The sequence below is a fragment of the Isoptericola nanjingensis genome (assembly GCF_050311635.1).
Taxonomy (GTDB): domain Bacteria; phylum Actinomycetota; class Actinomycetes; order Actinomycetales; family Cellulomonadaceae; genus Isoptericola; species Isoptericola nanjingensis.
The window spans coordinates 141,898-350,845 of the sequence record NZ_JBNOZL010000009.1 but is presented as its reverse complement, the minus strand read 5'-3'; the positions used below and the strand labels follow the sequence as shown (position 1 = coordinate 350,845).

The window sequence follows — 208,948 nt, the reverse complement described above, 5'->3', positions numbered from 1 at the left end:
GCTCGGACGAGACCGCAACCGGTTGCGGTCTCGTCCGAGCTTCTCTATCTCGCGGCTCGGGGTTCTCTATCTCGCGGCAGTCAGGCGGGCCTGGGCCACCTCGTAGAGCGTGATGCCCGCGGCGACGCCGGCGTTCAGCGACTCGACGTCGGACGAGATGGGGATGGACGCGACGGCGTCGCAGGTCTCGCGCACCAGGCGGGAGAGTCCGTGACCCTCGGACCCGACGACGAGCACGAGCGGGTCGGTGGCGAACGCGAGGTCGCGCACGGTGGTGTCACCGCCCGCGTCCAGGCCGACGACGAAGGCCCCGGACTTCTTCAGGTCGGCGAGCGTCCGCGCCAGGTTCGTCACCTTGGCCACGGGCACCCGCGCCGCGGCGCCGGCCGACACCTTCCACGCCGACGCGGTGACGCCGGCCGAGCGGCGCGACGGCACGACGACGCCGTGCGCGCCGAAGGCCCCCGCGGACCGCAGCACGGCGCCCAGGTTGCGGGGGTCGGTGACGCCGTCGAGCGCGACGATCAGGGGCGGCTGGCCCGCCTCGGCGGCGGCGTCCAGCAGGTCCTCGACGTCCGCGTAGTCGTAGGGCGGCACCTGCGCGGCGACGCCCTGGTGCACGGAGCCCTCGGTGAGGTGGTCCAGCTCGGTGCGGCTCACCTCGAGCAGCTGCACGGAGCGGGTCGAGGCCAGCTCGAGGATCTCCCGCGTGCGGTCGTCGTGGTCGATGCGCGCGGCGAGGTGCACGGCGGTGACCGGCACGTCGGTGCGCAGCGCCTCGAGCACGGCGTTGCGGCCCGCGACCACCTCGGCGCCGCCGGTCGGGCGGCGCGTGCCGCGCACGACCCCCTTGCTCGCGCCCTTCTGCGACTGCGCGGCCTGCTTCTTCTCCGCCGCCACCTTGCGCTTGTGCGCCGGGTGGTAGGTACGGTCCTCGGCCTTCGGCGTCGGGCCCTTGCCCTCGAGCGCCTTGCGGCTGTGCCCGCCGGTGCCGACCTGCGCGCCCTTCTTGCTACCGGCCTTGCGGACGGCGCCGGGACGTCGGGTGTTGCCTGCCATGGTGTCTCTTCTCAGGTGGTCGAGCGGGTCAGTCGGTCAGCGTCCAGCGGGCGCCGTCCGCGGAGTCCTGGACGACGACGCCGGCGTCCGCGAGGCGGTCGCGGATGGCGTCGCTCGTGGCCCAGTCCTTCGCGGCGCGCGCGGCGACCCGCGCATCGAGCTCAGCGGCGACCAGCGACTCCAGGGCCGCGCGCGCGGCGGAGTCGTCGGCACCCGAGGCCCACTGCGGGTCGTGCGGGTCGAGGCCCAGGACGTCGAGCATGCCGCGCAGCGCGACGAGCTCCTCGCGCGCCGCGGCGTCGTCGCGCGACGCCAGCGCGCTGTTGCCGGCGCGCAGGTGCTCGTGCACGACGGCGAGCGCCGCGGGCACGTTGAGGTCGTCGTCCATCGCCTCGACGAACCCGGCCGGCAGCTCGGCCTTCGCGACCTCGTCGGCGGGCACCCCGCCGACGCGCTCGGTGGCGCGGTCCACGAAGCCGGACAGCCGCTCCCAGGTGGTGCGGGCCTCGTCCAGGGTGTCGGGCGACCACTCGAGCATCGAGCGGTACTGCACCGCCGCGAGCGCGTAGCGGATCACGGGCGCGGGCGCCTGGGCGAGCAGCTCGCTCACCAGCAGCCCGTTGCCCAGCGACTTGCTCATCTTGACGCCCTGCTGGGTGACCCACGCGCAGTGCATCCAGCGCTGCGCGAAGCCGTACCCGGCCGCGCGCGACTGCGCCTGCTCGTTCTCGTGGTGCGGGAACCGCAGGTCGAGGCCGCCGCCGTGGATGTCGAACGCGTCGCCCAGGTAGCGGCGCGCCATGGCCGAGCACTCGAGGTGCCAGCCCGGGCGGCCCCGGCCGAACGACGTCTCCCAGGACGCCGTCTCCGGCTCGCCCGGCTTGGGCGCCTTCCACAGCGCGAAGTCGTGCGGGTCGCGCTTGGCGGACGCCGCGGCGTCGTCGCCGGTGGGCTCGGGGTTGAGGTCCTCCAGCCGCTGCCGGGTGAGCTCGCCGTACGCGGGCCAGGAACGCACGTCGAACCAGACGTCGCCGGGGCCGGTCGCGTAGGCGTGCCCGCGGTCGACGAGCCGCTGCATGAGCTCCGCCATGTCGGGCACGTGGCCGGTGGCGCGCGGCTCGTAGGTGGGCGGGATGACGCCGAGCGCGTCGTAGGCCCGCGTGAACATCCGCTCGTGCGTGGCGGCGTGCGCCCACCACTCGACGCCGGCCGCGGCCGCCTTGGCGAGGATCTTGTCCTCGATGTCGGTGACGTTGCGGATCAACGTGACCCGCAGGCCCGAGCGCTCCAGCCAGCGCCGCAGCACGTCGAACGCGATGACGGGGCGGAGGTGGCCGATGTGGGGCGGGGCCTGCACGGTGGCGCCACACAGGTAGATACCGACCTCGCCCGGGTTCAGGGGGACGAAGGCGCGCACGTCGCGCGTCGCGGTGTCGTACAGGTGCAGGCTCACCGGTCCAGCGTACCGGCCGGTCCCTCAGCCGAAGGTGCGTCCCTCGCCGCGGTACGTGGGGACGGACTCGACGATCTCGTCGCCGCGCACCAGGTGGACGACGTCGAACCGCTCCATGAGCTCGCCCGCCTTGGCGTGCCGCAGCCACACGCGGTCCCCGACGGCGAGGGGCGGCGCTCCGCCCCGCCGGCGCAGCGGCGTCATGACCTCCCCCGCGCCCTCCGTTCCGGTGAGCGACCAGCCGGGCGTCGCGACCCGCGGCAGCCGCGAGCGCCCCGCCGGCCCGGAGGCCACGTACCCGCCCCCGAACGCCGTCGCCCAGCCCGCGGCGGGCACCCGCGCGACGTCGAGCCCGAAGAACGCGGAGGGCCGGGGGTCGAAGGAGCGGTACCCGTCGAACAGGCCGGGGACGAACAGCCCGGAGCCCGCGGTCACCTCGGTGACCGCCGGCCCGGCCGACGACGTCTCGAGCGAGCCGGTGCCGCCGGAGTTCACCAGCTCCACGGCGTGCCCGACGGCGGCGCCGACGGCCTCGACGACGGCCGTCCGGCGGCCGTACAGCTCGGCCACCGACAGCTTCTTGACCAGCCGGACGGCCGGGTTGGTGTCGGGCAGCCCGGCCACCTGCGCCTCGTAGAACATCAGCCCGCGCAGCCGGGCGCCGGGCAGCGCCTCGACGCGGCGGGCGAGCGCGGCGACGTCGTCCGGGGTGCGCAGCGGCGAGCGCCGCGTGCCCAGGTGCACGTGCAGCGGGCCGGCGTCGAGGCGCAGCGACGCGTCGACGTCCAGGCAGACGGCGACGTCGGCGAGGCCGCCCGTCCCGGCCGGCACCGCGGCGGACGAGAGGGCGGCGTCCAGGAGCGCGAGCTGGGCGGCGTCGTCCGCCATGAGCGTGATCTCGCGCCGCGCGCGGTCGTCGGCGGCGAGCCGCGCGAGCGCGTCCCGGTCCACGGTGGGGTAGCCGACGAGCACGTCGCGCACGCCCTCCTGCACGAGCCACAGCGCCTCGGCCAGGGAGAACGCCATGACGCCCTGGAACCCGGCGTCGAGCGCCCGGCCGACGAGCGTGCGCACCCGCACGGACTTGCTCGCCACCCGCACGGGGACGCCCCGGGCGCGGCGGCGCAGGTCCGCGGCGTTGGCGTCGAAGGCGTCGAGGTCGACCACGGCCACGGGAGCCGGCAGGTGCGCGGTGGCGCGGGCCAGCCGCTCCGTCTGGGTCATGACCGCACGCTACACCGGGCGCCGGGCGTCGTCCGACGGCCGGGCGGGGTGATCCGACGGGTGATCTGACGGGCGGTCCGACGGGTCGCCGACGATCCACCCGGAGGGGGATCCGCGCGGGCCGCCGCCCGTGGCAGAGTGTGCCGCGTGACTCCGAGCACCGTCGCCCGCACACCGGCCCCCGCCACCCCCGACGCCCCGCTGCGCACCTGGGGCGGCACGCACTCGTGGCAGCCTGCGCGCCGCCTGGCGCCGCGCGACGAGGGCGAGCTGGGTGCCGTCGTCGCCCGGGCAGCCGCCGACGGGACGCGGGTGCGGGCGATGGGCGCGGGCCACTCCTTCACCGCCGCGGCCGTGACCGACGGCGTGCACCTCGGCCTCGACCACCTCAGCGGTATCGAGGCGGTGGCGCCCCAGCCGGACGGCACGTCGCTCGTCACCGTCCGGGCGGGCACCCGCCTGCACCACCTCAACCGCCTGCTCGCGGCGCTCGGGCTGGCGATGCGCAACCTCGGCGACATCGACCGCCAGTCGGTCGCGGGCGCGATCTCGACCGGCACGCACGGCACCGGCGCCCGGCTGGGCGGCCTCGCGACGCAGGTGCGCGGCGTCCGCGTGGTCGACGCCGACGGCGCGGTCCGGTCGGCGTCGGACGCCGCGGCCCCGGGATCGCCCGAGCGCGAGCTGTTCGAGGTGGCCCGGCTGGGCCTCGGCGTCGCGGGCGTGCTGTCGGCGGTCACGCTCGAGGTGGTGCCCGCGTTCTGGCTGCGCGCTCAGGAGGAGCCGTGGCCGCTGGACCGCGTGCTCGAGCAGCTCGACGAGTACGTCGACGGCAACGACCACGCGGAGTTCTACTGGTTCCCCGGCACCCGCCGGGCGCTGACGAAGCGGAACAACCGCGCGACGGCCGAGGAGATCGAGGCCTGGGCGGCGGCCCGTGCCGGAGGCCTCGGCGCCGTGCGTACCGCCGGCTCCCGGGCCCGCGCCCTCCTGGACGAGGAGGTGCTGTCCAACGGCGCCTTCGAGGTGGTGAACCGCCTCGCGTTCGCCGCCCCCGGCCTGGTCCCCCGCCTCAACGCGGTGAGCGCGCGGGCGCTGGGCGCGAAGACGTACGTGGCGCCGTCGGCCGACGTCTTCGTCACCCGGCGCCGGGTCCGGTTCGTCGAGATGGAGTACGCCCTGCCGCGCGCCGCGCTGCGGGACGTGCTCGACGAGCTCGACGCCTGGCTGCGCGCGTCCGGCGAGCCCGTCCCCTTCCCGGTGGAGGTGCGCTTCGCCGCCGCCGACGACGTCTGGCTCTCGACGGCGCACGGTCGCGAGACGGCGTACGTCGCGGTGCACCAGTACGCACCGATGCCCCACCAGCGGTACTTCAGCGCGGCCGAGCAGATCTTCGCCGCGGCGGGCGGGCGGCCGCACTGGGGCAAGATGCACACCCGCACGGCGGAGCACCTCGCCGACCACTACCCCCTGGCCGACGTCGCCCGCGTGCGCGCCGCCGTCGATCCCGGCGGCGTCTTCCGCAACGGCTACACCGACACCGTCCTCGGCGCGGCGGACTGACACCACGGCCTGACAGCACGGGCTAGGCGGAGGGCCACCACGCGACCGGGGCGGCCCGCTCCCCCGGCAGGCGCACCGTGACGCGCAGCCCGCCGTCGCCCCGTGCGGCGAGCGCGAGGGTGCCGTGGTGCGCCTCCGCGATGCTCCGCACGATCGCGAGGCCGAGCCCGACGCCCCCGTGCTCCCCGTGCGTGCGCCCGCCGCCGCGCTGGAACGGCTCGACGAGCGTCGGCACGAGGCGCGGGTCGAGCGGCCCGCCCGTGTTCTCGACGGTGAGCACGACGTCGTCGCCGCGGACGGCGGTCTCCACCCGCACCGTGCCGTGCTCCGCGAGGTTGTGCACGATCGCGTTGTGCACGAGGTTCGTGGCGAGCTGCAGCAGGAGCGCGTGCGACCCCACCGCGGGGGCGACGTCGCCCGCGACCTGCAGGTCGACGCCCCGGCCGTCCGCGAGGGGTTGCAGCGTCTCGGCCGCCTCCTCCGCGACGAGGGACAGGTCGACGCGCTCGCGCGCGAACATCCCGCGGTCGGCGCGGCTGAGCAGGAGCAGCGCCTCGGTGAGGTCGATCGCGCGCGCGTTGACGGCCTCGAGACGCCGCAGGAGCTCGTCCGTGTCCCGGTCCGGGTCCTGCGCACCCACCTCGAGCAGCGTCCGCGTCACCGCGAGCGGGGTGCGCAGCTCGTGGGAGGCGTTCGCCGCGAACCGCTGCTGCTCGGCGACCTGCGCCTCGAGCCGGGCCAGCATCGCGTCGAACGCGTCGGCGAGCTCGCGGAACTCGTCCTGGCGTCCAGGGAGCCGGATCCGGTGGGACAGGGACCCCTCGGCGGCCCGGCGGGTGGCGTCGGTGATGCGGTCCAGCGGGGCGAGCATCCGCCCGGCGAGGAACCACCCGCCGAGGAGTCCGAGCACCAGGAGGAAGACCATCGCCCAGGCGACCCTCGGGGCGAAGGCGCGCTCCAGGTCGGAGCGGTTGGGGACGAACTGCCCGGGTCCGGGACGGGACGGCGCGACGTCGACGATGATCGTGTCCGGGACGTACCGCAGCAGGAAGACCCACACGACGGCGAGGAGCAGCGCGCCGGCCACCACGAGGAACCCGGCGTAGCTGAGCGTGAGCTTCAGCCGGACGCTCGGGCCGGGGCTCCTAGCCATGCCGGGGCTCCTAGCCATGCCGGGCCTCGCCGCTCCGGGCCGCGCGCCCGTCCTCGTGCCCGGTCGCGTCCTCGGGCGGGGCCGCGATGCGATAGCCCACCCCGGGCACGGTGGCGATCACCCACGGCTCGCCGAGCCGCTTGCGCAGCGCCGACACCGTGATGCGCACGGCGTTGGTGAAGGGGTCGGCGTTCTCGTCCCACGCCCGCTCCAGCAGCTCCTCCGCGCTGACGACGCCGCCGTCGGTCGCGACCAGCACCTCCAGCACGGCGAACTGCTTGCGGGTGAGCGCGACGTAGCGCCCGTCCCGGTAGACCTCGCGGCGGAACGGGTCCACGCGCAGCCCCGCGAGCTCGCGCACCGGCGGCCGGCTGTGCGCGCGACGCCGGTCGAGGGCGCGCAGCCGCAGCACGAGCTCCCGCATCGCGAACGGCTTGGTGAGGTAGTCGTCGGCCCCGAGCTCGAACCCGGTGGCCTTGTCGTCGAGACGGTCGGCGGCCGTGAGCATGAGGATCGGCAGGCCGCTCCCGGAGGCGACGATGCTCGCGGCGACCTCGTCCCCCGACGGGCCGGGGATGTCACGGTCGAGCACGGCGACGTCGTAGGAGTTCACGCTCAGCAGCTCGAGGGCGGTGTCGCCGTCGCCGGCGACGTCCGCCGCGATGGCCTCCAGCCGCAGCCCGTCGCGGACGGCCTGGGCCAGGTACGGCTCGTCCTCGACGATCAGCACGCGCATGCCCTCGATGCTACGGAGCGGCGCCTATCGTCCGCGTATCGAGGAGCGCATACGCCCGGGCAACGCCGCCCCGGCTCGACTGAAGGCATGCTCCACCACCGACACGTCCCCGCACCCGAGAGCGCGCCCCTCCGACCGACCCGCACCGCGCTCGCGCTCGCCTTGGCCGCCGCCGCGCTGGCCGGGCTCGCGGCCTGCCAGGGGTCGTCGCCCCCGCCCGCGACGACGTCGGTCGCTCCGGCGGCCGCCCCCGCGGACCGACCCGACCGCGGCGCGCGGGACGGCGAGGCCGCCGGCCACGTCCCCGACGGCACCACCGTGTTCGACGACGCGCTCCCGGCCCTGGCGAACCTCGACCCCGCGCTGCTCGCGGCGCTGCAGGCGGCCGCGACGGACGCCGAGCAGGACGGCGTCACCTTCTTCGTCAACAGCGCCTGGCGCTCGGCGGCGTACCAGGACCAGCTGCTGCGCGAGGCGGTCGCCCAGTACGGTTCCGCGGCCGAGGCGGCCCGCTGGGTCGCGTCCGCGGACACGTCGTCGCACGTCACCGGCGACGCGGTCGACCTGCAGCAGACGGGCGGCAGCCAGTGGGTGGCGGACCACGGCGCCGCGTACGGGCTGTGCCGGGTGTACGCGAACGAGCCGTGGCACGTCGAGCTGCGCCCCGACGCGGTCGACAAGGGCTGCCCGGAGCCGTACGCCGACCCCTCGCAGGACCCGCGGCTGCAGCGGTGAGCGGCCCGGTGCGGTGGGTCCCGCGCCGAGCGGTTCAGCCGACGGCGACCACGAGCGCCGTGGCGATCGCCGCGACGCCCTCGCCGCGGCCGGTGAGCCCCAGGCCGTCGGTCGTGGTGGCGCTCAGGGAGACGGGCGCGCCGGCCGCGGCCGTGAGCGCCGCCTCGGCCTCCGCGCGGCGCGGGCCGACCTTCGGCCGGTTGCCGACCACCTGCACGGCGACGTTCCCGATCTCGAAACCCGCCGCCCGCACGCGGCGGGCCGCCTCGGCGAGCAGGGTGCTCCCCGCCGCCCCGGCCCACTCGGGCTCGCTGGTGCCGAAGTGCGAGCCGAGGTCGCCGATGCCGGCGGCGGAGAACAGGGCGTCGGCGGCGGCGTGCGCCGCGACGTCGGCGTCCGAGTGGCCGGCGAGCGGCCGCTCCCCCGGCCACCGCAGGCCCCCGAGCCACAGCTCGCGGTCCGAGCCCTCGGGGGCGTAGGCGTGCACGTCGACGCCGAGCCCGGTGCGCGGCAGGCCTGCGGGCAGCGCGGTCACGACTCGTCCTCCAGCAGCAGCGCGGCCACCTGCAGGTCGCGCTCGGTGGTGATCTTCATGGCCGCCTCCTCGCCGGTGACGACGTAGGCGGGCTCGCCGAGCGCCTCGACCAGCCCCGCGTCGTCCGTCGCCGCCGACCCCTCCGCCGTCGCGCGGGCCGCGCCCTGCGCGTGCGCGCGCTCCAGCAGCGCGCGGTCGAAGCCCTGCGGCGTCTGCACCGCGCGCAGCACGGCGCGGTCCGGGGTCTCGACGACGCGTTCGACGTCCGGCCCGCTCCCGGACGATGCTGGCCCGACGCGCTTCACGGTGTCGGTGACGGGCAGCCCCGGGACGACCGCGCCGTGGCCGGCACGTACCGCGTCGACGACGCGGCGCACCAGGCGCGGCGGCGCGAGCGGGCGTGCGGCGTCGTGCACGAGGACCACGTCGTCGTCCGGGCCGGCGAGCGCGAGGCCGGCGGCGACGGACGCCTGCCGGGTGCCGCCGCCCTCGACCACGCGGACCGGCACGTCCACGTGCGGGTCCTGCGCGACGACGTCGCGCACCGCGGAGTCGAGGCCCGGAGGGCACGTGACGACGACGGAGTCGACGACGCCCGAGGCGGCGAGGCGGCGTGCGGCATGCACCACGAGGGGGAAGCCCGCCAGGTCGACCAGGGCCTTCGGCAGGTCCCGGCCGAGGCGGGTGCCGGACCCCGCGGCGGTGAGGATCGCGAGCGTCGTCACGGCGTCACGGTACCGGAACGACGACGGCGACCCGCGGCCGGAGCCGTGGGTCGCCGTCGTGCAGCGCTGGTGACTGGAGGCCTCAGGAGGCGAGGACCTCGTCGATGATGGCGCCGGCCTTCTCCTCGTCGACGCCCTCCGCGAGCGCGACCTCGGACTCGAGGATCTGGCGAGCCTTGGCGAGCATGCGCTTCTCGCCGGCCGAGAGGCCACGGTCCGCGTCGCGGCGCGACAGGTCGCGCACGACCTCGCCGACCTTGATCACGTCGCCGGACGCGAGCTTCTCGAGGTTCGCCTTGTACCGGCGCGACCAGTTCGTCGGCTCTTCCGTGTAGGGCGCGCGCAGCACCTCGAAGACGCGGTCCAGCCCCTGCTGGTCGACCACGTCGCGCACACCCACGAGGTCGACGTTCTCCGCCGGGACCTCGATCGTCAGGTCGCCCTGGGCGACCTTGAGCTTGAGGTACATCTTCTCCTCGCCACGGATCTTGCGCGTCTTGATCTCCTCGATCAGCGCGGCACCGTGATGCGGGTAGACAACCGTCTCGCCTACTGTGAACGTCATCTGCAGATGTCCCCTTTCCCAGTCGACAAGTTTATCACGGGGAGGCCGACACTCCCCTGCCCCGCGCCCTCCCGGCACCCCTGTGACGAACCCGTTTGCGCAGGTCAGAGGCCTGGAAGCGCAATCATGGGCGCAGCCCGCGCCGGGCGTCGCTAGGATGTCGACGGGTCCCCTGCAGGCCCGCCCTCCCCCGCCTGACGTGGGGGAACCCTGATGCCCCGCGCCCGCGCGGCCACCCGCGCCCGCGAGCCGACGCCTTCGAAGGAGAGCTCGTGTCCCGCTCCGCCCGCCCCGCACGCCTCGTCGCCGCCGCCAGCGTCATGGCGGGCGCCCTGCTGCTGGCCGCCTGCTCCCCCACGATCACCACCAAGCCCTACGCCCCGTCCGACGGCATCCGTGTCAACCTCACCGACCAGGTGCGCGGCATCAACCTCATGGTCGTCTCCGAGGGCGAGGGCGAGCCCGGCGCCGTGCTCGGCGCGCTCGCGAACACCTCCGCCGAGGACGTCGACTTCGTGCTCGCCGCCGAGGGCGCCGAGCCGATCTCGCTCACCGTGCCCGCCGGGCAGACCGTCTACCTGAGCGCCGACCAGGAGGGCGACCAGGCCGTGGACGCCCAGCTCGGCGCCGTCGCCACCCACCCGGGCGGCGACCTCGACGCGACGCTGTCCGGCGCCGGCGTGGACGAGGACTTCTTCCTGCCCGTCATGGACGGCACGCTCCCCGAGTACGCGGCCTGGGTGCCGAGCGCCTCGGGCGTCTGACCCGCACGACGAAGGGGCGGGCCGCAGCAGCTGCTGCGGCCCGCCCCTTCGTCCGTCCCGTGTCAGCGCCCGGTCACCCGAAGCGGCCGGAGACGTAGTCCTCGGTGGCCTGCTCGGACGGGGTGGAGAAGATCGTCGACGTCTCGTTCATCTCGATGAGGCGGCCGGGCTTGCCCGTGCCCGCGATGTTGAAGAACGCCGTCCGGTCGCTGACGCGCGCCGCCTGCTGCATGTTGTGCGTCACGATCACGATCGTGTAGTCCTGCTTGAGCTCGCCGATGAGGTCCTCGATCGCGAGGGTCGAGATCGGGTCGAGGGCCGAGCACGGCTCGTCCATGAGCAGCACCTGCGGCTTCACCGCGATGGCGCGCGCGATGCACAGGCGCTGCTGCTGCCCGCCCGACAGGCCGGACCCCGGCCGGTCGAGACGGTCCTTGACCTCGTTCCACAGGTTCGCGCCGCGCAGCGAGCCCTCGACCAGCTCCTCGGCGTCCGCCTTGCTGATGCGGCGGTTGTTCAGCCGCACGCCGGCGAGCACGTTGTCGCGGATCGACATGGTAGGGAACGGGTTGGGCCGCTGGAAGACCATCCCCACGTTGCGGCGCACGGCCACCGGGTCGATGTCGTCGCCGTACAGGTCGACGCCCTCCATCTCCACGGTGCCCTCCACGCGGGCCCCCGGGATCACCTCGTGCATCCGGTTGAGCGTGCGCAGGAAGGTCGACTTCCCGCACCCGGACGGGCCGATGAACGCGGTCACCGACTTCGGGTCGATCGTCATCGACACGTCCTGCACGGCGAGGAAGTCGCCGTAGTAGATGTTGAGGTCCTTCACGTCGATGCGCTGTGCCATCGTGTCGTCTCTTTCTGGTGGGCTGCGGCGGGCGGCGGCTGCGGGTCAGCGCAGCTTCGGGGAGAACCAGCGGTTCACCAGCCGGCCGACGAGGTTGAGGGCGAGCACCAGGACGATGAGCACGAGCGCCGCGCCCCACGCGTTCTGGATCGCGATGTCCGCCACGCAGGAGGCGGACTCGCCGCCCGGGCAGGTGGCCAGGCCCTGGCTGTACTGGCGGTAGGCGAACACCGGGAGCGTCATCATGCGGCCCTCGAAGGGGTCGAAGTTGATCGAGTCGGTGACGCCGACGGTCACGAGCAGGGGCGCCGTCTCCCCGATGACGCGGGCGACGGCGAGCAGGATGCCCGTCGTCAGGCCCGCGACGGACGTGCGGAGCACGACCTTGACGATCGTCAGCCACTTGGGCACGCCCAGCGCGTACGACGCCTCGCGCAGCTCGTTCGGGACGAGCTTGAGCATCTCCTCGCAGGAGCGGACGACCACGGGGATCATCAGCACGGAGAGCGCGACGGCGCCGATGACGCCCATCCGCACGCCCGGCCCCAGGATCAGGGTGAACAGCGAGACGGCGAAGAGGCCCGCCACGATCGACGGGATGCCCGTCATGACGTCGATGAAGAAGGTCACCGAGCGGGCCAGCGCGCCCTTGCCGTACTCCACGAGGTAGATCGCGGTGAGCAGGCCGATCGGCACCGAGATCACCGTGGCCAGGGCCGTGATGATCAGCGTGCCCGCGATGGCGTGGTAGATGCCGCCGCTCGGGTCGCCGCCGAAGATGTTGCGCATCGACAGGGTGAGGAAGTCCATGCTGATGCGGCCGGCGCCGTTGCTCAGCACCGTCCAGACCAGGGAGACGAGCGGTGCCATGGCCACGACGAACGCGGCCCAGACCAGCACCGTCATCGTGCGGTCCTTGCGGCGCCGGGCGCCGTCGGCGCCGGTCAGCGCCGCGCGCGTGCGGGCGGTGGCGTCGGTGGGGCCCGCGGGGTCCGAGAGGGTGGTCGTGCTCATCAGTTGGCCCCCGAGAAGTCCTTGCGGCGCGCCACGATCGCGCGCGCGGCCATGTTGACGGCCAGCGTGATGACGAACAGCACGAGGCCCGTGGCGATCAGCGTGTTCACCGCGAGCCCGCTCGCCTCCGGGAAGTCGAGCGCGATGTACGCGGCGATGGTCTGCTGCTGCGCGCTGTCGAGGATCTTGAACGAGTACAGGAACCCGGGCGACAGGATCATCAGCACGGCCATCGTCTCGCCGAGCGCGCGGCCCAGGCCGAGCATGGCTGCGGAGATGACGCCGGACCGGCCGAAGGGCAGCACGGCGGTGCGGACCATCTCCCAGCGGGTCGCGCCGAGCGCGAGCGCCGCCTCCTCGTGGAGCTTCGGCGTCTGCAGGAAGACCTCGCGGGCGACGGCGGTGATGATCGGCAGGATCATCACGGCGAGCACCACCGCGACCGTGGCAAGCACCCGGGACGTGGGCGAGACGGGGCCGGCGAAGAGCGGGAACCACCCGAACCAGGAGCTGAGCCACTCCCACACCGGCAGCGCGGCCGGGCCGAGCACGTAGATGCCCCAGAGGCCGTAGATGACGGACGGGACGGCCGCCAGCAGGTCCACAAGGTAGCCGAGCAGCTGGGACAGCCGCCGCGGCGCGTAGTGCGAGATGAACAGGGCGATCCCCATGGCGACCGGCGTCGCGATCGCGAGGGCCAGCGCCGCCGCGAGCAGCGTGCCGAACACGAGCGGTCCGACGTACTCGAGCAGCGACGTGTCCTCGGGGTAGCGCGGCACCGAGGCCGCCAGCTCGTCCGACCCGGCGGTCAGCGCCGGCCAGGCCTGCTGCAGCAGGAACACCGCGACGGCGGCCAGCACCGCGAGGATCAGGACGCCGGCGCCGACGGCGATCCAGCGGAAGGCCCGGTTGAAGCCGCGGTCGGTGGTCCGCTTGCGTCGGCGCGGTCTGCCCGGCACCCGCTGCGGGGGCGGGCTGACGGTGGTGGTCACTCGTACTCCTTGTCGTGCCGCTGGTTGTGCCTGTCGAGACCGCCGGCCGAGCCTGCCGAGACCGCGGATCGTGGTCTCGACAGGCTCGACCGGCGAGGGCGAGGACGGTCAGCCGGCCGTGATCGCGTCGATCGACGGCTGCACCGCGTCGCGGATGTCGGCCGACAGCGGGGCGGAGCCCGCCGCGTCGGCGGCCACCTGCTGGCCATCCTCGCTCACGAGGTAGGACATGTAGCCCTTGACCAGGTCCGCCTGCGCCTGGTCGGCGTAGGTGCCGCAGGCCAGGAGGTAGGAGACCAGGACGACCGGGTACGTGCCGGCGACGTCGCGCTTCAGCTCGATCGAGTACACGCCGTCCGCGGTGCCCTCGGCCCGCGGCGACTGGGCGACCACCTCGGCGGCCGCCTCGGCGCTGTAGGGCACGAACTCGTCGCCCACGCCGACCGCCACGGTGCCCAGGTCGGAGATCTGGGAGGCGTCGGCGTAGGTGATGGTGCCGTCGCCGGACTGCGCGGCCGAGACCACGCCGGAGGTGCCCTGGGCCGACTCCTGGCCCTCGATCGGCCAGACGCCCTCGGGCTCGTGGTCCCAGGCGTCGGGGGCGGCCTCGGACAGGTAGGCCTGGAAGTTCTCGGTGGTGCCCGAGTCGTCCGAGCGGTGCACCACGGTGATCGCGGTGTCCGGCAGCTCGGCATCCGGGTTGTCGGCGGCGATCGCGTCGTCGTTCCAGGCCTTGATCTTGCCCGAGAAGATGTTCGCGATGACCTCCGGCTTGAGGTTCAGCGAGTCGACGCCCTCGAGGTTGAACGCGATGGCGATCGGGCTGACGTAGCCGGGGAACTCGATGACGCCGCCCTCGCCGCACTGGGCCTCGGCCGCCTTCATCTCGTCCTCGTCCAGCGCCGCGTCGGAGCCGGCGAAGGCGTACGAGCCGTCGGTGAAGCCGGTGCGGCCACCGCCGGAGCCGACGGGGTCGTAGTTGACGGTGACGTCGGGGTTGGCCGTCTGGAAGCCGGCGCGCCACGCCTCCTGGGCGGACTCCTGCGACGAGGCGCCGCCGCCGCTGAGCTCGCCCGAGAGGGACGAGCCGCCGTCCTGCGAACCACCGGTGGACTCCGCGCCCGGCGCGGCCGGGTCCGAGCCGCACGCGGCGAGGGTCAGGGCCAGCGCGCCGACCGCCACGGCGGTTCCAGCACGGGAGAATCGGCTGAGCTTCACGTCTCGTTCCATCCTGTTCACACGGAGGGACACCGGCGAAGTACCGGCGTTCGTCGGGAACGCTAGGCACGCAAGGTGGCTCGGGACCCAGGAGCAGGTGAACGAGGGGTGAACAGTGCAGGGCGCCTGGTCACCTCGGTGACCGGAGCACCCGTGGCAGGCAGGAAAAGGCCGAGGCAAGACGAGATCCGCCGAGGTGGTACGGGGGTCCGTACCACCTCGGCGGATCTCGTCCCACCTCGGCGGGCGGGTCAGGCGTCGTCGTCCGCGAGCTTGTAGCCCAGGCCGCGGACGGTGAGCAGGAGCTGCGGTGCCCCCGGGTCGGCCTCGATCTTGGAGCGGATGCGCTTCACATGAACGTCGAGCGTCTTCGTGTCGCCCACGTAGTCCGCGCCCCAGACCCGGTCGATGAGCTGCCCGCGGGTGAGCACCCGACCGGCGTTGCGCAGCAGCAGCTCCAGCAGGTCGAACTCCTTGAGCGGCAGCGACACCGCGTCGCCGCCCACCGTGACGGTGTGCCGCTCCACGTCCATCCGCACCGGGCCGACCTCGAGCACGGGCTCGCCGTCGTCGTCGTGCCCGTTCGAGGCCGCCTCGGGGGCCGCCGGGCCGCGCCGGCGCATCACCGCGCGCATGCGGGCCAGCAGCTCGCGGAAGGAGTACGGCTTGGTGACGTAGTCGTCGGCGCCCAGCTCGAGTCCCACGACCTTGTCGATCTCGGAGTCCTTGGCCGTGAGCATGATGACGGGCACGTCGCCGCGCTGCCGCAGCTCCCGGCACACCTCCGTGCCGGACAGGCCGGGCAGCATGAGGTCGAGCAGCACCAGGTCGGCGCCGCCGTCGTCGTAGGCGGCCAGCGCGTCGACCCCGTTCGAGGCCTCCACGACCTCGAAACCCTCGCGGGTGAGCTGATATGTCAGGGGGTCCCGGTAGGACTCCTCGTCCTCGACCACCAGGATGCGCGTCACGCACCTACCTCCTCGTCCGTCGTGCCTCGGTTGTGCTGATGGATGTGCAGATGGTTGTGCTGATGGTTGTGCTGCTCGGTGCGACCCGGGGTGGGCTCCGGGTCGCCCTGCGCGAGCTCCTGCGGCACGTCGGCCGCGGGGATGCGCAGGGTGAACGTCGAGCCCTTGCCCGGCTCGGACCAGATCTGCACGTCGCCGCCGTGGTCGGCCGCCACGTGCTTGACGATGCTCAGTCCCAGGCCGGTGCCGCCCGTGTCGCGGGAGCGTGCCGGGTCGACGCGGTAGAAGCGCTCGAAGACCCGGTCGTGCTCGTCGGCGGCGATGCCCACGCCCTGGTCGACGACGTCGATCTCGACCAGGCCGCGGCGCACGCGCACCCCCAGCCCCACGCGGGTGTTCTCCGGCGAGTAGGCGACGGCGTTGTCGAGCAGGTTGCGCACCGCGGTGACGAGCAGGTTGTGGTCGCCGAACACGAGGACGTCGGCCGAGCCGCCGACCGTGATCGTGATGTTCTTCGCCTGCGCGGTGGTGCGGGCGCGGTCCACGGCCTCGGCGACGACGTCGCGCACCGGGATCGTCGTGACCTCCTGCAGCGCCCCCGCCACCTGCAGCCGGGACAGCTCGATGATCTCGTGCACCAGGGCGGACAGCCGCTGCGCCTCCGCCTGCATGCGCTCGGCGAACCGCCGCACCGCGACCGGGTCGTCCGCGGCGTCCTGCACCGTCTCCGCCAGCAGGGCGAGCGCCCCGACCGGCGTCTTGAGCTCGTGCGAGACGTTGACGACGAAGTCGCGTCGGATGGCCTCGACGCGACGGGCCTCGGTGCGGTCCTCGGCGAGCACGAGCAGCTTGTCCGGCCCGACGGGCGCCACCCGGACCTGCAGCAGCACCGTGCCCGACCCGATCGGGCCACGCGGCAGCTCCAGCTCCTTCTCGCGGATCACACCGTCCCGACGCACCTCGCGCACCAGGTCGACGATCGCCGGGTGCTGCAGGGCGTCGTTGCGCACGACGCCCAGCGCGTACGCCGGCGGGGACGCCCGCACGACGTCGTCGTCCTCGTCCAGGACCACCGCGGCCGACCGCAGCACGGCGAGCACGCGGACGAGCCCCTCGTCGAGCTCGGCGGGGGCTGCCTCGGGCGACCGGCGCTGGACACGCTCGGAGAAGCGGAAGGCGAGGGTCGCGATCACGCCCACCACGACCCCGAAGATGCCCGCGACGACCGCGGTCACGCCCTGGATGATTCCGTCCACGAGGCAAGCGTAGGTCGCGGTGCCCCGGGAATCCGTCGCGGAGCGGAACTGCTCAGCGAGCCGTCGCCCACTGTTCACCTCCGACCCTCCCGGAGTTCACCTGGGCGCCCCCGGCCCGTCCACGGGCCGTGTCAGGCTGGTAGCAGACCTATTACCCCGAGAGGACTGTGATGCGAGAGATCTTCGAGGCCGAGCTGCGCCAGGTCGGCGACGACCTCATCGAGATGAGCCGGCTCGTCGAGTCGGCCATCCGGCGCGCGGGCGACGCCCTGCTGGAGGCCGACCACCAGCTCGCGCAGGAGGTGATCGCCTCCGACCACGCGATCGACCGGCTCGAGAGCGAGCTCGACGAGCGCTGCGTGCACCTGCTGGCACAGCAGCAGCCCGTCGCCACCGACCTGCGGGTCGTCATCTCCGCGCTGCGCATCAGCGCCTCGCTCGAGCGGATGGGCGACCTCGCCCGGCACGTCGCCGAGATCGCCCGCGGGCGGTACCCCGCCCAGGCCGTGCCCGCGCCCGCCCGCGAGACGTTCGTCAAGATGCACGGCGCGGCGGTGCACGTCGCGCAGCGCACGACGGCGCTGCTCGCCACGCGCGACGTCGCCCTCGCCGCGGAGGTGCAGCAGGACGACGACCTCCTGGACGCCCTGCACCAGGACACCTTCGCCGCGACGCTCGACCCGGGGTGGCCCGGCACCACGCAGGAGACCGTCGACGTCACGCTGCTCGGCCGCTACTACGAGCGGTTCGGCGACCACGGCGTCTCCGTCGCGCGCCGGATCACGTTCCTCGTCACCGGCAACTTCGACGACGAGCACGCCCGCGCCGACGCCTGACCCGCCCCGTCCTGGACGAGGGAGTCATCCTCGCGGCGAGGTAGTACGAAACACCGCGAGGTAGTACCAGAGACCGCGAGGTAGTGCTCTTCTGGCCGAGGTGGTCCTCTGCCTCCGCCAGAGGGCACTACCTCGCGGTCTCTGGTACTACCTCGCCATTCTTCGTCCTACCTCGCCGTGCTTCGTACTACCTCGGCGGGAGGGGTACTACCTCGGCACGGGGGGTGCGGCGCCGACGAGGCCGCGGACCAGCGCGACGCGGCGCGGACCGTCCATGAGGACGTCGACGGCGTCCACCCACTGCTCGACGGCGGCGGGCAGGCCGCGCACCGCGTCCCCGGCGGCGTCCCGCAACAGCTCGGGCAGCGCGCGCAGCCCGCGGGACGGGCGGTCGAAGAACGGCTCCGTCGCGGGGCCGTCGAGGCTCGGCAGCCCGAGCTCGCGCTGGCGCTCGTGCAGCGCGTCGCACGCGGCGCCGAGCGCGGCGTCCCGCTCCTGCCAGGTCTCGGCCGCGAGCGCCCGGTCCAGGTGCGGGCCAGCCGTCGTCGCCGCGGGCGTGCCCGCGAACGCGGTGCCGAGCCACTTGGGGTAGGGCGGCCACCGCCGCTCCAGCAGCAGGCCGAGCCGCAGCAGCGACCCCGCCAGCCGGGCCGCGAGCACCCGCGAGCCGGCGTCGTCCCCCCGCAACCCGGTGCGCCCGACGAACGGCAGCTCCTGCCCGACCCGCGCCCACTCGGCCGCGAGGACGTGCAGCCACACGTCGTGCGGGTACCAGGCGAGCCGGTCCCGGACCGCGGCGAGCTCCCCCGGCCCGTCGTGGAAGACGGCGCCGGCGGTCACCTCCAGCACGCTCTGCCCGGTGAGCGCCAGCCAGCCCGCGGCGTCGAGGTCGGTCGTCGGGTCGATCCCGAGCCGCGACCTCGCGAACCCGCGCGGGGTCGCGACCTCGACACGATGGCGCACCACCGGGTCCCAGGTCGTGGCGAACCGCACCGGGAGGCCCGCGTGCTCGGCCGGCAGCGCGGCCTCCAGGCGGGCGTCGACGGCCGCGACGTCCCGCTCGTCGACCAGCAGCGTGAGCCGCAGCCCCCAGTCGTGGTCGCGCGACGTCGCGTCGTCGAGCCCCAGGACGTCGGACCCGCTGCCCAGCCGACCCGCGGCGTACGGCAGGCCCGGACGCCATGCCTGCAGCAGGGGGCGGACGACGTCGTCGTGGTACGCGCGGGAGAGGTCGATGCCGGTGGTCACGTCGCCATGCTGCCAGCGAGAACGGCGAACCCCCGGACCCTTGTCGGGACCGGGGGTTCGTCGTCGGCCGGGCCGTGCCAGAACGTCAGCGGGCGAGCGTCACTTGCCCTGGTTCGCGACCGCCGCGATGGCGTCCTTCGCGGCCTCGGGGTCGAGGTAGGTGCCGCCCGGGTTGGTCGGCTTCAGCGTCTCCTCGTCGAGCTCGTACACCAGCGGGATGCCCGTGGGGATGTTCAGCCCGGCGATGGTCTGGTCGTCGACGCCGTCGAGGTGCTTGACGATGGCGCGCAGCGAGTTGCCGTGCGCGGCGACGAGGACGGTCTTGCCGGCCTGGAGGTCCGGAACGATCTCGCCGTCCCAGTACGGCAGGGCCCGGTCGAGCACCTGCTTGAGGGCCTCCGCGCGCGGGATGGGCTCGCCGGCGTAGCGGACGTCCGAGTCCTGCGAGAACTCGGAACCCAGCTCGATCTCGGGCGGCGGCACGTCGTAGGAGCGGCGCCAGAGCATGAACTGCTCCTCGCCGTACTGGTCGCGCACCTGCTTCTTGTCCTTGCCCTGCAGGTCGCCGTAGTGGCGCTCGTTGAGGCGCCAGTTGCGCTTGACCGGGATCCAGTGGCGGTCAGCGGCGTCGAGGGCCAGGTTCGCCGTGTTGATGGCGCGGCGCAGCAGCGACGTGTGCACGACGTCGGGGGTGACGCCCGACTCCTTGAGCAGCTCGCCGCCGCGCTTCGCCTCCGCGGTGCCCTTCTCCGAGAGCGGCACGTCCACCCAGCCGGTGAAGAGGTTCTTCGCGTTCCACTCGCTCTCGCCGTGGCGGAGCAGCACGAGGGTGTAGGTCATGGGGTCCATCCTGCCTGCTGCCCGGCGCCGCCCGCACCGCGGGTCGGATCCCGGACTCGCGCCGTCCGGATCGAGTGGCCGGACCGAGCGGCCGGATCGAGCGGCCGGGTCAGGAGTCCGCGCGCTCCAGCACGAACACGGGGATCTCGCGGTCGGTCTTCGTCTGGTAGTCCGCGTAGTCGGGGTACGCGGCGACCGACCGCTCCCACCAGAGCGCCTTCTCGTCGCCGGTGACCTCGCGCGCGACGTACTCGTGCTTCTCCGGGCCGTCCTGGAGCTCCACCCGCGGGTTCGCCAGGAGGTTGTAGTACCAGACCGGGTGCTTCGGGGCGCCGCCCAGCGACGCGACGACGGCGTACGTGCCGTCGTGCTCCACGCGCATCAGCGGGGCCTTGCGGAGCGCGCCGGTCTTCGCGCCGACGGTCGTGAGGATGACGACGGGCATCCCGCGCATCGTCGTGCCCTTCGTGCCGCCCGAGCTCTCGTACTGCTCGACCTGGTTCGCGGCGCGGGTGGAGGGGCTGGGGACGTACTCTCCGGTGATCGGCATGCCACGTGCAATTCCCTGCCCGGGCGATCCATTCCCGGGGCTACCGTGACGAGCGGGCCCGGTGCACCTTCGCCGCCTGGGCGTACACGTCGAGCATCGCCGCGGCGGCGCGGTCCCAGCTGAAGCGCTCGCTGGCGCGCCGGGCGCCGGCGGCGAGGCGGGCGCGGCGCTCGTCGTCGGCGAGGAGGTCGCCGAGCTCGCGCGCCCACGTCCACGGGCTGTGGTCGGGCACGAGGACGCCGGACGTCCCGTCCACCACGACCGTCTGCAGCCCGCCCACCGCGGCCGCGACGACCGGGGTCCCCGCCGCCTGCGCCTCGGCGGCCACCAGGCCGAACGACTCGTTGTGCGACGGCACCGCGACGACGTCCGCAGCGCGCAGGTAGTCGACCAGCTCCTCGCGCGGCACCGGCGGGCGCACGTCGAGGTGGTCGGTGACGCCGACCTGGTGCGCCAGCGCCTCGAGCTCGCGCACCGCCGTCGCACGGCCGCTGGCGCCGCCCAGCACGACGAGCGTCGGCACGCGCGAGCCGCCGCCGTCGCACCACGCCTCGGGCTCGGCGGCGTCGCCCGTGCTGGCGTGGTCGGCCAGCACCCCGAGCGCGCGGACCAGGACGTCCGGGCCCTTGAGGAGCTGGACGCGGCCCGCGAACAGCACGATCTTCCGGTCGGTGGGCAGGCCGAGCCGCTCGCGCAGGGCGCGGCGGGCCGCATCGACGTCCTGCCCGCCGTCCTGCCCGGCCGCGGGCTCGAGCGGGCGGAAGACCTCGAGGTCGACGCCGGGCGCCACGACGTGCACGCGGTCCGGGTCGGCGCGGTACTCCCCCTCGAGGTCACGGGCCTCCTCGCGGGTCGAGGCGACCAGGCCGTCGGCGGCCTCGACCACCTGCTCCTCCCCGACGACCCGGCCCACGGGCTCCGGGGTGTCCCCCGGGGCCAGGGCCGCATTCTTCACGCGCGCCATCGTGTGCATGGTGTGCACGAGCGGGACGTCCCACCGCTCGGCGGCCAGCCAGCCCACCTGCCCCGACAGCCAGTAGTGGCTGTGCACGACGTCGTACCAGTGCGGCGGGCGGTGGGCCTCGGCCCGCAGCACGCCGGCGGTGAACGCGCAGAGCTGGCCGGGCAGGTCGTTCTTGTCCAGCCCCTCGTACGGACCGGCGGACACGTGCACCACCCGTATCCCCGGCTCGACGTCGACCCAGCGCGGCTGCGCGGACGCCGTCGCACGCGTGAAGATCTCGATCTCCGCCCCCCGGCGGGCCAGGGCGCGGGCCAGCTCCATGACGTAGACGTTCATGCCGCCCGCGTCCCCGGTGCCGGGCTGGTCGAGCGGCGACGTGTGCACCGACAGCATCGCCACCCGCGGACCGGGCCGCTCGCCGGGGGTGGTCATCAGGACTCCAGCACGCAGGCGGGAGGCGTCGGCAGCGCGTGCCGCGCCACCACCTCGCCGGTGCCCGTCGCGGGGTCGACCCGGACCGTCGCGAGCTCGCTGCGGCCCTGCAGCGCGACGACGACGGTCTCGGCGCCGCCGGCGTCGGTGCCGGGCTGCGCGGACCCGAGGACGGCGTGGTGGCGGGGCCACGCGCCGTCGCCGAGCGGGACGTCGGCGAGGTGCCGCAGGACCGGCGTCCCGCCGTCCGTCGCCACCGCGAGCACGGCGAGCACGTCCGCGCCGCGCAGGCCGACGTGAAGGCGCGCGCCGTCGGCGCTCAGCGTGACGTGCGCGGGGAAGTCGCGGCCCGCCTCCGCCGCCGGGGAGACCGGCACGGCCGCCGCGGCCGTCCACCCGGCGCCGTCGCGCACCAGCACGTGCGCGCGGGCGTCGAGCTCCCCGACGACGACGAGCGAGCCGTCCGGCAGCGTGACGAGGTGGCGCGGCCCGGTGCCGGGCGGCAGGACCGCGGCGACGTCGGCCGCGACGCCCGCCGCGGCGCCCCCGGCGGGGTACCGCCGCACGACGTCGGCGCCCAGGTCGCACACCAGCACGCCGTCGCCGGCCTCGGCCACGAAGTGCGCGTGCGGGCCGGCCTGCCGCTCGACGACGGGCCCGCTGCCCACGCCAGGGTGCGCGACGACGCCCTCCGCCGCGAGGTCGCCCGTCGCCGGGTCGACGTCCACGGACGCGGCGACGCCGTCGCCGTAGTTCGCGACCCACACGGTGCCCCCGAGGGCCAGCACGTGGCACGGGTCGTCGCCCCCCGCCGCGAGGGAGCCCGACGCCGCGAGCCGAACGCCGTCGGCGGCGTCCTCCACGCGGAACGCGGAGAGCGTCCCCGCGGGGGTCTCGCCCACCGCGTAGAGCGTGCGCCCCGTCGGGTGCAGCGCCAGGAACGAGGGCGACGTGGCGGCCACGGCCGGCGCCGCCGCCTCCACCGCGCCGTCCGGGCCCAGCGCGACCCGCCAGATGCTCTCCCCGCTGCCGGGGCCACCGCCCGGGTGCGGGTAGGTGCCGACCCAGAGCTGCGCCCGCGCGTCCCGTTCCGTCATGGCCTCAGCCTATGACCGCACGACCGCCGCCCCGGAACGCGCGCGACCCCCGACCGGAGCCCGGTCGGGGGTCGTGGGCGTGCGGGTGCGACCGTCAGTGCGCGGCCTCGTACGCGGTGAGGACGGAGCTGGGGATGCGGCCGCGGTCGCTCACCTTGTGGCCGTTCTCGCGGGCCCACTCGCGGATCTTGGCGAGCTGCGCGCGGTCGGTGCCCGTGCGACGGGCGGCGCTCCGCGTGCCGCCGCCCAGCCGCGTCGTGGTCTTCCGACCGTGACCGATCCAGGTGGCGAAGGCGTCCCGGAGCTCGGCCGCGTGCTTGGCCGTGAGGTCGATCTCGTACGAGACCCCGTCGAGCGCGAAGGTGACCGTCTCGTCGGCGTCGCCCCCGTCGATATCGTCGATCAGGACGATCTGCTGCTTCTGGACCACGTGAATTCCCCTCGGTCACGACATTCGGACAGAAGTGAGAATGCCCCTCGGATCACTCGATTGTCAATCCGAATCCCCGGCACGGGAATCGCGCGACAGAATTCAGCGAGTTTCACTTTCGGAAGAGGCAGCCGCAGCCGCCGCCGCCTCTTCCGCGTCCATCCTCTCGAGCGCGATCCGCTCGTTCCGGTCCGCGTGCAGGATCTTGCGCATCGCGAGCCAGAACAGCAGGCCCACGCCGACCGACGGGGCGAGCCCGCTCATGATCGCGAGAAAGGTGTCCATAGGATGACTTTCGTTCAGGCCGTCGGCTTGACGAGCGGGAAAAGGATGGTCTCGCGGATTCCGAGGCCGGTGAGCGCCATGAGGAGCCGGTCGATGCCCATGCCCATGCCGCCCGACGGCGGCATCGCGTGCTCCATCGCGGTGAGGAAGTCCTCGTCGAGCGCCATCGCCTCGTCGTCGCCCGCGGCGGCGAGGCGCGCCTGGTCCTCGAACCGCTGGCGCTGGACGACGGGGTCCACGAGCTCGGAGTACCCCGTGGCCAGCTCGAAGCCGCGCACGTACAGGTCCCACTTCTCGACGACGCCGGGGATCGTGCGGTGCGCGCGCACCAGCGGAGAGGTCTCGACCGGGAAGTCGCGCACGAACGTCGGCGCGTCGAGGTCGTCGCCCACGTGGTGCTCCCACAGCTCCTCGACGAGCTTGCCGTGGTTCGTCTTCTTCGGGTCCACCGAGATCTCGGCCTTCTCGGCGAGGGCGAGAAGGTGGTCGACGGTCGTCTCGGGCGTGATCTCCTCGCCGATCGCCTCCGAGAGGGATCCGTACATCGTGATCTGCGCCCATTCGCCGCCGAGGTCGTACTCCTCGCCGTCCGGAAGGGTCACCGTCGTGGTGCCGAGAACGTCGAGAGCGGCCTTCTGGACGAGATCCTGGGTGAGCGCGCCGATCGTGTTGTAGTCGCCGTACGCCTCATAGGCCTCGAGCATCGCGAACTCCGGCGAGTGCGTCGAGTCCGCACCCTCGTTACGGAAGTTACGGTTGATCTCGAAAACCTTCTCGATACCGCCGACGACCGCGCGCTTGAGGAAGAGCTCCGGCGCGATCCGCAGGAAGAGGTCGATGTCGTACGCGTTCATGTGCGTGCGGTACGGGCGCGCGGAGGCGCCGGACGCGATGGTCTGCAGCATCGGCGTCTCGATCTCGAGGAACCCGCGGTCGTGGAAGTTGTCGCGCATCGAGCGGACGACGCCGGCGCGGGTGCGGACCATCTCGCGGGCCGCGGGCCGCGCGATGAGGTCGACGTACCGCTGGCGGACCCGCGCCTCCTCCGAGAGGTCCTTGTGCAGCACCGGCAGCGGGCGCAGGGCCTTGGCCGCCATCGCCCAGGTGTCGGCGAACACGCTCAGCTCGCCGCGCCGGGAGGAGCCCACCCGGCCGTGCACGTACAGGTGGTCGCCCAGGTCGACGTCGGTCTTGAACGAGGCCAGCGACTCCTCGCCGACCTCCTTGAGGCTGAGCATCGCCTGCAGGCGACGCCCCTCGCCGTCCTGCAGGGTGACGAAGCACAGCTTGCCGGTGTTCCGCAGGAACACGACGCGGCCGGCGACGCCGACGACGTCGTCCGTCTCCTGGCCCGCCTCGAGGCGCTCGTAGCCGGCCCGGACCTCGGCGATCGAGTGCGTGACAGGCAGGCTCACCGGGTAGGGCTCGACGCCCTGCTCCAGGAGCCGGTCGCGCTTCTCCCGGCGCACGCGCATCTGCTCCGGGAGGTCGTCCGTGGCCGCGGAGTCGATCGCGGGGTCGACGGCGGGCACGGCGGAGGCGGGGTTCTGCGGGGTGGTCACCCGTCGATTCTACGGGCGACGCACCTCACACCCGCCCGGTGGGCTCAGCCCGCCGCGGGGCGCAGGTCGAGCGCCAGGTCGAGGATCGGGGCGGAGTGCGTGAGCGCGCCGACGGACAGGTGGTCGACGCCGGTGCCGGCCACCTCGCGGGCGCGGTCGAGCGTGAGGTTGCCCGTCGCCTCCAGCTCGACGTGCGCGGGCACGCCGTCGCGCCCCTGGCGTTCGCGGACCGCGGCGACGGTCGCGGCGAGGACGGGCGTGGGCATGTTGTCGAGCAGCAGGAAGTCCGCGCCGGCGTCGAGCGCCTCCATCGCCTGGGCGGTGGTGTCGGCCTCGACCTGGACCGGCACGTCCGGGAAGGTACGGCGGACGGCGGCGATCGCGCCGCGCACCGAGCCCGCCGCGACGACGTGGTTGTCCTTGACCATCGCGACGTCGTGCAGGCCCATGCGCTTGTTGGTGCCGCCGCCGGCGCGGACGGCGTACTTCTCCAGGGCCCGCAGGCCCGGCGTCGTCTTGCGGGTGTCGAGCACCTGGGCTCCCGTCCCGGCGAGCTCGCGCGACCAGGCCGCCGTCGCCGTCGCGACCCCCGACGCGCGGGAGGCGAGGTTGAGCAGCGTCCGCTCCGCGACGAGCAGCACCTGCACGGGGCCCGCGAGGGCTGCGAGCACCTGCCCGGGCGCGACGGCGTCGCCGTCCTGCGCGTGGAACGTCACGGTCGGGGCCGGGAGCCCGAGACGGCCGGCGACCTGGCGCAGCACCTCCGCCACCACGACGAGCCCCGCGACGGTGCCCGTCGACCGGGCCACGAGATCCGCGGTGCCCGTGGCCGACGCCGGCACCGTGGCCTGCGTCGTGACGTCGCGGCCGGGCGCCGCGCCGAGGTCCTCGTCCAGCGCGGTCTCGACGACGCGGGCGACCCACGCGCCGTCCAGCCCCGGCTCGACGGCGGACGGCTGGTCGTGCACGGGCAGGTCGCGGGAGAGCTCCGGGCGCAGGTCGGTCACGGTGCGCAACGCTACCGTCCGCGAGGGAGTACCGGACCTGCCCAGGTAGTGCTCCCTCGCGGAATCTCGTACTACCTCGGCAGGTTCGGTACTACCTCGGCAGGTTCGGTACTACCTCGGCAGGTTCGGTACTACCTCGGCAGGTTCGGTACTACCTCGCGGGCTCGTACGACCTCGTGGAGGATGCCGTCCTCGTCGAGGGCGAGCGTGACGCGGCGCCGCCACGCCGGGTCCGGCGCGGGGAAGTCGGTGCGGAAGTGCCCGCCGCGGGACTCCTCGCGCACGCCGGCGGCGTGCACCAGCGCGCTGGCGACCTGGTGCACGGTGGTGGTCTCCCACTCGGCGACCTGCGGGTCGGCGACGACGTCGGTCGCGCGGTGGGCGTCCGTCCGGACACCGGCCAGCGCCTGCGCGGCGCGCTCCAGCGACTCGGCCGACCGCACCGGGCCCGCGCCGTCCGACGTCGCGCGCTGCACGCGCGAGCGCGCCGCCGCCGCGACGAGCGCCGCCCCGCCCGGACGCTCCTCGGGCTCGGGGGCCCGGCGCGGCCCTCCGTCCTCGACCTGCCGCACGACGTCGCGCGCGGCGCGGTGCGCGAAGACCAGGCCCTCGAGCAGCGAGTTGGAGGCCAGCCGGTTGGCGCCGTGCACGCCCGTGCACGCCACCTCCCCGACCGCGTACAGGCCGGGCACCGAGGTGCGGCCGCGCGGGTCGGTCACGACGCCGCCCGAGTGGTAGTGCTGCGCGGGCGCCACCGGCACCGGCTCCTCGGTCCAGTCGATGCCCTGCGCCAGCAGGCGGGCCGTGATGGTCGGGAAGCGGCGGCGCAGGAAGCCCGCCCCGAGGTGGCGGGCGTCGAGGAGCACGTGATCGGCGTTCGTCGCGGCCATCCGCCGCACGATGGCGTGCGCGACGACGTCCCGCGGCGCCAGCTCGGCCAGCTCGTGCTCGGCCGGCATGAAGCGGGCGCCGTCGACGTCGAGCAGCAGCGCGCCCTCGCCGCGCACCGCCTCGCTGATGAGCGGCAGCTGCCCCTTGGCGCCCATGCCCTGCCACAGCACGGTGGGGTGGAACTGGACGAACTCCAGGTCGCCCACGGCCGCGCCCGCGCGCAGCGCGGCGGCGATGCCGTCCCCCGTCGCGCCGGGCGGGTTGGTCGACGAGCGGAACACCTGGCCGATGCCGCCGGTCGCGAGCACCACGACCGGCGCCAGCGCGGCGCCCACGCCGTCGCGGCTGCCCGCGCCGCGCACGTGCAGCGTGACGCCGGCGACCGAGCGGCACCCGTCGCGGCCCGGGGCGCCGGTGAGGACGTCGAGCACGAGCGCGTTCTCGAGCACCTCGATGCCCGGGTCGTCGCGCACCGCCTCGATCTGCGCGACCAGGGCGCGGGAGATCTCGGCCCCGGTCGCGTCGCCGCCGGCGTGCGCGATGCGGTCGGCGCGGTGCCCGCCCTCGCGGGTGAGGGCGATGCCGCCGTCCGGGCCGACGTCGAACGACGTGCCGCGGGCCACGAGCTCGCGCACGCGGTCCGGGCCCTCCGTGACGAGCACGCGCACGGCCTCCGGGTCGCTGAGGCCGCCGCCGGCCGCCAAGGTGTCCGTGAGGTGGGCGTCGGGGGTGTCGTCGGGGTGCAGGGCCGCGGCGATGCCGCCCTGCGCCCACACCGTGGAGCCGGACGACAGCGCGCCCTTGGTGACCAGCAGCACGCGCGGCACGCGCGAGCGCAGCTCCAGCGCCGCGGTCAGCCCGGCGATGCCGGTGCCGACGACGATCGCGTCGGCGGCCGTCGTCCAGCCGGGGGCGGGGGCGGCGAGGGCGCGGGCCAGCCGCGGCCCGGTCACGGACGGTTCACCGGGGGCGTCACCGGACGGCCGCGAAGGGCACGCCGCTGGACTCCAGGCCGAAGCCGTCGGGCACCTGGCCCGGGTCGTCGTCGAGCTCGACGATCCGGTTCTCCGGGTCGACGAACACGACGGCCGGCGAGTAGGTGCGCGCGTCGGCGTCGGACAGCATCCCGTAGGCGATGACGATGACCGTGTCCCCCGGGTGCACCAGGTGCGCGGCCGCGCCGTTGATGCTCACCTGGCGGCCGCCGCGCTCGCCCGGGATGACGTAGGTCGTGAGGCGGGCGCCGTTGGTGACGTCCACCACGTCGACCTGCTGGCCCGGGTAGAGGTCGGCCGCGTCGAGGAGGTCGGCGTCGATGGTGATCGAGCCGACGTAGTGCAGGTCCGCCTGCGTCACCGTGGCGCGGTGGATCTTGCCGATCATCATCGGCCGCTGCAGGGAGGCGGGGCGGTTCGCGTGCTCAGTCACTGGCGTTCTCCTGGGGATCCGCGCTGGTGGCAGAGCTGCCGGCGAGGTCCACGGCCTGGTTGTCGATCAGTCGGGTGGCGCCCGTACGCGCCGCCACGAGGAGGAGGGCGGGGCCGCGGAAGTCCGCGGGCACCGGGTCCACGGTAGTCGGGTCGACGAGTGCGAGGTAATCCACCTCAACACCGGCTTCCGCCTCAAGGATTCCCGAGGCCGCCTCCACGACCGCCGTCGCACCCCCGCCGGCCGCGTCCGCGCCCGCGCGCAGGGCCCTCGAGAGCGCGAGCGCCGAGGCCCGCTCGTCGTCGGAGAGGTAGGCGTTGCGCGAGGACAGCGCGAGCCCGTCGGCGTCGCGCACGATCGGCACGCCGAGCACCTCGACGTCCACGTCCAGGTCGCGCACCATGCGGCGCACGGCCAACAGCTGCTGGGCGTCCTTCTCCCCGAACAGGGCGACGTCGGGGCGCGTCAGGTGCATGAGCTTGAGCACCACGGTGAGCACGCCGTCGAGGTGGCCGGGGCGCGTCTCGCCCTCCAGCACCTCGCCGACCCGGCCCGCCGACACCCGCACGATCGGGTCGCCGTCGGGATAGACGACGTCCGGGGTGGGCGCGAAGACGACGTCCGCGCCGACGCCCGCCAGCTTCGCGACGTCGCCGCCCAGGTCGCGCGGGTAGCGGTCCAGGTCCTCCCCCGCCCCGAACTGCAGCGGGTTGACGAAGATCGTCACGATCACCTGGCCGGTGGGGCCGGCCGCCTCGCGGGCCGCCCGCACCAGCTGCAGGTGCCCCTCGTGCAGGGCGCCCATGGTCATGACGACGGCGCGGCGGTCCGTCGGCTCCGGGCCGGACAGCGTCCATGCCCCCAGCGCGTCGTGCAGGTCCGCCCGGGAGCTCACGACGGCGGGCGTGTGCGGGGTGGTGGTCATCGGGGCTCCTGCGGGTCGTCGGGGTGGGACGCGGGCGGCGGCGCGAGGGCGTCGAGCAGCTCGCGCGCCGCGCGGTCGTCGATGCGGCGGGCCGCGAGCGCACGGCTCGTGGCACCGCGCGACAGCTCGGTGTACGACGCCGGCACGTCGGTGGCGCCCGTCCCGGCCGCCAGCGCCCGCAGGGCGTCGAGGTGCGTGCGCACCGTGCCGACGTCGCCGCGCGACACCGGGCCGGTGAGGGCCGTGATCGCCCCCGGGCCGTCGGCCACGTCGGCGGCGCGCGTCGCGCCGTCGAGCGCGGCGGACAGGAGCGGCGCGAGCGCGCGCCCCGGCTGCTCGACGCCGGCCGCCGCGAGCGCCTGGGCGGCCTGCGCCACCAGCACCACGAGGTGGTTCGCGCCGTGCGCGAGGGCCGCGTGGTAGAGCCCGCGGGCCTCCTCCGCGACGATCACCGGCTCCCCGCCGACCTCGACGACGAGCGCCTGGCCGATCGGCTGCACGGCCGCCGGCGCCGTGACCGCGAACGTGCAGCCCTCCAGCCGGTGCAGGTCGAGCGACGTGCCCGTGAACGTCATCGCCGGGTGCAGCGCCACCGGGATGGCACCGGCCTTCCGCGCCGGGTCGAGGACGCCCACGCCGTACCGGCCGGACGTGTGGACGACGAGCTGCCCGGGCTGCCACGCGCCGAGCGCCGCCAGGCCGCTCACGACCTCCGCGAGCGCGTCGTCGGGCACCGCGAGCAGCACCATCTCGGCACGCTCCACGACGTCGGTCACCTCGAGGTGCGGCACGCCCGGCAGGAGTGTCGCGATCCGCTCCCGCGACTCCTCGCTGACGCCGCTCGCGCCCACCACCGTGTGGCCCGCCGCGCGCAGCGCGCTGCCGAGCACGGCGCCCACCCGGCCGGCGCCGACGACGCCGACGCCGAGGCGGCCGGGCCGCGCGGACGGCGGCGCGGAGTCCGGGCGGCCGCCGTCGGGCACGCTCACCCTCGCCCCTCCATCTGCGCCTCCGTCTGCCCCTCCATCCAGCGCTCCGGCCCCGCGTGGGCGCGGGCGGCGCGGGCCCGGGCGGACTGCTCGCCGAGCAGGCGCGCGGCCTCGTCCTCGGCGAGGTGGTGGACGGCCGGGCTGATCGGGCCGGGCGTCGAGTGCAGCACGAACGACGCGAGGCCGCGCCGGCGCTGCCACGGACCCTGCTCGATCCCGAGGGACTGGGTGCGCTCGTGCGGCACCACCTCGAGCGAGCGGACGAAGCGGCCCCCGCGCGCCAGCAGCGCGCGGCCCGTGACCGCGTAGCCGTTGCGGCGCCAGCTCCACGGGTCGAGCAGGCGGGCGCTGCGCGGGCTGGTGACGAACCAGCGGTCGGTGCGGGCGTCGCCGGTGAGGGCCTCGTCGAGCAGGGCCAGCGTGTCGTCGGGGTTCTCGACCTCGAGGTCGGGCAGCACGAGCCACAGCGCCGTGAGCGCCTCCTCGCGAGGCCCGACCGGCAGGAGCACGTGCTGCTGCTCGCCCTGCTGCTGGCCCTCGCCGCCGCCGTAGCCGGCCACGTTGACCTTGACGCGCCACCAGTCGGGCCCACGCCACAGCGGGCCCTGCGTGAGCGACACCGCCTGCACGCGGCCCGGCGGGATCGTCTGCGCACGGGTCTCCAGCAGGCCGTGGCGCAGCCGGATGCCGTCCGGCGACAGCGCGGCCCGGAAGCCGAACTCCCCCGCGAACCGCTGGAAGATGTAGCCGCCGACGCCGAGGATGGCGGGCAGCGCGGAGAACAGGATGCTCACCTCGCGGGTGACGGCGACGGCCACCCCGACGCCGACGAGCACCAGGACGCCGATCCACACCCCCGGCATCCGCAGCAGCGACTGCAGCAGGCGCGTGGCCGGCACCTCGTACACCTGGCGCTCGGGCGCCTCGGGCGCGACGCCGTCCTGCCCGTCGTCGGACGCGTGGGCTGCTCCGGCGGGCTGGGCGTCGGACGCGTCCCCGGGCGCCGACACGGTGTCGGACCCTGGGCGTGCTCCGGTGGGCCGTGCGTCGGACAGGTCGGTGCGACGGGCCGCCTTGACCCCGGCCGCGCGCGCGAGCAGGTCGGCACGCAGGCGCTGCGCGTCCGCCTCCTTGAGGAACCCGATGGCTACGCCCGAGTCGGAGCCGCCCGCCACCTCCAGGCGCAGCTCCGCCAGCCCGAACAGCCGCGCGAGCAGCGGCTGCCGCACGTCGATCGCCTGCAGCCGGTCGAGGCGGGCGTGCCGCTGCTGGCGGAACAGGATGCCCTTGCGCAGCCGCACGGCGTCGTCGTCCACCGCGTACGCCGTCATGCGCCAGGCCAGCGCCGCGTAGCCGAAGATGATCGCGACGAGCAGCACCAGCGCGAGGATCACCGCCCACCACAGGCTGCGGATCGAGTCGACCGCCCTGACCGCGTTCGACACGTCGTCGAGCACCTGCTGCCCGCCGATGACCAGGATCGCCACCACGGCCGCCCAGCCCCGCACGAACGGCGTGACCGGGTGCACGCGGCGCCACTCCTGCTCCTGCCCGGCCGGCTCGTGCGTCGGCGCGTGACCCGCCTCAGGGGGCCGCTCGGGGCTCGGCTCGCTCACAGGCCCGCCAGCCTCGCCTCGCCCCGCGCGGTGAGGCGGTCACGCAGGCGTTCGGCCTCGTCGGGCACGAGGCCGGGGATGTCCGCGTCGGTGCTGGCCGACGCGGTGTGCAGCTGCACCTTCGCGATGCCGAGCCTGCGGTCCAGCGGACCCGCCTCCACGTCCACGTACTGCATGCGGCCGTAGGGCACGACGACGAGCGTGCGGAACATGATGCCCTTGCGGATCAGCAGGTCGTCGTCGCGCTCCGCGTACCCGATCGCGCGGACCTGGCGCGGCACCAGAAGCAGCGCCCACACCAGCAGCGCGGCCGGCACCCCGGCGAGCAGCCAGAACCACGGCGAGACGAGGACGGCGAGCACCACGCCCGCGACGATCGGCACGGCCAGCGTCGCGGACGTCGAGATGAGGCGCGCCGGGACGAGCCGGGGCGACACGCCCTGCCAGGCGACGCCGGGCGGGTCGAAGGGACCGGTCTGCCGCGTGGTCGACGGGTCGGCGCCCGCGGGGATGCTGGTCATGGGTCCATCCTTCCATCCGGGGCCCCGCCGGCCACATCGTCCGACCGGCCCTTCCGCACCGTCTGGCGTCCGACCTCCGGACGACACCGGTATGTGCCGGTCACGACGGCAGGGGGTCCGCGTGCTCCTCGGTGTCGCCCCCGTCGGGGTCGTCGGACGGCGGCAGCTGGCAGAACTTCTCCACGACCAGCCCCACGACGCACAGCACCACGGCGCACGCCGCCGCGATGGCGGCGGCGACCGCCTGGTCGCGGCGGGCCTCGATCTGCAGCTGACCCAGGACGACGAGCACGCTCGCGACGTACCGCCCGGCGAGCAGGGCGCCGGTCAGCGCCCCCGCCTTGGCGAGCACGAACGTGCGGGCCGCGCGCATCGGGTCGAGGTCCGGGCGGTCGCCCTTCTGGTACGCGCGCACCGCCCAGCCCATCCAGAAGATGACGCCCGCCAGCGCGAGCATCGCGACGTCCTCCACCCACGCGACGGTGGGCAGGTAGACGCCGCGCGACTCGAGCAGCCGGAGCAGCCCGGCACCGCCGACCGCCACCACGGCGGCGACGGCGGCGAGGAGGCGGACGGAGGTGCGGCGCATCTCAGCGGCCGTCCTCCCCGAGCCGCTCCTGCGGGGCGGCGCGACCGGGCAGCGGGCCGGGGTGCGCGTCCGGCAGCGGGGCGAACGGGTCCGGGAAGGCGGGCAGGTCGGCGACGGGCGCGGGGGCCGGCGGCACCGGGTCGTGCCGCGGGGGCGGCGGGGCGAACGACGACGAGGCGGGCGCGGGGAACGGGCCCGTCGGGGCCGGGGGCACCGGGGCGTGCGGGGGCTCCGGGGCGTCGCCGCGCGGCTCCGCGGGGATCGGCGCGGGCGGCCCGACGGGTGCGAACGGGCGCGGCATGACCGGCTGGTCGGGGTCGGGGCCGAACGGGTCGGGCACGACGGCGCGCGCCCCCGGTGCGGGCGGGTCCTCCCGGCGCGGCTCCGGCACGGCAGCCGGCTCGACGACCGGGGGCTCGACGACGGGCGGCTCGGCCGCCGGGGGCACCGGCAGGTACGGCTCCGGCGCGTACTGCTCGGGCGCGTACTGCTCGGGCGCGTACTGCTGCTCCACGACCGGGCTGCCGCCCGACGCGGGCTCGGCGGGCTGTGCGGGCTCCGCGGGGTACGCCTCCGGCGCGTAGGCCTCAGGGGCGTAGGACTCCGGCGCGTACGACTCGGCGTAGGCCTCCGGCGCGTACGACGCCTGGGCCTCGTCGGCGGGGTCGTGCCCGGGCCGGTCGGCGGGCTGGTGGGCAGCCTGGTCGTCAGGCTGGTCGGCGGGCGCCGCCGGTGCGGACTGCGGCACCGGGGCGGACGGCGCCGCGTCGGCCGCCGCCGCGGAGACCTGACCGGTGCTCTGCGTCGGGCCGGTCAGCCAGTCGAGGGCGAGCCAGCGGATGCCGGCCCGGTCGGGGGCGGTCACCGCGAGCTGGCCGACCGGGCCGCCGCCGGGCCCGCCGAGCACCGCGTCCGGCGCCACCTCGGCCCACGGCACGAGCACGAAGGCCCGCTCCTTCGCGCGCGGGTGCGGCAGCTCGAGGTCGGGCGCCGTCACGACGAGCGACCCGTACTGCACGATGTCGACGTCGAGGGTCCGCGGTCCCCAGCGCTCCTCGCGGACGCGACCGTGCTGGGCCTCCACCTGCTGCGTGCTGCGCAGCAGGTCGCGCGGCGACAGGGTGGTCCGCACGACGAGCACCGCGTTGAGGTAGTCCGGCTGCTCTGGCCCCCCGACGGCGGCGGTGCGGGCGAGCGGCGAGACCTCCATGACCTGCACGCCCGGCAGGCGGTCCACGTCCGTCACGGCCTGGCGGAGCGTGACCTGCGCGTCCCCGAGGTTCGCCCCGAGCGCCAGCACGACGTCGACCGGCTCGGCGGGAGTGGCGTCCAGCGGGTCCGCCGGGGGCGGCGCGGGCGCCTCGGCGGGGGCCGCCGCATCGGCGGGCTCGACCGGCACCGCCGCGACCGGGGCCGGCGGCACGGGCGCGTGCGCCACCGCCGGCTCGAGCGGCAGGACGGGCACGGCCGCCGCGACGGGCACCGCCGCCTCGGCAGGCTCGGCGGCCGGGGCGGCGTCGACCACGGGCGTGCGAGCGCGGTCGCGACGCACGACGATCGCGACGTCGTCGAACGGGACCGGGATCGGCGCCTGCGGCTTGTGGACGCGCACGTCGACGGCCTGCACGGCCGCGTGGCTGAGCACGACGGCGGCGATCCGCTCGGCGACGGTCTCCACGAGGTCGGCCGGGGAGCCCGCGAGGACGTCGTGCACGTCCTGGGCGACGTCCGCGTAGCTCACGGTCTGACCGAGGTCGTCCGACGACGCGGCGGCCCGGGTGTCGAGGTGCAGCACGACGTCGGCGCTGAAGACCTGGCCGTCGGCGCGCTCGTGCGCGAGCACCCCGTGGTGCCCCGTCGCCGTGACGCCGGCGAGGCGGATCTGGTCGAGCGGCTGTCCGTCCGGTCCCGGTACGGCTGCGGCGAACGTCACGAGGGGCCCTCCTCATCAGCGGCGGTTCCTGCTCCGCCCACGGCGTGGGTGGGGTGTACCGGTGCGGTCATCCCGGCATCCAACACGTCGCGGGAGGCCGACGTCCAGGCGTCCGCGACCCGGACGGCGTCGGCGCTGGCGCGCACGGCGTGCACCCGCACCGCCCACGCGCCGGCGGCGGCGGACAGCGCGGAGATCGCGGCGGTGGCGTCGTCGCGCTCGAGGGGCGGCGCGGGCTCGTCGGCGGACAGGCCGCGCGTGCCCTCCAGCAGGTGCCCCAGGAAGCGCTTGCGCGAGGCGCCCACCAGCACCGGACGACCGAGGGAGCTCAGGGCGTCCAGATGCGCGAGGATCGGCCAGTTCAGCACCCCGGCCTTCGAGAAGCCCAGGCCCGGGTCGAGCACGAGCTGCTCCGGGTCCACCCCCACCGCGACCAGCGAGTCCATGCGCGCGGCGAGCTCGTCGCGCACCTCCGCGACGACGTCGTCGTACACCTCGAGGCTGTCCATGACGTCCGCGTGGCCGCGCCAGTGCATCGCGACGTACGCCACGCCCGTCTCCGCCACGACGTGCCCCATGCGGGGGTCCGCGTAGCTGCCCGACACGTCGTTGACGATCCGCGCCCCTGCCGCGACGGCCGCCTCGGCGACGGACGCGCGGGTCGTGTCCACCGACACGACGGCGCCGTGCGCGGCCAGCCGCTCGATGACGGGGACCACGCGGCGCAGCTCCTCCGCCTCGTCCACGCGGGCCGAGCCCGGCCGGGTCGACTCGCCGCCCACGTCCAGGATCTCGGCGCCCTCGGCCAGCAGGTCGAGGCCGTGCTGCACGCCCGCGTCGGCGTCGAACCACCGGCCGCCGTCGGAGAACGAGTCGGGCGTGATGTTCACGACGCCCATGACGAGGCACCGGCCCACGCCGGACAGCTCCGGGAGCCCGGCGACCACCGCGTCGCGCGGGTGCGCCGTCATGCCCGGGTCACCGTCCCGTGATGAGGCTCATGGCCTCGGCGCGCGTGGTCGCGTTCTGCATGATGCCGCGCACCGCCGACGTGACGGTCCGCGAGCCGGGCTTGCGCACCCCGCGCATCGACATGCACAGGTGCTCGCACTCCACCACCACGAGGACGCCGCGCGGCTCGAGGATGCGCACCAGCGCGTCCGCCACCTGCGTCGTCAGGCGCTCCTGCACCTGCGGGCGGCGGGCGTACACCTCGACGAGGCGCGCCAGCTTCGACAGACCCGTGATGCGACCGTCGGTGTTGGGGATGTAGCCCACGTGCGCGACGCCGTGGAACGGCACGAGGTGGTGCTCGCACGTCGAGTACACCTCGATGTCGCGGACCAGCACCATCTCCTCGTGGCCGATGTCGAAGGTCGTGGTGAGCACGTCCTCCGGCTCCTGGCGGAGCCCCGCGAAGATCTCCTGGTAGGCGCGGGCCACGCGGGCCGGCGTCTCCTTGAGGCCCTCGCGGTCCGGGTCCTCGCCGACCGCGAGCAGCAGCTCGCGGACCGCGGCCTCCGCGCGGGCGGCGTCGTACGGCGGCACGTCGACGGGAGCCCGCATGCCCAGGTCCGTCACCGGGTCGGTCACCGGTTGTCCCCCGCCGCCGGCGGCTCGGTGTCGCTGCCGAGGCCGGGCCCGGCCTCCTGCAGGTCGTGCTCGTTGCCCACGATGGCGGCCTCGTCCTGAGGCACGACGGCCTGACCGTTGCCGTTGGACGCGGCGCGCTCGGCGTCCGTCATGATCGGGCCGCGCGTGTGCACCGTGCGCTGCTCGCTGGACAGCCACACGTCGCGCGGCTCGCGCTTGACGACGGGGGCGAAGACCTCGGCGAGCTCCGCCTGGTTGAGCGTCTCCTTCTCCAGCAGGCGCAGCACCAGGTCGTCGAGCACGTCGCGGTACTGGGTGAGCACCTGCCACGCCTCGTCGTGCGCCGCCTCGACGAGCTTGCGCACCTCGTGGTCGACGGTGCCGGCGACGGCCTCGGAGTAGTCGCGCTGGTGGCCCATGTCGCGGCCCAGGAACGGCTCGCCGGACCCGCTGCCGAGCTTGATCGCGCCGACCTTCTCGCTCATGCCGTACTCGGTGACCATCTTGCGCGCGGTCGCCGTGGCCTTCTCGATGTCGTTGCTCGCGCCCGTGGTCGGGTCGTGGAAGACGATCTCCTCGGCCACGCGGCCGCCCATCGCGTACGCGAGCTGGTCGAGCAGCTCGTTGCGGGTGGTGGAGTACTTGTCCTCCATCGGCATCACCATCGTGTAGCCGAGGGCCCGGCCGCGCGGCAGGATCGTCACCTTGGTGACGGGGTCCGTGTAGCGCATCGCCGCCGCGACCAGGGCGTGCCCGCCCTCGTGGTACGCGGTGATCTTCTGCTCCTTGACCTTCATCACGCGGGTGCGCTTCTGCGGGCCGGCGATGACGCGGTCGATGGCCTCGTCCAGCGCACGGTCGTCGATCAGCTGGGCGCCGCTGCGCGCGGTGAGCAGCGCGGCCTCGTTGAGGACGTTCGCCAGGTCCGCACCGGTGAAGCCGGGCGTGCGGCGCGCGACGACGGCCAGGTCGATGCTCTCGACCATCGGCTTGCCCTGCGCGTGCACCTTGAGGATGTGCTCGCGGCCCTTGAGGTCGGGGGCCTCGACGGCCACCTGGCGGTCGAATCGGCCGGGCCGCAGCAGCGCCGGGTCGAGGATGTCGGGCCGGTTGGTGGCGGCGATGAGGATGACGTTCGTCTTGACGTCGAAGCCGTCCATCTCGACGAGCATCTGGTTCAGGGTCTGCTCGCGCTCGTCGTGCCCGCCGCCCATGCCGGCACCGCGGTGGCGGCCGACGGCGTCGATCTCGTCGACGAAGATGATCGCGGGCGAGTTGTTCTTCGCCTGCTCGAACAGGTCGCGCACGCGGGAGGCGCCGACGCCGACGAACATCTCGACGAAGTCCGAGCCGGAGATCGAGTAGAACGGCACCCCGGCCTCGCCGGCGACGGCGCGCGCGAGGAGGGTCTTGCCGGTTCCGGGCGGGCCGTACAGCAGCACACCCTTGGGGATCTTGGCGCCCACGGCCTGGAACTTCGCCGGGTCCTCGAGGAACTCCTTGATCTCGTGGAGCTCCTCGACCGCCTCGTCCACGCCCGCGACGTCGGCGAAGGTCACCTGCGGCATGTCCTTGCTGATCAGCTTGGCCTTGGACTTGCCGAAGCCCATGACGCCGTTGCGGCCGCCGCCCTGCGCCCTCGACAGGATGAACCAGAACACGACGCCGATGAGCAGGAACGGGATGAGGAACCCGAGGATCGAGCTCCAGAAGCTGGGCTGCGGGTTCTCGGAGTCGAAGCCCTTCGGGGGGTCCGCCTTCTCGACGGCCGTCGCGACGGTGTCGCCCTGCGGCTCGACGTAGAAGAACTCGACCTTCGTGCCGTGGTCCTGCTCGCTCTCGGTGCCCGCGCCGGTGACGTACTTCTCGCTCAGCTCCAGCTCGACGCGCTGCTCCCCGTCCACGACGAGGGCGTGGTCGACCGTGTCGCCGGCGAGCAGCTCGAGGCCCTGGGAGGTCTCGATCCGCGACACCCGATCGGTGTTGAACGCGCTGAAGGCCAGCGAGACGAGCAGCAGGCCGACCACGATCCAGATGATCGGGCCGCTCAGGATCTTCTTGATGTTCATCGGCGACGGGGACGGTTCCCCGCTTCCCTTCCGTCGGGCAACGTGTGGTTCACGACGCTACACGCCGAGTGTGGACGAACCGTGGGTGTTCGCCCAGGGCGCGACGGCGCTCGTCAGGAGTAGACGTGGGGCGCGAGCGTGCCGACGAACGGCAGGTTGCGGTACTTCTCGGCGTAGTCGAGGCCGTAGCCGACGACGAACTCGTTCGGGATGTCGAAGCCGACGTAGCGCACGTCGACGTCCACCTTCGCGGCGTCGGGCTTGCGGAGCATGGTGGCGATCTCCACCGACGCCGGGCCGCGGGACCGCAGGTTCGCGACGAGCCACGAGAGCGTGAGCCCGGAGTCGATGACGTCCTCGACGATGAGCACGTTGCGGCCCGTGAGGTCGGCGTCGAGGTCCTTGAGGATGCGCACGACGCCGGACGACTTGGTGCCCGACCCGTACGAGGACACCGCCATCCAGTCCATCTGCACCGGGTGGTGCAGGCGGCGCGCGAGGTCCGCCATGACCATGACGGCGCCCTTGAGCACGCCGACGAGCAGCAGGTCCTGGCCCGCGTAGTCCGCGTCGATCCGTGCGGCGATCTCGTCGAGCTTGCTGCCGATCTGCTCCTCGGTGAGCAGGATGTTGGCGAGGTCGCCTTCGACGTCCGACTGGTCCACGGTCACTCCTCGAGGGGCGGGGTTGGGGCTGGGGGGTGCGCCGCCCCGGCGGGGTGCGGCTCGGCGGGGCGCAGGTAGAGCCTGCCACACGCGCGGAGCGCTCGGGCGTCGCCCGGCAGGTGGACGTCTCCCTGCCCACGCCACGAGACGACGAGCGCGTCCAGCGCGTCCACGTGCCGCGCCGTCGTCGCTCCGGGTGGGCAGCCGACGGCCAGCGCCGCCGACCGCAGGGCACGACGACGCAGCGCGGCGTGCGCCTCCGCGAGGGGGCCGACGTCGAGCACCAGGGTGCGGTCAGAGGCCTGGTGCGCCCCGGTGGGCTGGACGTCCGACAGCTCGCCGGTGGGGAGGGTGGCCGCGGCGAGCAGGTCGGCGGCCAGGGCGTCGAGCGCGTCGGCGTCGGCGCGCAGCTGGCCGGCGGTGCGCGCGAGCGACTCGACGACGCCCGGCCCCAGCGCGTCCTCCAGCACCGGCACGACGGCGGCACGCACCCGCGTGCGGGCGGGCACGGCGGCGCCGCCCTCGCCGTCGACGCCCTCCGCGCCGTCGGGCATCAGGTTGGTGGGGTCGGTCCAGAAGTCGACGCCGACGGCGGCGCACACCGCCTCGGTCTGCGCACGGCGCAGGCCGAGGAACGGCCGGCGGTAGCGGCCCCGGCGCCGGGGCATCCCCGCCAGCGACCGCGCCCCGCTCCCCCGCGCCAGCCCGAGCAGCACGGACTCCGCCTGGTCGTCGAGCGTGTGGCCGAGCAGGACGGCGACGGCCCCGGTCTCGTCGGCCACGCCGTCGAGCGCGGCGTACCGGGCGGCGCGGGCGGCACCCTCCGGGCCGTCCGCGCCCGGGCCGGCGTCCACCCGGACCCGACGCACCAGCACCGGGTCGAGGCCGAGGTCGCGGCAGCGCGCGGCCGCCGCGGCCGCCACCACGTCCGAGCCCTCCTGCATCCCGTGGTCCACGACGACCGCCCCGACCCGCACCGCGAACCCGGCCGAGCGCACCGACCGGCCCACCCGCGGCCCCTCGAGCGCCGCGGCCGCCGCCAGCGCGAGGCTGTCCGCGCCGCCGGAGCACGCGACGAGCACCAGGTCGCCCGCCGACAGCGCGCCGTCGCGCGTGAGGTCCGCCAGCTCGGCCCGCACGGCCGCGCGGGCCGCCGCGAGCGCCGGGTCGACACGGGCCATGTCGTCCGCCCGTCGTCAGCCGTGCACGCGGCGCACCCAGGCGCGCGGGTCGGCGATCTCGCGGGCGGACGGCAGGAACCCGGGTCCCGACCAGACGGCGTTGAGCCCGTCCCGCCCGACCCGCTCCTCGACGGCCCGGACGAACGCGGCGCCGTCGCGGTACTGCGCGAGCTTGGCGTCCATGCCGAGCACGCGCCGCAGCACGACGTCCAGCGCGGGCGCTCCCTCGCCGTCGCGCCGCTTCTCGAACCGGGCGCGGATGGTGCGCACGGAGCGCACGACGCGCGGCCCGACGGCGTCCATCATCACGTCGGCGTGCCCCTCGAGCAGGGCCATGACGGCGGTGATCTCCTCGAGCTCGCGCCGCTGCTCGGGTCCGAGGATGCCGTCGAGCGGGGTGACGAGCTCGCCGCGCACCGCCCGCAGCACGGTGCGGCCGACCACCGCGGCCTTCTCCCGCAGCGGGGCGTGCGCCATCGCGACCGAGCCGCGGGTGACGCCGCTCATCAGGTCGCCGACGCGCCCCACCAGGTGGTCGGCGAGCCACGGCGCCGCGGCGAACTGGAGGGCGTGCGTCTGCTCGTGCAGGCACACCCACAGGCGGAAGTCCCCGGGGCGCAGCCCGAGCGCCCGCTCGACCTGCAGCACGTTGGGCGCCACGAGGAGCAGCCGGCCGTGACCGGGGGCGTGGCCGGCACCGTACGGGTCGAACTGCCCGAGCACGCGGCCCGACAGCAGCGCGAGCAGGCCTCCGACCTCCGCCGCCCCGGCCAGCCGCGCCGCCGACGACGTGGCCGGCATCTCCCCGGCCAGCACCGCCATCACGGGGTCGGTCATGGCCCGCATCGACTGCGCGTTGGCGCGGGCCCAGCCGGCCCGGTCCACCACGTGCACGTCGCCGAGCACGCCCTCCGCGCGCGGCGTCGCCGGCGTCATACCCGTGACCTCCAGCACGTGCCCGACGGCGTCCCCGGCCGCGGAGCGCAGCCCGGCGACCAGGGCGTCGAGGTCGTCGCGGGGGGCCGTGGCGCCCGGGCGCGCGAGCCGCCCGGCGATCTGCGCCGCCGCCGTCCAGTCCAGCAGGGGCTCGGCGGCGGGGGCTGGCGTGGTCACGGGACCACGGTAACCATCGCCGGGCGTACCGCCGGCGTCGACGGGGCCTACCGGCAGCCGCAGTCGGCGAGCTTCCCCGCGAAGTCGTCGAAGATCACCCGCGCGCCGGCGGAACCGCCCTCGGGCACCTTGTCCGCGAGCGTCACGAACACCAGGAGCCGGTCGTCGGCCGTGACGACGGTGCCGGCCAGGCCCGTGACCTTCGGCAGGCTCCCCGTCTTGCCGTTGACGTAGCCGCGGCCGGGGTTCGACGTCGGGTAGCGGTCGTGCAGGGTGCCGTTCAGGCCCGCGACGGCGAGGCCGTCGGCGACGTCGCGCAGCTCGGGGTGGTCGGGGTCCACGGCGAGAGTCAGCACCGCGGCGAGCTGGCTGGGCGTCGCCCGCGACCCGCGACCCAGCCCGGACAGGTCCACGAGCCTGGCGCCGTCCATGTCGACGCCGAGCTCCTCGACCTGCGCGGTCACGGCCTCGATCGCCGCCGCGCCGGTGCCGGGCTCGCCGGCGTCGAGCGCCACGATGCGGCCCACGACCTCCGTGATGGTGTTGTCCGAGCGGCGCAGCATGTCGCCGACGACGTCGCGCAGCGGCGCGGACTCCACCCGGCCGACCTCGCGCGCCGACGACGGCGCCTCCTCGCGGGAGACCTCGCCGCGCACGGCGACGCCCCGCTTCTCCAACGCCTTCGCGAACGTGCGTGCGGCCGCCATCGCCGGATCCTTCTCGCGCGGCGCGTACTCCTCGTCCGTGGTGCGTGCGACGTCGACGGCGAGGGCGGCGACCGGGGCGGTGTAGCCGTCCCTGACGTCCGCGGCGGGCACGTCGGCGGGCACGGCCGGGCCCGAGAACAGCGTGTCGTCCAGGCCGAGGGTCACCGTGTCCTGCCCGGCGTCGAGCACCTGCGCGGCCACCTGGTCCGCGAGGTCGCCCAGGCCCGCACGGCCGTTCACCGCGTCGGGGTCGCCGGAGCCGGCCGCGAGCATCATGTCGCCGCCGCCCACCAGCACGAGGCGCGTCTCGTCGTCGAGCACCGCCGTCGTCGGGAGCGTCGTGTCGCCGCCCGGGCCGGCGAGCGCGGCCACGGCCGTGAAGAGCTTCTGCGTGGAGGCGGGGATCATCGGCCGGTCCGGGGCGGCCGCGCCGAGCGTCTCGCCGGACGCGGCGTCGACGACGACGGCGCCGACCCGCTTGCCCAGGCGGTCGTCCTTCGTCAGCCCGGTGACGAGCTTGCCGACGGCGGACGCCGCGGGCTCCGGCGCGTCGGAGGGCAGGTCGGGCAGCGAGCGCTCGGGGGTCGGGCCGGTGGTGGCGCCGGGCGCCGTCGGGAAGGGGGCCGCCGGTGCGGGCGGGGGCGCCGTGGTGAGCATGCCCGGGACGACGTCGAGGGCGTCCGCCACGAGATAGCCGCTGAAGAGCACGACCACTGTCGTGACGGTGGCGCCGACGCTGGCCCGCCACCCCATGTCGTCCTCCCGCGCCCCGTGAGTCGTCCGTGAGTCGTCCGGGAGCCGTCCGTGAGCATCGTCACAGCCCGGACCCCGTGGCGCGCTCCGTGCGTATCTTCCCACGTCCGTCCGCGGTTCGACGCCGCCGCACCGGACCGGGCGGGCGTGCCCGCGCATGGCACACTTTGACAGGGCGTCCGCACCGAGCATGCCCGCAGCGAGCATGTCCGAAGCATCTCCCCGAGCACGTCCCGAGCATGGAGGAACAGTGGAGTTCGACGTCACGATCGAGATCCCGAAGGGCCAGCGGAACAAGTACGAGGTCGACCACGAGACCGGTCGCATCCGCCTCGACCGCATGCTCTTCACCTCGACCCGCTACCCGGACGACTACGGGTTCATCGAGGGCACCCTCGGCGAGGACGGCGACCCGCTGGACGCGCTCGTGCTGCTGGAGGAGCCCACGTTCCCCGGCTGCCTGATCCGCTGCCGCGCGCTCGGCATGTTCCGCATGCGCGACGAGGCCGGCGGCGACGACAAGGTGCTCTGCGTGCCGCTCGGTGACCAGCGCGCCGCGTGGCGGCAGGACATCGACGACGTCTCCGACTTCCACCGCCTGGAGATCCAGCACTTCTTCGAGGTCTACAAGGACCTCGAGCCCGGCAAGTCCGTCGAGGGCGCCCACTGGGTGGGCCGCGCCGACGCCGAGGCCGAGATCGAGCGCTCCTTCCAGCGCGCCAAGGACACCGGCTACTACGACGGTCACTGACCGCCCGGCACCGCGACGGCGCCGCGCCCCACCGGGGGTGCGGCGCCGTCGTCGTCCCCGGACCGTGCGGAGGCGTCTACCGTGAACCCATGCGTGCAGCCGTCATCCACGGGCCCCGCGACGTCCGCGTCGAGGACCGCCCGGACCCGAAGATCCTCACCCCGGGCGACGCGGTGGTCCGCGTCGTCGCCGCCTGCGTGTGCGGCTCCGACCTGTGGCCGTACCGCGGCGTCACGACCGTGAAGCGGCCGCGCCCCATCGGCCACGAGCTGGTGGGCGTGGTCGAGGATCTCGGCGCCGACGTGACGTCGGCGCGGGTCGGCGACTTCGTGATCCTGCCGTTCACCATGAGCTGCGGCGAGTGCCAGGCCTGCCGGGCGGGCTACCCCGCGGCCTGCGACCTCGTCACCGGCTTCGGCTCCACCGACCGCTGGGGGAACCCGGTCGACGGCGCCCAGGGCGAGCGCGTGCGCATCCCGCTCGCGCAGCACTCCCTCTTCCCCGTGGGCCGGCCGGAGGCCGAGCTCGAGGCCGCGGGGCTGGTGCCGCACCTGCTCACCCTCGCCGACGTCATGTCCACCGGGTACCACGCGGCGTTCTCCGCGGGCGTCTCCGCGGGCGACACCGTCGTCGTGGTCGGCGACGGCGCCGTCGGGCTGTCCGGCGTGATCGGCGCGCGCCTCCTGGGCGCGGAGCGGATCGTCGCCATGAGCCGCCACGACGACCGGGCCGCCCTGGCCCGCGAGTTCGGCGCCACCGACGTCGTCGCCGAGCGCGGCGAGGAGGGCCTCGCGGCCGTGCGCGACCTGCTCGGCGGCGACCTGGCGGACGCGGCGCTCGAGTGCGTCGGCACCAAGCAGTCGATGGACACCGCGCTCGACGTCGTGCGCGGCGGCGGCCGCGTCGGCTTCGTCGGGGTCCCGAACGGCGGCCCCGAGCTGAGCGTGCGGCGCCTGTTCGACCGCAACGTCACCATCGGCGGCGGCATGGCGTCCGCCCGCCGTTACATGGAGACGCTGCTGCCCGAGGTCCTGTCCGGGGCGATCGTGCCCGGCAAGGTCTTCGACCTGGAGCTGCCGCTCGCCGACGTCGCCGAGGCCTACGCCGCGATGGACGAGCGCCGCGCCACCAAGGTGCTGCTGCGCCCCTGACCCCCACCGTTGTGAGCGGGCGTTTGGCCCCGATTCTCGAAGAATCGGGGCCAAACGCCCGCTCACAACCCCTACGGGCGGCCGGCGTACGGCATGACCTCGTCCCAGCGGACCGGGGTCTCGCGGACGTCGATGCCGGGGCGCGGGGCCTCGACCATCATCCCGCCGCCGGCGTAGATCGCCACGTGCCGGATGGTCGACGGGTCGGACGTGTCGTTGGCGTAGAAGATCAGGTCGCCGGGGCGCATCCGGTCGTAGGAGACCTTGCCGACCGTGAGGTACTGCGACCGCGACGTGCGGGTGATCCACACGCCCGCCGCGTTCCACGCGCCCGACGTCAGGCCGGAGCAGTCGTAGCCCGGGTTGCCGTCGCCGCCCCACTGGTAGGCCGTGCCGATCTTCGAGCGCGCCCACGCCAGCGCCTCGCGGCCCTGCGCGGCGCTGCCCTGGCCGACGCCGCTGACCGGCGGGGGCACGGGCCTCGGGTCCGGCTTCGGGTCGGGCCGCGGCGCCGGGTCCGGGGCGGGCTCGCGGGTGCGCGGCGGCTGCGGGTCGGGCTCGGCCGCCCGCTCGGCGTCGGCCCGCGCGCCGTCCGTGCCCCCGGACCGCGGGCGCTCGGGTTCCGGTCCGGCCTGCCCGGCGGCGTCCGCCCGGTCGGCGGTCCCGTCGGACGCGCCCGACGAACCGCCCGACGACGAGGCGTCCTCGGCACGGTCCCGCGCGGCGGCCTCGCGCGCGGCGACGACCTTCTCCTGACGGTCGGCCTCGCGCTGCCGCTCGAGCTCCACGCTGGTGCTGCGCAGGTCGGCCAGCCGCGTGAACAGGCGGTCGCGCTCGTCCTCGGCCGCGGCGGTGCGGGCGGTGAGGTCGTCGGCCGCGCGCCGCGCGGTGGCGAAGGCGGCCTCGGCCGCCGCGCTGGCCTCCTGCTGCGCGGCGCGGGCGGCCTGCCAGCGGGCGTCGGCGTTGCGCGCCGCGGAACGCACGTCCGCCTGCCGGGCGAGCGCGCCCGCGACCTTCCGGTCCACCGCGCGCTGCGCGGCCTCGGTCGACACGACGTCGCCGACCTCGCGCGCCCCGGTGACGACGTCGAGCGGCCCGAGACCGTTCTCGTTCGCGCGCGCCGTGGTGCGGTACGCCTCCGCGAGCGTCCCCCGGGCATCGTCCTCGGCCTGCTGGGCGCGGTCGGCCCGCTCGCGCGCCTCCGCCGTCCCGCGCTTCGCGGCGGCGAGCGCCTCGCGGGCCTCCGCGTAGTCCTCGGCGGCGGTCTGGACCGCCGCCTCGGCGCGCCCGAGCTCGGCGCGGATCGCGTCCAGCCGCGCCTGGGCGCCGGTGACGTCGAGGGCGGCGGCGTCCGCCGCGGCGTGCGCGGCCGCGACGTCGTCGTCGGACGGGGGCTCCGCCCACGCGACCCCGCCGGCGACGACGGGCGTGCAGGCGAGCAGCACGACGACGGTCCACGACGTGACCCTGGCGGCACGGCGGGTGCGAGGCATGGTCTGCTCCTCCGTGGGCTGACGCGCCGGCGGGCGCGCTCCGGGCAACCTCGCCCAGACTCACCCCGGCCGACCAGGAGCGCCACCGGAGAGTGCGCGCAGGACACGCCATGCAAGCCGACACGCCGTCCATATTCTGGTCCCGAATGGCGAGACACGGGTGTCGCGCGCTACGCCGCCGGGCTACGGTCGTCCGCATGACCCGTCGAATGTGCCGCTGACCACCGCGCACGTTCGCCTGCCTGCGGCCGCTCGTCGACCCAGCCATCCGCTCCGCGTGCGCAGCCGACCGCCGCGGCCCGCCCCAGACGCGCAGGCCTCCTGGTTCCCGCCGCGGCCCGATCACCGCCGACCGAGCCCGAACCGCGCCCGACACCGCCCAGGAGCACGTCATGACCTCCAGCTGGACCTTCGAGACCCGCCAGATCCACGCCGGCCAGACCCCGGACCCCGTCACCGGGGCCCGCGCGCTGCCGATCTACCAGACCACCTCGTTCGAGTTCCCCAGCGCCGACGTCGCCGCCGACCGCTTCGCGCTCGCCGACCTCGGCCCCATCTACACCCGCATCGGCAACCCCACGCAGGAGGCCGTCGAGGCACGCATCGCCGACCTCGAGGGCGGCGTCGGCGCGCTGCTCGTCGCGTCCGGGCAGGCCGCCGAGACGCTCGCGATCCTCAACGTCGCGCAGGCCGGCGACCACGTCGTCGCCAGCCCCAGCCTGTACGGCGGCACCTACAACCTGCTGCGCCACACGCTGCCGAGGCTCGGCATCGAGACGACGTTCGTCGACGACCCGCACGACCCCGAGTCCTGGCGCGCGGCGGCCCGGCCGACCACCAAGGCCTTCTTCGCCGAGACCATCCCCAACCCGCGCGCGGACGTGCTGGACATCGCCGCCGTCTCGACCGTCGCCCACGAGGTGGGCGTGCCGCTCATCGTGGACAACACGATCGCCACCCCGTACCTGGTGCGCCCGATCGAGCACGGCGCGGACGTCGTCGTGCACTCGGCCACGAAGTACCTCGGCGGGCACGGCGCGGCCATCGGCGGCGTCATCGTCGACGGAGGCACCTTCGACTACGCCGCGCAGCCCGAGCGCTTCCCCGGCTTCAACCAGCCGGACGAGAGCTACCACGGCCTCGTCTACGCCCGCGACCTCGGCGTGGGCTCCGCGCTCGGCGCCAACCTCGCGTTCGTGCTCAAGGCGCGCGTCCAGCTGCTGCGCGACCTCGGCCCCGCCGTCGCCCCGTTCAACGCCTTCCTGCTCGCGCAGGGCCTCGAGACCCTGTCGCTGCGCGTGGAGCGGCACGTCGCCAACGCGCAGACCGTGGCCGAGTGGCTCGAGGGGCGCGCCGACGTGCGCCTCGTGCACTACGCCGGCCTCCCCTCGTCGCCGTGGCACGAGAACGCCCGGAAGTACGCGCCGAAGGGCGCCGGCGCGGTGATCGCGTTCGAGCTCGACGTCGCCGACCCGGAGCTCGCGAACGCCGCGGGCCGCGCGTTCGTCTCGGCGCTGCAGCTGCACTCGCACGTCGCGAACATCGGCGACGTGCGGTCGCTGGTCATCCACCCGGCGTCGACCACCCACGCGCAGCTCACCCCGGAGGCGCAGGCGCAGTCCGGCGTGACGCCGGCCCTGGTGCGGCTCGCGGTCGGCCTCGAGGGGATCCAGGACATCCTCGCCGACCTCGAGCTCGGCTTCGCCGCGGCGGCGGACGTGGTCGCGGGCGGCACGACGTCGGACGACGAGGCCGCCGCGTGACCGCGGTGCCCGGCCCTTCCGCGCGGTGCGGGGGCGGCGTCGCCGCCACCGTGCCGTCGGTGGGCGGCCGCCACCAGGCCGCCCCCACCGTCCGCCCCACGCCGGTCTCGCGGGACCGCGTCAAGCCGCCGGTGCCGGCCTCCGGCGCGTGGCGCGAGGGCGACCCGGCCGCCGACCGGGCGTTCGTCGACGTCGGCGCGGTCGAGCTCGAGGCGGGCGGCGTGCTGCCCGACGTGCGGGTGGCCTACGAGACGTGGGGCGAGCTGGCCCCCGACGGCACCAACGCCGTCCTCGTGCTGCACGCGCTGACCGGCGACGCGCACGTCACCGGCCCCGCAGGGCCGGGGCAGCCGACCGCCGGCTGGTGGGCCGACATGATCGGCCCCGGCGCCCCCGTCGACACCGACCGGTACTTCGTCGTCGCGCCCAACGTGCTGGGCGGCTGCCAGGGCACCACGGGGCCGGCGTCCACCGCCCCCGACGGGCGGCCGTGGGGCGGGCGCTTCCCCCGCATCACCACGCGCGACCAGGTGGCCGCGGAGATCGAGCTCGCCCGGCAGCTCGGCGTCGAGCGCTGGTCGCTGGTCGTCGGGGCGTCGATGGGCGGGCTCCGCGTGCTGGAGTGGGCGCTGCTCGGCCCCGAGGCCGGGATCGCGGTGGACGGTATCGCCGCCATCGCGACGACGGCGCAGACGTCGGGCGACCAGATCGCGTGGGCGCACCCGCAGCTCGGCGCGATCCGGGCGGACCCGCGCTGGCGCGGCGGCGACTACTACGACGCCGCCGACGGCGACGGCCCGGACACCGGGCTCGCCATCGCCCGTCAGATCGCGCACACGACGTACCGGACGGCGGCCGAGCTCGACGTCCGGTTCGGGCGGCTGCCCCAGGGCGGCGAGGACCCGCTCGAGGACGGCCGGTACGCCGTGCAGTCGTACCTCGACCACCACGGGGACAAGCTCGCCCGGCGCTTCGACGCCAACTCCTACCTCGTGCTCACCGAGTCGATGCTGAGCCACGACCTGGGCCGCGACCGCGGCGGCGTCGAGTCGGCGCTGTCGCAGATCACGGCCCGCGCGCTGGTCGTGGCGGTGGACTCCGACCGGCTGTTCCCGCCGGAGCAGGCGGGCCGCATCGCCGCCTGGGTGCCGGGGGCGGAACCGCTGCGCATCGTCACGTCCGACTTCGGCCACGACGGCTTCCTCATCGAGTTCGACCAGCTCGGGCCCATCGTCGCCGACTTCCTCGCCGGCGCGAGCGTCGAGGAGGACGAGGCCGGGGCATGATCGGCGTATGACCACCACCGTCACGCTGCCCGACGGTCGCGCGGTCCCCGCGCTGGGCCAGGGCACCTGGTTCCTCGGCGAGACGCCGTCCCGCCGCGCCGACGAGCTGGCCGCGCTGCGCACCGGCCTCGATCTGGGCCTCACCCTGATCGACACGGCCGAGATGTACGGCGAGGGCGCGGCCGAGGAGCTGGTGGGCGAGGCCGTCGCCGGACGACGCGACGACGTCGTCCTGGTCAGCAAGGTGTACCCGTGGAACGCCGACGCCCGCGGCACGGTCGCGGCGTGCCGGGCCAGCCTGCGCCGCCTCGGCACCGACCGGCTCGACCTCTACCTGCTGCACTGGCGCGGCGGGGTGCCGCTGGCGGAGACGGCGGCCGCCCTCGACGCGCTGGTGCAGGCGGGCGACGTGCTCGGCTGGGGCGTCAGCAACCTCGACGTCGACGACCTGCGGGAGCTCGACGGCATCGCCGGCGGGCTGGGCAGCGCGTGCCAGACCGACCAGGTGCTCTACAACCTGTCCCGGCGTGGGCCGGAGCACGACCTGCTCCCCATCCTCCGGGAGCGCGGCCTCGCGGCCATGGCCTACTCGCCGGTGGAGCAGGGGCGCATCCTCGGCGACCCCGCGCTGCGGAAGGTCGCCCGGCGGCACGGCGCCACCCCGGCGCAGGTCGCGCTCGCGTGGGTGCTGGCGGGAGAGGGCGTCGTCGCGATCCCGCGGTCCGGGTCCGCCGCGCACGTGCGCGAGAACGCCGCGGCTCGCGACCTTCGCCTCGGGGCCGAGGACCTCGCCGAGCTCGACGCCGCGTTCCCGCCGCCCAGCGGCCCCGTGCCGCTCGACATGCTCTGAGGGGACCCGCCGCCGGCCCGCGGTGCCCGCCGCCCGCGCGTGTGTCAGGGGCCGTGCCTAGCGTGGTGACCGGCCGCCGACCCGCGCGGCCAGCCACTCCGCAGCGCTGCTGGAGGCCCCCATGGTCCGGCTCAACCCGTATCTCAGCTTCAAGAACCAGGCCCGCGAGGCCCTCGAGTTCTACCGGTCGGTGCTCGGCGGCGAGCTCGACGTCAGCACGTTCGGCGGGATGCCGGCCGACTCGGGCATGCCGATCGCGGACTCCGACAAGGACCTCGTCATGCACGGCCAGCTCGAGACGCCGTCCGGCCTCACGCTCATGGCCGCCGACACCGGCTCGATGATGCCGTACGTCGCACCCACCAGCGGCGTCACCGTCGCGCTGACCGGCGGGCCGGAGGACTACGACTACGTCGCGGGCGCGTACGCGAAGCTGGCCGAGGGCGGCAGCGACGCGATGCCGTTCGACAAGGCGCCGTGGGGCGACTTCTACGGCCAGGTGACCGACCGGTACGGCATCACCTGGATGTTCGACGTCGGCGCCCCCTGACGGCGACCGTCACGCGACGAGCAGGCTCTCCCGCCGGGCGGCGAGCGCCGCGAGCTCCGCCTCGGCTGCCGCGGACCGCTCGGCGAGGCGCTGCCGGACCCCGTGGACGGCGCGGCTCGCCGCCGCGACGCGTTCGCGCGCCTCGGCGATCCGGTTCCGCACCGACCAGTCGGTGAAGATGTTGTCGAACCAGACGTCGAGCGTGCGGGTGAGCCCGTCGACGCCGACCCCGCCGACCCCCTGCTCGCCGAGGTCGCCCAGCTCGACGGTGAGGTGCCGCAGCGCCCCGTCCGCCTCACGCAGCAGGCCCGCGGCGCGGTCCATCTTGTCGTGCTTGACCATGCTCGCGAGCATGCCGCCGTCGAAGAACGTGTCGTAGGTGGACCAGCCGTCGGCGCCGCGCAGCTCGACCTCCGCCGCGGCCAGCGCCCGCGCGGCCCGCTCGGCGGCCGCCTGGGCCTGATCGATCTCGACCTGCTGGGCACGCCACCCGCCCACCTGCTCGGCCACCGCGGCCAGCTCGGCCGCCCCGGGGCCGCCCGCGCCGTGCACCCACTCCTCCTTCGCCGCGAGCGCGGTGCGCCACCGGGCCCGCACGTCGCCGAGCGCCGCCAGACCGGCGTCGACGGCGCGCACCTCGCGCTCCGCGGCGTCCCGCCGCGCCTCCGCCGTCGCGGCGACGTACTCCGCGGCCTGCTGCTCGGCGCGCTCGGCGTCGAGGCGCTGCGCGCGGTCGCCGCGCAGCCCCGCCCACACGCGCGCGAGGCTCAGGGACTCCAGCCGCGCGACGTCGGCCGCCTCGTCGGCGAGCGAGGCCCGCGCGTCCGCCAGAGCCTCCTCCGCCGCGGCGAGCTCCCGGCCCGCGACCTGACGCCGCGCCGACTGCTGCGCGTGCTCGACGACGGCCGCGCGCGCCGCGGCCAGCTCTTCCTCGACCCCACCGGTAGGCATGGCGGACAACCTAGGGCATCTCCGGCCCCGACCTCCAGGTCCGTCCGCGCGGGCCGACCACCAGGAGGGCGGGACAGTAGGTTGGGACGCATGCTCGCCGCCACCGTCGCCCGGTTCTCGCCCGACTCCCCCCTCGACGGCCTCGAGGTGGGTGAACGCCCCGAGCCCGAGCCGCGGGAGAACTGGACCACCGTGCGGGTGCGCGCCGCGACGCTCAACCACCACGACCTGTGGTCGCTGCGCGGCGTGGGCCTGCGGCCCGAGCAGCTCCCGATGATCCTCGGCACCGACGCCGCGGGCACGGCCGCGGACGGCACGCCGGTGCTCCTGCACGGCGTGATCGGGGCCGACGGGCACGGCGTCGGGCCCACCGAGCGACGCACCCTGCTGTCGGAGCACTACCCCGGCACGCTGGCGGAGTACGTCGCGGTGCCGACCCACAACCTGGTGCCCCTCCCCGACGACCTGTCGTCGGAGGAGGCCGCGTGCCTCCCGACCGCCTGGCTCACCGCCTACCGGATGCTGTTCGGCGCCGCCGGCCTCGCCCCCGGCGACCGGGTGCTGGTGCAGGGCGCGGGCGGCGGCGTCGCCTCCGCGGCGATCGTGCTCGGCGCCGCGGCCGGCCTGGAGGTGACGGTGACCTCGCGCTCCGCGGAGCGCCGGGAGCGCGCGCTGGAGCTGGGCGCGGCGCACGCCGTCGAGACGGGCGCCCGCGTGCCGGCCCGTGTGGACGCGGTGATCGAGTCCGTCGGTCAGGCCACCTGGGCGCACTCGGTGCGCTCCGTGCGGCCGGGCGGCACGATCGTCGTCTGCGGCGCGACGTCGGGCGACGCCCCGCCCGCCGAGCTGACCCGCGTCTTCTTCAACGAGATCCGGGTGCAGGGCGTGACGATGGGTTCGCGCGACGACCTGGCCGCGCTGACCCGGTTCGTCGCCCGCACCGGCGTGCGGCCCGTCATCGACTCGGTGGTACCGCTCGCGCGGGTCGGCGAGGGGCTGGCGCGTCTCGCGGCCGGCGAGCAGACCGGCAAGATCGTCGTCCTGCCCTGACCCCGCACTGTTGTGAGCGTGATCTTGGCCCTGTTTCGCAACCGAAACAGGGCCAACGTCACGCTCACAACAGCCCCCAGGCTCAGGCGAAGCGGTGCCGGAAGGCGTCCATCAGGGTCGGGCCCTCGGCGCCGAGGCGCCAGACGCTCCACCCGTCGGCGGTGGGCGAGCCCGAGGCGGCGGACGCCGCGTGGTCCGGGTGCCAGTAGCGGGAGCCGTCGGCGAGCTGGATGGCGCCGTCCTGGTGCAGCACGGCCTCGAAGTACTGGCGGCGTCGCGGGCGCGACCACACGATCGTCGTCGGGTGCACCAGCGTGCCGGCCAGGGCGACGAGGTCCGGGTCCACCTCGTCGTCGCCCGCGGCGGGCGGCGCCCACGACCCGGACGCCGCGAGCGGCTCCGGCGGCGGCGGGACGGGCGACGTGAGCGGGTCGTAGCCGTGGTCGTGCGGCGCGGGCGTCCAGCCGAGCTCCAACGGGTCCGACGGCGGCGTGCGCAGACGCGGCGGCTCGAGCGGCGGCACCTGCAGGCGGGGGAGGTCGTCCTCGACGCCGGACCAGCGCGGCTCCGGCACCGGCAGGTCGAACGCGGGGGCGGCGACCTCCGCGAACGCCTGACCGAAGTCCTGCCGACCGAAGTCCTGCCGACCGACGTCCTGCCGACCGAGGTCCGGCGACGGCACGTCGAGCTCCGGTCGCGACGTGAAGCGGTCCGAGCGCGAGCGGCGGCGCGGGGCTCCGTCGGGGAGCGGCGGCCGCTCGCGGGTGATGTCGCGGTCGTCGTCGAGACCCGTTGCGCGGCTCGGGGCGGGCGCCGGGATCGGCGACGAGGACGACGGAGGCACGGGAGCGTGCGGGGCCGGCACGGGCGGCAGGGGCTCGGCGGCCGGGACGGGTAGCGGGCCTCCGGGGAGCGCGGCATCCGACGGGCCGGCCTCGGCCGACCGCGGGCGCGCGGCCCGGCGGCGGGTCCGCGACGGCGGGGCCGCCGACTCCGCCCTGTCGCGAGGCGCCTGCACCGTGGCGGGCATCTTCCCGCCCAGCGCGAGCCCGACGGCCACGCCCTCGGCGAAGGTCTCGGGGTCGACGCGGTCGGGCGCGTCGGACGCCCGCGCGGCGTCGTCGTCGGACGCGGCGACGGTGTCCGTCGGCGCCGCCGGGGCGGCGGGCGCGGACAGGCTCGGGGCCGACGGCGCGGACGCGGGGTGGATCACCAGCGGCGAGACGTCCACGAAGCGGCGCCCGTCCGCGCTGTGCACCACGCCCATCTTCAGCACCTCGACGGGCATGGTGGGCTGACGCAGGAAGTCGACGGCGTTGAGGATCTCCTCGCTCGCCTCCTGGCAGATGACGATGAGCCGCGCGCTGCTGCGGCCCGGCTGCGACCGGGTGATGGGCACGCTGTCGTAGAACGCCGCGACGTCGCGGTGGAACGCCGACGGCCCGCCGTGGTACCGCTCGGCGAGGACGCCGCGCGTCAGTCGGCCGGCGGCTCCGGCGTGGTCCAGCGCGCGGGTGAGGGCGGCGCGGTCGAGGTCGGCGACGAGCTCGACGACGACGGGCGAGCCGGTCGCGTCGAGGGCGAGCAGGTGCGGCTCGTCCGGGCCGACGCCGGGACTCACCGGGAAGATCTGCTCGCCGAGCAGGCCGTCGATATGGCTGTCCACCACCCGGTGGGCGGTGGTCCCGACCCCCTGCGCGCTTGCTGCGGGCGACCGGTCGGACTGGACGAGGAGGGGCCTCTGGGCATCGACCTCGAACAGGGGCATTGCACACCACTCCTGGATCGGACCCGACCCCGGCGGCCGGATCCCGGGGCAAGCCTAAGGCCCTTGCGGCGTGGCGTGTACCACAGCGGGCTCCCAGGCGCGCGTCGGCGCAACAGGCCGCCCGCGGAGAGGTCCGGCGACGTGCCGCGGGGCTACGCGTGCCCGGTGCCGCCGTCGTCGGCGAGCCGCTCCTCGACGCGCGCGACCTTCGCGTCCAGCTGCCCGGTGTACCCGGGCCGGATGTCCGCCTTGAGCACCAGCGACACCCGGTGCCCGCCCGCGCCCACCGCCTCCGTGGCGCGCTGGATCACCGGCATCACCTCGTCCCAGTCCCCCTCGATCTCGGTGAACATCGCGGTGGTGCGGGTGGGGAGCCCGGACTCGCGGACGATGCGGACGGCGGCGGCGACGGAGTCCGCGACGGACTCGCCCGCGCCGAGCGGGGCGACGGAGAAAGCGAAGACGGCCATGCCCCCATCCTGCACGTCCACCTCCGCCCACGTCGGTCCACGAGGACCGTAGGCTCGTCGGGTGAGCACACGCGTCACCCTTCTCGCCGGCGGGGTCGGCGGCGCCCGCCTGGCGCACGGCCTCGCCCTCGCCCTGCCCGACGACGGCGCCCCGGCGCCCGACGACGGCCTCACCGTCGTCGTGAACGTCGGCGACGACACCGAGCGGCACGGCCTGCTCGTCTCCCCCGACCTCGACACGGTCATGTACACGCTCGCCGGCCTGAACGACGAGACCCGCGGCTGGGGGCTGACCGACGAGACGTACACGACGCTCGACCAGCTCGCCCGGCTCGGCGAGGACACGTGGTTCACGCTGGGCGACCGGGACCTCGCCACGCACGTGGTGCGCACGGCCGCGCTGCGCGAGGGGCAGCCGCTGCACGCCGTCACGGCACGGCTCGCGGCGTCGCTGGGCGTGCACGCCCGCCTGCTGCCGGTGACCGACGACCGGCTGCGCACGCTCGTCGACACGCCGTCCGGCCGGGTCGCGTTCCAGGAGTACTTCGTGCGGCGGCAGCACGCCGACGCGGTGCTGGGGATCGAGCTCGACGGCGTCGCCGCAGCCAGGCCCGCGCCCGGGGTGCTCGACGCGATCGCGCGCGCCGACCTGCTCGTGGTCGCGCCGTCCAACCCGTTCCTGTCGGTGGAGCCGGTGCTGGCCGTGCCCGGGGTGCGCGACGCCGTCCTGGCCTCGCCCGCACGGCGCGTGGCCGTGAGCCCGATCGTCGGCGGGCAGGCGATCAAGGGCCCGGCGGCGCAGATCCTCGAGACGCTGGGGCACGAGGTGTCCGCGCTGGGGGTGGCCCGGCTGTACGCGGACCTGGTCGACGTCATGGTCGTGGACGACGCCGACGCCGACCTGGCCGGCCCGATCCGCGAGCTGGGGGTCGAGGTGCTCGTCACCGACACGATCATGGGCGGAGCCGCCGGCCGCGAGCGCCTCGCCCACGACCTGCTCGCCCTCGGATGAGCGCACCGGACGGCCCCGCCCCCGTCCGCACGATCGCGCTGGTGCCGCTGCGCGACGGCGTCTCGGGCAAGTCGCGGCTGGCGTCCTCGCTCGACCCGGCCGCGCGACGCCGGCTCGTCGCGGCGCTGGCCCGGCACGTCGTCGCCGTCCTGCTGGCGGCGGACGGCGTCGACCGCGTGCTCGTCGTCACCGCCGACGTGCCGTTCGTCGACCAGACCCTCGCCCCGCTCCGTCACGGCGGCACGTCGATCTCGACGCGGCAGCTCGAGCTGCCGCGCCGAGCGGAGACTGCCGCGCCGAGCATCGAGGTGGTGCCGCAACCGCCGGGGCGGCCGGGGCTGAACGCGGCGCTCGACGTCGGGCGAGAGGCGGCGCTCGAGCGCGGCGCGGACCGGCTGCTCGTCGCGCACGCCGACCTGCCGCTGCTCACGACCGACGACGTCGCGGCCCTGCTCGCCGCGGGCGCGCCGGCTCCCGACGACGCACGGCGTCGTGCCGCCGCCGTCGTCGCCACCGACCGGCACCTGGCGGGGACCAACCTGCTGGTGCTGCCCGCGGCGCCACCGTTCCGGTTCCGCTTCGGCGAGGCGTCGCGGGCGGCGCACGTCGCCGAGGCCGAGCGCGCGGGACTACGGCCGGTGGTCGTGCGCCGCCCGGGCACCGCCGTCGACCTCGACACGATCGACGACTGGGGCGAGCTGCCCCGCGCCGTCCGTGACCGGCTGCGGCACGGGCTCGACCTGCCGCTCCCCTGACACCGCTCAGTTCTGCCGGGGACGGCAGTCGACCCGGCATGAGCACCGAGTCGAGCATCGAGCTGATCGAGCAGGCCACGCTGCCGGGCGCGGACTTCGAGGGTTACCTGCACGGGTCCACCGTGTCGGTGATGTTCGAGCGGTTCGACCGGGACGGCGTCGGCCCCCGCCTGCACCGCCACCCCTACACGGAGACGTTCGTCCTCCGCTCGGGGCGGGCGCTGTTCCGGGTGGGCGACGACGAGGTGGTCGCCGTGGGCGGCCAGATCCTCGTCGCCCCCGCCGGGACGCCGCACAAGTTCACGGTGATCGGCCCCGAGGTGTACGAGGCCCTGCACGTGCACGCCAACGACCGGTTCGTCACCGAGTGGCTGGAGTGACCGCGCAGGGCCCCGCCGGTCACCCCTGACGGTCAGACGGCGTCGAGACGCGCACGCACGTCGTCGTCGAGGTCGAGGTCCGCCGCACCCAGCAGCTCGTCGAGCTGCGCGACGCTGCTCGCCCCGACGACCGGGACCACGGGCACGTCGCCGCCGAGGAGCCAGGCGAGCACCACCTGGTGGGGCGTGGCGCCGATCTCGGCCGCGACCTCGCGCAGCACGCGCAGCCGCTCGTGCGTCGTCGGGTGGTCGAAGCCGTCCCACAGCGGCTTGTCGTCGCGCACCAGCGCGCCCTGCATGAGCGGCGAGTAGGCGACGACGGCGAGCGGGTGCTCGGTCGCGGCCGACGCGCCGGCGTAGTCGAGCAGCTCGTACGACGCCCAGTTGTGCCGGCCGACGTCGGGCCGCGGGTACGGGTAGGTGAGCTGCTGCTGCACGAGGCCGTACGGCGCGACGCCCTGGCGACGGGCCTCCTCGCGCGCCTCGACGACGCGGTGCAGCGCGACGTTGGAGATGCCGCCGATCCCGATCAGCCCCTCCGCCTGGAGCTTGCCGAACGCGCCGACGGTCTCGGCGAGCGGGGTGTCGTAGTCGTCGACGTGGCCGTAGTAGGCGTCGATGTGGTCGACACCGAGGTGGCGCAGGCTCTCGCGCGCCTCCCACGCGATGGTCTCGGCGCCGAGCCCCTGGTAGTTCGTCGGCGGCACGTGCTGCAGCGGCAGGTTCGGGTCCTTCTTGGCGGCGCCCACCTTGGTGGCGATGCGCAGCTCGTCGCGGTTGCCCCGGTCGGCGAGCCAGCGGCCGATGACGTCCTCGCTGTCGCGGCCGTGCCCGCCACCCCAGCCGTTGTAGTTGTTCGCGGTGTCGAGGAACGTGCCGCCGGCCTCGACGAAGCGGTCGAGGATCGCGAACGACGTCTCCTCGTCGGTCCGGGTGCCGAACCACATGGTGCCGAGGCAGAGCGTGCTGACGTCGAAGGACGTCGTGCCGTCGCCGATGGTGCGGTAGCGCATGGTGTCTCCCTGTCGCGTGACGCCGGGACGGTCCCCCGGCTGACACCCACGACGCTAGATGCCGATCGGTCCGGGTGTACCGTCCAATTTCATGGCAACTACCCAGACCAATCCTGTGCTGGCGTGGGACACCGTCCTCGACCTCGGGGACGACGACGCCCCGCTGGTCGCGCGCGTCGAGCGCGCCGTGCGGGACGCCGTGCACGCGGGCCGGGTCCCCGGCGGGGCGGCGCTGCCGCCGTCGCGCGCCCTCGCGGAGACGCTGGGGGTGTCCCGGTGGGTCGTGACGGAGGTGTACGGCCAGCTCGTCGCGGAGGGGTTCTGCGAGGCCCGCGTCGGGTCGGGCACCCGGATCGCGGCCGGCGCGGCTGCGCACGCCACGCCGAAGCACCCGACGGCGCCCCCGACGTCGTCCGGCGCCGCCCCCGCGCGCCGCGCCCGCCTGGACCTCGCGCCCGGCGTCCCCGACCTGCGGCACGTGCCCCGGGCGGCCTGGCTGCGGGCGCTGCGCGACGCCCTGGCCGACACCCCCGACGCCGATCTGGGCGCCCCGCACCCGGCCGGCCACCCGGCGGCCCGCGGCGCCGTCGTCGCGTACCTGGCGCGTGCCCGCTCCACGTGCGCCGGGCCCGACGACGTCCTCGTGACGCACGGCGCCACCGACGGCATGACCCGCCTCGCCCGCGCGCTGCGCTCCGCCGGCCACCGGGCGATCCTGGTCGAGGACCCGAGCTGGGGGCGGCTGCGCGACGTCGCGCGCGACGCCGGCCTGGTCCCGGTGCCGGTGCCCGTCGACGACCGTGGGGTGGACGTGGCCGCGCTCGCCGCGTCCGCCGTGCGGACCGGCGCCCGCGCCGCGCTGGTCGCGCCGGCGCACCAGTTCCCCACCGGCGTGGCCCTCGCGCCCGAGCGGCGCGACGCGCTCGTGTCGTGGGCGCGCGCCGTCGACGGCCTGGTGGTCGAGGACGACTACGACGCCGAGTTCCGCTACGACCGGCGCCCGGTCGCGGCGCTGCAGGGTCACGACCCGGGTCGGGTCGCCCTGCTCGGGTCGCTCAGCAAGACCGTCTCCCCCGCGTTCGGGCTCGGCTGGCTGGTGCTGCCGCCGCGCTGGCGGGAGCGCCTGGGGACGGACGTGGGCGGCCCCGCGCCGTCGACCCTCGACCAGCTCGCGCTCGCCCGGTTCCTCACGGGGGGCGGCTACGAGCGGCACCTGCGGGCCGCCCGCGTCAGGTTCCGCCGCCGTCGTGCCGCCGTGCTCGCCGCGCTCGACGACGCGCTGCCCGGCCTGCCGGTGACGGGCCTGGCGGCCGGGCTGCACGTGGTGCTCGGTCTGCCCGACGGCGTCGCCGCCGCCGACGTCGTCCGCGCGGCCGCGGCGCGCGACGTCGCCGTCGCCGACCTGCGCCGCTACCGCGTCACGGCCGCGGCCCCCGGGTCGGAGGCCCTCGTCGTCGGGTACGGCAACCTCGCCGACGCGCGGGTCGACGAGGCAGTCACGGCGCTCGCCGGGGCGGTGCGGGCCGCGACGACGCCTCGAGACATCGCGGGAGTGCTACCTCGTTGAACGTCAGAGTGATACTCGAGAGATCGCAGAAGTGATACTCAGATCATCGCAGAAGTGATATCTATCCACGATGAGCGGCTACACCAGGCGCATGGTCGACAGTCCTGCTCGACTCGCTCGACACTTTCGGGGCGGTGATCATCGAGGGGGCCCCGCGCCGTGGGCAAGACGACCACCGGGCTTCAGCTCGCCAAGAGCTCCGTCCGCCTCGACTCGTCTCCGGAACTCTCCGGACTGGCTGAGGCGTCCCCTCGAAGCGTCCTCACAGGCGACACGCCACGGCTGATCGACGAATGGCAGCTCGCGCCCACTCTGTGGAACGCCGTCCGGCACGAGGTGGACCAGCGCGGAGCGCCCGGTCAGTTCATCCTCACCGGGTCCGCGACTCCTGCCGACGATGTCACCCGGCACAGCGGCGCAGGACGCTTCCGGCGCGTCACGCTCCGACCGATGTCCCTGGCGGAGAGCGGTGAGAGCACCAATGATGTCGCGCTGTCGGCGATGCCTTGAGCCGTGTCTTCGTCGTCGAGGAGCAGCCCGCCTGGGCACCCCACCACCTCCGCTCGCGCGTCCGGCTGCGCACCCAGCCGAAGTGGCATTTCGTCGATCCGTCCCTCGCCGCCGCCGCTCTCGGCGCCACCACGCGCACGTTGCTCGGCGACCTCAACACCCTCGGCCTGCTGTTCGAGTCCCTGTGCATCCGTGACCTACGCGTGTACTCCCAGGCGCTCGGTGGCACCGTCTACCACTACCGCGACGAGGTCGGTCTCGAGGTCGACGCCGTCGTCGAGATCGCAGACGGTCGATGGGCCGCGTTCGAGGTCAAGCTCGGCGGCACAGCGCACATCGACACCGCGGCGGCCCATCTCACCGCGCTCGCGAAGAAGGTCTCGGCCCAGCGCGCCGACCAGCTCACCTCACTGAACGTCCTCACAGCAGGAACCACCAGCTACACACGGCCCGACGGCGTGAACGTGGTTGCCCTCGGCCACCTGGGCGGTGCGTAGGCGTCCCACCGATCCGTCGGGGCGTGACAGTACGGCCGTCACCACCGCCCGCGGTGCACGACGTCCTCCAACGGCTTGCGACGGCGGCGCGTCGGGGAGCCCTTGGCCCCGCCGTCGGCGGGGTGCCCGACGGCGACCACCCCGGTCTGGACCCACGCGTCGGGGATGCCGAACGCCTCGCGGAACGCCGGCATCTCGCCCGCGCCGACGCCGAAGAAGCACGCGCCCAGGTCCTCGTCGACCGCCGTCTGGAGCATGAGCAGCGACGCCATGCCCGCGTCGACGTGCCAGTACGGCACGGGCCAGCGCGCCTCGTCGCGGTCGGTCCACCCCTTGTCGGCCTCGGCGTACCGGCCGAGGTAGGCGTCCTTGGAGCACAGCGACACGACGAGCACCGGGGCGGTGCGCATGCCGGCGAGCCAGGCGGACATGTCACGCTCGGAGTCCGCCGGGGTCGCGGCGGACCAGAACCGTTCGCGGTCCTCCGCCTCCGTGAGGACGAGGAACGACCAGCCCTGCGAGAACCCCGCGCTGGGGGCGCGCACGGCGTTGCGCACCAGCCGGTCCACCGTCTCGGGCGGCACGGGCTCGTCCGTGAACCGCCGCACCATCCGCCGTCTGCGCACCACGTCCTGGAACTCCACGCGCCCATCCTGCCCCCTTGCCGGACAGGCGGTGCGCGGGGAGGTCAGAGGACGAGCTCGGGCTGCAGCTTCGTCACGGTCCACACACGCTGCCTGCGGGCGGCGAGGGTCGTGAGGCCCAGCGCGACGACGAGGACGCCGAGCAGCACGGTGACGTCGCGCGTGACGGTGGCGAGGTTGCCGCCGTACAGGAGCTGGCGCAGGCCCTCGACGGCGTAGGTCATCGGCATGAACTGGTGCATCGCCTTGAGCGGCTGCGGGATCGTCTGCCAGGGGAACGTGCCGCCCGCGGTGACGAGCTGCACCAGCATCAGCACCAGCCCCAGGAACTGGCCGGCCGCGCCCAGCCAGACGTTGAGCGCCTGGAGGACCGCGACGAACGTGCCCGACACCAGCACGAGGAACAGCGCCGTGAACAGCCCGTAGGACGGCTGGATGTCCAGCGCGAACTTCGTCACGGCGAACATCGCCGCCACCTGCACGACGCCGATCGCGGCCGGGGTGGCCCAGCCGCCCAGCGCCGTCGCGAGCCCCGACCGGCCCGCCGCGAGCGCCCGGGTGGACAGCGGCCGCACCAGCAGGAACAGCACGTACGCGCCGATCCACGTGGCCAGCGACAGGAAGAACGGCGCGAGGCCGGCGCCGTACGTACCCGCCGACGACAGGGCGTCGTTGCGCACCTCCAACGGGTTGCCGATGGTCGACGCCGTGTCCTCGCGCGTCTGGTCGTCGAGGTCGGGGATCTGGCCGAGGCCCTCGGCGAGCCCGTCGCGCAGCTCGGCGATCCCGCTCTTCAGCTCCCCGGAGCCGTCCGCGAGCTTCGTCGTGCCCGAGGCCAGCTCCGCGGCCCCGTCGGACACCTGGCCGGTGCCGTCCGCGAGCCGGTGCACGCCGTCGACGAGCGCGGGCGTGGCGGCGGCGAGCTGGCCCGTGCCGTCGGCGAGCCGGTCGGCGCCGTCCGCCGCCGACGCGATGCCGGCGGTGAGCTGCGGCGTCGCGCCCGCCAGGGTGGCGGCGCCGTCAGCCACCTGCCGGGAGCCGTCCGCGAGCTGGTCGAGCTTCTCGGACGCGCCCTCGACCGTCGTCACGGCCGACTCCACGTCCTTCCGCTGCGCGTCGAGGGCGCCGTCGACGTCGGCGCGCGTGGCGTCGAGGCGGTCGAGCGCCTGCGTGCGGAGGTCGGCGCACTGCGCGGCGAGGTCGGCGGCGTCGTCCGGCACCTGCGCGCACAGGTCGGCGAGCTGCTGGTCGAGGTCCGTGCGCCCCTGGTCGAGGGCGGACGCCGCGTCGGAGCGCGCGCCGTCGAGGGTCGGCAGCACCTGCCCGGCCGCCTCGGCGGCCTCCTGACCGTACTGCGCCACCTGGGCGTTGCCGTCGGCCACCTGGGCGGCGCCGTCGGCGAGCTTCTGGGTCTGCGCGGGCAGGTCGGCCGTCCTGTCCTGCAGCGTCCCGAGGCCGGTCGCGAGCTGCCCCGCGCCGTCGTCGAGCTGTCCGACGGCGGACGCCAGCGTGCCGACCTTGCCGTCCAGGGTCGCGGCGCCGTCCGCCGCCTGCGCCGCGCCGTCGGCGAGCGTGTGCGCGCCGTCGTCCGCGTCCGCGAGGCCGTCGTCGAGCGACGTCGCGCCCGTGAGCAGCTGCTTCGCGCCGTCCACCGCGTCCGCGAGGTTGGTGTGGATGGACGCGAACCCGCGCAGGAACGTGTCGGCCGCCTCGGTGCCGACCTCCTCCGCGATCGAGTCGCGCACCTTCCCCACGATCGTGTCCGAGATGGTGCCCGCGAGGTAGTTGTTCGCGTCGTTCGTGATGAGCGTGAGGCTGGCCTGCTGCGGCTCGAACTCCCCCGCCGACGCGAGGTCGGCGGAGAACGTCGGCCCGATGATCAGGGCCGCGTCGTAGCGGCCGGAGCGCACCCCCGCCTCGGCGTCCGCCTGGGACGTCTCGACCCAGCCGAACCCGCCGTCGTCGAGCAGCTGGTCCGCGACGTCGCGGCCGAAGTCGCGCTCGGTCGTCTCGCCGGTGTCGGCGTCCTTCGTCGTGGTGCCCTCGTCCTGCACGACGACGGCGGCCGGGACCTGCTCGAGCTGCCCGTACGGGTCGTGGTTGGCGAACAGGTACAGCCCCGCGTACAGCGTGGGGATGAGCGCCATCGCGAGGATGGCGAGCTTCGGCAGGCGCCCGGCGGCGAGACGCTTGAGCTCCGAGAGAGCGAGCCGGACCGCGGTCATCGGGCCTCCTCCTGCGGGTCGTCGGCCGGCGTCGCGGCCATGCTGTCGTGGATCGGGGTGTCGTCGATCGGGGTGTCGTCGGGGGCCGCGGCGTCGGGCGGGTCGTCGAGCTCCTCCTCCGCGCGGGCGTCGGGGTCGGGGGACGGCTCCAGCTCGTCCTCGACCTCGGGCTCGACGGCGGGGCCGGTCTCGGCGGCGGGGAGGACGGCGGTCGCGCCGGGCTCCTCAGCGGGCGCGCCGGGGGTCTCGCGCCGCACGACCTGCGGCGGCTCGTGCAGGGTGGCGCCGCGCGCGGGCGGCAGGTCGACGCCCAGGTCGCGGGCGGACGACCGCGTGCACTGCACGAGCACGCCGAGCCCGGACGCGGCGAGCGTGCGCGCCGTCTCCCACCAGCCGGACGGCTCGCCGCCGTGCCGGTCGGGCAGCGTCAGCACGACGAACCGGACGTCCGGGTTCTCGGTCGCCAGCGCCGCGAGGACGGCGGTGCGCACGACGCCGGGCAGCTGGTCCACCCGCCGCCCGCGGTCCTCGGTGAGGGCGCGCTCCTCGAGCCACCGCGTCACGTCGCGCGGCAGCGACCGGCGGCCGGCGAGGGCCAGGCCCTCGGCGACGACGTCGGCGAGGGACAGGGCGTCGTCGGGCTCGCTGATACCGGGCACGTCGACGACGGCGGTGCGGGCGCGCAGCGCGGGCGGCGGCACGACGGCGCCGTCGAGGCGCACGGTGCCGGACGACGGGACGAACCGCCCGGTCGCGACGAGGGCGAGGGCGGTGTGTCCGTGCCCCGGCTCGCCCGCGACGAGCAGGCACTCCCCCGTCGACCAGGCGAGGTCCGTGGCCTCCAGCATCGGGTCGCGACGCCCGTCGACCCGCACCCCGCTCAGCGTGATCTGCACCCTGCTCCCCGTCCCCCGACACACTGTTGACTTGCGATCAACAACTCTACGACCGCTGTTGACTGATGGTCAATAACGCCGTACAACTGTGCCCATGACCTCCGCCACCCCGCGCCCCCGCACGCGCCACGAGCCGTCGGACCGGCGCCGCCAGCTCCTCGAGGCGGCCGTCGCCGAGGCGGAGGCCGCGGGGCTGGACGCGCTGACGCCGGCGACGGCGGCCGCCCGCGCGGGGGCGTCGAAGGCGCTCGTCTTCCACTACTTCGGGTCCACGACGGCGCTGCGCCGCACGGTCGCGCTCGAGGCGGTGTCCGACCTGGAGCAGACGCTGCTGGCACCCGACGATCGTCCCCTCGCCGACCGCCCGGCGCACGCGATGTCGCTGTTCCTGGGCTCGGTCACGTCGCACCGGCGCGTCTGGGAGGACATCTGGCGCGGCGCGCTCGCCGGCGACGACGCCACCGAGGACGCCCTGCAGCGCGTGCGGACCGCGCTCGTCGCGCGCATGACGACGACGGCCGGCGTCATCGGCTTCACGCCCAGCGACCGGCTGCAGCTCCTGGCCGGCGGGTGGGTGGCGCTGGTCGAGAACGTCACCGCCGCCTGGCTGGGCGGCAGCGGCATCCCGCGCGACGAGCTCGAGCGGCTGCTGCTCGAGTCCCTCGTCGTCCTCGTCCCGGAGCTCCCTGAGCCCGCGCGCTCCGGCGTCCTCGCCCTCGTCCGCCGTCCCTGACGCTTGTGGGCGCGCGGGTCAGAGGCGCTCGGCGATGACCTCCACGAGCGCCTTGCCCTGCGTGCCCTCGAGCTGCACGGCCTGGGTGCGGCAGGAGAAGCCGTCTGCCACGTACTCGGTGCCCGGCGCGGCCTCGCGCAGCGCGGGCAGCAGCGCGTTCTCCGCCACGGCGACGGACACGTCGTAGTGGCCCTTCTGCATGCCGAAGTTGCCGGCGAGGCCGCAGCAGCCGGCCAGGACCTTGATCTCGGCGCCCGCGGTGCGCAGCAGCGCCTCGTCGGCGTCGAAGCCCATCACGGAGTGCTGGTGGCAGTGCGGCTGCACCACGGCGGTGAGGTCGGACAGGTCGGGCATCTCCCAGCCCGACCCGGCCGCCGGCGCGGTCTCCGGCGAGGTGAACAGCTCCGCCAGGGTGCGGGTCGCGTCCGCGACGGCCTGGGCGCGCGGGTCGTCGGGGAAGAGGTCCAGCAGGTCCGAGCGCAGCACCGCCGTGCACGACGGCTCCAGCCCGAGGATCGGGATGCCGTTGACCGCGTACGGCCCGAGCACGGACAGCAGCTGCGACAGCCTGCGGCGTGCGCCGTCGAGCTGGCCGGTCGAGATCCAGGTGAGCCCGCAGCACGCCTGCTGGTCGGGTACGACGACGTCGTACCCCGCCGCGGTGAGCACCTTCACCGCGGCCTGCGGGACGGAGGGCGCGAGGGCGTCGCTGAACGAGTCCGCCCAGAGCACGACCTTCGGGCGCGATCCCGTGGGGCGGTCGTGCGGCGTCTGGCCGGCGCCCAGGCCGGGCACGCCGTGCGACGCCCAGCCGCGCTTCCACCAGGTGCGGAACGGGATCTCCGCGAACTGCGGCACCTGCCGCCGCGTGTCCATGCCGCCCGCCCACAGCACCGCCTTCGCGATCCACGGCACGCCGAGCACCTTGTTGACGAACCGCGGCATCCCGCCCGCGAGCCGCGCCCAGCGGGGCAGCCAGCCGAGGGCGTAGTGGTCCACGGGGCGCAGCTTCCCCTTGTAGGTACGGTGCAGCACCTCGGACTTGTACTGCGCCATGTCGACGCCTGCCGGGCAGTCGGACGAGCACGCCTTGCAGCTCAGGCACAGGTCGAGCGACTCCCGCACCTCGGGCGCCGTGAGGCCGCCCACGAGGGTGCCGTTGACGGCCTCCTGCAGCACACGCGCCCGCCCGCGGGTCACGTCCTTCTCGTCCTTCGTCGCCTGATAGCTGGGGCACATGAACCCGCCGGAGGCGTGGTTGTCGGCGCGGCACTTGCCCACGCCGACGCAGCGGTGCACGGCGGTCGTGAGGTCGTGGTGGTCGTGCGCGAACGAGAACCCGGTGTGGCCCGCCTTCTTCGCGATGCCGTGCAGCGGGCCCGAGCCCGCCATCCCCCGGTCCCCCACCGGCAGCGTCGAGAGCACGGCCTTCGCCGCGGGGCGGCGCAGGTCGGCGTCGACGGCCGCCGGACGCACGACGACGCCCGGGTTGAGCAGGTCGTCCGGGTCGAACAGCGCCTTGAACCGCTCCATGAGCCGGATCGCCTCGGGCGTGTACATCAGCGGCAGCAGCTCGGAGCGGGCGCGGCCGTCGCCGTGCTCCCCCGACAGCGAGCCGCCGTGGTACGCCACCAGCCGCGCGGCATCGGTCATGAACGTGCGCAGCACGGAGCCCGACGTCTCCATCGGGATGTCGATGCGCAGGTGCACGCAGCCGTCACCGAAGTGCCCGTAGGGCAGCCCGTCGACGCCGTAGCGCTCCATGAGGTCCTCGAGGTCGCGCAGGTACGCGCCCAGGCGCTCGGGCGGGACCGCGGAGTCTTCCCAACCCGGCCACGCCTGCTCCCCCGCGGGCGTGCGGCCCGCGAGCCCCGCGCCGTCGGCGCGGATCTGCCACATCTTGGTGGCGTCCGGCCCGGCGGGCAGCACCAGCGAGGACAGGGCGGACGACGACGTCACGATGGCCTCGGCCCGCGCGCTCGCCTCGTCCTGGCTCGCGCCGCCGACCTCGATCATCAGCCAGCCCGCGCCCTCGGGCAGCGCCGGCACGGACGCCTCGCCCTTGGCCCTGCGCACGACGTCGACCAGGCGGGCGTCGAGGCCCTCGATCGCGAGCGGCTTGTGGCCGAGGAGGTGCGGGACGTCGTCGGCCGCCGCGGGCATGTCCGGGTAGCCGAGCACGACGAGCGTCGGCGCGGTCGGCACGGGCACCATCCGCAGCGTGGCGCCGAGCACCGTGACCAGCGTGCCCTCGGTGCCCACCAGTGCCTTGGCGAGGTCGGAGCCGTTCTCCGGCAGCAGGTGCTCCAGCGAGTACCCGGACACCTGGCGCCCGAACCGGCCGAACTGGGTGCGGATCAGCGCGAGGTTCTCCCGCACGAGCTCCGCCAGGCCCGGCACGGCGGCGAACGTCGCGTCGCCGCGGCCCGCGGTGAAGCGCCGGCCGCGTCCGTCGACGACGTCGAGCTCCACCACGTTGTCGGCGGTGCGGCCGTAGGCCACGGCGTGCGGGCCGCACGCGTTGTTGCCGATCATCCCGCCGAGCGTCGCGCGGTTCTGCGTGGACGGGTCCGGGCCGAAGCGCAGGCCGTGGGCGGCGCCCGCGCGCTGCAGGGTCGACATCACGGTGCCGGGCTCGACGACGGCCGTCCCCGCCTCCGGGTCGACGGAGACCACCTCGTTCAGGTGCCGGGAGAAGTCGAGCACCGCGCCCGTGCCGACCGCGTTGCCGGCCACCGACGTGCCGGCGCCGCGCGCCGTCACCGGGATCTTCAGCTCGCGCAGCACCTCCAGGCCGCGGACCACGTCGCGCGAGCTGCGCGGGAAGGCGACGACGTCGGGCACGACGCGGTAGTTCGAGGCGTCGGTGGAGTACTCCGCGCGCCGCCGGGAGGAGGAGTCGACGTCGCCCGCGATCACCGTCCGCAGCGCGGAGACGACGGCCGCGCGGGCCTCGTCGGCCGCGCGCCTGGCCGCGCTCTCCGCCTCGTCACGGGTGGGCGCGACGTCCGCGCCGCCGTCCGGGGTGGGGGCGTTCCGGGTCTGGGCTGGCACGCGCCGATTCTGCCATCGGAGCCCCCGGGGTGCCGACGCGTCCACGCCGCCGACGCCCCGCCCGCCCCCGTCGAGCAGTCGGTCCGTCGCGGGAAGGGGTCGTTCCCCGCGACGGACCGCCTGCCCGGAGGTCAGCCGCGGTCGGCCTTCTCCTGCGCCGCCCGCACGGCCTCGGCCTCCGCCTTCAGGGCGTCACGCTCGGCCTTCTGGAGGTCGCGCACGCGCTTCTGCGCCTCGCGCACCCGCTTCTCGGCCTCCTTGCGCTTCGCGGCGGCCTTCTTGACCTTGGCGTCGGCGGCGTACGCGCCCGCGGTCGCGACGGCGGCGGCCACCTCCGGGTCGTCGCCGGGCGACGCCGCCGGGACGCGGCCGTCGTGGTGGACGACCGCGGCGTCCCGCGACGCGACGTAGGCGCCCACGCCGTCGAGCGTCCGCTCGAGGCCCCATGCGACATCGTCGAGCTCGTCCAGGCCGCCGCCGCTGGGGGGCACGTACGTGCCGCGCTCGACCAGCGGGCGCAGGTAGGGGAAGCGCACCTCGTCGACGAGGTGGCGCAGGACGTCGTGGTAGGCGGAGCCCAGGGCGTCGCCGTCGCCGCCCGCCGCGACGACTGCCCGGTCCAGGTCGCGACCCAGGATCGCCGCGTTCCGGACGTAGCCGCTGGTGAGCAGGATCGTCGCGATCTTCTCGTCGTCGTCCAGCGGCGTGGAGCGCAGCGCGCGCAGCCCGGCGTCGAGGACGCGCAGGTTGGCCGGGGTCATCGGGGCGCCGGTGACGGGGATGTCGAGCACCCAGGTGTGCTTGCGGAAGACCGCGAGGGTGAACAGCGCCCACTCCCGCAGCTCGGCGCGCCAGTCCGCCGGCTCGTGCGCGGGCGGGAACTCGACGTCGATGGCGACCTCCTGCATGAGCAGCAGCAGGTCGTCCTTGCTCGTGACGTACCGGTACAGCGACATCGTGGTGAAGCCGAGGCTCTTGGCGACGCGCGCCATGGAGACGCCGGCGAGGCCCTCGGCGTCCGCGATCTCGACGGCGGCCTCGACGATGCGCTCGATGCTCAGCTCCCGGCGGGGCACGCGCTCCGGCCGTTCCGCCACGCCCCAGGCCAGCGCGAGGCGCGGCGGCAGCTCCGGCACGTCGGGCCCGGGCGGGTCGGTCTCCGGCAGGTCCGTCTCCGGCGTGTCCGTCATGGGTTCATCATCCCCGAATCTCCCGTCGGTCGAGCCTGTCGAGACCCGGGACGCGGTCCCGACAGGCTCGTCCGCCATCAGGATCAGCGGGCGGTCCGACGGCGGTACAGGCGGCCGCCGGCGACGACGCTCGCCGCGAGGAAGCCCACCAGCCACACGCACGCGGTGACGATCGTGCCGGCGTCGGGGCTGCCCATGAGCAGGCCCCGCACCGACTCGATGATCGGCGTGAACGGCTGGTGCTCGGCGAAGCCGTGCAGCCAATCCGGCATGGTGTCGACGGGCACGAACCCCGAGCTGAGGTACGGCACGAACAGGAAGATCATGTTCACCGACATCGACGCCTCGACGCTGAGCACGAGGCCGAGGGTGACGCTGAGCCACGTGAAGGTCAGCACCGACAGGACCGCGAACCCGGCGAAGCCCAGCCAGCCGGCGAGGCCCGCGGCCGGGTCGAACCCGTAGGCGAGCGCCACCAGCAGCACGACCGCGGCCGAGGCGAGGTTGCGCACGACGCTCGCGACCACGTGCCCCCACAGCGCGGACGGCCCGAAGATCGGCAAGGTCTTGAAGCGGTCGATCGTGCCCGTGGCCATGTCCTGAGCCACGCCGGTGGCCGCGGTGGCGGAGTTCATGCCCAGGCACATGATGAGCACGCCGGGCACGACGTAGTCGATGTACTCGCCCCCGGTGCCGCCCGCGATCGCCCCGCCGAAGATGACGACGAACACGGTCATGATCAGCACGGGCAGCGCGAACGCGGTGATGAGGCCGTCGATCGAGCGCAGGGAGCGGCGCGCCTCGCGCCGGGTCATGGTGGCGACGTCGCGCAGCGGCGCGCGCGTGGCGCGGACGGGGGCGGGTGCCGTCGGCCTCGCCGGGGCCAGGGTGGTGGTCATCGCAGCGCCTCCTCAGGGGCGGTCTGGTCCGTGGTGCCGGTCGTGCGGTCGGTGGCGGTGCTGCCGGTGAGCGCCAGGAAGACGTCGTCGAGGGTGGGCTTGACCACGCTCACGCCCGCGACGGCGAGGCCGCGGGACTCGGCCCGGTCGAGGACGTCACGGATGGCGCGGACGGGCTCGGCGCTCGGGAAAGTCAGCGCGAGCGCCCGGAGGTCCTCCTCGGCGGCGTCGAGGCCGACGACGCCGAGCTCGCGCGCGGTGGCGAGGCTCGCGGCGTCGTCGAACGTCACGCGCACGTGGTCCCCGGCGACGAGGGTCTTGAGCTCCTCGGCCGTGCCGCGCGCCGCGATGGTGCCCTGGGCGAGGACGGCGATCGTGTCGGCGAGCCGGTCGGCCTCCTCGAGGTACTGGGTGGTGAGCAGGATCGTGGTGCCGTCGGCCGCGAGGCCCCGCACCACCTCCCAGAGCTGGGAGCGCGACGCCGGGTCGAGCCCCGTGGTGGGCTCGTCGAGCACCAGCACGGCCGGGTCGGCGACGAGGCTGATGGCCAGGTCGAGGCGGCGGCGCATGCCGCCGGAGTAGGTGCCGACCCGGCGGCGGGCGGCGTCGGTCAGGTCGAAGCGCTCCAGGAGCTCGTGGGCACGACGGCGCACGACGCGCTTCGGCAGGTGGGCGAGGTCGGCCATCATGACGAGGTTCTCCTCCCCCGTCTGGAACTCGTCGACGCTCGCGTACTGGCCGGTCAGCGCGATGCTGCGCCGCACCGCGGCGGGCTGCTTCACGACGTCGGCGCCGGCGATGGTCGCCGTGCCGCCGTCCGGCTGCACCAGCGTGGTGAGGATGTTGACGGTGGTGGTCTTGCCCGCGCCGTTCGGCCCGAGCAGCGCGAAGATCTCGCCGCGTCGGACGGCGAGGTCGACGCCGCGCAGGACGGCGGTGCGTCCGTAGGACTTGCGCAGCCCCCGCACCGCGATCATCGGGTCGTTCATGGCCGTTCCCCTCGGTCGGTCTGTGTATGACATACACGAGCGTACGGCATACACAACGTGTTGGCCATACACATCGTGTCTCCGATACACGCGGGCCCTGCACGCGCGCCGCGCCGCCACCGCGGCTACGGTCGGACCGTGCGCGTCGTCGTCGTGGGAGCCAGCGGAAACGTCGGGACGGCCGTGCTGGGCGCACTCGCCCGCGAACCCGCCGTGACCTCGGTCGTCGGCGTCGCCCGGCGCGTGCCGCGCGCCGACGGCAGCAGCACGGTCACCTACCCGCACTCCGCCGCCGAGTGGGTCCGCGTCGACCTCACCGACACCGCGGACGCCGTCGTGCGCGGCCTCGACCAGGCGTTCCTCGGGGCCGACGCCGTCATCCACCTCGCCTGGGCGCCGCCCTCCGCCCGCGACTCCGGGCAGGCCCGACGCCTCAACCTCGACGGCTCGCGGGCCGTCGCCGACGCCGTCGTGCGCGGCGGGGTGCCGCACCTCGTGTTCGGCTCGACCTCCGGCGTCTACTCCCCCGGCCCCCCGGACGGCGGCCTCGTCGGCGAGGACTGGCCGCGGCGCGGCGTGCGCACGTCGTCGTACTCCGTGCAGAAGGCCGCCGTCGAGCGGATGCTCGACGACGTCGCCGAGCGGCACCCGGGGCTGGTCGTGACCCGCGTGCGCCCCGCGCTCATGCTGCAGCGCGAGGCCGGCGCCGAGCTCGCGCGCTACTTCCTGGGGCCGCTCGGCACCCGCGCGCTGCGGCTCGCCGCGAAGCGCGCCCCCGAGGGGGCGCTGCTGCCCGCGGTGCCCGCGCTCGCCGGGCTCCGCCTGCAGGTGATGCACGTCGACGACGCCGCCGACGCGTACCGCGCCGTCGTCGTCGGCCGCCATCCCGGGGCGTTCAACCTGGCGCCCGAGGGCTGGCTGACGTCGGCCGACCTCGCCGACACGCTCTCCGGCGGCCGCAGCGTCGAGGTCTCGCCCGAGGTCGCGCGGACCGGGCTGACGGTCGCCTCCCGGCTGCGCCTCGCGCCGATCGACGTGGGCTGGTTCGACATGGCCCGCGCCGACGTCGTCCTCGACGCGACGCGCGCCCGCGAGCTGCTGCGCTGGGAGCCCGCCCACGACCCGCGCGACGTGCTGCGCGAGACGGTCGAGGGCGTCATCGCCGGCACGGGCGCCGGCTCACCGCCCCTGCTCGGCTGACTCCGCGGGGAGCGGTCCGCAGCCGGTGCCGCGGGCCCGCTCGCCGCACGCGAGCGCCGGGTCGATCGTGCGCACGACGACGTCGGCGGCCACGCCGAGCGCCGCGAGCTGATCGTCGTCGAGGGCGTCCACCACGAGGCGGCGCACCTCCCGGACGTGCCCCGGGGCGGCCGCCACGAGCTTGTCCCAGCCCACGTCCGTGAGCCGGGCCTCCATCCGCCGCCGCCCGTCGGAGCACGCGCTGCGCTCGACCAGGCCGGACCGCTCGAGGCGACCGACGGCGTGCGACAGCCGGGACAGCGAGCCGCGCGAGAGCGCCGCCAGGTCGGACATACCGAGGGTGCGCCCGGGCGCCTCACCCAGGGCGACGAGCACGTGGTACTCGAACAGGTTGAGCCCGGAGTCCGCGCGCAGCTGCGCGTCGAGCGTGGCGGGCAGGGTCATGAGAAGCGCGGCTACCGACGACCAGCTCCGCTGCTGATCGTCGTCGAGCCACACCGGGGCGTCGGTCGGTGCGGACGGCATACCCCATCCTAGGCCGACTTGAACCGTCAACACCGTCCGGGTACGTTGATATTGAACGTTCAAGACGACGTTCTCCCCAGCGCTGCCCCCGTCCGCCGCCCGTGCGCCGGCGACCCCCACCGGAGGAACCACCCCATGACGCTTCTTCGTCTCGACGCCAGCATCCAGGGCGACCGGTCCGCGAGCGCCGCCCTCGCGGACACCGTGGTCGCGGAAGTCACGGCCGCCCGCCCCGGCACCGCCGTCGTCTCCCGGCACCTGGGCAAGGACCCGCTACCCGCGGACGCCTGGGCCCACGCCACCTCGGGCGGCTTCGTCGCCGAGTCCGAGCGCACCCCGCAGCAGCGGGCCGCCCTCGACCTCGCCGCGGCCCTGGCCGACGAGGTCCGCGCCGCGGACGCCTTCGTCCTCGCCATGCCGCTGTACAACTACGGCGTCTCGCAGCACGCAAAGACCTGGATCGACCTCGTCACGACCGGCGCGGGCGCGGGAGTGCCCGTGCTCGAGGGCAAGCCCACGGTGCTCGTCACCACCCGTGGCGGCTCCTACGGCGAGGGCAGCCCGCGCGCCGGCTGGGACCACAACACCGACTACCTGCGCCGCATCCTCGCGGACCTCTGGCTGGCGGACCTCACCGTGGTCGAGCGCGAGTTCACGCTGGTGGGCGTCAACCCCGCCCTGGACGAGTTCTCCGACGTCGCCGCCGTCATGGCCAAGCAGGCCGAGCAGGACGCCGTCGCGGCCGGGCGAGCGCTCGCCGCCCGCTGAACGCCGAGATAGAGAAGCTGGACCCGCGAGATAGAGAGGGGGACCGGGCCACCACACCAGTGGTCCGGTCCCCCTCTCTATCTCGCGGGTCCAGCTTCTCTATCTCGGCGGGGGGTCAGCCCTCGAAGGTCACGTCCAGCGTGATCTCGCCGACGCCCGCGAGCGCCTTCGAGACCGGGCAGCCGGCCTTCGCGGCCTCGGCGGCGGCGCGGTACGCGTCGGCGTCGATGCCGGCGGCCGAGCCCACCACGGTGAGGTTGATCTTCGAGATCTCGAGGCCCCCGCCGGCGGCCGGGGTCAGGGTGACGTCGGCGGTCACGTCGGTCTTGCCGGGCGTGCCGCCCGCGTTCGCGACCTCGAGCGAGAACGCCATCGCGAAGCACGACGAGTGCGCGGCGGCGATGAGCTCCTCCGGGCTGGTGACACCCTCCGCGGCGTCCGCCGTCCGGCGGGGGAACGAGACGTCGAACGCCCCGACGCCGGAGCTGGCGAGCTCGACCCGGCCGGAGCCCTTCTGGATGTCGCCGTTCCAGGCGGTGCGTGCGGTACGGGTGGACATAGGAGTTCTCCTTCGTGCTCCGGGACAGGTCACGACGACCGTAACCCGCACCCGCACCTCGCGTCAGGGAGCGCCCGCGTGGTGGCGGTCACGTCCGGGCGAGGGCGTCCGCCACGGGCCTCACCGCGGGGCCGAGAAGTCCATCGCGTCGTCCACGACGGCGACGACGGACCACGCGTTGCCGTCGGCGTCGGACAGCTCGTACGCCGGGACGAGCACGACCGAGCCGTCGTCCTGCGTCTGCTGCGCCAGGCCGAGCCGTGCGTCGGTGATCTCGACGTCGGAGACCGGCCAGTCCACCGGGTCGCCGGCGGCGGGCGGCGCGGGGGGCGCGGTCGGCTCGGTCCCGTCCTCCTCGGACGCAGCCCACATCTTCTCCTCGTCGGCGTACACGACCGGCCAGGCCGCGCCGGAGAACCGCGGGTCGCCGAGGCGCCGCACCGCCTCGGCCGGGCTGATCACGGGGTACTCGCCGAGGTCCTCGGTGGTGGCGAGGAACCCGTCGAGCCAGGCGACGCCCTCCTCCCCGACGGTGGCGCTCCACTGGGCGCCGGTGCGGCTGCCGTCGACCACCTGGGAGGCGGTGACCCAGCGGCTGGGGTCGCCGTCGGTCCTCTCGCCCACCTCGATCTCGAACGTGTCGGGGTCCACGCCGAGGCTCCGCATGACGTCGGTGAGCGCGTCGCGCGCCTCCCGGTCGCCGACGGACGACGTCGCCGGCTCGTCGCAGGCGGGCTCGGTGCCCTCCTCGTCGTCCCCTCCGTCGCTGCGCGCGGCGACGTCCTCGCACTGCCACGGGTCGGCGCCGGGGTCGTTGTAGCCGAACGTCGCGCTGCCGTCGGCGGACAGCCAGACGTGCGAGCCGCTGCCGTCCTGGGGCCCCACGGTCCAGCCGTGGTCCCACCGCGGCTCCCCCTCGACCCCGAGCGTCTGCGCGAGCCGCGCGGCCCCCTCGCGGGTAGCCACGCCGGTCGCGTCGAACGCGAACGCCGAGGCCGTCCCGCCCTCGGTGGACAGCCCGTCCGCGTGGAAGACGGCCCGGCCGGAGGTGGCCCAGCTCGGCATGGTGGAGGCGGTGTCCGCCGACCGGGCGGCGTCGCTCGCGCCCGCGCTGTCCTCGGCGGCGCCCATCTCCGCGCCGCCGGCTGCGGCGTCGTCCCCGGCCGCACCGGCGGCCCGGCCGCCGCCGTTCAGCACGACCGGGGCGTCAGCGGACGCGGACGCGCCGGGCGCGGCAGCGCCGCCGAGGGCGTACCCGCCCACGCCCACCGCCGCGAGCACCACGACGCCCGCGGCGGCCAGCCACGGCGTGCGGCGCCGCCCGCGGCGCGCGGCGAGCTCGTCGCCCTCCTTGCCACCGGTCAGGTCGTCCCCGGGCCTGTCGGCGGCGGAAGCGTCGCCGTCACCGGCCAGCCGGGCGTCGACCTTCGCCCGCAGCCCCGCACCGACCGCCCCCGCCCCCGCGGCCGGGTCGGCCGCCCGCAGGCGGGCGAACGCCTCGTCGGCGCGGTCGTCGCGGTCGTCGCGCGGCCCTGCCGGAGTGGCGGGCTTCCCCTGGGTCGCGTCACCGCGCACCTCGTCCTGGCCCTCGTCCCGGCTCATGATGTCCTCCCGGCCCCGCGGCCCGCCGGCCCGGCGGGCGTCTCGCACCCCGTCTGTGTCGTCACCGCGCGCCCGCTTGCGCCGCGGCGTCGCCCTCGCCCGCTGCGTCGTCCTCACCCGTGCCGTCGTCGGCCGCCGCCTCGGCGTCCCAGGCGGCGCGCAGCCGCGCCCGCGCGCGCGACAGCGCGGCGTCGGCTCCCCCGCGCGAGACTCCCAGCACCTGCGCCAGCCCGTCGCCGCCGACGCCGTCCCACGCGACGAGGAGGAGCACCTGCCGGTCGCGCGGCGAGAGGCGCGCGAGGACCGCGCGCACGCGGTCGTCGTCGACGGCGAGCGCGGCGGGGTCGACGTCGTCGGGCACCTCCGGCACCACGGCGACCGGCGTCGGCCGGGCCTTGCGGCGGTGGTTGGCCAGGACGAAGCCGGCCGTCCGGTAGAGCCACGGCAGCTCCGCCCCGCGCGGCACGTCCGCCCGGCGGCGCCAGGCGGTGGCGAGGACGTCGGCGGCCAGGTCCTCCGCCTCCGCCCCGCCCGCGGGGAGGCGCCGCACGAGGTAGCGGTGCACCGCCCCCGCGTGCGCGGCGAAGAGGTCGTCGAACCACGCCGTGTCGTCGTCGACACGCGCCGTCTCGTCCGGGTCCACCGGGCCTCCTGCGGTCCTGGGCGCGCGAGGGCGCGCGCCACCCCTCGACGCGACTGTGTCGCCGCACCCCGCGGTCTTGCACCCGCGCGCGCCGACATCACCCGCAGATTCATCCCTCCGACCGCGCCGCGCGGACCTACGGTGCGGGGATGACCGTCGACACGGGCGCGGCGCCCGCCAGCACGGAGCCCGCGGCGCCGGCGCCGCGCCGACGGCGCGCCGTGCGCTGGGTGCTGCTCGGCGCCGTCGTCGCCCTGCTCGTCGTCGCCGTGTGCGCGGTGCTGCTGGTCCGCGACGCGCTCGCCGCGCGCGGCGCCCTCACCCGGGCCGCCGCGCAGGTGCCCGCGGTGGCGGAGGAGCTGCGCGCCGGCGCCCGGTCCGAGGCGGACGGCGCCTCCCCCGCGACGCTCGCCTCCTCACCGGCCCTGGCGGAGCTGCGCGCGCAGACCACGATCGCGCGCGAGGCGACCGACGGCCCGCTGTGGTGGCTCGCCGCACGCCTCCCCGTGGTCGGCCCGTCGGCGGGGGCGGCCGTCGACGTCGCCGTCGTGCTCGACGACGTGACCGACGACGTGCTGCCCGCCCTGGCCGACCTGGCCGACGCCGTGGCCGCGACGGGCCGCACCGCGGACGGCGGGCTCGACCTCGCCCCCCTGCGGTCGGCCGCCCCGGGGATGGTCACGGCGCGGGCCTCGATCGACGCGTCGAGCGCCCGGCTCGACGCCGTCGACCCGGCGGCCCTGCTGCCGCAGCTCGTCGACCCGGTCACGTCGCTGCGCGACCGGGTCGACGAGCTCGCCGGCGCCGTCGCGACCGGCGACCGCGCGGCCGCGCTCGCCCCGGCGATGCTCGGCGCGGACGGTCCGCGCACCTATCTCGTCCTGGGCATGAACAGCGCGGAGCTGCGGCCGGGCGGCGGGATCCCGGGGGCGCTCATCCTGGTGCGGGTCGACGACGGGCGCGTCGAGGTGGTGCGGCAGGTGGGCTCCTCCGAGGTCGGCCCGTTCCGCTCCCCCGTGCTCCCCCTGTCCGCGGACGACGAGGACGCCTACACGGGCCGGCTCGGCACGTTCGTGCAGGACGTGACCGCCACCCCGGACTTCCCGACGTCGGCCACGCTGGCCGCCGAGATGTGGGCGCGGGCGCAGGGCGAACAGGTCGACGGCGTCCTCGCCACCGACCCCGTCGCGCTCTCCCACCTCCTCACGGAGACCGGCCCCGTGCGGGTGCCCGTGTCCCGCCCGGTGGCGGAGGCCCTGGGCCGCGACTCCGTGGAGCTGACGGCCGAGAACGCCGTCGACGTGCTGCTGCGGCGCGTCTACGACGTGCTGGACCCCGAGACGGCCGACCGGTTCTTCGCCGACGCCGCTGCCGCGGTCCTCGCCCGCGCGACGTCCGAGGACGTCTCCCCGGGCGCGCTGCTCACCGGCCTGCAGCGCGCCGCCGGGGAGCACCGGGTACGCGTCTGGTCGGCGGACCCCGCCGAGGAGGCCCGGCTCGAGGGCACGCTGATCGCCGGCTCGTACGCCGCCGACCCGCGCGCCGCGGACGCCGTCGGTGTGTTCCTCGGCGACCACGTGGCCGGGAAGATGTCCGCCTACCTCGAGTCGTCGCTGCACGTCGTCGACGGCACGTGCACGGCGGGCGGGCGGGTGGACACGCTCGAGCTGACCCTCGCGTCGACGGCCCCCGCCGACGCGGCCACGTCGCTGCCCTGGTACGTCGCCGGGCTGCCCGGGCGAGCGCGTCCGCCGGGCACCCTCAGCCTCGCCGTGACGGTCGCGGGGCCGCGCGACGCCGAGGCCCCGCGCGTCGAGCGCGACGGGACCGCCGTCGGCGGCGAGGCCCGCACCACGCACGGACGTCCCACCCAGACGGTCACGGTCGTCCTCGCCCCGGGCGAGAGCACCACGCTGCGGCTGGTCGTGCCGGCGGCCCCCGGCACCGCGACGGGCGACGCGGGCGGCACGCCGCCCGGCCGGCTGGAGGTCTGGTCGACCCCGACGACGACGACCGGCGGGCTGCTCGACGTCGAGGCCCCGACCTGCGGGTGAAGATGCCCCGCTGCCTGCGGTTTCACCCGGGTGAGACGGGGTCCGCGGAACGCCCGCGCGGCTAGCGTGAGGGCCCCGGGCAGCCGCCGGGCAGTACGGAGAGCACCGCCCCCGAGGAGTCGAGATGGCCCACGCACGCACCGCCGCCGGCGCCGCCGTCGGCCTGGTCCTGAGCGGCGCGATCGCGGTCGCCGCCGCCGCGCCGGCGCTCGCCGACACGATGCCCAGCCCGAGCAGCAGCCCCAGCAGCACGGACTACCCGCCGCCCGAGGTCCCGACGCTCACCGCACAGATCTTCCAGCCCGAGTGCGACGGCGACGTGCCCTACCTCCGCTACGCCGTCACCGCCACGGGCACCGAGAACACCACCGTGACCATCACGTGGCTCAACCCGGGCGGCGACGACGTCGTGCAGGCCGACCTCCCGATGAGCGGCCGGGTCCTGTGGCCGGGCGCCGTCGTGGACGCGTCGGGCGCGCCGCTCGACTGGCCCGGCTGGCGCCTCGAGAACGGCGTCTGGGTGGAGGGCGACGAGTTCGACTGGGTGCGCCCGTCCGTGGACGTGAAGCTCGAGGTGAACCCCGAGCTCACCATGACCGCCGCCTACCCGCCGTCGTCGCCGAACTGCGCGACCAACCCGCCCGGCACCGTGCCGCCCGACGAGCCCGGCGAGCCGACCCCCGGCACGACCGTCCCCGCCGCGGTGCCCGCGGACGGCGCCCCGCCCGCGGCCGCCCCGCCCGCGTCGGGCTTCCTGCCGCAGACGGGCGCCGGCGTCGCCGGGCTGGTCGCCGCGGCCGCCGCGCTCGTGGCCGCGGGCGGCGTCGCCGTCGGCGTCGCGCGCCGGCGTCGTACCGACCACTGACGCTCCCCACCCGTCGGGGGGGGCGAGCCTGTCGAGACCCGGGTCTCGACAGGCTCGACCGGCGGTGCGCGTCCGGGTGGCGGATCAGCAGGCGCCCCGGTCCGCCCAGACCCCCCACTCACCGGTGGTGCCGGGCTCCTCGCCCTGCGTCCACCACTTGGCCCGCCACTCGTGGCCCTCGTGCGCGACCGTGGCGCCGCCGGTGTACACGGCGCCCGCGTCCCACGCGGTGGCCGCGCAGTCGCCCGGCTCCGTGGGCGGGTCCGTCGGGTCGGTCGGCGGGTCCGTCGGGTCCGGGCCCGGGTCGCCCGGGTCGACGGGCCCGGGCGTGCCGGTGAACAGCCCCGCCTCGACGGCGTCGAGCAGCTCGCCCGGCTCGTCGCCGGACAGGTCCCACCACATCGCGCCGCCCAGGCCCTGGGCCCTGATGTAGTCCGACTTCTGCGCCACGGTCCGCGGCGTGTCGAGGCTCCACCACGTGGTGCCGTCGTAGCGCCAGGCGGCGCCCACGACCTCGTCGTAGTAGCCGGTGCCACGGTTCTTCAACAGGTCGTAGTCCTCGATGCCGGCCTCCCACGTGGCGGGCGCCCCGCCCGTCGCCGGCCCCCACGGCTCGGCCCGGGTCGCGCCCGTCCAGCCGCGACCGTACATCGCCATGCCGAGCCCGAGCTGCGCCGGGTCGACACCGTTCCCGACGTACTCCTGGACGGCCTTGTCCGCGCTGAACCGACGGCCGTCGGAGCGCGGGTCGGCCGGGTCGTCGTACAGGTTGATCTGGTGGCCGGTGAGGTCGGGCTGCCAGGCGCCGTGCAGGTCGTACCCCTGGATGTTGCCGAAGTCGAGCGACTCGAAGACGGCCGGGTCGTTCCACCCGCCGGCCTCGATGTCCTCCGGGTTGGCGGGCAGGAACGCCGACAGCAGGTAGTCCTCGCCCGTCGTCGCGCCGTACGCGTCGAGCTGCTTGCGGAACTCGGCGAGCAGGAGCTTGAAGTTCTGCCGGTCGTTGACCTCGTCGACGTGGTTGCCCTCGTTGCCGTTCTGCGACCCCGGCCACTCCCAGTCGATGTCGAAGCCGTCGAAGACGCCGGCGGCGGCGCCCGTGCCCCCGCGCCCGTCGATCACGGGGAGGTTCCCCTTGAGGTACTGGTCGACGCACGAGCTGACGAACTTCTCCCGCGACGCCTGGGTGGCGGCCGCCCGGGAGAAGTTCTTCGACCACGTCCAGCCGCCCAGCGACAGCATCACCTTGAGGTGCGGGAACTTCGCCTTGAGCTGCTTGAGCTGGTTGAACGACCCGGCGAGCGGCTGGTCCCAGGTGTCGGCGACGCCGCCGACGCTGGTCGCCGCCGTGTAGGTCATGCCGTAGTCGGCCCACGCGTCGCCCGCGCCGTCCGACCCGTTCGGTCCGGTGCCCTGCGCCTTGTTGGCCTCGAAGCAGGTGAGCGTCTGGTGGTGGATGTTGCCGAAGGAGTAATTGATGTGGGTGAGCTGCTCGGCCGCCCCGGAGTCCACCAGGTCCTTGACCTGGAAGCCCCGGCCGTACACGCCCCACTGCGTGAAGTAGCCGACGTTCCGGTAGCCGTTGATCGCGCTGTCGCCGGGGTTCGCCGGCTCGGCGGAGGCGCTCTGCGCGGCGGCGACGGCGCCGACCGCACCGGCGGCGGCGACGGCGAGCGCCGCGACGCCGGCCAGGACGCCGCGGAGACGACGTCGTCGACGCGGGTGTCCGGGGTGGCGCGGTCCCTCTGCGTGCTTGTCCATCGGGGTTCCTCCCTGTCCTGCGCGGATGGGCCCGCGCCCGCAGGCGCGGGTGGATCAGATGGTGCACGCAAAAGTTAAGACAGCTTCCTATCCCGGCGACATCGGGGACTCCCACACTCACCGGCGCCGGCCGTACGCGACAACGCGTACGCCCGCGGCTGCGGGCCAGGTCAGGCGCGGGTCACGACGCGGGCCGCAGCGCGACCACCGTGAGCTCGGCGCGCGAGCTCACGCCGACCTTGCGGAACACGCGCCCCAGGTGCACCTCGACGGTGCGCACGGACACGCACAGCCGGTCGGCCACCTGCTTGTTCGCCAGGCCGTCCGCGACGAGGCGCGCGACGTCGAGCTCCCGCGCCGTGAGCACGTCCGCCCAGCGCGCCCACACGTCCGCGAGCCCGTCCGGACCGCCCCGGCACGTCCGCACGGCGCTCACCACGAGCGACGGCACGGCGGCCGGGCGCGGGTACCCGAGGTCGCGGCAGGCGGTGACCGCGGCGGGGACCGGGTCCGGGCCGACGGCGCGCAGCCCGGCGGCGAGGGTGTCGGAGCCCCCGGTGCGACGTGCCACCTCCGCCGCGAGCCCGCCGACGACGTGCGTCACCGGCAGCCGCGCCGCGGCGTCGTCGAGCACCCGGGCCGCCTGCTCGGCGTCGCCGCCGCGCAGGAGCACCAGCGCCTGCACCACCCGCAGGTGCGCCTCCGCCAACGGGGAGAGCCCGTCGGCTCCCGTCCAGGCGACGGTCTCGCGGTACGGCACCGCGGTCACGACGGCCCGCGCCAGGACCTCGTCGGCCTCGCGGGGGTAGCGGTCGAGGCGGGCCAGCGCCTCGACCACGGCGGCCAGGACGGCGCGGTCCGCCGAGGACACCGTGGCGCGGGCCACCGGCACGACGAGGCGCGCGAGCCGGACGCCCGGCGGGTCGTCGTCCGCGTCGAGCGGGGCGGCCGCGCCGCCGCCGGGCCGCGGGGCGGCGGTACCCGCGGCGCGGGCGACCGTCCGGGCGTCGACCAGCGCGAGCACCGCGTCGCGGGCACGCTCGGCAGCCTCCTGGACCGTCGCCACGCCGGTGCTCGCGACCCGCTCGAGCCACCCGGCGGCGTCACGCACGTGCCCGGCGAGCAGCGCCGCGCGCCCCGCGACGAGGAACGCCCGCGCCCGCACGTCTCCGGTGCCGTGGCTGGCCGCCTCGCGCGCGATCGCGTGCGCCGCGACGGCGCACCCCTGCCCCAGCCGCTGCTGGGCGAGGCGCACCAGGCCGTCGGCCAGGGCCGGGTCGCCGGCGAGGGTGGCGAGCGCGGCGTGCCACCGCGCCGCGCCGGGCTCGCCCACCCGCTCCAGCTCGGTCGCCAGGGCGGCGTGCACGGCCGTGCGCTCGGTGAGGTCGGCGTCCTCGTGCACGACGGCGCGCAGCCTCTGGTCCGCGACCCGGAACCGGCCGTCGGCGAGCTGGAGGTGCCCGGCCAGCGGCGGTGCGAGCAGCCGTTCGACGGGGGCGCCGGTCGCGCCGAGCAGGACGTCGACGCGGTCCAGGACGAGTACCCCCGCGGTCAGCAGCAGGCGCCGGTCCGCCGCGTCGAGCGCGCCGGCGGTCCCGTCGAGGGCGGCCGCCCGCACCGCGGCTGTCACGGGGAGCGGGTCGGGCAGCGCGGCGACGCCGGCGAGCTGGTGGGGCGTGAGCAGACCGAGCGTCTGGGCGAGGGCCTCGGGGTCGGCGCCGACGAGCTCCGAGACCCGTCGCACGACCTGCGGCGCGACCGGGCGTGCACGCGCGCCGGACGAGGACTGCCAGGGCGCCGCAGTGTCGCGGATCGAGGTCATCGTCGGCCTCCCGTCTCGTGCCGGGCCTCGGTGCTCGGCGGCACCACTCTGCCGCATCGCCCCGAGATGTGCGCGAAGACGCAGGTCAGCGATTTGTCAGGTCTCCACCAATATCGTCACGGGGCCGTCGTTCACCAGGGCGACGTCCATGTCCGCGCCGAACCTCCCGGTGGCCACCTCGAGGCCCCGCGACCGCAGGTCGGCCACGACCGCGTCCACCAACGGCTCCGCCACCGGGCCGGGCGCGGCCGCGTTCCAGGTGGGCCTGCGACCTTTGCGCGCGTCCCCGTACAGGGTGAACTGGCTGACCACCAGCACCGGGGCGCCCGCGTCCGTGACCGAGCGCTCGTCGCGCAGGATCCGCAGCTCCGCGATCTTGCGGGCGACGGTCGCCACCTCGGCGGCGCCGTCGTCGTGCGTCACGCCGACGAGCGCGAGCAGGCCGGGGCGGTCGATCGCGCCCACCACCTCGCCGTCGACCGTGACGGACGCGCTCGACACGCGCTGCAGCACGGCCCTCATGCGACGTCCGCCGCGAAGGCCGGGCGCACCGCGCCGACCGGGGCCCCGCCGCCCAGCACGGGCGTGACGCCGACGGCGTCGAGCGCTGCGGCGTCCGCCCCCGCGACGCCGGCGGCCCCTGCCGCGCGCATCGCCGCGGCGAGGATGGCCGGGCGCGGCCGGTCGCCGCCGTCGAGGATCTTGAACGCCACCGCCGACCCGTCGGGCAGGCCCGCCGCGCACACGCCGTCCGCGCCGATCTTGGCGATCGCGCCGGGCACGGCGGTCATGACGAGGGTGTCCTCGCGCCCGCGGCCGGCCACCATCTCCGGGTGCCGCGCCATCGCGCGCGCGATCCGCCCGCCGTCGGCGGAGGCGCCGTCGGCGGCCGCCGACGCGAGCCGGCCGAACGAGCGGGCCAGCCCGAGCACGGTCGTGGAGAACAGCGGCGCGCCGCAGCCGTCCACGGTGACGTGCGGGTCCGCGTCCCCCGTCAGCCCGACGACGGCGTCGCGCACCGCGTGCTGCAGCGGGTGGTCGACGTCGAGGTAGGTCGCGGCGTCCCAGCCGGCCGCGACGCAGGTCGCGAGCATCGCGGCGTGCTTGCCCGAGCAGTTCTGCGCGATCCGCTCCGGGCCGTGCCCTGCCTCCTGCCAGGCGAGCGCCTCCGCGCGGCCCAGCGGCAGGTCGGGCGTGTTGCGGAGCGCGGACTCGTCGAGCCCGGCGCCGGCGAGGATCTCGCGGACCCCGGCCAGGTGCTCCGGGGCACCGCTGTGGCTGGCGGCCGCGAGCGCCAGGAGGCGGTCCGGCAGGTCGAGGCCGGTGCGCAGCATGGCCACGGCCTGCAGCGGCTTGACCGACGAGCGCGGCCAGATCGTCGTCGTCGGGTCGCCCAGGGCGAGCCGGACCGCGCCGTCCGGGCCCAGCACCACCAGGTGCCCCAGGTGCACCGACTCCACGAGGTCCCCCCGCACGACCTCGGCCAGCGGGGCCGCGCCCCGCGCCACGGGCGCGCTCGAGCCAGGCGTCGTCACCTCGACCACGTCACCAGCCGCCCGTCGGGCCCTGGGGACGACGCCCCCCGCCCGTGCCGTAGGGCAGGATCCGCGGGCGCACGTCGACCCAGTAGATGATCGCGGGCGTCACGGCGATGACGTTGAAGAACGACCAGGCCGTCATGAGCATCGGCGGCAGCCCGAACAGCCCGATGAGGGCCGCGATGCCGAGGATGATCAGCCAGATGTTCTTCTTCAGCTTCCCCTCGGACACGTAGGCGTTGGCCGGCCGGCGGGCGGCGTCGAGGAACGCGACGAGCTGCACGACGAACACCACGACGGCGAGCACGACGAGCACGATGTACTGGAAGGATCCGAAGGCGGCGGAGATCACCCGCCGAGCCTACGGGAGGACGCGGAGGCGCCGGGAGCGGGCGGCGCCCGCGACGTGCTCGTCCCACGCGGCGACGACGGTGTCGTCGTGCGCGACGGCGAGGGCGCTCGCCACGTGCAGGGCGTCGGCGCCACGCAGCGGCACGGGGCACGACGCGACGAGCTCGGCCGCGCGCTTCGAGACCTCGGCCGTCACCTCGAGAGTGTGCAGCCCGACGCTCAGCTCGTCCCAGATCGCCGTCCCGCGCCGTCGCGCGAGCGGGTCGAGGACGCCGGCCCGCTCGCCGGCGGCGAGCGCCGCCCGCACCTCGGCGTCGGCGATGCGCGACGAGACCACGATGTCGGCGCGGTTCCACAGCGCGCTCGCCAGCGCCGAGCCGGGCTCGGGCACGCACAGCTTCACCAGCGCGCTGGCGTCGAAGTAGACGAGGGCCATCCTGCTCCGTTCTCCGTGACGGCGGTCTTGCGGGCGAGAACGGCGTCAGCGCCGGATGCGCCGCACGAGGTCGGACATGCGCGACGCCGGCCGGGCCGCGGGGCGCGGGGCCGGCCGCGCGACCGTCCGGGCGGCCTCGCCGTGGTCGGGCACCGCGTGCACCGGCCGCTCCGTCGCGGCGGGCGTGAGCAGGCCGTCGCGCACCAGCCCGGCGACGAGGTCGGCGGTCTGCACCCCCGACAGGCGTGCGACCGGCACCCCCCGCTCGGTGATGACGACCTCCTCGCCCGCCCGCGCCTTCTCGATCCACGACTTGAGCTCGGCGCGCAGCGCGCTGACGGAGACCTCCATGACCGACGACCGTACCGTCCCCGTCGAGCCCCGAACAGACACCCCCGCCGAGGGAATACCGAACCTGACGAGGTAGGACGCACCCTGCCGAGGTAGGACGAGACCTGCCGAGGTAGTACGAGACCACGTGTCCGGTACCACCTCGGCAGTCCTGCTGCTCCCGCTCCCTCGGCGTCAGACGGCGCGCCGGTAGGCGCGGAACGCCGACGACGCGAGCGCGCCCATGACCGCGACGGCGCCGGCGAGCAGGCCCAGGTGCAGCCACACGGTGCCGGGGTCGGCGAAGCCCTGGAGCGCGTCGCGGGCCACGACCACCGCCCAGTCGAACGGGTTGTACCGCGCGGCGGTGGCGATCCAGTCCGGCGCGAGGGCCGGGTCCATCACGGCCGACGAGAGGAACATCAGCGGGATCGTCAGCAGCTGCGAGACGCCGATGAGCGCCTCCTGCTGCCGCGTGAGCAGGGCGACGGCGCCGGACAGCGCCGCGAACAGGCAGCTCAGCAGCGCGACGGCGACCAGCATGACGAGCACGCCGGCCCAGCCGCCCGGGAACCGCGCCCCGCCGAGCCACGCGACACCCACGACGACCAGCGCCTGCGCGCAGCCGAGCAGCGCGTACCAGGCCATCGACGCGGACAGCAGCGCGCCGCGGCTGGTCGGCGAGGCGAGGAAGCGGTCCATGACGCCGCGGTCCATGTCCTGCACGAACGTGGTGCCCGCCCAGGCCGCGCCGCCCATCGCCGTCATCATGACGACGCCCGGCGTGAGGTACTCGAGGTAGCTGACGTCCGCTCCCCCGGCGAACCCGGGGATCTCGATGACGGACCGGAAGAGCTGCCCGAACAGCAGCAGCCAGATCATCGGCTGCAGCAGGTTCATCACCATGAAGACGGGGATGCGCACGCCCTGTCGGGCCTGCCGCCCCGTGAGGAGCGCGGCCTGGGTCAGCGCGCTCGTGCGACGGGCCGGACGGCGCGTCGTGGTCGGGTCGATCGTCGCGGTGCTCATGCCGCCACCTCCGTGGCCTCGGCGCCGGCGCTGCCGGCGGTCTCGCTCGCGGCCCGGTGGGCCGCCTCCAGGCTGCGGCCGGTGTGCCGCAGGTAGACGTCGTCGAGCGTGGGCCGGGACAGCCCCGCCGCCCGCACGCCCAGGCCCGCGGTGTCGAGGGCCGCGAGCAGCGCCGGGAGCGCGGTGGCCCCCGCGTCGGCGCGCGCCCGCAGCGTGCGACCTTCCGCCACGACGTCGACGACGCCCGGCAGGCCCGCGGCGACGGGTGCGGCGGCCGCCGCCGCGGCGACGTCGTCGAGCTCGACGGTGACGCCGTCGCCGCGCAGCCCGTCCTTCAGCGCGTCGGGGGTGCCCGCGGTGACGACGCGGCCCGCGTCCACGATGACCACCTGGTCGGCGAGGCGGTCGGCCTCGTCCAGGTAGTGGGTGGTGAGCAGGATCGTCATGCCGTCGCCGGCCGCCATGCGCTCGATCTCGGCCCACATCGCGGCGCGCGCCTCGGGGTCGAGGCCCGTGGTGGGCTCGTCGAGGAACAGCACCTGCGGCCGGTGCACCAGGCCGACGGCGACGTCCAGCTTGCGCGCCATCCCGCCGGACCAGGTCTTCACCAGGCGGTCGGCGGCGTGCGCGACGCCGAACCGCTCGAGCAGCTCGCCGGCCCGCGACCGGGCGTCGCGGGCGCCGAGGCCCTGCAGCCGGCCGGCCAGGGCGAGGTTCTCGCGGCCCGTGCCCATCGGGTCGGTGACGGGGCGCTGCGCGACGTAGCCGATGGCGCGCCGGACGGCGGCCGGGTCGCGCACGACGTCGTGGCCCGCGACGCGCGCGGTCCCGCCGTCCGGGGCGGAGAGCGTCGCGAGGATCTTCACGGTGGTGGACTTGCCGGCGCCGTTCGGGCCGAGCAGCCCCAGCACGCTGCCGGGGGCGGCGGCGAGGTCGAGGCCGTCGAGGGCGCGCACCGTGCGCGAGCCTCGACGTGCGGTGCGGCCGGAGCCGTAGGTCTTGGTCAGGCCGGCGACCTCGATCGTCGGCGCCGACAGGGTCGGGGTGGACATGCTTCCTCCAGGGGTCGGAGGGTCCGGCGCACGCCCTAGGGTGGGAGTGCGTCTCGTGGTGCGGTCGTGCACCGGACCCGAGCCACCGGTCCCGGGCGATGGCAGTCGCCCGGGACCGTTCTGCTGCTACTTCTTCTGCTGCTCCTCCGTCGACCGGAAGAGCATCCGGGCGAGGACGAGCATCATCACCGCGAGGGCGACGACGAAGGTCAGCCAGGACCAGGCCCAGCCGACGGTGACGCCGAGGACGACGAACACGACGAACGCCACCAGCCAGATGACGACCGTGTAGACGCCGAAGCGCGCGGCGGCGGCCGGGTCGTGGTCGAACCGGTCGTAGTGGTGACCGGAGGCCTGGGCCCGCGCGACGTCCCGCACCCACGCCTTCTTCCGGTTGGTCTGCGTGACGCCGAGCATCGTGAACACGACGCCGCCCACCACGAGGAGTCCTGCCGAGACGACGTACCCCCACGCCTCGAACGTGCCGAGCAGGGTGAACCCGGCGAGGAGCAGGCCGAAGACGGCGAGGCCCGTGGCGAGGTAGTAGCCGCCCGCGCGCCGCGACGGCACGGGATGGTTCGTCGTCGTCTCCTGCGAGAGCGACGACCCGACCACGAACCCGGCGGCGCTGGACGCCGTGAGCAGGAGCGCGGCGACGACGACGCCCGGCAGGGCGAGGACGTCGAGGGCCGCCAGCAGGCAGAGGGCGACCAGGGCCACGAGCACCAGCGACGCGAGGACGACGCCCAGGACGAAGCGCGGCTTCGGCCGGACACGGTGCTGCCGGGCGGCCACGAAGGCCTCCTGCAGCGCCGTGCGGGGTGCGCCGCCGGTCTCGGCGACGACGTCCGCCTGCGCGTCGGCGACGAGCGCGCCGACGTCGCCCAGCTCGTCGAACGCCCGGCGGGCGGCGTCGTCGGGTGACGCACCGCCGGCCTGCAGCTCGGCGGCCCGGGCCTCGAGGTTCGCCCGGATCTCCTCCTTGAGGTCCTGGACCTCGGGGGACGGCTCGACGCCCGCGAACGCGTCGTCGAGGAGGCGGTGGACGGTGGTCATCGGGAGGTGTCCTTGTCTGTGCTGGTGCCCGTGCTGGTGCCGGTGCTGAGGAGGGAGTCGATGACGTCGCGGGTGGCGACCCACGCGGCGACGTTGCTCCGGAACACGGCCCGCCCGGCGTCCGTGATCCGGTAGTACTTGCGGCGCCCGCCCTGGGACTCGTCGCCCCAGTAGGCCTCGACCAGGCCGTCCTTGGTGAGACGGCGGTACGTCGCGTAGAGCGTGGCCTCCTTGATCTCGTGCGCACCGCCCGTGGCGTCGCGGATCGTCTTGTAGATCTCGAAGCCGTAGCGGTCCCCGCGACGGAGCGTCGCGAGCACGATCGTGTCGGTGTGACCACGCAGCAGGTCGGCGGAGAACGCGTCGTCCGCCGTCGAAGGTTCAGCTCGCTGCATCACGCCAAGTACTGTATCTCATCAACTACTCGACGACAACGAGTGGTTCCGCATGCCGACCCGCACCGTCCGTGGCAACGTGCGACCCGGACGAGTTTCGACAGGCTCAACCACCGGGCCGGGAGGCATCCCATGACCGCTCCGAGCGCACCACCCGCCGAACCGGAGGCCCTGCCGCAGCGCAGGGTGCTGGCCATCTTCGGCGGGCTCATGCTCGCGATGCTGCTCGCCGCGCTCGACCAGACGATCGTCGCGACGGCGCTGCCCACCATCGTGTCCGACCTCGGCGGCGCGGAGCACCTCTCCTGGGTCGTGACGGCCTACATGCTCGCGAGCACGGCCACCACGGTGCTGTGGGGCAAGCTCGGCGACCTCTACGGGCGCAAGGCGCTGTTCATCGCCTGCATCCTCATCTTCCTCGTCGGGTCGATCCTGTCCGGCACGTCCCAGACGATGGGCCAGCTCATCGCGTGGCGCGCCGTGCAGGGCGTGGGCGGCGGCGGGCTCATGGTGCTGTCGCAGGCGATCATCGGCGACGTCGTCCCGCCGCGCGAGCGCGGCAGGTACCAGGGCTTCTTCGGCGCCGTCTTCGGCGTCTCGTCGGTCGCCGGCCCGCTGCTGGGCGGCTTCTTCGTGGACAACCTCGACTGGCGCTGGGTCTTCTACATCAACATCCCCATCGGCGTGGTCGCGCTGCTCGTCGTCGCCTCCGTGCTCCCTCGCATCGAGGCCGGCCGCAAGCCCAAGGTCGACTACGCCGGCATCGTCCTGCTCGCCATGGTCTCGACGGCGATCGTGCTGGTCACGAGCCTGGGCGGCAGCACCTGGGCGTGGGACTCCGTCGCCGTGTGGGCGATGATCGCGGCCGCCGTCCTCGGGATCGTCGCGTTCGTCGTCGTCGAACGGCGAGCCGCCGAGCCGGTGCTGCCGCTGCACCTGTTCCGCAGCAGGGTGTTCACCGTGGCCGCGGTCGTCGGATTCGTCGTCGGGTTCGCGATGTTCGGCGCGATCACCTACCTGCCGCTGTACCTGCAGACCGTCAAGGGCTCCACACCCACGGAGTCCGGGCTCGAGATGACGCCGATGATGCTCGGCATGCTGCTCACGTCCATCGGGTCCGGGCAGCTCATCTCCCGCACCGGGCGGTACAAGATCTACCCGATCCTCGGGACCGCGATCACCTCCGTCGGCCTCTACCTGCTCTCGCTCATGGGCCCGGACACGAGCACGCTCCAGGCCGGCCTGAGCATGTTCGTGCTCGGCGCCGGGCTGGGCATGGTCACGCAGGTCCTGGTGATCGCGGTGCAGAACGCCGTCGACTACAAGGACCTCGGCACGGCCACGTCGGGCGCCACCTACTTCCGGACCATCGGGTCGTCCGTGGGCGTCGCGGTGTTCGGCACCGTCTTCGCGAACCGGCTCGGCACCGAGCTCACCACCGCCGTCCCGGCGACCGCCCAGGGCCCCTGCTCACCGGCCGCCCTGTCCGCCTCGTCGCAGACGCTCGCGCAGTGCCCGCCCGAGGTGCAGAACTGGTTCGTCGACGCCTACGCAGGCGCGCTGCACGTCGTCTTCCTCTGGGCCGTACCGGTGGCGGCGCTCGCCTTCCTCCTCACCTGGCTGCTGCCCGAGGTCGAGCTGCGCAGCGCCACCCGCGGGGACGGGCCCGGCAGCGCGGGCCAGGCCGCCGGTGGGTCGTTCGGACTGGGGTCCGCCCGCACGTCGCTCGACGAGCTGCGGCTGATCCTGTGGCGCCGGGTGGGCAAGCTCGACCCGCTCAAGGTGTACGAGACGATCTCGCGCGACGACGACCTCACCGCCGAGGAGGCGTGGATGGTCACGCGTGTCTCCCTCAAGCGGAAGCGCTCCGTTCAGCTCATGGCCGAGCGCACCGAGGTCTCGCCCGCGACGGTGCGGCGGGTCGCGGAGGCGCTGGAGGCGCGCGGCCTCGTCGAGATCGACGGCGACGCGGTCCTCGCCACCCCCGACGGCGACGTCGCGGCCGAGTCGATCCGCGAGGCGGAGCGGCAGCGGCTGCGGCGGTACGTCGCCGAGTGGCCCGGCGGCGACGAGCCGGAGGTCGACGAGCTCGTGGAACAGCTCACCCACCAGCTCCTCGCCGACGACACGGACACCGTCGAGCACCGCTGAGACCAGCTACCTCGGCAGGTTCGGTACTACCTCGCCGTCACATCTCCGGGAGGGCGTCCCGCGCCTCCTCGGGCGGCAGGCCCGCCGCCTCCAGCAGGTCGACGACGGGCGAGCGCAGCAGCAGCACCAGCGACTGCACCTGCCAGTGCCCCTCGCCCACGGTGCGCGGGTCGACGTCGCGCGCGACGTCGAGGAGCGCGTCGCGCGCCTGCCCCAGGCCCGTGCCCGAGCCGAGGGCGGCGGCGAGCAGCCGCACGCCGTGCGCGAGGCGCACGACGAGGTCGGCCACCGGGTCGGCGGTCGGGTCGACCTCCGGCGGGGGCGGGAGCCCGCCCGACAGGGGCGCCGCCGTCACGCGGTGGCTGCCCTCCTCCCCCAGCTTCCCCAACGAGCGGAGCGTCGCCGGGGCACGCCGGGCGAGCACGCGGACGCTGCGCATGGCCCGGTCGACCAGCACCGCCTGGCCGGTGAGCCGCGTGATCTCCGCCCTGAGCACGCGGTTGACGCTCACCCGGGCGATCTCGTCCGACTTCGTCGCGACGTCGTGCCACTCCTCGAGCGACTTCTCGGCGGCCCGGCCGCGCACCAGCGCCGCGGCGAGCTCGTCGGCGTCGCCGTCGCGCAGGCCCAGCGCGACAGACTCCAGCGTGAGCGCCAGCTCCCGGGTCGCGCTCTGCGCCAGGTCACGGATGCGCCGCCGCGGGTCGCCGGGCGTGAGGAGCGCGACGAGCAGCGCGACACCGCCCCCGACCAGGGCGTCCGTCCACCGGCCGAAGGCGCCGTTGGTCGCGACCGACGCCGGCAGGCCCACGACGACGCCCGCCTGGACGCCCGCCTGGATCGTCACCAGCGGGCCGCGGTCGACGAACCGGGCGAGGAGGGCCGAGACCGCCATCACCAGCGCGATCTGCCACCAGCCCGACCCGATGAGGTGGACCATGAGGTCCCCAAGACCGACGCCGAGGGCCACGCCCGCGGCCACCTCGGCCACCTTCCGCAGCTCGCGGTCGAAGCTGAAGCCGAGGCAGACCCACGCGGCGACGGCGGCGAAGAAGGGCTGGGTGTGCCCGAGCACGACGACCGCGATCCCGTACGCGACGCCCGCGGCCAGCGCCGCCTGGACGATCGGCCAGAACGCGACCCGGACCCGCGAGATGCCCTGCCGGAGCCGGATGCGCCGGGGCAGGGACCGCAGCGCGGCGCGCGCGGCGGCGCCCGCGCGGCGGGGCATGTCGCCCGCGGGACGGGCCGCCGGCTCGTCGCTCACGGGCGCCTGCTCACAGCAGGCTCTGCGGGGCGTCGGGCCCGCGCGGGGTGAGGCCGCGGGTCAGCGGCCCGTGCGCCTCGGGGCGGTCGGCCGAGACGCCGTCGCCCGGCACCACGACCTCCTGCGCGGCCGCGACCTGCAGCTCCTGCCCGCCGACGTCGCCCACCACGGTGAGCTCGGCGTCCTCGGGGGCGGACCGCTTGATCACGGCGAGCGCGACCGGTCCGAGCTCGTGGTGCCGCGCCACGGTGGTCACGGTGCCGACCGCACGCCCGTCAGGCCCGCCGACGAACACCTGGGCACCCGCCTCGGGGACCACGTGCTGGGAGCCGTCGAGGTGGAGCAGCACCAGCCGCCGCGGCGGGCGGCCGAGGTTGTGCACGCGCGCGATCGTCTCCTGCCCCCGGTAGCAGCCCTTGTGCAGGTGGACGGCGGTGCGCAACCAGTCGAGCTCGTGCGGCACGCTCCGGTGGTCGACCTCGTGGGCCAGCCGCGGGCGCCACGCCTCGACGCGCAGCGCCTCGGTGGCCCAGGTGCCGGCCAGGCGCCATCCGGCGGCCTCGCGCTCGGCGACGGCGGCCTCCAGGTCGGCGCGCGGCACGAGGACGAGGCGCCACGGACGGTCCAGGCCCGGGTGCTCCGTCTCGGGCGGGCCGTACCGGGTGCCGCCCTGAGCGACGCGCGGCCAGGTGTCCCACCAGGTCACGGGCTCGCCCTCGACGCCCTCGGCGGCGACGGGCTCCCCCAGCGCCGCGTACTCGGCGGAGAGGTCGTCGATCTCGACCCGCATCATGAACTTCATGCGCTCGAGCCAGGCGGCGAGCGGCGCGGCGTGGTCGCCCTCGGTGACCAGCCAGGTGGCCTCGCCGTCGTCGACGACGCCGGCGGCGTGCTCGACGTGGCCCTGCGGCGACAGCACGAACAGCTCGGTGGAGGTGCGCGGCGGCAGCGCCTGCACGTCCTGCGACGTGATCGAGTGCAGCCACGACAGGCGGTCGGGCCCGGCGACGCGCACGACGCCCAGGTGCGACTGGTCGACCACGGCGCCGCCGCGGGCGAGCGCGCGCTGCTCGGCCACCGGGTCCCCGTAGTGCCAGGCGACGCCCTCGTCGGCACCCGTGGCGGCCACGGCGCCCTGTCGGGCCAGGAGCGGCGAGTCCATCGGGGTCCCCTCAGTCGTTCTCGACGCGGTCGAGCTGGGCGGAGGCGTACGAGCCGAGCGGGTGCCCGAACGCGGCGAGCTCCTCGACCCACATCAGGCGCCCCTCGACCAGGCCGTACAGGCGCTTCGCCGCGGTGACCTCCGCGGCCGTCGAGGTGCGGGCCACGAAGTCCGTGGCCAGGTCGATGCGGCCGTTGCCCGCGACGCCGAGGAACAGGGAGAGCCGGCCGGACGCGTCGGTGACGAGCACCTCCAGCGCGTGCCGGTCGTCCTCCAGCCCCTCCGGCCGGTCGCTCGACACGCGCCAGTAGCCGGTCTCCGTCGACCAGACCGTGTCGGGCTCGTCGTCGCCCGGCGCGTCACCGCCCTCGCCGTCGGCCGCCGCGGCGGAGCGCACGCGCAGCGTGGACTCGAACCGCAGGTAGGGGCCGCCGTCGTGGTCGAAGACGAGGTCGTGCACGAACGGCGTCTCGTCGATGCCGGTGTACTCGATCACACCCTCGCCCCGCCAGCGGCCCACGAGCCACGCGAGCGGGTAGACCTCGGGCGCGAGTCCCTCGGGGAAGGCGAAGGGCATCAGCGCTGGCCCTGGAACAGCTTGTAGACGACGTAGCCGGCGAACCAGATGATCGTGACCGAGACGACGACCAGCAGACCGGTGAACACTGCCTCGAGAGCGTGGATCGACATGCCGCGATCCTACCCAGCCGTCACCCGGTCGGTCAGCGTGAGTAAGGTCGCCGCCCATGAGCACCCCCACCGCTGCGACGCCCGCGCGCTCGCTCGTGATCAAGACCACGTCGGGGACGGACCGGCCGGAGGCCGCCAACCAGGCGCTCACCGTGGCGGCCGCGGCCGTCGCCGCCGGCGCGGAGGTGAGCCTGTGGCTCACCGGCGAGGCGGCGTGGTTCGCCGTCCCGGGCCGCGTGGCGGAGCTCGAGCTCGAGCACGCGGCACCCGCCGCCGACCTGCTCGACGCCGTCCTCGCCGCCGGCTCGGTCACCCTCTGCACGCAGTGCGCAGCCCGCCGTGACCTCGGGCCCGACGACGTCCTGCCGGGCGTCCGCATCGCCGGGGCGGCGGTCTTCGCCGAGGAGGTGCTCCGACCGGGGGCCCAGGCGCTCGTCTACTGACGCCCGCACCGACGTGTGAGGCGCACCACCCGGCCGGCGGACCCACTCCCGCCGGGCACCCCCCGTACCGTAGATTGAACGTTGAAGCATCGAGTGACGTCCCGCCGTCGAGCCGGCCGGCGGGCGCACGTGCCCCACGGGCCCGCCCCCCGGCGCCGGCCGACGTCGCGACCACGGAGAACCATCCATGACCTCGTCCACCAGGACCTGGAACGACCTCGTCATCCCCGCCGCCGGCGACTACGTGCTCGACAAGGAGCACCGGCGGCTCGGCTTCCTCGCGATGCACATGATGGTGAGCCCGGTGCGCGGCGAGTTCTCGTCGGGGAGCGCGACCATCCGCGTGGCCGAGGACCCGCTGCAGTCGTCGGTCGCAGCCAGCCTGGACGCCGCGTCGATCAGCACCCACCTGCCGGACCGGGACGCGCACCTGCTCAGCCCCGACTTCCTCGACGTGGAGAACTACCCCACGATCGACTTCCGCAGCACGGGCCTCGAGTGGCGCACCGAGGTCGACCCGATCTTCTCCTGGGCCCGGCTCAAGGGCCGCACCCCGGGTCGCGCCGACACCGCCCCCAGCACGCTGAAGACGTCCGCGAAGTTCGTGCTGCACGGCGACCTGACGATCCGCGGCATCACGCACCCCATCGCGCTCGACGCCGAGTTCGGCGGGGCCGGGCGCGACCCGTACGGCCGCGACATCTTCGGCTTCAGCGCGGCGGCCGACTTCGAGCGCGAGCGGTACGGGCTGGTGTGGAACGTGCCGCTCGAGGCCGGCGGCGTGCTCGTGAGCAAGAAGGTGCGCATCGAGCTGGCCGGCGAGGCCATCAACATGGCGGGCGTGGTCGAGCGCCCGGCGTGACGCCGGGCCGGGCCCGCCACCCCGGGGTGGCGCGCCCGCTCAGGCGACGACGAGCCGCCCCACGACGAACACCAGGATGCCGCTCACGGCGACCGGCGCCGTGACCGCGGCCAGCATCGCCCGGCGGCCGGTCAGCGCGGGCTGACGCTCGAAGAGCAGTCGCAGCACCGCGACCACCAGGCCGGTCACGGCTCCCGCGACCAGGCCGCTCACCGGGTCGATCGACGGCAGGAGCGTCGCCACCCCGCCCGCCGCGACGGCGCCCAGCACCACACCCACGAGCGAGCCCGCCCAGCCGCGCGCGACCGGCGTCGCCGACACCCCCGCGGCGACCGCGAGGCCGAGCGCGCTCACGACCACGAGCGACGCGCCCGCCTCGGAGCGCCCCGCGGCCACCCAGCCGGAGCAGCACACCGCGACGACCGCGCCCGTCACCGTGCCGCTCACGGACTCCACGAGCCGGGCCCGCCCGCCGCGGCGCAGCATCTCCGCGACGAACGCCAGCACCAGAGCCATCGCGAGCACCAGCGGCACGTTCCGCAGCACCGGCTCGCCCTGGGTGGCCCACGCCACGGCGACGGCGCCGAGCCCCGCGACCGCCACGACGACCGTCGTCCCGCCCTGGGCGGGCAGCCGCAGCAGCGGGCCCCAGCCCGTCGCGAGGAGCAGCACGAGGACCCCGGCCACCGCCGTCAGGGGCAGGGTCCCGTAGTCGTCGAGGGCGGCGGCCGCCGCGACGACGGCGGAGAGGACGGCCGTCCAGACGGCGCGGGTGGTGACGGTCACGACGACGAGTGTCGCAGACGGCGGGCGGCGCCCCGCCCGCTCGCGACGCCGGCCGCGACCCGCCGCCGACACGTCGCCGCACCGTCACGGCCGCGCCCGTCACAGTCCGGTCGTCGATCGGAAACGCGCCCGCAACACGGTTCGGGGCACACTGCGGGAACCGGTCACCCGACCGGGACGGGTGCGGTGTGATCGACGCCGCACCGCGGTACGTTGGCGGACGCACCTGTCGGACGCTGTCGAACGGACCGTCCGACGACCCGGGAGGAGGTGCCGGTGGCCGAGCTGCTGATCCTCACGCCCGCGTCCGGCGGGTCGGTCGAGGTGCTGCCCGCCCTCGGACTGCTGAGCCACCGGATCCGGGTGCTGCCCATGGAGCCGTCCGCACTGGTGGACGCCCCGGACTCCGACGTGGTCCTGCTCGACGCGCGTCGTGACCTCGTCGCCGCCCGCACCACGTGCCGGCTCCTGCACGCCACGGGCCTCACCGTGCCGCTCGTGCTCGTGCTCACCGAGGGCGGGCTGACCGTCGTCACGCACGAGTGGGGCGCCGACGACCTGCTGCTCGAGACCGCGTCCCCCGCCGAGGTGGAGGCGCGCCTGCGCCTCGTCATCGAGCGGTCCGAGCGCGGCCCCGTCGACGACGGCCCGCAGGAGATCGCCGCCGGCGACCTCGCGATCGACGCCGGCGGCTACACCGCCCGGCTGCGCGGGCGTCCCATCGACCTCACCTACAAGGAGTTCGAGCTCCTCAAGTACCTGGTGCAGCACCCCGGGCGCGTCTTCACGCGGGCCCAGCTGCTGCAGGAGGTGTGGGGCTACGACTACTACGGCGGCACCCGGACCGTGGACGTGCACGTGCGGCGCCTGCGCGCGAAGCTCGGCCCCGAGCACGAGCAGCTCATCGGCACCGTCCGCAACGTCGGCTACCGGTTCGACCCGCCCAAGGAGCCGCGTCCGACCGAGGGCGGAGACGTGCCGGTCGAGTCCGCCGGCTGAGCCCGCCCGCCTGCCTGACCCGAGCCCGTCGCAGGGTCGGGCAGGCGGACGAACCTGTGACATCGCGCGCCCGTACGGGCCCCGGCGCGCCGCAGCGGGTAGGTTCGACCGGTGACCGCGATGTCGGACTCCAGCGACTTCTCCAGCGCCCTGGTCGACGGACCCTGGCGGCACGAGCTCGTGCCCGCGAACGGCGCCCGCTTCCACGTCGCGCTCGCCGGGCCCGACCGGACGAACGGCGGCCGCAGCCCGCTCGTCGTGCTGCTGCACGGGTTCCCGCAGTTCTGGTGGGCGTGGCGGCACCAGATGGAGCAGCTCGCCGACGCCGGGTACCGGGTGGCGGCGATGGACCTGCGCGGCGTGGGCGCCTCCGACAAGCCGCCGTCCGGCTACGACGTCCCCACCGGCACCCAGGACGTCGCGGGCGTGGTGCGCTCCCTCGGCCACGACCGGGCGGTCGTCGTCGGGCACGGCACCGGCGGCGTCACCGCGTGGTCGATGGCGCGGCTGCAGCCGGCCGTGACCGCGGCCGTGGGCGCCGTCTCCGCGCCGCACCCGGCCCGCCTGCACGTCTCGGGCCGCCGGCTGCTCACCCCGCTGGCACGCCGCCAGCTCGCCGCCTACCAGCTGCCCACCCTGCCCGAGCGCCGGCTCACCGACGGCGACCAGGTGGCGCGCGTGCTGCGCGACGGCGCCGCGCGCCCCCTCGGCACCGACGCCTACGAGCTGTACCGCACGGTGATGCGGATCCCGTTCGCGGCGCACACCGTGATGGAGTCGCTGCGCTGGATGGTCCGCTCGACGCCGCGCCCCGACGGCCGCCGCTACCTCGCCGCGCTGCGCGAGCCCGTCGACGTCCCGGTGCTGCAGGTGCACGGCGAGCTGGACGGCTTCCTCGACCCCCGCCACGCCCCCGTCGACGGGGCGGCGCTCGCCCGCGACTTCCGCTACGAGACCGTCGACGGCGCCGGGCACTTCCTGCCCGAGGAGGCCCCCGACGAGGTCGGCAAGCTCCTCGTCGACTGGCTCGACCACGCGCTCGCCCCCCGCTGAGACCGGGTCACGGCTCGGTCAGTGGTCGGGGCTCAGCCCCGCGGCCCGGGCTTGACGAGCTTCGCCGCGGCGACCGGGTCGGTCTCCCCGATCCCGAACGACGGGCACCAGCGCGCCACCGGGCACGCCCCGCACGCCGGCCGCCGCGCGTGGCACCGCCGGCGCCCGTGCCAGACGAGGTGATGGCTCAGCATCGTCCAGTCCTTCTTCGGGAACAGCGCCCCGACCTCGTGCTCGACCTTGACCGGGTCCTCCTGGTCGGTCCAGCCGAAGCGGCGCGCCAGCCGGCCGAAGTGCGTGTCCACCGTGATCCCGGGGACGCCGAACGCGTTGCCCAGCACCACGTTCGCCGTCTTGCGCCCCACGCCCGGCAGCGTCACCAGGTCGTCCAGGCGGGCCGGGACCTCGCCGTCGAACCGCTCGACGAGCGCCTGCCCCAGCCCGATGATCGAGCGCGTCTTGGCCCGGAAGAAGCCCAGCGGCTTGAACAGCTCCTCCATCTCCGCCGGGTCCGCGCCCGCGTACGCGGCGGCGTCCGGGTAGCGGGCGAAGATCGCCGGCGTGGTCGCGTTGACCCGCACGTCCGTGGTCTGCGCCGACAGCACCGTCGCCACCAGCAGCTCCAGCGGCGTCGTGAAGTCCAGCTCCGCCCGCGCGTCCGGGTACGTCACCGCCAGCTCGCGGTCGATGCGGCGCGCGCGTCGCACCAGCGCGACCCGCGACTCGCCCGTAGGCGTCGCGTCGGACTGGAGGGCGGTCGAGGAGGTGGGCTTCGTCGGCACACTGCGAGCGTAGCCACGCCCGCCCACACGGGCTCCGGCAACGCCTCTCCGGCGCCCCCCGGCGCTTCGTCGTGCCGCGATTTGGTGCGGTGAGGCAGACTGAGAACCGGAACACACCCTCTTGACAACCCCCGGACGACCGCACCCGACCCGGGACGGCCGCCCACGAACCACGTGAGGAATCCTGTGGACGACACCGTCGTGCTCTCCGCCCCTCTCTTCGCGGACATGGAATCCGAGGAGACGAAGGCGCTCTTCGAGTCCATGGTCCCGGTCGAGCTGACCCGCGGGGACGTCCTCTTCCGCGAGGGCGAGCCCGGCGACCGGCTCTACGTCATCGCGCAGGGCAAGATCAAGCTCGGCCGTCGGTCGAGCGACGGCCGGGAGAACCTGCTGTCGATCCTCGGCCCCGGCGAGATGTTCGGCGAGCTGTCCCTGTTCGACCCGGGCCCCCGTACCGCGACGGCCTCGTCCGTGTCCGACGCGCTCGTCTACGAGCTGCGCCACCAGGCCCTCGTGCAGTGGATCGCCGCGCACCCCAGCGTCGCCACCACCCTGCTCGGCGCCCTGGCCCGCCGCCTGCGCCGTACCAACGAGACCCTGGCCGACCTCGTCTTCTCCGACGTCCCCGGCCGCGTCGCCAAGGCGCTCCTCGACCTCTCCGCCCGCTTCGGCGAGCCCAACGACGACGGCATCCGCGTCGCCCACGACCTCACGCAGGAAGAGCTCGCCCAGCTGGTCGGCGCCTCGCGCGAGACGGTCAACAAGGCTCTGGCGGACTTCGCGACGCGCGGTTGGGTGCGTCGTGAGGGTCGCGCTGTGGTGCTGCTGGACATCGACCGTCTGGAGCGGCGGGCTCGCTAGTCCTCGCGGCCGCACCTGGTTGCGGCCGACACCTTTCTCGCTGCCGCAGGCGGGAGGGCCGCCACTCCTGCCTTGCGCGTCGCGGTTCGTTCGCGCCGCGCCGTCGTGCGGCCGCGTGAGGAGCGCGCTCGCTCGTGGTGGGAGATCTCCCGGTGCTGTGACCCGGCCGGGGACCTGTCCCCCGAAGCCACCCGCCGCCGGCGCCCTGCAAACCCAGGGACCGCAGGTCGCGCCGCGCACCGTCACCACGTCGTCGAGCGCGTCATCCGAGGAAGCGGCGCGCGAGACGGTGCAGGAGCGGGTGGGGACGAGGTCCTTCGCCAGGTCGTAGAAGTCCCGAAGTCGAGGGCCCCCTGGGGCCCGTGAACGAGACCTGGCGAAGGACCTCGTCCCCACCCGCGTCCGCAACCAAGAGCTACGGACAGAACCTCAGGAAAGCTCGACGACCAGCTCCACCTCGACCGGAGAGTCGAGCGGAAGAACCGCCACCCCCACCGCGGAGCGGGCGTGCACGCCCGCCTCGCCGAAGATCTCGCCGAGGACGTTCGAGGCGCCGTTGACGACGCCGGGCTGGCCGGTGAACGACGGGTCGGAGGCGACGAAGCCCGTCACCTTGACGATCCGCGCGCCGTCGAGGGTGCCCACGAGGGAGCGGACGGCGGCGAGCCCGTTGAGCGCGCAGGTGCGCGCCAGGTCGGTGGCCTCCTCCGGCGAGACGCCGGCGCCGACCTTGCCGGTCAGCGGCAGCGCGCCGTCGACGAAGGGCAGCTGGCCCGCCGTGTAGACGTAGTTCCCGGAGCGGACGGCGGGGACGTAGGCCGCGACGGGCGCGGCGACGTCGGGCAGGGTGATGCCGAGCTCGGCGAGCCGGGCCTCGGGCGAGACGCTCATCACTGCCCGCCGGAGGGGCGCTTGAGGTAGGCGACCAGGTTGGTGCTGTCGGGGCCGGGGACGACCTGGACGAGCTCCCACCCGTCGGCCCCCCATTGGTCGAGGATCGCCTTGGTGTTGTGGATCAGCAGGGGGATGGTCGCGTACTCCCACGTGGTAGCCATGCCGCGATCGTAACCAGCGACCGCCCCGAGCGCCGTCGTCACGTCGTCCCGTCGCTCCCACGACGGGTCCACACGATCTGCACAGCGGGACCGGCGTCGCGGCCGTGCCGCCTCGGACTCAGCCCGTACCCTGGTGGGCATGGCCAAATCCGACCCTCGCCGCATCACGCGCACGATGCCGGCGACGCAGCTCGTCGCGCTGCTGCTCGCGTTCGTCCTCGCGGCCGGTGTCGGCGGCGTCCTCGCCGCCGGGCTGGTCATCCCGATGGTGGCGGGAGCCAACGCCGCGGCCGACAGCACCGTCGCGATCTACGACGAGGTGCCGGCGGAGCTGGAGCCGCGGCCGATGTCGCAGCAGTCGCGCATCTACGCCGCGAACGGGAAGCTGCTCGCCACGTTCTACGCGCAGAACCGCATCGTGGTGCCGCTGGACGAGATCTCCGAGCCGATGCAGCACGCGGTGATCTCCATCGAGGACGAGCGCTTCTACGAGCACGGCGGCATCGACGTGCAGGGCATGACGCGCGCGCTGGCCAACAACGTGGCCGGCCACGCCACGCAGGGTGCGTCGACGCTGACGCAGCAGTACGTGAAGAACATGCTCATCGACCAGGCCCTGCAGGACGGCGACCAGTTCGGCGTCATCAAGGCGAGCGAGGACTCGATCTCCCGCAAGCTCACCGAGGCGAAGATGGCCATCTCCCTCGAGAAGACGATGACCAAGGACGAGGTGCTGCAGGGCTACCTCAACGCCGCACAGTTCGGGTCGCGCAGCATCTACGGCGTGGAGGCCGCGGCCCGCTACTACTTCGACAAGCACGCTTCCGAGCTGAGCATCGTCGAGGCCGCGACCATCGCCGGCATCACGAAGTCGCCGAGCCGCTTCGACCCCACGGTGAACCCGAAGGACGCCAAGGAGCGTCGCGACCTCGTGCTGCAGAACATGTGGAAGCTGGGGTACATCTCCACCGAGGAGCGCGACGAGGCGAAGGCGACGCCGATCAAGAAGTCGCTGGACGTCAACCCGACCGAGATCGGCTGCGCCGCCGCCAAGGACTCCGCGTTCTTCTGCGACTACGTCACCAAGGAGATCGTCACCAACCCGGTGTTCGGCGAGACGAAGGCCGAGCGTCAGCAGCTGCTGTACCGCGGCGGCCTCGAGATCCACACCACGCTGGACCCGAAGAAGCAGAAGGCCGCGGCCGCGGCGGTCAAGAACGCCGTCCCCGCGGGCGACTCGAGCGGCCTGCAGTCGGCCATCGCGTCCGTCGAGCCGGGCACCGGGAAGATCCTCGCGATGGCGCAGAACATCCCCTACACGCCCTCCGAGGGCAAGGAGGGGACCACGCGCGTCAACTACGCGGCCGACCCGACCCACGGTGCGTCCGGTGGTTTCCAGGTGGGCTCGAACTTCAAGCCGTTCGTGCTCGCGGAGTGGCTCAAGGAGGGTCACACCCTCTCGGAGCGCGTGAACGCGAACGAGGTCACCCGCGTGGTGGGCAACTTCCAGACCAAGCCGTGCGTCGGCTGGCTCGGCCCCGAGCCGTGGACCCCGGGCAACGCCGAGGGCGGCGGGCAGGGCTACATCAGCGCGCTCGAGGCGACCTACCGGTCCGTCAACACGGCCTACGCGTCGATGGGCTACGAGCTCAACCTCTGCAACCTGCGCAACACCGCGTGGGACATGGGCTTCCGGCCCACCCGGTCCGAGGACAACAACGGTGCCGTGATCAACGAGCCGAAGCGGGACAACATCGACGTCCGGGCGCCGATGATTCTCGGCACCCAGGAGTCGACCCCGCTGTACCAGGCGGCGGCCTACGCGACGCTCGCCACCGGCGGCACCTACTGCTCGCCGGTCGCGATCACCGCGGTCTCCGGCCCCGGAGGCAAGGAGTACGACGTCCCGGACGCGAAGTGCGACAAGGACGCCCTGCCCTCCAACGTCGCGAACACCGTGGTGTACGCGATGGAGAAGGTCTTCACCGAGGGCACCGCGCGCACGCTGGGCGGTCTGGCGGACGGGCGGCCGGTCGCCGGCAAGACCGGTACGTCGAACGCGTCGGCACAGACCTGGTTCACCGGGTTTACGCCGAACCTCTCGACCTCCGTCTGGGTGGGCAACGCCGACAAGCCCAACGAGGACCACACCAACGGTGGGGTTGTGAACGGCAAGCCCTACCGCGTCCTGTACGGCTCGACCGTCGCCGCCCCGGCGTGGAAGGACTACATGGACAAGGCGATCTCGGGTCTCCCGGTGAAGGACTTCGGCGCCCCCGACCAGTCCATGATCGGTGTCTCGGCCCCGCCGCCCTCGTCGGGCGGTGACGACGGCGACGACACGAGCGACGACGGCGGCGGCGGCGGCGGCGACAAGGGCAAGGAGCCCAAGGGCGACGAGGGCAACGACCGCGGCGGCAACGGCAACGGGAACGGCCGCGCCGACGCGGCGGCCGCCTGGGACGCCGTCCAGAACGGTGACTGGGAGTCGCTCGGCGACGCCTGGGGCGACAACTGACCCCCGGCTGGCAGGTCGCCGGCGGGCTCGTCGCCGCCGGCGTCGCGGGACTCGGCTACGCCCACCTGGAGACCAAGCTCTTCACGGTGCGCCGGGCCACGGTTCCGGTGCTGCCCGCGGGCGAGCCCGAGCTGCGGGTGCTGCACGTGTCCGACTTGCACCTCACGCCGTCGCAGAGCCGCAAGATCGCCTGGGTGCAGTCGCTGGCGGAGTACGAGCCGCACCTGGTGGTGAACACCGGCGACAACCTGGCCCACCGGGACGCGCTCGGGCCGCTGCTGGAGGCGCTCACCCCCCTGCTCACGACGGCGCCCGGCGCGTTCGTCATGGGGTCGAACGACTACTACGCGCCCGTGCCGAAGAACCCGGCGCGGTACCTGCGGCGCGACACCCGCATCGTGCACACCCGCCCGGCCGAGCTCCCGTCCGAGGAGCTGGCCGGCGCGATGGTCGCCGCCGGGTGGCGGGACCTCACCAACCGCCGCGACACGATCGAGGCCGACGGCCGGCTGCTGTCGCTCGTGGGCGTGGACGACCCGCACCTGGACCGTGACGACTTCCCCCCGTCGCCGGCCACCACCGGCGTTGCGCCGGACGACGCGGTGCTGCACCTCGGCGTCACGCACGCCCCGTACCGGCGCGTGCTGGACCGCATGCACGCCGACGGCGCGGACGTCGTCCTCGCCGGCCACACGCACGGCGGGCAGCTGCGGCTGCCGGGCGTCGGCGCGCTCGTCACCAACTGCGACATCGACCGACGCCGGGCCAGCGGCCTGCACGGCTGGCCGGGTCCGCGGCCCGACGAGACGGGCGGCGCGGGCTCCGCGTGGCTGCACGTGTCGGCCGGCGCGGGCACGTCGCCGTACGCCCCGGTGCGCTTCGCGTGCCGCCCGGAGGCGACGTTGCTCACGTTCACCGCCCGGTAGCCGGATCTCGTTTTCGTCCAGGCCCGATCGTCGGTTATTCTGAGCAGGCTTCCGCACGAGGACGTAGGTTCTGCGGCGTGGGAGCAAGTCCTTCGGGGTGTGGCGCAGCTTGGTAGCGCGCTTCGTTCGGGACGAAGAGGTCGCAGGTTCAAATCCTGTCACCCCGACCAGCCGAGAGGCCCTCTGAACAGCGGAAACGCTGGACGGAGGGCCTCTTGCTTTGTCCGATGGAACCCCGGAATGGTCGCTGGGGGCGCAACTGGGGGCTTACGCGCCGGCGGCAGTGTCTCCACCGGGCATCTTGAACAGCGGCTCCATGTGCCAGTCCGGGGCGACGACCTCGATGGTGGCGAACGAGTTCATGAACGTCGCCCCGTCCTGGATCACCGGTCGCAGCTCGTGCCGGTAGATCCGCTCCGTGGTCGAGGTGTCCGAGTGTCCGACGACGTCGGAGATCTTCTCGACCGCGGCACCGCCCAGCGACATGAGCGAGACGAACGAGTGCCGTAGCTCGCGCGGCGTCCACTGGGCAGGGTCGATGCCGGGCACCAGCTTGAGCGCCGACCGGAACCCACGGCGCACGTTGGCTGCGTCCAGTGCCGTGCCGAGCGTCGTCGTGAACACGAGGCCGTGCTCCTTCCACACGGTGCCGGCCTTCACCTTGTCGGCAACTTGGTCGCGATGTCGCCGACGGAGGACGTCGGCAACGAGCTCGGGCATCGCGAGGGTGCGCCGCGACTTCTCTGTCTTCGTGTCTCCAGACTTCCGCACCGAGCGCCAGACGGCGATCGTCGGCGGCTCACCCTCGAGGTCGACCCGATCCCACGTCAGCGCGCGCATCTCCTCGGTCCGGATCCCGACGAGCATCGAGACGACGATGTACGGGTACATCCAGTGACCCTTGGTGAGCATGAGGACGTCGAGGGCCTGCTTGTCGGAGAGCGACTTCGACTTCCGTCCGGCCGTACCCCGAGGCGTCACCACGAGCTCGACGACATTCCGCTCCAGGAGGTCGCGCGCCATCGCCCGCTTCACGACGGCGTTGAGGCATGCCCTGACGTCCGTGATGGTCCGGGTCGAGTGGGTCGCGACCAGAGACTGCAGCAGCTTCTCGACGTGCTTGGCCACACATGTACTCGTGCTTCCTGACGGTCGCGTCGTCGACCTGGCCCTGCCCGTAGAGCAGGGGTCTGCTGCACGGGTAGGTGACAGTGGTTGTCAGGCGGCGAGTGCGACCTGAGTGGTGATGATGGCTTCGTACTCGATGGGGGTCAATCGTCCGAGGCGGGCCTGGCGGCGGCGTCGATGGTAGGTGCGCTCGATCCAGGTGATGATCGCGATCCGTGGTTCGGCCCGGGTGGTCCATCGGCGGCGGTCCAGGACGTTCTTCTGCAGCAGGGAGAAGAAGGACTCCATCGCGGCGTTGTCGCCCGCGGAGGCGACTTGCCCCATCGATCCGACCATGCCGTGACGGCGTAGCGCGGACAGGAATTTCCGGCTTCGGAACTGGCTGCCTCGGTCGCTGTGGATCACGCAGCCGGTCACGTCGGCGCCCTCGACGTGGCGTCTGGCGACGGCGTTCTCCAGTGCCTGGACGGCCAGCCTCGACTTCATGCGGGCGCTGATGGAGTAACCCACGATCCGGTTGGAGTACACGTCCTTGATCGCGCACAGGTAGACCTTGCCCTCGGCCGTGGGGTGCTCGGTGATATCCGTCAACCACAGGCTGTTGGGCTCACTGGCAGTGAAGTCACGTCGCACGAGGTCGTCGTGCGCGGGCGGGCCGGGCTTCTTGCCGCCCTTGGTCGCCTTCTTCTTGCCGAACACCGACCACCAGCGCCCGTCGCGACACAGCCGCCACATCGTGCGGTCACACGCGACATGGCCTGCCTGGCGGGCCTCGTCGGCCAGGAGCCGGTAGCCGAACTCCGGGTCGTCTCGGTGGGCGTCGAACAGGGCGTTGGCGAGATGAGCCTGCTCGAGGTCGGTGGCCGTGACCGGGTCGGCGAGCCACCGGTAGTAGGGCTGGCGGGCGATCTTCAGGACCCGGCACGTCACCGCGACGGGGATCCCCGCTGCGGCGAGCTCACGGACGAGCGGGTAGCTCATTTTCCCGGCAGGTGCGCCTGGGCGAAGTACGCCGCCGCACGACGCAGCACCTCTTTCTCCTGCTCCAACGCACGCACCCGCTTGCGCGCCTCACGCAGCTCGGCAGACTCCGACGCCGTCACACCGGGCTTCGCGCCGTCCTCGACATCGGCCTGGTGCAGCCAGTTGCGCAGGCACGACTCGCTGATTCCGAAGTCCTTCGCGACCTGCTTGATCGGGGTCTCTCCCTGGCGGGCGATGGCCACGACGTCGTCGCGGAACTCCTTGGGATGGGGTCTGGGTACGGGACACATCCTTCCAGCAGCACCCGCAGGCACCACAGGTCAGGTGTCACCTATCCGTGCAGCAGACCCGTGGCTCCCGTTCTCTGAGTTGGTCCGGCACTGAGTCGGTCCGGCGGACGATTCACTTCGATCGCCAGATACTTGAGGCGCGCGGGCAACGTGTCTTGTTTGGCGCCGCCAGCCTGCGGCTGCCGGTCGACCGCGACTTGAACGTGTCGTCGGGTACGAGGTAGGCGGCTCCTACTGCCCGCCAACGGCGGAGCCCAGCACCAGCACGGCCGTAGCACCGGGATCAGGCCCCCCTGAGGTCCCCGGTATCGGGAACACGGGCTTTGCGCGCGCCTCGCTGGGGCGGAGGACCTCCACGATGGCCGCCGGCAGCCCACCTGAGGAAGCATCACTCCTCGGACGTCGACCGGGGCCACAGCACGGCCTGTGCGGCGATGACCCGCTCCCCGCTCAGGCTGATCGACGGTGACCCGTAGAGGCGGTAGCCCAGCGTCAGGGCTTCGGAGACGCGGCGGCAGAACGTCGCGTCATCCGGGCCGGTCAGTAGTCGATACACGGGAAGCCCGTCCGGCGGCTGAGTCATGCGATCTCCTTGCGGTGCGGGGTGGATCAGTTCTGCCACTTCCCCTGCCGGATGCCCACCACCGATGCTGACGCTGCGGCGGGACGCTCAGGCCTGGCGGGTGCGAGTCAGCGAGCTGGCGGCCGACAGTTCAGGACCGGAAACTAGCCCGGTACTGCGTGGGAGTACGGCCGGTCAATTCCTTGAATGCGAGGTTGAAGGCGGACAACGAGCTGTATCCGACGGCGTACGCGACGTCCGTGACCGGGGCCTCGTCGGCGGCGAGGTGCTCGATCGCGGCCGCGACCCGCATCCTGCGCAGCACCGCGCGCCACGTCATGCCGGCCTCTTCCTCGAAGCGGCGCGCGAGGGAACGCGGGGCGAGGCCCACCGCGTCGGCGACATCCTCGAAGCGGACCGGATCCGTGAGGCGTCGCTCCGTCAGCGCCAGCGCGCGGCGCAGCTCGGGCGAGCGGCCCGCCGGCACGACGACCGGGCTCGGCTCCCGGGCGAGCCGCCAGGCCACCGCGGCGAGCGCGGAGTACAGCGTCTCGGCGTACGCGGTCAGCGGTGCGTCAGCCTCGCCCCAGGCGCGGCACTCGGCCAGCAGCGCGTGCGCCAAGGGGTCGAGGTCGAAGACCGTCAGCGGAGCCGGCGGGGGCGGCACCCAGGCCGTGTCGAAGAGGACGGATGCGGTCGTGGCCGGCCGCGGGATGCTCACCCGGATGGATCGGCCCGCCTCGATCAGCGCGGCGCGCGCCGGCGGCAGCAACCATGCCTGGCCCTGCGCCTCCAGCCGGAGGGTTCCGGCGGAGGCGCAGAGCAGGTAATGGCGGTCCGGGCAGAGGTCGCGCGCGGGCTCCGGCGCGAACCTGCGGACGAAGCTGGACGCGCGGCGGGTCATCGGCGGTCTCGCACGGCTCGATCCTAGGCGGCTGGTCGTGGCGCCGTCGGTCAGGCCACCGACTCAAGCAGGTCGGCACGGAAGCGCCGGCTCACCGTCGTGCCGTTCTGCAGCGGGCGGACCGACCCGCCTAGGCGCGCGAAGGAGTCGGAGCCCAGGTAGCGGGCGAACGAGGCCTCGTCGTCCCACTCGTGGACCACGGCGATCGCGGTGTCGTCCTCGCGTGCGGCGTAGACCCGAAAGGCGACGTTGCCGGGCATCGCGCGCACCAGGTCGGCCTCCGCATCGAACCGGGCGAGGGCGGCGGGGCGGTCGGCTGCGGCGGTGTGGAGATCGAGGATCGCGATGAACATGGGGCCTCCTGACGTGGGCGGCGGCTGCCGCGGAACGGGGACGACCCGATCCTCCGGCAGGGTCGACGCGGCACGCTCCCGCCGGTCGGACACGTTCACGCGTCCACCGGACGCGAGGTCATATCGCTGGAGTCGCCGCTGGCCGGCGCCCCGTCCTGCCTTCTTCCCGCCGCAAGCTCGCGACAATGGACAAGGTCAGCCACTGATCAAGTGGTACCCGGGTGGGCGATCACCGACCCTGAGTGTCCGGTGCGTCTCAGTGCGTCGTGACGGGTCGCAGGTACAGGCCGGCGCGGCAGCCCAGTTCTCCCGGCTCGAGCAGGATCCGGTCGAAATCGGTGAACCGCCAGGCCTCCTCATCGTCGGGCCGGACTGCCACCACGCAGTCGCGCGTGCCCAGCACCTGGACGGCGACGACGAGCACGTCCTCCTCCCGTTCGGCGTCGACCGCGGCGTCGTCACCGAGCGCGGCCCACACCGCAGGCCCGACATCCGGGGGCTGCGTGCCGTCGGGTAGCGCATTGAGGACCTCGAGTACACCCGACTCGAGGTCGGCGCGCTGAGACGCGACGGGGGTCGGCCGCGGTGTTGCCGCCGTGAGGGGCTCTGGACAGTCGATCTGATCGTGGTCGGCGACACCGTCCGGGTCGAACTGGTGCACGACGAACCGAACGCACGTCGTGCGGCTCCCGGAATTCCTTCCGGCGTCGAACAACCCGACGCCGTCTTCGTGAGCTACGTGGACGGTGACAGCCAGGTCGACCTGCGCGCCCCTGTCGTCGTCCGTGCGGCCTTCCCAGGCGAGCGGCACCACGCCGTACGAGGCACCGACCACGTCATGGGGAAAACGGGGGTAAGCCACGGCGCCCCGGGTCACGGACTCAGCATCCAACGCCTCACCTTGCACCTCCTGGATGTCGTCCGCGAGGCCGACGATCACGTCCCCGTTGAGACTGCGCGCCAACCGCTCCCCGCTCTGCGGAGTGAACGCGACATACCCGATCACGGCGGGGACTCCGAACACGAGCGCGAGGAACACGAGTGCCCCCGCCCGGCCGCCTCCGCCGCGCGCCGACCGGCGGGTGCGCTCAGGCGCGACGTCAGCGCCCCAAGGATCGATCACATCCCGGATCATCTCGGTGCGGGCGGGCCAGCGGCAAGAGTCGGCCGATGCCGGGACTCCCCCGGCGGGCGACTGCTGACCTGCAGCGACGATGTCATCGCATCAAGGTGCGAGCCCGACTGCTCTGCCGTTGGCGCCGCTCATCGGGCCGCTCGGAACCGGCGGCAGCCAGCGGGAGGCTGGCGCTCCGGGCAGCGGTCCGCCAGGATCGTCGCGTGCTCAACGCCGAGGGCAAGCCACAGCGTCGCAAGACCGGCCTCTTCATGAAGGTCCTGGGACTCGTCGCGCTCCTCGCGATCGTGCCGACGATCGCCACCATCTACATCGTGAACAAGCTGGTCGACGGGCCCGTCCGCGACGCCGCCGGGATCTTCGTCGCGGAAGACGGCGATGCTCTGGCCGCTGAGCTCGGGGAACGCGTCGCGATCGGGATCGCCGACGACGTCGAACCGTCCTACGACGAGCCCGCCGACGCCGCCGCGATCGTTCAACGACCCGCGATCGTGTCGCCGCGGCTGCCGCAGGGCGAGGACGGCGTGTCCTACTCGGTCGTCGCCCTCGCCTGGCAGGGGTCTTCCGGCGACCACGACGGAGCGGTGATCGACCTCGCCATCGTGGTCAACGTCGATCACATCGACAGCGTCATGGGCGATGCGGGTCGCAACTCGGGGAGCTCGAGGTCCTGCTGGCGGTTCGTGGTCCGGGCATCCGACCTGGACGACATCGCCGACTACGACAAGGTCGACTGCCCGAAGGCCTCGTCGCCTGCCCAGCCCTCGCCGACGCCGCCTCCGTCCCTCGACGAAAGCGAGAGCGGCGAGGTACGACAGGTGCTGGACCGGCTCCCCGACCGAGCGAGCCCGGACGACGCGATCGCGGCCCTGCGCGCCGTCTTTCCCCGGGTCGACGTCGTCCGGGCGGAACGGACAGCCGACGAGCTCGTCGCAGCCGTGGGCATCACCCAGGCACGCGACTGCATCGTGGCCGTGCGCCCGGACGGCAAGCCCACGTGGCAGTTCACTGCCTTCGACAGGATCCTCATCGAACCCGGCGAGTCGGGCTGCACACCGAGCCTTGACACCAGCCCGGTCACCACCCACTAGTTGTACCCGGCCATCACGTTGGTTGCAGTCGGCTGATTGGTGGTCGTCCGTCGAGTGCGCTGTGGCGGCGTTCAGTGTTGTAGTGCTCGATCCAGGGCGCAAGAGTGTCCCGCCCCGGCTCTGATGGAGGCGCCGTCGGGGCCACGGGGCGCCTCTCCGTGATGATCGCCGCTGGAACGGTCGCCGGCCTCCGGCGACGGACGCTAGCGCCACAACCGTCAGCAGGCGCGGCGAGACCGCTCGGCTACCTGCGGGGCCGCCGTGTGTCCTTCGCCACGTGCCCTTCAGGATGCGAGACACGAAGACCCGTGGAAATGTCCCGGCCCGGCGCAGAAGTGCGTTTCGCTGTGAAGTTCTGATTCGCGAACGAAAAGGAGATTGTCGTGAGCATCATCGGGTGGATCCTCATCGGGCTCATCATGGGAGCAATCGCCCGGGCCATCGTTCCGGGTGCGCAGAAGGGCGGCTGGATCGTCACGCTGCTGCTCGGGATCGTCGGCGCGCTCGTGGGTGGGTTCATCGCATCGGCTGTCTTCGGCACCAGCGTGAACGACGAGTTCTTCGACCTCGGCACGTGGGGCTTCGCCCTCGTCGGGTCGATCATCGTCGTGGCGATCTGGTCGTGGGCCACAGGTCGCAAGCACGCCTGACTCTCCATCGCTCGCCCCCTGCGCACCACGACCCGCGCAGGGGGCGAGTGCCGCAGTCCTGGGTCCGGCCGCGCGCCATGGCCGAGATACTGATCTCGATCGGCAACGGCGTCGCCATGCAGGCCCACGGCGGAGAGCCCGGCGTCGACAGCGTGCTCGAGGTGCGGAAGGGATGACGATGCGCGGACGCGCGGTGGTCGCGGGCTGGAACGGGTTCATCGGGCACCGGCTGGTGGCCGACCTGACGAAGCGTGGGTACGACGTCGCCCGCGTCGGGCGCACCGGTCCCGAGGCCCGCTGGGGCGACCCCGCCGCGCTGGCCGCCGCCGTCGACGGCGCCGACCTGGTCGTGAATCTCGCGGGCAAGAGCGTCGGCTGCCGGTACACCGAGGCGAACCGCGACGAGATCCTGCGCTCCCGGGTCGCCACCACGCGGGCGCTGCACGAGGCGATCGCGGCGGCCGCGGCGCCCCCACGACTGTGGCTCAACGCGAGCACCGCCACCATCTACCGGTACGCGGCGGACCGACCGCAGACCGAGTCCGACGGCGAGCTCGGCACGGGCTTCTCCGTGGACGTCGCCCGCAGCTGGGAGCGCGAGCTCTTCGCCGGCGACCTGCCCGGCACGCGCCGCGTGGCGCTGCGCATGGCGATCGTGCTCGGCGGGCCGGCGTCCGACCTGCTGGCCCGGATCGCGCGGCTCGGCGTGGGCGGGCCGCAGCACGACGGCTGGTGGTTCCCGCACCGCCGCTACCGCGGCATCGGCGACGAGCCGACGGGCGGCCCGTTGCCGGTCCACCGCTCCGGCGGCCGGCAGAGGTTCTCATGGATCCACGTCGACGACGTGCTCGCCGCGATCCGGTTCCTCGACTCCCACGACGAGCTCGCCGGGCCGGTCAACCTGTCCTCGCCGCACCCGAGCGACAACCGCAGCCTCATGGCCGAGCTGCGCCGCGCCGTCGGCATGCCGGTGGGCCTCCCCACCCCGCGCTGGCTGCTGGAGCCCGCGCTGTGGGCGCTCCGCAACGAGTCCGAGCTGGTGCTCAAGAGCCGCTGGGTGCTCCCGGAACGGCTGACCGCCGCCGGCTTCGAGTTCTCCTGGCCGCAGATGCGGCCCGCGATCGCCGACGTCGTCGGGCAGCGCTGACGCGTCCGGGCGGAGGGTCGCCAGCAGCGCGGAACTGTGGCACCGTCGGCCTCGGCAGCCCTCTTCCCCGCTGGTCAGGAGCCCACCATGCCCGCGTCGTCCACCGCACCCGTCGTCGTCGTCGGAGGCGGCCTGGCCGCCGCCAGGGCTGTGGAGGCCGTCCGGGAGCAGGACGCGGACGTCGACCTCGTCGTCGTCACCTCCGAGGGGCACCGCCCGTACGAGCGCCCGCCTCTGTCGAAGGACTACCTGCGGGGGCAGGCGGAGCCGGACGTCATCTACCCGCTCAAGGCGGGCTGGTGGGACGACCACGCCATCGACCTGCGCACGCTCACGACCGTCGTCGACCTCGCCCCGGCCGACCACGAGGTGACGTTCGCCGACGGCTCCACGCTCGGCTACTCGAGGCTGCTGCTCGCGACCGGCTCGACGCCCCGCGCGCTCCAGGTGCCGGGCCGGAGCCTCATCGGCGTGCACACCCTGCGGACGGTCGACGACGCGGACCTGCTCGCCGGCCTCCTGCTGCCCGCGTCGCTCGAGGGCGAGGGCAAGGTCGTCGTCGTCGGGGACGGCTGGATCGGCACCGAGGTGGCGGCGTCCGCCCGGATGCTCGGCCTGGACGTGTGCCTCGTCGGCCAGACCGAGCACCCCCTCCAGGCCACGCTCGGCCCGGAGCTCGGCTCTTTGTACGGGCGGGTGCACGACGAGCGCGGCGTCGTGCGCCACCGGGGCGACGTCGTCGCGTTCACCGGGGAGTCCGGGCGGGTCAAGGGCGTCGAGCTGGCCGACGGCACCCACCTGGAGGCCGACCTCGTGGTGATGGGCGTGGGCGTGACGCCCAACGTCGGCATCGCGTCGGCCGCGGGCATCGAGCTGCGCTCGCGCGACCTCGGCGGCGGGATCGTGGTGGACGGCACCTTGCGCACCTCGGCGCCCGACGTCTTCGCCGCCGGCGACATCGCCTCCGTCCCGTCGCCGCACTACGGCCGCCCGCTGCGCGTGGAGCACTGGGCCGTGGCGCAGGACACGGGCGCGCACGCCGGCCGCGCGATGCTCGGCGACGACGCCGCCTACGACGTCCTCCCCTACTTCTTCAGCGACCAGTACGACGTCGGTATGGAGTACAAGGGTTTCGTCGACCCGCGCGCCGGCGACACCGAGGTCGTGATCAGCGGCTCCGTCGACGACCGCGAGCTCATCGCGTTCTGGCTGCGCGACGGCGAGGTGCAGGCGGGCATGGCCGTCAACGTGTGGGACCGCATGGACGACGTCGAGGAGCTCATCCGCTCCCGCCGGCAGGTCCCCCGCGCCGAGCTGGAGGCGTTCACGGGCTGACGTCCCGTGAGCGTCTCTGTCCGTCAGGAAGACGGAGTCGAATCCTGACGGACAGGGACGCTCGCGGGGCCGACGGCGGGGCGGCCGAGGGCGCGCACCCGCCAGCCGGCGGCGGCCCAGCGGTCGGCGTCGAGCGCGTTGCGACCGTCGACGACGACGCGGCGCGCGGGCTCGAGGGCCGCCGGGTCGAGGTCGCGGAACTCCTGCCACTCGGTGAGGTGCAGCACGAGGTCGGCGCTGGCGACCGCCTCCTCGACGGTGTCCGCGTAGCCCAGCGTGGGGAAGGTGCGCGCGGCGGTGGCGTTGGCCCGCGGGTCGTGCACGCGCACGTGCGCCCCCTGCAGCTGCAGCTGGGCGGCGACGTTCAGCGCGGGCGAGTCGCGCACGTCGTCGGTGCCGGGCTTGAACGCCGCGCCCAGGACGGCGACGCGGCGCCCGAGCACGCTGCCGCCGCACTCCTCGACCGCCAGCGCGACGGTGCGCGACCGGCGCCGCATGTTGATGGCGTCGACCTCGCGCAGGAACGTCAGCGCCTCGTCGACGCCCAGCTCGCCGGCACGCGCCATGAGCGCGCGGATGTCCTTGGGCAGGCAGCCGCCGCCGAACCCGAGGCCCGCCGACAGGAACTGGTGCCCGATGCGGGCGTCGTGCCCGATCGCGTCCGTCAGCGCGACGACGTCGCCGCCCGCCGCGTCGCACAGCTCGGCGATCGCGTTGGCGAACGAGATCTTCGTGGCGAGGAACGCGTTCGCCGCCACCTTGACCAGCTCGGACGTGGCGAGGTCGGTGACGAGGAACGGCACGCCGGCGTCGACGACGGGCGCGTACAGCTCGCGCAGCGCCTTCTCGTGGCGCGGGTCGGTGACGCCGACGACGATCCGGTCCGGTCGCAGCGTGTCCTCGACGGCGCTGCCCTCGCGCAGGAACTCCGGGTTCCACGCGACGCCCACCTCGACGCCCGCGGGGGCGAGGCGGTCGGCGAGCGCCTGCAGCCCGCCGGCCGTGCCCAGGGGACGGTGGACTTGCCGACGAGCAGCGCGTCGCCGCGCAGGTGCGGCACGAGCGCGGCCACGGCGGCCTCGACGTGGCTCGTGTCCGCGGCCATCGAGTCCCGGCGCTGCGGCGTGCCGACGCACACGAAGTGCAGGTCCGCGAACGCGGCCGCCTCCGCCGGGTCGGTCGTGAACCGCAGGCGCCCGGCGGCGGTGTGCCGCTCGACGAGCTCCGCCAGCCCGGGCTCGTAGAACGGCAGTCGGCCGGCGGCCAGGTCGGCGATCTTCGCCGGGTCGGTGTCCAGGCCGAGCACGTCGTAGCCCAGCTCGGCCAGGCACGCGGCGTGCGTCGCACCCAGGTAGCCCGTGCCGATCACGGTGACGCGCGCGGGCTCGGGCACGGCGGTGTCGGCAGCGGTCGCGGCGGTGGTCGTGGTGGCGTGCGTCATCGGTCCTCCAGGGTGAGCAGGGCGGGCTCGAACGGCAGGGTCCGGTCGAGGTCGGTCAGGAGTGCGCCGGGCACGTCGCGGGGCGCAGGTCGGAAGGCGTACACCGCGGCGAGGCGGGCGCGGGCGGCGGTCGCCCAGGCCCGCAGCGCGGCCGGGTCGGAGCCGGTGCCGTAGCCGTAGCCGTCGACGACGGCGCGGGCCACGCGGGCTGCGCGGGCGGGCGGGCACAGGCCCTGGTGGGCGCGCAGCTCGAGGTGCACGAGCAGGTTCGCCAGGTCGAGCGCCGGGTGCGCGACGGCGGCGAGGTCCAGGTCGAGCAGCCCGACGCGCACCCCGTCCCCGGGCACCGCGTCGCTGTCGACGTGCACCAGCAGCTGCTTGTCGTGCAGGTCGCGGTGCGTGAGCACCGCGGGCGCCGCGGGGGCGGCGGCCAGCGCGGCGCGCACCCGCCGGACGACGGCGTCCGCGGTGGCGTCCGTCGTCGCGCCGTGGGCGGCGGCCAGCCCCCACCAGCGCGCGACGACCGCACCCTCGGCCACGGCGTCATGCGCCGCGACGCCCGACGACGGCGGCGCGTCCTGCAGCCGCCGCAGACCGCGCCCCACGGAGCGCCCCGCCTCGTCGAGCACGGGGTCGGGCACGTGGGGCTCGCCCAGCAGCTCGTGCAGCGTGCGCCCGGGCAGCGCGGTGGTGGTGACGAACCCGTCGCCGCGGCCCACGACCTCCGGGGTGGCGAACGCCGACGACGGCACCGCCACGTCCCCGGGCTCCCGGCCCCGGCGGGTCACCTTCGTGTACGTACCGGCGGGGTCGCGCACCACACCGCGCCGGCCCGAGCGGTGCGCGACGAGCGTCGCGCCCTCCCGTACGCGCGCGGCGAGCGACGGCAGGTCCGGGTCGGCGCCGTCGGGCTGGAGCACCAGCCCGCCCCCGGCGACCTCCCGCGCCCGGGCGTCCACCCGGGCGGCGAGGCGCGCTGCCGTCCGCACGTCGGCGTCCCAGCGGCCGGCGACGACCCGGCCGTCGGCCTCGGTGCCGACCACGAGCAGGCGGTCCGCGCGCCGCGGGACGACGGCCGAGAGCCGCCGGCCGTCGTCGGCGAGGACGTCCGCCAGCTCGCACGCGACCGGCGCGTACCGGATCCGCTCCGCCGGCGGGACCGTGCCGTCCGGCGCGGTGGACGTCGAGGGGATGGCGGGCGGTGCAGGCACGGCGGGCGCCCCGGCCGTGCTCGCGGCGGTCCCGGCGCGGTGGCCGCTGCGCGACGCCGCGGCGTCGAGCACGTCGCCGAGGTCACCGCCGGCGCCGTCGAGGACGTCGCGGGCGAGGCCGACGAGCCGCGCGGTGCGGCCCGCCCAGCCCGTCTCCCGGCGACGGAACGGCTCGGTGGCGCGGCGCAGCAGGTGCGCCGCGGTCGCGTGCCGCAGCGCGGTCCGGTCGGGGGCCGGCGCGCCCGCGTCGTCGCGCCCCGCGAGGACGGCGGCGAGCCGGGCGTCCGCCGTCGGGACCCCCTCGTGCGCCCGGACGAGGCTCGCGGCCAGGGACCCCAGGTCGTCCTCGGGTGCGCCCCACCGTGCGGCGTCGCCGTCGACGAGCCAGAGCGCGCCGGAGGGGTCGCGCACGAGCTGGTCGAGCGAGAGGTCGCCGTGCAGCGGGACGGCACGGCCCGGGACGACGGACAGGTGCTGGTCGAGCGCGTCGGCCAGCGGCCCGACCGTCTCCGTGAGCCAAGGCAGCAGGCCCGCGACCGCGTCGGCCACGGGCCGCAGCTCGCCCCGGGCGAGGTCACCCCGCGCGGGCCGCGGCGGCATCGCGGTGGCCGACCCGTGCAGCGCCGCGACCGCCGCGCCGACGTCGTGCAGCCCGGCGTCGCCGAGCACGCCCGCGGCGTCGAGGGCGTCGAGCGGGTCGCCGTCCACCCAGCGCGTCACGACGACCCCGCGGCTCTCGTCGTGCGCCAGGACCCGCGACGCGGGCACGCCCGCCGCGGCGAGCAGCCCGTACCCGGCGACGGCGCGCGACACCGCCGTCGGCCGCACCAGGCGCAGGAGGATGTCGTCGCCGCCGTCCGTCGCCACGTGCAGCACCGCGCGCCGCTCCGGGTTGTGCCGCACCAGCCGGACCGTCGCGTCCGGCCCGGCGCCGTCCGGTCCGAGTCCGTCCGACCCGACGCCGGGCAGGCCGAGGTCGGCGAGCATCGCCGACGCACCGCCGCGAGCGAGGAGCCGGGCACCGGGCAGGTCGCGGTCGGCCGCCCAGCCGGTCACGACCAGCCCGGCGTCCGCGTCCGCCAGCACGACGTCGTCCGGCGCGGCGCGGCGCAGGGCCTTGTCGAGCTTGGGACGGGCGTGGTCGGCGTAGGCGCGTACGAGGAGGTCGCGCGGGGCGCCGACGTCGGGCACCCACCGCGCGGCGAGCAGGCAGCTCGTGCCCGGCTTGTAGCGCAGGTAGGGCCGCGTCACCACGCCCGACGTGCCGGTCGCCGTCGCTATCCGCCGCGCCAACGTCGCCGGGTCGAGGAGGTCGGCCAGCGCGGGCACGGCCGGGTCGCGGGCGACCAGCTCACGGTCGGCGACGTGGTCGGGCAGGCGGACGACTGCACCGTCCATGGTGCGACCGGGCGTCTCGATCAGCCGCTCAGTCACGCCCCACCCCCGCGGGGGCGGCCGCGCCGAGCACGGCGTCGGGCGGGCCGGACGCGACGATCCGCCCCGCGTCGAGCCGCACGACGCGGTCGCAGTCACGGGCGGCGTCGAGGTCGTGCGTCACGACGAAGGTGGTGCGGCCGCGGGTGAGGCGGCGCATGGCGTCGACGACCTCCCGCTCGGTCTGCTCGTCGAGGCCGGTCATGGCCTCGTCGAGCAGGACGACGGGGGCGTCGAGCATCGCGGCACGCGCGATGGCGATGCGCTGCCGCTGCCCGCCGGACAGGGTCGCGCCGCGCTCCCCCACGACCGTGTCGTAGCCGTCGGGCAGGGCGGTGACGAAGTCGTGCGCGCCCGCGACGCGGGCGGCGCGCTCGACCTGCGCGTCGGTGGCGTCGGGGACGGCGGCGGCGATGTTCTCGCGCACGGTCCCCCGGAACAGCACGCTGTCCTGCAGCACGACGGCGACCGACTGCCGCACGCTGCGCAGCGTGAGGTCGCGCAGGTTGTGTCCGTCGATCCGCACGACGCCGGAGTCGGGGTCGCGCAGGCGGGACAGCAGCGAGACCAGGCTGGACTTGCCGGCCCCGGACGTCCCGACGACCGCGACCCGCTCCCCCGGCCGCACCGCGAGGTCGAGCCCGCGGAGCACCGGGTGGCCGGGCACGTAGGAGAACCACACGTCCTCGAACCGCACGTCGCCGCGGGCGTCGCGCAGGGGCCGGGCCCAGCTCGCGTCGACCACCTCGGGGCTGCGCTCCAGCACCTCGACGACGCGCTCGCTCGACGCGCCGGCCTGCGCGATGCGGCCGGTGTACTTCGCGATGTCGCGCATCGGCTTGAACGCGGCCTTGAGGTAGGTGAGGAAGACGGTGAGCTCGCCCGGGGTCAGCGCGCCGTCGAGCACGCGCTGCGCCCCCACGTAGAGCACGACGGCGGTCGCGAGGCCGACCAGCACGTCGGTGGAGCGCTCGAGGCCGGCGGACAGCCGCTTCGCCTTGACCCCCTCGCGCAGGGAGGACGTGTTGGACCGGGCGAACCCGGCACGCATGCGGTCCTCGAGCGAGTACGCCTGCACCACCTTGACGGCCGCGAGCGACTCGGTGGCCAGCGACGCCAGCTGCCCCTCGGCCTTGCGCTGGTCGCGCGAGACGTGCCGGATGCGCCGCGACAGGCGGCCGCTGGTGAGCAGGAAGACGGGCAGGACGACGAGCATCACGAGCGCCAGGACCGGGTCGAGCACCGCGACCACCACGACCATGCCGACGAGCGTCACGACGTTGCCCAGCATCGGCAGCATCGCGGTGACCGACACCTCCTTGAGCCGCCCGACGTCGCTGGTGAGCCGGGTGACGAGGTCGCCGGTGGTGGAGCCGTCGTGGAACCTCAGGCTGAGCCGCTGCAGGTGGTCGTACAGGTCCGCGCGCACGCCCGTGAGGACGCGGTTGCCGGCCAGCGCGAAGCACACGGTCATGGCGTAGGCGGCACCCGCCCGCAGCAGGACGACGACGAGCAGCGACCCCGCGGCGAGCGCGATGACGAGCCCGAGGTTCGCGGGCGCCGGCCCGGCGACGCTCGACCCGGTGGCCGCGACGATCCCGTCGACCACGTACTTCAGCGGCCACGGCTCCAGCAGCCGCATCGCGACCTCCGCGAGCAGCGCCAGGCCGCCCAGCACGAGCAGCCTTCGCTCGGGCCGCACGTGGTGGCGCAGGTGCGGCCAGAACCGGCGGAACGACCGGCCGGCCGCCCGCACCGACCGCTGGCGACCCTCAGCCACGGCGACCACCCCCGGCGCTGGAGCCGGCCTCGGCAGGCTCGACCGACGAACGGGTCTCGACGAGCTCGACCGACGGGACGAGCCCGGGCAGCTCGACCCCGGCGAACCCCAGCGCACGGCGCACGACGGCGGACCAGTCGTGCCGCTCGACGGCGACCTCCCGGGCTCGGGCGCCGAGCGCGGCGCGGCGATCGTCGTCGTGCGCGAGCGCGACGATGGCGTCGGCGAGCGCCGCAGCACGACCCGGAGGCACGAGCACCCCGGCGTCCCCGTGCTCGAGCGCGTCGGGCAGCTCGCCCACCGCGCTCGCCACGACCGGCAGCCCGGCCGCCAGGTACTCGTAGACCTTCAGCGGCGAGAAGTAGAAGTCGTCGAGGGCGGGGTACGGCGCCACGGCGACGTCGGCCCGGTGCAGCAGCGCGGGGACCTCCGACGGCGCGACGGCGCCCGCGTGCTCCACGGCGTCCGCGACCCCGAGCGCGTCGGCCCGGGCGAGCACCGCCTCGCGCTCGGGACCGTCGCCGACGAGAAGCAGGCGTGCGTCGGGCACGCGGGCACGCACGCCGGCGAACGCGTCGATCAGCACGTCGAGGCCGTGCCACGGCTTGAGGGTGCCGACGAACAGCACGGTGAACGCCGTCGTGTCCTGTCGACCCCAGCACCGACCCGCGGCCGGAACGATCCGCCCGGTGTCCACCCCGTTCGCCAGCACGTGGACCTTCTCCGGGTCCTCGCCGGCGCGATCGGCCGCCCAGGCCGCGACGGGGCCGCTCACGGCGACGACGGCCGTCGCGGCACCGACGGCCGCGCGGACGCAGCGCTCGGCGGCCGCCTCGTCGACGAGCTCGCGGTGCGTGCGCTGCTCGGCGACCAGCGGCGCGTTCACCTCGAGCACGCTGGGGACGCCGTCGTCGGCGGCCCAGGCCGTGGCCGCCGTGCCCCAGAGGGAGTAGCGCTCGTAGACGAGGTCGATCCCGGCCCGCTCGTGCAGCGCGTCCAGGAGGTCGCCGACCCGGGCGTCGGCGTCCTGCAGGGCACGCTCGCGGCCGGCGGTGGAGCCGGTCGGCGCCACCGGCACGCGGTGGACGACGACGCCCCGGAGGTCGTCGGGGGTGTCGTCGCCGGGGCGCGTCGTGACGACGTGCACCTCGGCGCCGGCACGCACCAGCTCGCGCAGCACTGCCTGGACGTGCACCGACGCCCCCTTGCGGCCGAACACCGGGACGCCCGGGTCGGAGCTCACGTACGCGACCCTCATGCCGCCCTCCCCTCCGCGGCGGGTGCCGCGCTCTCCAGCACGTCCAGCAGGCGGCGGGACGTGCCGACGACGTCGAACTCGGCCTCGATGCGGGCGCGCGCACCGTCGGCGAGACGGGCTGCCTCGCCAGGGTCGTCGAGCAGGGCGCCGAGCGCCGCGGCGAGCGCGGGGGCGTCGCCGGGCGGCACGAGGCGGCCGGTCTCGCCGTCGCGCACCGCCTCGGGGATGCCGGTGACCGGCGTCGAGACGACGGGGGTGCCGAGGGCCATCGCCTCCAGCAGGACCGTGGGCAGGCCGTCGCGGTTGCCGTCGGCGCCGAGCACGCACGGCGCGGCGAAGACGGCGGCGCGGGCGACGACGTCACGCACCCGGTCCTGCGGCAGCGGGCCGTGGAAGGTCACGTGCTCCGCGCCGTCCCGCAGCAGGCCGAGCACGGCGGCGCGGTCACGCAGCTCGGCCTCCTCCGGCCCGGAGCCGACGAGGTCGAGGTGCACGTCGCGGCCGGCCGCCACGAGGAGGGCGAGCGCGTCGAGGAGGTCGCCGAAGCCCTTCTTCTCGACGAGGCGCCCGACGGCGCACACGCGCCCGGGCCGTCGCGGCGCCGTCGCGCGGGCGTACTCGTCGAGGTCGAGCCCGTTGTACACGCGTACGACGGCGTCCGCGGCGGGCCCGTAGGTGTCGCGCAGGTAGGCGAGGTTGTGGTCGCTCACGGTCACGACGGCGCGCGCGTCGGCGAGCTTCGTCCGTAGGTCGGCCGGGTTGACCGACTCGTGGAAGATGTCCTTCGCGTGCGCGGTGAACGTGTACCCGATGCCGAGGACGGCGGCGGCGAACCGCGCGACCGTGGTCGCGACGGACCCGAAGTGCGCGTGCAGGTGCGTCAGGCCGGCGTCGTGCGCGGCGGACGCGACCCACAGCGCCTGCACGGCGTCCTCCGGGTCGGCGGCGAGCAGGTCCGCGAGCACGGAGGCGGGCAGGCTGCGCAGGTCGAGCCGGTCGTGGGCCTCCGCGAGCGCCGACCACGCGTCCGACGCGCGGGTCGCCCGCGGCACGAACCGGACCGGCGCGGCGACGTCGGCCAGCGCCGCGTGGAAGCGGGTGTCGACGGGGGCGCGCAGGGAGAAGATCTCGATCTCCACGCCGCGGCGCTCCAGGCCGCGCACCTCGTTGACGATGAACGTCTCCGAGAAGCGCGGGTACATCTTGGTGACGTAGCCGACGCGCGGGGTCGGTGCCGTCGTCGAGGGAGTCATGGGGGTCGTCTCAGGCCGTGGCACGGTGCTCCTCCTCCTGGTCCTGCGGGTGCGGGGTGGCTGCCGCCGGGCGGGCCGGGGCCTCGTCCCGGTGGGCGAGCCGGTCGACGAGCGCGTCGACGAGCTCCGGGACGCGCGACAGCCCGTCGAGGTCGACGTCGACCTCGGGGCGTCGGGGCGCGTCGTCGACGGCCGTGCGGGCGAGCCATGCCCCGACCCGATCGGGGGTGATCGCGCCGACGAGGACGTCGAGCAGCCCGAGGTCGGCGAGCCGACGGGCCCGCACGAGCTGCTCGGCACGAGGGTGCGTGCGCGGCACGACCAGGCCGGGGCGGCCGGACGCCAGCAGCTCGCACACGGAGTTGTAGCCGCCCATCGTCACGACGGCGGCTGCGCCCTCGATCAGGGGCACGACGTCGCGCACGAACGCGTGCACCTCGAGGTCGTCGCGGCCGGCGGCGACGGCGTGCAGCCGATCGCGCGCCGCCTCGGGCAGGTAGGGCCCGGTGACGAGCACGCCGCGGTGGCCCGGGGGCAGCGGCGCGGCGGCGAACGCCTCCGCGAGCGCCGCGCCGTCCTGTCCGCCGCCGACGAGGCAGAGGACGTAGGGGTCGGCGCTCGTGGGCGCCGGCGTCCCGACGGTGCGGCCGCGACCGAGGTAGCCGGTGGAGGTGGTGGACGCGCGACCGCGACCGAGGTAACCGGTGAACACAGCCCGGGCGGCGACGTGCTCCGGCAGGGCGTACTCGGTGAGCGGGTCGTAGACGCGCGCGTCGCCGTACACCCACACCTCGTCGAAGAACCGCTCGATCACCGACGTGCTGCGCTGCTCGCGCCACTCGCGGACGGCGACCTCGGGGGTGTCGAGCACGTCGCGCAGCCCGAGCACGCACGCGGTGCCGCCCTCCGCGCGCAGGCACCGCAGCGCGGGCAGCAGCTCGCCGCCGACGCCGAGGGGCACCTTGTCCACCACGAGCACGTCGGGGCGGAAGGCGGCGAGCGCGCCGTCGATCACCCCCGCGCGGACGCGGACGACGTCGTCCAGCGTGCCGGCCCAGGTGCGCGGACCGTAGCCGCGGTCCGGGTCCTTGCCGACGCGCGGCAGCGTCACGACCTCCGTGCGCTCCGGCAGGGGCAGGCTCGTCGCCTCCCGCGCGCCGGACAGGAGGAGGACGTCGACGTCCGGGTCGGCGTCCACCACCGCGCGCGCCAGCAGCGACGTGCGCCGCACGTGGCCGAGGCCCTGCGTGTCGTGGGAGTAGAACGCGACCCGGCGTCGCGCCGGGAGCTCGGGTTCGACCGCTGATATCTGTCGCACCCTGGCAACCCTGCGGAGGTTGCCTGAGTCACGGATGAGGCGACCATGAGGGGGTTCTCATCCGGAAGGGCGCAGCATCTGCACAGAGCACGCCCAGGTCCGCCGCTCGTCCGCGCGGGAGGTCTGGCACGCTCCCGTCGTGACCCGACGACGCACGTCCGCCCTGGTGGCGGCGGTCATCCTGTTGGCCGGCACCGCGGCGCTGCTCGCCGTCTGGCGCCCGTGGGACCCGGTGCCCGACGAGCTGCGTGCGACAGCACGCCAGGTCGCCCACCTCCCCGGCGTCGTCACCGCGGAGGTCACCGACTACGAGGTGGTCTTCCGCGACGCGAAGGACGGCGACGTCGCCCTCGTCACCCTCGAGGTCGAGCTCGACGGTGGGCTCTCCCCCGAGGCCGCGAGCGCGGCCGCGTCGCAGGCGGACGACGCCGTCGCGGAGACGCAGGTCGACGGGGTGCGCACGCTGTCCCGCACGACGACGGTCCACGCCGGCGACCCGCGGACCGTGCACGGCGTCGAGGTCTATCCGCTGACGGCGTGGGTGACCGAGGACGGCGACGTGTCCTCCGTCGCGGACGCCGTCGTCCTCCGCCGCGCGGGCGCGACGACGGTGAGCGGCGTCAGCGCGGAGGCGGCCGACGGAGAAGGGCTCGTGCGGCTGGCGGAGGAGGCCGCGGAGCACAAGATCGCCGCGTCGCTCGGCACCGCCGACGACGCCGTGCGGTACGACGCCTCCGGGCGCGTCCCCGTGGTGGCGGCCGCGCGGCTGGCCGTCGACGCGGCCGGACGGCCGGGCGTGGCGTCGGTCGTCGTGCACGCGGGGTTCCCGGAGGGAACGGCGACGGCGGACGACTCGGCGCTGACGCTCCAGGTGGGTCTGGACGGGCCGACGTCGTCCCCCGAGGCGGACGACGTCGCGCGCTGGCTCGACGACCCGGCCCGCGACGCCGGCGGCCGCCACCTCGCGTACACGCTCACCGAGCCGGGCTACGCCGCGCGCGTCGACGGCTGGGTCGCGGCCGCGCCGCCCCCGACGCCCGAGGAGCACACCGTGCCGCTGCCCGCGGGCGTCGGGGCGTGGCCGGACGACGACGACGCCCCGGCCTGCGCGAGCGACGATCTCCGCCTCACCCTCGGCACACCGGACGCCGCGGCCGGCGGCCGGTATCTCGCCGTGCTCGCCGAGAACGTGTCCGAGCGGCCGTGCGCCCTCGACGGCGTGCCGCGGCTGACGTTCCGGAACGCCGACGGCGAGCCGCAGGACGACGTCACGGCCGAGCCCGCCGCACCGGGCGTCGTCCCGGGCCGCGTCGTCGTGCCGGTGGGCGAGCGCGCGCTGGCGACCGTGCAGTGGCGGGCCATGTCGGCGGCGAACGACCCTGACGTCACCACGACGGTGGACGTCGTCGCCGTCCCGGACGGAGATCCGGTCCCGCTGACCCCGACCGCCGAGCTCGACGTGCTCGACGGCGCCGAGGTGCGCGTCGGCCCGTGGGCGCAGGGGGCGGAGGGCTGGTCGTGAACGGCGCCGCGGCCCGCCAGGCGGGGTGGTGGGCTCAGTCCCCGCACAGCTCCGCGACCTCGGCCCGGAACTGGTCGGACCCGAGATCGAGGTCGCTGATCCACAGCATGTGGCCGAGCTGGAGATCCGAATTCCGGGCGATCCCGAGCGACCGGACGCGGAGCGGCGCGTGCTCGATCCCCGTGCGGCTGCTGACCGCGGCGCCGTACCGCATGTCCGCGTCCATGGGGCCCCACGGCCCCACGACCCACATGGCCACCTCACGCCCGGGCGGGATCTCGACCTCGGCGGTGGTGTCCGCCTCGGGCGGGGGGCCGTCCGCCGGGTCGCGGAACCCGTAGTCGTCCCGCGGGTCGGCTGCCACGGCGTCGAACCGGAAGACGTCGGGCAGCAGGCTCGTCACGGTGATCGGCCAGCGCGCGTCGTTGCGGACGGTCTGCACGACGGCGACGTCCTGGTCCGCGGCGAAGAGCGCCCAGAGGCCCTCGTCGGGGTACGTGCACTCGTCCGTGAATCCGGCACCCGTCGAGGACACCGACCCGAGCTCCACGCCCGCGCTCGCCGACAGCCCCCACCACCCGCCGAGGGCCGCGGCCGCCAGCACCGCCGCGCCGACGACCGCGACGGTCGAACGCCGGACCCGCCGCGTGCTCACATCGCCCCGAAGCACCAGCGCCGGATCTTCGACTCGTCCTGCACGGAGTCGAGCACGCGGACGCCGTCCACGGCGCCGCGCCAGGCGCCGCCGCCGACGGTGACCGGCCCGGACGGCGCGGCCGTGAGCGGCCCCGCCTGCGCCCGACCGGACCGTACGGGCGCCCCCATCCCGGTGAGGGAGCAGGTCCACAGGTCGACGGCGCCCGTCGCGGCGTTCCGCGTCCCCGCGAGGAAGACCCAGCTGCCGGGCTCGGGGGCGACGCCGGACACCGCGGTCGTCGACGTTCCGCCGTCGCCGGTGGCGACCGAGAACGCCCAGCAGGTGCCGGTCGCCGACGTGCAGGAGTCGTCGGCGACGGTGCCGAGCGTGAAGCCCGGCCGTCCGTCATCCCCCTGCGTGACGACGGACGCGGTGACGCCGTCGGCGTCGGGCCGCACGAACGCCGCCACGGTGACGTTGCCCGCCGCGTCGACGACGGCGCCGTCGGTCGCCGCCACGTCGGAGTCGGCGTCGAAGGTCAGCGCGCCGTCGCCCAGGACGCCCCAGGGACCGGGCGACCACAGGTCCGTGCCGGACAGGGTGAGCGCGTTGCCGCCGCCGAGGGTGCTGCCCGCCGTCGTCCCCGCGAGCTCGTCGAACCACCAGGTCGCACCGCGTGCCACGGGGTACGCGACCACGAACCGGTACTCCCGCCGCGGGCCCACGTTCCCCGCGGCGTCCACCGCCTGGGCGTACAGGATGGTCGGGCCGGCATAGCTCGGCGTGAGCTCGACGACCTCCCCCGGCTGTGCGCGGTCGAACAGGGCGTCACCCACGGTCGAGTACTGCACGTAGGCCACGTCGTCGGAGCCCGGCACGTCGAACCGGAACCCGCCGGTCATCCCGACCCCGCCCGCGGTCCGGTCCTCGAGGTAGACGGCGGGGTACCCCTCGACCGGCGTGACGACGGTCTCGCCGGGGGCCGTCACGTCCACGCTCAGCTCGCAGCCGACCGGCTCCGTGAGGCCGCCGCTCGGCAGCACCGCCTGCGCCGACCACCCGTACGTCCCGCCCTCGGCGAGGACGCCGTCCGGGACCTTGACGGAGTGGGTCGCCCCGGACGCCTGCGGCGTGGTCGGGGCCGACCGCCACAGCTCGTCGCCCGTCGCGAGGTCGCGCACGGCGAACTCGGCGCTCATCGAGGACGGGAACGGCTCGCGCGCGTTGGAGAGCTCGGCCACCAGGGTCGGGGTCGTCGAGCGGACCGCCGGGCGGTCGTCGCCCGCCGCGCACGACGTCTCCGGCCGCATCGTGCCCAGCGCGACGACGGTGTCCGTCGCCCGCAGCTCGACGGTCAGGGTCGCGTCGGGGCCGAAGGCCGCCCGGCCGCAGCCCCGACAGTCCTCGTCCGCGGCGAGGCCGAACGCCAGCGGGTCGCCGGAGCGCACGGCCTGCCCCACGGCCCGGGTGACGTCGACCTCGACGCGCCGGTCGCCGCCGCACCCCGCGCCCTTCAGGTCCGCGCCCGTCGAACGCCAACCGGGTGTCGAGGCGGCCCACGTGGTCGCCGCGGTCACGGCCGGGACCGCGTGCACCCGGACGTCGTCGACCCCGCACGCCTGGTCGCGGCCCACCGGGAGCGACAGCGTCGCGGCGACCAGCACTCCGTCGGCCAGCGCGGCCGGGTCGCCGAGGTCCCCGAAGTCGTAGGCCACACGCTGCACCCCCCGCGCAGGGCAGCCCCGCCCGCCCTCGCCGACGCACCGCCCGACGACCCGGTCGCCATCGAACCCGACGCCGGCCGTGCTGGTCGGGGCGCCGCTGCGCAGCGCCGTCCACGCGCGCGGGCCGGACTCGAGGACCACCCGCCCGCTCGGGACCTCCGTCGTCTCGAGCCGTGGTGCGGCACCGGGTGAGGCCGTCGCCGTCGTGGCGCCTCCTGTCAGCACGAGTCCAGCAAGGGCGAGCGCTGCCAGGAGCTGACGTCGTCGAACCACCGTTGACCACCGTTCGTCGTCCTCGACGCGACCCGTGCAGGTCGCCCGGACCGTCTCATCCCGGACAAGTCCGACCGAAAGGTAGCGGATCCCGTCGCCTCAGCGAACCGCAGGACCTGTTTTTCACCCGCTCGCACCGACTTCGTGCCGTCCTCAGCCGAAGGTGAAGGTGTAGACGGCGACGCCGTCGGGCACGTCGAGCTCCACGATCCCGTCGGTCGGCCCGTCGCCGCGCAGCACGTCGTACAGCGTCGGGTTGCCGGCCACGTCGATCTCACGCTCGGCGCGGACGCTGCCGTCGTCGGCGAGCACGCGGGCGGTGACCGTCCCCTCGCCGCCGAGGACGCTGAACACGTCGGTCGAGCGGTACGCGAGCCGCAGGGTCGCGTCGTCGGAGGCTGCGGTCGCCCCCTGGAAGTCGACGTCCCACGTGCCGCCGAGGGAGAAGGTGTCCCGCGGCTGGTCGTCCGGGTGGGCGAACACCTCCCGGCCGGAGCCGTACTCGGGCGAGCCCGAGTAGTTGAACACCTTGTTGAGGGCGAGGTAGGTCTCCGGCGTCGTCTCCTCGCCAGGCGTCGTGTCCGCGACGTCGGTCGCGGGCGGCAGCTCGACGTCCGGGTCGGCGGCGCGCAACAGGTCGCGGACGTGCTGCTCGGTGACGTCGTAGCCGCCCTCGCCGTGCTTGATGTAGCGGACGGTGCCCTCGGCGTCGATCAGGTACTCCGCCGGCCAGTACCGGTTCCGGTACGTCGTCCACGTGGAGTAGGAGTTGTCCTGCGCGATCGGGTACTCGACGCCCAGGTCGCGGGCGCCGGCGACGACGTTGCGTGTCTCGCGCTCGAAGGCGAACTCCGGCGTGTGCACCCCGATGACCTCGAGACCGGCGTCCTCGTACGCGTCGTACCAGGCGCTCACGTGCGGGATGGCGCGCTGGCAGTTGATGCAGGAGTACGTCCAGAAGTCGATCAGCACGACCTTGCCGCGCAGATCCGCGAGGTCGACGGGGGCCCCGTCCTCGGTGTTGAGCCAGTGCGTGATGCCCGTGAGCGGCGGCGCCGTCCCGCAGTCGGCGAGCTCTGTCGACCCGTTGGAGCAGTTCGACAGCTCCCGGTTGGCGTCGGTGACGATCCCGCCCAGGTCCAGCGCGTCCTGCACGGACGCGTTCTCGTCCACCCGCTGCTGCAGCGCACCCGTGTAGTCGGGCAGGGCGCGCTGCAGCTGCTGCGGAAGATTCAGCGCCAGGGCCCCCGCGAGCAGGATGACGACGACACCGCCCGTGACGCGGATACCGCGCTGGTGGCGGCGGAAGGCCGACACCCGCTCCGCGACCCGGCGCCCGGCCAGCGCGAAGACGAGCAGCGGGATCGCGGCGCCGACGGCGAACGACACCGTGAGGACCACCGTCCCCGGCCCGATGTCGCCCGTCGCGCCCGCGACCGTGATCGCCGCCAGCACCGGCCCGGCGCACGGGACGTAGAGCACCCCGAGCCCGAGGCCGAGCAGGAACGCGCCCCGGTCCTGGCCGGCCGCGCGGCGCGACCCCAGCGACGCGAGCCGCAGGAAGGGGCGCTCCAGCACCTCCTCGAACCGCGGCACGATCATCCCGACCCCGAGGGCCGCGAGCAGCACGATGCCGACCCAGCGCAGCAGGTCCTGCGGCAGCCCGAGGGCGCCCAGGACCAGCGAGCCCAGCAGCGTCATCGCGCTGAAGCTCAGCACCAGGCCGGCGATCACGAGGTAGGGGCGCCACGACCGCGCACGGGCGGCGCGGGCGGGCCGCTCCGTCAGGTCGACGGCGGCTCCCCCGCCCGTCGGCGCGACGCCCGTCTCGACCTGCCCGCCCGCGCCGGTGCGGACCGCCGTCGGCACGTCGAACCGCAGCGCCGGTTCGCGCGCGCCCTGCACCCCGCCGGCGAAGAAGATCACCGGGAGCATCGGCAGGATGCACGGCGAGATGCCGGTGATGAGGCCACCGAGCAGGCCGATCAGGACCAAGGTCTCCATGACCGTCGTTCGGAACCGCGGGGCCGGCGGATGGGATCGCAGACGACACCCATCCGGCGCGGCGCCCGCTCCGAACCCCCGTCGAGCGCCCCGGACCGGAGGGGCGACGACGCAAGGAGAGAGAACGATGAACGTCCGCACTCGCACCCGCACCGCCGCCGCCGGCTTCGCCACCCTGGCCCTGCTGGGGCTCGCCGCCTGTTCGTCCGACTCCGGCTCCGACGCCGGGTCCGGCTCCGAGGAGACGATGACCGAGGAGTCGCCGATGGCCTCCGACGAGCCGTCGGACGAGATGAGCGAGGACATGTCCGCCGACCCGGCCGCGAACCTCGTCGGCCCCGGCTGCGACGCCTACGCCGAGCAGGTGCCCGACGGCGCCGGCTCCATCACGGGCATGTCGACCGACCCGGTCGCCGTCGCCGCGTCCAACAACCCGATGCTCACCACGCTGACGAAGGCCGTCAGCGGCGAGCTCAACCCCGACGTCGACCTGGTCGACACCCTCAACGGCGGCGAGTTCACCGTGTTCGCGCCGGTCGACGACGCGTTCGGAAAGGTCGACAAGGAGACGCTCGACACCCTGGCGACGGACGCCGACCTCCTGACCACGGTGCTCACCTACCACGTGGTGCCCGGCCAGATCCTGCCCGAGGACATCGCCGGCGAGCACGAGACCGTCCAGGGCGACACCCTCGAGGTCACCGGCGAGGGCGACGAGCTCAAGGTCAACGACGCCAACGTCGTCTGCGGCGGCGTGATGACCCAGAACGCCACCGTCTACCTGGTCGACTCGGTGCTGATGCCGCCGATGTGACCCGTATCCGGCCGGGCACCGCAGGGGGGTGCCCGGCCCACCCCGGGACCGACCGGCCCGCCTCGACTCGTCCCGAGGCGGGCCGGTCCACGTTCCGGGCGGGCCGCGGGGACCGTGCCGTCGACCGGTCAGCTCGTCAGGAGGTCCTCGCTCGGGACCCGCAGCCGGCGCGCCGTACCCGGGTCCGTCGCGCACGACCTGGCAGGGCTCGGACGCGTCCTAACCCTCCGCCAGCACGACGATCGGGTCGGTCGTCGGCTGCTCGGACCCGCCGTCGGGCTCGACGGTCACGGCGACCCCGACGCCCGGGACGTCCTGGACCAGGTGCTCGACGCGGCCGCCGGACGCCTGGAGCACGCCGGCCGGGGCGACGTCGCCCTCGGAGCCCACCACCCAGAGCTGGTAGTCCTTCCCCTCGCCCGGCCCGGGCAGGTCGCTCGCGGTGAACAGGAAGTCGTCGCCGGCGGCCAGCACGGACGCCGCGCCGCCGCCCGCCACGGGCGAGGTCAGGAGCTGCGCGTCGGGGTCGGCCAGCATCTCGGCGACGCGGTCGAGCTGCGCCTCCACCTGGAGCCCTGCGCGGTGCTCCTGCACGGCGATCGTCGTCGGCACGGCGACGGCGACCACCGCCGCGGCGGCGACCGCATACCGCACCCACCGTCGTCCCGCCGGGCCCGCGGCCGGGCGGGCGCTCGGGGCGGCCGGGCGCTGCGGCGTCTGCGCGACACGGGTCAGGACGGCGTCACGGACGTGCGCCGGCGGCGCCTGCTCGACGGCGAACGCCGCGACGACGTCGCGGTACTCGTCGAGGGCGCGCCGCGCGTCCGCGTCGGACTCCAGCAGGCGCTCCACGGCGCGGCGCTCGAGGTCGTCGACCGCGTCGAGCGCGTACGCGGGCAGCAGGTCCCACGCGTCGCGGTTCGCGTCGGTGTCAGCCACGGTTCACCCCCAGGCAGTCGCGGAGCCGGCCGAGACCGTCACGGATGCGGCTCTTCACGGTGGGGAGGGCCGCACCGAGCTGGTCGGCCACCTCCCGGTACGTCCGGCCGCCGTAGTACGCCTCGACGACGGCCTCCCGCTGCATGGCGGTGAGGGCGTCGAGGCAGCGCCGGACGGCGGCGCCCTCGAGGCGTCGTTCCACGTCCTCCGCGACGACGTCGCGCTGCGCCCCGGCCACGGAGGTGTCCAGGTCGCGCTGGTCGCGGTCGCGGCGGGACTGCTCGGAGCGCACCCGGTCCACGGCGCGACGCCGCGCGAGCGTCGCGACCCACGTGCGGGCGGACGCGCGGGCAGGGTCGAACCGCGCTGCGGTCTGCCACACCTCCACCATCACCTCCTGGGTCACCTCGGCTGCGTGGTCGGGGTCGCGGAGCACGCCCAACGACGTCCCGTAGGCCACGGGGGCGAGGGCGTCGTAGACGGGCCCGAACGACGCGGGGTCGCCGTCCACGCACGCGACCAGCGCGTCGTCGACGGGACCGCGGGCGGTCGTGGGGGGTGGCACCCCGACAGTCTGCCGTACCGGGCAGGCCGATTCGATCGCCATCGGCTCCTCGCGTGTCCGTCCCGGACCCTCCGGGACGTGAGGGGTTCGGTGCGGACGGCTCCGCGGATGGGACCGCCCCGTGTGCGGCGCGTCACGGCCCGTCGCTCGTCCCGCCTTCCCGCACCAAGAGCGAGCGTCCCTGCCGGTCAGGAGTCCGCAAGTGAATCCTGACCGGCAGGGACGCTCGTCGTCCGACGCGTCGCCGTCAGGCCTCGCGCCGCTGCCGCACCGCCCCGGCGAGGGTGCCGAGCAGCTCGGCCGTGGTGTCCCAGTCGAGGCACTTGTCGGTGACGGACTGGCCGTAGACGAGGCCGTCGAGCGGCCCCGGCTTCTGGGCGCCCGCCACGAGGAAGCTCTCCATCATCAGGCCGGTGACGTCCCGCTCGCCGTCGGCGACGCGCGCCGCGAGCTCCCGCACCACCTCGGCCTGGCGCACGTGGTCCTTGCCGGAGTTGCCGTGCGACGCGTCCACCACGACGCCCGCCTCCACGGCCCCGCCGAGGCCGGACGTGCGCGCCACCGCCAGCGCGTCCGCGACATCCTTCTCGGAGTAGTTCGGGCCACCGCGCCCGCCGCGCAGGATGACGTGGCAGTCCGGGTTGCCGGTCGTCTCGACCGCGGCCGCACGCCCCTGCGCGTCCGCCCCGAAGAAGGTGTGCTCGCTCGCCGCCGTGATGCACCCGTCGACGGCGATCTGCACGTCCCCGTCGGTCGCGTTCTTGAAGCCGACCGGCATCGACAGGCCGGACGCGAGCTGCCGGTGCACCTGCGACTCCGCGTTGCGCGCGCCGATCGCGCCCCAGGTCACGGCGTCGGCGATGTACTGCGGGCTCGTGGGCTCGAGGAACTCGCACGCGGCGGGCACGCCCGCGTCGAGCACGCCCAGCAGCACCTCGCGCGCCAGGTGCAGCCCGTGGTGCACGTCGTGGGAGCCGTCCAGGTGCGGGTCGTTGATGAGGCCCTTCCAGCCCACCGTGGTGCGCGGCTTCTCGAAGTACACCCGCATCACGACGACCAGGTCGTCCGACAGCTCGCGCGCCACCGGCGCCAGACGTCGGGCGTAGTCCAGCGCGGCGGCCGGGTCGTGCACGGAGCACGGACCGACGATGACGAGCAGGCGGTCGTCCTCGCCACGCAGGACGTCGCGCACCTCGCGGCGGGACGTCGTGACGAGGTCGCTGCGCGGGGTGCCGAGCGGCAGCTCCGCCCGCATGGCGCCCGGCGCGGGCAGCGGGTCGAGCGCGCGGACCCGCAGGTCGGAGGTCTCTGCCATCAGGTCAGTATGCGGCCGGCCGGTATCGGACGGCGCGAGTTCAGACGGCGCGGTGCGGGCGGTGGTGGCGGGCGTGGTGCCGGTGGCGGTGCTCAACGCGGGGCTCCTGGGGGGTGTCGGCGGCGGGGCGGTCGGGGTGGGGCTCGGCGTCGTCGTCGTGACGTCTCGAACCGTGGTCCATGCCCGACCGGAGCGGCCCGTCTGACGACGAAGGGCCCGGACGCACGATGCGTCCCAGGCCCTGTGCTGGCTCCGGTGAAGTGGTGTCGGTCAGGCGTCAGCCCGCCGAGCCCCTACCGGAGCCGGCGTAAAGCGCCAATACCAACGGATGTCCACGGCGACGACGGTACGTCGCCCTCCCCGCACCCGTCCAGTCGCGTCCACCATCCGGTCCGGCGGCCCGGCCCGGCAGCACCGGGCAGACCCTCGTAGGGTCGACGCATGCCGGTGCCCGAGTTCGTCTCCGCCCTGCGCTCCCACGTCGGCCACGACCTGCTGTGGCTGCCGGGCGTGTCCGCCGTCGTGCTCGACGACGACGGTCGGCTGCTGCTCGGCCGCCGCGCCGACAACGGCCTGTGGGCGGTGGTGTCCGGGATCCTCGAGCCGGGCGAGGACCCGGCCGTCGGGCTGGCCCGCGAGGTGCTCGAGGAGACGGGCGTCGACGTCGTGGTCGACGCGCTCGTGGCGGTCACCGTCACCCCGCCGGTCGAGTACCCGAACGGCGATCGCTCGCAGTACCTCGACCTGTGCTTCCTGTGCCGGGCGGCGAGTCCCGCCGCGGCCGCGCGGGCGCACGTCGCCGACGACGAGTCCACCGACGTCGCGTGGTTCGCGCCCGACGACGTCCCCGCGGACCTCGCCCCCTCGTCCGCCGAACGCGTCGGCCACGCCCTCGGCTGGCTCGCTACCGGCTCCGGAGCCCCCTACTTCGTGCGCTGACCACCCGCCCGAGAGGAGCGCGACCCGTGCCGACGCCCGCCACGCCGTCCACCCCCGAGGACCTGTTCGCGCACTCCCCCACGGGCCTGACGATCTGCCGGGCGTTCGCGACGCTCGTCGCGGAGGTGACCGGCGACGACGTCACGACGCGCACCACGAAGACGCAGGTCGCGTTCCGGCGCCGCCGCGGCTTCGCGTTCGTCTGGCCGCCGTGGGTGGGGGTGCGCGACCACGTCGACGCGCCCGCCGTCGTCTCCTTCGTCCTCGCCCGCGAGGACCGCTCACCGCGGATCGAGCAGGTGGCACACGCGACGTCGACGGCGTGGACGCACCACGTCGAGGTCCGCGACCCGGCCGAGCTGGACGACGAGGTCGCCGCCTGGGTGCGCGAGGCGTACGACGCCGCGGGCTGACTCCGTTCCCCCTGGTCGGCGAGACGTTCTCTGTTCGTCTCGCGGGTGAAACCTGGAAGTGGTTATGTGTGCCCCGCCACAGTTTGCCGAGCGCACCGACGCGCCACGGCACGACGGTGCCCGGCCACCGCGACCGGGTCGCTCCGACACCCCTGGAGGAAAAACCGTGAGAGCACGCACCACGAGCGCGTTCGGCGCAGCGGGAGCCCTGCTGGCCGCCGCCGTCCTCGCCCCCGGCCTCGCCGCGTCGGCGTCCTCGGCGCCCGCGGCGGACGCCCCACCGAACGACCCCGCGGCACACGTCAAGGAGGACGACCGTCCCGACCCGCTGGCCGAGAAGCGCACCGCGCTCAAGCAGGAGGCCGTCGACCGCGTCGCCATGGGTGACGCCACCGTGCAGACGCGGGGCAAGGGCGCCCACACGTCGAAGTCGGTGAAGGTCGGCAAGAACCAGTGGGTCGAGTACGAGACCGAGCAGACGGCGCAGCTGCTGACCTTCCTGGTCGACTTCGGCGACCAGGCCGACCCGCGCTTCCCCGACGCGCCGCAGTCCGGGCCGCAGCACAACGAGATCCCGGAGCCCACGCGCAGCGACAACTCCACCTACTGGGAGGACGACTTCTCCCAGGAGCACTACAAGGAGATGTTCTTCACCGGGCTGGAGGACCAGGACGGCGAGTCGTTCGCCGGCGTCTACGACGAGATGTCCTCCGGCCGGTTCGACCTGCAGGGCGACGTGTCCGACTGGGTGACCGTGCCGTACAACTCCGCGTCGTACGGGGAGACCGAGTCGAACAAGGACATGACGCGCTTCGTGCAGGACTCGGCCGACGCCTGGTACGCCGATCAGGTCGCGCAGGGCAAGACGGCCGAGGAGATCGACGAGTACCTGCAGTCGTTCGACGTCTGGGACCGTTACGACATCGACGGCGACGGGATCTTCGACGAGCCCGACGGCTACATCGACCACTTCCAGGCGATCCACGCGGGCGAGGGCGAGGAGGCCGGTGCACCCACGTCGGCCATCTGGTCGCACCGGTGGGCGGTCAACCCGCTGGGCACCGACGGCCCGGCCGCGTTCCCGAAGGTCGGCGGCATCAAGATCGGCGACTCCGACCTCTGGATCCGTGACTACACGACGGAGCCGGAGAACGGCGGGCTCGGCGTCTTCGCGCACGAGTTCGGCCACGACCTCGGCCTGCCCGACTACTACGACACCGAGGGCGGCGAGAACGGCACCGCCTTCTGGACCCTCATGAGCTCCGGCTCGTGGCTCGGCCACGGCGACGGCACCATCGGCACCACGCCGAACCACATGGGCGCCACGGAGAAGATGTTCCTGGGCTGGCTCGACTACGCCACCGTCGACCAGGGCGAGCGCGCCACGGTCAAGCTCGGCCCGTCGTACCACGCCACGACGAACTCGCAGGCCGTCGTCGTGAACCTGCCGGACGGCGTCAAGGACGTCGACCTCGGCGTCGACCCCTACGACGGGGAGTTCGCCTACTCGGGCACCGGCAGCAACGCGAACTACACGCTCACGTCGCCGTCGTTCACCGTGCCCGACGGCGCCTCGCTCACGGCCAAGGTGCAGTACGAGATCGAGCCCGGCTACGACCACGCCTTCGCGGACGTCTCGACCGACGGCGGCGACACCTGGGAACCGCTGGCGACGAACCTCTCCGACGAGGACGCGAACGGCGGCATCTCGGGCGACTCCGGCAAGAAGTGGGTGGATCTCACCGCCGACCTCGCCGACCACGCCGGCCAGGACGCCCAGGTCCGGTTCCGCTACCAGAGCGACGGCGGCCTGAACCTCACGGGCTTCATGGTCGACGACGTCGCCGTCGGCGACGCGCTGACCGAGGACTTCTCCGACGGGTTCGGGGACTGGACGAACGACGGCTTCCACGTCATCGGGGCGGACGGCACGTACGAGGTCGAGTACTCGCACTACTACGTGGCGGAGAACCGGCAGTACACCGGTTACGACACGACCCTGCAGACCGGGCCGTACAACTTCGGCTGGACGCTCTCGAAGCCGAACACCGTGGAGCACTTCCCGTACCAGGACGGCCTGCTGGTCTGGTACGCGAACAGCTTCTACGGCGACAACAACACGTCGCAGCACCCGGGCGGCGGGCAGGCCCTGCCGGTCGACGCGAACCCGCAGGCGCTGCGGTGGTCGGACGGCGCGCTCGCCCGCAACCGCATCCAGTCGTTCGACGCGACGTTCGGCCTCGGCAAGTCCGACGCGTTCACCCTGCACCGGGAGACCGCGGCGGGCATGACGACGCTGCGGACGTGGAAGGAGAAGGCGGAGAGCGTCTTCAACGACAAGGACCCGTACGCGTACTACGACGAGTCCAACCCGGGCGGCTCGGTCATCGTCGGCGGCACGGGCACGAAGATCGCCGTGAAGTCGGTGAACTCGAAGAACGGCGTGATGACGGTGGACGTCACCACGCCGCGCAAGAAGGGCTGACCGCGAGATAGAGAGGGCAGACCCGCTAGATAGAGAGAGGCCCGGACGAGACCGCAGGGATGCGGTCTCGTCCGGGCCTCTCTATCTCGCGGGTCTGCCCTCTCTATCTCGCGGGTCTGCCCTCTCTATCTCGCGGATCGGGCGTAGCGGGTCACGAAGTTCCGCAGGATGCGCATGGGCTCGGTGACCCGGTGCTCGCGGGAGCGCGCGACGATGCGGTCGCCCTCCTCGGGCGGGAAGTACCCGTAGGTCCGGTACACCTCGACCCGCTGCTCGATGCCGGCCAGGTCCAGCTCGGGGTGGAACTGCGTGGCGTAGAGGTTCCGGCGCACGCGGAACATCTGCACGGGCGCGTCGGCGGACCGGGCGAGCAGGGTGGCCGACGGCGGCAGCTCGCGCACCGCCTCCTTGTGGCCCAGGTACGCGGTGAAACGCGCGGGCATGCCCGCGAGCAGCGGGTCCGCCAGCCCCTCCGGGGTCAGCTCGATCTCGGCGGGGCCCACCGGCTCGGAGTAGGTGCGGTCGACGACGCCGCCCTGGTGGGTGCCGAGCGTCCCGACGCCGTAGCAGGCGCCGAGGAACGGGAAGTCGCGCTCCACGAGCACGTCGAGGAGGTCCGCCATCTCCCGCTCCACGCGGTGCTGGACGGCGGACTTCTCGTCCTCGGGGTCGGAGGAGTTGAACGGCCCGCCCCCGACGATCACCCCGGACAGCTCCTCCGGGTCGACGCGCGGCAGCGGTTCCCGCTCGAGGCGCACGCGGCGCAGGGACGCGGGTCTCAGCCCGGAGTAGCGCAGGACGGCGTCGTACTCGCCGTCGGCGGCGACGTCCTCGGCCCGCGTGCCGAGGAAGAGGAACGGTCTCACCGGTGCAGGCTAGGCCTCGGCCGACGCCGTCGCCCGCGCGCTCTCCCCCACCGGACGCCGCGCCCAGTAGGACGCGAGCAGCGAGCCCGAGACGTTGTGCCACACGGAGAACAGCGCGGCCGGCAGCGCCGCGGCGGGGCTGAAGTAGGTGGTCGCGAGGCTCGCGGCCAGCCCGGAGTTCTGCATGCCGACCTCCACGCTCACCGCGCGGCGAGCCGGCTCGTCGAAACGGACGGCGGCGGCCGCGCCGTACCCGAGCAGCAGCCCGGCGCAGTTGTGCACGATGACGGCGAGGGCGACCAGCAGGCCCGTGCTCAGGACGGCGTCGGCGTTGGCCCCGACGATGCCGGCCACCACGATCACGATCCCCAGCACGGACACCAGCGGCAGGTACGGCAGCATGTACCGCTCGACGACCCGGCCCGCGAACGTGCGGACCAGGAGCCCGGCGATCACGGGGAACAGGACCACCTGGGCGATCGACGTCACGAGCGAGCCGTAGGTGACGTCGAGGTCGGTGCCGGCCAGCCACAGCACGAGCGCCGGGGTGAGCAGCGGGGCGAGGAGCGTCGAGACCGTCGTGAGCGCCACCGACAGCGCGGTGTCGCCCTTGGCCAGGTAGACGATGACGTTGGACGCCGTGCCGCCGGGAGCGGCGCCCACGAGGATCATGCCGATCATCGCGTCGCCCTCGAGCCCGAACAGGTGGCCGATCGCCCACGCCAGCAAGGGCATGATCGTGAACTGGGCGACGACGCCGATGGCGACGGCCGCGGGGCGCTTCGCGACGAGGGCGAAGTCCCGACCCGTCAGGGTCAGCCCCATGCCGAACATGATGATCCCCAGCAGGAGCGGGACGTGCGCGGCCAGCGGCCCGAACGTGCTCGGGGCCGCCAGCCCGGCGACCGCACCGAGCAGGACGAGCACGGCGAACCACTGACCCACGAGCTCTGCAACTCTGCGCATGGGGTGGCACCCTACTCTCCGCCCGGTGCGGCCGACGGGACGTCACGACCAGCGGAACAGCCGCCCCGCGAGCGGGAGGAGCACCGCCGTCCACACCACCATGACGACCACCTGCAGCAGCGGGAACCCGTCGCCGAACCAGCCGGTGTCCATGGCCTGTGCGGTCGCGCCCATCGGGGTGAACTGCCCGATCTGCCGGACGACGTCGGGCATGATCGGGCCGGGCGTCCACAGGCCCGCGAGGAACAGCATGGGGAAGTAGATCAGCGAGCCGACGGCGTTGGCCGTCGACGGCTTGCTCACCAGGGCGGACAGCAGCATCCCCACGGAGAACATCGCGAGCATCCCGAGCACGAAGGCGAGGAGCACGACGCCGAGCTGCGTCGGCGCGACGAGCCCGAAGGCCAGCTGCGCGACGACGAGCGCGAGGGCGACGCCCACCAGCGTCGTGGCGACGTTGATGGTCAGGTGGGCCACGATGAGCGCCTGCGGCCGCATCGGCGTGGTGGACAGCCGCCGCAGCACCCCCTTGTCGCGGAAGGTGGCGAACGTGACCGGCAGCGACAGGACGGCGAGGGTGCCGATCGCCATCGAGAGCACGGTCGGCAGGTAGGTCGCGATCGGCGTGACCCCGTACCAGATCGAGTCCGCCGGGGCGTCGGTGATCGGCTCCCGCATCCCGGGGATGCCGAACCCGACCCCCAGCAGGATCACGGACGGGAAGAGGATCCCGAAGAACACGGACCCGAAGTCGCGCAGCCAGACGCGGGTCTCGGTGCGCACCAAACGCCCGTACCCGCGCCAGCCTCGGCCGGCGGTCGGGCGCGGGGCGGCGTCGGCGGTGATGGCGGTCATGACCGGTCTCCTTCTCGGGTCGTGGCGGAGACGAGCGGGGTGCCCGTCGAGGTGTCCGGCTGGGCGTCCGGCTGGGCGTCCGGCTGGTAGGTGCGGCCGGTGACGGCGAGGAAGACGTCCTCGAGCGACCGGGTGACGGTGCGGACGTCGTCGGGCACGAGGTCGGCCGCCGCGAGGGCGGGGACGACGGCGAACAGCACGCGGCGCGTGCCGGTGACGGCGACCTCGGTGGCGCCCTGCGCCTCGGCGGTCGCGACCTCGGCGTCCCGGGCGGCGAGGTCCGCCAGGAGCTCACGGCCGCGCGCGACGTCGTCCGGTGCGAACCGCACGACGACCGTGCGCCCGTCGTCGAGCCCGTCGATCAGGCCCTGCGGCGTGCCCGCGGCGACGACGCGGCCCGCGTCGATGACGACGAGCCGGTCGCAGAGACGCTCGGCCTCCTCCATGAAGTGGGTGACGAGCAGGATCGTCACGCCGGTGGCCCGCACCCGCTCGACGAGGTCCCAGGTGGCGCGCCGTGCCTGCGGGTCGAGGCCGGTGGTGAGCTCGTCGAGCACGGCGATCTCCGGGTTGCCCACCAGCGCGAGAGCGATCGACAGCCGCTGCTTCTGGCCGCCGGACAGCTTCCCGAACTGCCTGTCGGCGTGCTCGCGCAGGTCGAGCAGGTCGAGGAGCTCCCCGGGGTCGGCGGGGTCGGAGTAGAACCCGGCGAACAGCCCGAGGGCCTCCCCGACGGTGATCTTGTCGTGCAGCATCGCCTCCTGGAGCTGCACGCCGAGGATGTCCTTGACGGCCGCCGGGTCGCGCTGCGTGTCGATGCCGCGCACGCGCACGGTGCCGCCGTCGGCCTGCCGCAGGCCGGCCAGCGTCTCGACGGTCGTGGTCTTCCCGGCCCCGTTGGGGCCGAGGATGCCGAAGATCTCGCCGGGCTGGACGGCGAACGACACGTCGTCCACGGCCACCTTCGGTCCGTACGTCTTGCGGAGGTTGCGGACCTCCACGATGGGGTCGGCCATCTCGATGCTCCTCTCGGTCGTGCGGTTCAGGGGTCCTCGGTGTCTGCGGACAGCGAGGTTCGGGTGGTTCACGGCCGGACCCGTACGCGGGCCATCAGCCGGAGAGCTCCGACGCCGGCGACCGCGACGGCGAGGACGCCGCCGCCCGCGACGACGAGCGCCGCGACGACGGGGTCGTCGTACCCGCCGCGCAGCGGGATGCCGAGCAGACCGGTGCGCGTTGACAGGTCGACGATCGCGAGCGGGACCAGCAGCGGGACGGCGTGCAGGGGGCCCAGGAGGTACAGGCGCGCCGGCATCGCCCGGTAGTAGCCGATCGCCGCGGCGCCCACGAGCGCATAGGTCAGGACGACGAGGGTCTCGCCGACGATCGTGACGACGATCCCGGCGACCGTGTCGAGCGGCACCGGTGTGGCACCTCCCGGCCACGGCTCGTCGATGGCACGGAAGACCCGCTCCTCGGCGAGGGTGAGCAGGACCGTCAGCACGCCGAACACGGGGCCGACGATCGCCGCTCCCTGCAGGACACCGATGACGAGCGACCGGCGGGTCCCGCCCGCCGCGAGGTGCCCGCGGAGCCAGGCTCCGCAGTAGACGGCCGCGACCGCGAGGGCGACCCATCGCGCCGGGGCGCCCGCCAGCTCGTAGGTCAGGCCGACGAGCTCCCCGCCCCACTGGTCCACGGCGGCCGGGACCACGGCGACGACGAAGGCCCAGATGCCCCAGAACCAGGCGCCCGCGGCCAGCAGCCTCCGGACGAACCGGCGGCGGACCGCCGCCGACGCGACCCGCTGGAGCGTGCCGGCATCGGGTGTCGAGGGGGCCGTCGTGGTGGTCATCGCGCTCACCTCGTCGGCCTGAGTCGCAGGGTGCGCAGCTGCCACCACGCCCAGCCGGCGGCCAGCGCGAGCACGACGAGCGCCTGCAGCAGCCCGAGCGCGGCGGGCGCGCCGTCCCCGCCCAGGCCGAGGGCGCCGAAGGCGTCGGCGAACGCCCCGTGGCGGGTGGCGTGGTCGACGAGGACCAGCAGCGCCAGGCCCGGGAGCAGGAGCGCCGTGCCCCGCCACACGCCGTACGTCCGGTAGGAGGCCTGGGCGGCGACGCCGACCAGGGCGTACACGACGACGGCGATGGCCTCGCCCGCGGCGGTGACGACGAGCCAGGCACCGCCGGCGTCGAGCCCGCTCCCGAGCTGCTCCCACTCCCAGCCGAGCGCGCCGAAGAGGGCACGCTCCACGAGCAGGAGGAGCGCGTACGCCACGCCGTAGGCGACGCCCGCGGCGAGCGCGGCGACCAGCGCGCCGGTGAATAGGGACCGGCGGGTGCCACCCGCGGCAAGGTGGGGCACGACGAGCGCGGCGACCGCGATCAGGCCCAGCGAGAGCGCGAACCACGGCGCGGCGTACTCGGCGCCCGTCATCGCGCCCCCGCCCATGACGCCGCCCACCTGGCGCACGACCAGCGGCACGCCCACGGTGACGACGAGGAAGATCGCCCAGAAGACGCCGCCGATGACGAGCATCACCTGGCCGACGGACCGCATCACGCGCCGGACCGCCCGCGCGTGCGCCCGGGCCGTGAACGCGTCGCGCTCGGCCGGGGTGACCACGACGGCGCTCATCGCCGCACCTCCGTCGCGCCGGCGGGCTCCGGCTGGGTGAGGCGCACGAACAGGTCCTGCAGCGGCAGCGACCCGAGCTCGACGCCGGCCGCGCGGGCCGCGGCGGCCGTGCCGTCGTCGGGCGCGCCCTCGATCGTGACCTGCACGGTCGCGCCCAGGCGCTGCCGGTGCAGCTCGCGCCGCCCGCGGGCGAGCTCCTCGACCGCGGCGACCGGTCCGGTGAGGCTGAACCCGCGGGACTGCATCTCCTCGGCGGTCTCGGCGAGGAGGACCTTGCCGCGGTGCAGCACCACGACGTCCTCGAAGAGCCGCTCGACCTCCTCGACCAGGTGGCTGGACAGCAGGATGGTGCGCGGGTGCTCGGCGTAGTCGGCGAGGATCTCGTCGTAGAACGCGTACCGCGTGGGGGCGTCCATGCCGAGGTAGACCTCGTCGAGGATGGTGAGCGGCGCGCGCGCCGCGAGGCCGATGGTCGCCCCGACGGCGGACCGCTTGCCGCGCGACAGGGCGGTCGGCTTCTTGCGGGGGTTCACCTCGAACGTGTCGAGCAGCCGCGCGGCCAGGTCGGCGTCCCAGTACGGGCGCAGGTCGGCGTAGTACTTGAGGGTCTCGGAGACCCGCTCGTCGTCCATGAGGTCGCCGCTCTCGCGCACGAGCTGCACGTTGGCGGTGACCCACGGGTTCTCCCACGGGTCCTCGAGCAGCTCGCCGGCGCCGACGCGGACCGTGCCCTCGGTGGGCCGGTTGAACGCGGCCAGCAGGGTCAGCAGCGTGGACTTGCCGGCGCCGTTGCGGCCGAGCACGCCCGTGATGACGCCGGGCCGCAGGTCCAGCGTCACGCCGTCGAGAGCGGTGCCGGCCTCGTCCTTGACGGCCGCGCCGTCCATGGTCAGGCGGCGCTGGGCTCCGAACCGGACGACGACGTCGTCGAGACGGGCGCCGAAGGGTGCGGGGGTCATGGCTCCTCCGTGGTGGTCGTGGGGCCGCCGGGCTCCCGGCGGCCGGTGCCGAGCACGTACGCGACGAGCTCGTCGGTCGAGATGCCGAGCAGGTCGGCCTGCGCGAGCGCCGGGCCGAGCACGTCGTCGAAGTACGCGGTGCGGTGCTGGTCCAGCAACCGCGTGCGGGCGCCGGGGGCGACGAACATGCCCAGGCCGCGGCGCTTGTACAGGACGCCCTCGTCCACCAGGCCGGCGAAGGCCTTGGCGGCGGTGGCGGGGTTGATGCGGAACGTCGTGGCGAACTGAGTGGTCGACATGACCTGCTCCTCCTCCGCGAGCTCACCGGCGAGCACCTGCGCGCGGATCATCGTGGCGATCTGCACGTAGATGGGTTCGGGACCGTCGAACACGCGGGCCTCCTCACGGCAGGTTCAGTGGTTCTGGGGTTCATTACTCGACTAATGAACCATAGACCCGCGTCGGCGCGCAACCCTTTCCGGCGAGGTAGTACGGATCTCGGCGAGGTAGTCCCGGTTTCCGCGAGGTAGTACCTCTCACGGTGGCGCGCGCCGTCCGACCGTGGGCGCGACCACCGCGATCGCGGTCGCCGCGAGCACGTGCCAGGCGGGGTGCGAGAGCTGCCCGGCGAGGGTGCCGACGCCGAGCACGGCCAGCGCCAGGAGCAGCCTTGCCCTCAGACGCGGCCGGGCCCGGGCGCGCAGCAGCACCGCCACGACGGCGACAGCCGCGGCCGCGCCCTGCGCGACGACGGACGCCCCGGGCCAGAGGGCCGCCAGCACGACGTCGGCCAGCGTCGGGACGAGCCACCACCAGGCCCGCAGACGCCGCCCGGTGAGGTCGGCGACGGCGTCCGCGGCGACGAGCGCGTACGCGCCCAGCAGGGGCGGGTCGTGCACGACGGGGTTCCACGGCGGCGCGGGTCCGTGCTGCACCCCCGAGCCGACGCCGACCAGCACGGCGAGGACGCCGAGCGCGGCGCGCGGCCCCGTTCCAGCACCAGGCCGCCGCACCGTCGTGAGGATCCAGGCACCCGCGACGACGAACGCCAGGCTCGACCAGGTGTCCGCGGACCACGCCATCTCCCCAGTGAAGGAGGCGGGGGGCCTCCTCGCCGCCCGGGACCGGCGGTCAGGAGAGCCCGCGGCGGCGCTCGTACCGACGGCGCGCGGCGTCGTGCGCGCCGCGCAGCAGGCCGAGGACGGCGTCGCTCGTGCACTCCCCCGGGTTCACCACGCACACCCACCCCAGGTCCCCGTACAGCGGGTGCGGGAGCAGGACGTCGGGGACGACCGCGATGCGCTCCCGGCCGCCGCCCACGAGCTCCCGCGCCCGCTCGCGACCCACGTGCACGTTGACGCGCCACCGGTCCGGCCGGTCGAGGTCGCAGGAGACGTCGTCGGGGTAGTTCTTGGTGACGACCGTGCCGTACGGCTGCACGGTGGTCGGCACCTGCCCGTCGGGGGCGTAGTAGAAGAACGCGTCGCCCCACGCGATCTCCGGCGTCCCGTCCCCCGGGCGGGGCTCGAGGACGAACGCCCCGTCGAGGCGCCGCACCGTGTCGATGATCTGTTCCATACTCGTGCTCATGGTTCAAGCGTGACCTTGAAGTGCTTCTGTGGGGTGAGGATGGACCGTCCGCTGCGTACCGTCGACGTCGCCCGCGCCGCCGGCTACTCCGTCCAGCAGGTGCGCGACCTCGAACGGCTCGGCGTCCTCCCTCCCGCCCGCCGCGAGCCGAACGGGTACCGCACCTACGACACCCGCCATGTCCTGGCCGCCCGCGCCTATCGGGGGCTCGCCACCGCCGTCGGGCCCGTCGTCGCGCGACGCACGATGGCCGCGCTCCCAGGGGCGCCCCTCGCGGACGCCGCCGCCGCGGTCGACGACCTGCACGCCGGGCTCGCGGCCGAGCGGGCCCAGACCCTCCAGGCACTGACCGCGCTCGACGCGATCCGGAGCGAAGCCGCGGCGCCCTCCCCCGGGAGCAGCCTGTCGATCACCGAGCTCGCCGACGCGCTCGGCGTGCGCACGTCCACGCTGCGGCACTGGGAGGCCGAGGGGCTGCTGGAGCCGCAGCGGGTGGGCTCTCTGGGCGCGCGCGTCTACGACGCGCCCGCCAGCGCGACCGCCCGCGTGGTCGCCGCCCTCCGCGCCGCCGGGTACGGCATCCCCGCGCTGCGCGCCGTGGTGTCCGCGCTGCGGGGGCTCGGAGGCACCGCCGAGGCCGAGGCCGCGCTGCGGGAGCGGCTGGACCGGATCGCGGTGCGGTCCGTGGCCCTGATGAAAGCCGGGGCCGACCTCGCCGCCGTGCTCGACGGCGCTGGGCGCATCCCGTCACCCGTCCGGCGACGCGCGGCGGGACCGGCGATGCTGGGGACGTGAGCGATCCCCGCACCCGCGACCGCCGTGACAGGGTCGTGGCCGGCATCCACCTCGTCGTCGACGGGCCGCCCGACGCGCCTCCGCTGCTGCTCCTGCACGGCTCGGGGGCGACCGCGGCCAGCTGGTCGCCGACGGTCCCGACCCTCGCGGCGTCCCGTCGTGTCCTCGCGATCGACCTGCCCGGCTGCGGCCGCTCGGCGCCCGCGCCCCCGTACGACGTCCCCGCGCAGGCCGACCGGGTCGCGGCGCTCCTCGACGAGCTGGGCGTGGCCGCGCCCCGGGTGGTCGGGCACTCCAGCGGCGGGTACGTCGCGACGGAGCTCGCCGTGCGGCGACCGGACCTGGTCGGGTCGCTGGTCCTGCTGAGCACCGGGCCTGCCCCGGACGCGATGCTCCCGGAGGCCGCTGCCGTGCGCGTCCTCATGGGGCGACCGTTCGGCCCGCTGCTCTGGCCGCTGCGCACGACGGGGATGCTGCGCCGCGGGATCCGCTCGGTGACCGCGCGCCCGGTCGTCGTGCCCGACGCCTTCCTCGCCGACGTGCGCCGCACCCGGTACCGGGACTTCCGGCAGATCATGGACGGCTACGCGGCCTACCTCGCCGAACGGCCGCTGCCGGACCGGCTCTCCGCGACGGGCGCCGCGCCGCTGGTGGTCTTCGGCGACGCCGACCCGCGCTGGAACCCGGCGTCGGCGCGCCGGTACGAGGCCGTGCCCGGCGCCCGCGTCGAGTACCTGGCCGGGGTCGGGCACGTGGCCATGCTCGAGGACCCCGGCGGCGTCAGCCGTCTGATCCTCGACGCCGCCTGACCGCACCGCCGGTACGGGCCGGGGCCCGGCGACGATCGCTCGTCACCGGGCCCCGGGATGGTCGTGCGCCGACGTCAGGCGGGCGCGGCCTCGGCCGCGTCGACGTCGTCGAGCGCGTCCAGCTCGGCCAGGTCCGCAGCGACGATCTCCGCGATCTGCACGGCGTTGAGCGCCGCGCCCTTGCGCAGGTTGTCGTTCGAGACGAACAGCACGAGGCCGCGCCCGCCGGGCACGGACTGGTCGGTGCGGATGCGCCCGACGAACGACGGGTCGGCGCCCGCCGCCTGCAGGGGCGTCGGCACGTCCGCCAGCTCCACGCCCGGCGCGGCGGCCAGCAGCTCGCGCGCCCGCTCCGGCGTGATCGCGGCGCCGAACTCGGCGTGGATCGCCAGCGAGTGCCCGGAGAACACCGGTACGCGGACGCAGGTCCCCGCGACGGCCAGGTCGGGCAGGCCGAGGATCTTGCGGGACTCGTTGCGGAGCTTCTGCTCCTCGTCCGTCTCGCCGGAGCCGTCGTCCACGAGGTTCCCCGCGAGCGGCAGCACGTCGAACGCGATGGGCGCGACATACTTCTCCGGCTCCGGGAACGTCACGGCCCCGCCCGAGTGCGCCAGCCCCTCGAGGTCGCCGGCCACGGCGGCGCGCGCCTGGTCGGCGAGCTCCTTGACCCCGCCGAGCCCCGAGCCCGACACCGCCTGGTAGGTCGCGACGCGCAGCCGCTCCAGCCCGGCCTCGTCGGCCAGCGGCTTGAGCACCGGCATCGCAGCCATCGTGGTGCAGTTGGGGTTCGCGACGATGCCCTTGGCGGCGTCGGCGATCGCCTCCGGGTTCACCTCGGAGACGACCAGCGGCACCTCGGGGTCGAGGCGCCACGCGGACGAGTTGTCGATGACGACGGCGCCCGCCTCGGCGAACCGGGGCGCGTGCTCGCGCGACGTGCCGCCGCCGGCCGAGAAGATCGCGACGTCGACGTCCGCGAGGTCGTCGGTGGCCGTGGCAGCGACGTCCTCCACGACGACGTCCACGCCCTCGAACGGCAGCGTGCTGCCCGCCGAGCGCGCGGACGCGAAGAACCGCAGCTCCTTGACCGGGAAGGCGCGCTCCGCGAGCAGGCGGCGCAGCACGCCGCCGACCTGGCCGGTGGCGCCGACGACGGCGACGTTGATCCCGGACTCGTTGATCTGGACCATCAGCGCGTCACCGCCCCGAGCCGGCGTAGACGACGGCCTCACCGTCGGCGGAGTCCAGGTCGAACGCGGTGTGGATGGCGCGCACGGCGTCGTCCAGGGCGTCCTCCCGGGTGACCACCGAGATGCGGATCTCCGAGGTGGAGATCATCTCGATGTTGATGCCCGCGTCGCGCAGGGCGCCGAACAGGCGCGCCGAGACACCGGGGTGCGACTTCATGCCCGCGCCGACCAGCGACAGCTTGCCGATCTGGTCGTCGTACTGCAGCGAGGCGAACCCGAGCTCCTCCTGCAGCGCGTTGAGCGCCGCCAGGGTGCTGGGGCTGTCGGCGTGCGGCAGCGTGAAGGAGATGTCCGTCAGCCCGGTGTGGGCGGCCGAGACGTTCTGCACGATCATGTCGATGTTCGCGCCGGTGCCGGCCACGACCTCGAAGATGCGGGCCGCGGTGCCGGGCTTGTCCGGCACGCCGACGACGGTGATCTTGGCCTCGCTGCGGTCGTGCGCGACGCCGGAGATGATCGGGGCTTCCATCTGGGTTTCCTCCTCGGCCGCCGGGGCGTTCGGGTCGATCGCGTCGCCGTGCGTGCCGGTGACGAGGGTGCCGGTGGTGCTGCTGAACGAGCTGCGCACGTGCACGGGCACGTCGTAGCGGCGCGCGTACTCCACGGCACGCAGGGCCAGGACCTTCGCGCCGGACGCCGCGAGCTCGAGCATCTCCTCGTAGGTGACGCGGTCGATCTTGCGGGCGCTCGGGACGATGCGCGGGTCGGCGGTGAACACGCCGTCGACGTCGGTGTAGATCTCGCAGACGTCGGCGTCGAGGCCGGCCGCGAGCGCGACCGCCGTCGTGTCCGAGCCGCCGCGGCCGAGCGTCGTCACGTCGTTGGTGGAGCTGACTCCCTGGAAGCCCGCGACGATCGCGACCTGCCCCTTCTCCACCGTCTCGCGGATGCGGTGCGGCACCACGTCCACGAGCCGCGCGCGGCCGTGCACCGCGTCGGTCATGAGCCCGGCCTGCTGACCGGTGAAGGACTTCGCCTTGACCCCGAGGTTCGTGATCGCCATCGCGAGCAGGGACATCGAGATGCGCTCACCCGAGGTGAGGAGGATGTCCAGCTCGCGCTGCGGGGGCAGGGGGGTGATCTGCCCGGCGAGGTCGAGGAGCTCGTCCGTGGTGTCGCCCATGGCGCTCACCACGACGACGACGTCGTTCCCCGCTCGCTTGGTCGCGGCGATCCGCTTCGCCACGCGCTTGATGCTGTGGGCGTCGGAGACGGATGATCCGCCGTATTTCTGCACGACAAGTGCCATGTCACAACCTTCTGCTGGCCGGCCTCCGTCTCTCTCAACGGTCCGCCGGGGCTTGTGCTTGCCCGTCGATGGTACGTGCCGTCCCGGCGGGCCGACCGCCGCCGTCTCGCATCGTGGCACCCGTGCGCACCCGGCACCGCCGGCGCCGTGCGGTCCGGGTCGGCCCGCGCGCTCCGGGCCGCGCGACGGCACGAGCCGGTCTATGTTGGCGTCGTCCACCTGCCGTCCGCGCCAGGAGACCGACCGATGACAGCACGCCGCTGGACATCCGCCGCCGCCGTCGCCGTGGCGCTCGCGCTCGTCGCCACCGGGGCTCCCGCGACCGTGGCGGTGCCGCACCTCCCGGCGCGGTCCGCCACGACGTCCGCCGGGGGCGGCGCGGGCGGCGACCCGTCCGCCGTCGAGGCGACCGTCGAGGTGACGCCGGCGGCACCGCCCGCCCCCGGCACCGCCCGCACCTTCGGCTCGGACGAGGCGCGGGCCACGGGCGACGACGTCGTCACCGCCACCTCCGACGTCAGCGGGTTCGCGACCGTCGGCGTCACGTGGTCGGGTCGCGCCGACGCCGACCTGGACGTCGCGGCCCGCACCTCCGACGACGGCGGGGCCACCTGGTCGGCCTGGGGCCCGATGGAGGTCGAGGCCCCCGATCCGGGCGCGCCCGAGGGCGGGTCCGCGCCCCTCGTCGTCGGGGAGGTGGACCGGGTCGAGGTGGCGGTCGGGAACGTCGCGGCCGAGGGCGTGCGCGACGTCGAGCTCGTCGTCGTCGACCCCGGCCGGGGGGCGGTGGACCGCGCCGCCGCGGACCCGTCGCTCGACGACGACGGCGCTCTCTCACCCTTCGGGAAGGGCGCCGGCGGCGTCGTGCGGCTCCCGGGCGCCGTGGCGACCGGGGACCAGCACGACGGCCCAGCCATCCGGTCCCGCGCCGACTGGGGCGCCGACGAGTCCCTCATGACCTGGACCCCGCGGCAGGGGCAGGTCGAGGGCGCGATCATCCACCACACCGCCGGGACCAACAGCTACACGTCCTCGCAGGTGCCGTCGATCATCCGCGGCATCTACACGTACCACGCGAAGACCCGCGGCTGGGGCGACATCGGCTACAACTTCCTCGTCGACCGGTGGGGCCGCATCTGGGAGGGACGCACCGGCGGCGTCGAGCTCGAGATCGTCGGGGCGCACGCCGTGGGGGTGAACGACGAGACCGTCGGCGTCTCGGTCCTCGGCAACTACGAGCAGGCCACCGTCAGCGACGCGGCCGTCCGCGGCGTCATCGACCTGCTGGCCTGGAAGCTCGCCCTGCACGGCGTCCCGGCCCGCGGCTACACCACCCTCGACGGCTCGCGCGAGGCCCGGATCTCCGGGCACCGCGACGTGGGCAGCACCGCCTGCCCGGGGGCCTCGATCTCCCGGCGCATGACCGAGATCCGCAGCAAGGTCGCGCACGACCAGGCCAGGTGGGGACACCTGTGGAACAAGAGCACCGGGTACCTCGTCGAGTACCGGCCGCACGCCACCCGCGACGAGGTGTGGTTCGTCTCCGGCAGCACCCGGCACCTCCTCACGAGCACCAGGGCGCGCGCCGCGCTGGCGAAGCGGCTCGGCCGGGCCTCGTACGCGAGCCGCACGTTCCTGACGAGCCTGGAGCGGGGCACCGACTTCGACTCCCGCTGGGCCCGGGTGCCGTCCGGCCGCTACGTCATGCTCGACGGCAACGGCGACCTCATGTGGGCGACCGCCTGCGGCACCGTGCGCCACTGGGGTGGCGACTGCACCGCCCCCCGGATCCCCGACCGGGCCAAGGACGCCTTCGACGTCGAGCCCATCTCGTTCTTCGCCAGGTCCGACCGGACGGGCTACCTCTACCGGATCCACGAGGGCCGCAGGGAGCGCGTCTACACGAGAGACGCCTGGTGGCGGCTCACGCGTGCGGTCGGCTGGAGCGAGCTGCGGGACGTGAAGGTCACGTCAGCGCTGCTGAACGAGTTCCCCGCCGGCCCGTCGCACCGCTAGGCGCCGGTGACGACGTCGTAGCCCAGCTTCACGATCAGGGCGCCCACCACGACGACGAAGATGACGCGCACGAACGCGCTGCCCTTCGCCACCGCCATCCGCGCCCCGACGTACGCGCCCACGAGGTTGGCGGCGCCGATCATCAGCCCGAGGCCCCACAGGACGGCGCCGTGCGGCACGAAGAACAGCAGCGCGCCGAGGTTGGTCGCGAAGTTGACGATCTTGGCCAGCGCCGACGCCGGCAGGAAGGCGTACCCCAGCACGCTCACCAGCGCGATGACGAGGAAGGTGCCGGTGCCCGGGCCGAGCAGCCCGTCGTACGCGCCGATGACGAGGCCGATGCCCGCGGCCGTCCAGCGGTGCCGGTTGCCCTCCCAGCGGAGGTTGTCGTGCGCACCGAGCTTCGGCTTGAGCACGGTGTACGTGGCCACGCCGATCAGCACGACGAGGATGATCGGCTTGAACAGGTCGGCCGGGATGCGGCTCGCCAGGGCGGCGCCGCCGAACGCCCCCACCAGCGCGGCGACCGCCATCGGTCCCGCCGTCGTGAGGTCCGGGCCCACGCGCCGGTAATAGGTCACGGCACTGGTGGACGTGCCCATGATCGAGCCCAGCTTGTTGGTGGCCAGCGCCTGCACCGGCGAGATGCCGGGCACCAGCAGCAGCGCGGGGAGCTGGATCAGGCCGCCGCCGCCCACGACGGCGTCGACCCAGCCGGCGGTGAGCCCGGCCAGCACGAGCAGCACGATGGTGAGGGTGTCGAGGTCGGGCACCGGGGAATCCTGTCATGCCCGCCGTCGGCCGGTGCCCGTCCCCTCTCCCGACGCACGCCTCTCCGTGCCACCCTGGGAGGCATGACGGACGAGCAGCGCCCCGCCGTCGCGGCGACCGGCACCGTCGAGCACGGGCCCGGCGGGCGCGAGCTCGTCGTCGTGCGCAGGTTCGACGCCGACGCCGCCGACGTGTGGGCCAGCATCACCGAGCCCGGACCGCTCGAGGCGTGGGTCGGCCGCTGGGAGGGCGACCCGGCGACCGGCACGATCCAGTTCTTCATGACCGCCGAGAGCGCGGACGCCGAGGCCGCCGAGTGCGTCATCACGCGGTGCGAGCCGCCGCGCGGGTACGCCGTCGACACGGCCGCCCCCGGCGGGGTCTGGCACCTGGCGCTCGACCTCTCGGAGGACGACGGCGTGACGACGCTGACGTTCCGGCAGCGGCTGGGCGCGGACGACGACGTCGCCTCGATCGGGCCCGGGTGGGAGTACTACCTCGACCGGCTCGTCGCGGTGCGCTCGGGCCGGGGTGCGGACTCGGTGGCGTGGGAGTCGTACTACCCCGCGCAGCGCGAGCACTACGCCCGCGCGGCGGCGGCCGCGGGCTGACGAGCCCCGCCCGGGCTCAGGAGTGCAGGGCGTCGTACTCCGCCTCGGCGGCGACGTCGTCCGCGACGTCGAGCCGCAGGTGCGCCAGCACGCCCTGCAGCACGCGCAGCGCCGACGACGCGCGCTCGCCCCACACCGACAGGTAGCTGAACTGCCACCACCACAGGCCCTCGAGCTCGTGGCCGTCGTCGAAGTGCTGCAAGCCCTTGGCGATCTCCTCGGCGACGCACGCCAGGTCGCCGGACAGCGTCGCGGGCGCGACGTCGGCGCTCAGCGCCGGGTCGGACACCTCGACGTAGTCGTCGAAGCCGTCGAACATCTGCGCGAGCGCGTCGCGCAGCGGATCGACGTCGGTCTCGGGCCCGGCGTCGGGCTCCCACCGCTCGGCAGGGACGACGTCCACGATGGCGGCGAGCCGCGCGCCCGCGGACAGCAGGTCGGACGTCGCGAGGATGAGCAGCGCGATCTCCGCGCCCGGCGCGGCGCCCGACGCGACCTGGGTCGTCGTCGAGAGGAACACGCGTGCCTGCGCGGACATCTGCTCGGCGACGTCCCGGAACTCCGATCCCGCCTCGATCTCCCCCACGGTGCTGCCCCCTCCCGCCGCGGTGGCGGCGTCGGTGATGCGGTCGGTGCGAGTCTCGGGTGCGTCTCGGCTGGTCAGCCGCCGACGACCCGCCGGCCCTCGAACGCGCGGCCGAGGGTCACCTCGTCCGCGTACTCCAAGTCTCCCCCGACGGGCAGACCCGACGCGAGGCGGGAGACGGTGACGCCCATGGGCGCGATGAGCCGCGACAGGTACGTGGCCGTCGCCTCGCCCTCGATGTTGGGGTCGGTGGCGAGGATGACCTCGGTGACCGTGCCGTCGGCGAGGCGCGTCATGAGCTGGCTGATGCGCAGGTCGTCGGGGCCGACGTTCTCGATCGGGTTGATGGCGCCGCCGAGCACGTGGTACCTGCCGCGGAACTCGCGGGTGCGCTCGATCGCGACGACGTCCTTGGGCTCCTCGACCACGCAGATCACGTCGTCGGAGCGGCGCGGGTCGGCACAGATGCGGCACCGCTCCGACTCGGCGACGTTGCCGCACGTCTCGCAGAACTGCACGCGCGCCTTGACCTCGGTGAGCGCGTCGGCGAGCCGGCGCACGTCGGCCGCGTCCGCCGCGAGCAGGTGGAACGCGATCCGCTGCGCGCTCTTGGGCCCGACGCCGGGGAGGCGGCCGAGCTCGTCGATCAGGTCCTGGACTGCGCCCTCGTACACAAGGGTCCAGCCTACGGGCTGGCGGGGACGCTCCGGCCTCTCAGATCCAGCCCTTGGCGCGCGCCAGCCGGACGGCCTCGTGCCGGTTCGCGACGCCGAGCTTCGCCACCGCCGACGACAGGTAGTTGCGCACCGTGCCGGGCGCCAGGGCGGCGCGCTCCGCGATCTCCTCGACGGGGGCGCCGTCCGCCGCGAGCTCGAGCACGTCCGCCTCGCGCGCGGTCAGGGGCGAGTCGCCCGCGGAGATCGCGTCGGCCGCGAGCTCCGGGTCCACGTACCGGCCGCCGCCCGCGACCTGTCGTACGGCGCCCGCCAGCACGGCCGCCGACACCGACTTGGGCAGGAAGCCCCGGACCCCCGCGGCGAGCGCCTTCTTGAGGTGCCCGGGTCTGCCGTGGCTCGTGACGATGACGACACCGCAGGCCGGCACCGTCCTGCGGACCGCCTCGGCGACCTCGATCCCGTCGGCGCCCGGCATCTGCAGGTCAAGCACCGCCACGTCGGGGGCGTGTCGCTCGATCGTCGCCACGGCCTCCGTCCCGTTCCCCGCGACCGCCACGACCTCGAGATCGTCCTCGAGGGCGAGCAGCTGGGCGACCGCGTCCCGGATCAGCGTCTCGTCGTCGGCGAGCACCACGCGGATCACGCGTCCACCTCCCCCGGCACGCGGGCCGTGAGGACGAACCGGTCGCCGTCGGCCGCCACGTCGAGCGCTCCCCCGACGGCGGCGAGCCGCTCCCGCAGCCCGACGAGGCCGGCGCCGCCCTCCAGCCCGGCCACCCCGGCGACGCCCACGCGGGCTCCGTCGTTGCTCACCCTCAGCACCATCTCCCCCGTCTCCTCCTGCTGGTCAAGATCGATCCGGCACTCGCGTGCGGCGGAGTGCCGCACGATGTTCGTGACGGCCTCGCGCACCACCCAGGCCAGCGCGTCGGCCTGCGGGGCCGCCAGCTCCGGCACCTCGCCCACGACCCGCACGGTCACCCCCGCCGCGCGCAGCACGGACCGGGCTCCGTCGAGCTCCGTCGACAGGTCGGCCGCCCGGTAGCCGGCGACGACGCGGCGCACCTCGCGCAGGGAGTCCTGGGCGAGCGAGCGCACGTCGTCCATCTCGTCGGCACCCCGCGGGTCGCCGCGGCGCGCGAGCGCGGCGGCGAGCTCGGACTTCACCGCGACGGCGGACAGCGCTCGGCCGACGACGTCGTGCATGTCGCGCGCGATGCGCAGCCGCTCCTCCGCGACGGCGAGCCGCGCCGAGGCCTGCCGCGCGGTGTCGAGCTCGCGCACCACCTCGACGATCCACATGGACAGCCGCACCGTCGACGCCCAGAACAGGAGGAACACGTACGCGCCCAGGCCGGTGCCGAGCGCGGACGCGACCGTCCCGGCGGTCGGGTCGGAGGCGAGCCTGACGCCGATGACGACGACCGGCACAGCAAGTCCCACGGTCAGCACGCGCCGGATCGGGGTCGCGACGGCGAGCGCCCCGCACGTCGCCGCCCCGGCCACCGCGATCATCATGCTGCGCGGGTCGCCCATGAGGCCGTCCCCGACGGCCTCGGGCAGCACGACGACGGAGACGACCACGACGGCACCCGTCACCGCGAGCAGCGCAGCGACCACCGGGCGGGGGCGGCGCCGCCCGGTGGTCAGCGGCTCGTCGAACCCGACGTGGATGGTGCCGAGGCACAGCGCCACGTGCACGAGGCCCAGGGCCGCCAGGACCGCCGCCGGGCCGACCGCGGGGACCTCGTCCGTGCCGGCCAGCGCCGCCACCGCGTACAGGGAGAAGAAGGGCTCGAGGAGGACGAACGAGTAGAGGCTCACGCGGGTGTACGTCTCGACCCCGCGCGCACCACCTGCCAGGGCCGTGGCGGGCCGACGACGTGTTCTCACGCCGTCAGCCTGCCATGGTGCCAGGACCGGCCGCCCCGGTGGCAGGTGGGTCACCGACGCGGCTCCCAGCGCATCCACCGCCGGGCGGCGAGCACGCCCACGACGGTCCACGCGGCGAGCACGGCGGCAGGCAGCGCGGCGGCGCCGAACGTCTCGGCGAACGTCACCACCTGGCCGTCCCCGTCGATCCCGCCGGCGCCGAGCAGCATGAGGTCGGTGATCGGGCGCAGCGGGGTGAACGTGCCGATCGTGTCGAGCACGCCGCTCGACGCACCGGGCGCTCCGAAGAGGCCGGCGAACGGGATCGCGACGACGAGCAGCGGCAGCGTGGTGAGCTGCGCGGACTCCACGGTGCGGGACAGGCCGGACGTCGCGGCGGCCAGCACCGTGAGCATCGCGGCCCCGCCGAGCACGGCCACGACCATCAGCAGCGGGTTGACGAACGCCGGCGGCGTGAGGAACACCGACACCGCGACGATCCCCAGCAGCGTCTGCGCCAGCGCCACCACGACCGCGGGCACCGCGGTGCCGACCAGGATCTCCGCCCGGGAGCACTCCCCCACGAGGTAGCGCTTGAGCACCAGCTCCTCGCGCCGGGCCACGAACGCGACGGTGAGGTTGTAGTAGACGACGAACGCGAGCGCCATGAACGTCAGCAGGTTCAGCAGGACGGCGCCCGCCGCGGCGGGCGTCCCGTCCCCGACGACGCCGAGCGCGGCGAACAGCCCGACCGTCATCGGCGGGAGGGCGAGCGCGTTGAACAGCGCGGTGCGGTTGCGCACGAGCAGGCGCAGCTCTGCGCGGGCGAGCGCCGCGACGCGGCGGGCGCCGCCGCCCGTGCCCGGGGTGGCCCGGGCGGGGGTGGTGGTCGTGGTGGTCATGCCGCTGCCTCCGTGTCGGTCGTGCGCTGCGCGCCGGGCGTGCCGGCGGTGTCGTCGAGGGCGAGGAACGCCTGCTCGAGCGACGCCGCCCGGGCGTCGAGGTCGTCGAGCCGCAGGCGCCGGGCGTCGGCCCACTGCAGCAGGATGAGCAGGTCGTCCTGCAGGCGCGTGGTGCGCAGCCGCAGGCGGCCGGTGCGGTCGACGTCGGGTGCGCCGACGAGGCCGGCCAGCGCGGGCAGGTCCGCCACCGCGGGCGTGACGGCCCGGCCGCCGTCGTTGCGCACCACCGCCTCGACGCGGGCGGGCTCGGCGGCGACGACGTCGGCCACCGACCCCGTCCGCACCACGCGGCCGGCCTGCATGATCGCGATCCGGTCGGCGAGCTGCTCCGCCTCCTCGAGGTAGTGCGTGGTGAGCAGCACCGTGGTGCCCGCGTCGAGCATGCCCTGCACCAGCGCCCAGGTGGCGCGGCGGCTCTCCGGGTCGAGGCCGGTCGTGGGCTCGTCGAGGAAGAGGAGCTCGGGGTCGCCCAGGGTGGCGAGCGCCAGGTCCAGGCGGCGCTTCTCCCCGCCCGAGAGGCTGGCGACGCGCACGTCGGCGCGGTGCTCCAGCCCGACCGCGCCGAGGACGTCGGCGACCGGTTGCGGGCGCGACAGGGTGCCGGCCCAGGTGCGCGCCGTCTCCGCGACCGTGAGGTCGCCGGAGAACCCGGCGCTCTGCAGCATGATCCCGAGGGACCCCACGACGCGCCGCCGCTCGCTGTACGGGTCGTGACCGAGCACGCGGACCGTGCCGCCGGAGGCAGGCGCGAGCCCCTCGACGAGCTCGACGAACGACGTCTTGCCCGCGCCGTTGGTGCCGAGCAGGGCGACGAGCTCCCCGCGGTGGACGTCGAGGTCGACCCCGCGGACGGCCTCGAACGTGCCGTACCGGCGGCGTGCCCCGCGGACGTGGACGATGGGTTCCGAAGTCATGCCTCCACCCTCCCCGCGGGGCGTCGTCGCAGGTAGTGCCGCCCGTCACCGGGTGACGTGAGCCGCGCACGGGCGGGCCGTGACATCTGTCATGCCGGCCGGCGGGTGCGGCAGGATGCTCGTATGGGCGAGGTCGCGGGGGCCGAGGTCGTGGCGCTGTACGACGAGGCGGGGCGCGAGTGCGGGACGGCGCCACGCGCGCAGGTGCGCGCGGAGAACCTGCGGCACGCGGCTACCGCCGTCGTCGTGCGCAACGCCGCCGGCGACGTCTACGTGCACCGCCGCACCGACACGAAGGACCTGTACCCCGGCCGGTACGACTTCTGCGCGGGCGGCGTGCTGCGCGCCGGCGAGGAGCCGCTCGACTCCGCGCGCCGCGAGCTGGCGGAGGAGCTCGGCGTGACCGGCGTGGAGCTGGCGCCGCTCGGCGTGGCCGACTACGCCGACGACCGCACCCGGATGCGCGAGTTCCTCTTCGAGTGCACCTACGACGGACCCGTCACGTGGCAGCCCGAGGAGGTCGCGTGGGGCGCGTGGGTGCCGGCCGCCCGGTTCCTGCGCATGCTCGACGAGGTGCCGTTCATGCCCGACTCCGTGGCCAACCTCGCCGGCTGGCTGGACGACCTGCGCGCCGCCCTGCCGAGGTAGTACGGGCTCCCGCGAGGTAGTACCGGTCCGGGGCGGTCAGCCCGCGACGAGCTCGGCCTCGAAGCCGTCCGCGTCCTCGAGATAGGCGGCGTAGTGCTCGGGGCCGCCGGCGTGCGGGTGCCGGTCCGGGAAGAGGAGCGTCCAGCCGTGCCGGGGTGCGGCGGCAGCGAGCGCGTCGACCTGTGCGCGCGACCCGGCGTGCAGGGCGAGGTGGTTGAGGCCCGGCCGACGCCGGTCGTGGGCTGCCGCGGTCAGCGCGGGGCTCTGCTCGACGATGACGTAGCCGTCGCCCAGCAGCCAGGACCGCCCGTGCTCCCACGACTGGTGCGGCCGGTAGCCGAGCTCGCCGAGGAGCCAGCCCCAGGAGCGCACGGCGCGCGGCAGGTCGGGCACCCAGAGCTCGACGTGGTGGATCGCCCCGCGGCGCGGGACGTCGTTCATCCGGCCGGGCGGCGTGCGGCGACGTCGGTCATGAGGTCCGCGGACAGCGGCGCGAGCGGGTGCGGCGCGACCGGGGAAGCCGGGTCGACCCAGACGTGCTCGGCGAGCTCGGCGCGCGTCTCGACGGCGAACCCGGCGGGGAGCGCGACCTCGAAGACGTGCGCGTCGACCACGTGGTCCGGCTCGTTGGCGGCCACGGCGGTCCGGCGCCCGAGCGGGCGGACGGCGGCCGGGTCGACGACGAGGCCGATCTCCTCGGCGCACTCCCGCACGAGCGCGGCGACGGGCTCCTCGCCCGGCTCGATCTTGCCGCCCACCTGCATGAACGCCGTCGTGCCGCGCTTGCGCACGAGCAGCGCGCGGCCGTCGTCGCGCACGATGACGGCCGCGACGATGTGCAGCGTGGTGGTGCGGGTCGTGCCGTCGGTGGTGGCGTGGCCGGTCATGTCAGGGCTGCTCCGCGATCTCCTCGATGACCTTCCCGTCGAGCACCTGCACCACGAGCTGCACGCCGACCAGCCCGGCGGACGCGATGTCGGGGTCGTCGGCGGACGGCTCGTCGTCCGCGGGGTTCCCTCCGGACGTGGACGCCCAGGACGACCGGCCCTCCGACTGCTGCGCCTCGCGCACCCGACGCTCGGCGGCCTGCCGCGGGGTCTCGCGCGCGGGCGGCACCGCGGGGGCGGGCGGGGACGACGACGCCGGGGCGGCCGCGGGCGCGCTCGCGACCGGCGGTGTCTCGGGCGCGGGTCGCGGCGGCGCGACGGGCCGGGCCACCGGGGCTGCGGCCGGCTCGTCCATTGGCGGCTCGGGGAGGTCGTCGGGCGGGGGCTCGTGCAGGGAGACGCCGGCGAGCCAGGCCGCGTCGGCCTCGTCGACCGAGGCGACCTGTCTCGCCTGTTGCTGCGGCTGCGGGGTCCGCGGGGCACCCTGCGTCGCGCGCGGAGCGGACGGCGCCGGCGGGTCGACGACGGCGACGGCGGTGGCCGGGCGCGACCCGGTCGCCGCCACCGTGGTGGCGGACGGGCGTGGGCCGGCTCCGGGGCCCGGGCCGCCGGCGGTGGCGCCGCCGCCCCCACCGGAGCGCCCCTCGCCGGGCGAGGGGACGTCGGGCCACGCGGGTTCGGCGGGCCGCCCGGAGTCGTCGGGTTCCTCGGCGGCGTCGGCGCCCGGGTCGGACGGGGCCGGAGCGCTGCCGGCCTCCCGCGGACGCCGGCCGGCCTCGTTCTCGACGATCTCGACCTGCACGGCGATACCCAGCGCCTGATAGACGGCGTCCGAGATGGTCTCCGGCCGTCCGCGGCGCGCCAGCCCGACGACGGCCGGCGCGAACCCGAGGCGCAGCACGTCGCCCTCCAGGCTCTTCACCTGGGCGTTCTCACCAAGGAACGCGGCGGCCTGCGGGCTCTGGATGGCGGTCAGGACCTCGCGCCACCGCCGCCGGACCACCTCGGTGGTGACGGCGCTCGCGGGAGCGGACGGCGCGGGCTCGGGCGCCGGCTCGGTGGACGGGGTGGCCTCGACCGGCTCGACCGGCGCGGGCGCTGCGGACTCGGCAGGCTCTTCGACCTCGTCGGGCCCGTCGGGCTCGGCAGCCTCTGCGGCCTCGTCGGGCTCGTCGGGCTCGTCGGGCTCGTCCACCGCAGGCTCGGACTCGACAGTCGCGGGGGCTTCGACGAGCTCGTCCACCGCGGGCCCGCGCTCGACGGTCGCGGAGGGCTCGACAGGCTCGACCACCGAGGGCTCGGGCTCGGCAACGGGCTCGGGCTGGGGCACCGTGGGCTCCGGCTCCGCGGCGCCCTCGGGCTCGGCGACCGGACGCCGGCTCGCCTGCAGGGCGGCCCGTGCGGCGGCAGCGCCGCTCAGCCCGCCGCCTCCGCCTGCGGACGACTGCGGGGCGGGCGTCGGGGCCACGTCCCGGTCAGCGCGCGGCGCGGCCGGCACGGGCGTGTCGCCGGCGGCGATCCTGCCTCGCTCGAGCCGCTCGATGCGTGCGGCGAGCCCCTCCGTGCCGTCGTCGGCGCCGGGGAGCAGCAGCCGCGCGCAGAGCAGCTCGAGGTGCAGCCGGGGCGACGTGGCTCCGGTCATCTCGGTGAGCGCGGCGTTGACGAGGTCGGCCGCGCGCGACAGCTCGGACACGCCGAGGCGCCCCGCCTGGGCGCGCATGCGCTCCAGCTGGTCGGCGGGCAGGCCGCGCAGCACGGCCTCGGCCGCGTCGCCGGAGACGGCGATGACGATGAGGTCGCGCAGCCGCTCCAGCACGTCCTCGACGAACCGCCGCGGCTCGTGCCCGGTGGCGATCACCTGGTCGACCACACGGAAGATCGACGCGCCGTCGCCTGCGGCGAGGGCGTCGACGACGTCGTCGAGCAGGGTGGCGTGCGTGAAGCCGAGCAGGCCGACGGCCGTGTCGTACTCGACGACCCCGTCGGTCGCGCCGGCGATGAGCTGGTCGAGCACGGAGAGGCTGTCGCGCACGGAGCCGCCGCCCGCGCGGGTCACCAGCGGCACGACGCCGCCGCCCAGCTCGATCCCCTCGGCGGCGGTGAGCTGCTCGAGGTAGGGGCCCAGCACGTCCGGCGGCACGAGCCGGAACGGGTAGTGGTGGGTGCGCGACCGGATGGTGCCGATCACCTTGTCCGGCTCCGTCGTCGCGAAGACGAACTTCACGTGCGGCGGCGGCTCCTCGACGATCTTGAGCAGGGCGTTGAAGCCCTGCGGCGTCACCATGTGCGCCTCGTCGAGGATGAAGATCTTGTACCGGTCGCGGGCGGGCGCGAACGTGGCGCGCTCGCGGAGGTCGCGCGCGTCGTCGACGCCGTTGTGGCTGGCCGCGTCGATCTCGACGACGTCCAGAGAGCCGGGGCCGCCGCGCGCCAGCTCGACGCACGACGGGCACTCGCCGCACGGGGTGTCGAGCGGGGTCTCCGGGGTGTTGCGCGCGCAGTTCAGCGTGCGCGCGAGGATGCGGGCGGACGTCGTCTTGCCGCACCCGCGCGGCCCGGAGAACAGGTAGGCGTGGTTGACGCGCCCGCTGCGCAGGGCCTGCATGAGCGGTGCGGTGACGTGCTCCTGGCCGATCACCTCGGCGAACGTCTCGGGCCGGTAGCGGCGGTACAGGGCTGTCGTCACCCGCCCAACCCTAGACGCCGCAGCCGACACCGACGAGGCCGCTGCACAGGCCGGTCCGCGCGTGCTCTCGACGTAGCACCTGGTGACGATTCAGGCCGTCGAACCGCCACCAGGTGCTACGTCGAGGGCGTCAGCGGTGCAGCACCTTGCGCGCCAGGCGGTTCCCCACCCACTGCACGACCTGCACGATGACGATGATCACCGCGACGGTGACCAGCACGACCATCCAGTTGTAGCGCTGGTAGCCGTACCGCAGGGCGAAGTCACCGAGCCCGCCGCCGCCGATGAGACCGGCGATCGCGGACATGTCGAGCACGGCGATGAACAGGAACGTGTAGCCGAGGATCAGCGGGGCGAGCGCCTCGGGCACGAGGACGGTCGTGATGATGCGCCACGACGACGCCCCCATCGCGCGGGCCGCCTCGACGACACCCGGGTCGATCCCGACGAGGTTCTGCTCGACGATCCGCGACGTCCCGAACGCTGTCATGACCGACAGCGGGAAGATGAACGCCTCCGTGCCGAGCGTCGTGCCCACGACCTGCAGCGTCACCGGCCCGAGCAGCGTCACGAAGATGATGAACGGGATCGGGCGCACGACGTTGACGACCACGTTGAGGACGCCGAACACGGCCTTGTTCGCCAGCAGGTTTCCCGGCCGGGTCACGTAGAGCGCGAGCCCCAGCGCGAGGCCGGCGATGCCGCCCGTGAGCAGGGCGATGGTGACCATCTGCAGGGTCTGGCCGAACGCCTCCCACAGCAGCGGCCACAGGGTGGACCAGTCGCGGTTCATGAGCGACCTCCCAGGTTGCCGAAGAAGCCGTGGCGGGTGACCGCATCACGCGCCTCGCGGTAGGGATCTCCGAGCTCGTCGTCGGGCGCCGCGGAGGTGTCGCCCTGCGGGGCGCGGTCGGCGCGGATCGCACGCGGGTCGTCGACCGGCTGCGCAGCGGTGCCCAGGTCGACGACCTCGGCGCGCTCGCGCAGCGCGGCGAGGAACGCCGCGATGCGGTCGTCGGGCGCGACGAGCTCGACGGTGAGCGAGCCGAACGGCCGTTGGCCGACCTCGCTGATGCCGCCGAAGACGACGGAGCCGTCCACCTCGTGCTCGCGCAGCAGGCGGAAGAGCTCGGTGCCGGAGCTCGCGCCCTCCCGCACGCCGACGGTGACGAGGCGCCCGGGGTGGCGCTCGCGCAGTCGGGCGAGCGCGTCGGGCGAGGGCCGGTCGTGCATGGACGTGCCGACGAACCGCTGGGCGGCGTCGGCGCTGGGCGCGGAGAACACGTCGTACACGTCGCCGACCTCGACCACCTTGCCGTGCTCCATGACGGCGACGCGGTCGCACAGGGAGCGCACGACGTCCATCTCGTGCGTGATGACGACGATGGTGAGGCCGAGCTCCGCGTTGACGCGCCGCAGCAGGGCGAGCACGTCGCGGGTGGTCTCGGGGTCGAGGGCGGACGTCGCCTCGTCGGCGAGCAGGATGGTGGGCGACGTCGCGAGGGCACGGGCGATGCCCACGCGCTGCTTCTGCCCGCCGGAGAGCTGGCGCGGGTACGCGCGCGCCTTGTCGGACAGCCCGACGAACTCGAGCAGCTCGGCCACGCGGGCCGCACGCTTCTCCTTGGGCCAGCGCGCCACCTTGAGCGGGTAGGCGACGTTGCCCGCGACGGTGCGCGAGCTCAGCAGGTTGAACTGCTGGAAGATCATGCCGATCCGCGCGCGGATCCCGCGGACCTTGCGCTCCGGCAGCCCGGTGAGGTCGGTGCCCTCGACGAGCACGGAGCCCGCCGTGACGGTCTCCAGCGCGTTCACGAGGCGCACCAGCGTGGACTTGCCCGCGCCGGAGTAGCCGATGACGCCGAAGATCTCGCCCGCGCGGACCGTGAGGGACACGTCGTCGACGGCGTGCACCGCGCGGTCGCCCTCGCCGAACGTCTTCGACACCCCGCGCAGCTCGATCGCCTGCGTCCCGGGGGCCGGTCCGGCCGTGTTGTCGCTCACCTGTTCGTCCTCACTGGTCTGCCCGTCGCCCGCCCGACCGGTCTGCCGTCCATCGTGCCCAGCACGACGGCCGGGGCGCGCGGGCTGGCCCGCGTTCCCCGGCCGTCGTCGGGTCAGGAGGCGTTGCGGATGTCGTCCTCGAGGCCGGACAGGATCTCCTGCAGCTCCTCGGGCGAGTTGTCCTTGATGACAGCGGTGTTGCCGGACTGCTCCTGCTCGGCGGCGACGACCTCGTCGGAGTGCGAGATCTCGACCAGCTTCTTCAGGTCCGGGTCGTCCTTGTCCTCGGCGCGCGCGACCCACACGTTGATGTACGGGGCGGCGGCGTCGGAGTCGGGGTCGTCCTGGAACAGGGCCGACTCCGGGTCGAGGCCCGAGTCCGCGAGGAAGTCGTTGTTGACGATGGACGCGTCCACGGACTTCAGCTGGATCGGCGTCTGCTCGGCCGCGACCGGGGTGACGGTGACCTTGGAGCTGGGCAGCACGTCGGCCTCGGTGGAGACGGCGCTGCCGCCGTCCTTGAGCTCGATGAGGCCGGCGTCCTGCAGCACGAGGAGCGCGCGGGCCAGGTTGGTCGGGTCGTTCGGCACGGCGAACTCGCCGCCGGCGGGGATCTCCTCGAGGGAGGTGTGCTTCTCCGAGTACAGGCCCAGCGGGTAGACGGCGGTGGCGCCGATCGGCGTCAGGTCGTCGTCGGCGTCGACGTTGTAGCCGGCGAGGAACTGCAGGTGCTGGAACTGGTTCGCGTCCAGCTCGCCCTGCGAGAGGGAGGGGTTGGCCTGCGTGTAGTCCTGCAGGTCGACGAGCTCGATGTCGAGGCCCTCCTCCTTCGCCTTGTCGGTGAAGACGGCCCACTTGTCGTCGGACGCGCCGACGACGCCGATGCGGAGCGTGCCGTCGCCCTCCGCGTTGCCCGAGCCGCCGCCGCAGGCGGACAGCGTGAACGTGGCGGCCGCGGCGATCGCGGTGACGGTGAGGAGGCGGTTGCGGGTGGTACGGGACACGGGTGGGTCCTTCCGGGCGGGCGCCGGGTACGGCGCCGGTGAGAGAGCGGGGTGGGTGCGGCGGCCACGGCCATCAGCTCGAGGCGGCAGAGAACGGGGTTCCCCGGCAGGCCGGGGAGGGGCGACGACGACGTCGTCGGGCGATGCCGGGGAGGCGTCAGCCGAGCTCGCACATTCGGCAGGTGGTCATGCGGCCCGTCGTCATCACGACGCGGCACATCTCGCCGCGACGGCGTGTGCGCGCGGTCGAGGTGGCTGCGGGAGCGATGCGGGGCATGCCCTCAGAGTGACCACCCGCTGCCCGGTTCACCAAGCCGATCGCCGGGAAATCTCATGCAGTGGACGATTCTCCGTCCGCATGGTGGATTCTGTGACCCGCGGCACTCTCGCGACGCTGCGAGGGCCGGGTCTGACGTGAAGGACCCCTCGCACACCCACCAGAGCTCACTTACCCTTGCTGCCTTCCGGCCCTGGGGGAGTTCGGCGAGATGGTGCCGCACGAGGGGTCTGCACGACAGCCTAACCGAGACCCCGCCCCGTCCCGAAACCGGCGGCAGCGACACGGCGGAGACAGGGTAGAGACCGCCGTCACCCCGGCAGGATTCGGAGCCACGGCAGGGTGTCGGCTATTCTTCTGGGGCTGCCCGCGCAGGATGCGGGTCGCGCTCCAGGAGGATTCGCCTAGCGGCCTATGGCGCACGCTTGGAAAGCGTGTTGGGTTCACGCCCTCGGGGGTTCGAATCCCCCATCCTCCGCCGGACCGACGGGCCCGGGACCACGAGAGTGGTCCCGGGCCCGTCGTCGAGGCCGGCCCGCGCCGACCACGCGGTTGCCACCGGTATCCGCCCTCGTCGCGGGCTATTTCGGTAGCAACCGCCTGGTCGGCGTCCGAGGATGGCGGGATGGACCGCACGTTCGACGAGCTCGTCGCCGAGGCCGACGCCGCACCGATGTCCGGCTGGGACTTCTCCTGGCTGGAGGGCCGCGCCACGGAGGAACGCCCGAGCTGGCGCTTCTCCCGGCTGCTGCACGAGCGGCTCGGCACGGTCGACGCCGCGCTCGACCTGCAGACGGGCGGGGGCGAGGTGCTCGCCGCCGCGCCGACGCTCCCCCGCCTGCTGGTCGCCACCGAAGGTTGGCCGCCCAACGTCGCGGCCGCCACCCGCCTGCTGCACCCGCGCGGCGTGGCCGTCGTCGCGCACGACGACGGCGGACCGGGCTCGCCGCCCCTGCCCTTCGCGGACGGCGCGTTCGACCTCGTCACGAGCCGGCACCCGGTCGTGCCCCGCTGGGCGGAGATCGCGCGCGTGCTGCGTCCGGGCGGGACGTACCTGGCGCAGCACGTCGGGCCGGCGAGCGTCTTCGAGCTCGTCGAGCTCTTCCTCGGCCCCCAGCCCGAGGAGGTCCGGCGCGGCCGCGACCCGGAGGACGAGATGGCCGCCGCCCGCGCCGCCGGGCTCGAGCTCGTCGACCTGCGGGCCGAGCGCCTGCGGATCGAGTTCCACGACGTCGGCGCCGTCGTCTGGTTCCTGCGCAAGGTGGTGTGGATGGTGCCGGGATTCACGGTCGACGCGTACCGGACCGAGCTGCGCGACCTGCACGAACGGATCCGGGCCGACGGCCCGTTCGTCGCGCACTCGGCCCGGCACCTGGTGGAGCTGCGCCGGTAGCGGCGGTCAGGACAGGGCGGGCACCGCGAGCTCGACCAGCTCGTCCGCCTGCTCGACGAACCACTGCCCGGCGGGCGGGTCCACCATGCCTCGCTCGGGGTCGAGCGGCCCGCCGGTGCCGCGGAAGCACTGGCCGTCGGACTCCCCCGGCACCTTGATCCAGAGGTAGGCGTCGACCAGCGGCTCGCCGGTGTCCAGCGTGGGTCGCAGGCCCAGCCCGCGGCCGGGCGGGTTGCACCAGTCCTCGGCGTCGGCGTACACGTTCTCGGACGTCGCCGGGTCCCACGGCCCCTGCCCGTTGCGCGAGCTGTCGACGACGAACGACGTCGTGGCGCGCACGTCACCGAGCTGCTCGGCGTACCGCGAGTCCACCCCCGCCGTGCTCAGCGCCGGGTCGGAGGCGTCCGCGGACCAGCGCCCATACGGCGACATCTCCACGCCCGACCACCCGTTCGCCGGGCCGCCGTTCCAGTACTGGTTCCCGCAGTCGCCGAACGCCCCGCCCGCCTGGGTGACGAGCGCGAGGCACGACGAGACCCACCGCCCGTACGCGACCGAGTTCTCGGTGTACTGGTAGTTCGAGGCGTTGAGGAAGAACCCGTCCGCCCGGTCGACGCCCGCCTTGAGGAGGCGGTCGGCGTTGTCTCCGACGTTGAGCCACTTGCTGTTGCCGGCGTCGAGGTAGACCTTCGTTCCTGGCAGCGCGCCGAGGGTGTCGACGGCGTGGTTGAGCATGGCGAACCGTTCCGCGGCGGCCGTGGCCGGGTCCGCCTCCGCCGGCCGGCACCACTCCTGGTTGCCGTCGACGGTCGTGTACCAGGGGATGATGCCGAGCCCGTCGGGCTCGAGGACCACGATCGCCTGCTTGTTCCCGATCCCGCGCGCGAACCCGTCGATCCACGCGGTGTACTCCGCGAGCGACGTGGCACCGCCCGCGGAGTACTGCGCGCAGTCGCGGAAGGGCAGGTTGTAGGCGACCAGCACGGGGACCGCCTTGTCGGCGTGCGCGTGCACGACGACGTCCTTGACGTCCTGCTTCACCTCGCGCGGCGTACCGCCGGTGAACCAGCTCGCGGAGGGCACGCCCGCGAGCGCGAGCGCGTCGTCGCGCGCGTCCCCCGTCAGGCCGAGCTCCTCGACGTGACCGATCGTCGAGCTGTCCGGGTCAACCCACAGCTGCGGGTCCGGGGGCGGTGGCGGCGCCGCCGACGCCGAGAGCCCGCCGAGGGCGAGGCCCGCGGCCGCGGCGAGGACGACGACCGACCGGACCGCCGTCGGGGTGGAGGGACGACGAGAGGAACCGAGGACCACGGCGATCTCCTTTGATCGGCGCCCGCATGATGAGAGCGCTCCCACGCTGCTGTCGGTCCCAGCGTGCCACAGCGCCCCGGCCGTGACCAGGCCCGTCCTCCCGGGCACGGCACGGGCCCCCACGGGGCCCGCCCGTGACGGGATCGTGACGGGATCGTGTCCGTATCGCGAGGCAACGAGGCGGCCGGTCACAGGCCCGCCCCTACGATGGCAGCCATGATCTTCAAGGCCGTGGGGGACGGCCGTCCCTACCCCGACCACGGGCACGTCACCGCCAAGGACTGGGTGGACGTGCCGCCTCGCCAGGTGCGTCTCGACGAGCTCGTCACCACGAAGCGCACGCTGGACCTCGACCACCTGCTCGCGGAGGACTCGACGTTCTTCGGCGACCTCTTCGCCCACGTCGTCGAGTACCAGGGCGTGCTGTACCTCGAGGACGGTCTGCACCGCGCCGTGCGGGCCGCCCTCCAGCAGCGGCCCGTGCTGCACGCCCGGGTCCTCGTGCTCCGGTGACTCCCGCCACGACCGGCGGCGCTCCCGCGAACGATCCCTCGAACTCGGGTAGTTTCTTCGCGTGACATCACCTGCCCCTGACCCGGTCCGCGAGACGCGCCGCAAGCGCGAGCACGAGCGGCAGGCCGTGGTCTTCGGGCTCCTCATCGCGTTCCTGCTGCTCGCGGGCCTGGCGGCCGCGGCGATGTACTCGGGCGCGTTCAGCTCGCCGTTCTCGCGACCCATCTACACGCCGGTCGCCGAGGCGCCGCAGCCCGAGCCCTGCCTGCCGCAGGTCAAGGGCCAGCCCGACGGCGCCCTGCCCGTGCCGTACTCGAAGGTCAAGGTGCGGGTCTACAACGCCGCCGACGGCAGCGAGCCGCTCGCGGGCGCGAACGAGGACGTCCTCAGCGAGCGCGGGTTCAAGATCGTCGACACCGGCAACTGGGTGGAGAAGCTGGGCCAGTCGGAGGTGCGGTTCGGCACCAAGGGCATCACCCGCGCCTACACCCTCGCGGCCCAGTACCCCGACGTCCGCCTCGTGCTCGACGACCGCAAGGGCGACACCGTCGACCTGCTGGTCGGCGAGGAGTACAGCCCGCCGCTCAGCGAGGACAGCGTGCTGCTGAACGCCGAGACCCCGATGGAGGACGTCGAGGGGTGCGTGCCCGCCGACGAGATCACGCCGATCCCCCAGGTGACCCTGTCCAAGAAGTAGGACCGGGCCACCCGGGCTGGCGTCAGTCCGTCGTCCCGGCCGCCGCGGGAGCCGACGCCGGCGATGCGGGCTCCTGGCCGGTGCCGCGCCACCGCGCGATCGCCCGCATGCCGTGGTAGATCACCAGCGCGGACGCGGTGCCGATCGCGATGCCCTCGAAGGTGAGGTCGCCGGCGGAGAACGTGAAGTTCGCGATGCCGATGATCAGCGGGACGGCGGCGGTGGTGAGATTCACCGGGTTGCCGAAGTCCACCTTGCCCTGCACCCAGATGCGGGCGCCCAGGATGCCGATCATGCCGTAGAGCATCGTCGTCGCCCCGCCGAGCACGCCCGCCGGGATGGTGGCGATGAGCTCGCCGAACTTCGGCGACATCGACAGCAGCAGGGCCGTCGCGGCGGCCACCCAGTACGCGGCCGTCGAGTAGACGCGGGTCGCGGCCATGACGCCGATGTTCTCCGCGTACGTCGTGGTGCCGGAGCCGCCGCCGACGCCCGCGAGCGTCGTCGCGAGGCCGTCGCTGAACAGGGCCTTGCCGGCGACGTCGTCGAGGTTCTTGCCCGTCATCGCCGCGACCGACTTCACGTGGCCGACGTTCTCCGCGACCAGCACGAGCACCACGGGGACGAACAGGCCCAGCACCGCCGGCTCGAACGACGGGGTGACGAAGTGCGGGAAGCCGAACCAGTCGGCCGCCTCGACCTTGGCGAAGCTCACCTCGCCCAGGAGCAGCGCAGCGATGTAGCCGACCAGCACGCCGACCAGGATCGACAGCCGCCCGAGGATGCCCTTGAACAGCACCGTCGCGAGGATGATCGCGACCAGGGTGACCGTCGCCGTCAGGGGTGCCGCGCGGAACCCGTTGTCGCAGGTCTGGACGATCGCGCCGTCGACGACCTTCTCCTTGCAGGTTCCCCACGCGGCCGGAGCCAGGTTGAGGCCGATGAGCGCGACAATCGTGCCCGTGACGACCGGCGGCATGACGACGTCGATCCACTGGGCGCCGGCGAAGTGCACCAGGACGCCAACCGCGGCCAGCACAATGCCGGTCACGAGGATCCCGCCCACCGCCACGGACTGCCCGTGGGACGCCGTCGCTGCGAGGATCGGGGCGATGAACGCGAAGCTGGACCCCAGGTAGCTGGGCAGCCGGTTGCGCGTGATCAGCAGGAACAGCGCCGTGCCGATCGCCGAGAAGAACAGCGTCGTGGCAGGCGAGAACCCCGTCATCAGCGGCACGATGAACGTGGAGCCGAACATCGCCACCACGTGCTGCATGCCGATGCCGATGGTGCGCGGCCAGCTCAGCCGCTCGTCGGGGGCGACGACGTCGCCGGGTCCGACGTGCCTTCCGTCGCCGTGCTTGGTCCAGCCGAGGCTCATGGTGCTCCGTCCGTCGGGCCCGCGTGCGGGCCGTCGTGCTCACCGCTGCCGCTCGCCCGTGAACGTCCGGTGAAGATTGCCGCCGCACAGCGTACTTGGTGGCTCTCACCCCACCGGTCCCGCCAGCCGGGGCTCCTGGTCGCAACGTGCCGCATCAGGTCGGCCCACCCCGCTCCTGGTCGTTCTTCGATGGCGAGCCGCGATCAGGCGGATCCGGTCGTGGGCAAGGAGCAACGGTTCCGCCTCGTCCAAGACGTCCCGACCGAGATTCGTCACCATCCATCCCGAGGACCCGCGGAAGAGGAGGGAGCCGCCGATGACCGCCTCAAGGGCGTCCAGCTGCCGGCTGACCCCACTAACGGTGTAGCCGAGCGCGGCAGCGGCGCTGGTCAACGATCCATGCTCAGACATCGCGTACAGCGCTCGAAGCTGCGTGATCGTCGGCACCTGAGATCCAACCTCCGCTCGTCCGGCCGGAAGATATCAAGCACCACACCCCACCACGACGGGCTTGACGTTTCCGCAATCTCCCTACACCTGCCGAAGCGGCCGCCTAGCCTCCTCTCGGTCTGCTCTTCGAGGCCGCGGCCATCACACTCACGCGGGAGACAAGTTAATGCGCGCCACAACCGAACATTCGCCCAGCCCAACCCGTACGATGCACGACGCCCCGAGAAGATGGACACGATGGGTCCTCGCTGTCGCGATTGCGACGACATCAGTCGGGGCTCCCGTCGTAGCGGCTCCACACGCTTCCGCGCTCTCCGCTTCCGTGCCTGCAACCATCGTGTCGTCAGGGTGCAGCAGCGCGCTCTCCTGGCGTGCGGGAGTGGGGAACGGCCGTGTCAGCGGGTACTACCCGGGGTACAAGCCCCACGGCGCAGGTGGAACCGTGAAGTACTGCACCTGGAAGTACCGCCTCAAGGACTCGGACAAGTCCGCCGACTACTACATCTCGGAGATCACGTCGACGTGGTCCAAGACGCAGAACGCCAGCAGCGGGTTCTCGGGACGCAGCGGTGGCTGGGCGCAGCGGGTCGCGTCGACGCAGGCCGCCCGCTCCAACGTGTACTCGGCGACACCGACCTTCTCACGCTCACGGACCGGGTGCGGAACAGCATTCAGCGTCGGCTACTCGTTCGCGGGCTTCTCTATCTCCCTGCCGCAGAAGATCGGCTGCTCGACGACTGTGAAGCGCACGTCCCTCTCCACCACCGCAGCGCGATGGGCGCACGGTGACGCTGCAATCATCAAGAAGACGGATCTCTCGTACTCGCAAAAGGTCACCAACGGAAAGGTGCCGAAGTACACCTTCAGCACCTCACGGCCTGGGTATACCTATTCGTGGACGAAGGTGAAGCAGACGGCGCACGGCAGCACCTACACCGGCTACAAGCCGAAGGCGACACGCACCAGTCTGAGCTGGACCTCGACCCGTTGAGCTCGCACGCACGCGCCCTGGCCGGACTCACGGTCGTCACGACGCTCCTCGTGTCGGGGTGCAGCACAACGGCAGGAGGAGCGACAGGCGGCGAGGAGGCAACCACGCAGTACCTCAACGCTGTACGGTCGAGCGACAGCGGTGCGCTACGGAACGTGATGGCGTACCCCGACCCGCGGGACACCGGAACCGTCATTCTCGGATCCGCGGTGCCTGACACCTGTGTCCAGGCCGAGCTGGGTGCACTGAGGTCCATGGTCGCTCTTCCGGATCCGTCGACACGCTTCGAGACCGTCTCACACCCTGGTCAGGACGACGACACTGTCACGGCAGCCCCGTTCGAACTCCAGGTCGTGTTCTTCGGTACGACCTCAGGCGAAGAGGAAGGTCGTCAGCTCATCGAGTCCGACGGTTCGTGGTTCGTCCTGGCGGCCGTTTCACCAGAGTGCGAGGCCGAATTGTCCGGGTAGTCGTGCGATCACGGAATGCGCCCCGCTCTTGCTGGGCGGGGCGCACTTCGGCCCTAGACCCGGCCGCATCGATGGCCGATGAGCGCGAGGTTCTGGATCGTCGCGAGGCTGCACTGGGCGGCGTCGTTGGTGGACAGCGTCCGCGCCTCGTCGATCCGCACCAGGGTCTCGGGCGGCAGCACCGGCACGGGGTGGAAGGCCTCCTCGCCCATGAACTCCCCGCCGCGGAAGTACGCGCGCCACGCGACGTCGGCCAGGCCGTCGTCGCCGAGCCGTGCCGCGGCGTACGCGGCGAGGCGGGAGTGCGCCTGCTCGAGGTTCGTGCCGGACGGCGCGACGCCGAGCTCGGCCTCCTGCTCCGCCGGCGTCGCGAGGTAGAGGCGGCAGTACTGCAGCCACGCCTCCGTGAAGCCGGGTGCGTCGACGAGGCCCGCGTCGACCAGCGACACCAGCTCCGAGCAGATCTCCACCAGCCCGAAGACGGCGGACAGGTGCGAGACGGTGACGCGGTCGCGGTCGGTGGCGAACCGGCCGGTGCCCAGGTCGTACAGCGCCTCGCCGGTGAAGAAGCCGTGCTTCAGCGCGCCGATGTCGGTCATGGTGCCGACCAGCCGGTCGCGCGACCGCTCGTTCCCCGTCGCCTCCCAGTCCGCGAGCCACGTGGCGGCCAGGGCGCTCCAGTCCGTGCCGAGCCCGACCGCCAGCGCCTCGGGCCGCGGGCGGTACGTGGCGGCGTCGGGCCGCACCTTGCGGGTCGGGTCGAGCCCGAGGAAGTTCCGGTCGGAGTCCCGCAGCTCGAGCATGAGGTCCCGGGTGTGCTCGTCGCCGGTGAGGAAGTAGTGCGGCCGCCGGTACGCCGGCGTCGAGATGCGCACCTGCTTCGCGCTGCACCCCCAGTGCTGCACGTTGTGCCGGCTGCCCAGCCCCTGCCAGGGGCCGGCGTGGTAGACGTCCACGTCACCCGTGTGGCGGGTCATGCGCTCGGCGAGCCGGAAGACGTCGGCCCGGCCGGTGCGCAGGAACGACGTCCACAGCCACAGGTCCGGGGAGAGCTCGGAGTTGTCCCAGGCGTAGCCGCCGACGTCGTAGCGCCACACGTGCCGGTCGGGGTCGTAGGCGTGCATGACGTCGCCGTAGCTCCAGAACCCGTACCAGGAGCGCTGGTCCACCTGACCGACGTAGAAGTCGAGCATCGTGGCGAGCCGGTCCTCCAGCGCCGCCCGCTCGGGGGTGCTGCGGTCGACGAGGTCCCAGTCGCCGAGCACGCGCGCCGCGTGCAGCGCCTCGGGGACGGGCACGAGCTGGGGCCGGACGGCGGTGCCCGCGGCGAGGCGCGCGAGCGCGTCGGCGTCGGGCGTGCCGGCGAACGCGGTGACGGTGAGCTCGTGCGTGCGGCCGATGCCGTGCGCGTTCCCGAACCCCGGCTCGTAGTCCTCGTACGTGATCTCGAGGGCGTCGAGTTGGTCGTCGTACGTGTCCTGGCCGAGGCCGTCGTGGTAGAAGCGCAGGTCCATCGGCGCGGCGTCGGGCGACCAGAGCCAGGTCGTGAGCGACCCGACGTCGGACGTCGCGCGCTCGACGTCGATCCCGGTCGGGTGCGACTGCCAGAACCCGGTCAGCCCGACGGCGAGGCCGCCGCCCGTGTCCCCCAGGTAGCCCAGACCCTCGGACCGCGTGCCCTGCGCCACGTCGATCCACGGCCGGTCGGGGGCCGTCCGCTTGTGCACGGTGAAACCGTTCGCGCTCAGCTGCCGCAGCGACCAGGCCTCCCAGGTCGGCACCCACCGCAGCCGGCCGGAGACCCGCTCGTCCCACTCCACCAGCGGCGGCGTCGCGCGGCCCGCCACCTGGGCCGCGCGCACCCCCGCGCCGGGGTCCCGGCGCAGCCCGGTGACGCCCTGCACCGCCTCGCGCACGAGGCCGCCGTCCGCCCCCGCGAGGCGCACGTGCCGGTCGTGGTGCGCGGCGCGCAGCGGGACGTCGAATCGCAGGCCGAGCGACGAGAGGAAGTCGCGCTCGGGGTCGCCGTCCCACACGAACGAGTGCACGAGCCGGAACGTGGGCGCCCCGGCCGCGAGCACCAGGCGCAGCGTGAACGGCAGCCAGGCGGGCGCGCCGTCCTCGTGGGCCCGGTCGACGTCGCGGTGCGCGCCCGTCACCCGCACGACGGCGCGCACCGGTCCGGCCTGCTCCACGACGACGTCGCGCACCACGCCCACCGACTCGCGCCGCGCCCGGTGGTCGGGCTCCGGGCGGTCCTGCCGGCTGGACACCAGCCGCCCCGCGCGCGCCACCTCCACGCCGCGCACCCGCACGGACCGCACGACGTCCGGGCCGGAACGCCCCACGACCACCGTGCACGCGCCCGTGTCCACGACCACCTCGTCCGCGTGCTCGACGACCGTCACCCCGTCGGTCGAGCCCGTCGGGACGACGTCCTGGGTCCCGACCGGCTCGACCAGCGGGGCGGCGACCACGCGGTACGACGCGCTGGGCGGCGTCGCCGCGCCGAGCGCGACGCCGGACCACTTCACGCTGCCGTCGGGCCATGTCGCGAGCGGCCACGTCTGCGCGGGGACGGCGCGGCCCCAGGCGTCCACGACGGCGAGCGCCGCGGCGTCGCGCACCACGCCCGGGCGGAACGGGACGCCGCAGGTGACGCCGCCGACCGTGAGGTCGGGCGCGACGTCGTCGAGCCAGCGCAGCGGGACGTCGACCCCGTCCGGGGTCTCGACGGACTCGGTCAGCGGGGATGCGGCGGGGGCGGTGGTCATGACAGCGGGGTCACCTCGAGGTTGCGGTAGTGGGCGACGAGCGGGGCCATCTGCCGGAAGCCGATCCGGCCGGCGCCCAGCGGCGCGTCGTCGTGGAACGTGAAGAGGGTGAGGTCGTCGATCGCGAAGGAGACGTCGGCGCCGCGCTTGGTGACGCGCACGCGGTAGTGGCCGTCGGCGTCGTCGGGCCCGGGCAGCGGGTCGGCCCCCTGCGCGACGAGGCGGAAGCCGGGGCTCTTGCGCAGGTTGCAGGTGCGGAACCGCTTCTCGGCCGCCCACTTGCGGCGCAGGTAGGACACGTGGAGCGTCGACACGTCCCCCGAGTGGTACTGCGGGTAGAACCCGGTGCGCTCGGCCAGCGACGGGTCGAAGAGGTCGCGGCCGTCGGTGCCCGTGGCGGCGAAGAACAGCATCGCCAGGCCGTCGCCGGCCAGCGGGCGGAAGTCCCACGCGACCTCGACGTCCGCCGGGAAGACGTCCGGGCACCAGTAGGTGAAGTGCGCGTGGTCCCCGCGGCCGTCGGCGTCGAGCGCTGCCTCGTCGGCCGTGCTGCGCAGCACCAGGCCGTCGTCGCGGTGCTCGACGCCGACCGGGCCTTCCGCGACCCACCCGGCGAGGTCGCCGGGACCGGCCAGGGCGTTGCGGTAGGTCCCCGCCACCACGGGCGTTGTCACGGCTGCATCACCCACGCCCCGAGCGGCTCCTCGGCGTCGTGCACGCCGTCGAGCGACGCCAGGGCCTCGCCGACGTAGCGGGCGACGGCGCGCGCCCCCGCCGTCGTGAAGTGGGTGTTGTCCGTGGCCAGCTTCTCGTCGACGGGCAGGCCCGCCGCCGCGGCGGCGCCGTGCGGGAAGAGGGCGGCCGAGGCGTCGCGGCCCAGCCACCCGTACAGCCAGCGCGTGAACGCGGTGAGGTCGAGCACCGGCACGTCGAGCTCGTGGCCGAGCGTGCGCACCGCCGCCGGGTAGGGGCCGTGCGACCAGCGCAGCGGAGCGTCGGGGCCGTCGCCGTCGAACAGGCGGCGCTCGACGCTCGTGGCCAGCACGGGCCGCGCCCCGTTCGCGCGCGCTTCCGCGACGAACTGCGCGAGCCGGTCCGTGTACCCGCCCTCGGCGGCGAGCTCGTCGGGCTCCTTCTGGTCGTTGTGCCCGAACTGGATCACCACCGTGTCGCCGGGCCGCAGCTCCGCGAGCAGCTTCTCCCAGCGTCCCTCGGCCCGGAACGACGCCGTGGTGGCGCCGCCGATCGCGTGGTTGCGCACGACGTCGCCGGTGAACGTCGCGAGCTCGTCGCCCCAGCCCAGCAGCGGGATCTCCGGGTACCCCGAGGTGCGGCCGTGGTCGGTGGGGGCGACGGTCGAGTCGCCCGCGAGGTGGATGGTCATGTCAGCCCTTCACGCTCCCGATGAGCATTCCCTTGGCGAAGTGCTTCTGGAGGAACGGGTAGGCCAGGAGCACGGGGATGGTGGCCACGATGACCACCGCGAACTTGATGCCCTGCGCGGGCGGGGGCAGCTCGGCGCCCATGTCCTGCGCGGACAGCGACGCCGACGCGGTGACCTGCCGCAGGAACATCTGCAGGGTCCACATGTCCTGGTCGTTCAGGTACAGCAGCGGGGACATGTAGTCGTTCCAGATGCCGACGGCGTAGAACAGCGCGAACGTCGCGAGCACCGGCTTGGACAGCGGGATCACGACGTGCCGCAGGATCTGCAGCTCGTGGGCGCCGTCGATCTTGGCGGACTCCTCCAGCTCCTGGGGCAGCTGCTGGAAGAAGTTCTTGATGATGATCAGGCTGAACGGGTTGATCGCCATCGGCAGGATCAGCGCCCAATAGGTGTCGAGCAGGCCGAGCTGCTTGACCACCAGGAACGTGGGGATCATGCCCGCGGAGAACACCATCGTGAACACGACGACGGTCATGATGGCGCGCCGCCCGGGCAGGTCGACCTTCGACAGCGGGTAGGCCATCAGCGCCGTCAGCGCGAGCTGGACGAGCGTGCCGACCAGGGTCACGACGACGGTCGTGACGAACGCGCGCACGAACGCCGACGACGACAGGATCGAGGCATAGGAGTCGGTCGTGAAGTCCCGCGGCCACAGGAAGAACGGTCGCGTGGTGATCTCCAGCTCCGTGGCGAACGAGCCCGCGAGCACGTACAGGAACGGCAGCAGCGCCAGCAGGCCGACCGCGACGAGCAGCACGACGTTGACGACGTCGAACGCCCGGCCCGCACGGGTGTTGAACCGCTGGTGCTGCGTGGAGGGCCGGGACGCGCGCCGGGACGCGCGGCCGGGCGCCACGGTGGGCGTGGTGGGCACGGTGGTGAGCGGTGCGGCCATCAGAAGATCCCCTGCTGGTTGAAGCGCTTGGCGAGCCAGTTGGTGCCGAAGATCAGCACCAGCCCGACGATCGCCTTCGACAGGCCCACCGCGGTGGAGTAGGAGTACGCGCCCTGCTGGATGCCGGTGAAGTACACGTACGTGTCGAAGACGTCCGCGACGGTGCGGTTGAGCGCGTTGGACATGAGGTAGATCTGCTCGAACCCGGTGTTGAGGATCTCCCCGGTCTGCAGGATGAGCATCACGATGATCGTGGGCCGGATGGCGGGCAGCGTGATGTGCCAGGTGCGCTGCCAGCGGCCCGCGCCGTCGATGACGGCGGCCTCGTACTGCTCCTGGTCCACGCTGGCCAGGGCGGCGAGGAAGATGATCGTGCCCCAGCCGGTGGACTTCCAGATCGTCTGCAGCAGGATCAGCGGACGGAACCAGTCCGGGTCGGCCAGGTAGTTAGTCTCCGTGCCGGTGAGCCCGTCCAGGAAGGACGACAGCGGGCCCGTGCCGATCGCGAACAGCAGCGCGGTCAGCGACACCACGACCGTCCAGGACAGGAAGTGCGGGATGTAGACCAGCGTCTGCACCGTGCGCTTGAGCACCGACAGGCGGACCTCGTTGAGCAGCAGCGCCAGCACGATCGTCAGCGGGAACGCCACGAACAGGCTCAGCGCGGCCAGGATCAGCGTGTTGCCCAGCAGCCGCGGGAAGTCGGGGTTGGAGAAGAACTCCTGGAAGTGGTGCCAGCCCACCCACTCCGAGCCCTGGATCCCCAGGAACGGCACGTAGTTCTTGAACGCGATCTGCGCGCCCCACATCGGCCAGATGCGGAACAGCAGGAAGTACAGGATGCCCGGCAGCATCATCACCAGCAGCCACCGGTAGCGCACCACCCGGGCCCAGCCGCGGTGCGGCCGGCGGGGCGCGGGAGGGGCGGCGGGCGCGGGCGTGCCGGCCTGCTCGACGTCGACGACGGCGGTCATCGCAGCCTCCTTCTCGGACGGGGTGCGGGGCCGGGCACCGAGGCCCGGCCCCGCACCGGAGGGGATCAGCCGAGCTGTGCGTAGAGCTCGTTCATCTCGGCCGTGACCGCGTCACCGCCGCTGGACTTCCACTGCGCGATCGCCGCGTCGAGCCCCGCCTCGTCGATCTGCCCGCTGATGTACTGGATGCGGGCGTCGGCGATGACCTGGTCGAGCTGGACGCCGTTGGTCATGTAGGTCTCGGAGACGAGCGCCGCCCCGGGGTTGAAGACCGCCTTCTCGAGGTCCGTGGCCTGCAGGTCCACGCGCTCCTGCTCGAGCTCGGCGTCGTACTCCGTCTCCGGCTTCGGCTTGTAGGCCTCGTAGCCGGCCACGTTGGTGCCGATCTGGGCCCACGAGCCGCTGACCAGGTCCGTGTAGTCCTGCTTCGACTCGTCGTTGACCGCGAAGCCGTCCTCGACCGTGAAGTTGTCGCCCTCGATGCCGTTGTTCTCCAGCACCTGGCCCTCGGTGCTGCTCAGCTCGTTCAGCGCGGTGAGCACCTGCTTGAGCTGCTCCTCCGTCTGCACCGACGCCTTCGGCACGGCGAGGAAGCCGCTGTAGCCCGGCGTCGGGAGCGCGAAGTCACCGTTCGGCCCGGCGATGTTGCCCTGGAGCGCGACGAACTGGTCGTACGTCTTGGGGTCCTTCTCCTTGAACAGGCCCGCCAGCTGCGACGCGCGCGACTGGACGTCGATGATGATGCCGCCCTTGCCGTTGAGGAACGGCTCGTTCCACTGGGTGGAGCCGTCCATCGTGGCGTAGTCCTTGTTGACGTAGCCGTTCTCGATGAGCTGCTTCTCGTAGTCGAGCGCCTGCTTCCACTCCGGGGTCGTGAACGACGGGATCAGCTGGCCGCCCTCGTCCTTCCACACGTTGCCCGCGCCGAACCAGGTCTCGATGGCGTCGTAGGGGCTGCCCGTGCCGATCGACGCACCCCAGGCGGGGATGATCATCCCGTAGGTGTCGTCCTTGCCGTTGCCGTCGGGGTCGTCCTCGGTGAACGCCTTGGCGAGCGCCATGAGCTCGTCCGTGTTCGTGGGCTCCTCGAGGCCGAGGTTCTTCAGCCAGTCCTTGCGGATGGTGATGGACGTGCGCACGACGTCGCGGGCCCGGTACACGCCGTAGACCTTGCCGTTGACGCTCGAGGCCTGCTGGACGTCGGGGTTCTCCGTGACGAGGTTCGGGTAGTCGCCCGAGGCCAGGTACTCGGTGAGGTCCCAGAAGCCGCCGGCCTCCGCCGTCTGCACGAAGCCCTGGCTCTTCTGCTGGATGACCATGACGTCGGGGATCTCGTCGCCGGCCAGCACCACGTTGGTCCGGTCGCCGTACTCCGCGTTGGGCACCCACTGCATGTCGAGGTCCAGCCCCGCCAGCTCGGACAGCTTCGCGCCCACCGGGTCGTCGTCCTCCGGCGGCGTCGCGGAGAAGTACGGCGCCATGATCGAGAGCGAGTCGAGCGCCTCGCCACCGCCACCGCCGTCGCCGCCGTCGCCACCGCCGCTGCCGCAGGCCGCGAGCGCGAGGCTCCCGACCGCGAGGAGGGCCAGGGGGGCCAGCCGTCGTGTGCGCATGCTGTTCCTTTCGTCGGAGTGCACGTCGTCGTTCACTCGTCGAGGGGGTCGGTCGCCGCCCGGTCGCCGAGCCGGCGGTCGTTGGCGGCGTAGAAGGACAGGCAGAGGGCCGTGCACAGGTACGCCCACGCGCCGATCGAGACGACGGGCAGGAGTCCGGGCACGAACGCGGTGACGACGCCGACCAGCGCCGTCGTCGCCGCGAGCAGGAGGGGCGCCCCGGGGGCGCGCAGCAGGAACGTCCAGGCCAGGCGCGGCACGTCGCCGCGACGCAGGTCGTAGTGGGCGTCCATCGTCAGGGCGAGCAGCAGGTGCACGACGCCGAGGCCCGCGATGACGGCGAGCGCGACGCGGAGCACCGCGGGCGCGTCGTCGAGCAGGAGCAGGCTCGTCCCGGTGAGGGCGAGGGCCAGCAGGCCCGGCGCGGCGAGGAGGTTGGCGCGGGCGAATCCGGAGGCCCAGGCGCGGACGAAGACGCGCACGGCGCGCTGGGTGTCGCCCCGCAGCCGCGTGCGGCTGACGACGGTCGCCGCGGCGAGCGCGGGCGCGACGCCGAGCACCACTCCCCCGGCCAGCGTGCCCGCGAGGACGAGGAGGTTGAGCAGGCCCAGGAACGCCAGCGTGTCGACCCAGCCGAACCATCGCTCGAGCCGGGCGCCGCCGTCGGCGGGGGCCGCCGTGCGTGCCGCCGCCACCTCCGCGCGCGCGCCCTCGTGTGCCATGGCCCGGTCCCATCTCCGTCGATGCCCGGGCCGTCGTCGGCCCGGTCAGCCTCCGGGACGGCGACGTCGCCGACCCGCTGCAGGAAAGCGATTCCCCGCGTTGAATGGATTCACCGTAGGGGCCGGGACTTCACCCGTCAACATGCGTCTGCAACGTTGAGGTCACGATCGCGCCGAGGTAGCCCAGAACTCGCCGAGGGAGCAAGAGGCCTCGAGGCCGTCTCGGCCGGAACTCCCTCGCGAAGGATCCGACCACCTCGCGGGCCCCAGGACGACCTCGCGGAGGTTCGCACTACCTCGGCGGTCGGGACGCGTGCTCCAGGAGCCAGGCCAGGAGGTATGCGCGGGTGTTCCCGTCGTCGATGCGCTCCTCGGGCAGGTCGCGGGCGACGCCGAGCGCCGCGGCGGCGTCCTCCGGCCCGGCCAGCGCGGCGTACATGAGCAGCTGGTCGCCGAACATCACGTCCCACGACGCGGGGTCGTCGCGCGGTCCGGAGAGCGCCTCGTCGAGGTTGGCACGGATGCGGTCCGGGTCCCCGCCGAGGTACGTCGCGACCGGCTGTGCCGGCAGCACGAGGATCCCGAGCATCGCGCTCGGCTCGGCGCTGAACCACGTGGCCCAGTCCCGCTTGCCGCCCCACACGAGCGACGTCACCTGGTGGCCGAAGCCCTCCACCGCGGGGTCGTCCCGGTCGACGTCGGTCCAGTAGGCGCGCGCCGACGCGGCCTCCGCGCCGAGCATCCAGCGCGCCTGCTCCTCGAGCTCGGCGTCCCCCGTCGCCTGCGCCCACAGGGCCAGCCCGTTCCAGGCCGAGACGGCCTCGGACGCCGACTCCTGGTTGTTGCCGTCGGCGAACGGCGCGTACCCGGACGCCCACGAGTGCCCGGCGTAGACGTCGAACACGCGCAGCGCGGGCATGCCGCCCACCCCCGTGCCCGAGGCGACGTCCGCGGCGAGCAGGTCCAGCACGGGCGCGAGGTCGGCGGCGAGCGCCGGGTCGTCGGCCGCCACGACGCCCGCCGCGTACAAGAAGTACCCGTAGTGGAAGTGGTGGTCGTTGGCCTCCTCCGAACCGAAGCCCGGCACCTTCCCGACCACGGTCGCCAGCACCGGGTCGTGCACGAAACAGCGCTCCGCGCGGTGCTCGCAGCCGTCGGGCTCGGCCCACTCCCGAAGTCGTTCCTCGAGTCCCGACCGCAGCGGCTCGGCCACACCGTCCAGCCCGAGCCCCTCCGCCAGGCCGAGCAGGTTGGCGTCCCGGGCCAGGGCCTTGCCCCCGAAGTACGTGTCGGACGGCGCTTCCAGGGCCCCCGTCCCCACAGCGGCGGCGTCGGCACGCACCTGGTCGGCGAGCTCCGCGCGCGCATCGTCGTCCAGGCCCGACAGGTCGAGCCCGCCGGCCGGCTCCACCGCGGGGCTCGACCACCCCAGGGTCGACGCCGTGCAGACGTCGACCGTCCCGTGCACGGTCGCGTACGAGCCGAGGCCGCAGGTGGCCCCCGTGGAGTCCGCCTGGTGGGGCATGCGCACGACGGCCGTGGGGCCCCCGTCCGCGGTCGCGTAGGTCAGCGCGGTGCTCACGCCGTCGTCGCCGGCGCCGTACGACGCGGTCACCGCGGCCACCGGGCGCGAGGCAGCCTCGACGAGGGTGTCGACCGACGCGCCCGACGCCCCGTCCGGCACCGGGAACCAGGCGACGGACTCGCCCGCGGCGAGCGTGAGCACCCGCCCGTCGTCGGAGAGCCCGGCACCGGGGTCGTCGGTGCCGCCCGGACCCACGAGGACGTGCTCACGGTCGAGCACCTCGGTCGACGCTCGGCCGTCGGCGACGGTGAACGCCGAGGTCATCGCCACGTCCTGGTCGGTCGCCGCGACGTACCGCAGCACGGGAGACCCCTCCACGATCCGCAGGTGCCCGAGCGCCGCCCCGGCGCCGTCGCGCAGCTCGACCGTCACGGACGCGACGTCGTACTGCGACACCACCGCCGACGCGGCGCCGACGTCCGCGCCCACCTGCGGGTCGAACGGACCCAGGATCGAGGTCGCGGTCACCTGCACCTGCGGCAGCCCGTAGGCGAACCCGCCCCCGGTCAGCGCGACCGCGAGCGGCACCGGGAACACGGGCTGCGGCGCGTCGCCGAGCGCCAGGCTGGAGAACCACCGGTTCGTGGGCGGCGCCAGGCCGTCGGCGAGTCGCGTCGTCGGCGTGGCCGCGACCTGCTCCCGGGGCAGCAGCGACACGTCGACGTCGGGCGCCGCGAGGCTCTCCTCCGGCGCCGGGGCGTCGACGGCGCCCGGAGCGTCCTCCTCGGCGGGTGCCGTCCCGCCGAGGACGCCGCAGCCCGACGACGCCAGGACCACGGCCAGGACCGCCGCCAGCGCACCGGCGACCGGCGGCGGCACGCTCCTCGTCCGCGCCCCGGCTCCGCACCGCGCGGGCGTCGTCACAGGCCCACCCGGCGCAGGAACTGGCTGAACGCGGCGTCCACGCCGGCGAGCGGGCCGTCGTCGTGCAGGTCGATCACCGCGGTGACCGGGGTTCCGGCCATGACGAGCCCGTGCTCGGCGCCGCGCACCAGGCCTGCGCTGGAGACGCGCACCGTCGCCTCCGCCTGGTTCTTCGTGTTCTGCACGGCCACCGCGTCCACGACGCCGTCCACCTCGGCCTGGTTGGGCAGCACCACCGTGACCGTGGCGCCGTCGCGGATGCGGGCGAAGTCCGCCGGGTCGAGCACGAGCCTCGCGTCGACGAACAGCGAGCCCTGGCGCTCGACGGTGGCGAGCACCTCCCCCGACCGGGCGAACGCCCCCTGGTCCACGGCCACGTCCGTGACGACGCCGTCGGCGGGGGCGACCACGGTCATCGTGCCGTCCTCGGCCACCTCGTAGGCGCCGCCCTCCCGGCTGACGAGGCCGACAGCGAGGTCGTGCTGCAGCGTGAGGCTGCGCAGCACCAGCAGGGGGTCGCCGGCGCGCACCTCGTCGCCCTCCTCGACGAGCGCCTCGGCGACCGTCCCGGCGTAGTCGGTGCCGACGTCGAGCGTCTCGGCGGAGATGGTCGCGGCCGACGACGTGGCCTGCGACTCGCGACGGTTCATGACCAGGGTGAGCGCGACGCACAGCAGCACCACGCCGAGCAGGCCTCCCACGAGGCGCAGGCGGTTGGTCCAGGTCATGCGGCACCTCCGGCGGACGGGACGGCGGCGCGGGCGCGGCGCGACTCGCGCAGCGCGGTGACGACGAACGCGCCGAGGATGAACGTGTTGGTGAGGTTCCAGGCCAGCGCCAGGCTCGGCAGCGGGTCGTCGCCCCACTCCTTCCAGACGCCGACGGCCGACGTCAGCAGCAGGAAGGCGAAGCAGAGCACCTGCGGCAGCATGAAGTTGAACGGCGACTCGGCCCGGCCGGCACGACCCGTGACGTGCCAGGCCTGCTCCTTGCCGGTGAGGGCGTTCCACAGTGCCTTCGTGTAGATCGGGAACGACACCGACGCGAGCATCAGCACCTCCCACCGGAACGACCCGAGGGTGAAGAACGCGATCGCGATCTGCATCCCGTAGAAGCCCAGGTAGTACAGCAACCAGGTGCTCGGCGAGATCGTCAGGTCCATCGGCGTGAGGTCCAGGTAGATCTGCAGCGGCGGGACCAGGAGCAGCACGAGGGGCGCGATGCCCGAGAGGTAGTGCGTGGCCGTGACCGTGTACTGCAGGCGCTGGTCGAGGGTGAGCCGTCGCCTGGGGCTCAGCGGGTTGTGCTGGAGCATGATCTCGAAGCCGCCGGTGGCCCAGCGCAGCTGCTGCTTGGTGTACGCCTCGACGGTCTCGGGGGTGTCGCCCACCGCGAGGACGGTCGGGATGTAGACGGTGCGCCAGCCGCGCTCGTGCAGCAGGAGCGACGTCCACACGTCCTCCGACTTGGAGTCCGTGTACATGCCGCCGATGTCGTCGACCGCCGCCCGGCGGAAGATCACGTTGGTGCCGACGCAGAACGCCGCGTTGAAACGGTTCCGGCCGGGCTGCACGAAGCGGTAGAACACGGCCTGCATGTAGCCGGCGCCGCGGGAGATGAGGGTGTCGAGGTTGCCGTACGTCTGCGGGGTCTGCACGAAGGCGACGTCGTCGGACACGAAGAACGGGACCGTCTCGACCAGGAGCTCCGGCCGGGCGACGAAGTCCGCGTCGAGGATGACGAAGTAGTCCCCCTTCGCGATCGTCAGCGCGTGGTTGACGTTGCCGGCCTTGGCGCCGTGGCTCGACAGCCGGCGCACGTAGCGGGCGCCGAGCGTGGCGGCGAGGTCGCGCACGTCGTCCGAGCGGCCGTCGTCGAGCACCCAGGTCCGGTGGCGGCCGCGCAGGGCGACGGCGGCGCGCACCGTGCGCGCGATCGTGTCGAGGCTCTCGCCGTACGTCGTGATGAAGACGTCGACGGTCACGGGTCTGTCGTGCAGGTACAGGGTCCAGCGCGTGGGGTCGTCCTCGGCCTCGTCCCGCACGATCTCGGGCAGGTCGAACAGACGGTCCTGCGCGTGGTGGAAGGAGAAGCCGCGCGGGTCGTAGCCGCTGGAGAGCACGGTCCACATCGCGAGGAGCGCCTGCACGACGAGGATGGTCTCGGCCGTGATCACCATGACGTACGGCAGCGCGTCCCCGCGGTTGGCGGGGTTGAGCAGGAAGACGGCGTAGGCCACGACGCCGAGCGTCGCGAGCAGCATGATCAGGGCGAGGGACGGCGACCGCGAGGCGGCGTTCTCGTCCCTCGGCGGGGCGGTGGGGCGCGGCGGCTCCGCGCTGAGCGGGCCGTGGGGGCGCGACCGGACGTGCTCGGTGCGGCGCGGGGTGACGACAAGACGGTCGAACTCGGAGACGGACATGGCGTGTCCTCCGGGCATGGGCGCGGTCGTGCGGCGGGGAGCGTGGACCACGTCGTCCGGGCGACGGCAGCGTCGTGACGGTGCTGCGGGCCTGCGGCGGGCGCGACCTCCGCCCTGAACGGGTCGAGGTGACCCGCTCCGGAGAGCGGGCCACCTCGTCGTCTGTCGCGAACTTAGCCCCGCCGTGCCCCCGTGTCACGAGTTCGGCGGGGTGAGTTCAGCAGGCGAGACCGTCGCCCTGGCCGACTGTCGCCGCAGGTCACAGGCCTGCGGCTCGCCTCAGAGCTGCGTCGCGACCTCGCGCGCCACCAGGTCCAGGTGGTCGAGGTCGTGCAGGTCGAGCGCCTGCAGGTACACGCGCTGGATCCCCTGGTCGCGCAACGAGCCGAGCAGGTCGACGGCCTCGGAGACGGTGCCCGCGACGCCGTGCTCGCGCAGCTCGGCCGGCTCGCGGCCGATCGCCGCCGCGCGCCGGGTGAACTCCGCCTCGTCCTTGCCGACCGCGAGCACCAGGGCGACGGACTGCACGATGGAGTCCGGCGTGCGCCCCGCCGCCTCCAGCGCCTCGTTGATCACGCCGATGCGCGGCGCGACCGTGTCCAGCTCGGGGAACGCCTGGTTGTACTCGTCGCCGAACCGGGCGGCCAGCGCCGGCGTGCGCTTCGGCCCGCCTCCGCCCACGATGACGGGGATCTTCGCCTGGGCAGGCTTGGGCAGGGCCGGGGAGTCGACGAGCGTGTAGTGCTCGCCGTCGAACGAGTACGACCCGCCGACGGGCGTGCCCCACAGCCCGGTGAGGATCTCCAGCTGCTCCTCGAGGAGCCCGAACCGCTTGGCCGGGAACGGGATCCCGTACGCCTCGTGCTCGCGCGCGAACCAGCCGGCGCCGAGCCCGATCTCGACACGGCCGCCGGACATCTGGTCCACCTGCGCCACCTGGATCGCCAGCACGCCGGGGTGGCGGAACGTGGCCGACGTGACGAGGGTGCCGAGGCGCACGGTGGAGGTGTCGCGGGCCAGGCCGGCCAGCGTCGTCCAGGCGTCGGTGGGGCCCGGCAGGCCGTCGCCGCCCATCGTCAGGTAGTGGTCGGAGCGGAAGAACGCGCTGTAGCCGAGGTCCTCGGTCGCCTTCGCGACGGCGAGCAGGTCGTCGTACGACGCACCCTGCTGGGGCTCGGTGAAGACACGCAGGTCGAGGGTCATGGTTCGCCTCTCGGGGTGCGGGGGGTGTGGTGCGGGGGTGTGGTGCGGGGGTGTGGTGCGGGGGTGTGGTGCGGGGGTGTGGTGCGGGGATCAGTCGAAGGACGGCGAGCTGGTGCGCGACCGCTTGAGCTCGAAGAAGTCCGGGAACGACGCGAGCGCGACGGCGCCGTCGAAGATCCGCACCGCGTCCTCGCCGCGCGGGATGCGCGTGAGGACCGGACCGAAGAACGCGACGCCGTCGACGTGGATCGTCGGCGTGCCGACGTCCTCGCCCACCGGCTTCATGCCCTCCTCGTGCGAGACGGCGAGGGCGGCGTCGTAGGCGTCCGACGACGCGGCGGAGGCCAGCGACGCGGGCAGGCCGGCCTCGGCCAGGGCCTCCACGGCGACGGCGTCGAGGTCGTCCCGGCGGCCGCCCGGGTGGATGCGCGTGCCGGCCGCGGTGTAGAAGGCGCTGAACGCCTCGGGGCCGTGCTCGGTCTGCACCGCCGCGGCGACGCGGCCGATGCCGCGCGACGCCTCGATCTTCGCCCGGTAGTCCGCCGGGATGTCCCGGTCCTTGTTCAGCAGGTACAGGCTCATCAGCCGGAACGTGAGCTCCACGTCCCGGTGCTCCGCCACCTCGAGGGCCCAGCGGGACGTGATCCACGCGAACGGACACAGCGGGTCGACGTAGACGTCCACGACGGGGACGGTGGTGGTGGGGGCGGTGGTGGTCTCAGGCGCGGTCGTGGTCCCGGAAGTCACGACCGCCACCCTACCCATGCCGGGGGCACGTGTTCCGCGGGAGGCGCAGCGGTAGCCTCGGCCCGTGCGCAAGGTGCGGTGGGCGAGCGTGTGGACCGTGGTCGGGGCGTGCGCCGTCGCGCTCGCGATGCTGTGGGTCGTGCTGCGCGGCAGGGTCTGGGCGTGGATCCCGTTCTTCCTCGCCGCAGGGGTCGCGGTGCGGGAGATCCGGTACCTGCAGCGCGCCCGGCGCCCCGCCGAGGCGGGCTTCGACGAGCGTCGTCGCGGGGAGCCGGACGACGACCGCAGGCGCCGTCGCGGCTGACGCGGATCACCCGCCCGGGCGGTCGACGCGCCGGACTCCCGCGAGCTAGCGTCGAGACGGGCGCCGCCTCCCGACGACGCCGCGGGGTCCGCACGTCCGGGCCACGGCACGGAGGTGCCGCCATGACCGACCCGACCGACACCGCCGACGCGTTCGCCGACCGGCTGTTCGCCGCCACGCTCGGCGCCATCGACGTCCTGGCCGTGCACGTGGGCGACCGGCTCGGCTGGTACCAGGCGCTCGCGTCGTCCGGCCCCCTGACGTCCACGGGGCTCGCGGAGGCCACCGGCACGGCCGAGCGGTACGCGCGCGAGTGGCTGGAGCAGCAGGCGGCCTCCGGTGTCCTCGTCGCGGAGGACGCCGGCGCGGCACCCGCGCTCGACGCGGACCCGCAGGCCGTCGCCCGGACCCGCCTCTACGCGCTGCCCGCGGCGCACGCGGAGGTGCTGACCGACACGTCCTCGCTGTCGTACCTGGCGCCCCTGGCCCGGTTCGTCGGCGCGATCGGGCCGCAGCTGCCCCGTCTGCTCGAGTCGTACCGGGACGGCGGCGGGGTGTCGTGGGACCAGCTCGGCGACGACGCCCGCCAGGCGCAGTCCGACGTCAACCGCCCGTGGTTCGAGCGCCGCCTGGCACCGACGCTCGCGGCGCTGCCCGCCGTCCACGAGGCGCTCTCCCGGCCCGGGGCCCGCGTCGTCGACGTCGGCTGCGGCTTCGGCTGGTCGACGCTCGCGCTCGCCGAGGCGTACCCGCTCGCCGAGGTCCACGGCATCGACGTCGACCGTCCGTCCGTGGCCGCCGCACGGGCGGCCGCCGCGGAGGCGGGCCTCGAACGGCGAGCCTTCTTCCACCTCGCAGACGCCGCAGAGCTCGCCGTCGCCCAGCCCTACGACGCGGCGTTCGCCTTCGAGTGCGTGCACGACATGCCGCGCCCGGTCGCCGTGCTCGAGGGCGTGCGCCGCGCGATGCGGCCGGACGGCGTCGTGGTGGTCATGGACGAGGCCGTCGCCGACGAGTTCCGCGCCCCGGCCGATGACGTCGACCGGATCATGTACGGCTACAGCCTGTTCGTGTGCCTGCCGGACGGCCTGTCCACGACCCCGTCGGCCGGCACGGGCACCGTGATGCGCCCGGCCACGCTGCGGCGCTACGCGCGTGCGGCGGGCTACGCCGGCGTCGAGGTGCTGCCGGTCGACGACTTCGGCTTCTTCCGGTTCTACCGGCTGCAGCTGGGGTCCACGGACGAGCGGACGCCGGAAGGACGACCGGCGGTGCCGGAGTAATCTCCCAGGCATGACCGCCGTCCGGACGCACACCCACGCCCAGGCCGTCGACGCCGCGATCGACCTCTTCTCCCGGCAGGGCTACGAGCAGACCACCGTCGAGGAGATCGCCGACGCCGCCCGCGTCAGCCGTGCGACGTTCTTCCGCCGCTTCCGCTCCAAGGAGGACGTGGTCTTCGCGGACCACGAGCTGCTCCTGGAGGAGGTCGTCGTCATGCTCGCGGAGACCCGGCCCGAGGCGCGGGCCAGCGAGGAGTCGGGCCGCGCGCCCGAGCGGGCGTGGGACCCGACCACCGACCCGTACCTCGAGGTCTGCCGCGCGGCACGGCTCGTCTTCGACCACCACGTGGGCCAGCGCGAGACGTCGATCGCCCGGCACCAGCTGCTGCAGCAGGTGCCCGCGCTGCGCGACCGCGAGCTGGTCACGACGCACCGCTACGAGCGCGCGTTCACCGCCTACCTGCGCGACACGCTGCCGCCCGACCGGTCCACCACGACGATGTCGATCGCGTTCGCGGCGTCCGTCGTCGCGGTGCACAACGCGATCCTGCGGCGCTGGCTGCGCAACCCCCACCTCGACCTGCGGCCGGAGCTGGAGGAAGCGTTCGCCGACCTGCGGCGCGCCGCCGTCTCCCCGTTCCCGCACGGCGACGACGACTCCGCGCCGTCGTCCGCCCCTGCCGGCGACACCGACGTCGCCTCCGCCGGCGAGGCCCGGACGGTCGCGACGGGCGGCGACGGGAAGCGCGTCGTGGTCACGGTGCTGGAGCCCGGGGCGGGGCCGGACGACGTCGCGCGCGCCGTCCGCGACGCGCTGGCCTGACCGTCGGTCGAGACGGCCGGACACGATGCTGCCGCCGGGAATGCCGCTGTGGCATCCTGAGTTGTGCAGGACGCCGCCGGGACCTCCGGCGGTGGAAAGACACGCACGTACGTGCTCCGGGGTCGGTGAAATTCCGAGCCGGCGGTGACAGCCCGCGACCCGGCCTCCACCCGCAGACGCGGGGAGAGGCCGGCTGACCTGGTGAGATTCCAGGGCCGACGGTCAAAGTCCGGATGGGAGGAAGCACGTGCGGCACGCACCCGTCAGGGTGGGTGCCGCCGGGTGTCGTGCCGCCGACGACGGCCCTACGGGGCCCGACGCGGCGAGCGCCGACCCCTCACCCCGGACGCCGCACCTCGGACCGGGAGAGTGAACGATGGACGCGATCGACGCGTTCTTCAACGCCACGCTGACCATCGGCGACCAGCACATGTCGTGGCGCGAGATCGTCGGCAACCTGTTCGGCCTCGCCTCCGCGCTCGGCGGCATGCGCCGCAAGGTGTGGGCGTGGCCCGTCGGCATCGTCGGCAACCTGGTGCTGTTCACGGTCTTCATGGGCTCGTGGTTCGGCGACTCGAGCCGCGCCGACATGCTCGGCCAGGCGGGCCGGCAGGTGATGTTCCTGATCGTGTCGATCTACGGCTGGGTGCAGTGGCGGCGCACCGAGCGTGCCGCCCTGGAGGTCCGCGCCGACGGCAGGATCCCCGCCGACGGCGGCGCCGCGGTGCACCCCCACTGGGCGACCTGGCGGGAGCGCGTCGGCATCGTCGTCGTGATGGTCGGCGGCACCCTGCTGCTCACCCCGCTGTTCCGCGCCCTCGGCTCCTACGAGCCGGTGTGGTCGGACGCGTGGATCTTCATGGGCTCGCTGGTCGCCACGTACGGCATGGCGAAGGGCTGGGTCGAGTTCTGGCTGGTCTGGGTGGCAGTGGACGTCGTGGGAGTGCCCCTGCTCTGGTCGGCGGGCTACTACGCCACGGCGCTGATGTACGTGTTCTACGGCGTCTTCACCCTGACCGGGTTCTTCGTGTGGTGGCGCGTGCACCGGCGTGAGCAGGCCCAGGCGGGGGCGACGACGCCCGCGGTCGCGCCCTGACGGCGCTCACCGCGGCAGTTCGGGCTCGGCGCGGCAGCTCGAGCTGCCGTCGGCCATCCCTGGACTCAAGGTCGTCGGTCCGCGAGGCGCGGGCAGACTGGCCCCGTGCGCGTCACCGTCGTCCGTCATGCAGCCCCGCACGTGACCGATGACGTCCCTCCGCACGTCTGGCCGCTGTCCCGTGCAGGCCGTGTCGCGGCCCGCGGGCTCCGCCTCCCGGAGGGCGCACGTGCCGTCGCGAGCGACGAGCGCAAGGCGGTGGAGACGCTCTCCCTCGCGCTCGGCGTCGCCGACGTCCCCACGGACCCGCGGTTCGGGGAGATCCGGCGACCGCCCGAGCCCGTCTCCCCGGAGTTCCGGGAGGCGCGGCGCGCCTGGGTCGAGGGCGCGCCCGACACGCGGCACGACGGGTGGGAGTCCGCGGAGGGCGCGGCCCGCCGGTTCGACGACGCCGTGCGCGACCACGCCGGCCGAGGCGACCTGGTGGTCGGGACGCACGGCATGGTGCTCACGGCATGGCTGGTCGCGACCGGCCGCGTCGCCCCTGGTCCATCGGCAGGGGCGTTCTGGCTCGGGCTGCGCCTCCCCGACGTCGTCACCGTGGACCTGGCCGGGGACGACGACGGGGACCCGCGCGGCTGCGCGGGTCCCCGTCGTGCGAAGGCTGCAGGGCTCAGGCGAAGGCCGAGACCCCGGTGATGTCACGACCGACGATGAGCGCCTGCATCGACTCGGTGCCCTCGTAGGTGTGCAGGGCCTCGAGGTCGGCGAAGTGCCGCGCGACGCGGTTGCCGAGGAGGATGCCGTTGCCGCCGAGCATGTCGCGGGCGATGGAGGCGACCTCGCGGGCCTGCCGCGTCGTCGTGTACTTCGCGAGCGAGGCCTGCTCGCCGGTGAGCGTGCCGGCGTCCGCCAGGCGCGTGATCTGCGCGACGAGCAGCTGCATCTGCGTGACGAGCGAGAGCATGCGGGTGAGCCGCTCCTGCACCATCTGGTTCTTGGCCAGCGGTCGGCCGAACTGGATGCGCTGGGTCGAGTACGCGGCGGCCGCCTCGTAGCAGGCGACGGCGTGCCCCACGGCGGACCAGGCGACGGCCAGGCGGGTGGCGAAGAGGACGGCGGCGGTCGCCTTGAACGACGTCGCGCCGGGCAGCGCCGCGCTCGCGGGGACGAAGACGTCGTCGAGCACGATGTGCGCCTGCCAGATGGCGCGCAGCGAGACCTTGCCCTCGATCGTGGTGGCGGTGTAGCCGGGCGCGTCCTGCGGGACGATGAAGCCGTGCACCTGGTTGTCGCCGTCGTCGCCGACGAGGCGGGCCCAGACGACGGTGATGTCGCCGCACGAGCCGAAGCCGATCCACTTCTTCTCGCCGTCCAGGACGTATCCCTCGACGCCGTCGCGGGTCTCCCTGCGGGCGGTGGTCTCGAGCGAGACGGAGTCCGAGCCGTGCGTGGGCTCGGTGAGCGCGAACGCGCCGAGGATCTCCCCGCGCGCCATCGGCTCGGCGTACTGCTCGATCTGCTCGGGCGAGCCGTGCATGACGATCGACCGCAGCGCGAGGCCGCCCTGGACGCCGCAGATCGTGGCGACGGAGCCGTCGCCGCGCGACATCTCCATGCTGGCCAGGCCCTCGGCCATGAACGAGACCGACGGGCGGCCGGGGACGTCGACGCCGTCGCGCAGGAAGTCGCGCTCGGCGAGCTTCTTCACCAGGTCGAACGGCACCTCGGCGCGCTCCCAGTAGCCGTCGATGACGGGCAGCACGTCCTCCTGCACGAACTCGCGGACGGCGAGCTGGTGGGCGCGCTCCTCGGGCGTCACGTCGGCGAAGGCGCCCACGTAGTCGAGGTCCAGCGGCTGCGAGACGTCGTAGTCGGGGGCGGTCACGCCGGGCATGACGGGGGCGTTGCGGGTCATCGACGACCTCTCTCTGCGCGGGGGTCCGTTCCGGGCCCGGTGAGGAGTGCGGACCGGCGCCGTCCGAGGCTGGTGGTGGCCGGCGCCGGTCCTCCTCCATCGTCACCCGCGACCGGGTCTCACGTCAAGCGATACTCCGTCTCACCGCCTTTGCCGAGGTAGTACAGCCCCCGGCGGGGTAGTCAGTGACCTGGCGAGGTAGTACCGGACCCGGCGAGGTAGTCCACTGCTCCGCGAGGGAACCGCCCGGGTCACACTGTGACCATGGCGACGACCAGCGCAGGCCTTCTGCTCTATCGCACCTCGGACGACGGCGGCCTCGAGGTGCTGCTCGGGCACATGGGCGGCCCGTTCTGGGCGCGCAAGGACGAGGGCGCGTGGACGGTGCTCAAGGGCGAGCTCGAGCCGGACGAGGAGCCGCACGCCGCCGCGCTGCGCGAGGCGGCGGAGGAGCTCGGGCTGCCGCTCCCCGCGCCGTCGTCCCCCGACGTCGACCTCGGCGAGGTACGGCAGCGGTCCGGCAAGCGCGTCCTCGCCTGGGCGCGCGAGTGGCCCCCGCCGGGGCCGGACCTGGACCAGGTCCGCAGCAACACCGTCGAGATCGAGTGGCCCCCGCGGTCGGGGAAGCGGATCGAGGTGCCGGAGATCGACCGGGTCGCCTGGCTCTCCCCCGACGACGCCCGCCGCCTCGTCGTCAGCGCGCAGGCCGCGCTCGTCGACCGGCTGGAGTCCGCGCTCGGCCGCTGACCCGTACTACCTCGCCGGGCCCGGTACTACCTCGCGGGATCCGGTACTACCTCGCGAGATCCGGTACTACCTCGCCGGTTCCGTTCTGTCGCGACGGTCAGCCGGTGAACGTCAGCCAGAGCAGCGCGACGTTCAGCGCCACGATGACCGCGGCCACGGCCCACGCCGCGACCTGGGTGGCGAGGCCGTTGCGGAACCCGCCGAGCAGGCCGGCGTCGCGCGTGATCCGCACCAGCGGGATCATCGCGAACGGGATGCCGAAGCTGAGCACCACCTGGCTCACGACCAGCAGCCACGTGGGCGACACCCCCGTCGCGAGCAGCACGATCGCGGGCACGAGGGTGACCAGCCGCCGGGCGAGCAGCGAGACGCGCACATGCAGGAGTCCGGACATGATCTCGGCGCCGGCGTAGGCGCCCACCGACGTGGACGCCAGCCCCGACGCGAGCAGCCCCACCCCGAACAGCACCGCGACCGCGGGGCCCAGCGACGACTCGATGGCGGCGTGCGCGCCCTCGATCGAGTCGGTCCCCGTGCGGCCGGGCAGGTTGGCCGCCGCGAGGAGGAGCATCGCGATGTTCACGCTGCCGGCGAGCACCAGCGCGGCGACGACGTCCCAGCGCGTGGCGGTGAGCAGGCGGCGGACCGCCGACGGCGACGGCGGGCGGGGCACGGTGACGTCGCCGTCCCCGACCCCGCCGTCCCCCAGGTCGTCGCGTCCCTCGGCCCCGGCGGCGAGGGCGTGCCGCCGCTGCACCCGGGCGTCGTGCCGCACCCGGTCGCGGGCGAGGGAGGAGTGCAGGTAGATCGCGTGCGGCATCACGGTGGCGCCGAGCATCGACGCGGCGAGCAGCACCGACTCCGGGCCGTCGAGGCGCGGCACCAGCCCGCCGAGCACCGCGCCCAGGTCCGGCGGCGAGAAGAACAGGCCCGCGCAGAACCCGACGGTGAGGACCGCGAGCATCGACGTCACGACCGTCTCGAAGACGCGCTGGCCGCGGCGCTGCTGCACGGTGAGCACCAGCATCGACACGACCCCGGTGATGATCCCGCCCAGCACCAGCGGTACGCCGAAGAGCAGGTGCAGGGCGATGGCGCCGCCGATCACCTCGGCGACGTCGGTGGCCATCGCGACCACCTCCGCCTGCGCCCAGTAGGCGATCCGGCCGCGCCGGGAGAGGCGCTCGCCCAGCACCTCGGGCAGCGAGCGCCCGGTGACCACGCCGAGCTTGGCCGACAGGTACTGCACCAGCACCGCCATGACGTTGGCGACGACCAGCACCCACACCAGCAGGTACCCGAACCGCGCCCCCGCCGTGAGGTTCGCCGCGACGTTCCCCGGGTCGACGTACGCGATCGCCGCGACGAACGCCGGCCCGAGCAGGGTCACCAGGCGCGCGGGACGCACCCCCTGGGCGGGTCGGTCGAGGGTCGGTCGGCTCATGCGGTCCTCCGTGGGCCAGGCGTCGAAGTTTTCGGGTATCCGAAACCTTAGACGTCCGGAGCCGCATCACGCATCCCCCAGGCGGCTCCGGGCGGCGACGAGCCCGGTCTGCCACCATGTCGGGCGTGCCATCCACGCAGACCGCTGCCGCGCGGAACACCCCCGGTCCCCTCGGCGCCGTGCTGAGGTCCCGGTGGCTGCTGGCGCTCGGCTTCGTGGCCGTGCACGCCTGGGTGATCGGGCAGGCCATCACCTGGGGCTACACGATCTACGGCGACGTCACGCTGTACGAGTGGTGGGCCCGCCACGGGCTCGACGCCGGGCAGTGGCCGGTCCTCGACTACGACTGGGTGTACCCCGCGGGGGCGCTCGTGCCGGTCACGCTGCCCGCGCTCGTGACCGACGGCCTGCTGGGCTACGAGATCGTCTGGACGGCGATGGTCGTGGCGCTGAACGCCGTCGCCACGGTGGTGCTGGTGCGCTGCGCGCCGCGCGGGGTGCTGGGCGCCTGGTGGTGGCTCGCGTTCCTGCTCGCCCTCGGCCCGATCTTCCTGGGCCGGCTGGACGGCGTCGTCGCGCCGCTCATCCTGATCTCCCTGGCGGTCGCGGCACGCCGCCCGACGCTCGCGACGGCGGTCGCCACGGTGGGCGCGTGGATCAAGATCGCCCCGGGGGCCGTGGTCGTGGCGCTGGCCGCGACCCGCGCCCGCTGGAGCGACCTGCTGCGGCAGGTGGTGGTGCCGGGCGCCGCGGTGAGCCTCGTCGTCGTCGGGCTCGCCCTCGCGGGCGGGGCCGGGGAGCGCGCGTTCAGCGTGTTCGGCCAGCAGGAGGCGCGCACGCTCCAGGCGGAGTCGGTCTTCGCCACCTGGTTCAGCGTGGCGCGGCTGTGGGACCCGTCGGTGCGGATCGACTACAACGACGTGATCTTCACCTACGAGGTGCAGGGCGACGCCGCCCGCCAGGTCGCGTCCCTGCTCGACTGGCTGCTGCCCGTCGCGGTGCTGCTGATCGCCGCGCTCACGTGGTGGACGGCGCGTCGCCGCCCCGACCACGCGGCCGACGTCCTGCTGCTCAGCACCGCCGCCCTGCTCCTGTCGCTCATCGTGTTCAACAAGGTGGGCTCGCCCCAGTTCGTGGCGTGGATCGGGCCGCCGCTGGCCGCCGCGATCGCCCTGGCCGGGCCCGGCACGCGGCGGCTGTGGGGGCCGCCCGCCGTCGGGGTGCTCCTGGCCGCGCTGGGCACGCAGATCGTCTACCCGGTGGCGTACGGCGAGTTCCTCGGCGGGCAGCCCGCGATGGTCGTCGTCGAAGGGCTGCGGAACCTCGCGCTCGTCGTGCTGCTCGTCGGCGCGGTGTGGCGGATCGTGCAGCTCGGGCTCGACGGCGTGCGGGACGGCGTGCAGAGCGGCGCCGACCACGACGCGCCCGCCTGAGGGAGGCGTTCACCGGCGTGCCGGCACCCGTTCACCCCCGGCTCCCCCGACGGCCATCCGTCCTCCCTACGGTCACCCCGACGGCGCGCTCCGCGCGCCCCCGGCCCCGGAGGACCCCTTGCGCACACCGCTCCCCCGCACCCCGCGACTCGCACCCGCCCCGCGTCGCGCCGTCGTCGCCGGCTGCGCCACCGCCCTCGCCTGCGCGCTGGCCGCGCCCGTCGCGCTCACCGCGTCGGCACTGGGCGGCACGGGAAGCGGCGGCACAGGGAGCGGCGACGCGACGCCGGGCGCCGGCGTCGTCGCCGACCCTGCTGTGCTGTCGGCCGACGACGCCCGCCTCGCCCTGTCCCCCCTCGGCTCCTACGGCACGGGCGTGTTCGACGAGTCGGCGGCGGAGATCGTCGCGTACCACGCCCGCTCGGAGCGCCTCTTCTCGGTGAACGCGCAGGCGGGCGAGGTGACCGTGCTCGACGTCGCGCGCCCGTCGTCGCCCCGCAAGCTCTTCGCGCTCGAGACGACGGATGTGCGCGCTGCGGACGGCTCGACCGTGCCGGACGGCGCGGTCGCGAACTCGGTCGCCGTGCGCCCGGACGGGCTCGGCGTCGTCGCGGTCGAGTCGCCCGACAAGGTCTCCGACGGCTGGCTGGTGCTGTTCGACGCCGCCGGCGACCGCGAAGCGCTCGGCGCGTGGCGCGTGGGCGCGCTGCCCGACATGGTGACGATCACGCCCGACGGCCGCAGCGCCGTCGTCGCGAACGAGGGCGAGCCCGACGACGACTTCAGCGTGGACCCCGAGGGCTCGGTGTCCGTCGTCGACCTCCCCCGCCGATTCACCGGCAAGCACGCGGGCCCCGTCGCGCAGTCCGCCGTGCGCACGGCGACGTTCCACGCCTTCGAGGGCGACGCGCTGCCGGACGGCGTGCGCGTCTTCGGGCCCGACGTCGCCGGCCCCGACGGGTCGCTCGCCCACCGCGTCTCGCGCAACCTCGAGCCGGAGTACGTGACCGTGTCGAAGGATTCCCGCACCGCGTACGTCGCGCTGCAGGAGGCGAACGCCGTCGCGGAGGTCGACCTGCGCAGCGCCCGCACCACCGACCTGTGGTCGCTCGGCAGCAAGGACCACTCGCTGCCCGGCCAGGGCATCGACCCGTCGGACAAGGACGGTGTCGCCGCCGCGCGCGAGGTCCCCGTCCGAGGGCTGTACATGCCCGACGGGATCGCGTCGTACACCTCGCGCGGCCAGACGTACCTCGTCACCGCGAACGAGGGCGACGCCCGCGAGTGGGGCGACTACGTCGAGCCCGCGCGGGTCAAGGACCTGGGCGACGACGGCCTCGCCCCGGTGTGCGAGGACGCCCCCGCCGCCGGCATGCTCGGCGACGCCGACCTCGGGCGCCTCAACGTCACCACGGCCTCCGGCCTGCGCGCCGACGGCTCCTGCTACGAGGAGCTGTACGCCTTCGGCGGCCGGTCGTTCTCGGTCTGGAGCACCGACGGCGAGCTGGTCTTCGACTCCGGCGACGAGTTCGAGCGGGTCACCGCCGAGGCACTCGGCGACGCGTTCAACACCAACCACACCGAGACGAAGGGCGACGGCCGCAGCGACGACAAGGGCCCCGAGCCGGAGAACCTCGCCATCGGCGAGGTGGCGGGCCGCACGTACGCCTTCGTCGGCCTGGAGCGCGCGGGCGGCGTCATGGTCTACGACATCACGCGCCCCGAGCGGACCGCGTTCGTCACCTACGTCTCGAACCGCGACTACGCAGTGTCCGTCGAGGCCGAGGTCGACGACGGCGCCGACCCGGCCGCCGCGCTCGCCGGCGCCGGCGACCTCGGCCCCGAGGGGCTCACGTTCGTCCCGGCGTCCGACTCCCCCACGCACCGGCCGCTGCTCGCCGTGGCGAATGAGGTGTCCGGCACGACGACGCTCTTCCAGGTGGACCGGCTCGTCGGCCGCCGCTGAGGGTGTCGCCGGGGAGACCGCGGGACGGGGTCCGGGAGCGCGGGTACCGTGACGCCATGACCCTGTCCCGCTACCTCGACGAGTGCGCGATCCGCGCCGCGGCCGTGCTCGGCCACGGCGTCGAGGCGAGCATCAGCCTGCGCGAGCACGGCATCTCTCTGCGCGCCGGAAGCAGCACCCCCGGCGCGGGCCGCTGCGACCAGGCCGAGGCGCGCGCCGACACCGGGCCCTGCATCGACGCGATGCGGCGGGGCACGGTGCTGACCACGAGGCTCGCCGACATGGTGCCCGGCTGGGAGGCCTGGCAGGCGGCCGCTGACGCCGAGGGCTTCGTCCAGGCGCTCGCCGTCCCGGCCGAGGTGGGGCCCGGCGTCCGGGTGGCGATCAACGTGTACAGCCGCACGCCCGGGGACTGGCCCGCCGGCCTGGTCGACGCCGCCGTGGGGCATGCCGCGCTCGCGGCCGACGCCGTGCGCCTCCAGCTCCAGTTCGCCGACCTCGGCGACGCCGTCGCGGGCCTGTACCGCACCCTGTCCGACCGGGCGACGGTCGAGCAGGCGGTAGGCGCGATCATGGCGTCGAACGACTGCCCCGAGGACGAGGCACGCATCACGCTGCGGGCGGCGGCGGACCGCCGCAGGCTCAGCGAACGGGAGGTCGCCGAGGCGATCGTGCGGACCCTGGTCCTCGGCGGCGAGGGCGACACCATCGGCGGCCTCGACCGCTGAGCCGGGCGTCGCGCTCCGTGTGCATCGGCAATCGGTGCCACACTGGCCGGGAGGCGACAGGACGGAGCGATCGGTGAACACCTCCGAGCTGCTGGGTCTGCTCGCGCGGACCCTGGCCGGCCTCGACCCCGAATCCACGGTCGCGGCGCGGATGTGCCAGGCGTGCACCACGATCCTCGGCGCGCAGGGCGGCAGCCTCACGCTCGCCACCCTCGCCGGCGAACAGGTCACGGTGACCACCACGGACGCCGTCGCGGCGCGGGTCGAGAGCATCCAGGAGGTGCTCGGCGAGGGGCCCGGGCGGCGAGCCTTCGAGGACGACGCGATCGTCTCGGCCTCCCTCGGCGGTGCGCCGGACGACGGCTCGTTCCCCGTGTTCTCGCAGCTCGCCGGCGAGGCGTCCGTCGACGGCACGTGGTTCGGCATCCCCATGCGGGTCGGCGGACAGCCGGTCGGCGTGCTGGGGCTCGTCGTCGGGCCGGGCCACGCGCTGGCCCGGGACACCGAGGACGCGCAGTTCCTCGCGGACGCCATCGGCACGGCCGTGCTCGGCGAGATCGACCAGGTCGGCTGGGCCGCGCGCGCGAGGGTCGACCAGGCCACGGGCATGGTGTCCGCGCAGCTCCGCGTCCAGCCGCACGACGCCCTCGCCGTCCTGCGGGCGCACGCGTTCGGGCGGGGCAGCACGCTCGAGGACGTCGCGGAGGACGTCGTGGCGCGGCGGCTCAGCTTCGCCGACGAGGCCGGGCCCGTCGAGACGCGCCGCACCGACGACTGAGCCGGCCCGAGAGCCGACCGGCGCGGGAGGTCAGTCGCGGCGCAGCACGCGGTCGAGCGCCGCGCGGCGGTCGACGTCGCGGCGGTGGGCGACGTCGACGACGGCCCGCGCCAGGTCCCGCACCGCCACGTTGTGGTCGTTGGAGGCCCTGCGCATCAGGTCGAAGGCGCGGTCGATCTCGACGTCGTAGACGACGGCGAGCACGCCCTTCGCCTGCTCGATGACGCCGCGGGTCGTCGCGGCCGCCCGGATGTCCTCGGAGGCCCGCGCGCCGGCCCGCTCCGCGACGTCGGAGGTCAGGTCGAGGAAGTAGCCCGCCGCCTCGTCGCGGCGCTCGTCGTCCTCCGCGCTGCCCACGACGGCGACCGTGAGCTCGCGGCGCCGGGCCGTCACGATCCGGTGGACGCTCGAGAACGCCCCCGTCGCGCGCGCCGTCCCGAGGGCGGCGCGGACGTCGTCGCGGTCCTCCGGGTGGGTGTGGGCGAGGACGAGGCCGGTGGTGGGCACCACCTCGTGCGGCTCGAAGCCGTGCAGGCGGAAGACCGCCTCCGACCAGGTCCAACGGTCGGAGGACAGGTCGAGACGGAAGGAGCCCACCAGGCGTGGGGCACGGAGGCCCGAGGGCTCACCGGTCACGGTGGTGTCTACGGGCACAGTCGCCTCCGACACTGCTCAGAGCGGACCGGCCACGGCTTGACCGGCGGCACGACTGTAGCAAGTGGACCACCCCCCGCTCACGGCGTGAGCGCGTCGTGCTCCCGCGCGTAGCGGCGGAACCAGTCGCGCGCGAACCGGCCCGAGGCGAGGCCGTAGTCGAGGGTGGCGCGCTGGAACGCGAACACGTCGGCGAGCTCGTCGGGGACCTCCTGCCCGGCGAGCTGCTCCTCGAGCGCCTCCAGCCGCGCGACGTCCTGCTCGACCCGCGCCGTGAGCCGAGGCAGCACGGCGGCTCGCTCGTCCGGCTCGAGCAGGCCGAGGAAGAACAGGCGCGGCAGGACGGCGGCCTCCGTGTCGGGCCCGCTCACCGGGCCGGTCAGCCAGGCGCGGAAGTCCGCGCTGCCGGCGTCCGTGACGCGGTAGGTCTTGCGGCCCCGCGCCCCCGGAGCGACGTCGGCGACCTCGATGAGACCCCCGGTCAGCAGCGTCTCCAGGGCGCGCCGGATGCTGCCTGAGCTGGCGCTGTAGAACAGCGAGACCGACGCCTCGAAGTGCTTCACCAGGTCGTACAGGCTGGCCGGCCGCAGCAGGAGCAGCCCGAGGATCACGTGCGCCATGGTCCGACCCTAGACCGTTGACCCTCATAGACCTGTCTAGTAGACATGTCTATGAGACTTATCGACGGAGGAGAGGCCATGAGCACGTCACGCGAGATCGACCGCCTGAGGGCGAGGCTGGACCGGATCGCCCGACGGCGCCCGTCGATGCCGGCGCCCCAGGTGCTGGTCGTCGCGCCGGGGCTCGAGCTCGAGTCGGGCGGGTCGCAGCCGTTCCACGCGGCCAGCATCGGCAAGGTCATGACCGCCACGCTCGTCGCGCTGCTCGTCGAGCAGGGCCGGCTCGGGTTCGACACCCCGGTGGGGAAGGTGCTCCCGGGGAGCGACCTCGACGACCTCCCTGCCGCCCCCGGCGTCGACGTCGGCGCCGACGTCACCGTGGAGCACCTGCTCACCCACACCAGCGGGCTGCCCGACATCTTCGAGCCGTCAGGCGTCCGCGAGACGGCGTACTCCCTCGAGGTCACGGCGGGGCGTCCCGACCGGCGATGGACCCCCACGACTCTGCTCGACGAGGTCCGCGGCCACGCCGCCGTCGGGCGTCCGGGCGAGCGGTTCCGCTACGGCGACCCGGGCTTCGTCCTGCTCGGCCGGATCGTCGAGGAGGTCACCGGGGGCCGGTTCAACGACGTCCTGCGCGAGCGGGTCCTCGCCCCCGCCGGGATGGAGCGCAGCTCCACCCCGTACACCGACGCGCGCACACCCGACGACCTTGCAGGCCTCGACGTCGCGCCGTTCTGGATCGGCGACCACGAGCTCAGCCGCGCCCTGAGCATGAGCCTCGACTGGGCCGGGGGCGGCATCGTCTCCCCGCCGTCGGACCTCGTCGCCTTCCAGCGCGCCCTGCACGGCGGCCGCCTCGTCTCCCCCGCGACCCTGGCCTGGATGAACCGGCCGCGGCACCGCCTGCGCCGCGGGATCCACTACGGGGCGGGCACCGTCACCATCCGGTTCGGCGAGTTCACACCGCCGTTCCTCCGGGGGCTGCCCGAGCCCGTCGGCGGCCTCGGGCACTTCGCCACCCACCTGTTCTTCTACCCGCGGCAGGACGCCCACGTGGTGCTGAACTTCCACGCCTACCGGCGCATGAACCAGTCGTTCATGACGCACGCCCGGATCGCCAGACTCCTCGCCCGTCGCTGAGCGCGGTCAGCCGCGCCGGGCGCGCACCCACCGCACCGCGCGCGGCACCTGCAGCGCGACCAGCGCCGCGAGCGCTCCGCCGCTGACGGCGTACAGGACCGACGGGACGGCGGAGTGGTCGCCGCCGGTGATCATGAAGGTGTCGGCGAGGTCCATGCCCATGCCGAAGCCGCCCCAGAAGTACGCCGGCGCGCCCAGCGCGAGCACGGCGAGCTGCCACGCCACAGCGGTGTCGGGGGCCACCCGCCGCCGGAGCGCGACGGCGCACCCCGCGACCGACAGCCCGACCCCGAACGCGGCCCACGCCACCAGGAACGGCACGCTGCCGGCCACCGTCCACCCCGCCGCCGCCAAGGCCCCGTAGATCTCCGCCTGAGTCATGCCGGGCATCGCCGCCAACGGCTCCAGCACCAGGATCGTCATCACCATCACCGTCGCGTAGCACGCCACCACTGCCGGGCCGAGCGGGAGCCACCACATGCCCCACCGTGTCCAGGCGGCGTCGTCCGACCGCGGTGCAGGGACGAGGACCGGCGACGGTCGTGGGCTCATCGGTCTCCTTCGTCCTGTCCGCGCCTCTCGCGTGCTCGCAGCCTAGATCCGCGGCGGGCATGCCGGCCGACGCCGCCGCGACCGGTGCTAGGTTTCCGCGATGCGCAGGGTGTCGGTGGTCGGGGCGGCCGGGTCGGGGAAGTCCACGGTCGGGAAGCGCCTGGCGGCCGGGCTCGGGGTGCGGCACGTCGAGCTGGACGCCCTGTTCTGGGGTCCCGACTGGACGCCGCGTCCCCGCGACGACTTCGAGGCCGACGCACGTGCCGAGATCGCCGCGGACAGCTGGGTGATCGATGGGAACTACTCCCACCTGCAGGCAGAGGTCTGGGCGCGCGCCGACGCCGTCGTCTGGCTCGACCCGCCGCGGTCGGTCGTCATGGCACAGGTGTATCGGCGCACGCTGTTGCGTGCCCTCGACCGGACGGAGCTGTGGACGGGCACCGGAAATCGGCAGCGCTGGCGCGACGTCCTCGCGCCGTGGCGCAAGAGCTCCATCGTCCGCTGGTCGTGGGAGCAGCTGGACCGGTACCCCGAACGGTACGGCGCAGCGATGGCCGACCCCGCGCACTCGCACGTGGAGTTTCACCGGTTGCGGTCGCGCGACGAGGTCGACGCGTTCGTCGCCGCCGTCCGCTGACGTCGCGGGCGATGACTCCTCGCCGCCGCGACGGTCCACCACCCATGACCAGAGTGGTGGGCGACATCTCGATCTCGTTGGACGGGTTCGTCACCGGACCGAACCCGGGACCCGAGAACGGCCTCGGCGACGGCGGCGAGGCCCTGCACACGTGGGCGTTCAGCGACGACCCGGTGGACCGGGAGCAGCTGCGCTCCGCCACGGCGAGCAGCGGCGCCGTCGTGCTGGGGCGCAACCTGTTCGACGTCGTCGACGGGCCGCAGGGCTGGAACGACGAGGTGGGATACGGCGCCCGCGAGGTCGGCCGGCCGCCGTTCTTCGTCGTCACGAGCGACCCGCCCGTACGCACGCGGCTCGCGTTCTGGACGTTCGTCACCACCGGCCTGCGCGACGCCGTCGCGCAGGCCCGTGAGGCGGCGGAGGCTGGCGACGGGGACCGGGACGTCGTCCTCATGGGCGGGGGCGCGACCGTCGGCTCCGCGCTGGACGCCGGGCTGCTCGACGTGCTCGTCCTGCACCTCTCCCCCGTCGTCCTCGGCGACGGGACGCCGCTCTTCGTGGGCGGCCACGGCCACACCCTGGTGCAGCGCAGTGCGACGCCGTCGACGACGGCGGTGCACGTGGTCTACGACGTCGTGCGCTGATCGTCTCCCAGCGTCAGCCCTTCCAGGGCGCGGCGCAGCGCGTCCGTGTCCGGTCCGGGCACGAAGGCGGGGGTGTGAAGGAAGTCCTCGAGGTCCGCGCGGGAGAAGTCGGAGAGGAGGTCCTCGATCGGGCGGCGCAGGGAGACGACGTCGGGGTGGCGGAGCGGGATGACGTCGTCCACCCGCACCAGGGACGGGTTCGGCGGCCCGGCGAGGCACGCGTCCGCGAACCTCCGGAAGGCCGGGTCGAACGGCGTGACGCGCGCGGCGAGCGTGCCCTCCTGGTGTTCCCGCCGCGTCCTATGATCTCGCCGTGGACGACCGAGTCGACATGGCCCGCACGACGGCGCGCACCGGCCGTCCCTTTCCTCGCCATCGCCTGCCGATCGCCGTCGCGGTCGTCGTCGCCCTCGCCTGCGGGGTCGGCGGGTGGGCGTACTACCGGGCCGTCGGTTCCTCGCTGGTCTACGGCGACGAACTGCGCGCGCCCGGCGCCGGCAGCTGCGTGCCGTGGGACGGCCCGCTCCAGGTGAACGAAGCCCCCACGCTGTCGAACACGACCGGCGCCACCGTGCACGTGAGCAAGGTCGAGCCCGCCGCGACACCCGGCCTCCGCGTGCACGAGGTGCGCGTCGTGCCACCCTCGCCGGACGTCGTCTTCGGCACCGCGTACGACCCGGAGGACCCCGGCTGGGAGGAGACCTCCGTGGTCGGGCCTGAGGGGATCACGCTGAAGCCCGGCGAGACGGTGCGGCTCGCGTACGTGCTGGAGGTCGACAGGGACGGCGGCTCGTTCCCGTACAGCACGGTCGCCTACGAGGTCGGCCCGTACTCCTACCGCGCGACCTACCCGCAGGCGGTCATGGTGCTCCCCACGACGACGGCGGAGTGCTCCGAGGCGGCGATGAACCAGCTCGCCGCGGAACTCATCCCCTGACCGGGTCCGGTCAGCGGGGCGCGAGGACCTCGAGCAGGAGCACCCCGACGGTCGCGACCGCCGCGACCGCCACCACCAGCAGCGGCGACCGGCGGCCCCGCAGCAGCCCGCGGACCTCCGCCGCGACGACCCACACGAACAGCACCGCCGACAGCAGCCGGAACAGCACCGGCACGACCTCCGGCGACTCGACGAGCGTCTGGACGTGCCGCCACCACGTCGTCACGAACAGCCCGGCGAGCCCCGCCTGGATGAGCGCGACACCGACCACCGCGGCAGCGCGGAGCGGGCTGGGGCCCTGCTCGTCCGGGTATCCGTCGTGGTGCGTCGTCATGCGGTGGTGGTCTCCTGGTGAGGGGCCGATCGGTGCGGGCCGGCCGGTGCCCGGCCGCCGCAGGCCAAGGTACAGCGACCGCCGGTCAGGCCAGCTTCCGCCAGGTCCCCTCGGACACGACCTCGACGGCGCCGTCGTCGACCACGAACGCCGTCTCGTCGTCGACGGCGTAGGCCGGGCCGCCGAGCGCCGCCGCCCAGCGCTCGGCCGCGGCCACCGTGTTGTCGGGCAGGTCGGGGTGGCCAAGGTGGGGGAACATCGAGAAGTCGACGACGCCGAGCGTGGCGGCGTCCTCGCCGTCCGGCGGCAGCCAGCCGACGAACTCCCCCCCGATGGCCGGCGTCATCACCATGCTCCCGCCGCTCATCCCGACCCACACGGCGTCGTCGAGCTCGGGCAGCAGGTCGGCCAGGCCGGAACGTCGCATCCAGTAGGCGAGGTAGCCGGCGTCGCCGCCCGCGGCCAGCAGGACGTCGGTCTCCCGCACCAGCGGCACCCAGCGCTCCTCGGGGATGCTCGGCAGCGCGGTCAGTTCGAGCACGCCGACCGACTTCCAGCCGAGGCCGGTCATGTGGTCCGTGGTGCCGGTGATGAAGTTCCAGGCGTTCCGCCCCGGGCCCACCCACGGGTGCCCGTACAGCGCGGTGGGGATGGCGAGGGCGGTGCAGTCCGCGACCGGTCGCGGGAGCAGGTCCTCCAGCGCGGCGCGGATCGCCGCGTTCCGCACGCCTGCGGATGTCAGCAGCAGCTTCATCGTGTGTCCCTCGGGTCGACGGTCGTTCTGCAGACGGCGCGACGGCGGCGGACTCATCGGCTCGACGCCGCACGGTGGGCGGGTATTTGCCGTGACGGCAGCACGGCGAACGCCCACGATGGGCGCGTGCCGCTGCCCACCCCGACGCTGACCACCGACCGTCTGCGGCTGCGGCCGGTCGCCGACGACGACGCCGACGCCCTGTTCGCGATGCACAGCGACGCCCACGTGCTGCGCTACTGGGACTCCCCGCCGTGGACCGACCGGGCGCGCGCCGACCGCTTCGTCGCCATGTCCCGGACGATCGAGGAGGAAGGGACCGGCGCCCGGGTGGCCATCGACCGCGCCTCCGACGGCGCCTTCGTCGGCTGGTGCGGCCTGTTCGAGTGGAACCCCGACTTCCGCAGCGCGACGCTGGGCTACTGCCTCGGCGAGCAGATGTGGGGCAACGGCTACGCGACCGAGGCAGCCCGCGCCCTGCTGGGGTGGGCCTTCGACACGCTGCCCCTCAATCGCGTCCAGTCCGAGACGGACACCCGTAACGCGGCGTCCGCCCGCATCCTGGAGAAGCTGGGGTTCGTGCACGAGGGAACCCTGCGCGAAGACTGCGTCGTCAACGGCGACGTCTCCGACTCGTGGGTCTTCGGGCTGCTCCGGAGGGACTGGGACGCGCTCGACCAGGCGTAGTCCCGGGTGAAGTTCTTGTCCGGCGCCGAGTCCGAGGCCCGCCGTTCCCTACTCTCGCCGGATGAGGACTCGTGCGTCGACTTTCATGCTTGTCGGCGGCATTTTGCTGGCCGTACTGGGTGCCGTCGTGTCCGTCGTCTTCTTCATGCAGCCGTGGCGCACCTGCCCCGACGACGACGTGCCTGCCGCTTGCCCGATGCTTCCCCTCGATGCGTCCATCATGACGACGGCGACGGTCGTGACCCTGTTCGCGACGGCGGTCGCCATCGCCGGGGCCGCGGGTAAGAGACGCATCATGCACTGAGTGCGAGTCCATGCGCCGTGGCGAGGTGCGAGGAACGACGAAGGGCCCCACCGCGGCAGACTCATGCAGGTGGGGCCCTTCGGGTGGCGGTAGCGGTGGGCTTGAAAACTGCGCGTTGGCCCGCCCTGCTCGCCTGGCTTGTTCTGGCACCTGACCTGGCCTTTTACGACTTCGCCCGTTGGATCGGTTTGCACCCTCCGGCACCGATCCGCCGACCAAAACGGAGGCAATCCGGCGGCCTCTCGACACCTCGGCCGGTGGGGACACTCGGAGGCGCCGTACCGATAGCGGAGCACAAGAGGTCGGCGGAGGTCCGGGTCCAGGGGTGGCCGCAGGCCATCGCGCAGCGACGCCGCAGGCGCCCTTGACGCGGGCCGGAGCCGGCCGGATGCTCGGCGGTCGGTGCGGTGCCGGACAGTAACCGGTCCACCGTGCGACACCATGGCCGCTGCGGGAGGACGATTGCCGACATGACGACCGATGACCTCGCGGCCGAGCCTGCCGCTGATCCTGACCAGCAGGAATCTGACGAGTACCTTCCAGTGGGCGACGTCCTGGAAGGACTCCAGCTACTCCCGCTTCCCGAGGGCACGACCCCGTCCGGTGTGCTCGCGTTCGTCAAGCTCGACGAGCCTGACGGCGGAGTCGGCTGGTCGGTGCGCGTGACCGATGGCATGAACGACGAGGAGAACTTGGGGCTGCTCGTTGGCTACGTCGAAAAGCTGAAGCAAGCGGCCGCCGCCTCGTGGGACGACACCGACCCCACGTGACCTGAGCGGCGAATCAACTGGAGGTCGTGCCGGAGGGTGCGCGGTGGGGTGCGCGGAGCGAGCTTGCGAGCGCAGCGCGGGGCCCCGACGCGCACCCTCCGGCACGTCCGTGGGGGG

The 208,948-nt window shown here is 74.4% G+C and carries 202 protein-coding genes, 2 tRNA genes, 1 other RNA gene, 2 pseudogenes and 1 riboswitch; of the genes and pseudogenes, 67 read left to right on the top strand and 140 right to left on the bottom strand.

The features are described 5' to 3' along the window. Positions 1–66 precede the first annotated feature (66 nt). From rlmB to ACQP6G_RS19580, 3 genes are read right to left on the bottom strand one after another with little or no spacing between them, the layout of a single operon-like run. Positions 67–1,059 (bottom strand): 23S rRNA (guanosine(2251)-2'-O)-methyltransferase RlmB, encoded by a 993-nt coding sequence (rlmB, locus tag ACQP6G_RS19590; RefSeq protein ID WP_429766814.1) that lies wholly within the window; start codon positions 1,057–1,059, stop codon positions 67–69. Positions 1,060–1,087: 28 nt separating this feature from the next. Next, the gene (cysS, locus tag ACQP6G_RS19585) at positions 1,088–2,512 is read right to left on the bottom strand and encodes a cysteine--tRNA ligase (protein ID WP_429766813.1); all 1,425 of its coding nucleotides are present in this window, start codon (positions 2,510–2,512) and stop codon (positions 1,088–1,090) included. Between the two features lie 24 nt (positions 2,513–2,536). Next, on the bottom strand, positions 2,537–3,736 hold the full coding sequence (locus ACQP6G_RS19580) for an alanine racemase (protein ID WP_429766812.1): 1,200 nt from the start codon (positions 3,734–3,736) through the stop codon (positions 2,537–2,539). A 147-nt stretch (positions 3,737–3,883) separates the two neighbouring features. On the opposite strand from ACQP6G_RS19580, the gene ACQP6G_RS19575 reads away from it, so the two are divergent. Further along, positions 3,884–5,299, top strand: a complete 1,416-nt coding sequence (locus tag ACQP6G_RS19575) for a D-arabinono-1,4-lactone oxidase (RefSeq protein WP_429766811.1) — start codon at positions 3,884–3,886, stop codon at positions 5,297–5,299. A gap of 22 nt (positions 5,300–5,321) precedes the next feature. Here ACQP6G_RS19575 and ACQP6G_RS19570 read toward each other — a convergent pair whose 3' ends face one another. Further along, a complete protein-coding gene (locus ACQP6G_RS19570; RefSeq protein ID WP_429766810.1) occupies positions 5,322–6,452 on the bottom strand; it encodes a sensor histidine kinase in 1,131 nt (376 codons plus the stop codon). Positions 6,453–6,462: 10 nt separating this feature from the next. Beyond that, positions 6,463–7,188, bottom strand: coding sequence for a response regulator transcription factor (locus tag ACQP6G_RS19565; protein ID WP_429766809.1), 726 nt, complete (start codon positions 7,186–7,188; stop codon positions 6,463–6,465). Between the two features lie 87 nt (positions 7,189–7,275). Between ACQP6G_RS19565 and ACQP6G_RS19560 the strand changes: the two genes are divergently transcribed. Continuing rightward, positions 7,276–7,923, top strand: a complete 648-nt coding sequence (locus tag ACQP6G_RS19560) for a D-alanyl-D-alanine carboxypeptidase family protein (protein ID WP_429766808.1) — start codon at positions 7,276–7,278, stop codon at positions 7,921–7,923. A 34-nt stretch (positions 7,924–7,957) separates the two neighbouring features. Here the strand turns inward: ACQP6G_RS19560 and ispF are convergent, their stop codons facing one another. From ispF to ACQP6G_RS19545, 3 genes are all read right to left on the bottom strand, one after another. Continuing rightward, entirely contained in the window at positions 7,958–8,449 is a 492-nt protein-coding gene (gene ispF, locus ACQP6G_RS19555; RefSeq protein ID WP_429766838.1) for a 2-C-methyl-D-erythritol 2,4-cyclodiphosphate synthase, read from the bottom strand. A 5-nt stretch (positions 8,450–8,454) separates the two neighbouring features. After that, positions 8,455–9,183: a 2-C-methyl-D-erythritol 4-phosphate cytidylyltransferase gene (gene ispD / locus ACQP6G_RS19550; protein WP_429766807.1), complete on the bottom strand. Its 729-nt coding sequence runs from the start codon at positions 9,181–9,183 to the stop codon at positions 8,455–8,457. 82 nt (positions 9,184–9,265) lie between these two features. After that, positions 9,266–9,748 carry a CarD family transcriptional regulator gene (locus ACQP6G_RS19545; RefSeq protein ID WP_079570762.1) on the bottom strand — a complete coding sequence of 161 codons (483 nt, stop codon included), beginning with the start codon at positions 9,746–9,748 and terminating at the stop codon, positions 9,266–9,268. 272 nt (positions 9,749–10,020) lie between these two features. Here ACQP6G_RS19545 and ACQP6G_RS19540 point away from each other — a divergent pair, with 272 nt between their 5' ends. Next, positions 10,021–10,512 carry a hypothetical protein gene (locus tag ACQP6G_RS19540; RefSeq protein WP_429766806.1) on the top strand — a complete coding sequence of 164 codons (492 nt, stop codon included), beginning with the start codon at positions 10,021–10,023 and terminating at the stop codon, positions 10,510–10,512. A gap of 73 nt (positions 10,513–10,585) precedes the next feature. Here ACQP6G_RS19540 and pstB read toward each other — a convergent pair whose 3' ends face one another. The 6 genes from pstB to ACQP6G_RS19510 form a co-directional block, all read right to left on the bottom strand. Next, complete coding sequence (gene pstB / locus ACQP6G_RS19535; RefSeq protein ID WP_429733765.1) at positions 10,586–11,365, bottom strand: phosphate ABC transporter ATP-binding protein PstB; 780 nt, start codon at positions 11,363–11,365, stop codon at positions 10,586–10,588. A gap of 45 nt (positions 11,366–11,410) precedes the next feature. Further along, on the bottom strand, positions 11,411–12,379 hold the full coding sequence (gene pstA, locus ACQP6G_RS19530) for a phosphate ABC transporter permease PstA (RefSeq protein WP_429766804.1): 969 nt from the start codon (positions 12,377–12,379) through the stop codon (positions 11,411–11,413). Beyond that, positions 12,379–13,371: a phosphate ABC transporter permease subunit PstC gene (gene pstC, locus ACQP6G_RS19525; RefSeq protein ID WP_429766802.1), complete on the bottom strand. Its 993-nt coding sequence runs from the start codon at positions 13,369–13,371 to the stop codon at positions 12,379–12,381. Before pstC ends, pstA begins: the two co-directional genes overlap by 1 nt. A gap of 108 nt (positions 13,372–13,479) precedes the next feature. Beyond that, on the bottom strand, positions 13,480–14,589 hold the full coding sequence (locus ACQP6G_RS19520; protein ID WP_429766801.1) for a phosphate ABC transporter substrate-binding protein PstS: 1,110 nt from the start codon (positions 14,587–14,589) through the stop codon (positions 13,480–13,482). A gap of 251 nt (positions 14,590–14,840) precedes the next feature. Continuing rightward, complete coding sequence (locus ACQP6G_RS19515; protein WP_429766800.1) at positions 14,841–15,557, bottom strand: response regulator; 717 nt, start codon at positions 15,555–15,557, stop codon at positions 14,841–14,843. After that, positions 15,554–16,813, bottom strand: a complete 1,260-nt coding sequence (locus tag ACQP6G_RS19510) for a sensor histidine kinase (protein ID WP_429766799.1) — start codon at positions 16,811–16,813, stop codon at positions 15,554–15,556. The genes ACQP6G_RS19515 and ACQP6G_RS19510 overlap by 4 nt, the downstream gene beginning before the upstream one ends. A gap of 170 nt (positions 16,814–16,983) precedes the next feature. Between ACQP6G_RS19510 and phoU the strand changes: the two genes are divergently transcribed. After that, entirely contained in the window at positions 16,984–17,649 is a 666-nt protein-coding gene (gene phoU / locus ACQP6G_RS19505) for a phosphate signaling complex protein PhoU (RefSeq protein WP_429766797.1), read from the top strand. Between the two features lie 207 nt (positions 17,650–17,856). On the opposite strand, the gene ACQP6G_RS19500 is transcribed toward phoU, so the two are convergent. The 24 genes from ACQP6G_RS19500 to dacB form a co-directional block, all read right to left on the bottom strand. Next, on the bottom strand, positions 17,857–18,897 hold the full coding sequence (locus ACQP6G_RS19500) for a DUF4037 domain-containing protein (protein WP_429766795.1): 1,041 nt from the start codon (positions 18,895–18,897) through the stop codon (positions 17,857–17,859). Positions 18,898–18,996: 99 nt separating this feature from the next. Then, positions 18,997–19,737, bottom strand: coding sequence for a phosphoglyceromutase (locus ACQP6G_RS19495; protein WP_429766794.1), 741 nt, complete (start codon positions 19,735–19,737; stop codon positions 18,997–18,999). A 109-nt stretch (positions 19,738–19,846) separates the two neighbouring features. Further along, complete coding sequence (locus ACQP6G_RS19490; protein WP_429766792.1) at positions 19,847–20,287, bottom strand: nitroreductase family deazaflavin-dependent oxidoreductase; 441 nt, start codon at positions 20,285–20,287, stop codon at positions 19,847–19,849. A gap of 40 nt (positions 20,288–20,327) precedes the next feature. Further along, positions 20,328–21,683, bottom strand: a complete 1,356-nt coding sequence (gene mshA, locus ACQP6G_RS19485) for a D-inositol-3-phosphate glycosyltransferase (protein WP_429766790.1) — start codon at positions 21,681–21,683, stop codon at positions 20,328–20,330. Continuing rightward, entirely contained in the window at positions 21,683–22,780 is a 1,098-nt protein-coding gene (locus ACQP6G_RS19480; protein ID WP_429766789.1) for a lactonase family protein, read from the bottom strand. The genes mshA and ACQP6G_RS19480 overlap by 1 nt, the downstream gene beginning before the upstream one ends. Before the next feature lie 94 nt (positions 22,781–22,874). Beyond that, on the bottom strand, positions 22,875–23,210 hold the full coding sequence (locus ACQP6G_RS19475; protein WP_429766787.1) for a histone-like nucleoid-structuring protein Lsr2: 336 nt from the start codon (positions 23,208–23,210) through the stop codon (positions 22,875–22,877). A gap of 102 nt (positions 23,211–23,312) precedes the next feature. Further along, complete coding sequence (locus tag ACQP6G_RS19470; RefSeq protein WP_429766786.1) at positions 23,313–23,495, bottom strand: hypothetical protein; 183 nt, start codon at positions 23,493–23,495, stop codon at positions 23,313–23,315. 14 nt (positions 23,496–23,509) lie between these two features. Further along, complete coding sequence (lysS, locus tag ACQP6G_RS19465; protein WP_429766836.1) at positions 23,510–24,970, bottom strand: lysine--tRNA ligase; 1,461 nt, start codon at positions 24,968–24,970, stop codon at positions 23,510–23,512. Positions 24,971–25,101: 131 nt separating this feature from the next. After that, positions 25,102–26,055, bottom strand: a complete 954-nt coding sequence (gene nadC, locus ACQP6G_RS19460) for a carboxylating nicotinate-nucleotide diphosphorylase (RefSeq protein ID WP_429766834.1) — start codon at positions 26,053–26,055, stop codon at positions 25,102–25,104. A 140-nt stretch (positions 26,056–26,195) separates the two neighbouring features. Continuing rightward, positions 26,196–27,908, bottom strand: a complete 1,713-nt coding sequence (locus ACQP6G_RS19455; protein ID WP_429766785.1) for an L-aspartate oxidase — start codon at positions 27,906–27,908, stop codon at positions 26,196–26,198. Positions 27,909–27,927: 19 nt separating this feature from the next. Further along, a complete protein-coding gene (panD, locus tag ACQP6G_RS19450) occupies positions 27,928–28,341 on the bottom strand; it encodes an aspartate 1-decarboxylase (RefSeq protein WP_429766833.1) in 414 nt (137 codons plus the stop codon). Positions 28,342–28,375: 34 nt separating this feature from the next. Continuing rightward, positions 28,376–29,308 (bottom strand): pantoate--beta-alanine ligase, encoded by a 933-nt coding sequence (gene panC / locus ACQP6G_RS19445; RefSeq protein WP_429766784.1) that lies wholly within the window; start codon positions 29,306–29,308, stop codon positions 28,376–28,378. After that, complete coding sequence (locus ACQP6G_RS19440; protein ID WP_429766832.1) at positions 29,305–30,291, bottom strand: Rossmann-like and DUF2520 domain-containing protein; 987 nt, start codon at positions 30,289–30,291, stop codon at positions 29,305–29,307. The genes panC and ACQP6G_RS19440 overlap by 4 nt, the downstream gene beginning before the upstream one ends. Positions 30,292–30,293: 2 nt before the next feature. Next, complete coding sequence (locus ACQP6G_RS19435; RefSeq protein WP_429766782.1) at positions 30,294–31,913, bottom strand: PH domain-containing protein; 1,620 nt, start codon at positions 31,911–31,913, stop codon at positions 30,294–30,296. Next, positions 31,910–32,434 carry a PH domain-containing protein gene (locus ACQP6G_RS19430; RefSeq protein ID WP_429766780.1) on the bottom strand — a complete coding sequence of 175 codons (525 nt, stop codon included), beginning with the start codon at positions 32,432–32,434 and terminating at the stop codon, positions 31,910–31,912. Before ACQP6G_RS19430 ends, ACQP6G_RS19435 begins: the two co-directional genes overlap by 4 nt. 100 nt (positions 32,435–32,534) lie before the next feature. Further along, positions 32,535–33,023, bottom strand: a complete 489-nt coding sequence (locus ACQP6G_RS19425) for a DUF3180 domain-containing protein (protein ID WP_429766779.1) — start codon at positions 33,021–33,023, stop codon at positions 32,535–32,537. 1 nt (position 33,024) lies between these two features. Further along, positions 33,025–34,956 carry a 2-amino-4-hydroxy-6-hydroxymethyldihydropteridine diphosphokinase gene (folK, locus tag ACQP6G_RS19420; protein ID WP_429766777.1) on the bottom strand — a complete coding sequence of 644 codons (1,932 nt, stop codon included), beginning with the start codon at positions 34,954–34,956 and terminating at the stop codon, positions 33,025–33,027. Then, positions 34,953–35,927: a dihydropteroate synthase gene (gene folP / locus ACQP6G_RS19415; protein WP_429766775.1), complete on the bottom strand. Its 975-nt coding sequence runs from the start codon at positions 35,925–35,927 to the stop codon at positions 34,953–34,955. The genes folK and folP overlap by 4 nt, the downstream gene beginning before the upstream one ends. A 7-nt stretch (positions 35,928–35,934) precedes the next feature. After that, entirely contained in the window at positions 35,935–36,522 is a 588-nt protein-coding gene (folE, locus tag ACQP6G_RS19410; RefSeq protein ID WP_429766830.1) for a GTP cyclohydrolase I FolE, read from the bottom strand. A gap of 23 nt (positions 36,523–36,545) precedes the next feature. Beyond that, the gene (ftsH, locus tag ACQP6G_RS19405) at positions 36,546–38,618 is read right to left on the bottom strand and encodes an ATP-dependent zinc metalloprotease FtsH (protein WP_429766773.1); all 2,073 of its coding nucleotides are present in this window, start codon (positions 38,616–38,618) and stop codon (positions 36,546–36,548) included. A gap of 113 nt (positions 38,619–38,731) precedes the next feature. After that, positions 38,732–39,283, bottom strand: coding sequence for a hypoxanthine phosphoribosyltransferase (hpt, locus tag ACQP6G_RS19400; RefSeq protein WP_429766771.1), 552 nt, complete (start codon positions 39,281–39,283; stop codon positions 38,732–38,734). A gap of 2 nt (positions 39,284–39,285) precedes the next feature. Beyond that, on the bottom strand, positions 39,286–40,464 hold the full coding sequence (gene tilS / locus ACQP6G_RS19395) for a tRNA lysidine(34) synthetase TilS (RefSeq protein ID WP_429766770.1): 1,179 nt from the start codon (positions 40,462–40,464) through the stop codon (positions 39,286–39,288). A gap of 15 nt (positions 40,465–40,479) precedes the next feature. Beyond that, positions 40,480–41,577 (bottom strand): zinc-dependent metalloprotease, encoded by a 1,098-nt coding sequence (locus tag ACQP6G_RS19390; protein ID WP_429766768.1) that lies wholly within the window; start codon positions 41,575–41,577, stop codon positions 40,480–40,482. A gap of 47 nt (positions 41,578–41,624) precedes the next feature. Continuing rightward, positions 41,625–43,037, bottom strand: a complete 1,413-nt coding sequence (gene dacB / locus ACQP6G_RS19385; RefSeq protein ID WP_429766767.1) for a D-alanyl-D-alanine carboxypeptidase/D-alanyl-D-alanine endopeptidase — start codon at positions 43,035–43,037, stop codon at positions 41,625–41,627. A gap of 250 nt (positions 43,038–43,287) precedes the next feature. Here dacB and ACQP6G_RS19380 point away from each other — a divergent pair, with 250 nt between their 5' ends. Together ACQP6G_RS19380 and ACQP6G_RS19375 are read left to right on the top strand one after the other, a co-directional pair. Then, complete coding sequence (locus tag ACQP6G_RS19380; RefSeq protein ID WP_416344998.1) at positions 43,288–43,788, top strand: inorganic diphosphatase; 501 nt, start codon at positions 43,288–43,290, stop codon at positions 43,786–43,788. Between the two features lie 89 nt (positions 43,789–43,877). Beyond that, positions 43,878–44,939: a zinc-binding dehydrogenase gene (locus ACQP6G_RS19375; RefSeq protein WP_429766765.1), complete on the top strand. Its 1,062-nt coding sequence runs from the start codon at positions 43,878–43,880 to the stop codon at positions 44,937–44,939. A gap of 71 nt (positions 44,940–45,010) precedes the next feature. Here ACQP6G_RS19375 and ACQP6G_RS19370 read toward each other — a convergent pair whose 3' ends face one another. Further along, positions 45,011–46,432, bottom strand: coding sequence for a C40 family peptidase (locus ACQP6G_RS19370; RefSeq protein ID WP_429766763.1), 1,422 nt, complete (start codon positions 46,430–46,432; stop codon positions 45,011–45,013). Positions 46,433–46,773: 341 nt separating this feature from the next. Here ACQP6G_RS19370 and ACQP6G_RS19365 point away from each other — a divergent pair, with 341 nt between their 5' ends. The 4 genes from ACQP6G_RS19365 to ACQP6G_RS19350 all read left to right on the top strand — a co-directional run bounded on the left by ACQP6G_RS19365 (position 46,774) and on the right by ACQP6G_RS19350 (position 50,881). Continuing rightward, positions 46,774–48,195 (top strand): bifunctional o-acetylhomoserine/o-acetylserine sulfhydrylase, encoded by a 1,422-nt coding sequence (locus ACQP6G_RS19365; protein ID WP_429766828.1) that lies wholly within the window; start codon positions 46,774–46,776, stop codon positions 48,193–48,195. Continuing rightward, positions 48,192–49,481 carry a homoserine O-acetyltransferase MetX gene (gene metX, locus ACQP6G_RS19360; RefSeq protein WP_429766761.1) on the top strand — a complete coding sequence of 430 codons (1,290 nt, stop codon included), beginning with the start codon at positions 48,192–48,194 and terminating at the stop codon, positions 49,479–49,481. Before ACQP6G_RS19365 ends, metX begins: the two co-directional genes overlap by 4 nt. A gap of 7 nt (positions 49,482–49,488) precedes the next feature. Then, positions 49,489–50,331, top strand: coding sequence for an aldo/keto reductase (locus ACQP6G_RS19355; RefSeq protein ID WP_429766759.1), 843 nt, complete (start codon positions 49,489–49,491; stop codon positions 50,329–50,331). Between the two features lie 121 nt (positions 50,332–50,452). Beyond that, on the top strand, positions 50,453–50,881 hold the full coding sequence (locus ACQP6G_RS19350; RefSeq protein WP_429766758.1) for a VOC family protein: 429 nt from the start codon (positions 50,453–50,455) through the stop codon (positions 50,879–50,881). 9 nt (positions 50,882–50,890) lie between these two features. On the opposite strand, the gene ACQP6G_RS19345 is transcribed toward ACQP6G_RS19350, so the two are convergent. Then, on the bottom strand, positions 50,891–51,832 hold the full coding sequence (locus ACQP6G_RS19345; protein WP_429766757.1) for a hypothetical protein: 942 nt from the start codon (positions 51,830–51,832) through the stop codon (positions 50,891–50,893). A gap of 90 nt (positions 51,833–51,922) precedes the next feature. On the opposite strand from ACQP6G_RS19345, the gene ACQP6G_RS19340 reads away from it, so the two are divergent. Next, positions 51,923–52,882, top strand: a complete 960-nt coding sequence (locus ACQP6G_RS19340; protein ID WP_429766756.1) for a zinc-binding dehydrogenase — start codon at positions 51,923–51,925, stop codon at positions 52,880–52,882. Between the two features lie 82 nt (positions 52,883–52,964). Here ACQP6G_RS19340 and ACQP6G_RS19335 read toward each other — a convergent pair whose 3' ends face one another. Continuing rightward, positions 52,965–54,650, bottom strand: a complete 1,686-nt coding sequence (locus ACQP6G_RS19335; protein WP_429766754.1) for a restriction system modified-DNA reader domain-containing protein — start codon at positions 54,648–54,650, stop codon at positions 52,965–52,967. A 152-nt stretch (positions 54,651–54,802) separates the two neighbouring features. After that, positions 54,803–55,120 (bottom strand): MTH1187 family thiamine-binding protein, encoded by a 318-nt coding sequence (locus ACQP6G_RS19330; RefSeq protein WP_429733876.1) that lies wholly within the window; start codon positions 55,118–55,120, stop codon positions 54,803–54,805. 61 nt (positions 55,121–55,181) lie between these two features. Here ACQP6G_RS19330 and cofD point away from each other — a divergent pair, with 61 nt between their 5' ends. The 3 genes from cofD to ACQP6G_RS19315 are packed head-to-tail and all read left to right on the top strand — an operon-like array spanning position 55,182 to position 57,267. Then, positions 55,182–56,132: a 2-phospho-L-lactate transferase gene (cofD, locus tag ACQP6G_RS19325; protein ID WP_429766753.1), complete on the top strand. Its 951-nt coding sequence runs from the start codon at positions 55,182–55,184 to the stop codon at positions 56,130–56,132. Continuing rightward, a complete protein-coding gene (cofC, locus tag ACQP6G_RS19320; protein ID WP_429766752.1) occupies positions 56,129–56,887 on the top strand; it encodes a 2-phospho-L-lactate guanylyltransferase in 759 nt (252 codons plus the stop codon). Before cofD ends, cofC begins: the two co-directional genes overlap by 4 nt. 38 nt (positions 56,888–56,925) lie before the next feature. Next, the gene (locus ACQP6G_RS19315; protein ID WP_429766749.1) at positions 56,926–57,267 is read left to right on the top strand and encodes a cupin domain-containing protein; all 342 of its coding nucleotides are present in this window, start codon (positions 56,926–56,928) and stop codon (positions 57,265–57,267) included. 32 nt (positions 57,268–57,299) lie between these two features. Here the strand turns inward: ACQP6G_RS19315 and ACQP6G_RS19310 are convergent, their stop codons facing one another. Further along, positions 57,300–58,280 carry an aldo/keto reductase gene (locus ACQP6G_RS19310; protein ID WP_429766748.1) on the bottom strand — a complete coding sequence of 327 codons (981 nt, stop codon included), beginning with the start codon at positions 58,278–58,280 and terminating at the stop codon, positions 57,300–57,302. A gap of 91 nt (positions 58,281–58,371) precedes the next feature. On the opposite strand from ACQP6G_RS19310, the gene pdxR reads away from it, so the two are divergent. From pdxR to ACQP6G_RS19295, 3 genes are all read left to right on the top strand, one after another. Next, on the top strand, positions 58,372–59,847 hold the full coding sequence (pdxR, locus tag ACQP6G_RS19305; protein WP_429766746.1) for a MocR-like pyridoxine biosynthesis transcription factor PdxR: 1,476 nt from the start codon (positions 58,372–58,374) through the stop codon (positions 59,845–59,847). 159 nt (positions 59,848–60,006) lie between these two features. Then, on the top strand, positions 60,007–60,357 hold the full coding sequence (locus ACQP6G_RS19300; RefSeq protein ID WP_429766745.1) for an AAA family ATPase: 351 nt from the start codon (positions 60,007–60,009) through the stop codon (positions 60,355–60,357). After that, positions 60,354–60,854 (top strand): DUF4143 domain-containing protein, encoded by a 501-nt coding sequence (locus ACQP6G_RS19295; protein WP_429766743.1) that lies wholly within the window; start codon positions 60,354–60,356, stop codon positions 60,852–60,854. Before ACQP6G_RS19300 ends, ACQP6G_RS19295 begins: the two co-directional genes overlap by 4 nt. A 38-nt stretch (positions 60,855–60,892) precedes the next feature. Here ACQP6G_RS19295 and ACQP6G_RS19290 read toward each other — a convergent pair whose 3' ends face one another. Genes ACQP6G_RS19290 through ACQP6G_RS19280 form a run of 3 tightly spaced genes read right to left on the bottom strand, consistent with a single transcriptional unit; the run spans position 60,893 to position 64,619 of the window. Beyond that, entirely contained in the window at positions 60,893–61,498 is a 606-nt protein-coding gene (locus ACQP6G_RS19290; protein ID WP_429766741.1) for a nitroreductase family protein, read from the bottom strand. Positions 61,499–61,542: 44 nt separating this feature from the next. Continuing rightward, positions 61,543–63,723 (bottom strand): YhgE/Pip domain-containing protein, encoded by a 2,181-nt coding sequence (locus ACQP6G_RS19285; RefSeq protein WP_429766739.1) that lies wholly within the window; start codon positions 63,721–63,723, stop codon positions 61,543–61,545. After that, complete coding sequence (locus ACQP6G_RS19280) at positions 63,720–64,619, bottom strand: hypothetical protein (protein ID WP_429766738.1); 900 nt, start codon at positions 64,617–64,619, stop codon at positions 63,720–63,722. Before ACQP6G_RS19280 ends, ACQP6G_RS19285 begins: the two co-directional genes overlap by 4 nt. 94 nt (positions 64,620–64,713) lie before the next feature. Between ACQP6G_RS19280 and ACQP6G_RS19275 the strand changes: the two genes are divergently transcribed. Beyond that, the gene (locus ACQP6G_RS19275) at positions 64,714–65,352 is read left to right on the top strand and encodes a TetR family transcriptional regulator (protein WP_429766736.1); all 639 of its coding nucleotides are present in this window, start codon (positions 64,714–64,716) and stop codon (positions 65,350–65,352) included. Positions 65,353–65,370: 18 nt separating this feature from the next. Here the strand turns inward: ACQP6G_RS19275 and ACQP6G_RS19270 are convergent, their stop codons facing one another. The 4 genes from ACQP6G_RS19270 to ACQP6G_RS19255 form a co-directional block, all read right to left on the bottom strand. Continuing rightward, entirely contained in the window at positions 65,371–68,406 is a 3,036-nt protein-coding gene (locus ACQP6G_RS19270; RefSeq protein WP_429766735.1) for an FAD-binding and (Fe-S)-binding domain-containing protein, read from the bottom strand. A 131-nt stretch (positions 68,407–68,537) separates the two neighbouring features. Further along, entirely contained in the window at positions 68,538–69,596 is a 1,059-nt protein-coding gene (locus tag ACQP6G_RS19265; protein WP_429766733.1) for a TetR/AcrR family transcriptional regulator, read from the bottom strand. Positions 69,597–69,679: 83 nt separating this feature from the next. Next, the gene (locus tag ACQP6G_RS19260) at positions 69,680–70,495 is read right to left on the bottom strand and encodes an ABC transporter permease (RefSeq protein ID WP_429766732.1); all 816 of its coding nucleotides are present in this window, start codon (positions 70,493–70,495) and stop codon (positions 69,680–69,682) included. Beyond that, positions 70,492–71,484 (bottom strand): ATP-binding cassette domain-containing protein, encoded by a 993-nt coding sequence (locus tag ACQP6G_RS19255; RefSeq protein ID WP_429766730.1) that lies wholly within the window; start codon positions 71,482–71,484, stop codon positions 70,492–70,494. The genes ACQP6G_RS19260 and ACQP6G_RS19255 overlap by 4 nt, the downstream gene beginning before the upstream one ends. Before the next feature lie 138 nt (positions 71,485–71,622). Between ACQP6G_RS19255 and ACQP6G_RS19250 the strand changes: the two genes are divergently transcribed. Then, the gene (locus ACQP6G_RS19250) at positions 71,623–72,684 is read left to right on the top strand and encodes an NAD-dependent epimerase/dehydratase family protein (RefSeq protein ID WP_429766728.1); all 1,062 of its coding nucleotides are present in this window, start codon (positions 71,623–71,625) and stop codon (positions 72,682–72,684) included. On the opposite strand, the gene ACQP6G_RS19245 is transcribed toward ACQP6G_RS19250, so the two are convergent. Further along, entirely contained in the window at positions 72,664–73,209 is a 546-nt protein-coding gene (locus ACQP6G_RS19245) for a MarR family winged helix-turn-helix transcriptional regulator (RefSeq protein WP_429766727.1), read from the bottom strand. The two genes, ACQP6G_RS19250 and ACQP6G_RS19245, sit on opposite strands and share 21 nt — an antisense overlap. Before the next feature lie 135 nt (positions 73,210–73,344). On the opposite strand from ACQP6G_RS19245, the gene ACQP6G_RS19240 reads away from it, so the two are divergent. Further along, positions 73,345–73,977 (top strand): FMN-dependent NADH-azoreductase, encoded by a 633-nt coding sequence (locus tag ACQP6G_RS19240; protein ID WP_429766725.1) that lies wholly within the window; start codon positions 73,345–73,347, stop codon positions 73,975–73,977. A 115-nt stretch (positions 73,978–74,092) separates the two neighbouring features. On the opposite strand, the gene ACQP6G_RS19235 is transcribed toward ACQP6G_RS19240, so the two are convergent. The 3 genes from ACQP6G_RS19235 to ACQP6G_RS19225 form a co-directional block, all read right to left on the bottom strand. After that, the gene (locus ACQP6G_RS19235) at positions 74,093–74,536 is read right to left on the bottom strand and encodes an OsmC family peroxiredoxin (protein WP_429766724.1); all 444 of its coding nucleotides are present in this window, start codon (positions 74,534–74,536) and stop codon (positions 74,093–74,095) included. 120 nt (positions 74,537–74,656) lie between these two features. Continuing rightward, entirely contained in the window at positions 74,657–76,138 is a 1,482-nt protein-coding gene (locus ACQP6G_RS19230; protein ID WP_429766723.1) for a hypothetical protein, read from the bottom strand. Positions 76,139–76,199: 61 nt separating this feature from the next. Then, positions 76,200–76,781, bottom strand: coding sequence for an RNA polymerase sigma factor (locus ACQP6G_RS19225; RefSeq protein WP_429766721.1), 582 nt, complete (start codon positions 76,779–76,781; stop codon positions 76,200–76,202). Positions 76,782–76,930: 149 nt separating this feature from the next. On the opposite strand from ACQP6G_RS19225, the gene ACQP6G_RS19220 reads away from it, so the two are divergent. Both ACQP6G_RS19220 and ACQP6G_RS19215 read left to right on the top strand, forming a co-directional pair. After that, positions 76,931–78,835 (top strand): DUF4012 domain-containing protein, encoded by a 1,905-nt coding sequence (locus ACQP6G_RS19220; RefSeq protein WP_429766719.1) that lies wholly within the window; start codon positions 76,931–76,933, stop codon positions 78,833–78,835. Positions 78,836–78,959: 124 nt separating this feature from the next. Beyond that, a complete protein-coding gene (locus ACQP6G_RS19215; RefSeq protein WP_429766717.1) occupies positions 78,960–79,700 on the top strand; it encodes an LPXTG cell wall anchor domain-containing protein in 741 nt (246 codons plus the stop codon). An 84-nt stretch (positions 79,701–79,784) separates the two neighbouring features. Here the strand turns inward: ACQP6G_RS19215 and ACQP6G_RS19210 are convergent, their stop codons facing one another. The 11 genes from ACQP6G_RS19210 to ACQP6G_RS19160 form a co-directional block, all read right to left on the bottom strand. Next, positions 79,785–81,461 (bottom strand): glycosyl hydrolase family 18 protein, encoded by a 1,677-nt coding sequence (locus tag ACQP6G_RS19210; protein ID WP_429766716.1) that lies wholly within the window; start codon positions 81,459–81,461, stop codon positions 79,785–79,787. A 181-nt stretch (positions 81,462–81,642) separates the two neighbouring features. Continuing rightward, on the bottom strand, positions 81,643–83,283 hold the full coding sequence (locus ACQP6G_RS19205) for a LuxR C-terminal-related transcriptional regulator (protein WP_429766714.1): 1,641 nt from the start codon (positions 83,281–83,283) through the stop codon (positions 81,643–81,645). A gap of 96 nt (positions 83,284–83,379) precedes the next feature. Then, positions 83,380–83,805: a D-aminoacyl-tRNA deacylase gene (gene dtd, locus ACQP6G_RS19200; protein ID WP_429766713.1), complete on the bottom strand. Its 426-nt coding sequence runs from the start codon at positions 83,803–83,805 to the stop codon at positions 83,380–83,382. Then, positions 83,802–84,818, bottom strand: coding sequence for an asparaginase (locus ACQP6G_RS19195; protein WP_429766712.1), 1,017 nt, complete (start codon positions 84,816–84,818; stop codon positions 83,802–83,804). The genes dtd and ACQP6G_RS19195 overlap by 4 nt, the downstream gene beginning before the upstream one ends. 10 nt (positions 84,819–84,828) lie before the next feature. Then, a complete protein-coding gene (locus tag ACQP6G_RS19190) occupies positions 84,829–85,173 on the bottom strand; it encodes a DUF2516 family protein (RefSeq protein ID WP_429766710.1) in 345 nt (114 codons plus the stop codon). A gap of 9 nt (positions 85,174–85,182) precedes the next feature. Beyond that, entirely contained in the window at positions 85,183–85,608 is a 426-nt protein-coding gene (locus tag ACQP6G_RS19185) for a type II toxin-antitoxin system VapC family toxin (protein WP_429766708.1), read from the bottom strand. Positions 85,609–85,653: 45 nt separating this feature from the next. Then, positions 85,654–85,959: a type II toxin-antitoxin system Phd/YefM family antitoxin gene (locus ACQP6G_RS19180; protein ID WP_429766706.1), complete on the bottom strand. Its 306-nt coding sequence runs from the start codon at positions 85,957–85,959 to the stop codon at positions 85,654–85,656. A gap of 174 nt (positions 85,960–86,133) precedes the next feature. After that, positions 86,134–86,967, bottom strand: a complete 834-nt coding sequence (locus tag ACQP6G_RS19175) for an ABC transporter permease (protein ID WP_429766704.1) — start codon at positions 86,965–86,967, stop codon at positions 86,134–86,136. Beyond that, the gene (locus tag ACQP6G_RS19170; protein WP_429766702.1) at positions 86,964–88,019 is read right to left on the bottom strand and encodes an ABC transporter ATP-binding protein; all 1,056 of its coding nucleotides are present in this window, start codon (positions 88,017–88,019) and stop codon (positions 86,964–86,966) included. Before ACQP6G_RS19170 ends, ACQP6G_RS19175 begins: the two co-directional genes overlap by 4 nt. A gap of 126 nt (positions 88,020–88,145) precedes the next feature. Beyond that, the gene (locus ACQP6G_RS19165; RefSeq protein ID WP_429766700.1) at positions 88,146–89,075 is read right to left on the bottom strand and encodes a permease prefix domain 1-containing protein; all 930 of its coding nucleotides are present in this window, start codon (positions 89,073–89,075) and stop codon (positions 88,146–88,148) included. Then, positions 89,072–89,470, bottom strand: coding sequence for a PadR family transcriptional regulator (locus ACQP6G_RS19160; protein ID WP_429766826.1), 399 nt, complete (start codon positions 89,468–89,470; stop codon positions 89,072–89,074). Before ACQP6G_RS19160 ends, ACQP6G_RS19165 begins: the two co-directional genes overlap by 4 nt. A gap of 132 nt (positions 89,471–89,602) precedes the next feature. Between ACQP6G_RS19160 and ACQP6G_RS19155 the strand changes: the two genes are divergently transcribed. Continuing rightward, a complete protein-coding gene (locus tag ACQP6G_RS19155) occupies positions 89,603–91,621 on the top strand; it encodes an MDR family MFS transporter (protein WP_429766699.1) in 2,019 nt (672 codons plus the stop codon). A gap of 37 nt (positions 91,622–91,658) precedes the next feature. Here ACQP6G_RS19155 and ACQP6G_RS19150 read toward each other — a convergent pair whose 3' ends face one another. Genes ACQP6G_RS19150 through ACQP6G_RS19140 form a run of 3 tightly spaced genes read right to left on the bottom strand, consistent with a single transcriptional unit; the run spans position 91,659 to position 94,627 of the window. Further along, positions 91,659–92,888 (bottom strand): FUSC family protein, encoded by a 1,230-nt coding sequence (locus tag ACQP6G_RS19150; RefSeq protein WP_429766698.1) that lies wholly within the window; start codon positions 92,886–92,888, stop codon positions 91,659–91,661. Between the two features lie 10 nt (positions 92,889–92,898). Beyond that, positions 92,899–94,050, bottom strand: a complete 1,152-nt coding sequence (gene ygfZ / locus ACQP6G_RS19145; protein ID WP_429766696.1) for a CAF17-like 4Fe-4S cluster assembly/insertion protein YgfZ — start codon at positions 94,048–94,050, stop codon at positions 92,899–92,901. Between the two features lie 10 nt (positions 94,051–94,060). Continuing rightward, positions 94,061–94,627 carry a heme-binding beta-barrel domain-containing protein gene (locus ACQP6G_RS19140; RefSeq protein WP_429766694.1) on the bottom strand — a complete coding sequence of 189 codons (567 nt, stop codon included), beginning with the start codon at positions 94,625–94,627 and terminating at the stop codon, positions 94,061–94,063. A 169-nt stretch (positions 94,628–94,796) separates the two neighbouring features. On the opposite strand from ACQP6G_RS19140, the gene ACQP6G_RS19135 reads away from it, so the two are divergent. Together ACQP6G_RS19135 and ACQP6G_RS19130 are read left to right on the top strand one after the other, a co-directional pair. Then, a complete protein-coding gene (locus tag ACQP6G_RS19135; protein ID WP_429766693.1) occupies positions 94,797–95,183 on the top strand; it encodes a DsrE family protein in 387 nt (128 codons plus the stop codon). Between the two features lie 187 nt (positions 95,184–95,370). Beyond that, on the top strand, positions 95,371–96,045 hold the full coding sequence (locus tag ACQP6G_RS19130; RefSeq protein WP_429766692.1) for a YceI family protein: 675 nt from the start codon (positions 95,371–95,373) through the stop codon (positions 96,043–96,045). A 39-nt stretch (positions 96,046–96,084) separates the two neighbouring features. Here ACQP6G_RS19130 and ACQP6G_RS19125 read toward each other — a convergent pair whose 3' ends face one another. Further along, positions 96,085–96,831 (bottom strand): hypothetical protein, encoded by a 747-nt coding sequence (locus ACQP6G_RS19125; protein WP_429766691.1) that lies wholly within the window; start codon positions 96,829–96,831, stop codon positions 96,085–96,087. 276 nt (positions 96,832–97,107) lie between these two features. On the opposite strand from ACQP6G_RS19125, the gene ACQP6G_RS19120 reads away from it, so the two are divergent. Further along, the gene (locus ACQP6G_RS19120) at positions 97,108–97,830 is read left to right on the top strand and encodes a winged helix-turn-helix transcriptional regulator (protein WP_429766690.1); all 723 of its coding nucleotides are present in this window, start codon (positions 97,108–97,110) and stop codon (positions 97,828–97,830) included. A 120-nt stretch (positions 97,831–97,950) separates the two neighbouring features. Next, positions 97,951–98,883 (top strand): alpha/beta fold hydrolase, encoded by a 933-nt coding sequence (locus ACQP6G_RS19115; protein WP_429766825.1) that lies wholly within the window; start codon positions 97,951–97,953, stop codon positions 98,881–98,883. A gap of 32 nt (positions 98,884–98,915) precedes the next feature. On the opposite strand, the gene nth is transcribed toward ACQP6G_RS19115, so the two are convergent. Further along, positions 98,916–99,665, bottom strand: coding sequence for an endonuclease III (nth, locus tag ACQP6G_RS19110; RefSeq protein WP_429766689.1), 750 nt, complete (start codon positions 99,663–99,665; stop codon positions 98,916–98,918). Between the two features lie 186 nt (positions 99,666–99,851). Here nth and ACQP6G_RS19105 point away from each other — a divergent pair, with 186 nt between their 5' ends. Next, the gene (locus tag ACQP6G_RS19105) at positions 99,852–100,529 is read left to right on the top strand and encodes a Crp/Fnr family transcriptional regulator (protein ID WP_416345052.1); all 678 of its coding nucleotides are present in this window, start codon (positions 99,852–99,854) and stop codon (positions 100,527–100,529) included. 429 nt (positions 100,530–100,958) lie between these two features. Here ACQP6G_RS19105 and ACQP6G_RS19100 read toward each other — a convergent pair whose 3' ends face one another. Continuing rightward, complete coding sequence (locus ACQP6G_RS19100; RefSeq protein ID WP_429766688.1) at positions 100,959–101,420, bottom strand: RidA family protein; 462 nt, start codon at positions 101,418–101,420, stop codon at positions 100,959–100,961. Further along, a complete protein-coding gene (gene sp36 / locus ACQP6G_RS19095) occupies positions 101,420–101,584 on the bottom strand; it encodes a Sp36 family protein (RefSeq protein WP_139820690.1) in 165 nt (54 codons plus the stop codon). Before sp36 ends, ACQP6G_RS19100 begins: the two co-directional genes overlap by 1 nt. 139 nt (positions 101,585–101,723) lie before the next feature. Here sp36 and ACQP6G_RS19090 point away from each other — a divergent pair, with 139 nt between their 5' ends. The 3 genes from ACQP6G_RS19090 (at position 101,724) to ACQP6G_RS19080 (ending at position 105,198) form a co-directional block, all read left to right on the top strand. Further along, a complete protein-coding gene (locus tag ACQP6G_RS19090; RefSeq protein WP_429766686.1) occupies positions 101,724–104,102 on the top strand; it encodes a transglycosylase domain-containing protein in 2,379 nt (792 codons plus the stop codon). Next, the gene (locus ACQP6G_RS19085) at positions 104,099–105,028 is read left to right on the top strand and encodes a metallophosphoesterase (RefSeq protein ID WP_429766823.1); all 930 of its coding nucleotides are present in this window, start codon (positions 104,099–104,101) and stop codon (positions 105,026–105,028) included. Before ACQP6G_RS19090 ends, ACQP6G_RS19085 begins: the two co-directional genes overlap by 4 nt. 93 nt (positions 105,029–105,121) lie before the next feature. Then, a tRNA-Pro gene (locus ACQP6G_RS19080) sits at positions 105,122–105,198 on the top strand. Between the two features lie 97 nt (positions 105,199–105,295). On the opposite strand, the gene ACQP6G_RS19075 is transcribed toward ACQP6G_RS19080, so the two are convergent. From ACQP6G_RS19075 to ACQP6G_RS19050, 6 genes are all read right to left on the bottom strand, one after another. After that, on the bottom strand, positions 105,296–106,156 hold the full coding sequence (locus ACQP6G_RS19075; RefSeq protein WP_429766685.1) for a site-specific integrase: 861 nt from the start codon (positions 106,154–106,156) through the stop codon (positions 105,296–105,298). A 90-nt stretch (positions 106,157–106,246) separates the two neighbouring features. After that, positions 106,247–107,430 (bottom strand): IS3 family transposase gene (locus ACQP6G_RS19070; protein ID WP_429766683.1). Its coding sequence is split into 2 segments (ribosomal slippage): positions 106,247–107,140 and positions 107,143–107,430, totalling 1,182 coding nucleotides; the frame shifts between segments, so codons are not numbered across the junction. A 388-nt stretch (positions 107,431–107,818) separates the two neighbouring features. Continuing rightward, complete coding sequence (locus ACQP6G_RS19065; RefSeq protein WP_429766681.1) at positions 107,819–108,013, bottom strand: DUF1737 domain-containing protein; 195 nt, start codon at positions 108,011–108,013, stop codon at positions 107,819–107,821. 130 nt (positions 108,014–108,143) lie between these two features. Next, positions 108,144–108,896 (bottom strand): AraC family transcriptional regulator, encoded by a 753-nt coding sequence (locus ACQP6G_RS19060; RefSeq protein ID WP_429766679.1) that lies wholly within the window; start codon positions 108,894–108,896, stop codon positions 108,144–108,146. Positions 108,897–108,946: 50 nt separating this feature from the next. Further along, entirely contained in the window at positions 108,947–109,249 is a 303-nt protein-coding gene (locus ACQP6G_RS19055; protein ID WP_429766677.1) for a putative quinol monooxygenase, read from the bottom strand. Between the two features lie 256 nt (positions 109,250–109,505). Continuing rightward, positions 109,506–110,288: a hypothetical protein gene (locus tag ACQP6G_RS19050; protein ID WP_429766675.1), complete on the bottom strand. Its 783-nt coding sequence runs from the start codon at positions 110,286–110,288 to the stop codon at positions 109,506–109,508. A gap of 131 nt (positions 110,289–110,419) precedes the next feature. Between ACQP6G_RS19050 and ACQP6G_RS19045 the strand changes: the two genes are divergently transcribed. Next, on the top strand, positions 110,420–111,475 hold the full coding sequence (locus ACQP6G_RS19045) for a hypothetical protein (RefSeq protein ID WP_429766674.1): 1,056 nt from the start codon (positions 110,420–110,422) through the stop codon (positions 111,473–111,475). 13 nt (positions 111,476–111,488) lie between these two features. On the opposite strand, the pseudogene ACQP6G_RS19040 reads toward ACQP6G_RS19045, so the two are convergent. After that, positions 111,489–111,578: pseudogene (locus ACQP6G_RS19040) on the bottom strand (integrase core domain-containing protein); the annotation flags it as partial. 280 nt (positions 111,579–111,858) lie between these two features. On the opposite strand from ACQP6G_RS19040, the gene ACQP6G_RS19035 reads away from it, so the two are divergent. The 3 genes from ACQP6G_RS19035 (at position 111,859) to ACQP6G_RS19025 (ending at position 114,607) form a co-directional block, all read left to right on the top strand. After that, positions 111,859–112,125, top strand: a complete 267-nt coding sequence (locus tag ACQP6G_RS19035) for a GlsB/YeaQ/YmgE family stress response membrane protein (RefSeq protein WP_429766673.1) — start codon at positions 111,859–111,861, stop codon at positions 112,123–112,125. 178 nt (positions 112,126–112,303) lie between these two features. Further along, positions 112,304–113,272, top strand: a complete 969-nt coding sequence (locus tag ACQP6G_RS19030; protein ID WP_429766821.1) for an epimerase — start codon at positions 112,304–112,306, stop codon at positions 113,270–113,272. A gap of 87 nt (positions 113,273–113,359) precedes the next feature. Continuing rightward, positions 113,360–114,607 carry an NAD(P)/FAD-dependent oxidoreductase gene (locus ACQP6G_RS19025; protein ID WP_429766671.1) on the top strand — a complete coding sequence of 416 codons (1,248 nt, stop codon included), beginning with the start codon at positions 113,360–113,362 and terminating at the stop codon, positions 114,605–114,607. Between the two features lie 23 nt (positions 114,608–114,630). On the opposite strand, the pseudogene ACQP6G_RS19020 reads toward ACQP6G_RS19025, so the two are convergent. From ACQP6G_RS19020 to ACQP6G_RS18995, 6 genes and pseudogenes are all read right to left on the bottom strand, one after another. Further along, positions 114,631–116,048, bottom strand: a pseudogene (locus tag ACQP6G_RS19020) (UDP-glucose dehydrogenase family protein). Continuing rightward, a complete protein-coding gene (locus ACQP6G_RS19015) occupies positions 116,045–118,693 on the bottom strand; it encodes a phosphotransferase (RefSeq protein ID WP_429766669.1) in 2,649 nt (882 codons plus the stop codon). Before ACQP6G_RS19015 ends, ACQP6G_RS19020 begins: the two are co-directional and overlap by 4 nt. Next, positions 118,686–120,473: an ABC transporter ATP-binding protein gene (locus ACQP6G_RS19010; RefSeq protein ID WP_429766667.1), complete on the bottom strand. Its 1,788-nt coding sequence runs from the start codon at positions 120,471–120,473 to the stop codon at positions 118,686–118,688. The genes ACQP6G_RS19015 and ACQP6G_RS19010 overlap by 8 nt, the downstream gene beginning before the upstream one ends. Continuing rightward, positions 120,466–121,731 carry a glycosyltransferase family 4 protein gene (locus tag ACQP6G_RS19005; RefSeq protein WP_429766665.1) on the bottom strand — a complete coding sequence of 422 codons (1,266 nt, stop codon included), beginning with the start codon at positions 121,729–121,731 and terminating at the stop codon, positions 120,466–120,468. The genes ACQP6G_RS19010 and ACQP6G_RS19005 overlap by 8 nt, the downstream gene beginning before the upstream one ends. After that, positions 121,728–122,984 (bottom strand): glycosyltransferase family 4 protein, encoded by a 1,257-nt coding sequence (locus ACQP6G_RS19000; RefSeq protein ID WP_429766663.1) that lies wholly within the window; start codon positions 122,982–122,984, stop codon positions 121,728–121,730. Before ACQP6G_RS19000 ends, ACQP6G_RS19005 begins: the two co-directional genes overlap by 4 nt. A 10-nt stretch (positions 122,985–122,994) precedes the next feature. After that, positions 122,995–124,302: a glycosyltransferase family protein gene (locus ACQP6G_RS18995; protein WP_429766661.1), complete on the bottom strand. Its 1,308-nt coding sequence runs from the start codon at positions 124,300–124,302 to the stop codon at positions 122,995–122,997. Positions 124,303–124,441: 139 nt separating this feature from the next. Here ACQP6G_RS18995 and ACQP6G_RS18990 point away from each other — a divergent pair, with 139 nt between their 5' ends. Continuing rightward, positions 124,442–125,824 carry a DUF4232 domain-containing protein gene (locus tag ACQP6G_RS18990; protein WP_429766659.1) on the top strand — a complete coding sequence of 461 codons (1,383 nt, stop codon included), beginning with the start codon at positions 124,442–124,444 and terminating at the stop codon, positions 125,822–125,824. Positions 125,825–125,858: 34 nt separating this feature from the next. Here ACQP6G_RS18990 and ACQP6G_RS18985 read toward each other — a convergent pair whose 3' ends face one another. From ACQP6G_RS18985 to ACQP6G_RS18975, 3 genes are all read right to left on the bottom strand, one after another. Then, positions 125,859–126,479, bottom strand: a complete 621-nt coding sequence (locus ACQP6G_RS18985) for a hypothetical protein (RefSeq protein ID WP_429766658.1) — start codon at positions 126,477–126,479, stop codon at positions 125,859–125,861. After that, on the bottom strand, positions 126,476–128,458 hold the full coding sequence (locus ACQP6G_RS18980; protein ID WP_429766656.1) for a LamG-like jellyroll fold domain-containing protein: 1,983 nt from the start codon (positions 128,456–128,458) through the stop codon (positions 126,476–126,478). The genes ACQP6G_RS18985 and ACQP6G_RS18980 overlap by 4 nt, the downstream gene beginning before the upstream one ends. 153 nt (positions 128,459–128,611) lie before the next feature. Continuing rightward, positions 128,612–130,462 (bottom strand): cytochrome c biogenesis protein DipZ, encoded by a 1,851-nt coding sequence (locus ACQP6G_RS18975; RefSeq protein ID WP_429766655.1) that lies wholly within the window; start codon positions 130,460–130,462, stop codon positions 128,612–128,614. A 127-nt stretch (positions 130,463–130,589) separates the two neighbouring features. Here ACQP6G_RS18975 and ACQP6G_RS18970 point away from each other — a divergent pair, with 127 nt between their 5' ends. Continuing rightward, entirely contained in the window at positions 130,590–131,276 is a 687-nt protein-coding gene (locus ACQP6G_RS18970; RefSeq protein WP_429766653.1) for a fasciclin domain-containing protein, read from the top strand. A 219-nt stretch (positions 131,277–131,495) separates the two neighbouring features. Here ACQP6G_RS18970 and ACQP6G_RS18965 read toward each other — a convergent pair whose 3' ends face one another. The 3 genes from ACQP6G_RS18965 to ACQP6G_RS18955 all read right to left on the bottom strand — a co-directional run bounded on the left by ACQP6G_RS18965 (position 131,496) and on the right by ACQP6G_RS18955 (position 134,095). After that, the gene (locus ACQP6G_RS18965; RefSeq protein WP_429766651.1) at positions 131,496–132,215 is read right to left on the bottom strand and encodes an anti-sigma factor; all 720 of its coding nucleotides are present in this window, start codon (positions 132,213–132,215) and stop codon (positions 131,496–131,498) included. Next, positions 132,208–132,780: a sigma-70 family RNA polymerase sigma factor gene (locus ACQP6G_RS18960; RefSeq protein ID WP_429766650.1), complete on the bottom strand. Its 573-nt coding sequence runs from the start codon at positions 132,778–132,780 to the stop codon at positions 132,208–132,210. Before ACQP6G_RS18960 ends, ACQP6G_RS18965 begins: the two co-directional genes overlap by 8 nt. 247 nt (positions 132,781–133,027) lie before the next feature. Then, complete coding sequence (locus tag ACQP6G_RS18955; RefSeq protein WP_429766648.1) at positions 133,028–134,095, bottom strand: 3-deoxy-7-phosphoheptulonate synthase; 1,068 nt, start codon at positions 134,093–134,095, stop codon at positions 133,028–133,030. Positions 134,096–134,536: 441 nt separating this feature from the next. Between ACQP6G_RS18955 and ACQP6G_RS18950 the strand changes: the two genes are divergently transcribed. The 3 genes from ACQP6G_RS18950 to ACQP6G_RS18940 all read left to right on the top strand — a co-directional run bounded on the left by ACQP6G_RS18950 (position 134,537) and on the right by ACQP6G_RS18940 (position 137,932). Next, complete coding sequence (locus ACQP6G_RS18950; protein ID WP_429766646.1) at positions 134,537–135,034, top strand: NUDIX hydrolase; 498 nt, start codon at positions 134,537–134,539, stop codon at positions 135,032–135,034. A 26-nt stretch (positions 135,035–135,060) separates the two neighbouring features. Further along, positions 135,061–135,447 (top strand): DUF5655 domain-containing protein, encoded by a 387-nt coding sequence (locus ACQP6G_RS18945; RefSeq protein ID WP_429766645.1) that lies wholly within the window; start codon positions 135,061–135,063, stop codon positions 135,445–135,447. Between the two features lie 166 nt (positions 135,448–135,613). Beyond that, positions 135,614–137,932, top strand: coding sequence for an immune inhibitor A domain-containing protein (locus tag ACQP6G_RS18940; RefSeq protein WP_429766643.1), 2,319 nt, complete (start codon positions 135,614–135,616; stop codon positions 137,930–137,932). 125 nt (positions 137,933–138,057) lie between these two features. On the opposite strand, the gene ACQP6G_RS18935 is transcribed toward ACQP6G_RS18940, so the two are convergent. From ACQP6G_RS18935 to ACQP6G_RS18890, 10 genes are all read right to left on the bottom strand, one after another. Then, positions 138,058–138,798, bottom strand: a complete 741-nt coding sequence (locus ACQP6G_RS18935; protein WP_429766642.1) for a glutamine amidotransferase — start codon at positions 138,796–138,798, stop codon at positions 138,058–138,060. Between the two features lie 9 nt (positions 138,799–138,807). Beyond that, positions 138,808–139,764, bottom strand: a complete 957-nt coding sequence (locus tag ACQP6G_RS18930) for a bile acid:sodium symporter family protein (protein ID WP_429766640.1) — start codon at positions 139,762–139,764, stop codon at positions 138,808–138,810. Positions 139,765–139,806: 42 nt separating this feature from the next. Then, on the bottom strand, positions 139,807–140,619 hold the full coding sequence (locus ACQP6G_RS18925) for an ABC transporter permease (RefSeq protein WP_429766638.1): 813 nt from the start codon (positions 140,617–140,619) through the stop codon (positions 139,807–139,809). Continuing rightward, positions 140,616–141,635, bottom strand: a complete 1,020-nt coding sequence (locus ACQP6G_RS18920; RefSeq protein ID WP_429766636.1) for an ABC transporter ATP-binding protein — start codon at positions 141,633–141,635, stop codon at positions 140,616–140,618. The genes ACQP6G_RS18925 and ACQP6G_RS18920 overlap by 4 nt, the downstream gene beginning before the upstream one ends. Positions 141,636–141,703: 68 nt before the next feature. Then, the gene (locus ACQP6G_RS18915) at positions 141,704–142,474 is read right to left on the bottom strand and encodes a hypothetical protein (protein ID WP_429766634.1); all 771 of its coding nucleotides are present in this window, start codon (positions 142,472–142,474) and stop codon (positions 141,704–141,706) included. A gap of 5 nt (positions 142,475–142,479) precedes the next feature. Then, a complete protein-coding gene (locus tag ACQP6G_RS18910; RefSeq protein WP_429766632.1) occupies positions 142,480–143,256 on the bottom strand; it encodes a hypothetical protein in 777 nt (258 codons plus the stop codon). Then, a complete protein-coding gene (locus ACQP6G_RS18905; protein WP_429766630.1) occupies positions 143,253–144,215 on the bottom strand; it encodes an ATP-binding cassette domain-containing protein in 963 nt (320 codons plus the stop codon). Before ACQP6G_RS18905 ends, ACQP6G_RS18910 begins: the two co-directional genes overlap by 4 nt. Continuing rightward, positions 144,212–144,607 carry a GntR family transcriptional regulator gene (locus ACQP6G_RS18900; RefSeq protein WP_429766628.1) on the bottom strand — a complete coding sequence of 132 codons (396 nt, stop codon included), beginning with the start codon at positions 144,605–144,607 and terminating at the stop codon, positions 144,212–144,214. Before ACQP6G_RS18900 ends, ACQP6G_RS18905 begins: the two co-directional genes overlap by 4 nt. Positions 144,608–144,751: 144 nt before the next feature. After that, positions 144,752–145,297 (bottom strand): hypothetical protein, encoded by a 546-nt coding sequence (locus ACQP6G_RS18895; protein ID WP_429766627.1) that lies wholly within the window; start codon positions 145,295–145,297, stop codon positions 144,752–144,754. Between the two features lie 49 nt (positions 145,298–145,346). Further along, positions 145,347–145,805 carry a DUF6194 family protein gene (locus ACQP6G_RS18890; RefSeq protein WP_429766625.1) on the bottom strand — a complete coding sequence of 153 codons (459 nt, stop codon included), beginning with the start codon at positions 145,803–145,805 and terminating at the stop codon, positions 145,347–145,349. 39 nt (positions 145,806–145,844) lie between these two features. Between ACQP6G_RS18890 and ACQP6G_RS18885 the strand changes: the two genes are divergently transcribed. Together ACQP6G_RS18885 and ACQP6G_RS18880 are read left to right on the top strand one after the other, a co-directional pair. Then, positions 145,845–146,600 carry a MerR family transcriptional regulator gene (locus ACQP6G_RS18885; protein ID WP_429766623.1) on the top strand — a complete coding sequence of 252 codons (756 nt, stop codon included), beginning with the start codon at positions 145,845–145,847 and terminating at the stop codon, positions 146,598–146,600. Then, positions 146,597–147,409 (top strand): alpha/beta fold hydrolase, encoded by an 813-nt coding sequence (locus tag ACQP6G_RS18880; RefSeq protein WP_429766622.1) that lies wholly within the window; start codon positions 146,597–146,599, stop codon positions 147,407–147,409. Before ACQP6G_RS18885 ends, ACQP6G_RS18880 begins: the two co-directional genes overlap by 4 nt. Positions 147,410–147,483: 74 nt before the next feature. On the opposite strand, the gene ACQP6G_RS18875 is transcribed toward ACQP6G_RS18880, so the two are convergent. Beyond that, entirely contained in the window at positions 147,484–148,599 is a 1,116-nt protein-coding gene (locus ACQP6G_RS18875) for an aspartate-semialdehyde dehydrogenase (protein WP_429766620.1), read from the bottom strand. A gap of 7 nt (positions 148,600–148,606) precedes the next feature. Then, on the bottom strand, positions 148,607–149,908 hold the full coding sequence (locus tag ACQP6G_RS18870) for an aspartate kinase (protein WP_429766618.1): 1,302 nt from the start codon (positions 149,906–149,908) through the stop codon (positions 148,607–148,609). 246 nt (positions 149,909–150,154) lie between these two features. Between ACQP6G_RS18870 and ACQP6G_RS18865 the strand changes: the two genes are divergently transcribed. Next, complete coding sequence (locus ACQP6G_RS18865; RefSeq protein ID WP_429766616.1) at positions 150,155–151,924, top strand: peptidoglycan recognition protein family protein; 1,770 nt, start codon at positions 150,155–150,157, stop codon at positions 151,922–151,924. Here the strand turns inward: ACQP6G_RS18865 and ACQP6G_RS18860 are convergent. Further along, positions 151,921–152,697: a TSUP family transporter gene (locus tag ACQP6G_RS18860; RefSeq protein ID WP_429766615.1), complete on the bottom strand. Its 777-nt coding sequence runs from the start codon at positions 152,695–152,697 to the stop codon at positions 151,921–151,923. The two genes, ACQP6G_RS18865 and ACQP6G_RS18860, sit on opposite strands and share 4 nt — an antisense overlap. Before the next feature lie 81 nt (positions 152,698–152,778). On the opposite strand from ACQP6G_RS18860, the gene ACQP6G_RS18855 reads away from it, so the two are divergent. Then, entirely contained in the window at positions 152,779–153,306 is a 528-nt protein-coding gene (locus ACQP6G_RS18855) for an SRPBCC domain-containing protein (protein ID WP_429766613.1), read from the top strand. A gap of 16 nt (positions 153,307–153,322) precedes the next feature. Here the strand turns inward: ACQP6G_RS18855 and ACQP6G_RS18850 are convergent, their stop codons facing one another. From ACQP6G_RS18850 to ACQP6G_RS18825, 6 genes are all read right to left on the bottom strand, one after another. Next, positions 153,323–153,892 carry a DUF5063 domain-containing protein gene (locus ACQP6G_RS18850; RefSeq protein WP_429766611.1) on the bottom strand — a complete coding sequence of 190 codons (570 nt, stop codon included), beginning with the start codon at positions 153,890–153,892 and terminating at the stop codon, positions 153,323–153,325. Positions 153,893–153,966: 74 nt separating this feature from the next. Then, on the bottom strand, positions 153,967–154,566 hold the full coding sequence (recR, locus tag ACQP6G_RS18845; RefSeq protein ID WP_429766609.1) for a recombination mediator RecR: 600 nt from the start codon (positions 154,564–154,566) through the stop codon (positions 153,967–153,969). Positions 154,567–154,606: 40 nt separating this feature from the next. Continuing rightward, positions 154,607–155,212 carry a response regulator gene (locus tag ACQP6G_RS18840; protein ID WP_429766607.1) on the bottom strand — a complete coding sequence of 202 codons (606 nt, stop codon included), beginning with the start codon at positions 155,210–155,212 and terminating at the stop codon, positions 154,607–154,609. Then, entirely contained in the window at positions 155,209–156,462 is a 1,254-nt protein-coding gene (locus ACQP6G_RS18835) for a sensor histidine kinase (RefSeq protein WP_429766606.1), read from the bottom strand. The genes ACQP6G_RS18840 and ACQP6G_RS18835 overlap by 4 nt, the downstream gene beginning before the upstream one ends. 50 nt (positions 156,463–156,512) lie before the next feature. Beyond that, positions 156,513–157,343 (bottom strand): ABC transporter permease, encoded by an 831-nt coding sequence (locus ACQP6G_RS18830; protein ID WP_429766604.1) that lies wholly within the window; start codon positions 157,341–157,343, stop codon positions 156,513–156,515. Next, a complete protein-coding gene (locus tag ACQP6G_RS18825; RefSeq protein ID WP_429766602.1) occupies positions 157,340–158,317 on the bottom strand; it encodes an ABC transporter ATP-binding protein in 978 nt (325 codons plus the stop codon). Before ACQP6G_RS18825 ends, ACQP6G_RS18830 begins: the two co-directional genes overlap by 4 nt. 123 nt (positions 158,318–158,440) lie before the next feature. Here ACQP6G_RS18825 and ACQP6G_RS18820 point away from each other — a divergent pair, with 123 nt between their 5' ends. Then, positions 158,441–158,965, top strand: a complete 525-nt coding sequence (locus tag ACQP6G_RS18820) for an NUDIX hydrolase (RefSeq protein WP_429766601.1) — start codon at positions 158,441–158,443, stop codon at positions 158,963–158,965. A gap of 36 nt (positions 158,966–159,001) precedes the next feature. Here the strand turns inward: ACQP6G_RS18820 and ACQP6G_RS18815 are convergent, their stop codons facing one another. The 7 genes from ACQP6G_RS18815 to ffs all read right to left on the bottom strand — a co-directional run bounded on the left by ACQP6G_RS18815 (position 159,002) and on the right by ffs (position 166,057). Continuing rightward, positions 159,002–159,406: a VOC family protein gene (locus tag ACQP6G_RS18815; protein ID WP_429766600.1), complete on the bottom strand. Its 405-nt coding sequence runs from the start codon at positions 159,404–159,406 to the stop codon at positions 159,002–159,004. Next, positions 159,403–159,852: an NUDIX hydrolase gene (locus ACQP6G_RS18810; RefSeq protein ID WP_429766598.1), complete on the bottom strand. Its 450-nt coding sequence runs from the start codon at positions 159,850–159,852 to the stop codon at positions 159,403–159,405. The genes ACQP6G_RS18815 and ACQP6G_RS18810 overlap by 4 nt, the downstream gene beginning before the upstream one ends. Before the next feature lies 1 nt (position 159,853). Further along, a complete protein-coding gene (locus ACQP6G_RS18805) occupies positions 159,854–162,538 on the bottom strand; it encodes a DNA polymerase III subunit gamma and tau (RefSeq protein WP_429766597.1) in 2,685 nt (894 codons plus the stop codon). A 130-nt stretch (positions 162,539–162,668) separates the two neighbouring features. Continuing rightward, the gene (locus ACQP6G_RS18800; RefSeq protein WP_429766595.1) at positions 162,669–163,331 is read right to left on the bottom strand and encodes a methionine ABC transporter permease; all 663 of its coding nucleotides are present in this window, start codon (positions 163,329–163,331) and stop codon (positions 162,669–162,671) included. Beyond that, positions 163,328–164,542, bottom strand: a complete 1,215-nt coding sequence (locus ACQP6G_RS18795; protein WP_429766594.1) for a methionine ABC transporter ATP-binding protein — start codon at positions 164,540–164,542, stop codon at positions 163,328–163,330. Before ACQP6G_RS18795 ends, ACQP6G_RS18800 begins: the two co-directional genes overlap by 4 nt. A 113-nt stretch (positions 164,543–164,655) precedes the next feature. Continuing rightward, on the bottom strand, positions 164,656–165,546 hold the full coding sequence (locus tag ACQP6G_RS18790) for a MetQ/NlpA family ABC transporter substrate-binding protein (RefSeq protein WP_429766592.1): 891 nt from the start codon (positions 165,544–165,546) through the stop codon (positions 164,656–164,658). A 414-nt stretch (positions 165,547–165,960) separates the two neighbouring features. Beyond that, positions 165,961–166,057, bottom strand: an RNA gene (gene ffs, locus ACQP6G_RS18785) — signal recognition particle sRNA small type. Positions 166,058–166,216: 159 nt separating this feature from the next. Between ffs and ACQP6G_RS18780 the strand changes: the two genes are divergently transcribed. After that, positions 166,217–166,301 (top strand) — tRNA-Ser (locus ACQP6G_RS18780). 147 nt (positions 166,302–166,448) lie between these two features. Further along, positions 166,449–167,216: a class I SAM-dependent methyltransferase gene (locus tag ACQP6G_RS18775; RefSeq protein WP_429766590.1), complete on the top strand. Its 768-nt coding sequence runs from the start codon at positions 166,449–166,451 to the stop codon at positions 167,214–167,216. Positions 167,217–167,222: 6 nt separating this feature from the next. Here the strand turns inward: ACQP6G_RS18775 and ACQP6G_RS18770 are convergent, their stop codons facing one another. After that, the gene (locus ACQP6G_RS18770; RefSeq protein WP_429766588.1) at positions 167,223–168,527 is read right to left on the bottom strand and encodes a glycoside hydrolase family 6 protein; all 1,305 of its coding nucleotides are present in this window, start codon (positions 168,525–168,527) and stop codon (positions 167,223–167,225) included. 216 nt (positions 168,528–168,743) lie between these two features. On the opposite strand from ACQP6G_RS18770, the gene ACQP6G_RS18765 reads away from it, so the two are divergent. Then, positions 168,744–169,040 (top strand): type II toxin-antitoxin system VapB family antitoxin, encoded by a 297-nt coding sequence (locus tag ACQP6G_RS18765; RefSeq protein ID WP_380320948.1) that lies wholly within the window; start codon positions 168,744–168,746, stop codon positions 169,038–169,040. A 61-nt stretch (positions 169,041–169,101) separates the two neighbouring features. Beyond that, the gene (locus ACQP6G_RS18760) at positions 169,102–169,737 is read left to right on the top strand and encodes a LytR C-terminal domain-containing protein (RefSeq protein ID WP_429766587.1); all 636 of its coding nucleotides are present in this window, start codon (positions 169,102–169,104) and stop codon (positions 169,735–169,737) included. Positions 169,738–169,759: 22 nt separating this feature from the next. On the opposite strand, the gene ACQP6G_RS18755 is transcribed toward ACQP6G_RS18760, so the two are convergent. Next, entirely contained in the window at positions 169,760–171,118 is a 1,359-nt protein-coding gene (locus tag ACQP6G_RS18755; RefSeq protein WP_429766585.1) for a uracil-xanthine permease family protein, read from the bottom strand. Positions 171,119–171,223: 105 nt separating this feature from the next. After that, positions 171,224–171,565: a LysR family transcriptional regulator gene (locus tag ACQP6G_RS18750; protein ID WP_429766583.1), complete on the bottom strand. Its 342-nt coding sequence runs from the start codon at positions 171,563–171,565 to the stop codon at positions 171,224–171,226. A gap of 445 nt (positions 171,566–172,010) precedes the next feature. On the opposite strand from ACQP6G_RS18750, the gene ACQP6G_RS18745 reads away from it, so the two are divergent. Next, positions 172,011–172,559 carry a hypothetical protein gene (locus ACQP6G_RS18745; RefSeq protein ID WP_429766581.1) on the top strand — a complete coding sequence of 183 codons (549 nt, stop codon included), beginning with the start codon at positions 172,011–172,013 and terminating at the stop codon, positions 172,557–172,559. Between the two features lie 523 nt (positions 172,560–173,082). On the opposite strand, the gene ACQP6G_RS18740 is transcribed toward ACQP6G_RS18745, so the two are convergent. The 12 genes from ACQP6G_RS18740 to ACQP6G_RS18685 all read right to left on the bottom strand — a co-directional run bounded on the left by ACQP6G_RS18740 (position 173,083) and on the right by ACQP6G_RS18685 (position 188,275). Continuing rightward, positions 173,083–175,803 (bottom strand): exo-rhamnogalacturonan lyase family protein, encoded by a 2,721-nt coding sequence (locus ACQP6G_RS18740; protein WP_429766580.1) that lies wholly within the window; start codon positions 175,801–175,803, stop codon positions 173,083–173,085. Then, positions 175,800–176,477: a DUF1961 family protein gene (locus ACQP6G_RS18735; protein ID WP_429766578.1), complete on the bottom strand. Its 678-nt coding sequence runs from the start codon at positions 176,475–176,477 to the stop codon at positions 175,800–175,802. The genes ACQP6G_RS18740 and ACQP6G_RS18735 overlap by 4 nt, the downstream gene beginning before the upstream one ends. Continuing rightward, the gene (locus ACQP6G_RS18730) at positions 176,474–177,187 is read right to left on the bottom strand and encodes a rhamnogalacturonan acetylesterase (RefSeq protein ID WP_429766576.1); all 714 of its coding nucleotides are present in this window, start codon (positions 177,185–177,187) and stop codon (positions 176,474–176,476) included. Before ACQP6G_RS18730 ends, ACQP6G_RS18735 begins: the two co-directional genes overlap by 4 nt. A gap of 1 nt (position 177,188) precedes the next feature. Then, a complete protein-coding gene (locus ACQP6G_RS18725; RefSeq protein ID WP_429766574.1) occupies positions 177,189–178,145 on the bottom strand; it encodes a carbohydrate ABC transporter permease in 957 nt (318 codons plus the stop codon). Next, entirely contained in the window at positions 178,145–179,119 is a 975-nt protein-coding gene (locus tag ACQP6G_RS18720; RefSeq protein ID WP_429766572.1) for an ABC transporter permease, read from the bottom strand. The genes ACQP6G_RS18725 and ACQP6G_RS18720 overlap by 1 nt, the downstream gene beginning before the upstream one ends. 65 nt (positions 179,120–179,184) lie before the next feature. Next, positions 179,185–180,732, bottom strand: coding sequence for an extracellular solute-binding protein (locus tag ACQP6G_RS18715; RefSeq protein ID WP_429766570.1), 1,548 nt, complete (start codon positions 180,730–180,732; stop codon positions 179,185–179,187). Between the two features lie 32 nt (positions 180,733–180,764). Next, the gene (locus tag ACQP6G_RS18710; protein ID WP_429766569.1) at positions 180,765–181,454 is read right to left on the bottom strand and encodes a DUF624 domain-containing protein; all 690 of its coding nucleotides are present in this window, start codon (positions 181,452–181,454) and stop codon (positions 180,765–180,767) included. 292 nt (positions 181,455–181,746) lie between these two features. After that, positions 181,747–183,858 carry a glycosyl hydrolase gene (locus tag ACQP6G_RS18705; protein WP_429766568.1) on the bottom strand — a complete coding sequence of 704 codons (2,112 nt, stop codon included), beginning with the start codon at positions 183,856–183,858 and terminating at the stop codon, positions 181,747–181,749. A 41-nt stretch (positions 183,859–183,899) separates the two neighbouring features. Beyond that, the gene (locus ACQP6G_RS18700; RefSeq protein WP_429766566.1) at positions 183,900–184,631 is read right to left on the bottom strand and encodes an efflux RND transporter periplasmic adaptor subunit; all 732 of its coding nucleotides are present in this window, start codon (positions 184,629–184,631) and stop codon (positions 183,900–183,902) included. Next, a complete protein-coding gene (locus ACQP6G_RS18695) occupies positions 184,628–186,325 on the bottom strand; it encodes a glycosyltransferase family 2 protein (RefSeq protein ID WP_429766565.1) in 1,698 nt (565 codons plus the stop codon). Before ACQP6G_RS18695 ends, ACQP6G_RS18700 begins: the two co-directional genes overlap by 4 nt. Before the next feature lie 279 nt (positions 186,326–186,604). After that, on the bottom strand, positions 186,605–187,528 hold the full coding sequence (locus tag ACQP6G_RS18690; RefSeq protein WP_429766563.1) for an LLM class F420-dependent oxidoreductase: 924 nt from the start codon (positions 187,526–187,528) through the stop codon (positions 186,605–186,607). 90 nt (positions 187,529–187,618) lie between these two features. Then, positions 187,619–188,275, bottom strand: coding sequence for a mycothiol-dependent nitroreductase Rv2466c family protein (locus ACQP6G_RS18685; protein ID WP_429766561.1), 657 nt, complete (start codon positions 188,273–188,275; stop codon positions 187,619–187,621). Between the two features lie 64 nt (positions 188,276–188,339). On the opposite strand from ACQP6G_RS18685, the gene ACQP6G_RS18680 reads away from it, so the two are divergent. From ACQP6G_RS18680 to ACQP6G_RS18660, 5 genes are all read left to right on the top strand, one after another. Beyond that, the gene (locus tag ACQP6G_RS18680) at positions 188,340–188,579 is read left to right on the top strand and encodes a hypothetical protein (RefSeq protein WP_429766560.1); all 240 of its coding nucleotides are present in this window, start codon (positions 188,340–188,342) and stop codon (positions 188,577–188,579) included. Positions 188,580–188,701: 122 nt separating this feature from the next. Further along, on the top strand, positions 188,702–189,862 hold the full coding sequence (locus ACQP6G_RS18675) for a class I SAM-dependent methyltransferase (RefSeq protein ID WP_429766559.1): 1,161 nt from the start codon (positions 188,702–188,704) through the stop codon (positions 189,860–189,862). Between the two features lie 10 nt (positions 189,863–189,872). Then, positions 189,873–190,685, top strand: a complete 813-nt coding sequence (locus ACQP6G_RS18670) for a TetR/AcrR family transcriptional regulator (protein ID WP_429766557.1) — start codon at positions 189,873–189,875, stop codon at positions 190,683–190,685. A 108-nt stretch (positions 190,686–190,793) separates the two neighbouring features. Continuing rightward, positions 190,794–190,935: riboswitch (FMN riboswitch) on the top strand. 126 nt (positions 190,936–191,061) lie between these two features. After that, entirely contained in the window at positions 191,062–191,781 is a 720-nt protein-coding gene (gene pnuC / locus ACQP6G_RS18665) for a nicotinamide riboside transporter PnuC (protein ID WP_429766555.1), read from the top strand. 105 nt (positions 191,782–191,886) lie between these two features. Next, positions 191,887–192,480 (top strand): histidine phosphatase family protein, encoded by a 594-nt coding sequence (locus ACQP6G_RS18660; protein ID WP_429766553.1) that lies wholly within the window; start codon positions 191,887–191,889, stop codon positions 192,478–192,480. Here ACQP6G_RS18660 and ACQP6G_RS18655 read toward each other — a convergent pair. Then, the gene (locus ACQP6G_RS18655; protein WP_429766551.1) at positions 192,455–193,699 is read right to left on the bottom strand and encodes an acyl-CoA dehydrogenase family protein; all 1,245 of its coding nucleotides are present in this window, start codon (positions 193,697–193,699) and stop codon (positions 192,455–192,457) included. The two genes, ACQP6G_RS18660 and ACQP6G_RS18655, sit on opposite strands and share 26 nt — an antisense overlap. Before the next feature lie 264 nt (positions 193,700–193,963). Here ACQP6G_RS18655 and ACQP6G_RS18650 point away from each other — a divergent pair, with 264 nt between their 5' ends. After that, positions 193,964–194,446 (top strand): NUDIX hydrolase, encoded by a 483-nt coding sequence (locus ACQP6G_RS18650; RefSeq protein ID WP_429766549.1) that lies wholly within the window; start codon positions 193,964–193,966, stop codon positions 194,444–194,446. A 97-nt stretch (positions 194,447–194,543) separates the two neighbouring features. Here the strand turns inward: ACQP6G_RS18650 and ACQP6G_RS18645 are convergent, their stop codons facing one another. Further along, positions 194,544–195,890: an Nramp family divalent metal transporter gene (locus ACQP6G_RS18645; protein ID WP_429766547.1), complete on the bottom strand. Its 1,347-nt coding sequence runs from the start codon at positions 195,888–195,890 to the stop codon at positions 194,544–194,546. Between the two features lie 125 nt (positions 195,891–196,015). Between ACQP6G_RS18645 and ACQP6G_RS18640 the strand changes: the two genes are divergently transcribed. From ACQP6G_RS18640 to ACQP6G_RS18625, 4 genes are all read left to right on the top strand, one after another. Further along, positions 196,016–197,323 carry a glycosyltransferase 87 family protein gene (locus ACQP6G_RS18640; RefSeq protein ID WP_429766545.1) on the top strand — a complete coding sequence of 436 codons (1,308 nt, stop codon included), beginning with the start codon at positions 196,016–196,018 and terminating at the stop codon, positions 197,321–197,323. A 118-nt stretch (positions 197,324–197,441) separates the two neighbouring features. Next, a complete protein-coding gene (locus ACQP6G_RS18635; protein WP_429766543.1) occupies positions 197,442–199,289 on the top strand; it encodes a choice-of-anchor I family protein in 1,848 nt (615 codons plus the stop codon). A 56-nt stretch (positions 199,290–199,345) separates the two neighbouring features. After that, positions 199,346–200,017, top strand: coding sequence for an ANTAR domain-containing protein (locus ACQP6G_RS18630; protein ID WP_429766542.1), 672 nt, complete (start codon positions 199,346–199,348; stop codon positions 200,015–200,017). A 73-nt stretch (positions 200,018–200,090) separates the two neighbouring features. Beyond that, the gene (locus ACQP6G_RS18625) at positions 200,091–200,795 is read left to right on the top strand and encodes an ANTAR domain-containing protein (protein WP_429766540.1); all 705 of its coding nucleotides are present in this window, start codon (positions 200,091–200,093) and stop codon (positions 200,793–200,795) included. A gap of 30 nt (positions 200,796–200,825) precedes the next feature. Here the strand turns inward: ACQP6G_RS18625 and ACQP6G_RS18620 are convergent, their stop codons facing one another. After that, entirely contained in the window at positions 200,826–201,431 is a 606-nt protein-coding gene (locus tag ACQP6G_RS18620) for a PAS and ANTAR domain-containing protein (protein ID WP_429766538.1), read from the bottom strand. A gap of 98 nt (positions 201,432–201,529) precedes the next feature. Continuing rightward, on the bottom strand, positions 201,530–202,069 hold the full coding sequence (locus ACQP6G_RS18615) for a PadR family transcriptional regulator (protein WP_429766536.1): 540 nt from the start codon (positions 202,067–202,069) through the stop codon (positions 201,530–201,532). Positions 202,070–202,147: 78 nt separating this feature from the next. Between ACQP6G_RS18615 and ACQP6G_RS18610 the strand changes: the two genes are divergently transcribed. Then, complete coding sequence (locus ACQP6G_RS18610) at positions 202,148–203,212, top strand: serine hydrolase domain-containing protein (protein WP_429766534.1); 1,065 nt, start codon at positions 202,148–202,150, stop codon at positions 203,210–203,212. A 6-nt stretch (positions 203,213–203,218) separates the two neighbouring features. Here the strand turns inward: ACQP6G_RS18610 and ACQP6G_RS18605 are convergent, their stop codons facing one another. Further along, positions 203,219–203,764 (bottom strand): hypothetical protein, encoded by a 546-nt coding sequence (locus tag ACQP6G_RS18605; protein ID WP_429766532.1) that lies wholly within the window; start codon positions 203,762–203,764, stop codon positions 203,219–203,221. A gap of 100 nt (positions 203,765–203,864) precedes the next feature. Here ACQP6G_RS18605 and ACQP6G_RS18600 point away from each other — a divergent pair, with 100 nt between their 5' ends. Both ACQP6G_RS18600 and ACQP6G_RS18595 read left to right on the top strand, forming a co-directional pair. Beyond that, a complete protein-coding gene (locus tag ACQP6G_RS18600; protein ID WP_429766531.1) occupies positions 203,865–204,401 on the top strand; it encodes a P-loop NTPase family protein in 537 nt (178 codons plus the stop codon). A gap of 44 nt (positions 204,402–204,445) precedes the next feature. Beyond that, entirely contained in the window at positions 204,446–205,045 is a 600-nt protein-coding gene (locus ACQP6G_RS18595) for a dihydrofolate reductase family protein (RefSeq protein ID WP_429766529.1), read from the top strand. Here the strand turns inward: ACQP6G_RS18595 and ACQP6G_RS18590 are convergent. Further along, positions 205,027–205,227 (bottom strand): hypothetical protein, encoded by a 201-nt coding sequence (locus ACQP6G_RS18590; protein ID WP_429766527.1) that lies wholly within the window; start codon positions 205,225–205,227, stop codon positions 205,027–205,029. The genes ACQP6G_RS18595 and ACQP6G_RS18590 overlap by 19 nt on opposite strands. Positions 205,228–205,358: 131 nt before the next feature. On the opposite strand from ACQP6G_RS18590, the gene ACQP6G_RS18585 reads away from it, so the two are divergent. Beyond that, positions 205,359–205,982, top strand: coding sequence for a hypothetical protein (locus tag ACQP6G_RS18585; protein WP_429766526.1), 624 nt, complete (start codon positions 205,359–205,361; stop codon positions 205,980–205,982). A gap of 10 nt (positions 205,983–205,992) precedes the next feature. Here ACQP6G_RS18585 and ACQP6G_RS18580 read toward each other — a convergent pair whose 3' ends face one another. Together ACQP6G_RS18580 and ACQP6G_RS18575 are read right to left on the bottom strand one after the other, a co-directional pair. Beyond that, the gene (locus tag ACQP6G_RS18580; RefSeq protein ID WP_429766524.1) at positions 205,993–206,316 is read right to left on the bottom strand and encodes a hypothetical protein; all 324 of its coding nucleotides are present in this window, start codon (positions 206,314–206,316) and stop codon (positions 205,993–205,995) included. Between the two features lie 85 nt (positions 206,317–206,401). After that, positions 206,402–207,070, bottom strand: a complete 669-nt coding sequence (locus tag ACQP6G_RS18575; RefSeq protein ID WP_429766523.1) for a Type 1 glutamine amidotransferase-like domain-containing protein — start codon at positions 207,068–207,070, stop codon at positions 206,402–206,404. Positions 207,071–207,196: 126 nt separating this feature from the next. On the opposite strand from ACQP6G_RS18575, the gene ACQP6G_RS18570 reads away from it, so the two are divergent. The 3 genes from ACQP6G_RS18570 (at position 207,197) to ACQP6G_RS18560 (ending at position 208,831) form a co-directional block, all read left to right on the top strand. Next, the gene (locus ACQP6G_RS18570; protein WP_429766521.1) at positions 207,197–207,757 is read left to right on the top strand and encodes a GNAT family N-acetyltransferase; all 561 of its coding nucleotides are present in this window, start codon (positions 207,197–207,199) and stop codon (positions 207,755–207,757) included. 61 nt (positions 207,758–207,818) lie between these two features. Beyond that, positions 207,819–208,061 (top strand): hypothetical protein, encoded by a 243-nt coding sequence (locus ACQP6G_RS18565; RefSeq protein ID WP_429766520.1) that lies wholly within the window; start codon positions 207,819–207,821, stop codon positions 208,059–208,061. A gap of 470 nt (positions 208,062–208,531) precedes the next feature. Then, positions 208,532–208,831 carry a hypothetical protein gene (locus ACQP6G_RS18560; protein ID WP_429766518.1) on the top strand — a complete coding sequence of 100 codons (300 nt, stop codon included), beginning with the start codon at positions 208,532–208,534 and terminating at the stop codon, positions 208,829–208,831. The last annotated feature ends 117 nt before the right edge of the window (positions 208,832–208,948 follow it).

What these genes read in the sequence shown, in the direction of transcription:
- rlmB (WP_429766814.1), bottom strand. Translation starts at nt 1,059, where the DNA reads ATGGCAGGCAACACCCGACGTCCCGGCGCCGTCCGCAAGGCCGGTAGC.
- ACQP6G_RS19580 (WP_429766812.1), bottom strand. Translation starts at nt 3,736, where the DNA reads ATGACCCAGACGGAGCGGCTGGCCCGCGCCACCGCGCACCTGCCGGCT.
- ACQP6G_RS19570 (WP_429766810.1), bottom strand. Translation starts at nt 6,452, where the DNA reads ATGGCTAGGAGCCCCGGCCCGAGCGTCCGGCTGAAGCTCACGCTCAGC.
- ACQP6G_RS19565 (WP_429766809.1), bottom strand. Translation starts at nt 7,188, where the DNA reads ATGCGCGTGCTGATCGTCGAGGACGAGCCGTACCTGGCCCAGGCCGTC.
- ACQP6G_RS19560 (WP_429766808.1), top strand. Translation starts at nt 7,276, where the DNA reads ATGCTCCACCACCGACACGTCCCCGCACCCGAGAGCGCGCCCCTCCGA.
- ACQP6G_RS19545 (WP_079570762.1), bottom strand. Translation starts at nt 9,748, where the DNA reads ATGACGTTCACAGTAGGCGAGACGGTTGTCTACCCGCATCACGGTGCC.
- pstB (WP_429733765.1), bottom strand. Translation starts at nt 11,365, where the DNA reads ATGGCACAGCGCATCGACGTGAAGGACCTCAACATCTACTACGGCGAC.
- pstA (WP_429766804.1), bottom strand. Translation starts at nt 12,379, where the DNA reads ATGAGCACGACCACCCTCTCGGACCCCGCGGGCCCCACCGACGCCACC.
- phoU (WP_429766797.1), top strand. Translation starts at nt 16,984, where the DNA reads ATGCGAGAGATCTTCGAGGCCGAGCTGCGCCAGGTCGGCGACGACCTC.
- ACQP6G_RS19495 (WP_429766794.1), bottom strand. Translation starts at nt 19,737, where the DNA reads ATGACCTACACCCTCGTGCTGCTCCGCCACGGCGAGAGCGAGTGGAAC.
- ACQP6G_RS19490 (WP_429766792.1), bottom strand. Translation starts at nt 20,287, where the DNA reads ATGCCGATCACCGGAGAGTACGTCCCCAGCCCCTCCACCCGCGCCGCG.
- mshA (WP_429766790.1), bottom strand. Translation starts at nt 21,683, where the DNA reads ATGACCACCCCCGGCGAGCGGCCCGGTCCGCGGGTGGCGATGCTGTCG.
- ACQP6G_RS19480 (WP_429766789.1), bottom strand. Translation starts at nt 22,780, where the DNA reads ATGACGGAACGGGACGCGCGGGCGCAGCTCTGGGTCGGCACCTACCCG.
- ACQP6G_RS19470 (WP_429766786.1), bottom strand. Translation starts at nt 23,495, where the DNA reads ATGGACACCTTTCTCGCGATCATGAGCGGGCTCGCCCCGTCGGTCGGC.
- lysS (WP_429766836.1), bottom strand. Translation starts at nt 24,970, where the DNA reads ATGCGCGTGCGCCGGGAGAAGCGCGACCGGCTCCTGGAGCAGGGCGTC.
- panD (WP_429766833.1), bottom strand. Translation starts at nt 28,341, where the DNA reads ATGATGATCGGCAAGATCCACCGCGCCACGGTGACGCAGGCGGACCTG.
- panC (WP_429766784.1), bottom strand. Translation starts at nt 29,308, where the DNA reads ATGACCACCACCCCGCACACGCCCGCCGTCGTGAGCTCCCGGGCGGAC.
- ACQP6G_RS19430 (WP_429766780.1), bottom strand. Translation starts at nt 32,434, where the DNA reads ATGACCAGCATCCCCGCGGGCGCCGACCCGTCGACCACGCGGCAGACC.
- ACQP6G_RS19425 (WP_429766779.1), bottom strand. Translation starts at nt 33,023, where the DNA reads ATGCGCCGCACCTCCGTCCGCCTCCTCGCCGCCGTCGCCGCCGTGGTG.
- folP (WP_429766775.1), bottom strand. Translation starts at nt 35,927, where the DNA reads ATGACGGCGCACCCGCGCGACGCGGTGGTCGCCGGGCTCCCGGAGCTG.
- folE (WP_429766830.1), bottom strand. Translation starts at nt 36,522, where the DNA reads ATGCGGGCTCCCGTCGACGTGCCGCCGTACGACGCCGCCCGCGCGGAG.
- ftsH (WP_429766773.1), bottom strand. Translation starts at nt 38,618, where the DNA reads ATGAACATCAAGAAGATCCTGAGCGGCCCGATCATCTGGATCGTGGTC.
- tilS (WP_429766770.1), bottom strand. Translation starts at nt 40,464, where the DNA reads ATGGCCCGTGTCGACCCGGCGCTCGCGGCGGCCCGCGCGGCCGTGCGG.
- dacB (WP_429766767.1), bottom strand. Translation starts at nt 43,037, where the DNA reads ATGGGGTGGCGGGCCAGCGTCGGCGCCACCGTCACGACAGTGGTCGTG.
- ACQP6G_RS19375 (WP_429766765.1), top strand. Translation starts at nt 43,878, where the DNA reads ATGCGTGCAGCCGTCATCCACGGGCCCCGCGACGTCCGCGTCGAGGAC.
- ACQP6G_RS19370 (WP_429766763.1), bottom strand. Translation starts at nt 46,432, where the DNA reads ATGCCTCGCACCCGCCGTGCCGCCAGGGTCACGTCGTGGACCGTCGTC.
- ACQP6G_RS19355 (WP_429766759.1), top strand. Translation starts at nt 49,489, where the DNA reads ATGACCACCACCGTCACGCTGCCCGACGGTCGCGCGGTCCCCGCGCTG.
- ACQP6G_RS19350 (WP_429766758.1), top strand. Translation starts at nt 50,453, where the DNA reads ATGGTCCGGCTCAACCCGTATCTCAGCTTCAAGAACCAGGCCCGCGAG.
- ACQP6G_RS19345 (WP_429766757.1), bottom strand. Translation starts at nt 51,832, where the DNA reads ATGCCTACCGGTGGGGTCGAGGAAGAGCTGGCCGCGGCGCGCGCGGCC.
- ACQP6G_RS19340 (WP_429766756.1), top strand. Translation starts at nt 51,923, where the DNA reads ATGCTCGCCGCCACCGTCGCCCGGTTCTCGCCCGACTCCCCCCTCGAC.
- ACQP6G_RS19335 (WP_429766754.1), bottom strand. Translation starts at nt 54,650, where the DNA reads ATGCCCCTGTTCGAGGTCGATGCCCAGAGGCCCCTCCTCGTCCAGTCC.
- ACQP6G_RS19330 (WP_429733876.1), bottom strand. Translation starts at nt 55,120, where the DNA reads ATGGCCGTCTTCGCTTTCTCCGTCGCCCCGCTCGGCGCGGGCGAGTCC.
- cofC (WP_429766752.1), top strand. Translation starts at nt 56,129, where the DNA reads ATGAGCGCACCGGACGGCCCCGCCCCCGTCCGCACGATCGCGCTGGTG.
- ACQP6G_RS19315 (WP_429766749.1), top strand. Translation starts at nt 56,926, where the DNA reads ATGAGCACCGAGTCGAGCATCGAGCTGATCGAGCAGGCCACGCTGCCG.
- ACQP6G_RS19310 (WP_429766748.1), bottom strand. Translation starts at nt 58,280, where the DNA reads ATGCGCTACCGCACCATCGGCGACGGCACGACGTCCTTCGACGTCAGC.
- pdxR (WP_429766746.1), top strand. Translation starts at nt 58,372, where the DNA reads ATGGCAACTACCCAGACCAATCCTGTGCTGGCGTGGGACACCGTCCTC.
- ACQP6G_RS19285 (WP_429766739.1), bottom strand. Translation starts at nt 63,723, where the DNA reads ATGACCGCGGTCCGGCTCGCTCTCTCGGAGCTCAAGCGTCTCGCCGCC.
- ACQP6G_RS19275 (WP_429766736.1), top strand. Translation starts at nt 64,714, where the DNA reads ATGACCTCCGCCACCCCGCGCCCCCGCACGCGCCACGAGCCGTCGGAC.
- ACQP6G_RS19265 (WP_429766733.1), bottom strand. Translation starts at nt 69,596, where the DNA reads ATGACGGACACGCCGGAGACGGACCTGCCGGAGACCGACCCGCCCGGG.
- ACQP6G_RS19260 (WP_429766732.1), bottom strand. Translation starts at nt 70,495, where the DNA reads ATGACCACCACCCTGGCCCCGGCGAGGCCGACGGCACCCGCCCCCGTC.
- ACQP6G_RS19255 (WP_429766730.1), bottom strand. Translation starts at nt 71,484, where the DNA reads ATGAACGACCCGATGATCGCGGTGCGGGGGCTGCGCAAGTCCTACGGA.
- ACQP6G_RS19245 (WP_429766727.1), bottom strand. Translation starts at nt 73,209, where the DNA reads ATGCCGTCCGCACCGACCGACGCCCCGGTGTGGCTCGACGACGATCAG.
- ACQP6G_RS19240 (WP_429766725.1), top strand. Translation starts at nt 73,345, where the DNA reads ATGACGCTTCTTCGTCTCGACGCCAGCATCCAGGGCGACCGGTCCGCG.
- ACQP6G_RS19235 (WP_429766724.1), bottom strand. Translation starts at nt 74,536, where the DNA reads ATGTCCACCCGTACCGCACGCACCGCCTGGAACGGCGACATCCAGAAG.
- ACQP6G_RS19230 (WP_429766723.1), bottom strand. Translation starts at nt 76,138, where the DNA reads ATGAGCCGGGACGAGGGCCAGGACGAGGTGCGCGGTGACGCGACCCAG.
- ACQP6G_RS19220 (WP_429766719.1), top strand. Translation starts at nt 76,931, where the DNA reads ATGACCGTCGACACGGGCGCGGCGCCCGCCAGCACGGAGCCCGCGGCG.
- ACQP6G_RS19215 (WP_429766717.1), top strand. Translation starts at nt 78,960, where the DNA reads ATGGCCCACGCACGCACCGCCGCCGGCGCCGCCGTCGGCCTGGTCCTG.
- ACQP6G_RS19210 (WP_429766716.1), bottom strand. Translation starts at nt 81,461, where the DNA reads ATGGACAAGCACGCAGAGGGACCGCGCCACCCCGGACACCCGCGTCGA.
- ACQP6G_RS19205 (WP_429766714.1), bottom strand. Translation starts at nt 83,283, where the DNA reads ATGACCTCGATCCGCGACACTGCGGCGCCCTGGCAGTCCTCGTCCGGC.
- dtd (WP_429766713.1), bottom strand. Translation starts at nt 83,805, where the DNA reads ATGAGGGCCGTGCTGCAGCGCGTGTCGAGCGCGTCCGTCACGGTCGAC.
- ACQP6G_RS19185 (WP_429766708.1), bottom strand. Translation starts at nt 85,608, where the DNA reads ATGGCCCTCGTCTACTTCGACGCCAGCGCGCTGGTGAAGCTGTGCGTG.
- ACQP6G_RS19180 (WP_429766706.1), bottom strand. Translation starts at nt 85,959, where the DNA reads ATGGAGGTCTCCGTCAGCGCGCTGCGCGCCGAGCTCAAGTCGTGGATC.
- ACQP6G_RS19175 (WP_429766704.1), bottom strand. Translation starts at nt 86,967, where the DNA reads ATGAGCACCGCGACGATCGACCCGACCACGACGCGCCGTCCGGCCCGT.
- ACQP6G_RS19170 (WP_429766702.1), bottom strand. Translation starts at nt 88,019, where the DNA reads ATGTCCACCCCGACCCTGTCGGCGCCGACGATCGAGGTCGCCGGCCTG.
- ACQP6G_RS19165 (WP_429766700.1), bottom strand. Translation starts at nt 89,075, where the DNA reads ATGACCACCGTCCACCGCCTCCTCGACGACGCGTTCGCGGGCGTCGAG.
- ACQP6G_RS19160 (WP_429766826.1), bottom strand. Translation starts at nt 89,470, where the DNA reads ATGCAGCGAGCTGAACCTTCGACGGCGGACGACGCGTTCTCCGCCGAC.
- ACQP6G_RS19155 (WP_429766699.1), top strand. Translation starts at nt 89,603, where the DNA reads ATGACCGCTCCGAGCGCACCACCCGCCGAACCGGAGGCCCTGCCGCAG.
- ygfZ (WP_429766696.1), bottom strand. Translation starts at nt 94,050, where the DNA reads ATGGACTCGCCGCTCCTGGCCCGACAGGGCGCCGTGGCCGCCACGGGT.
- ACQP6G_RS19140 (WP_429766694.1), bottom strand. Translation starts at nt 94,627, where the DNA reads ATGCCCTTCGCCTTCCCCGAGGGACTCGCGCCCGAGGTCTACCCGCTC.
- ACQP6G_RS19135 (WP_429766693.1), top strand. Translation starts at nt 94,797, where the DNA reads ATGAGCACCCCCACCGCTGCGACGCCCGCGCGCTCGCTCGTGATCAAG.
- ACQP6G_RS19130 (WP_429766692.1), top strand. Translation starts at nt 95,371, where the DNA reads ATGACCTCGTCCACCAGGACCTGGAACGACCTCGTCATCCCCGCCGCC.
- ACQP6G_RS19115 (WP_429766825.1), top strand. Translation starts at nt 97,951, where the DNA reads ATGTCGGACTCCAGCGACTTCTCCAGCGCCCTGGTCGACGGACCCTGG.
- ACQP6G_RS19100 (WP_429766688.1), bottom strand. Translation starts at nt 101,420, where the DNA reads ATGAGCGTCTCGCCCGAGGCCCGGCTCGCCGAGCTCGGCATCACCCTG.
- sp36 (WP_139820690.1), bottom strand. Translation starts at nt 101,584, where the DNA reads ATGGCTACCACGTGGGAGTACGCGACCATCCCCCTGCTGATCCACAAC.
- ACQP6G_RS19090 (WP_429766686.1), top strand. Translation starts at nt 101,724, where the DNA reads ATGGCCAAATCCGACCCTCGCCGCATCACGCGCACGATGCCGGCGACG.
- ACQP6G_RS19065 (WP_429766681.1), bottom strand. Translation starts at nt 108,013, where the DNA reads ATGACTCAGCCGCCGGACGGGCTTCCCGTGTATCGACTACTGACCGGC.
- ACQP6G_RS19060 (WP_429766679.1), bottom strand. Translation starts at nt 108,896, where the DNA reads ATGACCCGCCGCGCGTCCAGCTTCGTCCGCAGGTTCGCGCCGGAGCCC.
- ACQP6G_RS19055 (WP_429766677.1), bottom strand. Translation starts at nt 109,249, where the DNA reads ATGTTCATCGCGATCCTCGATCTCCACACCGCCGCAGCCGACCGCCCC.
- ACQP6G_RS19045 (WP_429766674.1), top strand. Translation starts at nt 110,420, where the DNA reads ATGCCGGGACTCCCCCGGCGGGCGACTGCTGACCTGCAGCGACGATGT.
- ACQP6G_RS19030 (WP_429766821.1), top strand. Translation starts at nt 112,304, where the DNA reads ATGCGCGGACGCGCGGTGGTCGCGGGCTGGAACGGGTTCATCGGGCAC.
- ACQP6G_RS19025 (WP_429766671.1), top strand. Translation starts at nt 113,360, where the DNA reads ATGCCCGCGTCGTCCACCGCACCCGTCGTCGTCGTCGGAGGCGGCCTG.
- ACQP6G_RS19005 (WP_429766665.1), bottom strand. Translation starts at nt 121,731, where the DNA reads ATGAGGGTCGCGTACGTGAGCTCCGACCCGGGCGTCCCGGTGTTCGGC.
- ACQP6G_RS19000 (WP_429766663.1), bottom strand. Translation starts at nt 122,984, where the DNA reads ATGACTCCCTCGACGACGGCACCGACCCCGCGCGTCGGCTACGTCACC.
- ACQP6G_RS18975 (WP_429766655.1), bottom strand. Translation starts at nt 130,462, where the DNA reads ATGGAGACCTTGGTCCTGATCGGCCTGCTCGGTGGCCTCATCACCGGC.
- ACQP6G_RS18970 (WP_429766653.1), top strand. Translation starts at nt 130,590, where the DNA reads ATGAACGTCCGCACTCGCACCCGCACCGCCGCCGCCGGCTTCGCCACC.
- ACQP6G_RS18955 (WP_429766648.1), bottom strand. Translation starts at nt 134,095, where the DNA reads ATGGCAGAGACCTCCGACCTGCGGGTCCGCGCGCTCGACCCGCTGCCC.
- ACQP6G_RS18950 (WP_429766646.1), top strand. Translation starts at nt 134,537, where the DNA reads ATGCCGGTGCCCGAGTTCGTCTCCGCCCTGCGCTCCCACGTCGGCCAC.
- ACQP6G_RS18930 (WP_429766640.1), bottom strand. Translation starts at nt 139,764, where the DNA reads ATGCGCAGAGTTGCAGAGCTCGTGGGTCAGTGGTTCGCCGTGCTCGTC.
- ACQP6G_RS18925 (WP_429766638.1), bottom strand. Translation starts at nt 140,619, where the DNA reads ATGACCGCCATCACCGCCGACGCCGCCCCGCGCCCGACCGCCGGCCGA.
- ACQP6G_RS18920 (WP_429766636.1), bottom strand. Translation starts at nt 141,635, where the DNA reads ATGGCCGACCCCATCGTGGAGGTCCGCAACCTCCGCAAGACGTACGGA.
- ACQP6G_RS18915 (WP_429766634.1), bottom strand. Translation starts at nt 142,474, where the DNA reads ATGACCACCACGACGGCCCCCTCGACACCCGATGCCGGCACGCTCCAG.
- ACQP6G_RS18910 (WP_429766632.1), bottom strand. Translation starts at nt 143,256, where the DNA reads ATGAGCGCCGTCGTGGTCACCCCGGCCGAGCGCGACGCGTTCACGGCC.
- ACQP6G_RS18905 (WP_429766630.1), bottom strand. Translation starts at nt 144,215, where the DNA reads ATGACCCCCGCACCCTTCGGCGCCCGTCTCGACGACGTCGTCGTCCGG.
- ACQP6G_RS18895 (WP_429766627.1), bottom strand. Translation starts at nt 145,297, where the DNA reads ATGGCGTGGTCCGCGGACACCTGGTCGAGCCTGGCGTTCGTCGTCGCG.
- ACQP6G_RS18890 (WP_429766625.1), bottom strand. Translation starts at nt 145,805, where the DNA reads ATGAGCACGAGTATGGAACAGATCATCGACACGGTGCGGCGCCTCGAC.
- ACQP6G_RS18885 (WP_429766623.1), top strand. Translation starts at nt 145,845, where the DNA reads ATGGACCGTCCGCTGCGTACCGTCGACGTCGCCCGCGCCGCCGGCTAC.
- ACQP6G_RS18875 (WP_429766620.1), bottom strand. Translation starts at nt 148,599, where the DNA reads ATGGTCCAGATCAACGAGTCCGGGATCAACGTCGCCGTCGTCGGCGCC.
- ACQP6G_RS18870 (WP_429766618.1), bottom strand. Translation starts at nt 149,908, where the DNA reads ATGGCACTTGTCGTGCAGAAATACGGCGGATCATCCGTCTCCGACGCC.
- ACQP6G_RS18865 (WP_429766616.1), top strand. Translation starts at nt 150,155, where the DNA reads ATGACAGCACGCCGCTGGACATCCGCCGCCGCCGTCGCCGTGGCGCTC.
- ACQP6G_RS18855 (WP_429766613.1), top strand. Translation starts at nt 152,779, where the DNA reads ATGACGGACGAGCAGCGCCCCGCCGTCGCGGCGACCGGCACCGTCGAG.
- ACQP6G_RS18830 (WP_429766604.1), bottom strand. Translation starts at nt 157,343, where the DNA reads ATGACCACCACGACCACCACCCCCGCCCGGGCCACCCCGGGCACGGGC.
- ACQP6G_RS18825 (WP_429766602.1), bottom strand. Translation starts at nt 158,317, where the DNA reads ATGACTTCGGAACCCATCGTCCACGTCCGCGGGGCACGCCGCCGGTAC.
- ACQP6G_RS18820 (WP_429766601.1), top strand. Translation starts at nt 158,441, where the DNA reads ATGGGCGAGGTCGCGGGGGCCGAGGTCGTGGCGCTGTACGACGAGGCG.
- ACQP6G_RS18815 (WP_429766600.1), bottom strand. Translation starts at nt 159,406, where the DNA reads ATGAACGACGTCCCGCGCCGCGGGGCGATCCACCACGTCGAGCTCTGG.
- ACQP6G_RS18810 (WP_429766598.1), bottom strand. Translation starts at nt 159,852, where the DNA reads ATGACCGGCCACGCCACCACCGACGGCACGACCCGCACCACCACGCTG.
- ACQP6G_RS18800 (WP_429766595.1), bottom strand. Translation starts at nt 163,331, where the DNA reads ATGAACCGCGACTGGTCCACCCTGTGGCCGCTGCTGTGGGAGGCGTTC.
- ACQP6G_RS18775 (WP_429766590.1), top strand. Translation starts at nt 166,449, where the DNA reads ATGGACCGCACGTTCGACGAGCTCGTCGCCGAGGCCGACGCCGCACCG.
- ACQP6G_RS18765 (WP_380320948.1), top strand. Translation starts at nt 168,744, where the DNA reads ATGATCTTCAAGGCCGTGGGGGACGGCCGTCCCTACCCCGACCACGGG.
- ACQP6G_RS18755 (WP_429766585.1), bottom strand. Translation starts at nt 171,118, where the DNA reads ATGAGCCTCGGCTGGACCAAGCACGGCGACGGAAGGCACGTCGGACCC.
- ACQP6G_RS18740 (WP_429766580.1), bottom strand. Translation starts at nt 175,803, where the DNA reads ATGACCACCGCCCCCGCCGCATCCCCGCTGACCGAGTCCGTCGAGACC.
- ACQP6G_RS18730 (WP_429766576.1), bottom strand. Translation starts at nt 177,187, where the DNA reads ATGACCATCCACCTCGCGGGCGACTCGACCGTCGCCCCCACCGACCAC.
- ACQP6G_RS18725 (WP_429766574.1), bottom strand. Translation starts at nt 178,145, where the DNA reads ATGGCCGCACCGCTCACCACCGTGCCCACCACGCCCACCGTGGCGCCC.
- ACQP6G_RS18720 (WP_429766572.1), bottom strand. Translation starts at nt 179,119, where the DNA reads ATGACCGCCGTCGTCGACGTCGAGCAGGCCGGCACGCCCGCGCCCGCC.
- ACQP6G_RS18715 (WP_429766570.1), bottom strand. Translation starts at nt 180,732, where the DNA reads ATGCGCACACGACGGCTGGCCCCCCTGGCCCTCCTCGCGGTCGGGAGC.
- ACQP6G_RS18710 (WP_429766569.1), bottom strand. Translation starts at nt 181,454, where the DNA reads ATGGCACACGAGGGCGCGCGCGCGGAGGTGGCGGCGGCACGCACGGCG.
- ACQP6G_RS18700 (WP_429766566.1), bottom strand. Translation starts at nt 184,631, where the DNA reads ATGACCTGGACCAACCGCCTGCGCCTCGTGGGAGGCCTGCTCGGCGTG.
- ACQP6G_RS18695 (WP_429766565.1), bottom strand. Translation starts at nt 186,325, where the DNA reads ATGTCCGTCTCCGAGTTCGACCGTCTTGTCGTCACCCCGCGCCGCACC.
- ACQP6G_RS18690 (WP_429766563.1), bottom strand. Translation starts at nt 187,528, where the DNA reads ATGACCCTCGACCTGCGTGTCTTCACCGAGCCCCAGCAGGGTGCGTCG.
- ACQP6G_RS18675 (WP_429766559.1), top strand. Translation starts at nt 188,702, where the DNA reads ATGACCGACCCGACCGACACCGCCGACGCGTTCGCCGACCGGCTGTTC.
- ACQP6G_RS18670 (WP_429766557.1), top strand. Translation starts at nt 189,873, where the DNA reads ATGACCGCCGTCCGGACGCACACCCACGCCCAGGCCGTCGACGCCGCG.
- pnuC (WP_429766555.1), top strand. Translation starts at nt 191,062, where the DNA reads ATGGACGCGATCGACGCGTTCTTCAACGCCACGCTGACCATCGGCGAC.
- ACQP6G_RS18655 (WP_429766551.1), bottom strand. Translation starts at nt 193,699, where the DNA reads ATGACCCGCAACGCCCCCGTCATGCCCGGCGTGACCGCCCCCGACTAC.
- ACQP6G_RS18650 (WP_429766549.1), top strand. Translation starts at nt 193,964, where the DNA reads ATGGCGACGACCAGCGCAGGCCTTCTGCTCTATCGCACCTCGGACGAC.
- ACQP6G_RS18645 (WP_429766547.1), bottom strand. Translation starts at nt 195,890, where the DNA reads ATGAGCCGACCGACCCTCGACCGACCCGCCCAGGGGGTGCGTCCCGCG.
- ACQP6G_RS18630 (WP_429766542.1), top strand. Translation starts at nt 199,346, where the DNA reads ATGACCCTGTCCCGCTACCTCGACGAGTGCGCGATCCGCGCCGCGGCC.
- ACQP6G_RS18615 (WP_429766536.1), bottom strand. Translation starts at nt 202,069, where the DNA reads ATGGCGCACGTGATCCTCGGGCTGCTCCTGCTGCGGCCGGCCAGCCTG.
- ACQP6G_RS18610 (WP_429766534.1), top strand. Translation starts at nt 202,148, where the DNA reads ATGAGCACGTCACGCGAGATCGACCGCCTGAGGGCGAGGCTGGACCGG.
- ACQP6G_RS18605 (WP_429766532.1), bottom strand. Translation starts at nt 203,764, where the DNA reads ATGAGCCCACGACCGTCGCCGGTCCTCGTCCCTGCACCGCGGTCGGAC.
- ACQP6G_RS18600 (WP_429766531.1), top strand. Translation starts at nt 203,865, where the DNA reads ATGCGCAGGGTGTCGGTGGTCGGGGCGGCCGGGTCGGGGAAGTCCACG.
- ACQP6G_RS18595 (WP_429766529.1), top strand. Translation starts at nt 204,446, where the DNA reads ATGACCAGAGTGGTGGGCGACATCTCGATCTCGTTGGACGGGTTCGTC.
- ACQP6G_RS18580 (WP_429766524.1), bottom strand. Translation starts at nt 206,316, where the DNA reads ATGACGACGCACCACGACGGATACCCGGACGAGCAGGGCCCCAGCCCG.
- ACQP6G_RS18575 (WP_429766523.1), bottom strand. Translation starts at nt 207,070, where the DNA reads ATGAAGCTGCTGCTGACATCCGCAGGCGTGCGGAACGCGGCGATCCGC.
- ACQP6G_RS18565 (WP_429766520.1), top strand. Translation starts at nt 207,819, where the DNA reads ATGAGGACTCGTGCGTCGACTTTCATGCTTGTCGGCGGCATTTTGCTG.
- ACQP6G_RS18560 (WP_429766518.1), top strand. Translation starts at nt 208,532, where the DNA reads ATGACGACCGATGACCTCGCGGCCGAGCCTGCCGCTGATCCTGACCAG.